Source organism: Ohtaekwangia kribbensis (genome assembly GCF_042676245.1).
In the GTDB taxonomy this organism is placed as follows: Bacteria; Bacteroidota; Bacteroidia; order Cytophagales; family Cyclobacteriaceae; genus Ohtaekwangia; species Ohtaekwangia kribbensis.
Map to the genome: position 1 here is coordinate 1 of NZ_JBHTKA010000007.1, position 230,686 is coordinate 230,686.

Annotated in this window: 177 protein-coding genes, 1 tRNA gene and 1 other RNA gene (1 of these 179 cut by a window edge); 100 read left to right on the forward strand and 79 right to left on the reverse strand. The window is 44.1% G+C overall.

Going from position 1 to position 230,686, the window contains the following annotated elements:
* Window positions 1-275 precede the first annotated feature (275 nt).
* On the reverse strand, window positions 276-1,055 hold the full coding sequence (cobA, locus tag ACFQ21_RS15300) for a uroporphyrinogen-III C-methyltransferase (protein ID WP_377580145.1): 780 nt from the start codon (window positions 1,053-1,055) through the stop codon (window positions 276-278).
* Window positions 1,056-1,170: 115 nt separating this feature from the next.
* Between cobA and nirB the strand changes: the two genes are divergently transcribed.
* The 5 genes from nirB (at window position 1,171) to ACFQ21_RS15325 (ending at window position 7,404) form a co-directional block, all read left to right on the forward strand.
* Window positions 1,171-3,666 (forward strand): nitrite reductase large subunit NirB, encoded by a 2,496-nt coding sequence (nirB, locus tag ACFQ21_RS15305; protein WP_377580146.1) that lies wholly within the window; start codon window positions 1,171-1,173, stop codon window positions 3,664-3,666.
* A gap of 67 nt (window positions 3,667-3,733) precedes the next feature.
* Window positions 3,734-4,117, forward strand: coding sequence for a nitrite reductase small subunit NirD (nirD, locus tag ACFQ21_RS15310; protein WP_377580147.1), 384 nt, complete (start codon window positions 3,734-3,736; stop codon window positions 4,115-4,117).
* Window positions 4,118-4,280: 163 nt separating this feature from the next.
* Complete coding sequence (locus tag ACFQ21_RS15315; protein WP_377580148.1) at window positions 4,281-6,134, forward strand: sensor histidine kinase; 1,854 nt, start codon at window positions 4,281-4,283, stop codon at window positions 6,132-6,134.
* 5 nt (window positions 6,135-6,139) lie between these two features.
* Complete coding sequence (locus ACFQ21_RS15320) at window positions 6,140-6,808, forward strand: response regulator transcription factor (RefSeq protein ID WP_377580149.1); 669 nt, start codon at window positions 6,140-6,142, stop codon at window positions 6,806-6,808.
* A 167-nt stretch (window positions 6,809-6,975) separates the two neighbouring features.
* Window positions 6,976-7,404: a PRC-barrel domain-containing protein gene (locus tag ACFQ21_RS15325; protein WP_377580150.1), complete on the forward strand. Its 429-nt coding sequence runs from the start codon at window positions 6,976-6,978 to the stop codon at window positions 7,402-7,404.
* Between the two features lie 104 nt (window positions 7,405-7,508).
* On the opposite strand, the gene ACFQ21_RS15330 is transcribed toward ACFQ21_RS15325, so the two are convergent.
* Window positions 7,509-8,285 carry an NIPSNAP family protein gene (locus ACFQ21_RS15330; RefSeq protein ID WP_377580151.1) on the reverse strand — a complete coding sequence of 259 codons (777 nt, stop codon included), beginning with the start codon at window positions 8,283-8,285 and terminating at the stop codon, window positions 7,509-7,511.
* Between the two features lie 171 nt (window positions 8,286-8,456).
* On the opposite strand from ACFQ21_RS15330, the gene ACFQ21_RS15335 reads away from it, so the two are divergent.
* The 3 genes from ACFQ21_RS15335 to ACFQ21_RS15345 are packed head-to-tail and all read left to right on the forward strand — an operon-like array spanning window position 8,457 to window position 10,596.
* On the forward strand, window positions 8,457-9,056 hold the full coding sequence (locus ACFQ21_RS15335; protein ID WP_377580152.1) for a TetR/AcrR family transcriptional regulator: 600 nt from the start codon (window positions 8,457-8,459) through the stop codon (window positions 9,054-9,056).
* Between the two features lie 29 nt (window positions 9,057-9,085).
* Entirely contained in the window at window positions 9,086-9,313 is a 228-nt protein-coding gene (locus ACFQ21_RS15340) for a hypothetical protein (RefSeq protein WP_377580153.1), read from the forward strand.
* Window positions 9,314-9,354: 41 nt separating this feature from the next.
* Window positions 9,355-10,596 (forward strand): MFS transporter, encoded by a 1,242-nt coding sequence (locus ACFQ21_RS15345; protein ID WP_377580154.1) that lies wholly within the window; start codon window positions 9,355-9,357, stop codon window positions 10,594-10,596.
* A gap of 88 nt (window positions 10,597-10,684) precedes the next feature.
* Here ACFQ21_RS15345 and ACFQ21_RS15350 read toward each other — a convergent pair whose 3' ends face one another.
* Together ACFQ21_RS15350 and ACFQ21_RS15355 are read right to left on the reverse strand one after the other, a co-directional pair.
* Window positions 10,685-10,915, reverse strand: coding sequence for a DUF3820 family protein (locus ACFQ21_RS15350; RefSeq protein ID WP_377580155.1), 231 nt, complete (start codon window positions 10,913-10,915; stop codon window positions 10,685-10,687).
* Between the two features lie 183 nt (window positions 10,916-11,098).
* On the reverse strand, window positions 11,099-13,456 hold the full coding sequence (locus tag ACFQ21_RS15355; protein WP_377580156.1) for a TonB-dependent receptor: 2,358 nt from the start codon (window positions 13,454-13,456) through the stop codon (window positions 11,099-11,101).
* Window positions 13,457-13,762: 306 nt separating this feature from the next.
* Here ACFQ21_RS15355 and ACFQ21_RS15360 point away from each other — a divergent pair, with 306 nt between their 5' ends.
* The 7 genes from ACFQ21_RS15360 (at window position 13,763) to ACFQ21_RS15390 (ending at window position 24,824) form a co-directional block, all read left to right on the forward strand.
* Entirely contained in the window at window positions 13,763-15,100 is a 1,338-nt protein-coding gene (locus ACFQ21_RS15360; RefSeq protein WP_377580157.1) for an MFS transporter, read from the forward strand.
* Window positions 15,101-15,263: 163 nt separating this feature from the next.
* Window positions 15,264-16,643, forward strand: a complete 1,380-nt coding sequence (locus tag ACFQ21_RS15365) for an alginate export family protein (protein ID WP_377580158.1) — start codon at window positions 15,264-15,266, stop codon at window positions 16,641-16,643.
* Window positions 16,644-16,657: 14 nt separating this feature from the next.
* Window positions 16,658-17,893: a CmpA/NrtA family ABC transporter substrate-binding protein gene (locus ACFQ21_RS15370; protein ID WP_377580159.1), complete on the forward strand. Its 1,236-nt coding sequence runs from the start codon at window positions 16,658-16,660 to the stop codon at window positions 17,891-17,893.
* Between the two features lie 71 nt (window positions 17,894-17,964).
* Window positions 17,965-18,822, forward strand: a complete 858-nt coding sequence (ntrB, locus tag ACFQ21_RS15375) for a nitrate ABC transporter permease (RefSeq protein ID WP_377580160.1) — start codon at window positions 17,965-17,967, stop codon at window positions 18,820-18,822.
* 40 nt (window positions 18,823-18,862) lie between these two features.
* Window positions 18,863-19,672, forward strand: coding sequence for an ABC transporter ATP-binding protein (locus ACFQ21_RS15380; RefSeq protein WP_377580161.1), 810 nt, complete (start codon window positions 18,863-18,865; stop codon window positions 19,670-19,672).
* Window positions 19,673-19,727: 55 nt separating this feature from the next.
* Complete coding sequence (locus tag ACFQ21_RS15385; protein ID WP_377580162.1) at window positions 19,728-23,255, forward strand: molybdopterin-dependent oxidoreductase; 3,528 nt, start codon at window positions 19,728-19,730, stop codon at window positions 23,253-23,255.
* A gap of 117 nt (window positions 23,256-23,372) precedes the next feature.
* Window positions 23,373-24,824: a rubredoxin gene (locus ACFQ21_RS15390; protein ID WP_377580163.1), complete on the forward strand. Its 1,452-nt coding sequence runs from the start codon at window positions 23,373-23,375 to the stop codon at window positions 24,822-24,824.
* 40 nt (window positions 24,825-24,864) lie between these two features.
* Here ACFQ21_RS15390 and ACFQ21_RS15395 read toward each other — a convergent pair whose 3' ends face one another.
* Window positions 24,865-26,637, reverse strand: a complete 1,773-nt coding sequence (locus tag ACFQ21_RS15395) for a chloride channel protein (RefSeq protein WP_377580164.1) — start codon at window positions 26,635-26,637, stop codon at window positions 24,865-24,867.
* A gap of 51 nt (window positions 26,638-26,688) precedes the next feature.
* Window positions 26,689-27,249 (reverse strand): phosphonate degradation HD-domain oxygenase, encoded by a 561-nt coding sequence (locus ACFQ21_RS15400; protein ID WP_377580165.1) that lies wholly within the window; start codon window positions 27,247-27,249, stop codon window positions 26,689-26,691.
* Between the two features lie 126 nt (window positions 27,250-27,375).
* Between ACFQ21_RS15400 and ACFQ21_RS15405 the strand changes: the two genes are divergently transcribed.
* Both ACFQ21_RS15405 and ACFQ21_RS15410 read left to right on the forward strand, forming a co-directional pair.
* The gene (locus ACFQ21_RS15405; protein WP_377580166.1) at window positions 27,376-28,068 is read left to right on the forward strand and encodes an HAD family hydrolase; all 693 of its coding nucleotides are present in this window, start codon (window positions 27,376-27,378) and stop codon (window positions 28,066-28,068) included.
* A 50-nt stretch (window positions 28,069-28,118) separates the two neighbouring features.
* Window positions 28,119-28,703: a hypothetical protein gene (locus tag ACFQ21_RS15410; RefSeq protein WP_377580167.1), complete on the forward strand. Its 585-nt coding sequence runs from the start codon at window positions 28,119-28,121 to the stop codon at window positions 28,701-28,703.
* A gap of 20 nt (window positions 28,704-28,723) precedes the next feature.
* On the opposite strand, the gene ACFQ21_RS15415 is transcribed toward ACFQ21_RS15410, so the two are convergent.
* From ACFQ21_RS15415 to ACFQ21_RS15425, 3 genes are all read right to left on the reverse strand, one after another.
* A complete protein-coding gene (locus tag ACFQ21_RS15415) occupies window positions 28,724-31,003 on the reverse strand; it encodes a GAF domain-containing protein (protein ID WP_377580168.1) in 2,280 nt (759 codons plus the stop codon).
* A 112-nt stretch (window positions 31,004-31,115) separates the two neighbouring features.
* Window positions 31,116-32,441, reverse strand: coding sequence for a DUF5690 family protein (locus ACFQ21_RS15420; protein WP_377580169.1), 1,326 nt, complete (start codon window positions 32,439-32,441; stop codon window positions 31,116-31,118).
* Window positions 32,386-33,234 (reverse strand): histidinol-phosphatase, encoded by an 849-nt coding sequence (locus ACFQ21_RS15425; RefSeq protein ID WP_377580170.1) that lies wholly within the window; start codon window positions 33,232-33,234, stop codon window positions 32,386-32,388. Before ACFQ21_RS15425 ends, ACFQ21_RS15420 begins: the two co-directional genes overlap by 56 nt.
* A 161-nt stretch (window positions 33,235-33,395) precedes the next feature.
* Between ACFQ21_RS15425 and ACFQ21_RS15430 the strand changes: the two genes are divergently transcribed.
* Complete coding sequence (locus tag ACFQ21_RS15430) at window positions 33,396-34,520, forward strand: TIGR03364 family FAD-dependent oxidoreductase (protein WP_377580171.1); 1,125 nt, start codon at window positions 33,396-33,398, stop codon at window positions 34,518-34,520.
* Window positions 34,521-34,649: 129 nt separating this feature from the next.
* On the opposite strand, the gene ACFQ21_RS15435 is transcribed toward ACFQ21_RS15430, so the two are convergent.
* Window positions 34,650-35,228, reverse strand: coding sequence for a helix-turn-helix domain-containing protein (locus ACFQ21_RS15435; RefSeq protein ID WP_377580172.1), 579 nt, complete (start codon window positions 35,226-35,228; stop codon window positions 34,650-34,652).
* 336 nt (window positions 35,229-35,564) lie between these two features.
* Here ACFQ21_RS15435 and ACFQ21_RS15440 point away from each other — a divergent pair, with 336 nt between their 5' ends.
* The 3 genes from ACFQ21_RS15440 to ACFQ21_RS15450 all read left to right on the forward strand — a co-directional run bounded on the left by ACFQ21_RS15440 (window position 35,565) and on the right by ACFQ21_RS15450 (window position 41,811).
* The gene (locus ACFQ21_RS15440) at window positions 35,565-38,882 is read left to right on the forward strand and encodes a SusC/RagA family TonB-linked outer membrane protein (protein WP_377580173.1); all 3,318 of its coding nucleotides are present in this window, start codon (window positions 35,565-35,567) and stop codon (window positions 38,880-38,882) included.
* Between the two features lie 10 nt (window positions 38,883-38,892).
* On the forward strand, window positions 38,893-40,464 hold the full coding sequence (locus ACFQ21_RS15445) for a SusD/RagB family nutrient-binding outer membrane lipoprotein (RefSeq protein WP_377580174.1): 1,572 nt from the start codon (window positions 38,893-38,895) through the stop codon (window positions 40,462-40,464).
* A 270-nt stretch (window positions 40,465-40,734) separates the two neighbouring features.
* Complete coding sequence (locus ACFQ21_RS15450; protein ID WP_377580175.1) at window positions 40,735-41,811, forward strand: alkaline phosphatase family protein; 1,077 nt, start codon at window positions 40,735-40,737, stop codon at window positions 41,809-41,811.
* Between the two features lie 49 nt (window positions 41,812-41,860).
* On the opposite strand, the gene ACFQ21_RS15455 is transcribed toward ACFQ21_RS15450, so the two are convergent.
* Entirely contained in the window at window positions 41,861-42,490 is a 630-nt protein-coding gene (locus ACFQ21_RS15455; protein ID WP_377580176.1) for a hypothetical protein, read from the reverse strand.
* Between the two features lie 21 nt (window positions 42,491-42,511).
* The gene (locus tag ACFQ21_RS15460) at window positions 42,512-43,414 is read right to left on the reverse strand and encodes a cyclase family protein (protein ID WP_377580177.1); all 903 of its coding nucleotides are present in this window, start codon (window positions 43,412-43,414) and stop codon (window positions 42,512-42,514) included.
* Between the two features lie 228 nt (window positions 43,415-43,642).
* Between ACFQ21_RS15460 and typA the strand changes: the two genes are divergently transcribed.
* Entirely contained in the window at window positions 43,643-45,454 is a 1,812-nt protein-coding gene (typA, locus tag ACFQ21_RS15465; protein WP_377580178.1) for a translational GTPase TypA, read from the forward strand.
* 3 nt (window positions 45,455-45,457) lie between these two features.
* The gene (locus tag ACFQ21_RS15470; RefSeq protein ID WP_377580179.1) at window positions 45,458-46,303 is read left to right on the forward strand and encodes a tetratricopeptide repeat protein; all 846 of its coding nucleotides are present in this window, start codon (window positions 45,458-45,460) and stop codon (window positions 46,301-46,303) included.
* An 81-nt stretch (window positions 46,304-46,384) separates the two neighbouring features.
* Here the strand turns inward: ACFQ21_RS15470 and aac(6') are convergent, their stop codons facing one another.
* Complete coding sequence (gene aac(6') / locus ACFQ21_RS15475) at window positions 46,385-46,819, reverse strand: aminoglycoside 6'-N-acetyltransferase (RefSeq protein WP_377580180.1); 435 nt, start codon at window positions 46,817-46,819, stop codon at window positions 46,385-46,387.
* Between the two features lie 98 nt (window positions 46,820-46,917).
* Window positions 46,918-50,355 carry a methylmalonyl-CoA mutase family protein gene (locus ACFQ21_RS15480; RefSeq protein ID WP_377580181.1) on the reverse strand — a complete coding sequence of 1,146 codons (3,438 nt, stop codon included), beginning with the start codon at window positions 50,353-50,355 and terminating at the stop codon, window positions 46,918-46,920.
* 214 nt (window positions 50,356-50,569) lie between these two features.
* Here ACFQ21_RS15480 and ACFQ21_RS15485 point away from each other — a divergent pair, with 214 nt between their 5' ends.
* Window positions 50,570-53,002 carry an ABC transporter permease gene (locus ACFQ21_RS15485; protein WP_377580182.1) on the forward strand — a complete coding sequence of 811 codons (2,433 nt, stop codon included), beginning with the start codon at window positions 50,570-50,572 and terminating at the stop codon, window positions 53,000-53,002.
* Window positions 53,003-53,017: 15 nt separating this feature from the next.
* On the opposite strand, the gene eutC is transcribed toward ACFQ21_RS15485, so the two are convergent.
* A complete protein-coding gene (gene eutC / locus ACFQ21_RS15490; RefSeq protein WP_377580183.1) occupies window positions 53,018-53,815 on the reverse strand; it encodes an ethanolamine ammonia-lyase subunit EutC in 798 nt (265 codons plus the stop codon).
* An 89-nt stretch (window positions 53,816-53,904) separates the two neighbouring features.
* Between eutC and ACFQ21_RS15495 the strand changes: the two genes are divergently transcribed.
* The 3 genes from ACFQ21_RS15495 to ACFQ21_RS15505 all read left to right on the forward strand — a co-directional run bounded on the left by ACFQ21_RS15495 (window position 53,905) and on the right by ACFQ21_RS15505 (window position 55,951).
* On the forward strand, window positions 53,905-54,384 hold the full coding sequence (locus tag ACFQ21_RS15495; protein WP_377580184.1) for a GNAT family N-acetyltransferase: 480 nt from the start codon (window positions 53,905-53,907) through the stop codon (window positions 54,382-54,384).
* 124 nt (window positions 54,385-54,508) lie between these two features.
* On the forward strand, window positions 54,509-55,432 hold the full coding sequence (locus ACFQ21_RS15500) for a transglutaminase domain-containing protein (protein WP_377580185.1): 924 nt from the start codon (window positions 54,509-54,511) through the stop codon (window positions 55,430-55,432).
* 51 nt (window positions 55,433-55,483) lie between these two features.
* Window positions 55,484-55,951 carry a c-type cytochrome gene (locus ACFQ21_RS15505; protein ID WP_377580186.1) on the forward strand — a complete coding sequence of 156 codons (468 nt, stop codon included), beginning with the start codon at window positions 55,484-55,486 and terminating at the stop codon, window positions 55,949-55,951.
* 6 nt (window positions 55,952-55,957) lie between these two features.
* On the opposite strand, the gene ACFQ21_RS15510 is transcribed toward ACFQ21_RS15505, so the two are convergent.
* The 5 genes from ACFQ21_RS15510 to eat all read right to left on the reverse strand — a co-directional run bounded on the left by ACFQ21_RS15510 (window position 55,958) and on the right by eat (window position 61,156).
* The gene (locus ACFQ21_RS15510) at window positions 55,958-56,563 is read right to left on the reverse strand and encodes a hypothetical protein (RefSeq protein ID WP_377580187.1); all 606 of its coding nucleotides are present in this window, start codon (window positions 56,561-56,563) and stop codon (window positions 55,958-55,960) included.
* Window positions 56,564-56,661: 98 nt separating this feature from the next.
* Window positions 56,662-57,579, reverse strand: coding sequence for a hypothetical protein (locus tag ACFQ21_RS15515; protein ID WP_377580188.1), 918 nt, complete (start codon window positions 57,577-57,579; stop codon window positions 56,662-56,664).
* A 149-nt stretch (window positions 57,580-57,728) separates the two neighbouring features.
* Window positions 57,729-58,346 (reverse strand): PAS domain-containing protein, encoded by a 618-nt coding sequence (locus tag ACFQ21_RS15520; RefSeq protein WP_377580189.1) that lies wholly within the window; start codon window positions 58,344-58,346, stop codon window positions 57,729-57,731.
* An 80-nt stretch (window positions 58,347-58,426) separates the two neighbouring features.
* Entirely contained in the window at window positions 58,427-59,803 is a 1,377-nt protein-coding gene (locus tag ACFQ21_RS15525; protein ID WP_377580190.1) for an ethanolamine ammonia-lyase subunit EutB, read from the reverse strand.
* Between the two features lie 6 nt (window positions 59,804-59,809).
* Window positions 59,810-61,156: an ethanolamine permease gene (gene eat, locus ACFQ21_RS15530; protein WP_377580191.1), complete on the reverse strand. Its 1,347-nt coding sequence runs from the start codon at window positions 61,154-61,156 to the stop codon at window positions 59,810-59,812.
* Between the two features lie 155 nt (window positions 61,157-61,311).
* Between eat and ACFQ21_RS15535 the strand changes: the two genes are divergently transcribed.
* The 8 genes from ACFQ21_RS15535 (at window position 61,312) to ACFQ21_RS15570 (ending at window position 76,115) form a co-directional block, all read left to right on the forward strand.
* On the forward strand, window positions 61,312-61,539 hold the full coding sequence (locus ACFQ21_RS15535) for a hypothetical protein (RefSeq protein ID WP_377580192.1): 228 nt from the start codon (window positions 61,312-61,314) through the stop codon (window positions 61,537-61,539).
* A 277-nt stretch (window positions 61,540-61,816) separates the two neighbouring features.
* Window positions 61,817-62,671 carry a universal stress protein gene (locus ACFQ21_RS15540; protein ID WP_377580193.1) on the forward strand — a complete coding sequence of 285 codons (855 nt, stop codon included), beginning with the start codon at window positions 61,817-61,819 and terminating at the stop codon, window positions 62,669-62,671.
* A 247-nt stretch (window positions 62,672-62,918) separates the two neighbouring features.
* Window positions 62,919-67,613 carry a T9SS type A sorting domain-containing protein gene (locus ACFQ21_RS15545; protein ID WP_377580194.1) on the forward strand — a complete coding sequence of 1,565 codons (4,695 nt, stop codon included), beginning with the start codon at window positions 62,919-62,921 and terminating at the stop codon, window positions 67,611-67,613.
* Between the two features lie 163 nt (window positions 67,614-67,776).
* Window positions 67,777-69,558 (forward strand): YARHG domain-containing protein, encoded by a 1,782-nt coding sequence (locus tag ACFQ21_RS15550; RefSeq protein WP_377580195.1) that lies wholly within the window; start codon window positions 67,777-67,779, stop codon window positions 69,556-69,558.
* Window positions 69,558-70,211 carry a DUF2306 domain-containing protein gene (locus ACFQ21_RS15555; RefSeq protein ID WP_377580196.1) on the forward strand — a complete coding sequence of 218 codons (654 nt, stop codon included), beginning with the start codon at window positions 69,558-69,560 and terminating at the stop codon, window positions 70,209-70,211. The genes ACFQ21_RS15550 and ACFQ21_RS15555 overlap by 1 nt, the downstream gene beginning before the upstream one ends.
* A gap of 90 nt (window positions 70,212-70,301) precedes the next feature.
* Window positions 70,302-71,840 (forward strand): ArnT family glycosyltransferase, encoded by a 1,539-nt coding sequence (locus ACFQ21_RS15560; RefSeq protein WP_377580197.1) that lies wholly within the window; start codon window positions 70,302-70,304, stop codon window positions 71,838-71,840.
* Between the two features lie 346 nt (window positions 71,841-72,186).
* Complete coding sequence (locus ACFQ21_RS15565) at window positions 72,187-75,537, forward strand: two-component regulator propeller domain-containing protein (protein WP_377580198.1); 3,351 nt, start codon at window positions 72,187-72,189, stop codon at window positions 75,535-75,537.
* A gap of 68 nt (window positions 75,538-75,605) precedes the next feature.
* Window positions 75,606-76,115, forward strand: a complete 510-nt coding sequence (locus ACFQ21_RS15570) for an ExbD/TolR family protein (protein WP_377580199.1) — start codon at window positions 75,606-75,608, stop codon at window positions 76,113-76,115.
* Window positions 76,116-76,168: 53 nt separating this feature from the next.
* Here the strand turns inward: ACFQ21_RS15570 and ACFQ21_RS15575 are convergent, their stop codons facing one another.
* Window positions 76,169-77,179 (reverse strand): hypothetical protein, encoded by a 1,011-nt coding sequence (locus ACFQ21_RS15575; protein WP_377580200.1) that lies wholly within the window; start codon window positions 77,177-77,179, stop codon window positions 76,169-76,171.
* 376 nt (window positions 77,180-77,555) lie between these two features.
* Between ACFQ21_RS15575 and ACFQ21_RS15580 the strand changes: the two genes are divergently transcribed.
* Window positions 77,556-77,927 (forward strand): hypothetical protein, encoded by a 372-nt coding sequence (locus ACFQ21_RS15580; protein WP_377580201.1) that lies wholly within the window; start codon window positions 77,556-77,558, stop codon window positions 77,925-77,927.
* A gap of 31 nt (window positions 77,928-77,958) precedes the next feature.
* Window positions 77,959-78,708: a DUF481 domain-containing protein gene (locus tag ACFQ21_RS15585; RefSeq protein ID WP_377580202.1), complete on the forward strand. Its 750-nt coding sequence runs from the start codon at window positions 77,959-77,961 to the stop codon at window positions 78,706-78,708.
* Here ACFQ21_RS15585 and ACFQ21_RS15590 read toward each other — a convergent pair.
* A complete protein-coding gene (locus tag ACFQ21_RS15590) occupies window positions 78,699-79,652 on the reverse strand; it encodes a DMT family transporter (RefSeq protein ID WP_377580203.1) in 954 nt (317 codons plus the stop codon). The genes ACFQ21_RS15585 and ACFQ21_RS15590 overlap by 10 nt on opposite strands.
* Before the next feature lie 47 nt (window positions 79,653-79,699).
* Between ACFQ21_RS15590 and ACFQ21_RS15595 the strand changes: the two genes are divergently transcribed.
* Together ACFQ21_RS15595 and ACFQ21_RS15600 are read left to right on the forward strand one after the other, a co-directional pair.
* On the forward strand, window positions 79,700-80,176 hold the full coding sequence (locus tag ACFQ21_RS15595) for a BP74-related protein (RefSeq protein ID WP_377580204.1): 477 nt from the start codon (window positions 79,700-79,702) through the stop codon (window positions 80,174-80,176).
* Between the two features lie 105 nt (window positions 80,177-80,281).
* Window positions 80,282-80,782: a DUF2721 domain-containing protein gene (locus ACFQ21_RS15600; RefSeq protein WP_377580205.1), complete on the forward strand. Its 501-nt coding sequence runs from the start codon at window positions 80,282-80,284 to the stop codon at window positions 80,780-80,782.
* Between the two features lie 3 nt (window positions 80,783-80,785).
* Here ACFQ21_RS15600 and ACFQ21_RS15605 read toward each other — a convergent pair whose 3' ends face one another.
* Window positions 80,786-81,415, reverse strand: a complete 630-nt coding sequence (locus ACFQ21_RS15605; RefSeq protein ID WP_377580206.1) for a rhomboid family intramembrane serine protease — start codon at window positions 81,413-81,415, stop codon at window positions 80,786-80,788.
* Between the two features lie 28 nt (window positions 81,416-81,443).
* The gene (locus tag ACFQ21_RS15610; RefSeq protein WP_377580207.1) at window positions 81,444-81,908 is read right to left on the reverse strand and encodes a MaoC family dehydratase; all 465 of its coding nucleotides are present in this window, start codon (window positions 81,906-81,908) and stop codon (window positions 81,444-81,446) included.
* 95 nt (window positions 81,909-82,003) lie between these two features.
* On the opposite strand from ACFQ21_RS15610, the gene ACFQ21_RS15615 reads away from it, so the two are divergent.
* From ACFQ21_RS15615 to ACFQ21_RS15640, 6 genes are all read left to right on the forward strand, one after another.
* Window positions 82,004-82,498 carry a YdeI/OmpD-associated family protein gene (locus ACFQ21_RS15615; protein ID WP_377580208.1) on the forward strand — a complete coding sequence of 165 codons (495 nt, stop codon included), beginning with the start codon at window positions 82,004-82,006 and terminating at the stop codon, window positions 82,496-82,498.
* Window positions 82,499-82,615: 117 nt separating this feature from the next.
* Entirely contained in the window at window positions 82,616-83,068 is a 453-nt protein-coding gene (locus ACFQ21_RS15620; protein ID WP_377580209.1) for a hypothetical protein, read from the forward strand.
* A 145-nt stretch (window positions 83,069-83,213) separates the two neighbouring features.
* Complete coding sequence (locus ACFQ21_RS15625) at window positions 83,214-83,426, forward strand: hypothetical protein (protein WP_377580210.1); 213 nt, start codon at window positions 83,214-83,216, stop codon at window positions 83,424-83,426.
* Window positions 83,427-83,624: 198 nt separating this feature from the next.
* Window positions 83,625-84,392 (forward strand): TatD family hydrolase, encoded by a 768-nt coding sequence (locus ACFQ21_RS15630; RefSeq protein ID WP_377580211.1) that lies wholly within the window; start codon window positions 83,625-83,627, stop codon window positions 84,390-84,392.
* 56 nt (window positions 84,393-84,448) lie between these two features.
* Window positions 84,449-85,513, forward strand: coding sequence for an asparaginase (locus ACFQ21_RS15635; RefSeq protein ID WP_377580212.1), 1,065 nt, complete (start codon window positions 84,449-84,451; stop codon window positions 85,511-85,513).
* A gap of 48 nt (window positions 85,514-85,561) precedes the next feature.
* Window positions 85,562-85,649 (forward strand) — tRNA-Ser (locus tag ACFQ21_RS15640).
* Window positions 85,650-86,096: 447 nt separating this feature from the next.
* On the opposite strand, the gene ACFQ21_RS15645 is transcribed toward ACFQ21_RS15640, so the two are convergent.
* Both ACFQ21_RS15645 and ACFQ21_RS15650 read right to left on the reverse strand, forming a co-directional pair.
* A complete protein-coding gene (locus ACFQ21_RS15645; RefSeq protein WP_377580213.1) occupies window positions 86,097-87,146 on the reverse strand; it encodes a glycosyltransferase family 9 protein in 1,050 nt (349 codons plus the stop codon).
* A 71-nt stretch (window positions 87,147-87,217) separates the two neighbouring features.
* Window positions 87,218-88,036, reverse strand: coding sequence for a lipopolysaccharide kinase InaA family protein (locus ACFQ21_RS15650; protein WP_377580214.1), 819 nt, complete (start codon window positions 88,034-88,036; stop codon window positions 87,218-87,220).
* A 601-nt stretch (window positions 88,037-88,637) separates the two neighbouring features.
* On the opposite strand from ACFQ21_RS15650, the gene ACFQ21_RS15655 reads away from it, so the two are divergent.
* Window positions 88,638-89,186 carry a hypothetical protein gene (locus tag ACFQ21_RS15655; protein WP_377580215.1) on the forward strand — a complete coding sequence of 183 codons (549 nt, stop codon included), beginning with the start codon at window positions 88,638-88,640 and terminating at the stop codon, window positions 89,184-89,186.
* A gap of 105 nt (window positions 89,187-89,291) precedes the next feature.
* Window positions 89,292-90,353, forward strand: a complete 1,062-nt coding sequence (locus ACFQ21_RS15660) for a cobalamin-independent methionine synthase II family protein (protein WP_377580216.1) — start codon at window positions 89,292-89,294, stop codon at window positions 90,351-90,353.
* A 69-nt stretch (window positions 90,354-90,422) separates the two neighbouring features.
* On the opposite strand, the gene ACFQ21_RS15665 is transcribed toward ACFQ21_RS15660, so the two are convergent.
* The 7 genes from ACFQ21_RS15665 to ACFQ21_RS15695 all read right to left on the reverse strand — a co-directional run bounded on the left by ACFQ21_RS15665 (window position 90,423) and on the right by ACFQ21_RS15695 (window position 100,314).
* Entirely contained in the window at window positions 90,423-92,561 is a 2,139-nt protein-coding gene (locus ACFQ21_RS15665; protein WP_377580217.1) for a TonB-dependent receptor plug domain-containing protein, read from the reverse strand.
* A 56-nt stretch (window positions 92,562-92,617) separates the two neighbouring features.
* Complete coding sequence (locus ACFQ21_RS15670; RefSeq protein ID WP_377580218.1) at window positions 92,618-93,133, reverse strand: YfiR family protein; 516 nt, start codon at window positions 93,131-93,133, stop codon at window positions 92,618-92,620.
* A gap of 18 nt (window positions 93,134-93,151) precedes the next feature.
* Window positions 93,152-93,580, reverse strand: coding sequence for a response regulator (locus tag ACFQ21_RS15675; RefSeq protein ID WP_377580219.1), 429 nt, complete (start codon window positions 93,578-93,580; stop codon window positions 93,152-93,154).
* Window positions 93,581-93,619: 39 nt separating this feature from the next.
* Entirely contained in the window at window positions 93,620-95,020 is a 1,401-nt protein-coding gene (locus ACFQ21_RS15680; protein WP_377580220.1) for an ATP-binding protein, read from the reverse strand.
* 2 nt (window positions 95,021-95,022) lie between these two features.
* Window positions 95,023-97,365 (reverse strand): response regulator, encoded by a 2,343-nt coding sequence (locus ACFQ21_RS15685; protein ID WP_377580221.1) that lies wholly within the window; start codon window positions 97,363-97,365, stop codon window positions 95,023-95,025.
* 39 nt (window positions 97,366-97,404) lie between these two features.
* Entirely contained in the window at window positions 97,405-98,517 is a 1,113-nt protein-coding gene (locus ACFQ21_RS15690) for a sensor histidine kinase (RefSeq protein WP_377580222.1), read from the reverse strand.
* A gap of 315 nt (window positions 98,518-98,832) precedes the next feature.
* Complete coding sequence (locus ACFQ21_RS15695) at window positions 98,833-100,314, reverse strand: RICIN domain-containing protein (protein ID WP_377580223.1); 1,482 nt, start codon at window positions 100,312-100,314, stop codon at window positions 98,833-98,835.
* Between the two features lie 378 nt (window positions 100,315-100,692).
* Between ACFQ21_RS15695 and ACFQ21_RS15700 the strand changes: the two genes are divergently transcribed.
* The 7 genes from ACFQ21_RS15700 (at window position 100,693) to ACFQ21_RS15730 (ending at window position 117,392) form a co-directional block, all read left to right on the forward strand.
* On the forward strand, window positions 100,693-104,865 hold the full coding sequence (locus ACFQ21_RS15700) for a hybrid sensor histidine kinase/response regulator transcription factor (protein ID WP_377580224.1): 4,173 nt from the start codon (window positions 100,693-100,695) through the stop codon (window positions 104,863-104,865).
* A 319-nt stretch (window positions 104,866-105,184) separates the two neighbouring features.
* A complete protein-coding gene (locus ACFQ21_RS15705) occupies window positions 105,185-108,289 on the forward strand; it encodes a SusC/RagA family TonB-linked outer membrane protein (RefSeq protein WP_377580225.1) in 3,105 nt (1,034 codons plus the stop codon).
* Between the two features lie 12 nt (window positions 108,290-108,301).
* A complete protein-coding gene (locus tag ACFQ21_RS15710; protein ID WP_377580226.1) occupies window positions 108,302-109,978 on the forward strand; it encodes a RagB/SusD family nutrient uptake outer membrane protein in 1,677 nt (558 codons plus the stop codon).
* 192 nt (window positions 109,979-110,170) lie between these two features.
* On the forward strand, window positions 110,171-111,727 hold the full coding sequence (locus tag ACFQ21_RS15715; protein ID WP_377580227.1) for a glycoside hydrolase: 1,557 nt from the start codon (window positions 110,171-110,173) through the stop codon (window positions 111,725-111,727).
* Window positions 111,728-111,764: 37 nt separating this feature from the next.
* A complete protein-coding gene (locus ACFQ21_RS15720) occupies window positions 111,765-114,185 on the forward strand; it encodes a sugar-binding domain-containing protein (protein ID WP_377580228.1) in 2,421 nt (806 codons plus the stop codon).
* A gap of 140 nt (window positions 114,186-114,325) precedes the next feature.
* Entirely contained in the window at window positions 114,326-115,384 is a 1,059-nt protein-coding gene (locus tag ACFQ21_RS15725) for a glycoside hydrolase family 43 protein (protein WP_377580229.1), read from the forward strand.
* A 67-nt stretch (window positions 115,385-115,451) separates the two neighbouring features.
* Window positions 115,452-117,392 (forward strand): glycoside hydrolase family 97 protein, encoded by a 1,941-nt coding sequence (locus ACFQ21_RS15730; protein WP_377580230.1) that lies wholly within the window; start codon window positions 115,452-115,454, stop codon window positions 117,390-117,392.
* 99 nt (window positions 117,393-117,491) lie between these two features.
* Here ACFQ21_RS15730 and ACFQ21_RS15735 read toward each other — a convergent pair whose 3' ends face one another.
* Window positions 117,492-117,905: a hypothetical protein gene (locus ACFQ21_RS15735; RefSeq protein WP_377580231.1), complete on the reverse strand. Its 414-nt coding sequence runs from the start codon at window positions 117,903-117,905 to the stop codon at window positions 117,492-117,494.
* A 295-nt stretch (window positions 117,906-118,200) separates the two neighbouring features.
* Window positions 118,201-120,642, reverse strand: coding sequence for an aminotransferase class I/II-fold pyridoxal phosphate-dependent enzyme (locus ACFQ21_RS15740; protein ID WP_377580232.1), 2,442 nt, complete (start codon window positions 120,640-120,642; stop codon window positions 118,201-118,203).
* Window positions 120,643-120,820: 178 nt separating this feature from the next.
* Here ACFQ21_RS15740 and ACFQ21_RS15745 point away from each other — a divergent pair, with 178 nt between their 5' ends.
* A complete protein-coding gene (locus ACFQ21_RS15745; RefSeq protein WP_377580233.1) occupies window positions 120,821-121,210 on the forward strand; it encodes a DUF7793 family protein in 390 nt (129 codons plus the stop codon).
* Window positions 121,211-121,212: 2 nt separating this feature from the next.
* On the opposite strand, the gene ACFQ21_RS15750 is transcribed toward ACFQ21_RS15745, so the two are convergent.
* The 3 genes from ACFQ21_RS15750 to ACFQ21_RS15760 are packed head-to-tail and all read right to left on the reverse strand — an operon-like array spanning window position 121,213 to window position 127,994.
* Entirely contained in the window at window positions 121,213-123,090 is a 1,878-nt protein-coding gene (locus ACFQ21_RS15750) for a PAS domain S-box protein (RefSeq protein WP_377580234.1), read from the reverse strand.
* A gap of 25 nt (window positions 123,091-123,115) precedes the next feature.
* On the reverse strand, window positions 123,116-123,952 hold the full coding sequence (locus tag ACFQ21_RS15755) for a CheR family methyltransferase (RefSeq protein ID WP_377580235.1): 837 nt from the start codon (window positions 123,950-123,952) through the stop codon (window positions 123,116-123,118).
* A 10-nt stretch (window positions 123,953-123,962) separates the two neighbouring features.
* The gene (locus tag ACFQ21_RS15760; RefSeq protein ID WP_377580236.1) at window positions 123,963-127,994 is read right to left on the reverse strand and encodes a response regulator; all 4,032 of its coding nucleotides are present in this window, start codon (window positions 127,992-127,994) and stop codon (window positions 123,963-123,965) included.
* A 510-nt stretch (window positions 127,995-128,504) separates the two neighbouring features.
* Here ACFQ21_RS15760 and ACFQ21_RS15765 point away from each other — a divergent pair.
* Window positions 128,505-130,241 carry a GAF domain-containing protein gene (locus ACFQ21_RS15765; protein WP_377580237.1) on the forward strand — a complete coding sequence of 579 codons (1,737 nt, stop codon included), beginning with the start codon at window positions 128,505-128,507 and terminating at the stop codon, window positions 130,239-130,241.
* A 67-nt stretch (window positions 130,242-130,308) separates the two neighbouring features.
* On the opposite strand, the gene ACFQ21_RS15770 is transcribed toward ACFQ21_RS15765, so the two are convergent.
* Window positions 130,309-130,485 (reverse strand): hypothetical protein, encoded by a 177-nt coding sequence (locus ACFQ21_RS15770; protein ID WP_377580238.1) that lies wholly within the window; start codon window positions 130,483-130,485, stop codon window positions 130,309-130,311.
* Between the two features lie 6 nt (window positions 130,486-130,491).
* On the opposite strand from ACFQ21_RS15770, the gene ACFQ21_RS15775 reads away from it, so the two are divergent.
* From ACFQ21_RS15775 to ACFQ21_RS15785, 3 genes are all read left to right on the forward strand, one after another.
* A complete protein-coding gene (locus ACFQ21_RS15775; RefSeq protein ID WP_377580239.1) occupies window positions 130,492-132,855 on the forward strand; it encodes an ABC transporter permease in 2,364 nt (787 codons plus the stop codon).
* 137 nt (window positions 132,856-132,992) lie between these two features.
* Window positions 132,993-134,036 carry an aldo/keto reductase gene (locus ACFQ21_RS15780; RefSeq protein WP_377580240.1) on the forward strand — a complete coding sequence of 348 codons (1,044 nt, stop codon included), beginning with the start codon at window positions 132,993-132,995 and terminating at the stop codon, window positions 134,034-134,036.
* A 12-nt stretch (window positions 134,037-134,048) separates the two neighbouring features.
* Window positions 134,049-134,897 (forward strand): ThuA domain-containing protein, encoded by an 849-nt coding sequence (locus ACFQ21_RS15785; RefSeq protein ID WP_377580241.1) that lies wholly within the window; start codon window positions 134,049-134,051, stop codon window positions 134,895-134,897.
* Window positions 134,898-134,939: 42 nt separating this feature from the next.
* Here ACFQ21_RS15785 and ACFQ21_RS15790 read toward each other — a convergent pair whose 3' ends face one another.
* The 3 genes from ACFQ21_RS15790 to ACFQ21_RS15800 form a co-directional block, all read right to left on the reverse strand.
* The gene (locus tag ACFQ21_RS15790) at window positions 134,940-135,893 is read right to left on the reverse strand and encodes a tetratricopeptide repeat protein (protein ID WP_377580242.1); all 954 of its coding nucleotides are present in this window, start codon (window positions 135,891-135,893) and stop codon (window positions 134,940-134,942) included.
* 68 nt (window positions 135,894-135,961) lie between these two features.
* A complete protein-coding gene (locus tag ACFQ21_RS15795; protein WP_377580243.1) occupies window positions 135,962-136,192 on the reverse strand; it encodes a hypothetical protein in 231 nt (76 codons plus the stop codon).
* A 95-nt stretch (window positions 136,193-136,287) separates the two neighbouring features.
* Entirely contained in the window at window positions 136,288-136,806 is a 519-nt protein-coding gene (locus ACFQ21_RS15800; RefSeq protein ID WP_377580244.1) for an RNA polymerase sigma-70 factor, read from the reverse strand.
* Window positions 136,807-137,054: 248 nt separating this feature from the next.
* Here ACFQ21_RS15800 and ACFQ21_RS15805 point away from each other — a divergent pair, with 248 nt between their 5' ends.
* Both ACFQ21_RS15805 and ACFQ21_RS15810 read left to right on the forward strand, forming a co-directional pair.
* Window positions 137,055-138,071 (forward strand): LacI family DNA-binding transcriptional regulator, encoded by a 1,017-nt coding sequence (locus tag ACFQ21_RS15805; RefSeq protein ID WP_377580245.1) that lies wholly within the window; start codon window positions 137,055-137,057, stop codon window positions 138,069-138,071.
* Between the two features lie 85 nt (window positions 138,072-138,156).
* Window positions 138,157-139,482 carry an MFS transporter gene (locus ACFQ21_RS15810; RefSeq protein WP_377580246.1) on the forward strand — a complete coding sequence of 442 codons (1,326 nt, stop codon included), beginning with the start codon at window positions 138,157-138,159 and terminating at the stop codon, window positions 139,480-139,482.
* Between the two features lie 4 nt (window positions 139,483-139,486).
* On the opposite strand, the gene ACFQ21_RS15815 is transcribed toward ACFQ21_RS15810, so the two are convergent.
* Complete coding sequence (locus ACFQ21_RS15815; RefSeq protein WP_377580247.1) at window positions 139,487-140,257, reverse strand: AMP nucleosidase; 771 nt, start codon at window positions 140,255-140,257, stop codon at window positions 139,487-139,489.
* A 142-nt stretch (window positions 140,258-140,399) separates the two neighbouring features.
* On the opposite strand from ACFQ21_RS15815, the gene ACFQ21_RS15820 reads away from it, so the two are divergent.
* Window positions 140,400-140,846 (forward strand): type I restriction enzyme HsdR N-terminal domain-containing protein, encoded by a 447-nt coding sequence (locus ACFQ21_RS15820; protein ID WP_377580248.1) that lies wholly within the window; start codon window positions 140,400-140,402, stop codon window positions 140,844-140,846.
* Window positions 140,847-140,906: 60 nt separating this feature from the next.
* Here ACFQ21_RS15820 and ACFQ21_RS15825 read toward each other — a convergent pair whose 3' ends face one another.
* The 6 genes from ACFQ21_RS15825 to ACFQ21_RS15850 all read right to left on the reverse strand — a co-directional run bounded on the left by ACFQ21_RS15825 (window position 140,907) and on the right by ACFQ21_RS15850 (window position 157,368).
* Window positions 140,907-147,134 carry a T9SS type A sorting domain-containing protein gene (locus ACFQ21_RS15825; protein WP_377580249.1) on the reverse strand — a complete coding sequence of 2,076 codons (6,228 nt, stop codon included), beginning with the start codon at window positions 147,132-147,134 and terminating at the stop codon, window positions 140,907-140,909.
* 88 nt (window positions 147,135-147,222) lie between these two features.
* Complete coding sequence (locus tag ACFQ21_RS15830) at window positions 147,223-148,518, reverse strand: hypothetical protein (RefSeq protein WP_377580250.1); 1,296 nt, start codon at window positions 148,516-148,518, stop codon at window positions 147,223-147,225.
* Entirely contained in the window at window positions 148,515-149,546 is a 1,032-nt protein-coding gene (locus ACFQ21_RS15835) for a porin family protein (RefSeq protein WP_377580251.1), read from the reverse strand. Before ACFQ21_RS15835 ends, ACFQ21_RS15830 begins: the two co-directional genes overlap by 4 nt.
* Window positions 149,547-149,551: 5 nt before the next feature.
* Complete coding sequence (locus tag ACFQ21_RS15840) at window positions 149,552-152,686, reverse strand: nSTAND1 domain-containing NTPase (RefSeq protein WP_377580252.1); 3,135 nt, start codon at window positions 152,684-152,686, stop codon at window positions 149,552-149,554.
* 2 nt (window positions 152,687-152,688) lie between these two features.
* On the reverse strand, window positions 152,689-154,131 hold the full coding sequence (locus ACFQ21_RS15845) for a hypothetical protein (protein WP_377580253.1): 1,443 nt from the start codon (window positions 154,129-154,131) through the stop codon (window positions 152,689-152,691).
* Between the two features lie 48 nt (window positions 154,132-154,179).
* The gene (locus ACFQ21_RS15850; RefSeq protein ID WP_377580254.1) at window positions 154,180-157,368 is read right to left on the reverse strand and encodes a hypothetical protein; all 3,189 of its coding nucleotides are present in this window, start codon (window positions 157,366-157,368) and stop codon (window positions 154,180-154,182) included.
* Between the two features lie 239 nt (window positions 157,369-157,607).
* On the opposite strand from ACFQ21_RS15850, the gene ACFQ21_RS15855 reads away from it, so the two are divergent.
* Window positions 157,608-159,929, forward strand: a complete 2,322-nt coding sequence (locus tag ACFQ21_RS15855) for an OmpA family protein (RefSeq protein ID WP_377580255.1) — start codon at window positions 157,608-157,610, stop codon at window positions 159,927-159,929.
* Window positions 159,930-159,990: 61 nt separating this feature from the next.
* Here the strand turns inward: ACFQ21_RS15855 and ACFQ21_RS15860 are convergent, their stop codons facing one another.
* Window positions 159,991-161,172 (reverse strand): S-adenosylmethionine:tRNA ribosyltransferase-isomerase, encoded by a 1,182-nt coding sequence (locus ACFQ21_RS15860; RefSeq protein WP_377580256.1) that lies wholly within the window; start codon window positions 161,170-161,172, stop codon window positions 159,991-159,993.
* Window positions 161,173-161,223: 51 nt separating this feature from the next.
* Here ACFQ21_RS15860 and ACFQ21_RS15865 point away from each other — a divergent pair, with 51 nt between their 5' ends.
* Window positions 161,224-162,288, forward strand: a complete 1,065-nt coding sequence (locus ACFQ21_RS15865; RefSeq protein WP_377580257.1) for an o-succinylbenzoate synthase — start codon at window positions 161,224-161,226, stop codon at window positions 162,286-162,288.
* A gap of 17 nt (window positions 162,289-162,305) precedes the next feature.
* Here ACFQ21_RS15865 and ACFQ21_RS15870 read toward each other — a convergent pair whose 3' ends face one another.
* The 4 genes from ACFQ21_RS15870 to rnpB form a co-directional block, all read right to left on the reverse strand.
* On the reverse strand, window positions 162,306-163,175 hold the full coding sequence (locus ACFQ21_RS15870; RefSeq protein WP_377580258.1) for an SDR family oxidoreductase: 870 nt from the start codon (window positions 163,173-163,175) through the stop codon (window positions 162,306-162,308).
* Between the two features lie 9 nt (window positions 163,176-163,184).
* Window positions 163,185-163,943: a type I methionyl aminopeptidase gene (map, locus tag ACFQ21_RS15875; protein ID WP_377580259.1), complete on the reverse strand. Its 759-nt coding sequence runs from the start codon at window positions 163,941-163,943 to the stop codon at window positions 163,185-163,187.
* A 26-nt stretch (window positions 163,944-163,969) separates the two neighbouring features.
* Window positions 163,970-165,121, reverse strand: a complete 1,152-nt coding sequence (locus ACFQ21_RS15880; protein ID WP_377580260.1) for a sigma-54-dependent transcriptional regulator — start codon at window positions 165,119-165,121, stop codon at window positions 163,970-163,972.
* A gap of 199 nt (window positions 165,122-165,320) precedes the next feature.
* Window positions 165,321-165,717, reverse strand: an RNA gene (gene rnpB / locus ACFQ21_RS15885) — RNase P RNA component class A.
* Window positions 165,718-165,976: 259 nt separating this feature from the next.
* Between rnpB and ACFQ21_RS15890 the strand changes: the two genes are divergently transcribed.
* Window positions 165,977-166,435, forward strand: coding sequence for a hypothetical protein (locus tag ACFQ21_RS15890; RefSeq protein WP_377580261.1), 459 nt, complete (start codon window positions 165,977-165,979; stop codon window positions 166,433-166,435).
* A 167-nt stretch (window positions 166,436-166,602) separates the two neighbouring features.
* Here ACFQ21_RS15890 and ACFQ21_RS15895 read toward each other — a convergent pair whose 3' ends face one another.
* The 3 genes from ACFQ21_RS15895 to ACFQ21_RS15905 all read right to left on the reverse strand — a co-directional run bounded on the left by ACFQ21_RS15895 (window position 166,603) and on the right by ACFQ21_RS15905 (window position 172,501).
* Window positions 166,603-167,016, reverse strand: coding sequence for a hypothetical protein (locus tag ACFQ21_RS15895; RefSeq protein WP_377580262.1), 414 nt, complete (start codon window positions 167,014-167,016; stop codon window positions 166,603-166,605).
* Window positions 167,017-167,130: 114 nt separating this feature from the next.
* Entirely contained in the window at window positions 167,131-168,033 is a 903-nt protein-coding gene (locus ACFQ21_RS15900) for a DUF2279 domain-containing protein (protein WP_377580263.1), read from the reverse strand.
* The gene (locus ACFQ21_RS15905; protein WP_377580264.1) at window positions 167,999-172,501 is read right to left on the reverse strand and encodes a translocation/assembly module TamB domain-containing protein; all 4,503 of its coding nucleotides are present in this window, start codon (window positions 172,499-172,501) and stop codon (window positions 167,999-168,001) included. The genes ACFQ21_RS15900 and ACFQ21_RS15905 overlap by 35 nt, the downstream gene beginning before the upstream one ends.
* A 110-nt stretch (window positions 172,502-172,611) precedes the next feature.
* On the opposite strand from ACFQ21_RS15905, the gene tsaD reads away from it, so the two are divergent.
* The 4 genes from tsaD (at window position 172,612) to ACFQ21_RS15925 (ending at window position 175,394) form a co-directional block, all read left to right on the forward strand.
* Window positions 172,612-173,619, forward strand: a complete 1,008-nt coding sequence (gene tsaD / locus ACFQ21_RS15910) for a tRNA (adenosine(37)-N6)-threonylcarbamoyltransferase complex transferase subunit TsaD (protein WP_377580265.1) — start codon at window positions 172,612-172,614, stop codon at window positions 173,617-173,619.
* Window positions 173,620-173,681: 62 nt separating this feature from the next.
* The gene (locus ACFQ21_RS15915) at window positions 173,682-174,062 is read left to right on the forward strand and encodes a thioesterase family protein (protein ID WP_377580266.1); all 381 of its coding nucleotides are present in this window, start codon (window positions 173,682-173,684) and stop codon (window positions 174,060-174,062) included.
* Between the two features lie 63 nt (window positions 174,063-174,125).
* Window positions 174,126-174,587: an SsrA-binding protein SmpB gene (smpB, locus tag ACFQ21_RS15920; protein ID WP_377580267.1), complete on the forward strand. Its 462-nt coding sequence runs from the start codon at window positions 174,126-174,128 to the stop codon at window positions 174,585-174,587.
* Window positions 174,588-174,602: 15 nt separating this feature from the next.
* The gene (locus ACFQ21_RS15925; protein WP_377580268.1) at window positions 174,603-175,394 is read left to right on the forward strand and encodes a C40 family peptidase; all 792 of its coding nucleotides are present in this window, start codon (window positions 174,603-174,605) and stop codon (window positions 175,392-175,394) included.
* A 15-nt stretch (window positions 175,395-175,409) separates the two neighbouring features.
* On the opposite strand, the gene ACFQ21_RS15930 is transcribed toward ACFQ21_RS15925, so the two are convergent.
* The 5 genes from ACFQ21_RS15930 to ACFQ21_RS15950 form a co-directional block, all read right to left on the reverse strand.
* On the reverse strand, window positions 175,410-175,961 hold the full coding sequence (locus tag ACFQ21_RS15930; RefSeq protein WP_377580269.1) for an REP-associated tyrosine transposase: 552 nt from the start codon (window positions 175,959-175,961) through the stop codon (window positions 175,410-175,412).
* A 180-nt stretch (window positions 175,962-176,141) separates the two neighbouring features.
* On the reverse strand, window positions 176,142-176,729 hold the full coding sequence (locus ACFQ21_RS15935) for a hypothetical protein (RefSeq protein ID WP_377580270.1): 588 nt from the start codon (window positions 176,727-176,729) through the stop codon (window positions 176,142-176,144).
* A gap of 60 nt (window positions 176,730-176,789) precedes the next feature.
* The gene (locus ACFQ21_RS15940; RefSeq protein ID WP_377580271.1) at window positions 176,790-177,683 is read right to left on the reverse strand and encodes a PfkB family carbohydrate kinase; all 894 of its coding nucleotides are present in this window, start codon (window positions 177,681-177,683) and stop codon (window positions 176,790-176,792) included.
* Between the two features lie 166 nt (window positions 177,684-177,849).
* Window positions 177,850-178,740 (reverse strand): hypothetical protein, encoded by an 891-nt coding sequence (locus ACFQ21_RS15945; protein WP_377580272.1) that lies wholly within the window; start codon window positions 178,738-178,740, stop codon window positions 177,850-177,852.
* A gap of 3 nt (window positions 178,741-178,743) precedes the next feature.
* Window positions 178,744-179,364, reverse strand: coding sequence for a CGNR zinc finger domain-containing protein (locus tag ACFQ21_RS15950; RefSeq protein ID WP_377580273.1), 621 nt, complete (start codon window positions 179,362-179,364; stop codon window positions 178,744-178,746).
* Window positions 179,365-179,546: 182 nt separating this feature from the next.
* On the opposite strand from ACFQ21_RS15950, the gene ACFQ21_RS15955 reads away from it, so the two are divergent.
* Window positions 179,547-181,481 (forward strand): sialate O-acetylesterase, encoded by a 1,935-nt coding sequence (locus ACFQ21_RS15955; RefSeq protein ID WP_377580274.1) that lies wholly within the window; start codon window positions 179,547-179,549, stop codon window positions 181,479-181,481.
* A 529-nt stretch (window positions 181,482-182,010) separates the two neighbouring features.
* Here the strand turns inward: ACFQ21_RS15955 and ACFQ21_RS15960 are convergent.
* Window positions 182,011-182,349: a hypothetical protein gene (locus ACFQ21_RS15960; RefSeq protein WP_377580275.1), complete on the reverse strand. Its 339-nt coding sequence runs from the start codon at window positions 182,347-182,349 to the stop codon at window positions 182,011-182,013.
* Window positions 182,350-182,445: 96 nt separating this feature from the next.
* A complete protein-coding gene (locus ACFQ21_RS15965; RefSeq protein ID WP_377580276.1) occupies window positions 182,446-182,919 on the reverse strand; it encodes a hypothetical protein in 474 nt (157 codons plus the stop codon).
* Between the two features lie 517 nt (window positions 182,920-183,436).
* Here ACFQ21_RS15965 and ACFQ21_RS15970 point away from each other — a divergent pair.
* Window positions 183,437-183,874 (forward strand): SgcJ/EcaC family oxidoreductase, encoded by a 438-nt coding sequence (locus ACFQ21_RS15970; RefSeq protein ID WP_377580277.1) that lies wholly within the window; start codon window positions 183,437-183,439, stop codon window positions 183,872-183,874.
* A 97-nt stretch (window positions 183,875-183,971) separates the two neighbouring features.
* Here the strand turns inward: ACFQ21_RS15970 and ACFQ21_RS15975 are convergent, their stop codons facing one another.
* Both ACFQ21_RS15975 and ACFQ21_RS15980 read right to left on the reverse strand, forming a co-directional pair.
* Window positions 183,972-184,568, reverse strand: coding sequence for a transposase (locus tag ACFQ21_RS15975; protein WP_377580278.1), 597 nt, complete (start codon window positions 184,566-184,568; stop codon window positions 183,972-183,974).
* 688 nt (window positions 184,569-185,256) lie between these two features.
* Entirely contained in the window at window positions 185,257-185,679 is a 423-nt protein-coding gene (locus ACFQ21_RS15980; RefSeq protein ID WP_377580279.1) for a helix-turn-helix transcriptional regulator, read from the reverse strand.
* Between the two features lie 134 nt (window positions 185,680-185,813).
* On the opposite strand from ACFQ21_RS15980, the gene ACFQ21_RS15985 reads away from it, so the two are divergent.
* The 11 genes from ACFQ21_RS15985 to fabF all read left to right on the forward strand — a co-directional run bounded on the left by ACFQ21_RS15985 (window position 185,814) and on the right by fabF (window position 195,443).
* Entirely contained in the window at window positions 185,814-186,125 is a 312-nt protein-coding gene (locus ACFQ21_RS15985) for a hypothetical protein (RefSeq protein WP_377580280.1), read from the forward strand.
* Window positions 186,126-186,428: 303 nt separating this feature from the next.
* Window positions 186,429-186,941, forward strand: a complete 513-nt coding sequence (locus ACFQ21_RS15990; RefSeq protein ID WP_377580281.1) for an HNH endonuclease — start codon at window positions 186,429-186,431, stop codon at window positions 186,939-186,941.
* 17 nt (window positions 186,942-186,958) lie between these two features.
* A complete protein-coding gene (locus ACFQ21_RS15995) occupies window positions 186,959-187,735 on the forward strand; it encodes an SDR family NAD(P)-dependent oxidoreductase (RefSeq protein ID WP_377580282.1) in 777 nt (258 codons plus the stop codon).
* A 266-nt stretch (window positions 187,736-188,001) separates the two neighbouring features.
* Window positions 188,002-188,841, forward strand: coding sequence for a fumarylacetoacetate hydrolase family protein (locus ACFQ21_RS16000; RefSeq protein ID WP_377580283.1), 840 nt, complete (start codon window positions 188,002-188,004; stop codon window positions 188,839-188,841).
* 57 nt (window positions 188,842-188,898) lie between these two features.
* Entirely contained in the window at window positions 188,899-189,726 is an 828-nt protein-coding gene (locus tag ACFQ21_RS16005; protein WP_377580284.1) for an amidohydrolase family protein, read from the forward strand.
* Between the two features lie 2 nt (window positions 189,727-189,728).
* Window positions 189,729-190,502: an SDR family oxidoreductase gene (locus ACFQ21_RS16010; protein ID WP_377580285.1), complete on the forward strand. Its 774-nt coding sequence runs from the start codon at window positions 189,729-189,731 to the stop codon at window positions 190,500-190,502.
* 44 nt (window positions 190,503-190,546) lie between these two features.
* The gene (fucP, locus tag ACFQ21_RS16015) at window positions 190,547-191,803 is read left to right on the forward strand and encodes an L-fucose:H+ symporter permease (protein WP_377580286.1); all 1,257 of its coding nucleotides are present in this window, start codon (window positions 190,547-190,549) and stop codon (window positions 191,801-191,803) included.
* A gap of 2 nt (window positions 191,804-191,805) precedes the next feature.
* Entirely contained in the window at window positions 191,806-192,144 is a 339-nt protein-coding gene (locus ACFQ21_RS16020; protein ID WP_377580287.1) for an L-rhamnose mutarotase, read from the forward strand.
* Between the two features lie 140 nt (window positions 192,145-192,284).
* Window positions 192,285-193,430: a hypothetical protein gene (locus tag ACFQ21_RS16025; RefSeq protein ID WP_377580288.1), complete on the forward strand. Its 1,146-nt coding sequence runs from the start codon at window positions 192,285-192,287 to the stop codon at window positions 193,428-193,430.
* Between the two features lie 164 nt (window positions 193,431-193,594).
* A complete protein-coding gene (locus ACFQ21_RS16030) occupies window positions 193,595-194,185 on the forward strand; it encodes a TetR/AcrR family transcriptional regulator (RefSeq protein WP_377580289.1) in 591 nt (196 codons plus the stop codon).
* 7 nt (window positions 194,186-194,192) lie between these two features.
* Window positions 194,193-195,443 (forward strand): beta-ketoacyl-ACP synthase II, encoded by a 1,251-nt coding sequence (gene fabF, locus ACFQ21_RS16035; RefSeq protein WP_377580290.1) that lies wholly within the window; start codon window positions 194,193-194,195, stop codon window positions 195,441-195,443.
* 23 nt (window positions 195,444-195,466) lie between these two features.
* Here the strand turns inward: fabF and ACFQ21_RS16040 are convergent, their stop codons facing one another.
* Entirely contained in the window at window positions 195,467-196,819 is a 1,353-nt protein-coding gene (locus ACFQ21_RS16040; RefSeq protein WP_377580291.1) for a sensor histidine kinase, read from the reverse strand.
* 97 nt (window positions 196,820-196,916) lie between these two features.
* Window positions 196,917-198,299, reverse strand: a complete 1,383-nt coding sequence (locus ACFQ21_RS16045; RefSeq protein ID WP_377580292.1) for a sigma-54-dependent transcriptional regulator — start codon at window positions 198,297-198,299, stop codon at window positions 196,917-196,919.
* Window positions 198,300-198,701: 402 nt separating this feature from the next.
* On the opposite strand from ACFQ21_RS16045, the gene ACFQ21_RS16050 reads away from it, so the two are divergent.
* The 6 genes from ACFQ21_RS16050 (at window position 198,702) to ACFQ21_RS16075 (ending at window position 207,149) form a co-directional block, all read left to right on the forward strand.
* Entirely contained in the window at window positions 198,702-199,949 is a 1,248-nt protein-coding gene (locus ACFQ21_RS16050; RefSeq protein WP_377580293.1) for an efflux RND transporter periplasmic adaptor subunit, read from the forward strand.
* Window positions 199,950-200,041: 92 nt separating this feature from the next.
* Window positions 200,042-200,731, forward strand: coding sequence for an ABC transporter ATP-binding protein (locus tag ACFQ21_RS16055; protein WP_377580294.1), 690 nt, complete (start codon window positions 200,042-200,044; stop codon window positions 200,729-200,731).
* A 288-nt stretch (window positions 200,732-201,019) separates the two neighbouring features.
* Window positions 201,020-203,392 carry an ABC transporter permease gene (locus ACFQ21_RS16060; RefSeq protein ID WP_377580295.1) on the forward strand — a complete coding sequence of 791 codons (2,373 nt, stop codon included), beginning with the start codon at window positions 201,020-201,022 and terminating at the stop codon, window positions 203,390-203,392.
* 185 nt (window positions 203,393-203,577) lie between these two features.
* A complete protein-coding gene (locus tag ACFQ21_RS16065) occupies window positions 203,578-205,980 on the forward strand; it encodes an ABC transporter permease (RefSeq protein ID WP_377580296.1) in 2,403 nt (800 codons plus the stop codon).
* A gap of 156 nt (window positions 205,981-206,136) precedes the next feature.
* A complete protein-coding gene (locus ACFQ21_RS16070; RefSeq protein WP_377580297.1) occupies window positions 206,137-206,412 on the forward strand; it encodes a hypothetical protein in 276 nt (91 codons plus the stop codon).
* A 149-nt stretch (window positions 206,413-206,561) separates the two neighbouring features.
* Entirely contained in the window at window positions 206,562-207,149 is a 588-nt protein-coding gene (locus ACFQ21_RS16075) for an alpha-ketoglutarate-dependent dioxygenase AlkB family protein (RefSeq protein ID WP_377580298.1), read from the forward strand.
* Between the two features lie 260 nt (window positions 207,150-207,409).
* Here the strand turns inward: ACFQ21_RS16075 and ACFQ21_RS16080 are convergent, their stop codons facing one another.
* From ACFQ21_RS16080 to ACFQ21_RS16120, 9 genes are all read right to left on the reverse strand, one after another.
* On the reverse strand, window positions 207,410-208,120 hold the full coding sequence (locus ACFQ21_RS16080) for a lycopene cyclase domain-containing protein (protein WP_377580299.1): 711 nt from the start codon (window positions 208,118-208,120) through the stop codon (window positions 207,410-207,412).
* A gap of 168 nt (window positions 208,121-208,288) precedes the next feature.
* Window positions 208,289-208,783: a beta-carotene hydroxylase gene (locus tag ACFQ21_RS16085; protein ID WP_377580300.1), complete on the reverse strand. Its 495-nt coding sequence runs from the start codon at window positions 208,781-208,783 to the stop codon at window positions 208,289-208,291.
* A gap of 1 nt (window position 208,784) precedes the next feature.
* Complete coding sequence (locus ACFQ21_RS16090; protein ID WP_377580301.1) at window positions 208,785-209,270, reverse strand: SRPBCC family protein; 486 nt, start codon at window positions 209,268-209,270, stop codon at window positions 208,785-208,787.
* Between the two features lie 78 nt (window positions 209,271-209,348).
* Window positions 209,349-210,680, reverse strand: coding sequence for a cryptochrome/photolyase family protein (locus tag ACFQ21_RS16095; protein WP_377580302.1), 1,332 nt, complete (start codon window positions 210,678-210,680; stop codon window positions 209,349-209,351).
* Between the two features lie 86 nt (window positions 210,681-210,766).
* Complete coding sequence (idi, locus tag ACFQ21_RS16100; protein WP_377580303.1) at window positions 210,767-211,282, reverse strand: isopentenyl-diphosphate Delta-isomerase; 516 nt, start codon at window positions 211,280-211,282, stop codon at window positions 210,767-210,769.
* On the reverse strand, window positions 211,282-212,118 hold the full coding sequence (locus tag ACFQ21_RS16105; RefSeq protein WP_377580304.1) for a phytoene/squalene synthase family protein: 837 nt from the start codon (window positions 212,116-212,118) through the stop codon (window positions 211,282-211,284). The genes idi and ACFQ21_RS16105 overlap by 1 nt, the downstream gene beginning before the upstream one ends.
* 5 nt (window positions 212,119-212,123) lie before the next feature.
* Window positions 212,124-213,605 (reverse strand): phytoene desaturase family protein, encoded by a 1,482-nt coding sequence (locus ACFQ21_RS16110; RefSeq protein ID WP_377580305.1) that lies wholly within the window; start codon window positions 213,603-213,605, stop codon window positions 212,124-212,126.
* 28 nt (window positions 213,606-213,633) lie between these two features.
* Window positions 213,634-214,134, reverse strand: a complete 501-nt coding sequence (locus ACFQ21_RS16115) for an RNA polymerase sigma factor (protein ID WP_377580306.1) — start codon at window positions 214,132-214,134, stop codon at window positions 213,634-213,636.
* 167 nt (window positions 214,135-214,301) lie between these two features.
* A complete protein-coding gene (locus ACFQ21_RS16120; RefSeq protein WP_377580307.1) occupies window positions 214,302-215,171 on the reverse strand; it encodes a MerR family transcriptional regulator in 870 nt (289 codons plus the stop codon).
* Between the two features lie 78 nt (window positions 215,172-215,249).
* Between ACFQ21_RS16120 and ACFQ21_RS16125 the strand changes: the two genes are divergently transcribed.
* Window positions 215,250-217,703 carry a ligase-associated DNA damage response DEXH box helicase gene (locus tag ACFQ21_RS16125; RefSeq protein WP_377580308.1) on the forward strand — a complete coding sequence of 818 codons (2,454 nt, stop codon included), beginning with the start codon at window positions 215,250-215,252 and terminating at the stop codon, window positions 217,701-217,703.
* A 119-nt stretch (window positions 217,704-217,822) separates the two neighbouring features.
* Here the strand turns inward: ACFQ21_RS16125 and ACFQ21_RS16130 are convergent, their stop codons facing one another.
* The gene (locus tag ACFQ21_RS16130; protein ID WP_377580309.1) at window positions 217,823-218,062 is read right to left on the reverse strand and encodes a hypothetical protein; all 240 of its coding nucleotides are present in this window, start codon (window positions 218,060-218,062) and stop codon (window positions 217,823-217,825) included.
* A gap of 18 nt (window positions 218,063-218,080) precedes the next feature.
* Here ACFQ21_RS16130 and ACFQ21_RS16135 point away from each other — a divergent pair, with 18 nt between their 5' ends.
* Window positions 218,081-218,641 carry a GNAT family N-acetyltransferase gene (locus ACFQ21_RS16135; protein WP_377580310.1) on the forward strand — a complete coding sequence of 187 codons (561 nt, stop codon included), beginning with the start codon at window positions 218,081-218,083 and terminating at the stop codon, window positions 218,639-218,641.
* On the opposite strand, the gene ACFQ21_RS16140 is transcribed toward ACFQ21_RS16135, so the two are convergent.
* Window positions 218,619-219,854 carry a Pycsar system effector family protein gene (locus tag ACFQ21_RS16140; RefSeq protein WP_377580311.1) on the reverse strand — a complete coding sequence of 412 codons (1,236 nt, stop codon included), beginning with the start codon at window positions 219,852-219,854 and terminating at the stop codon, window positions 218,619-218,621. The genes ACFQ21_RS16135 and ACFQ21_RS16140 overlap by 23 nt on opposite strands.
* 123 nt (window positions 219,855-219,977) lie before the next feature.
* Here ACFQ21_RS16140 and ACFQ21_RS16145 point away from each other — a divergent pair, with 123 nt between their 5' ends.
* From ACFQ21_RS16145 to trpB, 10 genes are all read left to right on the forward strand, one after another.
* Entirely contained in the window at window positions 219,978-223,688 is a 3,711-nt protein-coding gene (locus ACFQ21_RS16145; protein WP_377580312.1) for a BamA/TamA family outer membrane protein, read from the forward strand.
* A gap of 268 nt (window positions 223,689-223,956) precedes the next feature.
* Entirely contained in the window at window positions 223,957-224,208 is a 252-nt protein-coding gene (locus ACFQ21_RS16150) for a hypothetical protein (protein ID WP_377580313.1), read from the forward strand.
* A gap of 142 nt (window positions 224,209-224,350) precedes the next feature.
* Window positions 224,351-224,530, forward strand: coding sequence for a 30S ribosomal protein THX (locus ACFQ21_RS16155; RefSeq protein ID WP_377580314.1), 180 nt, complete (start codon window positions 224,351-224,353; stop codon window positions 224,528-224,530).
* A 184-nt stretch (window positions 224,531-224,714) separates the two neighbouring features.
* The gene (locus ACFQ21_RS16160) at window positions 224,715-226,115 is read left to right on the forward strand and encodes an anthranilate synthase component I family protein (RefSeq protein WP_377580315.1); all 1,401 of its coding nucleotides are present in this window, start codon (window positions 224,715-224,717) and stop codon (window positions 226,113-226,115) included.
* Between the two features lie 123 nt (window positions 226,116-226,238).
* Window positions 226,239-226,634 carry a four helix bundle protein gene (locus ACFQ21_RS16165; RefSeq protein ID WP_377580316.1) on the forward strand — a complete coding sequence of 132 codons (396 nt, stop codon included), beginning with the start codon at window positions 226,239-226,241 and terminating at the stop codon, window positions 226,632-226,634.
* Window positions 226,635-226,684: 50 nt separating this feature from the next.
* Window positions 226,685-227,251, forward strand: a complete 567-nt coding sequence (locus tag ACFQ21_RS16170; protein ID WP_377580317.1) for an anthranilate synthase component II — start codon at window positions 226,685-226,687, stop codon at window positions 227,249-227,251.
* Window positions 227,252-227,310: 59 nt separating this feature from the next.
* Entirely contained in the window at window positions 227,311-228,297 is a 987-nt protein-coding gene (gene trpD, locus ACFQ21_RS16175) for an anthranilate phosphoribosyltransferase (protein WP_377580318.1), read from the forward strand.
* A 37-nt stretch (window positions 228,298-228,334) separates the two neighbouring features.
* Window positions 228,335-229,147 carry an indole-3-glycerol phosphate synthase TrpC gene (trpC, locus tag ACFQ21_RS16180; RefSeq protein WP_377580319.1) on the forward strand — a complete coding sequence of 271 codons (813 nt, stop codon included), beginning with the start codon at window positions 228,335-228,337 and terminating at the stop codon, window positions 229,145-229,147.
* A 22-nt stretch (window positions 229,148-229,169) separates the two neighbouring features.
* Window positions 229,170-229,796, forward strand: coding sequence for a phosphoribosylanthranilate isomerase (locus tag ACFQ21_RS16185; protein ID WP_377580320.1), 627 nt, complete (start codon window positions 229,170-229,172; stop codon window positions 229,794-229,796).
* 85 nt (window positions 229,797-229,881) lie between these two features.
* Window positions 229,882-230,686: the 5' portion of a tryptophan synthase subunit beta gene (gene trpB / locus ACFQ21_RS16190; protein ID WP_377580321.1), read on the forward strand. The gene runs 377 nt beyond the window's last position; the window shows 805 of its 1,182 coding nt (coding positions 1-805); its start codon is at window positions 229,882-229,884; the stop codon falls past the right edge of the window.

Below are 230,686 nucleotides of genomic sequence, written 5' to 3' on the forward strand. Positions count from 1 at the left end.
ACGACTGTCTGTTTAAATTCTTCGCTAAAAAGACGTCTGTTCGCTAATGTAATTCGCTTTGTCATAAGTTAACCTTTTGTGGTCAACCTATTTCAGGGACTGACAGCTGCGAGCCGTGAGCTGGGAGTTGCGAGAAGTTGTCAGACGCTGACGGCAGCTCCCGTCTGTTAGGCGTTTTTGGGTAAAGTATATCTATACCTCAACGCAATCTTCCTGCAGCCAGTAACCAGAAGCCAGCAGCACTTCTTTTTCTTCTTACTCCTGACTTCTTACTTCTAATCCAGCGACTCGCAGCTCACCGCTACTTTCAAACTATCCACCAGGTAGCTCTCATTCACTACGGCTCCGATTACAATTACTGCTGGTGAGCTGATCTGTTGCTCTTGTGCGAGTGCGGCTATCGATGCAACGGTACCTCTAACAGTTTTTTGCATCGGTGTAGTAGCATATTGAATTACTGCGACTGGCTCGGAAGCAGAGCGTTCCTGCTCAAACAGACGCACTATCTTTTCAAGGTGTGTCATTCCCATCAATATGACCACTGTCGCAGACGACTGTGCTGCAATCGCTATATCTTTTGACATCTCGCCTGATGAGAGCATACCGGTAATAACCCAGAAGCTTTCATTAACGCCACGTTTTGTTAAAGGTATACCACACGAAGCCGGGGCAGCCAACGCGCTGGACACACCGGGAATAACTTCTACGTTCACACCGCGTCTCATCGCATACTCCAGTTCTTCGTGGCCGCGTCCGAATACATACGAGTCGCCACCTTTTAAGCGTACTATATTAGTATAGCGTGTTGCGTAGAATACAATAAGTTGATTGATTTCTTCCTGCGAGAATTCCTTTTTACCTTTTCGCTTTCCTACATATACACGTTTGCACGTTGGCTTGGCGAGTTCCAGTAATTCTGCAGAAACCAGTGCATCATAAAGAATCACGTCAGCATTCCGCAAAGCTTTAATCCCTTTCATGGTGATCAGGTCCGGGTCTCCGGGGCCAGCGCCAACCATCGTAACGGTCGGGGTTTTCTGCATGTTCTCTCGCATGTACTTAAAATTTATACGTAATTATACGTAAAATATTCGTAAATATACTTGCTGCTTGAATTTATTTACGTATAATTACTTAAAATTTGGCTTCGAAATACTTAAAACGATTGCAATGAAGAAGAGGATTATCGTAGTAGGAAATGGAATGGTAGGATACAAGTTTTGCGAAAAACTACGTAACCGTTCCACCACTGTAGACATTGTAGTATACGGAGAAGAACCACGGCCTGCATACGACCGTGTTCACCTGAGTAGCTATTTCTCCGGCTCCACAGCCGAAGACCTGCTCATGGCACCAGCCGAATGGTATACCGATAATAATATAGTGTTACATACCGGTGAACTTGTTACCGAGATCAATCGCATCGATAAGACAATTCGTACACATACCGGTCGCTCTGATAAATATGATTACCTCGTACTGGCTACAGGTTCAAGCGCATTTGTTCCGGCTATAGAAGGAGTAGAACGTCATGGTGTTTTTGTATATCGTACAATTGAAGACCTCGTACAGATCACCGAGTATGCAAAAAAAGTAAAGCGTGGTGCTGTGATGGGCGGAGGTTTATTAGGACTCGAAGCCGCCAAAGCATTGCTTGATCTCGGTCTTGAGACACACGTGGTAGAATTTGCACCACGACTGATGCCGAGACAAATTGATGATGCAGGTTCAGATATACTGGCCGGTAAATTATCGCAGTTAGGTATTACTATACATACCGGTAAAAGTACCAAAAAGATAGAAGGCAATGGTAAGTTGGAAGGACTGTTGTTCGCTGATGATACCAAACTCGATATTGAAATGCTTGTCATTTCAGCAGGTATCCGTCCGCGCGATGAGCTGGCAAAGGCAACGTTGCTAAATGTTCATCCGCGTGGAGGGATTGTGGTTGATGACTATATGCGCACCACCGATGAAAGTATATTTGCCATCGGTGAAGCAGCTGTCCACAACAACATGGTATACGGACTTGTCGCTCCGGGCTATGATATGGCCGATATAGTGGCACGTCAGGTTACAGGCGATTCATCCAAATCATTTACCGGCTTTGATATGTCTACCAAACTGAAACTGATTGGTGTAGATGTAGGAAGCTTCGGTGATCCGTTCTGCGATGCAACACCGCATATACCGATCGTATTCAAGAATAAACACAAAGGCACCTATAAGCGAATCAACATTTCAGAAGACGGTAAATATTTACTCGGTGGTATACTCATAGGTGATGCAGGCCAGTATAATATACTTCACCAGATGGTGATGAATAAAATGCCGCTTCCTGAAAATCCGGAGACACTCATTGTTGGTGGAGGCGGTAAAGCAAATGATGAAGCAGCCGGTGTAAAAGGTTTACCGGATACAGCGCAGATCTGCTCATGCGAAAATATTACCAAAGGTGCTATTGTAGAACAGGTAACATCCTGCGGTGCGCGAACAATAGACGACCTTAAGAAATCTACCAAGGCGTGTACCGGATGCGGTGGTTGTACACCGATGGTAAACGACCTGTTGAAAATTACACTGGAATCACTTGGCCATACGGTAAAGAAAACACTCTGCGAACACTTCAACTACACCAGACAAGAGTTGTATGATATTATTAAAGTGAAGGGTATCAAAAGCTACGACCAGCTTTTGAATACCCATGGCGCAGGGGATGGTTGTGAAGTATGTAAACCTGCCGTAGCATCGTTGCTCGCGAGTATCTGGAATGATGTAATTCTGAAAGAAGATACCATCCAGGATTCCAACGATCGCTTCCTGGCAAACATTCAACGAGGCGGTACCTACTCCGTTGTGCCGCGCATTGCCGGAGGAGAAATTACGCCACAAAAACTTTCGGCTATAGGACGTATCGCGGAGAAGTATAATCTATATACCAAGATCACCGGTGGACAACGCATTGATATGTTTGGAGCAAGGGTTGATCAGCTCCCGGATATATGGGAAGAATTGATTGCCGAAGGATTTGAAAGTGGGCACGCGTATGGTAAATCGCTGCGCACAATTAAAAGTTGTGTAGGCTCTACATGGTGTCGTTATGGCGTTCAGGATTCAGTTTCATTCGCGGTGTTTGTAGAAGAACGCTATAAAGGCTTGCGTGCTCCGCATAAACTCAAAGGTGCCGTATCCGGATGTATCCGCGAATGTGCAGAAGCTCAGTCAAAAGACTTCGGTATTATCGCTACGGAAAAAGGATGGAACCTGTATGTATGTGGTAACGGAGGCGCAAGACCTCAGCATGCTAAATTACTCGTAGCCGATGTTGATACCGACACCTGCATCAAGTATATAGATCGCTTCCTCATGTTCTACATCCGCACCGCTGATCCGCTTACCCGCACAGCAACCTGGCTGAACAAAATGGAAGGTGGCCTTGAGTATCTCTACGATGTAGTGGTGAACGATTCACTGGGTATAGGAGAAGAACTCGAAAGAGACATGGCTGCGTTGATCGCCAACTACCACTGCGAGTGGAAGAAGGTTGTGGAAGATCCGAAGCTTCGCGCCAAGTTCAAGCACTTTATCAACTCGGAAGAAGAAGATGCCACCATTCAGTATGTTGACATGCGTGGACAAAAAGCTCCGATCGACTGGAACAAGTAATATAGTTTGTGTAGACAGAAGAAATATATATAGTCAGACGCCCTGAATATTTTGTAAAAAACGATTTATGGAATTACACAACGAGATAAAGACATTTACTCCTGCTGCCGAAGCAGAAGTTTCAATATGGTTTAAAGCAGCCCGCGTGGAAGATTTTCCGGAGAATGGCGGAGCATGTGTTAAGTATAAAGATATGCAGATCGCGGTGTTCAACTTTACAAGAAGAAACGAGTGGTATGCCTGTCAGAATTTATGTCCGCATAAAATGCAGATGGTACTGTCGCGCGGTATGATCGGTTCAAAAGATGGCGAACCGAAAGTAGCGTGTCCGTTTCATAAGAAAACTTTTTCACTGAAGTCAGGCGAATGTCTCAATGCTGAAGAGTGCAACATTGCTGTGTTCCCTGTAAAAGTAGAAGAAGGATATGTACATATAGGTTTTACGCGATAACAAAGATCTTTCCTTCCAATTCACAAGTTAGGTTAGTTAGGTAAATGTCAGGTCGCCATGCCTGGCATTTTTCCTTTTAAAGATCTTTGTAAAACCAGGAGTGCAAACTCACCAAAGTATAATTAGTATTTCACCGTATTTATTACGTAAATTTCCTACGTAAATGACCCTGGAATTTAATTCTGAAAGTAAACTGAAATTCAACCGCTTCAGCAAGTTGGGTATGTGGTATATCCTCGCGCTCAGCGTAATAGCAACCGTATCGATTGTCGGACAATTCCTGATCCAGAATCATTTGGACAATCAGCTTAGCGACTCGCACGTAATTAACGTAGCCGGTCGTCAGCGTATGATCAGTCAGCGTATTACCAAGTGCGCCTTGTTACTGAAGCCCGTGCAAGACAGCAGTCAGCGTATTGAGATACTCAACGAAATGAAAGGCGCTTTACAGCTCTGGACAATTTCACACAACGGTCTTCAAAAAGGAAATGACAGTCTCCGCCTGCCGGGCAATAACAGCACCGCGGTAACGGCCATGTTCGATCAGATCAACAACCACCACTTGGCTATGCGCACGAATGCTGCAGCCATCATTGAGACACTGAGTAAAGATCCGGACGCTTCCTACGATACACTCGGACCTTTTATCGAAGGTATATTAGAACATCAGCATGCTTTTCTGGACGGCATGAACGCGATCGTGTTTCAATACGATCATGAAGCCAAACAAAAGATCAGTCGCCTGAGCACGTTGGAATATGCACTGCTGATTATATCCATCGTAGTAATTATACTCGAGATACTGTTTGTATTCAGACCAACTGCGTTGCAGGTAAATAAAACGGTAAATCAACTCATCGCTTCTGAGAAGAATGCCAAGAAACTTTCGAAGGAGATTGGTGCGCTCTATTCATCGCTTGAAAAATCGTACGAAGAATTATCGCACGTAAATGTGCCGGTCGAAACCCCCAAGATCTATGCGAAGACCGATCGAGGGGGAAATGTAATTTTCATATCCGATCTCTTCACCGAACTGAGTGGCAGAGAACTATCTCTTAAATCGTCTCCATTGAAAGATCTCTTCCCTGCATCAAACCTGAATGATGAGTGGATGGAAGAAGTGATCGATCAGCTTTCAGAGGGCAATGCATGGCAGGGTGTAATTCATTACCAGGATCGTAAAGAAAAAGATCGTTGGGCAGACATTATGATCGTGCCGGCACTGAATGAAAAAACGGAAGTAGAAGAATGGTTGGTACTGGGTTCCGATATTACATTGCAGAAGCAAGCAGAGAAAAATATACGCGCCAAGAGTAAAGCCGAGATCGAGAAGAAAATTAATCAGCAGAAATTCCGTTCAGTACTTATTCTCGAAGGGCAGGAGGAAGAACGCAAACGCCTGGCCATGGATATACACGATGGTATAGGACAAATGCTTACGTCATTGAAATTCCAGATTGAGTCCATCGATCTGAAGCATGATGAAAGTGTAGCACAACATAAATTATCCGAGATACAACAACTCATCAAGCAGGTAATAAAAGAAGTACGCAGAGTGACGTTCAACCTCAAACCAACGGTGTTGGGCGACTACGGACTACCAGCTGCACTGAACGTTTTCATTCGTGAGATTGGGAAGTTAACCGATATAGAGTTGGTATATACTATGGAAGGTGACAGTGCTTTCCGCCTGCCGCAAAAAGTGGAGAATAACATTTTCAGAATTATACAGGAAGCGATCAACAACGCTATAAAATATTCGGAGGCATCGCGCATAGAAGTAAAACTGGAAATGACAGAAGCCGATTTGTTAATAACGGTAAGCGATAATGGCAAAGGCTTCGATGAAAAACTCGTAGAGGCGCGAAGTGTAAATATAGAGTCGGGCGGAGGATTCTTTAATATGTACGAGCGTACGGAGTATATAAACGGATTGCTCGATATACGTTCAACGCCCGGATCAGGAACTGCCGTAGTATTACGCGTTCCGGTAAAAACATTGTTAACAGTAGCATAAACAGTATGAACAAGATCAATATAGTGCTGGCAGACGATCATGTATTGGTACGCAACGGTATAAAAGCGATGCTTGAGTCAGATGCCGATATAGATGTTATAGGCGAAGCCAATAACGGAGTTGAGGCGCTTGAGACCGCTCGCAGATTACACCCGGATATACTCGTACTCGATATACGCATGCCCGAGATGAACGGTCTCGAAGCCGCTGCTAAACTTGGCGCATATTCACCTGACACCCGCGCGGTAATTTTATCCATGCACGACTCCGAAGAATATGTACTGCAGGCACTCGATGCCGGTGCGTATGGCTATTTGCTAAAGGACACAGACCGTAATGAATTTATCAAAGCACTGAAGCAGATATATAACGGCAACAAATATTTCAGTGGTGCTGTATCCAACGTGTTGGCCAACCGTCTGCTCAATACCAAGCCGTTCACAACAAGTAAGCCTGCCGTGCCGGAACCAGCAGAAGACAGCTATAGTCTTACACGCAAAGAGAAAGAAATTCTTCAAATGATTGTTGATGGGAAACAGAATAAACAGATCGCGGAAGCATCCGGTAAAAGTGTTCGTACTATTGAGACACATCGTTTCAACATCATGAAAAAGTTAGGCGTCAACAACGCGATCGATATGGTAAACAAGGCTGTTAAGGAGAACCTTGTATAAACAAACTTCACGTTGGTGAAAATTACACGCTGAGTAAAAAAATACTCAGCACGTTGTCATTCATCTTCACTGCTTATTTCCATTGTACAGGCGCATCGCCACCGGCATAGTTATTTAATTTCTTACCGGCGAAAACATATGTCTCACGTAAACAAAAAGGAGGTACTATGGCTATCCTGGAAAAGAATTATGAAGTAGATAATCGTACAGGTCTTAATCACGAAGGTCCTGATGCGAATATACCCGTACGCAGATTAACAGCAACATCAATCATTGGCGACCGTGTTGAAAATCCTATAGGTGAAAATCTTGGAAAGATCGATAACCTGATGGTGAACCTGCACAGCGGCCATATTGAATATGCTGTAATAGACTTCGGCTCGTTCTTGGGAATAGGCGGTAAACTATACGCAATTCCATTTGCAGAACTACGCCTGGATCCCGATCGCGAATTGTTTATTCTCAACCGCGATAAGGATTACCTGAAAACAATTCCGGGCTTTGATAAAACTCACTGGCCGGATACCAACGATCACTCTTACTTTAATGATGTGAATACATATTGGGGTACACCGTATCCAAATTCAAATTATTAAACGAATTGTGGTCGCATTAAAAAAGGACACCGTAAAAAAGTGTCCTTTTTAATTTTATAATCTTTTTGTTTTTATAGATCTTCCAATCTTCTTAATCTTCCAACCTATATATCGGAATACTCAGTTGGAAACATAAAGTATATATTGATCTTCGAAACATTGTTCTGATACTCTTGCATCGAAGAAAGTTTTTTCCATTCCGGATCATTACTGAAAGCCTTCCAATGTTCATCGCGCGATGCCTGGTTTTCGAAAGATGTCATGTACATCAGGTTGGGCATGCGACCTCCGGACAGCACTTCTCCATAGAACACAGCATTAAAACCAAGGCGTTTGAAAAGTGTTACCTCGCCACCCTCGTTAAACATCTGTACTTTGTTGTGGTATATTTTCTCGGTGTGTCCTTCGTAGCTTCTTAATTCATATATACGTTCGTTGCGTGGTCCTTTCAGTGCAGGCACTTCCGGTTGTGGCATATAGCTGAAGGCTTTCAATACAATAGATTGCAGTCGGGTAAACGGAGGCGCGCTATAGGGAGCATCAACATAATTTTTACCGGCAGCCAGGTACTGTTTGTCTTTTTGCAATACATCGTGCAGCGATGCAAACTGGTCGAGTGAAGTAAACGGAGTTAATACATAAATACGTTTTCCATAGTACGCCGTATCTTTTTCTACCGGTTTGAATACACCTACTTTATTTATACCTGCCCGGTGCAGTGCCGGTATATAGGCATTCTTAAGATAATCATCAATCAGCTTCTCCTGATCGGGCGAGGTAAACTCATAGATCTTGATTTCATAATAAGCACGCTTGGGGGGTGCGGCAAGGCTGATGGTAGCCGTTACCATCACGAGGAACATCCAGTTGAGAATCTTCATATTTTTTTGGTTGTGGAAAGTGAAGATATAAAATGTTGGAACGTACGGAACACGACTTGTGATGAAAGGTAGCGGGTTGATGTAAATACAAGTGGATTTCCAGTTTCATAAAAAAATAATATGGCATATTTTATAAATGAATGTTCATTCATTTATATTTGCCGCACTGAAATGAGAACCCGGGACGAACAGAAAGAACTCACGATTCGTGAAAAAGCGCTCGAGATGATCGTAGAGCAAGGCTTTGATGGCTTTAGTATGCAAAAACTGGCGAAGGCAGCCAACGTATCGCCAGGTACACTCTATATCTATTTCAAAGATCGCGATGATCTTATCATGAAACTGTGGGAAACTCAGATGAAGAACATGAGCGATGCTATACTGTATAACTTCGATCCGGAAGCTTCGTTCGAAGAGGGATTGAGAGTGCAGTGGATGAACCGTGCACGATACCTGATCGAGAATCCATTGAGTATGCAATTTATGGAGCAGATAAAATATTCTCCCTATCACCACGTCTCTCTCACCAGGCTGGATAATAATTTCCTGGACATGATGAGGAAGTTTGCTCATAATGCGATCAAACGGAAAGAGTTGGTGAAGCTGCCGATTGAAGTGTATTGGTCAATGGCTTTTGCTCCACTATATCAACTGGTAAAGATGCATATTACTGGCAGAGGCATGCATAGCGGACCAGAGAAGTTCGTGCTCGATGAGAAGACCATGAATATGACTTTGAAGCTCGTGTTAAAAGCACTCAGACCCACGTAGCGTTTTGTATTACCAATAACCCCAACCCCATGCAAAACTTACTGACCGATATACTCATCTTCAAAACCAACATCCGCGAGCAGGATATACCTGATATCGCAGTGGCCATGTTACTGGAACCCCGCGTTACCAAATGGAGCGTTGATTGTGGTGATGTAGATCGTGTGTTGCGCGTAGAAGCATATCAACTCCCAGCCTGGGAGATGATCGCGCTCGTACAACGGACAGGCTATCGGTGTGAGGAGTTACCGGACTGATTTCAGTTGGTCATTTAGTTTCACTCTCTTAAAAACGAAGCATGGATAAAAAGATATTTTCCAAATATGATGTATTTGTGATTGTGATCCTCACGATCCTGCAATTCACCATTGTTCTTGATTTTATGGTGCTCTCTCCGCTAGGCGCCATACTGATGCCTACCTTGAAAATTACTCCGGCACAATTCGGCATGGTAGTTTCGGCTTATGCATTCAGTGCCGGTATATCCGGACTGTTGGCGGCCGGCTTTGCCGATAAGTTCGATCGGAAAAAATTACTATTGTTCTTTTATGTTGGTTTTGTATTCGGAACATTTTTATGCGGTATAGCGCCCGACTATAATTTCCTGCTTGCAGCGCGAGTAGTGACTGGTATATTTGGTGGTGTGATCAGCTCCATCAGTTACGCGATCATTACCGACCTCTTCCGCATGGAAGTACGCGGACGCGTGATGGGCTTTATACAAATGTCGTTTGCCAGCAGTCAGGTATTGGGCCTTCCGTTAGGATTATACCTGGCGAATCTCTGGGGATGGCATTCACCGTTCATGCTCATTGTAGGCGTAAGCGTTGTTACCGGTATATTCATTGTACTATATATGAAGCCTGTGAATGCTCACCTGTTTACGCAGGCCCGCGGCAATGCATTTACACACCTTGGCAAAGTAGTATCAAACCGGAATTACCTGCGTGCATTTGCTGCCACAACATTGCTGGCAACGGGTGGATTTATGCTCATGCCTTTTGCGAGTGCATTTAGTGTAAACAATCTCGGTATATCCGTTGATAAACTTCCGATGCTCTATATGTTTACCGGTATATTTTCCATGGCCAGCGGACCGCTCATTGGTAAATTGAGTGATTCTGTAGGTAAGTATACCGTGTTCGTTTGGGGAACACTGGTAAGCTGTGTAATAGTGGTGATATATTCTAATTTAGGTGTCACGCCACTGTGGGCCGTTATCATCGTCAGCATAATCATGTTCATGGCCGTGTCATCCCGTATCATATCATCGTCAGCATTAATGACAGCCGTACCGGAACCAGCCGACCGGGGAGCATTTATGGGTATAAATTCGTCTGTTCAACAGATATCGGGTGGTATCGCAACATTTATAGCAGGATTGATCGTTATACAAACTTCATCCGGTAAACTTGAAAACTACAATATACTAGGTTATACCGTTGTAGGTACCAGCTTAATAACAGCAGCCATGCTGTATTCCATTCACCTGTATGTAGCACGGAAATCACAACAGAATTTTCAAAAGGCTGCAGCCTGACGGGTATAGAATAATGCTATAGAACACTAAAACAATAAAGGTATATATGATCGCATATATACCTTTATTGTATAATCAATTATCAAATTTACTTTCGGAGCGGATCCAACAGGTACATAAGCCCGTTCGTCTTGATCTCAAAAAGCGTTGCGAGCATCATGCCCAATTTACCAGGCGGAAACCCTTCACGCGCAAACCACTCCAGGTAAGATACCGGCAGATCACAAAGCACCGTACCCTTATACTTGCCAAAAGGCATTCTCATCGAAACAATCCCCCGAAGTATATCCGGATCGGGCACTGCATTTTCTGCTTCCATAGTTTGAAATAGTTATGAGTTGCGAGCTGCGAGGAAAGGCTGCTGGTTACTGAAAGTCTTCAGTAATGAATCGTTCACTACTTACTGGCATCACATTACCATCAGAAAAACAACCTGTAGCCAGAAGCCGGCAGCTTGCAACTTTTTTAATCTCGCAGCTCAAAGCTCGCGGCTCGCAGCTAATTAAAAGTTCCACCTAAACGTAGCACCGTAATTGCGCGGGTTGCCAAGGTGAGTTGCACCAAAGTCGTACGCATAGGAGATGTAGGTTTCGTCACTCAGGTTGCGTCCCCAGAACATAAGTTCAAAGTTACGGAACGCTGCACCGGCACGTGCGTTAAATATACTATATCCGGATTGTTTGATGTTGTTGGCAAGATCAAAGTATTGTTTGCCAAGATTCATCCATTCTCCACGTGCTATCAGGGTAATGCCGGATGATTTCAAAGTATAGCTATACTGTGCGGCAAGCATCGAAGTGTGCTGTGGTGTATAGATCTGGCGGTTGCCATCGAAATTTACCTGTTCACCATTTTGTGGAAGTACCAGGTCATCATACGTTGCTTTGTTGATACCGGCAGCGTAATCAAGTTGAAGTCCTTTTACCAGTGTTGCTGAAACTTCCAGTTCTGCGCCAATGCTGCTGAGTTCACCAGCATTGCGTGTTACCGTAATGGCATCCGGGAGAATGAGTGTCGGTACTTGCGCATCGGTAACTTTAATATAGTAGGCAGCAACATTTACCTGCAGGCGATCATTCAGGAATGAATTTTTGAAACCAAGTTCTGCGTTGGTGCTATATTCCGGTTTATAGGCATATAGCGGAGCCTGCGATGGATCGGATGACAGCTGTGTTAAACCTCCCGCACGGAATCCGCGACTACTTGTAATATATATAGTGTGATTCGGTGTAGGATGAAACGCAAGACTGAGTTTCGGAGAGAAAGCACTGAACGATGTTGATGCCGCTGTATCAGGTTGTGTCTCAAATACAGGCTCGTTCATGCCATCGATCAAAAATTCTCCGTGTACATTTTGCTTCTTCTTTTCATAATCATAGCGCACGCCGGCGGTCAGGTCAAGTTTATCAGAGAATGCATAGGTTGCCTGTCCGTAGAAAGCTATACCCTTGCTGCTACCGTCTGATGTGTTGAGTATCGCGGAGAAAGGCATCGCATTTTCATCGATATAGGCAGCGTCTTCGCCAAAATGTGTTGCCTGCTTCACAGGATTGTCCTGGTGGAACAAATAAGCTCCGGCTGTCCACTTCAACGGAGAAGTACTTGCCGCTGGCGATGATACTTTAAACTCTTGCGTAAATACTTTTACGTTGTTCCAGTCTTTGCCGTAATCATTAATAATGGTGATGCCATCGATAGGAGAGAAATCGCCATCGATCGGATCATCGTAAATGCGATCGTTAGACTGATATGTAGTGAGTGAAGAGAAGTTCACCACATCGCCTGCATAGTTAATATTTAAAGAGCTGTTGAATACATTGTCAACCAACGTAGTAGTAGCGTTCTGATTTACTTTGAAAGGTTCACTCAACGCACCTTCTACTGAGCCTGCCAAAGGAAAGGCACCATCGTTACGATTTATACTGTGCTTTACATTCAGCGTTACTGCCAGTTTCGAAGTAGCGAGATACTTCAGGTAATAGTTACCGGTAATGTTATACTTCTTGTCGAAGTCAGAATTGTTGAAATCATTTTTGTAGAAACCGGAGTTGGCATCATACATGCCGGCTACACCCAGGAAAAGTTTGTTGGCAACCAGTGGCGTGCGAACGCCGAAGCCATAACGCTGCTGGCCATAGTTACCGATGTTGGCTTCAACAAAACCGCGCGTAGTATTGCCCGGCTCTTTGGTAATAATGTTGATTACACCAGCCATAGCGTTGCGTCCATACAATGTTCCCTGCGGACCGCGCAGTATTTCGATGCGTTCAACATCGAAGAGCTGTGCGATATAGGTGTCCAAACTGAATTGGTTAACACCATCTATATACGTAGCAACTGCCGGATCGTATGAGGTTGACGTAATGCCGCGGATCGAAGTAACATTTCGGTTATCTCCGGGATTTGATGAAAATACATTCGGAGCTATGGCAGTAATGTCTTTCACGTTCCACAGGCGATACTCATTTACCTTGCGTGCAGAAAGTGCGCTGATGCTGAACGGTATACGTTGCAGAGGTTCTTCTGTTTTCTGTGCCGTTACCACAACATCGTCAAGTTGCGTCACCGATTCAGTAAGTGTAATGGACAATGCCGATGCACCGGAAGTTACCGGTTGTTGTATGCTGGCATATCCTACGGCAGAAACAAATAGAGTATATTCTCCGGAAGGAACATTGATAATCGTAAAGGCTCCAGATGCATCCGTAACAGCGCCATAATTTGTGTTGAGCAGATGTACCGTAACGCCTTGCAACGGCTGTGCGTCACCGTTGGTAATTTTTCCAGATATCTCTCCCTGCGCAAATGCCACACACGATAAGAGTATAATGGATGATAATGTGAGTAATAATCTTTTCATTCGATAGTGTTGTTGTAGCGATAATTTTTAATGGGCTGCTATACTACTGTGGAAAAAACTAAGATCAAACCCTATTTCACAGAAGCACATTTCTGTTCGTCACGAGTGGTAAATCACGTCTCTTTGCCTCCCGATCTGCATAAGTTGCTAATCAATGTTAGTCAGGCACGTAAAAAAGTCGTACGTAGGCATTATTTTGCAAACGATTTTTTACGTATATCAATCCTTTTCTGAATATTTTTACGTATTAATACGTAATATGTGAAGCCATTTACGTAAGTTTAGTACGTAAATAATACGTAAAAAATGGATCAGAACTTACCCGCGGCTAAAGCCACCAAAATCAACCTTCTTGATTTTAAATCGCCCTCCATGCGTGCATTCCATATTACGTGGATCACGTTCTTCCTCTGTTTTTTCGGCTGGTTTGGTATTGCACCGCTCATGCCGGTGGTACGCAAAGATCTCGGACTTACACAGGCACAGGTAGGTAACATTATTATAGCCTCTGTGTCCATTACCATTTTCGCGCGCCTCGTGTTCGGATGGTTGTGCGATAAGATCGGTCCGCGTATTTGCTATACTATATTATTATTTGTTGGCTCGGTGCCGGTAATGCTCATTGGTTTGAGCAACAGTTACGAATCGTTTCTCTTGTTCCGTCTTGCCATTGGTGTGATCGGAGCTTCTTTTGTTATTACACAATATCATACTTCGGTTATGTTCGCACCCAACGTAGTGGGTACTGCGAATGCAACAGTAGCCGGCTGGGGTAACATGGGCGGAGGTGTTACGCTGATGGTGATGCCTTTGGTGCTCGCAGCATTTGTGGGTGTAGGCTATACCAGCGAAATAGCATGGCGGTATAGCATGATGGTACCCGGTATAGGATTGTTCATTATGGGCTTTGTATATTATTTCTGCACACAGGATACACCCGAAGGCAATTTATCGGATCTCCGTAAAAAAGATGCACATTTCAAAGCAAAGAAAGGCGATGAGAAAGGAAGCTTCCTGAAAGCTCTCAGCGATTACCGCGTATGGATTTTATTTCTTGCTTACGGTGCATGCTTCGGTATAGAGATCACCATTGATAATATAGCAACACTATATTTTGTCGATAATTTCAATCTTGGTTTAAGAGAAGCCGGAATCATTGCCGGTACATTTGGTATGATGAACATCTTTGCCCGCGCACTCGGAGGTATATTTGGTGATAAGGCCGGTAAAAAGTTTGGTCTCAAAGGACGCATCATCGTGCTTGGTATATTTCTGCTGTTCGAAGGTATAGGCATTATGATCTTCTCCACGATGGATGTACTGCCGTGGGCGATTGCTACCATGTTGTTGTTTGCATTGTTCCTCAAGATGTCAAATGGAGCAACGTACTCCGTTGTTCCTTTCATAAATAAGAAAGCTATAGGAGCGGTGTCTGGAATTGTTGGAGCCGGAGGAAATGTAGGCGCTGTGCTTGCAGGGTTTCTGTTTACATCCAACGATGTGTCCTATCGCGATAGTTTGTTCACCATTGGGATAGCGGTTACGGTTGTATCCGTGTTATCACTTGTACTTGGTGCCATGAAGAAACATGAAGAGGTCAACCAGGTTGAAACACTTGCTGAGCCTGAATTAAAAGCTGCCTAACTCACAACCCAGTATATATATAGCGAAGAGTATATAAAGATATAAACCATCAACCCTGTAGGCACTACCAGGTAGTGCTTGCATAAAAAAGAGAAGTCCCCTTTATGAACTGCGACATTCTTCCAGGGGACTAGTATTTAGTCGAAACTAAACCTTCAAATTTATGTATAAGAAAAATTACTTACCAATTTTAGTTGTGCTTTTTTGCCTGCCGGGCCTGCAGCAGGCGTTTGCGCAATTTACAGTATCAGGACAATTGCGCACGCGTACAGAGCTTCGCAACGGTCAGGGTACACTGCAGGTGAAAGATACCGCGCGTGCTTTATTTACATCGCAACGTACGCGCCTCAACTTCGGTTATTCAGGCTATCGCTTTAAATTATATGCATCTGTGCAAGATGTACGCGTGTGGGGACAAGATGCTTCTTCCATCAACCGTGTAACAACCGATGCGAATGATGGGTTTATGCTGCACGAAGCATGGGCTGAGATCAGCCTCGTAGACACCGGTAAAGTAATCAAGAATTTTTCATTGAAGATAGGTCGCCAGGAATTGGTATATGATGATGTACGATTACTTGGAAACCTGGACTGGCTGCAGCAGGCAAGAAGACACGATGCTGCGCTTTTAAAATTTGAACACAACGGTTGGACAGCACATCTCGGTGCTGCTTACAATCAGAATGCGGAGCGCAAATCAAATACTATATACAACGGAGTGCCTACCGGCTACACAGCCAGTACCAACGGTATGGGAGCCATGTATAAATCCATGCAGTTCTTATACCTCGGCCGGAAACATTTCTTTGGCAATTCATCCGTTCTTTTTTTTAAAGATGACTTCAGTAAATTTCACTATGCCGCAGCGGATGTAAACAAAACAACGCCTATATATGATCGTGGCGTATGGAGCCGCTATACAATGGGGGCGAACCTGTTCGGTACAGCAAAGCGGAAATTAGGTTTTGCGGTCAGTGCATTCTACCAGGGCGGGAAGTATCGCGAAGGCACTTCACTGAGTGAATACCTGATCTCTGCATCAACACAATATGCTGTGGGCAGAAAACTAAGCGTTGGTCCGGGTGTTGACATAACTTCCGGTAACAACGGTTCTGATCCTACAAAAAGATTTCAGCGCTTCGATCCGCTCTATGGAACGCCGCACAAGTTCTGGGGCTATATGGATTACTTCTACGTGGCCGATGGCTTTGGCGCTAACGGACTTGTGGACTACTATCTGAAAGCGAAGTATAAACTGAAAGACAACTTCACCCTTTTCCTCGATGGACATCGCTTTGTGTTACCGACTGCGGTAATAGCGAACGATGGCTCTACCATGAAGAAAAGTTTAGGTACCGAAATCGACTTTGTATTTAACTATGCTATGACGAAGACGGTGACAATCGAAGGTGGTTATTCAACCATGTTCTCTACTTCAACCATGGCATCTGCCAAAGTAAAGAACGTTAACCGTGCCGCAGACTTTTCAGACTGGGCATACCTGATGATCTCCATCAAACCTGAATTTACTTTCAAAAACTAAAGCGCTGAATCACCATGAAAACTTATATAAAAAGAATATATACCCTGCTGCTTCTTCCCATCGCCCTGCTGATGCTTACCTCGGCTATGCCCGTAACCAACGGAGAGGGTACGGGAAGCCAGGAAGTGATACGACTTGGATTCATTCCCTTAACAGACTGCGCGCCTCTCGTAATGGCAAAAGAACTCGGTTTGTTTGAAAAATATGGTGTTAAAGTAGAAGTGTCCAAAGAAGCATCGTGGGCAAACGTGCGTGATAAAATACTGACAGGCGAACTCGATGGAGCACACTGTCTCTTCAGCATGCCCTTCTCGGTATATACCGGTGTAGGCGGTAAAGAAGGTTCGGAGATGAAGATCGCGATGGTGCTGAACAACAACGGACAGGCTATCACTTTGTCAAAAGACTTTTGTGGCAAGGTAGGTTTCAAGCAAACCAATAAAGTAGCCCCTGTAGTAGCTGCAAAACTCAAAGCCGATAAAGAAGTAACATTCGCGATGACATTTCCCGGAGGCACGCACGATATATGGTTGCGTTACTGGCTGGCAGCAGCCGGAGTAAGCCAACGTACTTCCAAGATCATAACGATACCACCACCTCAGATGGTTGCCAATATGAAAGTTGGTAACATGGATGGTTATTGTGTAGGGGAGCCGTGGAATGGTTTAGCCGTGAAACAAAATATAGGCTTCACTGAAATTTCTACACAGGACATCTGGAAGCATCATCCTGAAAAAGCATTGGTGGTGAATAAAAAATTCAGCGAAGCGAGAAGAGAAGATCTCAAGAACGTAATGAAAGCTGTACTCGAAGCCTGCAAGTGGCTTGACAACCGCGCGAATCGTAAGAAGGCAGCAGCAATCATTGGTAAACCTCAATATGTAAATGCACCGGCTGATGTGATTGAAGCACGTTTGATGGGTGACTATAACCTGGGTTGCGACCTCGGTACGCAGATATATACTGATGACTATATGCAGTTCCACCGCAGTGGTGAAACCAATTTGCCACGCAAGGGGCATGCTATATGGTTTATGACGCAGTTTGTTCGTTTTGATTATTTGCAGGTAGCTCCAGACTATAAAGTAATAGCAGATAAACTGATTATGCAGGATCTCTACCTGGAGGTAGCAAAAAGTATGGGTATAAAAGTACCCGCGGACGATATGAAGCCTTTTGTGCTTGCACTGGACAAGGTAACGTTCGATCCAAACAAGCCGGACGAATATTTGAAACTGGCTAAAAAATAATTTATAAGAAGCGTTGTGCAATCCGGAAGGAGAGCACAACGCTCACAATTATATATCAAAAATATTTAAACATGAGAAGAACAATCGCACTAACATTGTCATCAACCCGCGACCTGCTCAGTGGAAATAATGAAATGGGAAATGTAGCGCTGTCAAGGGTACTGAATATATTGACCGGCCTGTTATTTAATATACTCGGCTTTGGCGTATTGATAGGCATCTGGTATGGCGTAAGTATACTTACCGATAATGCACTGCCCACACCGGTAGCTACATTTGCTGTATTGTGGGAGATGATCAAAGATCCATTCTATGATTACGGTCCGAATGACAAAGGTATAGGCCTTCAGTTGGCAAGCTCCATCGTACGTGTATTTACCGGTTTTACGCTGGGTGCTGTGTTTGCTATACCGATGGGACTGTTGATCGGTGCCAGCAGCTTTTGCAAGAAAATGTTTTACCCCATCATACAAGTATTAAAGCCTGTATCTCCATTAGCATGGTTCCCGATAGGACTGGTTGTATTTGAATCAGCCGGTATAGCAACCATTTTCATCATTTTCATTACATCGCTTTGGCCAACGTTGATCAACACGGCCTTCGGTGTTGCATCTATACCACAGGATCACAAAAATGTAGCGAAAGCATTTGGATTTTCTACCTGGAAATATCTCACAAAAGTGTTATTGCCCTATAGCTTTCCGCATATCATTACCGGGCTGCGGTTAAGTATAGGTGTAGCGTGGCTGGTAATTGTAGCCGGCGAAATGCTCTCCGGAGGACTCGGTATAGGTTTCTTCGTATGGGACAGCTGGAATGCGTTGAGTCTTGAAAAAGTTATCTCCGCCATTCTCATCATTGGTATAGTAGGATTACTCCTCGACAAAGGATTCTCCTGGATCGAAAAGAAAGTAACCTACGAATCCTAGCATAAACACGTACACACGTGCCAACTTAAACATGTAAAACATGATTTCGATTCAAAATATAGAAATATCATTCAACACACCGAGAGGTAAATTCACCGCGGTGAAAGATATAAACCTTGATATAGCGCAGGGAGAGATCGTATCCATCATTGGTCATTCCGGTTGTGGTAAATCAACAATCCTCAATGCCATCAGCGGTATGCTGTTCCCTACCAAAGGAAAAGTATTGCTGAACAACTCGGAAGTAAAGGGACCGGGACCTGATCGTGGCATCGTATTTCAAAATTACTCTTTGCTTCCATGGCTTACCGTTGAGGAAAATGTATACCAGGCAGTAGATGCTGCGTTGGCAGGCAAGCCTACATCGGAGAAACATGAACTGGTCGCTAAATACCTGCGCATGGTAAACCTGTGGGAGCACCGTGAAAAATATCCGAAGCAGATCTCCGGTGGTATGAAGCAGCGTACGGCTATAGCACGTGCCTTTGCTATCGACCCGAGTGTATTGTTACTCGATGAACCTTTTGGTGCGCTCGATGCACTCACAAAAGGATCGTTGCACATTGAGTTACTCAAGATGTGGAACCTTACACAGCAAAGCAAAACGATTGTGATGGTAACGCACGATATAGAGGAAGCTATATTTCTGTCGGATCGTATTGTTGTGATGAACAACGGACCGGCCGCAACGATTCGCGAGATTGAAGAAGTGAATTTACCGCGACCACGCAACAAGAAAGAAATTGTAAACCTGGAGGAGTATAAAATTATACGCGAACGTCTTCTGAACCTGCTGATGGACAAGGTGGAGATTGACGAGAAGGATTTTTACAAAGAGAAGGCAGCCTGATGCTCGGCAGAGCTTCCGTATGCAAGCACAAATTAATATATAAAAGTTTTCAACTGTGACCAGACGACCTGAAGAAAGTTTTAAGACAACCTGTTCCTATTGTGGTGTAGGATGTGGCATGGTGGTGAAGAAAGACCGTAGAGGAAAAATTACGGTGGAAGGTGATAAAGATCACCCGGTGAATAAAGGTATGCTTTGTTCGAAGGGAATGAATCTTCACTATGCCATGCAAGACCGAAGCGATCGCCTTTTGTACCCGGAGATGCGCTATAGCAGGAATCACCCGTATCAGCGCGTCACGTGGGACCAGGCGATACAACGGGCGGCCGCAGTTTTCAAATCCATCACGCAAACCTATGGACCAGACTCCGTAGGTTTCTACGTTTCAGGTCAGTGTCTCACGGAAGAATATTATGTTGTTAATAAACTTGTAAAAGGATTTTTAGGCACCAATAATATTGATACCAACTCGCGTCTGTGCATGAGCAGTGCCGTGGCAGGTTATGCAAAAACATTAGGTGAGGATTCCGTTCCGGTTTCGTACGAAGATATAGAGTTGGCAGATTGCTTCCTGATAACAGGCGCGAACCCCGCATGGTGCCACCCGATTCTCTTCAGAAGAATAGAAGCACACAAGCAGGCCAATCCCGATGTGAAAATCATTGTAGTGGATCCGCGCAAAACACAGACTTGCGCATTGGCCGATCTTCATTTGCAGATTACACCCGGTACAGATATATACCTGTATAATGCTATAGCCCGTATATTGATTGAGAACGGAGAAGTGGATTATGACTTCATCAGCAGGCACACCGAAGATTTTGAAAAATACCGCGATTCTGTTTTCAAATATACTGTTGAAGAAGCTGCACTGAATTGTGACGTACCGGTAAATGATATACACACAGCTGCTTCCTATATAGCTGCATCGAAAGGATTTCTTACACTCTGGGCCATGGGACTTAACCAGAGTGTGATTGGTGTTAATAAAAATATAGCACTCATCAGTCTCAACCTCATCACCGGTCACATCGGTAAACCCGGTTCAGGACCATTCTCATTAACCGGACAACCCAACGCAATGGGCGGACGGGAAGTTGGTGGACTGGCTACGATGTTAGCGGCACACCGCTCGTATGCAAACCCAAAACATCGTGAAGAAGTTGCTGCCTTCTGGGGCGTACCATCACTCTCTGAAAAGCCGGGACTTACTGCTACACAAATGATCGAAGCGCTGGAGCGTGGCGATCTGAAAGCGATCTGGATTATTTGTACCAACCCATTGGTAAGTTTACCAGACTCCAGGCGTGTAGAGGCTGCGTTGAAGAAAGCGCGCTTTGTTGTGGTGCAGGATATATCGCGCAAGTCTGATACCGTTGAATTTGCGGATTTGATTCTGCCGGCGGCAGGACATTTTGAGAAAGAAGGAACGATGACGAACTCGGAGCGAAGAGTAAGTCATCTGAACAAAGTAGTGGACGCACCGGGTGAAGCGTTACCCGATGTAGATATACTTTGTCGTTTTGCCAATGAAATGGGCTTCTCCGGATTTAACTATACATCCGTTGGTGATATATATGAAGAACATGCACGTCTTACCAAAGGAACCAACCTCGATGTAAGCGGGCTCACGTATCAATACTTAAAAGAAGAAGGAACTGTGCAGTGGCCGGTGCCAGAGAAAGGTCATAAAGGTACACCGCGTCTTTTTGCCGATCACCAGTTCTTTACACCTTCGCGCAAAGCTAAATTTCATGCGCTCGATGATCCGCAGAATTTATCAGAGCCGGTAACGAAAGACCTTCCGTTGATCCTCACAACGGGACGTATACGCGACCAATGGCATACGATGACGAAGACAGGTAAAGTAAATAAACTTCGTCAGCATATTGATAAACCTTTTGTAGAGATACACCCGCACGATGCCATGCTTCGTAACATCAGTGACGGAGATATCGTGGAGGTTGATAACTTCCGCGGCTCGGTTCGTGTGAGTGCCCGGGTAACGGAAGATGTTAAGAAGGGGGTGATCTTTATCCCGATGCACTGGGGAAAGATATTGCAGAAAGATTTAGGTCGCGCAAACAATTTGACCAGCGACCTGGTGGACCCGGTGTCTAAAGAACCAGATTTTAAATTCTCTGCGGTTGAAGTCCGTAAGTATGAAAAACCAGTAGAGAAAATTATAGTAGTAGGTGCGGGTGCTGCATCGTATCGCTTCCTGCAAAGTTACCGTGCGCTGAACCAACGTGATGAACTGCATGTGTTTTCGAAAGAGAAAGATCCGTTCTACAACCGCGTATTATTACCGGAGTATGTGAATGAGACACTGTCGTGGGAGCGCCTTCAAAAATTTCAGTCCGGAGAGTTTGAAGAACTAAATGCAACCCTGCATAACGAGAACGAGATTGTCATGATCAACCGTACACAACAATATGTGGTGGATGTTCATGGTAAAAAACATTTATACGATAAACTTATACTGGCCACCGGAAGCCGTGCCTTTATTCCGAAGGAAGCACCGGTACATTTGCCCGGTGTATTTACCATGCGCACGCGCAGAGACGCAGATGAACTGAAAAAGTTTCTGAAGCCTGAAGGACATGTGTTGATCATTGGTGGAGGATTGCTGGGGCTTGAACTTGCAGCATCGCTTCGCGAGATGAATGTAAATACTTCTATCATCCAGTTGAGCGGTCGCCTGATGGAGCGTCAGTTGGACAACCTTTCGGGACAACTCCTGTTGGAGTTTGTAGAAGAGATTGATATTCGCGTTTACCTGAACGACCAGGTTGAAAGCGTGGAGTCGTTGAATGATGCAACGGGAAGGCTGGCTGCTTTTTTAAAGAGCGGTAAAACATTGCAGGTAGATGCCGTGGTATATGCAGTAGGTACAAGGCCCAACATAGAATTTGCAACCGAAGCCGGAGTAGAAAGCGCACGCGGTATAGTTGTGAACGACTATATGCAAAGCAGCGACCCTGCTATATTTGCTATGGGCGAGATTGCAGAACACCGTGGTAAGCTACTCGGTATAACTTCTGCAGCCGAACAACAGGCGGATGTGCTGGCGCGTTATCTCAATGGCGATGTGCAGAGTACATACGAAGGTTCTGTGCCGATGAACATTCTGAAGTTCTCCAATCTTGATCTCTGCTCGATCGGTATAGCAGAGGTGCCGGTAAATAGCGAAGGCTACGATGAGATTCTGTTCATAGATAAATCGATGCGATACTATAAGAAGTGTATCGTAAAAGATGATAAACTGGTAGGCGCTGTGTTGGTAGGTGATAAGTCGGAGTTTGCTGATTTCAAAATGTTGATTGAAAGTCAGATCGAATTATCGGAGAGGCGACTGCAGCTTTTACGTTCCGGTAAAAAGACAGAGCCGATGCTCGGTAAATTAGTATGTTCGTGCAACCAGGTGGGCGAAGGTAATATTCGTAAACTGATACAAGGCGGTTGCCGTTCGTTACCCACACTTTGCCAGACTTCGGGTGCCGGTATGGGCTGCGGAAGTTGTAAGCCGGAAATTCAACGTTTGCTGAAAGAAGAGGAAGTGGCGGTGAAGCAGAAAGCTTAATGCCGGAGGGCTATAATTATTGCTGCGCACGATTTTAAGACCCGCCAGACGAAAACTTTGTAAATTTATACTTGAATAAGAAGGCATACAGTTATAATGCCGCAAGCTTGACAGGGAATGGAAACCAAAAAGAGTGATTTAATACGGGCCTTTGTAAAAGGAGGAATTCTATCGCCAGCAGATTTGCTGAAGATCATGGACATTTCCCAGGATCTGGGAAATGGTTTTGTACTCTTCGGCTCGCGACAGGACATCATGTTTCCTTCCAACGGTGCAGATGAAAAAATGATCGATCACGCTTTTCGTGATATTCATTTCGATTATGAGTTGGGCAGCGATCAGTCGGTATATCAAAATATAGTAAGCTCATATATAGCGGTAAATGTTGTTGAGACTACCAACTGGGTAAAGGAAGATACGTACCATTTCGTTATCGACAACTTTGACTATAAGCCGAAAATCAAAATCAACATTGTTGACCCGGTGCAAAGTATAGTTCCGTTGTTTACCGGTGAACTGAACTTTATCGCTTCACGCGAAGAAAATTACTGGTACTTATACATTCGTGATCCACGCAAGGGTAACATCGTAGAGAGCTGGCCGAAACTGATCTTCAGCCAGGACGTAGCGAAGGTGTCCAAGGCATTGGAAGAACTCATCCTGAATTTTCAACCTTTTGGTATAGATGAGTTGTTTGTAATTCTGCAAGGGAAGATGCGCATTAACTATCGCGCCATTGCGGAGAAACTGAAGTACCCCGACAGTACATTTCCATACTACGAAGGATTGAACGCCATGCTCAACAATCAATACTGGTTGGGTTTATACTGGCGCAACAATCAATATGATATAGATTTCATGAGCGCAGCCTGCCGGTTGTGCCAGGAAACTAATGTTGGTAAGATCAACATCATTCCGTGGAAAGCTTTTATCATCAAAGGTATAAAAGCATCCGATCGCATTCGCTGGGAAAAGCTCATGGGTAAATTTGGTATCAACGGGCGACACTCCTCATTGGAATTGAACTGGCATTTACCGGTAATTGATGCAGATGCGCTTGAGTTGAAACGCTTCCTTGTTCGTGAACTTGATCAGCAGGATATATCTACGCACGGTCTTACGTTTACGATCAAGATGAAACGAGATAGCTTCCTTTTTACATCCATTGTGATCGAACGCAATAAATCACTCGAGGCAAGCGAGCGGTATAATATACTTTATGCGAAAGATTTTAATCCGAACAAGATTGCATACCTCACGTACGCGCGCGATGTAAAGAAAGAAATTATACCGGCATTGCTCATTGAGCTGAGTAAGATGTACTATCGTCAGCTCAACCCGGAACGCGAGAAGCAAGCCGAGAAGAACAAGGAGGAAAAAACAGGAACCGTTGCTTCCAGTTACCAATGCAGCAACTGTCTTTCTATATATGATAAACGGTATGGTGATGCGCTCGCGAACATTCCTCCGGGTATTTCCTTCGAAGACCTTCCGGAAAGCTATACCTGCCACGTGTGCGATACACCGAAAAAGTATTTCGTTCCGATGACGATCTCGGTAAAGACATAGCACTCATGCTATAGCTTTTAGCTAACATGTACTGTTAAGTTTATACCGATTTTAAAAGCTCCTCCCGGTATTTGGTAAGTATACTGGATTTGGACACAAAGCCCATATACTGACGATTGTCTACTACAGGTAAATTCCACTGGTTAGTTTCATCGAATTTTTTCAGAATGCTGTGCAGACTTTCATTCGGATGAATGGCAGCCTGTGGTGCCGTCATTAAGTCTTTTACAAAAACTTTGTCGTATTGATCGTGTTTGAAGATGATGTTACGCACGTTGTCCAGAAAGACGAGTCCCTTCAACTCACCGTTACTCAACACAGGGAATATATTTCGCTTGGAGCCTGAAATGACTTTCACCAGTTCCTGTAAAGAAGCGTCCGGTTCAATGGTTGAGAAATTGGTTTCGATCAGTTCGGTAAGGTCGAGTCGGCTGAGCAAATGCTTGTCGCGATCTTCAACCGGTGTCTTTAATTTATTGGAAAGCTTTTTAGCTTCCATCGAAAGTGGTTCGAAGTAATTTACCACAGTAATGCTGATGGCTGAGACAAGCATGAGCGGTATCATCAATTCATAACCACCGGTAATTTCTGCGATAAGAAATATAGCAGTGAGCGGAGCATAGAAAACACCACTCAGCATACCTGCCATGGCTACCAGTGTAAAATTGGTTTCCGGTATATAGGCTATACCCAGCATGTTAACGATGCGGGCAAACACATAACCAATATAGGCACCCATAAAAAGAGACGGACCAAAGCTTCCGCCATTGCCGCCACTGCCAATCGTAAGCGCTGCTGCTATACATTTAAGGAATGCCAGGCAACCCAGAAAAATGAGCAGGCTATATTCAGACGAAATAAATTTTTGAATAACACTGTTTTGAGTCAGTTCATCTGCATGCAGGTTTGCGACTGTCTTGATTGTCTCATATCCTTCACCGAATAGCGGTGGAAACAAAAGCAGTAACACCGAGAGAAGAATGCCCCCCGTGAGAACACGTACCCAGATATTGCTGACCAATTTAATTTTGGCATCGATCCATTCAAACGTACGTGCATAGTATAATGCCAGGAACCCGGTTAATATACCCAGCAGTATATAAAACGGAACGTTGTGATAATTGAAAGGCTGCTGCAATGCAAAGGAAAGAATGACACCCTGGGCCAGTATAATTTTTGACAAGAGGGCACCAGACGCCGCTGCGATGATCAGCGGTATAAATGCAGAAGCACTTACATCGGTGAGCAACACTTCTACGGCAAAAAGCACTCCGGCAATGGGAGAGTTAAAAGCTGCAGATATACCGGCAGCCGCACCGCAGGCAAGTAAAATTGTTTTTTCCTTGTACGATAAATTATATACCCGGCCATAGTTCGAGCCAATCGCTGCACCAGTCGATACCATGGGTGACTCCAACCCTGTGGAACCTCCAAAACCTACGGTAAGTGCTGATGTGATGAGGTGAGTATACATCTGACTGGAAGGAAGTATACTTGATTTTTTGGTGATGGCATATACAATCTCTGCACTGCCCTTTCGAAAGTGGCCGCGTAAAAAGCGCTGAACATAAAATACGGCAAGCCCTATACCGATTACCGGGAAGAGCGTGAATAAAAAGAACTCCTCATAATTATGGGAGTAATATGTAACAATGCTTTCGATGCTGTGTACAAAATACTTGAGGACAATAGCGGCAAGTCCGGAAGAGAGACCTACAATTATACTGGACAGGATGAAGAAATGACGGGGAGATAGTGTATCGTGAATGTAAAGGTTGAGGCGTTTGACAATGTTGTGTATATTCTTAATCATTTCACTCTTGTAAAAGCTCCAAGATAGGAAATGATTCAGGGAAGCAAAACGCTATTGAGATAATACTGCGAGCGCTTTCTTCTTAAGCGCATCCATATCGGTAATCGGTATATGCATTTCCTTGGCCAGTTCGTCCCACCTGCGCATACGGATGCTTACTTCAAACAACGGATCATGCTCGAAGGCATTTGCTTCTTCAGCAAGCATAACACCACCCTGGTATTCGAGTGTCTTTTTACTGGCTTCACTTAGTTGTTCATAGTATTCAGGATACTTGAAGGTGAGGTAACGTTTCGCCTGTACATGATTTTCCACAAGTCGCGCTATGCGCTCCGGAAATCCCTTCGACCGTAAATAATCACCACCAATCTTTTCGTGACTCTTTATACCATAGCCACCCATGTTGTTATCGGCCTGGAGCATTACACAGATGTGTCCTATATCGTGAAAGAATGCCGCGAGTATAACTTCATCATCGTATCCTTCCTGTATAGCCAGGTCAGCCGCCTGCGACATGTGCTCCAGCTGCGATACAGGCTCTCCGATATAATCCGCATCACCATACTTTTGATAGAGCCCGAAAACTTCTTCGATAACAGCCGGTATATTCATAAGGGTAAGATTTATACCGAAGGTAAGAAGATATGTATTATCATCGCATTAAGTTTCTGTGTTTCGTTTTGAACGGTGATACAGGAATAGGACAAGTACTTTATCTTTCTCACAAAAAATGAAACTATGGCTATTGAACTGGTAGTATTCGACCTGGCAGGAACAACCGTGAAAGATAATAAAGATGTACACCGCGTATTGCAGCAGGCACTTCAACAGCACGATGTTATTATCTCCATTGAAGATGCCAACGATGTTATGGGGATTCCGAAACCTGTAGCCATCGAGCAGTTGTTGCGTAAACGCTATACCGGAACGAAGTCCATCACTGAAAACTGGATCGATGAGATACACCGCATATTTGTTCAGCAGATGATCGATTTTTATAAATATGATTCATCGGTAGGTGAGAAAGACGGGACAAGCGATACGTTTCGAATGTTGAAGGAGAGGAAACTGAAGGTAGTGGTGGACACTGGTTTCGACCGACCGATAACTACACCTTTGCTGGATCGTCTTGGTTGGCAAAAAGCAAATCTCATCGATGCGAGTGTTACCAGCGATGAGGTACCGCGTGGCAGACCTTATCCGGATATGATCTTTCGCGCGATGGAACTTACAGGTGTACGCGATGCACGTGCTGTTGCTAAAGTTGGTGATACAGCTTCCGATCTTCAGGAGGGAAATGCAGCCGGTTGTTCACTGGTGATTGGTGTTACGACAGGAGCCTTTTCGCGCGAGCAACTTTTAAAAGAGAAACATACACATCTCGTCAGTAGCTTACTGGATATACCTGAAATTATAGCACAGCACTTTTGATGTTTCGTTAAGTAAATGTTAACTTCATGTTAATCAACTTTTAACATGAGGTGAAGCACACTATACTAGTTTGGCTGATCTTGTTTACTGTTGGTAAACTTGCAGCATACGATCGTGAATGGTATACCGGAGCCATAGTATTACAGACACAAGAGGTGCTAATCGGTGCAATTGGTATAGAGCCGGAGCATGGTATTGTGCTACACAAGCAAGGTGACCAGGTATATATATACCCCGCGCACCGTGTTCAATCGCTTCATTTCTTTGATAGCAAGGCAAACATCAACCGGAAGTATATATCGCTGCAGCATGGAACGTGGAGGCGTTGCCATTTATATGAAGTGGTTGTGAAAGGATCAGTCACTATCGTGCGCAGGGAGAAACGCAATATATCTCCTGTATATTCGGATGCAGATAGTTTTATCTACTATATCTATACGGAAGGTGAATTGGTACAGCTCCGTTCATTTCGCAAACAAATATACCCGGCTCTTCGGCAGGCGGGAGGTGTTCAGTTCTCGATGTTTGTGCTTGAACAGCATTTGAACCCGAATGATGACGCACACGCCATTCGCATGGTGCAGTATTACAATGCGCTTGTGCTGAGTGATGAGACACTCGCCACCAAACGCTGATCAATCCTGAATTATATAGTTTACGCGCCTTTACGCAGATCGTTAATGCGTGTAGAGGCTTCCTCTTCTTCCATCGTAGAAAGAATCATCCAGTGAACGTCCGGTATATTCAGCGGTGCAAATGCATTGAGCATCTCCACGTTATGCTTGTTCTTCTCAATCGTGGTTCCGGTTTCTCCGTGCAGGCCGCTTTCCACAGATTTGAGTTTTATACTCTCCAGCAATATACTGGTATTCATTTTATCGATCTGCCGGATAATATTCTCATTATACCCGATCCGCTTGAGTCCGTTCAGATACTTCCGTTTATCTTCCAGTAACTGACGCGCTACCGAACGCAATTTGTAATCGCTGCCGATAAGCAGTGTCTCACCGCTTTCGCCAAGTCCGTCATCGCGCCAGTTGTTATCACCGGTAAGAATCTGGTTTATCTTGTTGATCGGCATCTGGAACACGAGTATCCCCACCTTTTCATCGCCATCATATATAGGGCATGCTATAAACGATGCCGGTGTACGATACGATGGATCATACGGTTCAAAGTCTTCCAGCTTTACAAAGTCTTTATCGGTACTTTGAATCGCTTCTTTCACCACGCGACCAAAGTTCGTTTGATTATAGAGCCCTGTAACAAGACTGGTAGCAAAATCAATTTCTTTAAACACGCTATATACCATATCGCCTGTAACAGGATCGATGAGAAATATATCATAGTACCCGAATTTCTCGAGGTAGCTGCGCATTACCGGATGGTAGTACGCGTGTATCTTGCTATACTCGCTGCCATCACCGGCATCGTCCAGTAATGATTTCTGGCCGGTAGGATGGGGGTTGTTTGATATATAGTGATACTGTAAAATATCAGCTTGTACTTCCTTCGGGAAATAATGTTCCACACGTTCCAGTTGATCGGTGTTCTCTTTCAGGCGTGGTATAAATTCATCGGCATAGTATCGCTGCAGGTTTGCTTTCATCGCTTGCAGTTCCTCGTCCGTTACACCCTGCTGTATGGCGGCAAAAGTTTTCCGGAATGACTTTACTGCATCGATGATCATTTTATTTTCCGAGAACGTACGGATCTGATTGCGGATAATGTCGAAGTAATATTCTACGTTACGTTTCTTGGTAGAGTTAATGGACTTGAGCTGATCAAATTTGGATTGATGGTTGAGCTCAGTCAATTGCTGGAACAATGCATTGTATTTCCGGCTGATCTCTTCCTGCGTAGCCTGCAGTTCTTCCTGGTTCTGCCGAAGCTCTTCTTCCTGCGCGCGCAGGTTTTCAGCTTGCTGATGCGATTCGTCCAGCAGGCGTTGTGTATGTTCGTTGGTACGGAATGAAAGTATAGTATGTGCTATATTTTCCCCGATCTTTTCTACAAAGGCAATCTCGTGCGGCTGAAATGTTTTGAACGATGCAAGCTCTACGATACCGACTACATCTTCATTTACTTTTAACGGTACGATCAGCAGGTTGCGCGGATTGGCTTCACCAAGTCCGGAAGTGATGCGTACAAAATCATCCGGTACTTCCTTCAGATATATAGTTTGTCTTTCGAGAAATGTCTGGCCGATGAGACCTTCACCGAGCGAAACCTTCTTTGTAAGATATTTAGTGCGGTTGAAAGCATAGCATGCCATCATCTCCAGGTATTGATCCCCGGTCTCGGAATCATTCAATACAAATATGGCACCCTGGTTTGCCTGCAGCAGATTTACCAGGTTCTTGGTAATGTCGTGTACCAGTGCATCAATCTTTTTATTCGAGCGAAGAACTTCCACGAAGCGCGCGAGTCCATCGGTTGTCCAATTGCGTTTTTGATCCTCTTCTTTTACAACACGCAAGTTATCTTTCAGTTTCAGCAGCGCATGTCCAAGCTGGTCATCATCACTCTCCGGCTGATACGATACTTCAAGGTTTCCGTTTCTGATTTCTTCTGCAAAATTGGTTTTATGTACCAGGTCGCTTTTCAGTGTGCCCAGCGATGAGGCTATATCTGCCAGTTCATCACGCCCGGTAACGGTGGCGTTGGTTCTGAATTTACCCGAGGCGAGGTCGGCGATTGTCTCATGTATCCCGAAAATCCGTGCTCGTGTCTTTTTAATGAAGGAAGCGAGGAGCATGCAGTACCCCACCAGCAGCAACACAGCGATGCCGGTGACCACGAGTTTTTCTGCAGCAAGCTTTTCGGTATTCCGTGTGGTGACGTAGACGAGGAGAATGATCACTAACAAAACGGGGGTCAACGATAGCGACAAGAGTTTCCACTGGAACTGCCGCTTCTTTGGAATTATAGACATTTGAGATACTGAATTAACCCTTCAAAATACAAAAATTATAGCTGTTGGCGGGCACAAATAAAATGTTTTTAAAAGAATGGATAAAGAAAGTTTTACGCTTTAAAATACGCCCTTAGTACATGCGTTTGTGTTTAAGGTGGAAGTAGAGCATGGAACCGGCAATCAGAAGTGTGCCGGCCGCGGAGATAATATAGCCTGAATAGATAAAGACCTTGAGCCAGCTCACCGATGCATAGCCGAACTCTTTGAAGAAAAGTATACTGACGCTCCCCAGATAGCCAAACGAATCGGCCACATACATAATGAATCCAACGGTGCCGATATATTGAAAGGCCGCAATGAGCCGGTCGAAAAAGATACTGTTGAAAGGAACATAACCCATATAAAGACCGAGACCGATCAGGATCATCCATACCGGCGGTGTGATGATGTGTTGCTCGAACAGGAATGTACTGATGCCAATCAGGATCATGCCGGCTATGATAATTACGTGATTGATCATGAGCGCCAGTTGATTGTTCCGTATGATCATGATACTGCCCATAATTATAAGTACGGCAATGGATACGGGTACTTCGGTAGCCGTAAAGATTTCGGGCGAATTGCCATAGCCTAATGTCTTCCATACTTCCGCTGAAAAGTTATCCCTGAAATCGCGAAAGATGGTAAGCAACATATAGCCGAGTACAAACAGAATTATACCCGGTAAAAATGTAGTGATGAATTTTTTTCGTTCAGATAAGTCCATGGGTTGCCGGCGGGTTCGCAGTTGTTCGTCCCGTGCAGAAGGCGGAGGAACTTTATCGAGCAGGTATAAAAACACGAGTAACGGTATACTATAGATGCAGCACGTAACAAAAGGCATCCACGTTTCCGATACACCCCAGTCGCGTATCAGATAGGCCCCGGTAGAACGACACAGGCCTGAGGAAAAAATGAAACTTACGGAAAGCGAGGCCCCCAGTACTTCTGTCATTCTTCTTCCTTCGAGATAACCGAATACCATGCCCCAGATCATACCCAACGGTAAACCATTGGTGAAAAGGAAAATGATATTATAGGGAGCTGGCGTTATAGCGAAGAGCAACCACGAAGCACCGGCTATACTCACTAGAATTAATATACCAACCGAGCGAGAATGTGCTTTTAATTCTGAGATCACTTTGATACCGATGAATTTAGACATGCCATAGCCCACCACCTGGAAAATTACCAGCCATACTTTATAGCTTACACCGGCATAGAAAATTCCTTCGAACGAAGCTGCTGCAAAAGTTTTCCGAAATGCATACACACAGGTATATAAACAGAATGCAGCAATAGAGGTATAGATGGTGAACCAGAAACCATTGGCCTGCCGAAGCCACTGTGTTATAGGATGCTCACCGGAGGATGATACCTTGCTCGTTGTAGCGGAAAGATTGCCAGCGGCCTTCATGCAAAATGGTTAAAGTTTTAAATCCGATTTGGTTTAACAAAACAGCCGTGTTGGCAAACTGGTTAACGAGGTCATCGGGGTGATGTGCATCGCTGCTCAGGGTAACAGGTATATTTTTCTGAAGTATATATTCGAGTATACGCGGCCCGGGATAGGTAGTAGAAGATTTTTTCTGATAGATTCCGCGGGTGTTTACTTCAATGATGGCTCCGCTTGCGGCAATGGTATCAATCGTTCGTTTTACTTCGTGTTGATACCACGCATCGTTTTCATTAAAAAGTTTGCTGTCTATATTCTGTATCTTGATCTTGTCGAGGTGTCCTACAACGGTAGGGCAGGCGGTCGCGATCATTTCGCGGGTAAGTTCATAGTAACGTACCAGTGTATCACGAATGTTGTTTTTGAAAATCTTTTCATAACCCTCCTGGAAGAATGCGTGCGTACCATCAATCTCCCAGCGTGTTCCATCCGGCAGCTGATCAACAAAGTGAACAGAGCCAACGGTATAGTCAAGTTTATCGCGGAAATCATTCGGTGAAATCACCCCGGGTATAAAATCGATCTCAAGACTGGTATATATTTCCGTGCGCGAATCTTTTTTGAAGGCATTTACTTCGTGCAGGTAGGCATCAAGACTTTCAGGTTTCATGCACCACTTGCAGGGAAACGGTAATGGAGCATGTGATGAAAGACCAAGACTGATCATATTCAGTTCTTCGGCCTTGCGGATGTAATCCTGTATCGGACCTTTACCATCACAGTATGCGTTGTGTGTATGAAAATTAGACCACATATACAGGTTTAGCGTTCAAAGTTTATTGTTAAATGTTGCAAGAAAAACAATAAAGCGCAACCTTAACAAAATGATAAACCTGGTGATGGATCGTAAATCCATCTAAACATCAACCTTTGATGCAGAACAAAAATTTTGAAGAAGACTATAATTAACTGACTATGGATCGCTCAGCAGATATTGCTATTGTAGGTGGAGGCATCGTAGGACTCGCGCATGCCTATATGGCACTTCGTAAAGGCTATAAGGTTGTTTTATTTGAACGGGAACAATTTGCTGTAGGCGCTTCGGTTCGGAACTTCGGACTGGTGTGGCCGATCGGACAGCAGCCCGGTGTTGGTCTGGACCGTGCGTTGCGGGCGCGTCAGCACTGGCACGAAGTAGCGGCACAAGCCGGGTTCTGGATAAAGTCTAATGGATCATTACACCTCGCTTACCATGAGGATGAATGGAGTGTGTTGCAAGAGTTCATGGAACTTTACAAAGACACAGGCTATCAATGTCGTTTGCTGAATGCATCGGAGGTGGTGGACAAATCTCCGGTAGTTCGTAAAGACAACCTATATGGCGGCTTGTGGAGTGAGACCGAGGGAACAGTATATGCACGCGAAGCCATTCGAAGAATACCGTTGTGGCTGCAGGAGAAATACGGGTTGATACTGCGCTTCGGACATGTAGTGACGGAAGTTGATGTGCCGCATATAAAGACCGCGCGTGAAAGCTGGCGTGCCGAAAAAGTATTGATATGCAGTGGTGCTGATTTTGAGACACTATATCCGGCTATATATGATCAACACCCGCTGTCCAAGTGTAAACTGCAAATGATGAAGGCCGTAACGGACAAGCCTGTGAGCATAGGCCCTACGTTGTGTGCCGGTCTCACGCTACGCCATTACGCTGCTTTTGGAAAATGCCCGTCACTGAAAAAACTCGATGCCCGTTACGATCAGCAATCCGAAGAATTTAAAAAGCATGGTATACATGTATTACTGGCCCAGAACGAAGCCGGTGAACTGATTATAGGAGACTCGCATCATTACAGCAAAACCGTAGAACCTTTCGACTCCGAACATGTCAACGATGTCATCATCAATTATCTGAATTCCTTTACCAACCTCGGCAACTTAAAAATTACCGAACGCTGGCACGGTATATATCCCAAGTTACAAGGAAATATCAGTCTCGTAGTAGAGCCCGAACCCAACGTAACCATCATCAACGGCCTCGGAGGCGCAGGCATGTCGTTGAGCTTTGGCCTCGCGGAGGAAATTATTGAAAGATTGTGAAAATTTAAAAATTGGAAGATTCAAAGATTGGAAGGATTGAAAATTGGATTGTCTTTAATAAATTTTTCAATCTTACAATTTTCTAATCTTCTAATTCCCCTAATCTTCCAATCTTCCAATTTTACAATCTTACAATTTCGAAGAGATGAAGTATAGCACGAGCATCACTACCTTCTTCTTCGAGCGGTTTATGGGGAGGTGGGGTACGGTTGCATCGAAATATATAGAGTCACCTTCTTCAAGTATAATTACTTCGTTGTTGATGTGATATTCACAGTTTCCGCTGATGATATATTTGAACTCGTAGCCATCGGTGGTGGTAGGTTTGCCGGTAGCGCCTGGTTCAAGCGTCAGCAGTACCGATTCCATCGTGCAGTTCGTAACGTTTTGTGACAGTATAAATTGGTAATTGAATCCGTGGCGGCCTTCACGTTCCATCGGTGTATAGGCATCTTTCTTTACCAGCAGGTAATCTTTACCGTTGCTCAATACCATGTCCTGAAAGAATTCTTTCAACGAGATGTCGAGCGATTGAATGATACTGACAAATACCGGGAGCGAAGGAACGGTACGCGAGTTTTCTACTTTGGACAGCAGTCCTTTACTTACATTGGAGCGTGTGGCGAGTTGTTGTATGGTGAGATTCTTTTCGAGTCGTGTGGCTCGTATTTTTTGTGCTATGCGCGATACAACTTCATTGTCGATCATACCAGGGAATGTTTACTGATTGTAAACATATAAAATATCCCATCGTTGTTGAACCGTGCGAAAATCGCTGTTGGCATTTATTAAATCAATGTTACCTACCGAAACGGTTGTCACAGGTATATTTCGGGGTTTCGTATTTGTAAATCCTGATTTCGTTAATAGAAGTTTCATTTCTTGTCAGAAAGTTTAATTCATACGTAACGTTTGTCTAAACGCTACTTTAATCAGAATACTCACCTTTGATGCAGAATTTTAAGTGCATGCTATACCTATAGTGTATATACCTATATATAGGCCGTGCACCTGTGGATTAACAACCCCTAACCCTTTAAACGTATGAATCAAACTCTACTGAAGAATTCAAATTCTTTAGGAACAGCACTGAGCCGCGCATCGCTTATACTGGCCGCGTGGCTTTTTGCTTTAGGTGCGTATGCACAGACAACCGTTTCCGGTCGCATTACCTCCGGTGAAGACTCTTCACCGCTGCCCGGAGTGAACATCCTGGTAAAAGGAACATCCATCGGAACGATATCCGATGTTGAAGGCCGGTATAGTATAAATGCGCCTTCGACTGATGCTACCCTTGTATTTTCTTTTGTAGGCTATATCTCGCAGGAAGTTCCGCTTGCCGGAAGAACTTCTGTAGATATAGTATTGGCAACCGATGCCACCCAACTTTCTGAAGTAGTGGTTACTGCGTTGGGTATTGAAAAAGACAAAGCTAAAGTTGGTTATGCCGTTCAGGATGTAAAAGGTTCAGACCTGGTAAAGGCAAGAGAACCCAACCCGGTTAACTCCCTGGTAGGAAAAGTGGCCGGTTTAACAGTTGCTCCGTCTGCAGAAATACTGGGCGCTCCGCAATTATACCTGCGCGGTAAGAAGCCTTTGTTTGTTGTTGATGGTGTACCGATCCAGTCGGATACCTGGAACATCAGTGCCGATGATATTGAAAGCTATACGGTATTAAAAGGACCAGCAGCCTCTGCGTTGTACGGTTCACGCGGTATGTATGGTGCTATTCAAATTACCACGAAACGCGGTTCAAAAGACAAGCGTGGTTTTTCGGTAGAGTTCAATTCTTCTACCATGGTGGAGAATGGTTTTCTTACTATACCGAAAGTACAAAGCGAGTATGGTCCTGGCGATCACGGTAAATATGCGTTTGGCAATGGTAAAGGCGGAGGAAAGAATGACTCTGACTATGATATCTGGGGACCTAAATTTGAAGGACAGCTGATCCCTCAATACGATGGCGAATATACTCCGGGTACGGAATATACTACTACGTTTGCCGATGGTACAACCTATACCGGTAATATAAGACCTACACAGTGGGTAGCGCGCGGTAAAGATAACCTGCAACGCTTTCTGCAAACCGGAGTTGTGGCAACCAACAACCTGGCGGTATCAACTTCCGGAGAGAATCACGATCTTCGTTTTTCTTACTCGCACAACTATCAGCGCGGACTCGTGCCGAACACGGATCTCAATGCCGATAACTTTAATATAGCGGCCGGAGTTAATCTCTCTCCGAAAATCAAATTCGAATCCAACATCAACTACAACCGTCAGTACACCGAAAATATACCCGATGTGAACTACGGTCCGAACAGTATGATCTATAACATTATTCTGTGGGGCGGTGCTGATTGGGATGTTGACGACATGAAGCAAATATGGCAACCTGGTAAAGAAGGTATCCAGCAGGTATATGCAGAATATACCCGCTATAACAACCCGTGGTTTCTGGCGAAGTACTGGTTAAGAGGACACTACAAGACCGATGTATATGGCTATATGTCATTGAAAGCTGAAATCGCTCCCGGACTTGAAGTAATGGGACGCACGCAGATCAATACGTATGATCTTCTGCGCACAGAGAAATTCCCATACTCGGCAACTGTATACGGACGCGAACAGGCAAAAGGTGATTACCGCGAAGACAAGCGTCAGCTCTTCGAGAATAACACTGATATCATGCTGACGTTCGACAAGAACATCACGCCTGATTTTACACTCAAGGCTTCACTCGGTGGTAACCTGCGTACGTTTACTTACCGCTCAAGCTATACCACAACGGACTACCTGAGCGTTCCCGGTCTTTACAACTTTACAAACTCACTGAACCCGATCCGTGCGTATAACTTCAATTCTACCATGCAGGTGGGTAGCGGTTATGGCTATATCGATCTTGACTATCAAAACTTCCTGGCATTGTCCCTAACAGGTCGTATGGATAAACAGTCTACTTTGCCAAAAGGAAACAATTCGTTCTTCTATCCATCGGCTTCGTTGAGTGCTATACTTTCGGAAAAAATTTCTTTACCGGAGGTTATATCATTCCTGAAAGTAAGAGGATCATATGCCCGCGTGGGTGGTGCCCTTACAACGTCTACCATTGCTCCGTCCTATATATACTCAGGCGATGGACAGAGTCCGTTGGGATACGGTGCTGAATACTATACTCCTTACGATGGACCAAGCTTCGTAAATACAGAAGCATACCGTGGCGGTAAACTATTCAATAATATACCAGGTGCATACTATAGCGATCGTCTGTCGAATGAAAACCTGGAACCATCATTCAGTTCTACGTGGGAAACCGGATTGGACATCAAGTTTTTACAGAACCGTTTAGGATTTGACGTAGCCTACTTCCAGAGTCTGGATGGTCCGGGTATATTTAACAAGCAGATATCTGAAACCAGTGGTTATACAACCATCGTGTCTAATGGTATAAAAACACTTCGCAAAGGTTGGGAAGTTACCATCAGCGGTACGCCTATACAAACCAACGAAGGTTTCACCTGGAATGTATTGGTGAACGGATCAACCTATAAAGAGTACCTGAATGAAATTGCTCCGGGCATCGATCGTATTGAAGCGAGCTTCTTCAATGGAAGTATAAATGGTAACAACAGCTTTATATACAAGGGAGATCGCATCGATAAATACTATGGTGAAGTGTTTCTGAAAGATCAACAGGGAAATCTGATCAACGATGATAGCGGAAGACCGATTGCCAATCCTATACCACAATATCTCGGTAATCTTAATCCTGATCTGGTGTGGGGTATCAACAACAAGTTCAGCTATAAAAATATCAGCTTCAGCTTCCAGTTTGACGGACGCATCGGTGGTAAGATTGTTGACTACGTACAACGTCAGACGTATCGCGGTGGTCGCCACATCAATACAACCGAAGGTGCTATGGGCGAAGCCCGCTACCAGGATTACCTGGGTAACAAATCGTGGGTTGGTCCTGGCGTAAGTGTAGCGGGTGGAAACATCCAGACCGATGATAACGGTAACATCATTAACTACGATGAGTTACAATTTACACCGAATACAACGGCTACATTTTTACAAGACTGGATCAGTCGCTATTACTCAAAAGAAGAAGCTAACCTCGTGAGCCGTTCGTATGCCAAGCTGCGAGAAGTAGTAGTAACCTATAATTTCCCTTCTGCTATGTTGGAGCGTACGTTTATCCGCAATGCATCGGTATCACTGATAGCACGTAACCTGCTATACTTTGCAGAACGTAAAGATCTTGATATCGATCAGTACGGTAACAACCTGTCGGGGTATTCCACCTTGCAGACACCTACTACAAGACGTTACGGTATAAACATCAACATCACTTTCTAATTCACGCATCATGAAAAATATACGATACTTACTGGCACTTGCCTTCCTGGTGATATTTACCCGATGCCAGGATTTTGATGAGATCGAAAAGAATCCGAACCAGACTATTACGGCACCTCCGTCATTGATATTAACCGGTATACAAAACGATATGCTGGAAGATCCGTGGTCACTTGAACACCGCTGGAATCAATACTGGTGCTGCAATTATAATTACTATGGTAATAATGAGTATAGCTGGACCAATGCTACGCTGAAGTTTCAGACATTGAAAAATGTTTTGAAGATGGAAGAGGAAGCTCTGAATACAGGCGCGAAAGCACTCAACCCATATTCAGCGCTTGGTAAATTTTTCCGTGCCTACTTCTATGTACGCATGACGCAGCAGGTAGGCGATCTGCCGCTGGAAGAAGCGTTGCAGGGATTGGAGAATACAACTCCTGCTTATGCTACACAGAAAGATATATACCTGAAAGCACTGGAATGGCTGGAAGGAGCCAACAATGACCTGGCTTCATTGATCGCAGCAGGTACTCCGGCACCAACGTCTCCCCTGGGAGATATATTCGCCGGAGATATATACCTCGGTAACAGTCTGCAGGCGTGGCAGAAAATTGTAAATGCATTTACGCTGCGTGTGCTGATCAGCCTGAGCAAGAAAGAAAGCGATGCTGATCTGAATATCAAAAACCGTTTCAATGCTATTGTCTCAAACCCGGCCAAGTATCCGTTGCTGGCGAGTGCAGCTGATAATTTGCAGATATACTATAACGGTTCAACCAGTTTATACCCAACCAACCCGGGCAGCCGTGGTCTTGATAAAGGCCGTTATAATATGGCTGAGATGTATGTAAAAACGTTGACAGACCTGGAAGATCCGCGCGTGTTTGTAACGTGTAATCCTGCGGAAGCAAAATTAAAAGCAGGTATAGCGTTTGACAGTTTTGATGCGTATGTAGGAGCAAGCTCAGCAGAAAGTCTTGACGACATGTCATCAAAAGCGGGTAAAGGTGAATACTCGTATGCCAACCAGTTACGTTACTACGGTACGTATGCTGGTCCTGAACCTGCGCTGATGTTAGGATATGCTGAGCAGAACTTTGCGATAGCAGAAGCGATCAACCGCGGATGGATCACCGGTGATGCAGCAACGTATTATAACAACGGGATCATCGCTTCCATGGAAGTATATGGTATAAAGGACGGATCATCCCTGAAGGTAACAACCGCGGATGATGTTGTGTTGGGTGAAGTTATACCATCGGTTACTGACTACCTGGATAACGCTGCAGTAAAGTATGCCGGTAACAATGCAACCGGACTTACGCAGATACTCACACAAAAGTATCTTGCCTTCTTCCAGAACTCTGGACTGGAAGCATACTATAACCAGCGCAGAACCGGTATACCTGCCTTCGCAGAAGGGACGGGTACTGGTAACAACGGTGTAATTCCGAAACGCTGGTTATACCCAAGCTCGGAAGAGACAACCAACTCCGAGAATCTGGACAAAGCTATACAAAGTCAGTTCGGAGCGATGGGTGATAGCAAGAATGCGGAGATCTATATAATTAAGGATTGAAAGATTAGAAGATTGAAGTATTAAAGATAAAAGCTTAAGCTTTAGAATTCAGCCCGGGTAAATACTCGGGTTGTTTTCTTTATAACAAATCACATTTTTTTTAAGGTCAGCACTTGCCGGATTAAAGAAATTATAACCTGCATCATACTTGCGTCATTATTCTATAACAGTAGTATAAATCTATACTCATCATGAGGTAATACTGTTGTTGCATCTTCGTGCATGTTTAAAAGGTTTTTGCAGTGTTGTCTGGTTGGTTGTTGTTCCTGCGTGTTTGCGCAGGAACGCCAGACAGAAAACCTGGTACTCGTAACCCTTGATGGTTTCCGTTGGATTGAATTGTTTGAAGGTGCAGACTCTGCTTTAATATATAGTAAAGATTTTGTGCACGATAGGAATGTTGTGAGTCAGTTTTGGGATGCATCTCCCGTTGTGCGAAGAGAGAAACTCTTGCCATTTTTCTGGAAGGTGATTGGCGTTGAAGGACAGTTATACGGCAACCGTAATTTTGGTAATCGTGTAAATTGTGCCAACCCGTATTGGTTCTCGTACCCCGGCTATAGCGAAATGCTCGTGGGCTTTGTTGACAAACGCATCAAATCCAACAACAAAATCGCGAATCCAAACTATACCGTGCTGAACTATATATATGATCAGCCGGCTTTCACCAACCGCGTTGCCGTATTTTCTACGTGGGATGTTATCCCGGCCGTTGTGCGCGAGCAATCTTCCGGTATATATACCAATGGAGGTGAGGAAAGCGCAAGCGGTGCGATGTTGTCTGAACAGGAAAAACTCCTTAACGATTTACAACGCGTTGTAAAAAATCCATATGGCGCGCGGTACGATGCTTTTACTTTTCAGTATGGCGTTGAGTATTTGAAGCGGGCTCGTCCGCGGGTACTTTTCATCAGTCTCGATGAAACCGATGAACACGGACATGGCGGCCGATATGATGAATATCTGAAAGCAGCACATCGCACCGATGACATGATTGGTAAACTATGGAACTGGATCCAGTCAGACGAACAGTATAAGAATAAAACAACGTTACTCATCACTACCGACCACGGTCGCGGATATGCCGGTAAAAAAGGTTGGAAAGGTCATGGAAGACTAATTGCCGGGTCGAGTCAGATGTGGTTTGCTGTGATTGGTCCGGATACACCTGCACTCGGTGAAATGAAAAACGAAGGACAGTATTTTCAAAAACAAATTGCCAAAACAGCAGGAGCTTTCCTCGGATTGCATTATGAAAATGTAGAGCCGGTAGGAGAGGTTGTGGAGAGTATGTTTATTCCCGAACTGCTCTCCGATAATCATGCCACCATACGCAGTAAAAAATAAAGCAGGATTGTAGGCCCTGCTTTATCATATATATAGATTGTACTATGGTTTAGAAAGGACTCTTCTCAAGTTTGGCATCAGCCGGTATCGTAAATAATTTAGCGTCCAGTGTCATTGGCTTTACTTCTGTTGCTACACTTTCGAGTGAGAATTGAGGTGTCTCAATGGTCATCTTCAAAGGCAGCGCCTGTGTACGCGAAATATATTCGTAGAAGTTCTGATACTTGAAGTTGGTGAACAACTTCGCATCCGCTTTCAGCTTCGAGCTATAATAATACTTCTGCACGCCTGATTTACAGGTGAGAGTTATTTCATCGCAGGTATAGCCCAATATTTCCGTTGCTGCTTTTTTGATATCGGCTTTAATAACGGCATCCGGATTAGAAGCGGCATCAATCCAGTATATCGACTCAGAGCTCGCTAATTTATTATAGAGCTTGTTGTCTTTGTTAACATATATCTGCCATTGGAAGTAACTACCGCTGGTAGCGATCTTATAATTTCCACTTTTTACAAAGTAATCCTGTTTGCCTCCCATCATGGCCGTGAGTTGCTCATCGGTTACATTGGGTAGTTTGCTTTTATACTTGTTTTCGTAAATGATTTTTCCCTCAAACGGCTGCGCCACAGCAGCAGCTTGTAAAAACAGAAAGCCGATGATAAAAAATAGTTGCCTCATGTATATATAGATTAAAAATGGTTATTGGTTTATCGCTTTTAATTTTGCCATGGCACGTACCGGAAATGTACCTACGCCTTTAAACTTAGGCGGCACAGCACTGAATGTAAAATCGTCATCCGGTAAAAGCGATAAGTTGCACAGGTGTTCTACGATCAGTATTTCGGCTCCTAACAACGTAGTGTGTACCGGTCGGCTTTTGCCACGCGTGTCGTCAATGTTGTGCGAGTCTATACCCACGAGCTTTACATTACAATCGCGCAGGTATTCCGCAGCTTCTTTGGTAACGAACGGATGGTTCTCGTAATACTTCTCGGTATTCCAATGAGCATCGCCCCACCCTGTATGGATCAGTACGGCACGATTTCGTATCTCGTAATTTTTCACATGATCTACCGTAACGGCAAGTGTCTGCGTGTAGGGCACCCGTATTACAACGGCAGGCAGATCCGCGAAAGCTTCCAAGGCTACTTCCGAAAGATCTTTTCCATGTTCGAACCGGTGAAACGGACAATCGATATACGTTCCCGTGTTCGTAACCATTTCTATTTTTCCAATCTGGAACTGTGCTCCTTCATCGTAAAACTTTTTTGAATCTTCACGGCTCAGGTAGTCGCATACGATAGGAGCGGGAAGTCCTTTATAAGTAACGAGTCCGTGTTCAATGGTATGACTCAGGTCTACGAACAGACTCATGGCTTTGTCTGCGTTAAAAGGTTTTCGCTTGTGAGGTTCCGAGATAATTTCCTTGTTCAGAATCTTTGTCTCGCCAACCATCAGCAGGCGCATGTCCTGCACCAGGTAGTCGGCTAGTTCTCGGTCAGCGATGTCATCACCGGCAATATCGAGCCGGAAGTCTTCGCCTTTTATTCCACCGCCGTTGGTGAAGTAAATTTCGAAATCGAATTTAACGCGTTTGGTCATTCGTAAAATGAAAAAAATGTTAACAATAATTAATAGTAGCCATATCGTAATTGTCCCAATAATGTTTCATTTCGCATCAAATTACTGCATCTGCATCGTATTTATGTCGGTTATGCAGTTACGTTACCCCATCTAAAATTTAAACTGTTGCGAGTCAGACATAGAGAGTGCGGTAAAAAAGGCTATCTTTGCGCCTCAATTCAAGAAAAACGAGGAATTTGAGGATTTATGGACGTTAACAAGATCAGGAACATCGCGATTATTGCCCACGTAGACCACGGTAAAACCACTTTGGTGGATAAGCTGCTCATGGCTGGTAAACTTTTTAAAGACCATGAGAACCCTGGTGAGCTGATCATGGACAGCAACGACCTGGAGCGTGAGCGTGGTATTACTATTCTTGCCAAGAACGTTTCAGTTCGCTACAAAGATTACAAAATCAACGTAATCGATACACCGGGTCACAGTGACTTTGGTGGTGAAGTAGAACGTGTACTCAACATGGCCGATGGCTGTTTGTTGCTGGTAGATGCGTTTGAAGGCCCCATGCCACAAACCCGTTTCGTATTACAGAAAGCATTACAACTTGGTCTCAAACCAATTGTTGTTGTTAATAAAGTTGATAAAAAGAACTGTACTCCGGATGAAGTACATGAGCAGGTTTTCGAACTCATGTTCCAGCTGGATGCAAACGAAGATCAGCTCGACTTCCCAGCCTTCTATGGTTCGGCAAAGCAAGGCTGGATGAGTACAGACTGGAAAACTCCTACCGACAGCATTACTCCGCTGCTCGATGGTATTATTCAATATATACCGGCTCCGAAAGTTGAAGAAGGTGCTACGCAGATGCTGATCACTTCGCTTGAATACTCTTCGTATATCGGTCGTGTTGCGATCGGTCGTGTACACCGCGGATCGATCAAAGCTGGTCAGCCGATCGTGTTGATCAAACGTGAAAGTCATACACTAGTAAAATCACGTATCAAAGATTTATATGTTTTCGAAGGTTTCGAAAAACAAAAAGTAGACGAAGTAAAAGCCGGTGAAATCTGTGCACTGGTAGGATTGGAAGGGTTCGAAATCGGTGATACCGTAGCGGATCCTGAAAAGCCGGAAGCAATGAAGGCTATATCTATTGATGAGCCTACAATGAGCATGCTCTTTACCATTAACAACTCACCGTTCTATGGTAAGGAAGGTAAATTTGTTACGTCTCGTCACATTAAGGAAAGACTTGATAAAGAATTAGAGAAGAACCTGGCACTTCGCGTAGGCGATACTGGTTCGGCTGATTCATTCATGGTGTTTGGTCGTGGTGTACTACACTTGTCTGTACTCATTGAGACCATGCGCAGAGAAGGTTACGAATTACAGATCGGGCAGCCTCAGGTAATTTTCAAAGAGGTTGACGGTGTGAAGAGCGAGCCTGTGGAAGAGTTGACAATCGACCTTCCGGAGACTGATGCCGGTAAAGCGATTGAGACTGTATCACAACGCAAAGGTGAAATGCTGAATATGGAACCGAAGGGCGATCGCATGATCCTGAAGTTTACCATTCCTTCACGCGGTATCATTGGTCTGCGCAACTATTTATTGAACGTAACGGCTGGTGAAGCTATTGTTACTCACCGCTTCCTTGAATATCAACCTTACAAAGGTGAAATACCTGGACGTATCAACGGTTCGTTGATCGTAATGGAGCAAGGTGAAGCCATTGCCTACAGCTTGAACAACCTGCAGGATCGTGGTAAATTCTTTATTGATCCAGGAGAGCCTGTATACGAAGGTCAGGTAATTGGTGAACACAGCCGCAGCGGTGACCTTGTGATAAACGTTACCAAAACCAAGAAGCTCACCAACATGCGTGCTTCGGGTGCTGACGAAAAAATGCGCATTGCACCTCCGGTGAAATTCTCATTGGAAGAAGCATTGGAATATATTCAGTCAGATGAATATGTAGAAGTGACACCTAAATCTATTCGTTTACGTAAAATCTACTTGAATGAGACCGATCGTAAACGCTTTGGAAAACAGTCATAACAAATGATAAAAAGTATATCGCGACTCATCACCATGCTTATGGTGATGAGTTCTTTTTTTGTAGCCGGCCAGGCAAAAGTAAATGAAGCCGCAGCCTGGGAAACGTATGCTGATACACTGGCATCCCGCGAAGATTTTGCAGGTGCTATTAAACTGTACAACAAGATCATCGAGAAATCGGGATTGAAACAGGACGATGATTATAGTGTATTGTACAAACGTGCCTATGCATACTTTGGTGCACAGGATTTTACAAATGCGTTGAAAGATATAAATCAATACCTGCAACGCATACCGGATCCACAGGCAAAATTACTGCGCATATACATTAATCAGGGACTCGGTGATCATAAAGCACAGCTTGCCGACCTCGATGATTTTCTCAAGCAGAGTCCGGGTAATCCTGAAATCATCCGCTTTCGCGCTTCGGTGTTAATGGATGCCGGAGAGTATAAAGAAGCACAGCGAGACCTGAAGAGCTTATTGGCTCAGCGAGCTGATCCGGAAATTGAATCGTTTCTAGGGTTGACATACTATTACCTCGGCAACCTGGATAGCGCCATGATTGTGTTTGATCGCGTGATCAAACAGGAGCCTTCTCTTTTACAACCCTACCTCTATGCGGGATCGCTGTGTATAGAAGAAGGTGCGTATGCATTAGCGTTAGTGTATATCAATAAAGGTTTACAGGTTGATCCAACCAATACAACATTGCTATTCTACAAAGGAGTAGCACTGACTGAGACCGACAAACTCGAAGAAGGTTGTCGCTGCTTACGCAAAGCCTTCGAAGCCGGCTTCGATGATGCCGCGGATTATCTGAAAGAGTATTGCTACGGAGCGGACTAAATACAGGTCCCGCAGAAGGCGCAGATTTGCGCAGATAAATGCATTTAAAATTCTGCGTACATCTGCGTCCTCTGTGGGAAATCAAAGTGCTTTCACGAACGCAACAATCCTGTTAGCTTCTTCGAAGCCGCATTGTTTGTGAAAATTCTGGCTGGTTATATTGGAGATCTCTGTATCGGAGGCTAATTCACGGCATCCTTTTTCGCGTGCCCATTCTTCTGCCCGCTGCACTAGCGCTATACCTATACGCTGCTTTCTATACTGCTCTTTCACAAAGATCGCTTCGATATACGCCACAGGAGAAGAGGAAGTACCTTCAACATAATCGTTACGAAGCGATAGCTCTACAAAACCAATTACTTCATTCTTCTCTTCGCAAATATAGAGGGCATGATCGGATGATCCGTGGTTCGCTTTGAACTCACCGAGAAGTATATTTTCATCTTCTGACGGCCATAGCATAGCAGCGAGTTGAGCTATAGCAGGAAAATCTTCTTGGGAGGCAACTCTGATCATCGTGAAAAAAAATCAAACCCGGCAGAAATCGCAAATAGACGCAGAAATTTAAAATGCATTTATCTGCGTACGTCTGCATCCTCTGCGGGAAATAAAAACTACATATTTCGTCTATACTGCCCACCTACCTCGAAGAGCGCTTTTGTGATTTGTCCGAGTGAGCACACTTTAGTGGCTTCCATCAGCTCTTCAAATATATTCTTGTTCTGAATTGCAGCTTGCTGCACACGCTCCAGCATCATCGCAGATTTTTTATCTTGGAAAGCGTTCAGATTGCGTAACATTTTTATCTGGTACTCTTTCTCTTCGGTTGTAGCACGAATTACTTCCTGTGGTATAATTGTAGGTGAGCCTTTCGAACTTAAGAACGTATTCACACCAATGATCGGATACTCACCGGTATGTTTTAGTGTCTCGTAGTATAAACTCTCCTCCTGTATCTTGCCGCGCTGGTACATGGTTTCCATCGCACCGAGTACACCACCGCGTTCAGTAATGCGATCGAACTCCGAAAGCACAGCTTCTTCTACCAGGTCGGTTAATTCTTCAATGATGAATGATCCCTGCAAAGGATTTTCATTCTTCGCCAATCCTAATTCCTTGTTGATGATAAGCTGTATCGCCATTGCTCTGCGCACACTCTCTTCGGTAGGCGTTGTTATAGCCTCATCGTAAGCATTGGTGTGAAGCGAGTTACAGTTATCATAGATCGCATAGAGCGCCTGCAACGTGGTGCGTATATCATTGAAGTCAATCTCCTGCGCGTGCAGCGAGCGACCCGAAGTCTGGATATGATACTTGAGCATCTGCGAGCGGGCATTGGCTCCGTATTTATTCTTCATCGCCTTGGCCCACAACCTGCGGGCTACACGCCCGATAACAGCGTACTCCGGATCAATGCCGTTGCTGAAGAAGAACGACAGGTTCGGAGCAAAATCGTTAATGTTCATGCCGCGACTCAGGTAATACTCTACATACGTAAAACCGTTCGCCAGCGTAAAGGCTAACTGTGTAATAGGGTTCGCGCCCGCTTCAGCGATGTGATATCCTGAAATAGATACCGAGTAGAAATTCCGTACGTTCTTGTCGATGAAGTATTGCTGTACATCGCCCATCAAACGCAACGCAAACTCGGTTGAAAATATACACGTGTTTTGTGCCTGGTCTTCTTTGAGTATATCGGCCTGAACTGTGCCCCGTACTTGAGACAATGTTTCGGCTTTGATCTTGCTATATATATCAGCAGGTAATACCTGGTCTCCGGTTACGCCTAGTAACATCAATCCTAAACCATCATTGCCTTTAGGCAGTGTTCCCTGGTAGGAGGGACGTTCACCTTCGTGTGCTGTATATAGGTCATTGATCTTATTTTTGACTTCTTCCTCCAGACCATTCCGTTTGATATATAGTTCGCACTGCTGATCGATCGCAGCGTTCATAAAATATCCCAACAGCATCGGAGCCGGACCGTTGATCGTCATGGATACCGATGTCTTTGGATCTGCCAGGTTAAAGCCACTATATAATTTCTTGGCATCGTCCAGGCAGCAGATGCTAACTCCGGAGTTACCAATCTTTCCATAGATATCGGGTCTGTAATCAGGATCATTACCGTAGAGCGTTACCGAATCAAACGCGGTGGATAAACGCTTCGCAGGCATCGCTATACTTACATAGTGAAATCTGCGGTTCGTTCGCTCAGGTCCGCCTTCACCGGCAAACATACGGGTGGGGTCTTCGCCTTCGCGTTTGAAAGGATATATACCGGCTGTATATGGAAATTCACCCGGTACATTTTCCTGCAAGTTCCATTGCAGTAGTTCTCCCCACGCTTCATATTTAGGGAGCGATACTTTCGGAATCTGTAAATGCGAAAGCGATTCGGAATGTGTTTGTATACCAAGTTCCTTATCTCGCACCTTAAACTTGAAAAGTGGTCCTTTATACTGTAGTGTTTTCTGTTTCCACTCTTCAATCAATTTGTAGTTCTTCGGATCGAGGTTGAGTTTCAGTTTTTCGTACTGTTCTTGTAATCCTTTTACAAGACGATCTTTATCTTCAACAGAAGACTGTTGTATTGTCTCAATCGATACTTTTATAGCATACAGCTTCTGTGCAATAGCTGCCTGATCTTTTACCCAGCCATCGTAGCTCCGGTTGTTCTCGGATATTTCACTGAGGTAACGTGTACGATGCGGAGGTATAACAAAAATCTTCTCCGACATTTCTCGCGTGATCTCGAACGTGGATTGGAGTGAAGCTCCGGTCTTCTCTACAATCGTATCAAGTATATATTTGTAGAGTTGATTGGTGCCCGGATCGTTAAACTGTGAAGCGATGGTTCCGAACACCGGCATGTCTTCTACCTTGCTCGTCCAGCGCTGGTGGTTGCGTTGATATTGTTTCTTGACATCGCGCAGTGCATCGAGGGCACCGCGTTTATCAAATTTATTCAACGCTATAACATCAGCGAAGTCCAGCATGTCGATCTTTTCCAACTGCGTGGCAGCACCGTATTCAGGAGTCATTACATAGAGCGATACATCACTGTGGTCCAGTATCTCCGTGTCGCTTTGTCCTATACCGGAAGTTTCAAGAATGATGAGATCATATCCTGCAGCCTTAAGTACTTGTATAGCTTCTTTTACATACGCAGAGAGCGCAAGGTTACTTTGACGCGTAGCAAGTGATCGCATGAACACCCGCGAGTTGTTGATCGCATTCATACGGATACGATCTCCAAGCAGTGCCCCTCCTGTTTTCCGTTTGGAAGGATCGACAGAGACTATGCCTACTGTTTTATCTTTGAAGTCAATCAGGAATCTTCTTACCAATTCATCTACCATAGAAGATTTACCCGCGCCCCCTGTTCCGGTTATACCCAGTACGGGAGCTTTTGATGTCGCTGCTTGTTGGTTGATAGCCTCAAATATACTCTTGTGTTTATCGTAGTAATTTTCGGCAGCAGAAATGAGCTGCGCGATAGGTACATGATTTTTTGTATTCAGTGATGCTATAGCATGCTCAACGTTGAGACCGGTGGGGTAATCACTTTTCTCTACGAGATCGTTGATCATTCCCTGAAGTCCTAAAGCACGACCATCATCGGGAGAATATATACGGGTAATGCCGTGGTCCATCAGTTCCTTGATCTCTTCGGGAAGAATCACTCCGCCACCGCCACCAAATATCTTGATGTGACCTGCACCTTTCTCCTGCAACAAGTCATACATATACTTGAAGTATTCGTTGTGTCCGCCCTGGTAGCTGGTCATGGCAATAGCCTGCGCATCTTCCTGTATCGCGGTGTTAACAACTTCCTCAACACTGCGGTCGTGACCAAGGTGTATCACTTCACAACCTGTGGCCTGAATAATTCTGCGCATGATGTTAATAGCAGCGTCATGACCATCGAACAGACTCGCGGCTGTAACAATGCGGACTTTGTTCTTGGGCTTGTAAGGCTCTGGTGCGGCATGTCCGGCTAAGGACGTTTTGTGATCGGTTTTAGCGGGTGAAATAGCTTCCGTGCTCATTTGCAATGGTATTCGATTGCTCAAAAATACACAGAACCGCGATAATCCCTAACACTTATTAGGAGAACGTTGACTTGGTCTCGTTCTTGTAACCTTTGGACGGTTCCGCGGTATTTGCTGTGGTCACCGCTGTGATTTTGCATACTGTGACGCAACTAAATTCCGAAAACAATCATCCTGTTAACGAGAACAGTTTTATCAAAACCAACCCCGTATGTTCAAAAATTATATCACCCTTGCCTTCCGAAATCTTTTCAAACGGAAATTGTATTCCTTCATCAACATCGCTGGCCTGGCTATAGGCGTAGCGGTTTGCCTGGTAATTTTAAAGTATGTTGACTTTGAGTTGAGCTATGATAACTACCATCAGAACTCCGCTAATATTTACCGTACGGTAACGTCAACCTATACCAACGGAGAGTTTCGCGGTGCAGGACCACTCTCGGGCTATGCGCAGGGACCATTGTTGGTTGAAGATATACCGGAAGTGAAAACATACGTGCGCACGCATCCCATGTACGGTGGTGCCGTGGTGAGCAATGAGACAGGCGGTAGTGATTCAAAACGGTTTCACGAAGAGAGTATACAGTTTGTAGACTCAACGTTCTTTGATGTATTTACCTATCATGCTTTTGCCGGAAATTTATCGGCAGCACTGGATAAACCTAATTCGGTAGTGCTTACGGAAACTGCTGCCAGAAAATATTTTAATAGCCTGGATGTAGTCGGAAAAAGTCTGACCGTTTCCGGTGGTTGGGCAGATGGTGAATACCAGGTAACTGCGGTAATTGAAGATGTTCCTGAAAACTCGCATTTCCCTTTCGACTTTCTCTTTTCATTTCAGAACATCATGCAGAATGGACAGTATAAAAATGATAATGGATGGGGATGGTATAACTTCGTAACGTACGTTGAATTACAGGCTGGTGCTGATCCGAAAGAAGTTGAAAAGAAACTTCCTCCCTTCATTGAAAAATACCAGGGTAAAGACCTGGCGCAATCCAACAGTAAACAGGTATTGACTTTTCAACCCATTCGGGATATACATTTAACACCGGGCTTCAACAATGAGTCAAGCTCAACGATGAGTGTTAATACGATATATTTCTTTATCGTTATTTCGATTTTTATTCTGGCGATAGCGTGGGTGAACTATATAAACCTGTCTACTGCGCGGGCGATAGAACGTGCGCGTGAAGTAGGCATCAAGAAAGCTATAGGTGCATTCCGTACTCAACTTATAACACAATTCATTTTTGAATCGGTGCTGGTAAATTTTATTGGTATTGTACTCGCAGTGTTACTGGCGTTGATACTATTGCCTGTACTGGGCGATATTGTAGGAAAAGATTTTGCATTTGATTTTACCGATGTGAGACTATGGGGTATATTGCTGATACTCTTTGTTACCGGTTCGCTGGTGTCGGGCGCTTATCCTGCCTTTGTGCTTTCATCGTTCAATACCACGACCGTGTTGAAAGGTGGCGTGGATAAAGTTACCGGAGGCTTTTCGTTACGCAAGGCATTGGTTGTATTTCAGTTTGTGGCATCATTGATATTGATAGCCGGTACATTTGCTATATACCGTCAGCTGATGTTTATGCGCAGCCAGGACAAAGGGTTTGACATGGAGCAGATGCTCGTGTTTAACGGCCCGAGCGTTATCAGCAATCATGAGACAGCGCAGGAGAGTCTGATCACGTTGAAGAATGAAATCAAAAAGATAGCCGCTGTCCAGAATGTAGCAACGTCTGCATCTATACCCGGTGGAGGATTTAACTGGGGAACCGGTATGCGTAAAGACGGAACAGATGAGAATCAAAGCAAGAGTGGTAATGTTGCGTGGGTTGATCCGGATTTTTTAGCTACTTACGGAATGGAGCTTGCTTCCGGAAGACAATGGGATGGTGATCGTGAATCAGACCGTCAGGCTGTATTGGTAAACGAAGCTGCACTGAAGGCTTTCGGTCTGGGCGATGCAGAGCACGCACTGGAAGAACGAATTATATTAGGTGATGATACGGTAAATATACTCGGTGTACTGAAGAACTATCATTGGAACTCTCTCAAGAGCGAACATATACCTATTCTGCTGGCGCATGATAAAATTTCACGCAGACATTATTCGGTAAGATTATCCGGAAATATACCAGACGCTATCAAGCAGATTGAAGCGAAATATAGCGAAGTATTTCCCGGCAATCCGTTTGACTATTATTTCCTTGATGACTTCTTCGATAAACAATATAAAGACGATCAGCAATTCGGAAAGATCTTCAGTATGTTTGCCGGACTCGCTATTGTTATTGCCTGCCTCGGACTCTGGGGACTTGCCAGTTTTACTACAACGCAGAAGTTACGCGAAATCAGTATTCGAAAAGTATTGGGTGCCTCAACTTCTAGTATCATGTCGCTTTTATCAAGCCAGTTTATGAAGCTGGTATTGATCGCTACCATTATTGCTATACCGATAACCTGGTATGGTATAGATCGCTGGCTGGGAGGTTTCGCCTTCCACATCGATCTCACCTGGGATTTGTTCGTAGTGCCCGGAGTTATACTGGCCATCATTGCATTGGCCACGGTGAGTATTCACATTTTGCGAGGTGCAGGTACAAACCCTGCGAAGATTCTCCGATCTGAATAAGCTTCAGGACGCTGGCTACTGGTTTCCGGAGGAGGGAAGCTGGTGGCCGGCAGCTCCTGATAAAATACTGTTATCCTTTAATTCCACACCCGACAATTTAAGTCGTAAAGCTTCCTGAGCAAGATATACTATTTTAGTAGCAGCGTCTGTATATACCAATCCCTCCGGACGTATATTGCTGATGCAGTTGCGTGATTCATCCGTTAATCCAACGGAGGGGTTATACGTTATATAGGCCCCCATGCTGTCGGGTGATGTCAGTCCGGGACGTTCACCAATCAGGATCACAACAATTTTAGCGCAGAGCAGTTGTCCTATCGCATCACCAATCGCTACACGCGCTTGTTCAACAATGCATAGCGGAGCAAGGGTAATCGCTGCACCTCGCAATGCAGCTATCGTATTTTGCAAGACGGGTATAGCATGACGATTGATGGCGGTGGCCGATAATCCATCGGCAAGTACAAATACTACATCGGATGGATTATGTTCGATAGCAGTCAACGTATTTACAGATGTAGTGTCTAATCTTCTGCCACGATCGGGCCGCTTTAAATACTCTTCGCGGTTGGTAACAGCACTTTTAAGATGGTATATGGGGAGGTCGAATGATTCGAGTGCTGTATGTAAAGCATGAACATCAAGCGATGAGTATACAGCATCGCGTGCATGCGCGTGGGCCAGTTTGAAATTGAGCGCCTCTTGCAATGGAACTGAAACACCGGTTCTCCCCAGGGCAATTCGCGCTGCGGTTAAGGATTGCAGGGATTGCCAGGGATCCGTTATTACTGCTGATTTCTTTTCGGGAGTCATTCGTCTCGACTAAAAAAATAAAGTTACTATATAGTTTCGATTTTATATTTCATTATATCACTTTTAGTAGTATCGATTCGGACAAGCCAATGAAGCACTCAGAACTTGTGACACTACGATTCAGGAAAGCCGTTCGTGACGATGTATCGTTCATCGTGCAACTTCTGGCAAATGATAAACTCGGAGCAAAACGAGAGGACTATCATAATCCGTTGCCCGAAGTATACTATACGGCTTTCGATAAGATCGATGCTGATGCTAATCAACAGTTAATTGTTGTGGAGAATGATGCTGCTGAAATTATAGGTACACTGCAATTGAGCTTTCTTCAGTATCTAACGTATCGCGGAGGTATCCGTGTACAGATTGAAGCCGTTCGTGTGCGTGAAGATATGCGTGGTGCCGGCATTGGCCAGCAAATTTTTGAATGGGCTATTGAGCACGCGCGAAAAGCGGGTGCACACATGGTGCAATTAACTACTGATAAAGAGCGTCCGGAAGCGATTCAGTTCTATCAGAAACTCGGTTTCAAGCCATCGCATGAGGGAATGAAATTGCACCTGGTATAATTGTACTATAAATCTTACTAAAATATTACGTGCTATATAATAACAGTCTATCCATATCAAACTTTTCCTGTTTTTGAATCATCTTTACCACGGAATTCATTCTACCTGTAGGATTCTTGTATTTATGCATTTGAGATTAACTGTAGTCTTTGTCTCGCTGATATGTAGTTTCAATACATTCGCTAACGAGCTCTGGAAAAAAGATTATTCGAAAATTGATTCTATTGCTAAGGCTGTTGAACCGAGGCGCAATCTTAAAAAGCTGGTATCAGAACTCACCGACCATTGTCATAACGATGTCAGTAAATATAGGTCTATATTTACCTGGGTAGCCCATCATATCGAGTATGATCTGGAAGCATTGCGCAAGCCTGCGCTAAGAGAAACAGACCCGGAGAAAATCATCAAACGCGGCAAAGCTGTGTGTGCGGGGTATAGCAGTTTGTTCAAAACACTTTGTGAACAGGCAGGTCTGGAGTGTGTAACCATTACAGGTTGGGCAAAAGAAAGGACATTAATCGGAAAGGATTTTCCTAAGAAAACAAATCATGCGTGGAGCGCTATACGAATTGAAAATGAATGGTATTTGTGTGATGTAACGTGGGCGGCCGGGAATACTACTGAAGAGAAACAAGTATTTACGTTTGAGTTCAATGATTCTTATTTCTGTACACCTCCGGAGTTGTTTGCGTATTGTCACTTTCCCGAGGATAAGCAATGGTTTTTAGGTGGAAAAGTTTCGAAGAAGAAGTTTATGGAGCGTCCGCATTTTTACTCAGGATCAATCCGCTACAAGATTCAGGATGTGGAGTCTGATGACGGAACAATAAAGTATAAGAAAGGAGATAGTATCGATTTTCAATTCTCTACTGATGTGCCCGACCCGGAGATTACGATATGCTGGGCCGGTGACAAATTCTCTAAAAGTATAGCATACGAAAAGAAAGGCGATACAATAACGTTTCGATGCATGCCCAATAGATATGTGCCCTTTTTGTACATTTATTTAAACAGCAAAGCAATACTTGGGTATAAAATAGTCAAGTAGATTGTCGGTCAATTTTCTGTATATACAACTGACATAAAAATTGCAATACACATGCAAAGTCTTGATACAGCACGTAAACTGGCAAATGTTATCGCGGTGCTTACACTTGGACTTTTTGCATTTACATTTATAGCCAGCGATGAATTTAGTAATACCGATCAATTTGGTTGTGCTACTTTGGCCACAGAAGTATGTGACACACGCGATATAGAAACCATGAGCGGTCTTAGAGGCTATACCATTTTCAGAAGCAATTGTATGGCCTGTCATCGGCTGAACCAAAAGCTGATAGGGCCAGCGTTGAGTTATAGTATTCAAGTACGTGATTCCGTTTGGCTTAGAAAAATGATCAGGAATGCGAATGACTTGATAAAGTCTGGTGATACACTGGCTATAACGGTATATAATGAATACAATCAACTGCCGCATACTTCATTTGAGGGATTTAGCGATGAAGAGCTGAACGATCTGATTGACTACCTGAAGCAGGCAAGTGAAGAGTCGATGGTAATAGACTGATATATACTAAAAAGTATACTCGATGCCGTTCACGAACGCCTTCTTTAAAACCTTTACTTGCCACATGCTTGTTGTACCTACACAGCCTATACCTGGTGCCAGGTAGACGGTACTCTCCTCGTCAACAATCATGGGCACGTCATAAAAGTATCCTTTACACTCCGGTATTTCTTTTTCGCCAATCTCGACTGTTGTATAAAAACTCTCAACGGTCGCCCTATCACCGAAATTACTTTTGAAAGACCATTGGTCACCGTGGCTCGCAAAAAGCCTATATAAGTTTTCTTCGTTCTCCCAACCTGTTCTCCAGCAATAGACATAACCATTGTTATCGATGTGATAGTAAGCAGTGTCATAGTGAATACTGGCCGATACGGCAAGCGGTCCGCCAACTACTTCATAATAGCGATCACCATTTCGCTTTATGGTGGTTCGTACATATTCGCGTCTTATATACGATGACTTATAGGTAACAACTTCGTAATCCCAATAATTACCGACTCGTAGTGGAAGGTATGAATTCGTTTCTATGATGCCGTCTTTTTCATCTTCGGTGCAAGCGAGAAAAAGCAAGGCCATGCAGGCGACTGACAACAAGTATCGAAAACTCATGGGACAGGGTTTGTAATACAGACACGAACATCTCCTGTAAAGTTGTAAGCCCGGAATTAATCTTATGTTACGAGTATACTGGCAGCGGCAGTCCAGGTTTATTTTTTTACTGAAAACTTATCCACCGCCATAATTAAACTTTGCATATCCTGGTGAATGGAGCGTATGGTGGATTGAACCTGGTTCAGCATCGATGCACGGGTATGCAGCCGGTCAGCATTATAGAGTCCTCCTTGCTTGAAATATAGTGCTACTGTTTTATCTGAAACCTTGTTGATCAGTTCGAATGCGATCCAACGTTTTTTTATACTTTGTACCAATGAGATTGTGTGGCTGTTGCTGAAACTTTTCTCATTTAAGACATACCATGTGAATGGAGAGTATATTTCAGAGTGCAGGGGTTGAAACCAGATGTCTCCCAGTATATTTCTGCTGAAGTCCATTTGAATTTCTTTGCCCGATGTATCAAGCAGCAGAGCACCCAGTGCCGCAGCAGCAGGGCCACCACTTAAACTGACCGCATCTTGTGTATCGTCATTACTTACAGCCACGGCAGCAACTGTCACCGCTGCCCCAAGTATAACGGATGCTCCTGTGAGGACTGTATTTCTTTTCCGATTTATACCGTCCAGGTAGTTGGCCAGTTGATCGGCACGTTCGCCTTCACAATCCAGCTCGGCCGCAATCCCTTCTATTTCAGCAGAAGCCACCAACAATCTGTTTTGAATGATTGTTACAGTGTGTTCAACTTGGAATGTACGCTGAATGGATGAATCCTTCTGAAGTGATAATAATTGCTGAGTAAAGGGAAGTATACCCATGGCATTCGCCATCTGAATATCGTGATCGTTAAGTATATTTTTAATCTGGGGATTGCGCTGTAATAATGAATCAATGTTGGTTAGCGGCAGGTATGTTATATCGTACGAATAGCTTGTAGCAGGTGCGCAGTATGTACTTTGTACAATGAGGGGCGCGTGACGAACAACGCGTAGACTGCTGCAGGACGTCATCATGATAGCTATGATAACAGCAGTGATTAGCAAGCGAAGGTTTCTGGGTATATGCATGTCCTTCCATCCGTATTTCTTAAGATGCAGAAGCTATGCAAAAGTCACAGTTACTCCCAGGAGACTATATATTGGTTTGTGTCCAATCCGAATCTTTAATTGTCGACCGAATGTTGATTGATCTCGTGAATTACCTCGTCCAGCTTGATGACGGTTCGTTTGAGACAGGTAATAATTTCTTTTGAGAAGCTGCCATCGAAATGATCGTGTTCGATCAATTGAATCAATCCGAGAATAGTGGCAACGGGTCCGCGCAACTCATGACTGTTTTTATACGATATGATATCGAGTTTATCGAGTTGTATTTCGATTTTCTCGCGCAGGTCCATTACCTCACCAACGTCTGATGCCATGGTGAGTACAGTCTTCGGTTTGTTGTGTTCATCTAGTCGCAGCACAGCAATGCGCAATTGTATATATTGATAAACGCTATCCTTGCGCAATACGCGTATCGTGCATTCTTTGAACGGAGCTTCAGGTTCGTTGAATAGTGATTCAAAAGTATTCAACTGGATCATCCGGTCGTCAGGATGAACAATCTTCTCAAACAGATTTCTGCTTAGTGTAAAAAACTCTTCTTCGGTATATCCCAAATGCTGCGATGTCCACTCGCTGGTGCAGATCAACTCTCTGTTCTGAACATCTACTACTTCAATACTTACAGGCGATATTTTACAGAGCTTGCTGAAGATCAGTTCATCATCATCTTGCATAGGAGTAGGGTTGGGATCGTGGTAACATGAAGATAAGACATTTACCCAGCAGATGACAGTGTACTTTCGGTTATTTTACGTTACCACTTTTCCTGTAGCAGCGGATGTGATGCCGGTACGGATATCAGATTCCCGGCAGGATCCATAATCTCCTGTCGCTGTAACCAGCTTTCAAATTCGGGTGCTGCACGAAGTCCTAATACTTTACGGATATAGAGTGCATCGTGAAAAGAAGTTGATTGATAGTTCAGCATAATGTCATCAGCGCCTGGCACACCCATGATATAGTTACATCCCGCTACACCGAGCAGTGTGAGTAAATTATCCATGTCATCCTGATCGGCTTCGGCATGATTGGTATAGCAAATGTCCATGCCCATGGGCAGGCCCAACAGCTTCGCGCAGAAATGATCTTCCAGTGCTGCACGAATGATCTGCTTACCGTCAAATAAATATTCCGGACCTATAAATCCGACAACAGAATTTACCAGCAATGGATTGAACTTCCGGGCCACAGCATAAGCACGCGCTTCACAGGTTTGCTGATCCACACCGTCATGGGCATTTGCTGAAAGCGAACTTCCCTGTCCGGTCTCAAAGTACATTACATTATTACCCATGGTACCGCGTTGCAACGAAAGCGTTGCTTCGTACGCATCCTGCAACATGGATAGTGATATACCAAAGCTCTTGTTTGTTTTCTCGGTTCCTCCGACGGACTGAAAAGTAAGATCTACCGGGGCGCCATTTTCCAGTAGCCTGAGCGTTGTGGTAACATGGCATAGTATACAGGATTGTACGGGTATGGTAAAACGCTCGCGTACATGATCGATCATCTTCAACAATGCCGATACAGTTGCAGGATTGTCGGTTGCCGGATTAATGCCAATAACAGCATCACCACTTCCATAGAGTAATCCATCCAGCAGACTTGCCGCTATACCTTTCAAGTCGTCAGTTGGATGGTTGGGTTGCAGCCGCGTGGAGAGACGTCCTTTCAACCCAATGGTATTTCGAAAGCGCGTTACGACTTCGCATTTGGCAGCAACGGTAATCAGGTCTTGATTACGCATGATTTTGGACACTGCGGCTGTCATCTCTGGAGTAAACCCGTTCGCGATTGCTCGCAATGTTTTTGTGTCAGCTAAGTCGGAGAGAAGCCAGTCGCGCAACTCACCAACGGTAAGGCTACTGATTGACTGGAATGCAGCTTTGTCATGTGAATCAATGATAAGCCTGGTTACTTCATCAGTCTCGTATGGAATAACGACCTCGTCCAGAAATCTTTTTAACGGAACATCTGCCAGTGCCAGTTGTGCAGCTACACGTTCCTCGTAGCGTTCTGCGGCCAATTCTGCCAATGCATCGCCAGATCGAAACGGAGACGCTTTGGCAAGCAACATCCGAAGGTTGTCAAATGTATAGGTGAGATTCCGTATAGTATAGCGATAGGCCATATACCTTCAGTTGGTTTCGGTTGACGGAATTAAGTCGGGATCATTCACAGGAATCGTATCTTTTTTCTTCCAGGCAAACAGTATTGCGGTAATGCCGAATCCGATCATGAATAATATACTCAGCCAGAAGTTATAGTATATAATCGCCACCAGGCATAGACACGATAATACCAGGGCGATGCCGGGAAAATATGGATACAACGGTGCTCGTACCGGACGTTCGAGCATGGGTTCTTTTTTACGCAAAGCAAACAGGCTTAGCATACTGATAATATACATCACTACCGCTCCTAATCCGGAGAGGATAATCAGTTTATCGGTTGTGCCGGAGTATAGCGCCAGTATACCTATAATTCCTCCGGCTATTAATGCCCAATGCGGTGTTTGATAGCGCTTGTTCACGTTGGAAAGTACAGGCGGCAGAAAACCACTGCGCGCCATGGCAAATATTTGTCGTGAGTAACTGATGATAATACCATGGAACGATGCTACTAATCCAAATAGTCCTATACCGGCAAATAACTTGGTGATGCTATTGTCTTTGCCGAGCACCTGTCCAATCGTTTCGGGTAGAGGGTAGTCAATTACCGAGAGCATTTGCCAATCGGCAGCGCCCCCTGAAAGAATCATGACACCGAGTGCCAGGAGCATGAGCGTAAGAATTCCGGATATATAGCCAATGGGTATATTTCGATTAGGATCTTTTACTTCCTCTGCCACCATGGCTACCCCTTCAATGGCCAGGTAAAACCAGACAGCGAATGGAAGTGCAGCGAATACACCCATCCAGTTTATAGGAGTGGCGTTCCTGATAAAATTCTCAGTTTCGAAATGAGGAGCAACGATTCCCATAAAAATGAGCAGCTCCACAACAGCAAGTAAGGTTACAATCAATGAGAATATGGCCGATTCTTTTATTCCCAGCATATTGATCAAGGTAAAAAGTATATAGCAGCCTACGGCAGTATATAAAGTCGGAACAGACGGATAAATAAAGTGAACGTAACTCCCGAGCGCAAAAGCAATGGCTGGTGTAGCCAGCAGGAATTCAATGAGTGTAGCGTATCCGGCTATCAATCCTCCCCACGGACCGAAAGCCCGAAGTGAATAAGCGAACGGACCTCCTGCCTGCGGTATAGCTGTGGTGAGTTCCGTGAAGCTGAAAATGAATGTGATGTACATTACAGAAATGACGAGTGTGGCGATGAGGAATCCGATTGTACCGGCTACACCCCATCCATAGTTCCAGCCGAAGTACTCTCCGGAGATAACGAGTCCAACGGCCAGTGCCCACAGGTGTATCGGGCGAAGCGCTTTTTTTAATGCTACTTTTTCAGGTGAGGAGTGGTTCATATAAGCCAATGTACTAAAACACGGGCATCGTGTATATATACAAGTTGTTGTTTTTTGAGGAGTCCTTGATGAAAAGTTCCCTCTTTCGATTGCAGAGAAAACTCCATAAAAGACTTTTTTGGGTTGGCATCAAATTTTTCAGGCATTTATAACAAATGATTACCACTATGAACAAAGTATACTATAAGGGCCAGGCCTACGATTTTAAAATGAACCGACTGACTTCAGGTCAGCGTCATTATTCTCTTTACAAAGACGGTTTGTTGACGCATTCTGTGATGGAAGACGATCTGGACAAGCGAACCATTGTATCGTTTATACTGGACGCGTATTATAAAAGCATTAGCGAGCCGCAGCCTACCTTCCTGCAATTGTTAAAATGATTTGTAGAAATTAATGCGCAGTGTTATGGAACGCAGTGACGATTTTGATATGATAGCATCCAAAGAAGGAGAGAATACTATAGCTGTAAAGAGAACGAAGTTATATCTGCCACTGCTATCCTATAATATTTCACTTATGTTTTTTAAGGTGGTGAAAATATTCTTTCAGATATAGATCTTTTGCAGACGGAATATCCTGCTGTGGAGGTCGCGATAATCACACACACTCACATTCCTTTTGATAGCAGTGTCCGAAGCTTATATAAAAACAATGCTTATGAAAAAAATTCTTGTTCCAACTGATCTGTCTCCTGTTGCTGAGCTTGGTTTGAAGCTCGCGGTGGAGATTGCGAAACGCTCCGATGCTGTTATCAGCCTGGTGAATTTTACCCGACACCCGATCGGAGAAAGTTTTTCTGCTACAGGTGATATAAATCTGAAAGTAGATGAAGAGGCTAATCTATATACGGTACAACTGCTGCATGCTACCAAACAAAAAATGGAAGATCTTGCCGCACGCTATAGTATAGGAAATGTTATGATAGCTTCTTCTATTGTGGATGATGATTTCAAATCCGGTATTGATGAGTATCTGAAAAGTGAAAATATAGATCTCATTGTGATGGGTACGTCTGGTGAAGAGAATGTAAAAGAGATATTCACGGGAAATCATACCGAACAGGCTATCATGGTTTCGTCATGCCCGGTAATTTCTGTTCGTGATGGTTTCCGGATTGAGCAATTCACAAATATAGTGGCGGCTGTAGACATAATTCCGGGTAACGAAAGTGCCCGTGGTTTGGAGACGCTCAGGCTGCTGGCAAAATACTTCGATGCACATATACACCTCGTGCATGTTCATGATACAGCGTCTGATAATAAAATTATACAATCAGAATATTTTAATCAGATGGCCCGAATCGCCAACCTGGAAAATTTCTCCGTTACTATCCTGGAAGGAAATGATCCTGCGGAACGGATAATCGATTTTGCCCGTCAGGTAAGTGCCGGATTGATTACAGTTCTAAAAAATAGTGGTAGTGGATTCAGATTATTCTCCCATCATTTTTCTGACAGAGTAGTGAAGGAAGTGGGCCGTCCGGTGTTCACCGTGAACCTTCATAACACATAGATCGGACCTGATACGTAACGAATACTGAAAGAGGCGAATCTGCGAAATTTGAGCAGATTCGCCTCTTTTTTACTTTTACTTTTTGAATACGGAGTAGTTGCTATGTAAAAATACGGACATGCTAATCCATGAAGAACCTATATACGTATAACTATATGCACTGACCTTCCAAACCAAACATCGAGCGTAACTTTCGCGGTAAAAATAGATTGGTTTAATCAAAACATTCTGGCAACAGAAATCACGCATGAAAAAAGGTATGTTTGAGGGACCTAAGAAGGTGATCAGTGTCAACGGGTTCGTAGCGTTGAGAAAAGTTTGTCTTCTTTTACTTTTCGCTTCTATTGGTTATACCACCTTTGGTCAAAGGTACTGGGTGGCAACTACGGCATCAAACTGGAATAACGCTGCGAACTGGTCAACAACTTCAGGTGGAACAGGCGGAGCTTCTGTTCCCGGAGCCGGAGTAGCGGCTATATTTAACGGTAGTGGTACAGGAAATTGTACACTGGATATGGCACCCACCATTGGAAGTATATCCATCAGTGGATATACCGGTACTATAAATCTGAATGGAAACAGTCTGACTATCTCCGGTTCAACCGCTTTAACATTTTCTTCCGGCACGATAAGCAATAGCGGAGCAACAGCTTCAGTAGTATTAAGTACCACGAGTTCAGCTACCTTTAATGGCACGACTATATCTCCCAATATTACGGGAACAGCTGGTAGTATTACATTTAGCGGTGGTTCAACATTCGGGGGAACGGTAACGCTTTCCGCAGCGAATATACTTTTAAATGGAACTACCAGTTCTGTCAATACATTCAATGGTATCACTACACTTACTAAGACTGGTACAGGCAATGACTTAGGTACGGGAGGAAACAGGTTTAACGGCACCACATCATTGATCAATACAGCCACAAGTGGAACCTTTGAGACAGCCAATAACTACTATGATATTTTCAATGGCAACCTTACGCTTACATGTTCTAATTCCGGTGCAGGGATTCCAATCGCTGATGGTTCGGCCGGTAATCAGTTTAATGGTAATATAGTTGTAAATTCCTCTGGTGCAGATATCAGTTTCTGTAATGGTTCAACGTCAGCGACTGCAACTTTAGCAGAAGGTAAAACAATCACGGCCGGTACGTTCACTGCCGGTGGACTTTATTTAAGAAGGTTTACGCAAGGAACAACGGCCGCAGGCACTGCTCAAACAATAACGTTAACCGGTACGGGTAATCTTGTGATTGGCCCCACGTCAACTTTCAATGGAAGTGTAACTTTTAAAGCACCTCAAATGTACCTGAATGGATGTACCTATAACAGTACTGCCTATCTTGAAAAGAGTGGAGGGTCTCATAATTTAGGTGACGGAGGTAACACCTTTAATGGAGTTACTACTATTGTAAATTCGGGCAGTGGAGTATTAACATCCGCAAATAACAACCCTGATACATTTAATGGGATATTAACGCTAACCAACTCGGGCACTAGTGGTCTCTATGTTGCGGATAAAGCAGCAGGTAATGTTTTTAATAATAATATTATTATTAATTCAACAGCAGGCTCTGGTATTGTTTTTTGTAATAACAGCCCTGCTACAGCCTCGTTAGCTAGTGGAAAAACAATTACAGTAGGGACTTCATTTACAACTGGAACTTTGGGGCTGTTCAGATTTACTCAATTAGGTAGTACCGCTCAAATACTAACATTAACAGGAACTGCAAATTTAGCGATTGGACCTTCCTCAACATTTAATGGAAGTGTTACATTTAAGTCACCACAGGTGTACTTGCAGGGATGTACTTATAATGGTACCACTTATATTGAAAAAACAGGAGCGACCGCAAACCTTGGCAACGGTGGAAACACATTTAATGGAACAACAACTCTAGTAAATTCAGGAAGTGCTTATTTTGCGACAGCATACGTTTCTCCTGATATTTTTAATGCCGATGTAACAGCAACCAATACAGGCAGTTCTTGGGTTGCCTTGTCAGATGATGCTACTGGAACTCAATTCAATGGGAATATTATTGTAAACTCTACTAATAGTACAAACTCGGCTGGAGTAACATTTGGTAACGGACCACACTCATGGGTAACTTGTACGTTGGCGAGTGGGAAAACCATCTCAGTAGGCAGTATAGGATTTACTGCAGGCCGCCTTCGCCTCAGAGGGTTCATTCAAAATGGAACAACACCTCAAACGTTAACCTTAACCGGGACCGCCCAGTTATTGGTAGGAAACCTCTCAACATTTAATGGTGATGTAACTTTCAAATCACCACAACTTTACCTGGATGGCTGTACATATAACGGTACTGCTTATCTGGAAAAGACAGGTGCTACAGATAATCTGGCAACGTTAGGTGGCAACACGTTTAATAGTACGGCTGCAATTATAAATAGTGGCAGTGGTTTCTTGAGAACTAATGGTGGTAATACCTTTAATGGAACAACGACTATTACGAATACAGGAAGCAGTAATATATTACTTGAATATACAACGGCAAGTACATACAATGGTGATGTAACATTTACAAGTTCGGGTTCATCTTCATCAAGAATATGGACAGCATACAATGGAGCCAATGCTTTCAATGGAAATATTATCGTAAACTCAACAGCAGGGGTTGGAATTACTTTTTGCGGAGGTACTGGAACAGCAACGCTTGCCAACACAAAGACGATTACCGTAGGCAGTTCCGGTTTTACAACCGGTACATTAACCTTGCAGCGATTTACGCAAACAGGATCTACAGCACAAGCGATGACTTTTACAGGTACAGGTACATTAACGATTGGACCTACGTCAACCTTTAATGCTGCTGTAACTTTTAAGGCACCTCAACTATATATAAACGGTTGTTCTTATAACGGTATAACATACCTTGAGAAGACAGGTGCAACAGATAACCTGAGCACGGGTAGCAATACTTTCGCTACAACAGCATCCATTGTTAATAGTGGGAGCGGTTATGTCTGGACGTCTGGAAATAACACCTTTAATGGAACAACAGCTATTACCAACAGTGGTAGTAGCAGTATAGCACTGGAGTTTACGAATGGCGGTACTTATAATGGTGATGTGACATACTCTAACATTGGAACGTCCTCGTCCATTATATATGCGGCACATAACAGCTCTTCTGCTTTTAACGGAAATATAGTTGTTAACAGTACAGGAGGAGCAGGTATAACGTTCTGCGGAAACACAACAGCCTCAGCTACCCTGGCCAGTGGTAAAACGATTACTACAGGAGCTACAGGTTTTACAACCGGTACATTAACCCTGCAAAGATTTACTCAAACCGGTTCAACAGCACAAACTATAACTTTCACCGGAAATGCAGCATTAACAGTCGGCCCGTCAACTACATTTAATGGTAATGCAACCTTTACTTCACCACAAGTATATCTCAATGGAGCCACATACAATGCTGAGGCGCACATCGAAAAGGACGGGGCAACAGCAAACTTGTGTACGGGGGGAAATGTTTTTAACGGCACTACAGTACTTACAAATAGCAGTGCAGCACAATGGGCTTTAGCCAATTCTGCAGCTGACACATTCAATGGAGCGGTAACATTTACCCAAACTTCAACGGGTGCGTTGCAGCCGTCTTATGCCGGCACAAACTCAATGTATGGCGATATAATCATCAATAGTACAACGCCCATTACATTTGGTACGGGGACAGGTATAGTACAGTTGAGTGGAAGCAATAACCAGACGATTACATCAGCGAGTTCAATTCCGGTTATTCAGCGCTTAGTCGTTAACAAAACATCCAACACAAATTCTGTTACATTAAATACTCCGGTAACTATCGGTAATTCTGCAACGTTTACAACGGGTATAGTAAATACTACCTCGACTAATTATCTCAACTTTGCCTCGGGTAGCTCTGTATCAGGTGCAAGCAGTTCCAGTTTCGTTGACGGACCTGTACGTAAAACTGGTAGCACAGCGTTTATTTTTCCTACGGGAGATAATGCTATCTACAGACCTATAGCCATTACTGCACCTACAACTGCAACAGACGCATTTACTGCGCAGTTTTTTAAAGTGCCTCAATCGTATGGTAACAGTGCTACTTTTTCTTCGCCACTCTATACTGTAAGTGGCTGTGAGTTCTGGATACTGGACAGAACAACTGGAACATCCGCGGTTTCTGTTACACTTGGATGGAATTCGTCAGACTGCCCTATAGATGCTTATGTAACAGATCCGGCTACGCTCGTAGTAGCTCGCTGGGATGGCAGTGCGTGGGTAAGTCATGGCAACGGAGGCACTACTGGTAACGCAGCAGCAGGAACTGTAACATCAAGTGCAGCCGTAACAAGTTTCAGTCCGTTTGCTTTAGGATCAACAACTTCCAACAACCCGTTGCCGGTGGAGTTAACATCTTTCTCTTGTAACAAAGTAAGCAACGGTACAGTGCAATTATCATGGATCACCGCCAGCGAATCAAACAGTGATTACTTCTCGATAGAGAAATCAAATGATGGAATAAGCTTTGAATCAATTGGTAAAAAAGAAGCTGCAGGAAATAGCACAACTGCCGTAAAGTATACTTTCGTAGATACTGACCCCAGCGCGGGAAAGGCTTACTATCGCCTGAAACAGATTGATCTAGATGGAAAATCGGAGTATTCAGACCTTTGCTTTGTAAACAACGAATTGGAAGAGTATAAATTAAAGATATACCCGAATCCTGCGGGCAATACAGTCTATATAAATTTAGGTACAGAAGAATCACCATCAGTGTCCGTATTGAACAACTGGGGTGACGAAGTGCCTGTAAGAATATATGATGGTGATAACGGAAAAGTACTGGACACCACAGGTCTGCCGGATGGACTTTACATCGTTGAGGTGACAATCAATAGAAAAGTATTTAAAGAGAAAGTAATCGTTCAGCGATAGGACAAAGATTTTGGTTTTTAACAGAGGGGCTTGGGTAGATTTCTATCCGGCCCTTTTTTGTTCCCAATGACCTGGCAATCACCGGGTCACGGTTTCGCCTGAAACCGTTCGTGAAAGTTTATGCGACTTTTGTACCTTGCAGGATACTAACCTCTTATCCTGTATGTTTTCTCGTTATCTCCTCGTTAAAATTGCTTTCGGAGTATTACTTTTTACTGCAGCGTGCAGTGTCTTAAAGAAAGAAGACCCCGAAAAAGAAATCGTAGCATTTCTCACCACGTTTCAGAATACATTAAGTCAGCCCGATGAGGCAATTTTAGATTTGTTTGATGCAAAGCAATCCAAAGAGTCCATTCTCTCTGTAGTTAAAATTTTGCAGAACAAGGAGCACGAGTTTATTCTTTGCACGGCATTGTACAATCAGCCTCAGATATCGAAAGAGGAGACTGGTATAAAAGTAGTTATACCTGTTAATTTTGCGCCTCAGAATATCGAGGAAGACTTTCACGAAGAAACGTCCATCACGTTTTGGTTGAAGCCCGGTAAAGATTCATTTGTTATTACAAAAGTTGAAGGTGAAGAATTCTATAAATCTTTCGCGAGCATTCGTGGTAACTTAGAGTGGAGTGTAGAGCGCATTCGTGAATTAAAGAAACGAGAGCAGATATATACTCGCGCGGCTGAACTTCAGCAACGTTATGATTCTGTAATATGGTTTGCTACACACGAGAAGAAGAATTATTACTATGTGGTGAAGGGCTCCTGGACGAATTACTTTTATGATGACAATCCCAAATCATCAGATTATACCATGGGCCTCGTAGATGAAGCGGGAGAGGTAATTATACCGGTGGAGTATGAATTGATTGGGACTCTTGCATTCGAAGTGCCCGGCATGGTAGAGATCAAGAAAGAGGGTAAAGCAGGTTATTTCAACCTGGAAACCCGCCAACTGGTAATACCCGCAGCGTATGATATGATCATTCCTTACGCACAAGACAATTCATTTGCGATAGTAAAGCAAGACAGTATATATGGCTGGATTGATCGCACGTATCAATATCATGAAGGTTTCCCTTCTGAAAATTCAGCGCGCTGGGTAAAGAGCTTTGAGTTCCTTCCAAAGAATCTGAAGCTTCAAAGTGATACCCGTACATTTTGTGAAATTCCCAATCAACAAGGTGCAGGGTATGGTATCATCATGCCACCATCGTACCTGGTAACGACTGGCGTATTCCGTGAAATCGTAGGCGGTATATCTACTACCCCTGTTCCTCTTAACGGATGGACGGATTATGTGGAGACTAAAGGAACATTGCTCCAAGCCGTTACAGATAAGATCAATGCTGTAATCACTACGATTACAGAACGCTATATCGATGGACGCGAAGAGTTTTATACCTATAATCGTCTTACCCTCGTAGATGGTAAACAAGATACGCTGGCTGTAAGCAGTTTTTATACCAGCGGAGAAATTGTATTCCGTAAACTCAACGACTCATTGCTCGAATTGAAATGCGATCAGGATAGTCCGGAGGGAAGCGAGTTTGATGAGTACAACATGCCGGTATATACTTACTTTTCCATGAGCGAAGATCTGTCTGTAAATTCATATACATCACATCGAAGCTTCCCGCAGTCGCAGTTTGTTAAATTGGACAGCACATACCTCTCCGGCAATTTCAAAGTATGGACAGAGGAGGGAGAACGGGAATCCAAGTTCCTCTCCCTGGCAACTATAACCTATATGCGTGACGAAATTTTAGCGGATTACGGTTTCCGTTTTGCAGATGCAACAACGCAGGAGCGCTTCAAATACTATAATTGGTACAGGCCACAGTATGATAAGGTTGAAGATTTTCAGGAACAGCTCAGTGACGAAGACCGTCACAACCTGGACTTCCTGAATAGAATGATCGAGATGCTGAAAAGTAAACCGGTTTAATGCGACTGGCCATCACGTTGTTCAGAAATGTATTTCTCGGCATCGTGGTGCTGCTGGCACTTGCATTGGCAGCCAATGCACTTACCTATAGTAATTTTGATCCTCAGTATGGTTTTCTTCGTCTCAAACAGCAGGCAGTAGCTACGGGGTGGTATCTGCCTGCTTATTACTCGCATGTGTTAATAGGAGGTATTATCCTGATGGTGGGGTTCTTTCAACTTCATCCGAAGTCCATACGTTTCCGGAAACTTCATCGCATAGGCGGGTATATCTACGTGATGGGTATTTTATTCTTTGCAGCTCCGGGAGGTATTGTGATGAGCCTGTTTGTAGACCGTGGCCCGTGGGTGTTAGCCAGTTTTTTATTGCAGGGAAGTCTGTGGTTTTTGTTTACAGCACGGGCCTTCGACCGTATTCGTAAAAAAGATATTGCAGGCCATCGTCAATGGATGTGGAGGAGCTATGCGTTAACTTTTGCGGCTATCACGCTACGCATTTACATTTTCATTTCATCGTACTCGTATAACCTGAGTGTGCCACAGGCCTATGCCACACTCGCCTGGCTCAGTTGGGTGCCGAACCTTGTGCTTGCGGAAATTTACCTTCGAACATCCACTTCCATGCAACGAAACGGTACTGCCAGTGGTCATTAGTGCGTTTTTATAAAGTCGGTCGTCCAGTTTATCGGTTTTAACCTGAACAGTATTCGTTCTTCTGATATTTGAGACTTAACTTTTTAACTCATGAGCACTATTACTTTTACCCGCTCTGAAAAGATGGTTGTAGGAGGTTTAGCCTCCGTTACCGTACTGCTGCATTGTATCGTTAACCTGAATGGTGCATACGGTTTTTTCAGAGACGAACTCTACTACATCGCCTGCAGCGAGCACCTGGCATGGGGCTATGTGGATCAGCCTCCTTTCTCTTTATACCTTCTTAAGATCAGTCGAATCATTTTTGGTGATAGTCTGACGGCTATCCGATTATTACCGGCCCTGGCGCATGCGGGTACAATCATTCTTACAGGTCTTCTTGTGAAAGAAATGGGCGGAAAACTCTTTGCTGTTTTTCTGGCTTGTCTTGCTGTGTTGTTGTCTCCGATTCATTTGGGGATGTCTGTGATATACTCCATGAATTCCATTGACATCTTTATATGGTCTTTGGCGATTTATTGTATCGTAAAGATTATTAATACACAGAAGCAAAGTTACTGGATTGTGTTAGGACTTGTGTTGGGAATTGGACTACTCAACAAGATCAGCGTACTGTTTCTCGGTGCAGGTATTTTTGCAGGTATACTGTTTACCAATCCGAAGTGGCTTACAACACGGTGGCCCTATGCGACAGGTATACTCGCAGCGCTTTTGTTTCTGCCCTATATCTTATGGAACATAAGTCATGATCAGGCGCACCTGGAGTTTATACACAATGCATCAACTCAGAAATATTCCGGAAGGAACCGGCTGGATTTTATTGCCGATCAGTTTCTGTTTCTTAACCCGTTAAGTACTCCAATATGGATAGCAGGTTTACTGGCGCTATTCTTCTATAACTTTTTAAAACCTTATCGGATCATGGGATGGATTTATATTACTGCGCTCGTCATTCTTGTAGTAAATCCCACCAGTAAAGGCGAATACCTGGCTCCTGCCTACGCATGCTTGTTTGCTGCGGCCGGAATCTTCTTTGAGCAAAAATTAACATCACCGGCAGTGGCATGGCTCCGGTATATTTACCCGGCACTTCTTATAACCACTGCAGTTATACTTGTACCGCTGGTGATACCTGTGCTACCTGTTCAGCAATATATAATCTATAGCAAGGCACTGGGTATGGAGCCAACATCCAGTGAGAATAAAAAACTTTCTGAGCTGCCCCAATTCTATGCCGACATGTTCGGATGGGAGGAAAAAGCCCGGGATGTAGCCAAAGTATATAACACTCTTACGGAGGCTGAGAAAAGTAAATGTGCTATGTATTCCAACAACTACGGACGATGTGGTGCTATAGATTTCTTAGGTAAGCAATATGGACTTCCTCCGTCCATAGGATCTCATAATAATTACTGGATCTGGGGACCCCGAAACTATACTGGTGAAGTTATAATCATCCTGGGTGGTACACTGGAAGATCATCGTGATGATTTTGAAAGTTGTGAGGAGGTTGCCGTTTCTACCTGCACGTATTGTATGCCTTATGAGAACAACGTGAAGATATTTCTGGGTCGAAATTTAAAGCAATCCCTGGCAGATGCCTGGAAAGATGTAAAACATTATGAATAAAAGATTGCAGGATTGTAAGATTAGAGAATTAGAAGATTGAAAAATTCGAAGGTTTAACGTAAAGCATTGGTTGCATTGTAATCTTCTAATCTTACAATCCTGCAATTTCCCCCCCCCCGCAATCTCCTAATGTCAGTAGAAATACGGATATACGATTGCGTATTTTATTGACACGCACTCCTCCTAAATCACAGAGTTTCAGTTTCAGTAGCCTCTGCCATCTTTACGGTTCAAACTATTTAGCATACAAGGATAAACACGTTTGGCTTCGTGTTGAATTGTATCGGCAATCTGCAAAGATTTATTTCTGAAAATAGTCTATAGGAATCATTTAATCAGGGGAGATATGAAGCGTGTTTGGTGCTGTTATTTGTTATGTATTTTTTTTAATCAGGCTCTTTCACAGACGGCCGTTGAAAAAGTAAAGTTTTCAAAACTTGATCCGGCAGCAACACTTTCCAACTCACGGGTAACATGCGTTTTGCAAGACTCCGATGGTTTTCTATGGGTAGGTACTGAAGATGGATTGAACCGATTTGACGGATACGAATTTAAAGTATACCGAAATGATCCTTCCGATTCAACCAGTCTTGCCAAGAATTCTATTTTACAAATTTACGAAGACAACCGCGGAGCGCTCTGGATCAGTACAGCCAACGGCGGTCTGCATCGCTATAACAACGATCTCGATAATTTCACAAGATTCCACGAATATGCATTTGATTGCGAGATAAGAGCCTTCTATGAAGACCGGGACTATATATGGGTAGGTGGTGTACGATCGTATCATGCGTTTGTTGATAAACTTTCAAAGACATCGGGTAAAACATTGGAGCGTCATACACTCTTCCCATCAAAAGCACCTGTTCAGTTTTTAGCGCGCGCTTCAGATAAATCATTTTGGGTAGGTGTGCGAACCGTTGGATTCTTTAAGTGGAATGTAAAGACAAATGAGATTGTAAAGTATCCTGCAAATCCCAAAAATGCTAAAAGCATCATTAGCGATCATGTCCATAAAGCCGTGGAAGATGCGCAGGGAAATATATGGATAAGTACAGAAGATGGTCTTAGCAAATTTGATACACAGCAAGAGACTTTTACAAACTATATACTCTCCGTACCGGTAAAAGAAAATATCTCACTCGCTAATGACATTCTCAATCTTTGTATCGATCGGGAGTACCTGTGGCTGGGCACAGAGAACGGTGGACTCTTTCGTTTTAATATGACGAATGGCAAGTATGATAATTTTGTTTTCAATAAGCACGATCCCACGTCATTACCCGATAATTCGATATGGGCTATATATAAAGATCATGAAGGAAGAATATGGATCGGCACATATTCCAAAGGTATATGTGTAATTGACAGATTGAAGGAGAAGTTTTCAGAAGTTGATATACCGCTTGAGAATGATATCGTAAACACGATTTGGCAGGACTCTAAAAAGCGTTTCTGGATTGGTACTGAAGATGGTATTGTGATGAAGCATGGTGATGTGATACAGCATTACCGACACTCGCTGAAGAAGGGAAGTCTAACAGCCAATCCTATAATTTCTGTATATGAAGATGACAAACAACGCATGTGGTTTGGAACCTGGAATGGCGGATTGAATCGATATGACGAAAAAACAAACTCGTTTGTAAGCTATGTTCACAATCCTGAAAGACACAACAGTCTTTCAAGCTCTGATATTTTTGCGATCACACAACTTCGTGAAACGGGTGCTATAGTAGCCGGCACGTATAATGGTCTTAGCATTCTTACCCAAGAGAAGCAAGGTATATTTCAACGCTATAACGAACCGGAGTTCGAATTTAATAATTATGTGCGAACCTTACTGGAAGACAGCAAAGGTAATTTGTGGATTGGCACCATTGAAGAACTAACGTTCTTTGATAACCATCAGAGAAAGATTGTGCGTTTTGATTCTTTCAATGATCGTGACTCTATGAAAATAGATGGTCTTTCGAATTGCATAATGGAAGACAGGAAAGGACACATTTGGGTAGGAACCAACAACGGATTACATCTTATCGTTAACAAGAAACATATCCGAAGCTATACCATAGCAAATGGCCTCCCCAATAACATTGTCAGTGGCATACTGGAAGATCGTAAGGGGAATCTCTGGCTTAGTACAACCAATGGTATATCCCGGTTTGATCCGGAGAAGCAGACGTTCAAAAATTACGATGTGAATGACGGTTTGCTTAGCAACGAGTTTAAACCGAATGCGTGTTTTAAAAACAAGGAAGGACAATTCTTCTTTGGTGGTAAAGGTATAAATTTCTTTTACCCGGATAGTATTAAAGACAACCCGCACGTGCCACCGGTCTTTATTACCGACTTGAAACTGCTTAACAAATCTGTAAAGGTTGGTGATAAAGATGGTATACTTTCGCAGCAGATCGGCAAGACACTCGAAGTATCGCTTCCTCCAGACTATAATTTCTTTACAATTAATTATGTGGCGTTAAATTTTACAGCGAGTAATAAAAATCAATATGCATACAAGCTTGAAGGCTTTAACAACGAATGGAACTATGTTGGCAACCAGCGCGCAGTAACGTTTACAAACCTCGATCCGGGCGACTATATTTTCAAAGTAAAAGCAAGCAACAACGATGGCCTGTGGAATGAAGAAGGTGCTTTACTCATTATTCACATTCTCCCTCCGTGGTGGAAAACATGGTGGGTACGATCGCTGGCCGCTGTGCTGGTGGCGCTGCTGACCGTTGTGATCTATAAAGTACGACTGGGGGCTGTTACACGACAAAACCATAGACTTGAAGATTTGGTAGAGGCACGAACAAAAGAGCTGGCACTGCAGAATGAAGAGTTACTTCAGAGTCAGGAAGAGATTTCATCACAACGAGATCTGGTGTCGGCACAGAACCATGAGTTGCAGTTTGCACGAGAGATCATCGAAAAGCAGAACAACGAAATCAAACTTCGTAATGAGACACTGGCAGCGGAAGTAGAAGAACGTACGCGCGACCTCGTAGAGTATAACCAGCAGCTTGAGCAGTTTGCTTTTATTTCAGCGCACAACCTGCGTGCACCGGTAGCCCGTATACTCGGCCTGGGCAATGTACTAGAGATTACACGACATAAACCGGAAGAAGTAAATATGATCATTGATCGTATCATCTTTACCACACAGGAACTCGATCGTGTCGTGAAAGATTTGAACACCGTACTGGAGCTTCGAAAGAATAACACATCGGTAATTACGAAGATAAACCTGGAAGAAGAACTGGAGTTGATCAAGATCAACCTGGAAAAAGAAATTCAGGAAACACATACCGTGTTCGATCAGGATTTCTCGCAGATCAATACTATATATACTTTAAAACCTTACCTCGACAGTATACTGGTAAACCTGATCAGCAATGCGATCAAGTACAGGCAACCGTCAAGACCGCCCGTTATACGCATACGTTCTGTGGTTGAAGGTGATCTGATTTGCCTCGAAGTTCGCGACAACGGATTGGGCATGGACCTTTCGCTATATAAAGAAAAGATCTTTACGCTCTACAGTCGTTTTCATTCGCATGTAGAAGGAAAGGGGATGGGACTATATTTAGTGAAGACGCAGGCCAATTCGCTGGGTGGCAGAATTGAAGTGGAAAGTGCAACCGGTATTGGTACTACCTTTAAAGTATATATTCGAAACCAGGTGCCTGCCTGAAAATATGTTGGATGCTGATGTGACTATTGCATGCCCGTTGAATTATAGGATTACTAAACTTCAACACTATGGCAGCAATAGCACAACCCGTTTCCGGCAATCAACGCGGTAAAAGACGCAGCAGAAAAATGTCGCCGCGAATCGACATGACTCCAATGGTTGATCTTGCGTTTTTACTCATAACATTCTTTATGCTTACGACAACTCTTGCCAAATCGTACGTTATGAAGGTTACGCTGCCGGAGAAAGCGAGTAACATAACTGCCGCTCCGGTAATAAAACCAACTCAGCTTATAACGGTGATATTGGGTGAAAAGGACAAAATATACTGGTATCAGGGAGTTCAGGATCCGGATATAAAAGTCACCAATTATTCTGCACAAGGAATTCGAAAGGTGCTGGAAGAGAAGAAGGTGCAAATAGATAAAATGTATGTCATGGTCAAACCTGCCAGACAATCGCGCTATAAGAACCTGGTAGATGTGCTGGACGAAATAAAGATAACAAATACACAAAATTATTCGCTCGTTGCTATTACACCGGAAGACGAAGCGCTTATTGCGAAAACGGGACTTTGATGTACTATATATATGAGTTGAAAGGACATGATTATCATGTCCTTTTGTATGGATTAGTAATTATTTTTGTTCCGGAAGAACTTGATCGCCTGTTGTGGGTTCAGAATATTTGAAGTAAGACCGAAGCTTACTACGTAAATTGTATTGACAAAATATAGGTTGTAATAATCCTGTCCGCGATAGTAACGTAAAAAGAAGGCAATCTCATCAAACCACTCCGGGTAATATTGATAGCGTATATCTACGATCAGGCGCTTGTTTACATCCAACGGACTTTTAGGTATCATTTTACCTGCTATCCAGCCTACTTGTAATTCGAGGCTCGACTGTTGAAGCCACTGATTGATCCATGTCTTCTTTGTCTCGCGCCATGGCCCCCCAATGCCCAAGGATCCATAAAAGCGATAGCGGCCATATATATTCCTGATCTCTTCCACCGACCACGAACGTGGATGAATTTCTACAGAAGCTTTCAGTGAGCGGAATGCCACCACGTTTTTACGGACACGTTTTGCTTTGTACGTAGATATGCTTCCAATCAGGTAATTGGTAGCGAAGTTACCATCTTCCATATCAATTACATCCGTAGAGTCGTTCTTGTAAAAACTGCCAGCCTTACCGTTGCTATGATGTCCAATGGTGGCAGACCACAGTGCGTTTTCGAAAAATAGTTTCTTCAGAAAAGTTCGTTGCCAGAAGTCAATTGAGTGGAAGTATGTAAGATGCGCTTTATAACTCGGTGTATTGATCGGCCATGAAGGTGTGTTTTGCATCCTGACCTGAACCTGCGGATTTAAAAGCAACGCCCATGTCTTTTTCTTTCGTGAAAAGAAATAACTAGGCGAGAGCTTGGCTTCCATCAGCAACGGTTCCAGGTTTCCAAAACCTTCCGTTACAGTAACGTAACTCTGCTCGCGATTGGCATTGATCAGAAACATGAATTTTTCATGATCGATACTGTCATACAACTGAGCTTTATTCTTTTCCTGCGCATACAGTATAGCATTGTTGAAAAGAAGAATAATAGATACAAGCCAACGCGTTCCGTGAGTATACAGGGTCATGAGGTTCCGTTTGAGTCTGCAGAACGCTGTGCAGAAAAAACCACACCTGTTTTCCGGTCGGGTTTTCTCAATTGTGGTTTGGGACATGTATACGGATGTATTCTCATTTCGTGTAATAGTTTACACAGCGCAGCCGATCAGCACTTTGTCATCCACGCACAAGTGGTATGGATTACGTGTTTAAGTGTTTACGTGTTCAAGTGTTTACGTGTGTAGTGTTTGAGTGGATTGGTGTTGGCGTGCTAATGGTTCAGGTGTTGATATTTTAGGTAAAGCACCGCTTCGTTTTGTCAAGACGAACTCCAACGCCTCAACAAAACGTAAACACCTAAACACGTGTAACCATTCCCGGCATACTTTCTTATCCCCTGCCATCATGCAACGTTTTATCATCACATGGGCATTGGCACTGGGGGTTACTCTTCAGGTTTGCGCTCAGAAGGATACGGTGCGGCATGATGAGCGTAACTTCACCAATCCGGAAAGTTTTTATAATTCGGAATTGCCGAAAGACACTGAGCCATTTCGTGATAGTGTGCGACTGGAGGAAAACCAGGTTCCAAAAAAACTTAAAAAAACATTGCAGCGCGACAAGCTTTATCACGGATGGGAAGATGCCGGTATATATTTCAATACCAATACAAAACTATATATGCTTTACCTTCCTGTGGATAGCATGATGCGTAAATATGGTTTTGACGAATATGGAAAAGTAGTAACGTTTACGCAATTTATACGACAGCCTTAGCACAGGCATTTTTTTTTAATCGGTTGTTGCAATGGCAGAGTCGCGCGTTTATGGTTTCGCATTTCTTGTGACATTGATGTTGGGTGCGGTTGATTGCCTGGGGCAGTTCAGTGACACGGTCAATTACTACATAAACTTTGCATCTACCGGTAACATTAACAAGACCAACGATGGCACCTCTTACCTGTTGAACAACAACCTCCGGTATAGCATCAGTAAAAAATCGATTTCCCTGAACACAACCAACAGTTGGATGTATGGCAAGCAGCTGGGGAATCTCACCAACAACGATTTTTTCTCAGGACTCGATTTCAATCTCTATAAAACATTGTACAACTTTTATTATTGGGGATTGGGAAGTTACGAGAAGAGTGTGTCACTTAAAATCAATCACCGCTTACAGACCGGTGCCGGAATTGGGTATAACCTGGTGAACCGGAAAAATGCGTTGGTGATTTTAAGCGATGGTATACTCTATGAAAAGGGTGACTTGTATGATGGTCCGGAAACCGGCAATAATGAATATGAAATTTTCAGAAACTCATTTCGACTCAAGTTCCGCTTTATCATTCGTGGAATTGTGGTGATTGAAGGTTCCGATTTTTTGCAACACGCTCTGTCTGATCGTAAAGACTATATTATAAAATCAAATACAAGTTTGTCGGTTAAACTTAAGAAATGGCTTAGTCTTACGTCAGCGGTTGTGTATAACAAGTTGATTGCTACCGGAAGAGAAAATCTGCTGGTAACGTATGGTATTACTATAGAACGTTATTTCTGACCAACATCTTTCTTACGTTGTCCTATATAAAGTGCGAACATTACCATAACGGTGCCGGCAAAAGTATAGATCGTGAAGGGCTCGTCCATTAGCAGCGTTGAATACAGGAACCCAAATATAGGACAAAGGTATAGCCACAGCGATGCCTGTACAGCATCCGATTTCAATAACCGAAGCCACAGCTGCACGGCAAGTATAGATACAGGGAAAACAAGCCATGCCAAGGAAAGCCAGAATCGAAGATCGAAATTGCTCGTGCCGGTTCCCATCATCGCAGCAAAAGGCGCGAGGAGCAGGCCGCCTATAAATACCTGCCAGGCGTTGATCGTAGTGCGCGGCAACTTCCAAGGAACGGATGCATAATATACCGAGCCGAATGAATACGTGATCATACTTAGCGACAACAATATCATTCCTTCTGCCGAAGCATGGCTTGTTTGTAGCAGCGGATATACAGCTACAGCAACTCCCGTGATTCCTAAAAGTATACTGAGCCATTCCTGCATTTTTACTTTACGCTTCATCCACACGGCAGACATAACACTGATGAGTAATGGATTTAATGCTATCGCCAGCGATGTTATACCGGGCATAATATACTGCAGGGCTATCACAAACAGTCCTAAATATAGCGTAGTGTTAAACGCTCCGAAGATTGTAAGCTGCAGCCATTCCTTTCCTTCTGGTAACCTGCTTTTTTGTATACCATAGGTGAAGGCCAACAGGACAAAGCCTGCGAGAAAAAATCGCGTTGTGAATAATATCAACGGTTCAGCAGAATATAGACCAAATTTACCGGCTACCGATGCAGAGGCCCAGAGCATGGAAAAGAGTAAGCCGGTAACAACCTGGCTCGCAGAGAATTTATTCATCGCTGCAAAGAAAGTATAACCCCAGGTAACTTCATAGACGTGTGCAAAATATGATGGTGCTGTTCCAACCATGTTTGTAGATGAAGGGTCTAAAAGAAAAAGACAAACGTTTTAAATGTATGAAAATGATAACTCTCCTGGGAATCATGGTAGCAGTGCTATGTTCCTGTAGTAATGATGATGATGAAAAACCACAGGCTGATCCGGCACTGGTGTATTTCCTGGTAACAGAAACCGATGTAGAGCATGGCGACTCCTATATATTGCCGTTAAAAGATGCCGAAGCTATAGCAGAGGCCCGCGCGATTATTGCGAACAACGAGAAGAAGATTATACTCGCGGAAATATCAAACGATCCGAACGAGAAGTATAGTCTCAATAAAGATTTGCTGAAGAATCGTACATGGTCGTGGCATATCGTGTCGTTTAACGGATTTGTAGATACAAGTATAGAGATACTGGATGGCTGGCCCGCGTATGTCGAAGACAACTATAGCGAATGGGTTGAAAACACAAAAGGCGATGGTACAAATGGTAATATAGGTTTCTGGAATTATACATTGGAACGCGAAGTGCCGGCTGACGAGTTGTATTGATCAGGATACGGGAACCTTTGCATTGGCAGGCATAGTTATTACAGGTATATCCGCTATCAAAAATATTGGTTAAATTCCGGTAGTAACTAAGCCTGCTATATAATCATGCGCGAACTATCTGCTGTTCTTACTGTGCTCTCTGCCATGATCACACCAGCCGTTTTGATACTGGCTTCCGGATCGTTGTTGCTTACTACATCGCAGCGTCTCAACCGCGCGATCGATCGTGCACGTGCCATATCAGATCTGATTTCGAACGTCAAGACCATGGCAACGTATTCAAAGGCACGTAAAGAACTTTTATCAACACAGATTGTTTCGGCAACCAAACGTTCCTGGCTTTTGCAACGCGCGATCAGTTCTATATGTGTAGCGCTGGCGTTGTTTGTGGCAACAAGTATGTCGATTGGTATTATTGAAGTTACACAGATAAACTATATATGGATACCGGCTGTGCTCGGTATGATAGGCATCTCGGTATTGTTCTATAGCACGATACTCTTCATTCTGGAAACGCGCATAGCGTATCGTTCCGTGCAACGCGAAATGAACTTCATCATTCAGGAGAATAAAGACCTGAACATCGATGAGAATGCTACGGAATAAATCTCAGAGAAATCTATTCAATACTTCCCAGTTTTTGATTTGCTCAACAAACTGAGGCAGTGATTGCGGATAGAGGACGGCACAAAATACAACGCCAAATACAGCCCCGTAAAGGTGAGCATCGTGGTTTACGTTGTCGTTTGCTTTTTTACCCTGGTACCACGAAAAGAAGATATAGGCTATACCGAGTATAAATCCCGGAATAGGTATGAAGTATATATAGATGTCAGCAAGCGGTTGAAAAATAATCGAAGCAAAGATAACCGAAGCTACACCTCCGGATGCTCCCAATGCATTGTAGCCAGGGTTATTCCGGTGTTTCATGTAAGAGGGTATATCGGAGACAATAATGCCGAGAATATATAGCGTAATGAAGTACAGCGTACCTGCTGATCCGAATATAATGCCGAAGATATACTCGATGGTAGTACCAAAGAAATATAGCGAGAACATGTTGAAGAACAGGTGTACATGATCTGCATGGATAAACCCGGATGTTATAAACCGGTAGTATTGTTGCCGGTTGCTGATCATATAGGGGTTCATCATGAACTGTCGCATCAGGTTGCTGTTACTGTAGGCAGCAAAGCTGATGAGTACGGTAATACCAATGATAATATACGTTACAGGCATAGAGGATGAGACAGGTTTTTCAGCCGCACTATTTAAAGTGGTAGAGGAAAATAATAGTAGCGGTAAATGCAGGCTTCTTGTTGTTCTTGATCTCCAGTTCCGCCAGCAGTTGCGCTTTGGTTATGCCACGCAGGTCAGTGAGTGACTCCAGCGTTACCTTGAGTCTCACTTCATCATCTACCAGAACCGGTTGATTGAATTTCAGTTTTTCAATGCCATAGTTGATCAGCATTTTTATGTTGTTGATCTCGGCAATCTGTTCCCAGAGATACGGTATTACCGAGAGCGCGAGGTAGCCGTGCGCGATTGTTTTTTTAAACGGACTCTCAACGGCTGCGCGTTCCGGGTTGGTATGTATCCACTGGTGGTCCAACGTAGCGTCAGCAAACTTGTTGATGCGCTCCTGGGTTATCTGTAAATATTCTGAAGTACCGAGTTCTTTTCCAACATATTGTTCAAACTCTTTGAAACTTCCAATAACCAGTTTGTTCATGTAGTATACCTGTGGTTAAGTGTGCCGCAATTTATACATTATCATGAACATTGCTACTTTGGCAGCGCCAGTGTACTTAAATTTGTAAACCCCCTATGAAAGATAAAAGTTACCAGTTTACAGCTACGCTCGAAACCATTCACGGAACCATGAAGGCAACCGTGATATTCCTCCCGGAAGCGATTGTAAAGAAACTCCCTGCTGGTCGTGTACGCACAGCCGGTACTATAAATGGTACTTCGTTCGACCTGGCCGTGCAGTATAAAAAAGACGGAAGCCGTTACTTCTCTGTGGGAAGTATATTACGAAGAGCAGCCCGTGTGAAAGAAGGTGATAGGGTTACCGTTGTATTTCATCTCACCGACCCCAACAAGCTGGTTATACCCGAGGAGATGGAAGCGGTGCTGGAGCAAGACGATGAAGCCCGAAAAGTATGGGATACATTTACGCAGGGATATCAGCGAAGCCTGGTATACTATATAACGTCTGTGAAGAATTCGGACAGTCGTATTAAACGTGCGCTCGAGATCGCTGAGAAAGCAAAAGCAAGAGCGCTGAGCGGACAGCAGGCCAAAGCGAAAAAAGCGTAGCGCATTTTAAAAACAACAACTACGGCAGGGAGGCGCAAACATCTTTGATTTTGTAACGGTCTCATGTTAACTTTGCCTCCATCTTTGCTGTCAATCTGTTTCCAAACCAGAAAATTTTTGATGCTCCGATTGAGCGCTATGACTAAAACACCATCCATCCGTTTTTCAAAAACATTACCCGGGGTACTTCCACCCGTAACCAAACCGAAGATTGATACGGAAGTACTGTCTTCCATCGCGACTGAGTTCCTGGAAGATTCGTTTGTGTACGTGCATTGTTATTTTGAAAACACAACGAAGGATATGTTGATCCGTATTTGGAGAACTACATACCTTATCGATCGTTCTTCCAGCTCGCGTTCTGAACTGGTCCATATCGAGAACATTACTTTCGCTCCGTTGTGGACACTGATTCCGGATAACGCAACCTATAATTTTCTGCTTGTATTTTCAGCGCTGCCCAAGTCGTGTACCCATTTCGACCTGGTTGAAGAGATACCACAGCCGGGTGGCTTTTTCATACAAGGCATTCAGCGAAACGAACGCGATGTCTATCATGTCGACATCTGAAACGTAGAAGTAACTACCCACTTATCGCATCCATCTGTTTTTTATCCGGGGTTTTGAAAGAAATCCGGCAGGCACTTTTTTTCCTTTAATCCCGGTAAATCAATTGGCAAATTGCCTGGGTATAAAACAAAAAACTATAAATGTCATGAAAGCTATAGGAGTAGTTGTACTGGTAATTGGTATCCTGATGACTGTGTTTACAGGCTTCAACCTGGTTACAAAGAAAAAAGTGGTTGATGTAGGGCCTCTTGAGATCAACAAAGAAGAAAAAACTCCCATATACTGGTCACCGGTAACCGGAGGAATTTTAATTGTTGCCGGAATCGTTATCATGGTACTCGGACAAAGACGTTCCTGAAATCATCCGGTTACTCCGGATTACGGCAGAATTTGTTCCGTTGTAATCCGGAGTATATATACCCTTCCTGCTCACATTGTCTTCTTTGTAATTCTTTCTGTTATTGTTCCGTCATTTCTGTCAATACATCGTTCCATTCTCTTTATTTTTGAAACTGAACTATCGGATAAGCTCCGGTAGCCGTACAATACCTTTGGAATGGATTACTTCATCGACACTCACGCTCACATATACCTGGATGATTTTGCTGCTGACCGCGCAGATATGCTTGCCGAAAGCGAAAAGCAAGGCGTGCGCAGGATCTATATGCCCAACGTTGATCACACCTCTATCGATAGCATGCTCGAACTGGAAAGTCGCTCACCGATGTGTGTTGCTACCATGGGGCTGCACCCGTGTTATGTAAAGAAAGATTTCCAGCGCGAATTATACCTCGTGGAAGAATGGTTGTCGAAGAGAAAGTTTGCTGCGGTAGGAGAGATTGGCACCGATTTGTATTGGGATAAAACATTCTGGGAGCAACAACAGGAAGCGTTTACTATACAGGTAAACTGGGCGAAGCAATACAATCTGCCCATCATTATTCATTGTCGCGAAAGTATAGATGAAACCATTGCACTGGTAGAGAAACTGGCGGATGGTAAACTGAAAGGAATCTTTCACTGCTTTTCAGGAAATGCCGCACAGGCGCATCGTATTACAAAACTTGGTTTCTTTCTCGGTATAGGAGGCGTAGCTACATTCAAGAATGGCGGACTCGATAAAGTTCTGCCGGAAGTTTCGCTGGAGCACCTGGTATTGGAAACGGATAGTCCGTACCTGGCGCCCGTTCCCTATAGGGGCAAACGGAATGAGCCATCCTATATTCCGCTCATTGCACATAAACTTGCAGACATTAAAAAGATATCCATCGATGAGATAAAGTCTGTTACCTCGAGTAATGCACTGAAGTTATTTGCATCCTGAAGACACCCGCATGCATATTTGATAAAACAACCAGACAGCTATACAACCACCGCCCTATGAATTTAAAAAAAATCAGTATCAACACTGCCTTGCCGGGAAAACCCCGGTCGCGTATACTCATCATTTATACCGGGGGAACCTTTGGTATGACGTACGATAAAGATGGTGTACTGATACCTTTTGACTTTGCTTCGATACTGGAGCATTTACCTTCACTCAAAAATCTTCAGTTGGAGATTACGGTCGTATCCTTTGAAACACCGATTGATTCATCCAACATTCAGCCGGAACACTGGAAAGTGATCGGATCGATCATTCACGATTGCTATCAGGAGAACGATGGTTTTGTTGTATTGCATGGTACAGATACGATGGCTCATACAGCTTCAGCACTCAGCTTTATGCTGGAAGGATTGAACAAGCCTATCATCTTTACCGGGGCACAGTTGCCGATCAGTGAGCCTCGTTCAGACGCCCGCGAAAATCTGATCACAGCACTGGATATAGCGTCTGCCCGCAGAGACGGTATTGCGCTGGTGCCGGAAGTGTGTATTTACTTTGATTACGAACTTCTTCGGGGCAATCGTTCCAAAAAAGTGGAGAGCCTTCGGTTCGATGCTTTCGACTCCGGTAATTATCCGCCACTAGCCAAGGCAGGTGTAAAGATTGACTATAATTTCTCAGTCATAAACAAGCCGTCACAAGCCGATACACTGCGCCTGCGCGCGAAGTTTGATGATAACATTTCTATTCTCAAACTTTTTCCCGGCATTAGCCAGGGCGTTGTGCAGGCTATTTTAAATACCACTGGTCTTAAGGCGGTTATACTGGAAACGTACGGGTCGGGCAATGCTCCAACGCTGCCGTGGCTCATTGAAGAGTTGAAGAAAGCCATCGAGCGCGATATTATTATCGTAAATGTTTCGCAGTGTCCGGGTGGACGCGTGTTGCAGGGCCGCTATGAAACCAGCAAGAAACTTCAGCAGATCGGTGTAATCTCCGGAGCGGATATGACTACCGAGGCAGCGCTTACAAAGCTCATGTTATTGCTTGGGGAGTATGGCACTACGCGGACGAAAGAACTGGTGAGCTTATCGCTGGCAGGAGAATTAACAACATAATTTGCAAAGCCCCTAAATTCTTAATTTCTTTGTGCCCCGTTTCAACCAGGAGAGGTGTCCGAGTGGTTGAAGGAGCACGCCTGGAAAGTGTGTATACCTCCAAAGGGTATCGCGGGTTCGAATCCCGCCCTCTCCGCATCAATGATTAAATGTAAAACCCCGGTTCGTAAAGGATCGGGGTTTTTGTTTAGTAGCGTGTTGATTTGTTTATACCTATACCTTGACGTCCAAGGTTCTATGAACATATTTTTTTTGCTCTTTCCTTAACTCTCTATTGGTTGCAATCAAATGTTCTTTCTCCTTCTCTATGAGCTTATACCACCAGTTAGCGGGTATATTATTATTCGAAGTATCTCCAATCTTATAATGATTGTTGATGAAAAGACTAAGTTCGGCTTCTTTTATGTCTATTTCTTGAGCGAAGATCTGGTTAAAATCAAGCCATCAAGCTCTTCGAATTTTTTTGATTGTTTTTTCTTCATGACAATTTTTTTTCTAGCCAAATCGAATAGCGATTGTCCTTCCAAAAACAATTGTACCCCTGCATCCTGCATGTTGTACATTTTCAAAAGTAGCTTTTTTGTTAAATCGCAATGCTTCGAATAATCCCGATACACTCATCTATACTCTTCTCACTCGTATCAATGGCCATGCTGTTGTGATTATAGGGAGCGTATATTTTGGCGTTCGTTATTTTGAACAGGCCAACGGTGGGGGCGTTGGATGCGCTGGCCAGGTGCATCATGCCGCTGTCGGCTCCTATAAAAAGATTGGTGTTGGTAATGAACGATCCGATTTCGCGAACATCTTTACTGTAGAAGCTCGGTATTGAAAATGCGAGCTGCGATATATTTTCAACCGGCAATACTTCAATAATATTATAGTCAGGATAAATGGCTTTCAGTTTAGTGTAAAACTCCTGCCACCAGCTTTCTGAGTAACATTTATCACCCGTAGCATAGGTAAACAGCGCGATTGTCTTGCGATTGTTCTTGACAATATCTATAAGTAATTTTTTTCCATGGGCAATTTCGGCTGTACTCAGCTCAATATTCATTGGAGCCACAGCGTTCGTGTTCTCGGGGAAACCAAGCTGAGTTAAAAAATTCCGGAAGCTATATACCGGAAACTTCGCCATGTGGTCGGCATCCGGATATTTACTCAGTATAGTGCTATCAACATCACCAAAGCATCTGAATTTCGCATTGGCATATTTAGTGGAAAGACGACCTGATGATGAGTTGGACACTACATTTATCACTATATCATAACGGGTCTTCTGAATGTGCAGCCAGCCGCCTAAATATTTTAAAAGATCTTTGAATGGTTTCTTCGGTAACTGAATGAGCGTATCAATACTTTTATAGTTCTTGAATATCAACGACCCAGCGCCACCTTTAATAAACAGGTCGATGCGCGCATTCGGAAAAGTTTGTTGTATCTCCTGTACCAACGGTGTCGTGAGCAACAAATTACCAAGCCGGTGGTTTGGACGACAGATAAGAACCCTGCGGATATCGGGTTTGTTCGGCAAATCATTACCAATACTATTTTGGACCGATGTACCAATGTTCCGGGTTAACGAACGCGTTATCGCACCGCGTATCCTGTTGATTCTTTTCTTAATGCTCATTCGGGTGAAGATACGTTACTTGAAAAGTAAAGGCAAGCAAACAGGTATATATGTATAGCATAAAATATACCTCAGAACCAAAGCATGTCTTCGATAAACATCAGGAATAATACCCGCTTACCGGTAAATATACTTTCAAGAGGTGTTAGTACATATTTCCGGAGTCTCTTCCGGATCTTACGGATAAAAGATGACCTGCGTTTATAGCTCCAGAATAACTGGCAGGATTTTTCGGGCGATTGATTTTGTATACGGGCATATTCACTGACCAGTATATTAAACTCTTCATCCGTTAAAGCCAGTTTGGAAAGATTCCGAAGTCCTTGCTCAAAACTTACCTTTTGAAATTTGATACGGTTCAGATCTACCATAGAGAAATCATAGCCATCTTCAGTCTCACGTATCAAAATATTTCCCGATGAAAAATCATCGTGGTAAATACCAAGTTGATGCAAGGTAAGCGCGAAAGATGCTAATGGTTTGTATAGAATACTTTTGAACGTTCCGTTCACCGCTGTCATCTCACGAAGCGTTTTATCAGGTTCGTGCAGACTTACAAAATAACTTTCGTTGAGCAGTCCATACTTATAGCAGTCGAGCCATGCAATGGGTGGCGGTGTAGCGATACCTTTCTCATTCAGTTGCCTGGAGTATAAATAAGATCGGGCGGCTTTGGACTTTCTGAACAGTGAGTAGGCCAGGCGATTAAAGAAATACATGCCGCTGAATTTCTTTACTACCACCAGGCCATGTGGTGTAGAAATAGTTTTTACAACATTCCGGTTATCCTGAATAACAGTGCCAACGGCATCGAAATTTCCAGGAAGTGTGAGTATAAAATCACGGAGGTCCGTAAAATCTTCCGATAGCGTATAGGTTTGAGTTTGCATGATCATCAGTTCCTTCCCCTGTCAATTCGAATCATAAAAACGTTTCAATGCATCAAAACATTTTTCCGGATTCAATTTTTTATTTGCAATCGTTAATCTTGAGTATAGGTGGTGCTGTAACAACTATACTGTTTTAAAAATTCAAATGCACCGGTATATTTACCACTATACATTTGTATAGCGGTATAAAACGGTTCAATGAATAATTGAACTTTTGTCGGTACAAAACAGCCGTTGGTAGGAAGGATAGATTAGTACGTAGCTATTTCGAGCGTTTTGGTCGCGTAAAGCTGTGAGTATATTTTTATGAATATACTTCAGAAAATAACTGAGAAAAACCGATCCTGTCCAGTACCTTAAAATTTCAATCCTCGATCTTGGGGTAATCGGAAAATGATTTTGCATATATAGTCGATTTTTTCCTACGGATATTGTACATCTCTGCTAAAAATTTGTTCCAATCGAGCGATTTTTTTTCAGAACATCCTCTGTGAAGGCTCGCAGGCCATGCATCATCGTTTGCAGAAGCGATAAAAAGCTGATCATCATTGTTCTGTATCAATTTTGTGTTTAGCTTTCTGTTACACCATCGTTTCGGGTCATGATAAGAAAAATCTTCTCTTACGTGTTCCTTTGTATCATCCTGTTTAACACCACAGGGTACTATGGCTTATTCATCGGCTGGAAGTACAGGCATGATGCCGGTATGCGTGCCCGGCTGGATGGCGAACGATATCGGCAACAAGAGCTGCGAACGTTGAAAATTCCTATCGCCATACCGTATGTTTTTGACTCCCCCGAGTTTGCCAGGGTAGATGGAACGTTTGAACATCATGGTTCATTTTACCGGCTGGTAAAACAAAAACTTTCTTCGGATACTTTAATTCTTGTTTGTATTCGCGATGAAGGAATCCGGAAGATTCATGATGTATTCGGAACAGTGGCACATACTTTTTCCGGGCAGACTCATTCTCAAAATCCCGCACCCAAAGTTTTGATATCCTTTATAAAGGAATATATAGTAACGTCAACATTGCTCCACGAGTATACTTCCGGTTGGACGATGAACCTGCAAAGGTCTGTCTGTTGTAAAATTCTTGTTCCTTCCTTTGCGCCCTCCATCGAATGGCCTCCGAGGCTGCAGGGTTAATGATAGTATACCTTGTTGCATTGGCTATATATAGCCTGCGGACTTTTGTTCTGCCGGTATTGCGCGATGCTATATATTAATTATTCACCCTCCAACTTAACGATTATGAAAATCCCAACAGAACCGATTGGAAGTATACCACGTCCTGTCTATCTCACAAACGCCATGCGCGCATTCGCTGCTAACCAGATCACGCACGAAGAACTGCTGAGTGCACAGGATCAGGCGTTGATTGATACCATTCGTCAATTTGAAGAGACGGGCTCTCCGGTTATTACCGATGGTGAGCAGTCTAAATCCAGTTTCGTTACCTACCCGCTGGAAGGAATGGTTCAGCTTGCCAGCGATGGTATAGTGATTCCGTTTGCCGATGGTCATACGCGACAGTTACCGCGGCTCACCGGTGGCCGATTCAAATATAGTATACATGCCAACCGGTATTTGAACAAGGCAAAGGCATATACTACGTTACCCGTGAAGCAGGCAGTTATATCGGCATCAGCGCTGAGCCTGCTATACCCGGCAGATGGAATTGCCGGCTATCCGCGTGATCAGTTCGTTGCCGATCTGCTCGATGAAGCTGAATCGGATATACGCATGTGTTTGCAGGATGGCGCGCATACGGTACAAATCGATTTTACAGAAGCAAGGCTTGCGGTTAAACTCGATCCATCGCGAGCGCTTTTAAGAATGCTTATAGACTTGAACAATCAGGTGCTCGATCGTTTCACAGCCAAAGAGCGCATTCACATAGGTGTACATACTTGCCCGGGAGGTGATCATGACTCCACGCACAGTGCGGATGTAGATTATGCTGATCTGCTGCCCGATCTTTTTAACCTGCGCGTCAGTAATTTTTATCTTGAGTATGCTGCAGAGAAAAATAAAAAAGATATACTGAAGCTGATCAGGCGATTGATCAAACCTTCACAACGGGTATACCTGGGAGTAACCAACGTGTTGAACCCGCGGGTTGAAAGTAATGAAGAGATTTGTGACCTGGTACAGGAAGCTGCTAGCTATATATCGCCCGATCAGCTGGGCACTACGGATGATTGTGGATTCTCACCTTTTGCAGACGATGTGTCAACAGCACGGGAAGTAGCATTTGCCAAGATCAAAGCGCGTGTGGAGGGCACTGCCCTGGCGGAAAGCAAACTTGGATAAAGGTACATATACTGAGGGGCACTGTCGTGGTGTGACAGTGCCCGATCAGCATAAAGGTAATTGGACAGATTAGAGTTTGAAAATTATATTTCCGTTGATAGCTCTACCGCCTCTGCCCGGCAGTGAGTTGATGTTACGGTTGCGATATTCAGGATAATAAACGTCTTCATCCAAAACGTTGATTGCATATATACCAGCAATCAGGTTCTTGTTGATTTTGTACTGCACATTTGTGCTCAGGTAATTGAAGGCTGTAACTTCAGGATTGATGTTAACAGTATAATCGCGGTTTGTAGAACCACCTTTGCCGAAGTAAGAATTATAGATACCCAGTTGCAAACCAAAAGGAAGGGCATACGAAATGCCTGCCTTCAACATAACTTTCGGCATGCCCAGGTCATCGCGATTGTCCATATCATCAATGGTAGTCTGGTAGCTGAAACCTGTAGTAAGTGAAAGCGCTTTGGTAATAAGTGTTTTTGTTTCAAGCTCTACACCTTGTGAATGCAGGTGACCACCGTTCAGGTAAGTAGGCACCTGGAATGTCAGCCCCGGACCAAACGAAACTTCTATTCTTTCATCGGCACTAATGGACTGACGGATGATATTCTCCTGTTTGCTGTAATAATACGTCAGGTAAGCTTCGAACGAAGGCTTGGTATAAAAGAGCTGTGTCTCAAATGTACCAATGGTTTCGGGCTTCAGATCAGGGTTCGGGTATATTTCCGGAACGTTGCTGCCCAGGCGTTCATTTTGCGTGGGTGAACGGAAAGCTTTTCCATACAGAATTTTTATACCGGTAGAGGCACTGGTATAAAATATACTTCCGATGCGTGGTGCTATATACAGGTCATTTCCAGTAACCTTGTTACCTTGTGCACCGGCAATAAGTTTTACAACTTTACCGATGGTATAGTCCCCTTGAGCATATATACTCCACCAGGTTTGATTGTACGATTTAACGATCTGGTAAGGTGTCGTGTTGATGATGCTGTAGTCGAACGGATTTAATACATCGTAACCCAGGGGCGATTCAGTGTTTGTAATTTTGGTATAGGTATATGCTTTACCGGTTTGTGTATTGGTTAACCCCCCGATGATGAGGTTCATATTCGGGAGAGGTTTGATATAGTTAGTCAGTTCCACCAGGTAATCATCCGAACGTGCATCTTCACCGATGTTGGGCAGGTATGGGATTTTCTTCTCGCGGTACATGCCGTTATAGGTAATGTTGAACGTTGTGCGCCAGTTTTTAGTGAACGCCTTTTCATATCCTATATCTGCGAGGAAACGATTTACAGTAGTGCTGAAGTCAAGCGCTTCGTCAGTGCCTGCAGTACTGTTCAGCCACATCGGGAATGAGCCCATGTTTGCCTGCGTAGTATGCATATAGTTCGTCAGCAACTTGATGTCACCATAGGAGAGATTCAGGTTACCACCTAGTGATTCTTCGTACATCTTGATTGTGTTCTGTTGAGCGGGAGCTTGCCCTGAAGTACCATCCGGATATAAAGCAATTTCAGGTTCTCCATACGCAGTGAAGTCCCATCCGTCACTATCGAGGTAATTTATACCACCAGCAATGTGCAATTTGCCGATACGTCTGGCAGCGCTCGCCTGCGCCTGTTTGGTGTTGAAAGTTCCGTATGATACGCTGGCGGAAACCGGTGCAGTTTCGGAAACTTTTTTTGTAATGATGTTGATGATACCGGTAAGGGCACATGTACCGTATAACACCGATCCGGGTCCGCGTATAATCTCAATGCGTTCAACACGATTCAGCGGGAAGGCGCTATAGATAGCCGAGTTCATGCCGTTGTCCAGACTCTCACGGAACGGACGACCATCCACAAGTATCAGCACATTGGTATTGGCAATTGCCGTAACGTTGCCGCGTATCGACACCATGTTGTTACGATACATATAGCCACTGGTAAAGTATATATTGGTGGCACGGTCTAATACTTCACTTAGCGATTTAGCACCGTAGCGCTCAATGTCTTTGGCACTGATCACGCTTACAACCGCGGCAGCATCTTTCAAACTCTCTTCCGATTTTGATGCTGTGGTAATGGTAATGTTCATCAGCTCTTCCAGGCTGAGACTAAAATAATCCTGCGTATTAACAGTATCTGCCTGTTGCCCGTACAGAAGCAGCGATGGCCCTGCACAGATTACAAGTAAGAGTGCTGTAATGATTTTTTTCATGATGATTTTTTGATGTTTAAGTACATTGACTAGTCTATATATAGCGGATTGGTTTTCTATTTCAGTATGGCCAGCTTTAACAAACCTTCTGTTGCCGTTAAACCTATATCAGCAAGAGCCGATTGTTTCAGTTTGAATTTCAAACGATCATCTTCCACCACAAAGCTGATGGCAGCACCCCGTTTGATGAGATCTTCTTCTGTAACAAGGAGTATACTTTTGCCGGCTGTTGCAGCCGCAAGCAGCTTAAAATCTTCCGAGCCACTTTCCGGAACATAAATGATGTTGATATCATCCAGGTTGGTCAGTGTCTCAATTTGCTTTAACTGCAGCGGTTTATTACGTACTTTCTTTTCTGATAGCAGCTGAGTCCAATAGCCTATATTCTTTACTTCACCGTAAATGCCGATCACAATAGCAGAACCTTCTTTCGGCCACTTCACGTACTTGGCAAAATTGAATATATAGGCTACCTGTAACTCATCAAAAGCAGAGGTCTGTGCCCATGCCGAAGCATGCATGCACATGGCTAAGCTCACAGCGAGAACGATGAATCGGATTTTACGAAACATAGCGCGGTAAACCATAGATCAGACTTGCGGCATTTCGCACAAATGCCAGTAGTGATTCAGGATGGATACGGCACTGGTAAATCCTTCGAACGAAAGTGGTTTCAGAATATAACCTGCAACGTTCAGGTTATACGCAGCGACCTTGTCGCTTTCCTCGTTAGAAGTTGTCATCACAAACACGCTGGCCGATTTGTGTTCTGGTAATTTTCGGAGTTCGGTAAGAAACTCTATACCACCCATGCGCGGCATGTTGATGTCCAACAGGATAACACGCGGTGTCGGTATAACTTTATCCATATGTTTACCCTGCAGCATATCGAGTGCTTCAACACCGTTGCGCGCAACGTGCAGCGGATTGCTGATGTTATTTTTCTTGAAAGCCCGTTGTACATTCATGATGTCCACTTCATCGTCTTCTACCAGAAGTATGTGGATTAAGTTTGTCATACAGATTTTATGCGTTTGGTCTTTATACTATTTTATTTATCAGGCGGCCTTGGGCCAGGTAAAGATGAAGCGTGCGCCTTTGTTCTCTTCCGATTCAAGCCGGATGTTGCCTCCCATATCTTCAACACTTTTCTTGATGATCGCCAGTCCTACACCAGTACCTTCTACCTTGTCGCGAGCTTCCAGTGTCTGGAACATCTCAAAAACTTTTTCGTGATAGGCCGGGGCAATGCCGATACCGTTGTCTTCAACTGTGAACTGATGAAAGTCGCCAGCTTCGTGCGAAGAGATAATTACTTTGCCATTTTCCTTATCGTTATATTTGATGGCGTTGGCGAGCAGATTAATAAATACCTGCTGCAGTAAATATTTCTTCGTATTCAACACGGGCATATCATTCACGATTTCTACTTTGATATGCGCAGGAGGATTCAGAAGATCCGTTGTTTCCCTCAGCATGGTATATACATCCACGCGCTCTACCGGAACTTCCAGTCTGCCAACTTTCGAGTATTCAAGTAAGCCGTTGATCAGGGCTTCGAGTCGGAATACACGTCCGCGGAGAATCTGCATATTCTTTTTTGATTCAGCCGGTATAGCAGGACCGAGGTCTTCTTCAATCCACTCTGATAATTTGAAGATGGCGCGAAGCGGTGCTTTCAGATCATGCGAAACAACATAGCTGAACTGGTTCAGTTCTTCATTCTGTTTCTGCAGTTGTTCCGAGTAACGTACCAGTTCAAGATGCGACTTCTCCAACCGGTGAAGCATGTGGTTAAAAGCGCGGCCGAGTTTACCGATTTCATCGTTCGTGGTAACATCTACATATACCTGTTCAGCTCCGTTGGATATAGCACGCACGGTTTGATCAAGCTTCAGAATGTTAGCCGTTATCATGTTACTGGTTGTAAAAGCAAGTAATACTCCGAGTGTAAACAGTGCGAGACAGAAATAACTGGTGGTGCGTTTCAGTGAACCGATCATGGTATTCATAGGCTTGAGGGAATAACCAATGACCAAGGTTCCGAAAGTTGTATTCTGATAGACGATATTGCTCTTATAGTATATTACGCCATCGATCTCCACGCGCTCATTATAGTTGGCAATGGCGGATAGGGCAGGCGTTGTGTTTTTATCCAGCAGGTTGAGACTGGTAATTTCCTGGTTCTGATCGTTTCGTACCGAGATATATACCACCGCGCTATCGGAGTGTGCCCATTCCATGGCTTCTGATACAGCAACAAGGTCTGTCTCACCCATACCAATACCGACACCAATCGAGAATATATTACTGATACTTTGGATCTTCGATTCAATAGCACGGATCGCGAGCTGTTCCTGCTGTTGCGGATAGTAGCTGTATATAAATACCGATACCATCGCGATGAGAAACACCTGGCCGATTATGATCTTGATTCGTATGGAAAGATTCTTCAGCATGATTAACGGCTCCTTTTCAAATTGTTTTTCAGTGCGTGGTTAACAGCCGCCAGAAGTGATATGAGCACATCCAGTGGCTTGTGAATGATTTCAAATGCGTTGGTCTGTCCATTTTCCATGAGGAAGATCAGATCATCTACGAGGTGATCCAGTTGTATAATCTTCAATAAACTGAAGGATGACTTGATCTGGGTGCAGATTGATTTTACGGATTGCAAGTCGCGGTTCTCTACAGCATGTTGCAGCGCTGCGATATATACCGGTGTCTCACGTTCGAGAATCTCGAAAAAATCTACTGGTAAATTCTGACTGTCTGCTATAAATTTATCTACCGAGAAATCCATGGTATAACTGGCCATAACCTGCTCCGACAGTAAACCAGCTTCGCTTTTGTCAGGGCTCTCGGTATATTTCAAAAGCTTGAGGTACAGCGTTTCGGCTTTGAACGGTTTGGATATATAGTCGTTCATTCCAGCCGAAATACACCGCGATACGTCATCACCAAAAGCATGGGCAGTCATGGCAATAATCGGTATGTTGCATTGCGGTGCTGCCATTTCGTTGCGTATATACTGCGTGGTTTCATAGCCATCCATTTCCGGCATTTGCACATCCATCAGCACAACATCATATACTTTGTTTTGCAGATAGTGAATGGCTTCCAACCCGTTGGAGGCTATATCCATTTGGCAGCCGGCTTTCTCCAGTATTTTTTTTACAAGCGCCTGGTTCAGGGTGTTGTCTTCCGCAACGAGTACAGTTGTACCGCGAAGTTTCTCTGCAAAATCGGATAGTGATGGTATGGCTGCTGATGAGACAGACTCCTTTATATTAACCTTTTCAAAGGTGAGATGTACCGTAAATGTAGATCCTATACCCGGTGTACTTTGCAAGGCAATCTTTCCTTTCTGCAACGTTACCAGCTTCTTTACGATGGAAAGTCCTAAGCCGGTGCCACCATATTTGCGCGTAGTATCATCAGAGGCCTGTACAAAGTCATCGAATATAACCGACTGCTTGTCTTCCGGTATACCGATGCCGGAATCCTGAATTCTGAATTCGAACAGCTCATATATACCTTCGCTCGCCAGTGAAGAAAGCTCTACGGTAACACCGCCTTTTTCCGTAAACTTGATTGCGTTGGAAATAAGATTGGTGAGGATCTGGTTTAGTCTTACCGGGTCGCCTTTTACAATAGGTATGATCTGTGCATCAATCTTATCAATCAGGGTAAGACCTTTCTCCTGCGCACGCGGCTGCATGACCTTAATGATTCCCTTCACAAGTTCATGAACATTGAATTCATATTTTTCAATGGTCATTTTACCGCTTTGTATCTTGGACAAGTCCAGTATATCATTGATGATAACCAGCAGATTCTCTCCGGAAAAATGAATGGCATCTACAAAGCTCTTTTGCTCCTGGGATAAGTTAGTCTCAAACAACAATCGCGTAAAGCCAAGTATGGCGTTCATGGGCGTACGGATCTCATGGCTCATATTGGCCAGGAAGATCTCTTTTACTTTCATCAGGTTTTCCGTGAGCTCGCGTGCTTTCAGTATTTCTTCTTCTGCACGTTTGCGGGTTGTTATATCCTGGATGATGCCTATAAATTTCTGAAGTGTACCGTCTTGTCCCTGTGAAGGGTATATCTGTATATTGATATATTTTATTCCCGCGCGCGTTTGTATGCGGTGATCATAATTGACACGGGCTCCACGCAGTGCCTGCGCAACGTTGGCTTTAACAAAAGCTTTGTCTTCTTCGTAAATGTGATTTCGGTAGAGATCCAGGCTTGGAACAACCTCGTGCTTTTCGAGCTCCAGTATATTATATACTTCTTCGGAGAAATGCACGCGGTTGTGAATCGTATCAAATTCCCAGTTACCGAACTTGGCAATGTGTTGTGCTTCGGCCAGCCTGGCTTCACTGATGCAGAGTGCTTTTTCCGCTTCATCTTTTTTGCGGATCATTTCTCCGATCTGGAGCATGTTCCGCAGCACCTGCGCCATTGACTGACTGGTGATCGCATTCTTTACTATATAATCCGATGCCCCCGCTTTCATCAACTCCACGGCAATGTTTTCATTACCCTGCGAGGTAAAGATTACGATGGGAGTTTTTATACCGGTATCGCGTATCTTCTTCAGAAGCGACAATCCATTTTCGCCAGGCAACAGGTAGTCGAGAAATATACAGTCAAAGGCACTGAAATCTATCGTGATGTCGAACGCTTCGTATTCAGAGAGCTCGTATGTGAAGCCGCAGTTTTTCAGGGCTCGTTTTAACTGGAGCCTGTCTGCAGCGTCATCATCAATCACCAATAGTTTTATTAAGCCATTCATACTATATATACATCCGTATAGTGTGGTTGTTTTTCTTTACTAACTTTGTTTAGGCCACAGGAATTTGAATTTGCTTCCTTTGCCAGGTTCTGACTCCACCCAGATGCGACCTCCGTTTTCTTCCAGTATGCGCTTAACAATAGTTAATCCTATACCGGTGCTTTCAAATTTGTCGCGCGATTGCAGCGTATGAAAGATCACGAATATAGTTTCGTACGATTCAGGAGGTATACCCGGACCGTTGTCTTCCACTACAAACTCAAAATACTTGTCTTTGCTTGTACAGTATATTTGTACCAGGCCCTGAGGCTTGTCATTATACTTGATAGCATTGCTGATGAGGTTTGCAAACACCTGCAACAACATGGTGCGCGGTGCTATAACCGTTGGTACGGGTTCAATTATTTTTATAGTTATAGCAGCCGGTGGCGCCAGCATTTCTTCTACTTCCTTCAGTAAGGTATATACATCTACATGCTCCTGTTCGATCTGCGTGCGACCGATCTTGGAATATTCGAGAACACCGTTAATGAGTGCTTCCATGCGTACAACACGGTTGCGCAGAAGTTGCAGATTATTTTTATTATCACCGGAAAGTGATGGCCCGAGATCTTCTTCCAGCCAACCTGCCAGGTTACTGATGGCGCGTAACGGTGCCTTCAGATCGTGCGATACGATATAAGCAAACTGATCAAGCTCGTTATTTTTCTTTTCGAGCTTGCGGGTATACTCAGAAAGTTTTTCGGAGGCTGATTCTTCACGCGTAAGATCGTGCAGCAATACAAGCTTCGTTGCTGTTTTGCTCGCTGCATCTTTTGTATGCAATACCGAACAAAGCAGAATGCGAATCTGTCCGGAAGAATGTATATAGCTGATGCGTTTATCACGGAAGTCCTGGTGAAGCGCGAAACTTGCTGTTATCGATTCAACTTCATCACCACCGATTGATAAGTCGGTGAATTTTTTTCCACGGATTTCATCCCACGAGGAAACTCCGAGAATATCGCGCAACGCAGCTTCGTTGGCTGTGATGATGTTATTCTGATCATCCAGCATCAACAAACCATCTTTCATGATTTCACTGATGCGGTCGATATGATGTGCAGCTTGTAATACGTTGGTGGCAGACTCTTGCATAAAGATTTCAGGCATATATATACCTGCTTTTCATGTTGCAAAGTTGAGTCTAGTTTAGTTTGTGCGCATCAGTGAACACCTGATTTATAAAAATTACCAGTGAAGTGTTTTGTTGCGTTTTTGGAGGATAGATTTTAGGAGTCTTTCTGACGAAAGCTAAGTGTTTCTCTTATCATTTTTTAGTGTATGGGTAAAAGTATACACATGCGTAGCGATGAAGTATATACTGCAAACGTTCGTGTAGGTGTACCGTTGTATACGCGTAAACGACAAAAGGAAAGCCAGCAAGCGTGCTGGCTTTCAAAATATTTTTTTAGAAGGATACTTTGGTTACTGCGCGATGATTTGCCACTGCTGGTTATTGCCGCCATTCCACGGCCATTGAATAATAGTAGCACCGTTGGCTGTGGAGCCCTGGTTCACATCCAATGCATCGCCACTGTTACGATTGATGATGCGATAATAGCCACTACCATTGTCAATGATCTGCCATTGCTGATTGTTGCCCGCGTTCCAGGGCCATTGAATCACAGGTGTACCGTCAACGGTAGAAGCCTGATTCACATCCAGTGCATCGCCACTGTTGCGATTGATAATGCGATGGTATCCGCCACCTATATCGATAATGCGCCATTGCTGGTTGTTGCCACCGCTCCAGGTCCATTGTATAACACTGGCACCATCGGTAGTGGAGGCTCCGTTTACATCCACTACTTTACCGCTGTTACGATTCACAATGCGATAGTAACCGGTAGGATCAAAACCTCCATAGCCCCAGCCGTAGCGAATGCGTGTAACCCCTGAGTTGTTTGTGGTGGTGAGGGTAATGTTGTTTCCACTGCCACCGCGTGTCTGTATGCTATAGCTGTCGCCATCGCGCAGGCCGGGCCAGTATACGCTGGCAATGTTGCTGTTTCTGAATTTATTGGTAGAGCCTTGTATATAGGCGATTTCGTTATCGCCATTAATGGCACCGGTGTAATTTTTACCGGTTGTCATCGGTGCGCCATACTCGGTTACAACGGTACGGCTAGCGTAATTCCCAATGCGGTTCTGCCAGTCTTGTTCCCACTCCAGCGCAGTACTGTGCGATGTCCAGAATGCATAGTTGTGCAGCGCCAGTAAACAATTTGTAAAACGGCTGTCCGCACCTACGGCTGTAACATTTTCAGAGTAGCCTGTTCCTCCCAACAGAATTCGTCCCTGCGGAACAGAGGGATAGCGTGAAAGCCACTCTGCATATATAGCAGTGAGTTGAGATAAAGTATAGCCGTGTGGTTCGTTAAACACTTCAAAGTATACATTGCTGTTGCTGCCATACTTGTTCACCACGGTTTGCCACATGCTCCAGAACTGTGCAGTGTCATCAATGAGACCGTTGCGCGAAGAGGCAGACTCCCAGCACGCAAGTATAACTTTCATGTTTTTGCCGAGCGCAGCATCAATCGCCCCGGTATAGGCACTCCACCAGGACTCGAGCACGCTGTTAGGATTGATCGGCAGGCGTACCGTGTTAACACCGGGCATGTTGGTTTGAAATCCGCTCAGAATTGAATTTGCCTTTGCCGTAACGGTAGCGTAATTATCGGAGGCTGTAAGTCCGGAAGGAATTACCCAGCCATCCACGAAGTTATCGCGGCCATCGGCCCAGTTTACACCGGCTATGCCACCGGCTCCAAGACGTTTGTCGGCATTGTCGACAGTTCCGGTAACAACGGCTGTTGAGGACCGTGCAGTGAGTGGTTCTTCCGGTTGACACGCGCATACCAGCGCCATCAATAACGCCATTCCATAATTTAGATGTTTAATCATACATTTAATAAGTTTTGGTTTGTTAAGAATTTTTGACAGGCTTAACTTACTGCCCCTGTTGCTCGTGATTGGGGGATAAATACGGAAAAAGCAGGGGCTAAATCGATTGCATTAAAATCTGAAAATGCGATCAGTCGGTTTGCCAAAAAACACGCACACACGGACATCGCGTGGTTTTTTTTGGCAAAATAGACCTACCGAAAACGATTTAATCTTCAAGTATCCCCCACGTTTTACACAAATCCCCCCATAAAAACGCTGTTGTGTTATGGTTCTTTGAGAAGGACTTGTTAGGACTCGACCCTATGAATTGTTCGGGGCCATTTTTAACAGAAATACATGTAAAAGGAATTTTATTCTCAGACTTGAGGACAAGGGATGCATAAAGAGTATTTGTTTTTCAAACTTTCAGGACTGCTGCTACTGCTGCTGGTAACATCGGCTGTTGCACAGCAGGAACCGAAGAGTCGCACCAAACGATATGGTATAAAGGATGGCCTGTCGCAGGGTGTGGTGAATAGCATCATGCAAAACGATCAAGGTCTGATGTGGTTTGCCACTGAGGATGGTCTTAACCGTTTTGATGGCTACTCTTTTAAAGTTTTCAAATACGATCCGGATAACAACCTCGGCCTGGCCGACAACTTCATTCAAAGTATATTTAAGGATTCGGAAGGTATATGCTGGGTATCATCGCGAAAAGGTCTGCATCGCTTTGATGAACGCAAAGAACAGTTCACGCTCTTTAAACATCCGGCCCCGGCAACCAGCGCAGGTCCTAATAACGATGTGAGTTTTATTACCGAGGGCAGTGCAGGTAATTTATGGATTGCCTGGTATGGCGGTGGCTTTGCTTCGTTCAATAAAAAGACAAATACATTTACGCCCTACGATGACCACACGCTGCCGCAGTTAAGCAGTACGCAAACGCTCACACTGCTGGAAGATAAATTCGGATTGCTGTGGGTAGGTACGCAGAACGGTGGTATAGATGTTTTTAAAGTAAGTAAAGGTACCATCGTTAAGAAGCATGAAAGTTTATCGGGTAAAAATCTGTTGCCCTCCATGAACGTTCGCTGCTTCGCAGAAGACGTTTCGGGTAATATATGGATCGGTACAGCCAATGGTTTGGTACTGTACAAACGCCAGGAAAATAAATTCTATACTTTCAACTCCAGTCACTCCGGTATAGCAGGCAAAAGTATATTTACCCTGCTGGCCGACAGTCATGAGAATTTATGGATCGGTGTGCAGGGCGGTGGCCTCTATTCGCTGGACCTGCGGCAGTTCAGCAACCGCGCGTTAGATGATGTGATTTTCAAACACATCGAAAACCTCAACGACTATAATATTTCCAAACGTACCATTCTGTCGCTATACGAAGACAAAGATAAAAATTTATGGGCCGGTACATTTGGCGATGGTGTATACATGATCAGCAGTGTAAAGGAGAAGTTTATAAAAGTACAAACCCGCCAGTATACCAATGCATCGGTAAGCTTTGTGCAATACTATGGTATGTGTTATGATGAAAGCGGAAACCTGTGGCTAGGCACTGATGGCGATGGTATATATAAATCAAGAATTACCGGTGAAGTAGTAAAACATTATAAAGCTGACGGTCGCACACGCGGCCTCACCGACAATGCTATATTGACTGCTTTGCGCGATCATCATAACAACCTCTGGTTCGGTACATACTCACAAGGACTTTTTAAATATGATGCACAGCACGATGCATTTATAAATTATCGCTATGTCGGTGATCAGTCGGGAGGTAAAGATGTGCGTGTGATCTTTGAAGACTCCAGGCACAATCTATGGATCGGAACAAACCGCGGTGGACTTTGCCTTGTAGATGAAGGCACACAGACTTATCGAAATGTACCCGGCTCGGGAGGTATACTTCGTGAAGGTGATATCCGTGCCATTACCGAAGATAAAACAGGAGGTTTGTGGATCGGATGTTATGGTGATGGTCTACATTATTTTGACAGAACTACCGGCAAGTCACAACGGTACTTCCATACGTCAGAGACCGATGATCAATTAAAGAGCAATGTAGTATTTGCTTTGTGCCTGGATCGAAAGGGAAAAGTGTGGATTGGCACCGGTGGGGGAGGACTCAGCGCTTACGACCCGACTGCTAAAATAATTACACGCTTCAGTGAAAAGGATGGACTCGCCAACAACACCATCTACGCTATACTTGCTGATAATGCTGATAACTTGTGGATCAGTACCAACAAAGGTATATCCAAGTACGAAACCGGAAAAGGACAATTCTATAATTACGATGTGAACGATGGTTTACAGGAAGGACAGTTTAACCCCGCCTCTGCACTCTATAATGATATAGCAGGCTATATGTGCTTTGGTGGAACAATGGGCCTGAATATATTTTACCCCGACCAGGTTGTTGAGCATTTAAAAAAACCGAAGGTAATGATATCCGGTTTCCAGTTGTTCAATAAACCGGTTGAAGTGAACAGTAAAAATGAGAATGACTTCGCGCTGGATGAAGTTATCAGTCTTACAAAAGAGATTACACTGAAGCACGATCAATCTGTATTTACCTTTGAGTTTGTAGGTCTCAACTATAGTTACCCGGAGAAGAATAAATATGCCTATAAGCTTGAAGGCCTCGATCACGATTGGAACTATGTGGGCAATCAGCGCTCTGCTACATATCGTTACCTCGAACCCGGCACCTATACCTTTAAAGTAAAAGCTTCGAACCAGGAAAATACATGGAGTGATGATTATGCCAGTATAGGCATTACCATATTGCCTACATTCTGGCGCACACCGCTCGCGTACTTCCTGTATACTATTGTTATCGGTGGATTATGTTTCGCGGTAATGGCGGTTCGCAAAAAACAGGCAACACTGCGCAAGCGACTTAAAATAGAAAAAGCACAACGCAAGCGCGAACGACAACTGGTACAGGAGAAACTGAGTTTCTTTACGGAGATATCGCACGAGTTTCGTACTCCGCTTACATTGATGATAGGCCCATTGGAAGAAATGGTAACGCGGGAGGGAAGTTATACACCCACCGGGCGCAAGTTGAAAATGGTATACCGCAATGCACACAAGCTTCTTAACCTGATTAACAAACTCCTCGACTATCGTAAAATAGAAAGCGGAAACATTGTGCTAAAGGTTACCGAAGATGACATCGTGGCCTTTACCGAAGAAATCTATATAACATTTAAAGAACTGGCCATTCGAAAAAATATAGCCTTCAACTTTCATGCTGATGAGCCTTCACTGATGGCGTGGTTTGATAAAGAAAAGATGGAGATGGTATTGAATAACATAATCTCCAATTCGTTCAAATATATTGGGAAAGGTAATGAGATCAGCATTTCGCTTCGCAAGCAGGTAACGGAGAAATGTCCGCAGGGTAAAATATATATTCGTATAAAAGACAATGGTATAGGTATACCTAAAAAGCAACTGGGAAGTATATTCGACTGGTTCTATAAAGGCGATAGCTCCGGCCCGATGAGTTCTGGTATAGGACTCGCGCTGGCCAAGAAGCTGGTACACCTGCACAAAGGCGAAATATATGTAGAGAGTGTGGAAGGCAGCGGTTCTACATTCAGTATAAAAATTCCATTGGGCAAAGATCATTTCAAGCCGAACGAGATCGTGATCGCTACCAATGAAGATAAATTTTTACTGAACGGAAACGTGAGTCCAGCCATAACGCCACCAACTGCCATGGTGTTGGATGATCATGAAGAAGAAGAGACTACCGGAAAGAAAGGACAACGCAGTCTGCTGATTGTAGAGGACGATGAAGACATTCGCCTGTTTCTGAAAGAATACTTTGAACGCAGTTACCGGATACTCGAAGCGAGCCATGGTAAAGAAGGACTAGCGCTGACAGCGGAACATCATGTCGACCTCATCATCAGCGACATCATGATGCCGGAGATGAACGGTATAGATTTTTGCAAAGCATTAAAGAGTAACATTCGTACCAGTCACATCCCGGTAATTCTGCTTACCGCCAAGACTTCGCTCACGCACCACAAGGAAGGTATAGAAATAGGAGCAGACGCCTATATTACCAAACCGTTCAGCCCGGAGATGCTCACGCTCACCATGAACAACCTGTTGCAGTCGCGCGAGAATCTGAAACGCTTCTATCGGAATTTATTTACAGTTAACGGAAACGGAGCAGCCGCCCCCGAAGCGCACTCGCCCGATGAAAAATTTCTGCAGTCTATTTACGATATTCTGAAAGCTAACCTCGACCATCCGGACTTCAACGTCAACGAACTTTGCGAGTCGCTTAACATGAGTCGCTCACTCTTATATAAAAAGGTAAAGATGCTCACGGGTCTTTCGCCTGTAGAGTATTTGCGATCGTTGCGGATGCAGGAAGCTGCACAGTTACTCAAGTCCAAAAAGTATAAAGTCTTTGAAGTGGTATACATGGTTGGCTTCTCCGACCTGAAGTATTTCCGCCAGTGCTTTGTAAAAGAGTTCGGTTATGCACCTTCCGAATTTCTCAAAGGCAGCGAATCCGCAGATTGACATTTACCCCCCTTATCAGGACAAATCCTGTTGATCAGAAAAATTGCCGGAGTTATCCCTGAAATCAGGCTGTTTACAGCGTTTCCACGGGCAAAATACATCTGCCCCTCACGAAGTATAGATTTCTCCCTCCTTGTAGAAAACGATTTCGGACACCTTTGCAAAGGTTTGCGCCAGTCCAATTGGCTATCAGCCTAAATAAAAATCCTAAACCAACGCTACGGTATGAAAGAGATCTTCAATTCAGGTTAGCAGGGTTCGCTTGCACATCAAATCGCCCGCAAGGGCTCACAAAAAACATCCAAACAAAACCGAACTTATGATCATTAGACATTTACTAAAAAGAACCATGGCACCACGCATCGTCACCATGATATTGCTCGGATGCCTGTACGCTTCGATTCCGCTGTTTGCCCAGAACATTACTGTGAAAGGAAAGATTACATCACAGGATGATGGTGCTGGTTTGCCAGGTGTTAGCATTGTGGTAAAGGGAACTTCGATCGGAACAACAACCGATGCGGAAGGACAGTATTCACTCAGTGTACCCGATCAGAACGCAGTGCTTGTGTTTTCGTTCATCGGGTATAAAACACAGGAAGTTGTAGTGGGCGCTCAAACCACGATCGATATGCCACTCACGTCTGATGTGGAGACACTCTCGGAAGTAGTTGTGGTAGGATATGGTGAACAAAAAAGAGAAACACTTACCGGTTCAGTATCACAGGTAAAAGGTGAAGATCTTGTAAAGAGTCCACAGCCAAACGTATCCAATACATTGGCCGGACGTTTTTCAGGTGTGATTGCCAACAACCGCGGTGGTGAACCCGGATATGATGGCAGTAGCTATAACATTCGTGGTTTAGCAACGACCGGTAACAACGATGTACTCGTGGTAATTGATGGTATACCGGGGCAGTTGGGAGGTCTTGAACGTCTCAATCCAAACGACATCGAAAGTGTATCTATACTGAAAGATGCATCGGCTGCAGTATACGGAAGCCGTGCTGCGAACGGTGTAATTCTGGTAACAACCAAGCGTGGAAAATCCGGAAAGCCTACGATAAACTATAGCTTCAATCAAGGCTTTTCATCACCTACGCGTTTGCCGGATATGGCAGATGCTGCCACGTATGCTACCATTCAGAATGAGATTGATTACTATAACAACAAGGCGGGTGGCATGAACCAGCATTATAGTGAAGCCGAGATTCAGAAATTCCGTGATGGTTCTGATCCTCTTAATTATCCCAATACAGACTGGGCTGATGCTACACTGAAGAAAGTAACCTTGCAGAATCAGCATAACCTCTCCATCAGCGGAGGCGGACAAGATGTACGCTATTTTGTGTCGCTTGGTAAAATATACCAGGACGGTCTCTACAAAAACGGAGCAACAAAATACAACCAGTATAACTTCCGTTCGAATATTGATGCGAACGTTACGAAAGATTTCAAAGTATCTCTCTCGATCGCAGGCCGCCAGGAAGACCGCAAGTATCCTATATACGGAGCCGGAGATATATTCCGCTCAATATACAGAGCGTATCCTACCGTTATAGACCGTTATCCAAACGGACTCCCTTCTACCGGTGTGGAAAATAACAACCCGATGATGATGGTTACAGATGTAGGTGGTACCAATGTGAATCCGCTTAACGTATTCAATGGAATTCTCAAAGCAAGTTATGCTATACCATACGTAAAAGGATTGTCGGTAGATGGATTCTACGCTGTGGATAAAACCTGGAATTTCTCCAAAGCTTTTAGCAAGCCCTATACACTTTACAGCTATAACAGTGCTGATGATGCATATACTCCAATCGTAACCGGAGGATCGTCTGGTGCCGCTAAACTTACCGAATCGCAGGAGAACAACATGATGATCACAGAAAACTTAAAGCTTAACTATGAAAGACAACTCGGTGATCACTATATCAACACGTTTGTTGCGTACGAGCAAAGCAAAACACACCGTGAGACATTTGGTGCTTCGAGATTAAATTACCCAACAGTTGAAACGCCTGAACTGTCACAGGGCGGATCGGCAGCCACCAGTCGCGATAACTCCGGCTCAAGCTATAACTATACCCGCAGAAGCTATATCGGCCGCATAGGCTATAACTTTAAAGAGAAGTATCTCGCAGAAGTGCAAATGCGCGTAGATGGTTCATCTACATTTCCGAGTGGCAATCGCTATGGATATTTTCCTGCTGTTTCTGCAGGCTGGAGAATTTCGGAAGAAGGATGGTTTGCCAACAGCGTTTCGTTCATTAACGATTTAAAGATCAGAGCATCGCACGGTCAGTTAGGAAATGACAACGTAAACCAGTTCCAGTATTTCAATAACTACTCTTTTAATAATACCTATGTTATCGGAAGCGATAAACATCCGGGTATCGACCTGACAAAACTTGCCAACACCAACATCACCTGGGAAGTTGCCAAGAAAACCGATATCGGTTTGAATGCTGTAGTAATGCGAAACTTTACACTTGAATTTATATACTTCATGCAGGATCGCTCAGATATACTAGCGGCACGGAATGCATCTATACCAGGGGTATCCGGTATTGTAAACCCGTATGGAAGTGATCCGCTGGTGCCTTCTGAGAACATCGGTAAAGTTAAAAGCAGAGGTATCGAAACAACGGTGGGATATAAACACCAGGGTGATTTCTGGTATGATATCTCCGCGAACATGACGTATGCAAAAAGTGAAATCGTATTTATCGATGAAGCTTCCAGCGTACTGGATTATCAAAGACAAACCGGCCGCCCGTTAAATACATATTTGCTGTATAATGCCATTGGTATATTCAGAACAACAGGCGATCTGGACAACAACCCGCACCTGTCGAATGCACAGCTCGGTGATTTGATCTACGAAGACTATAACAAGGATGGAAAGATCACAGCCGATGACCAGGTAAGAACCAAGTATGGCAACATTCCTCAACTTACCTATGGTTTGAATATCAGCGCGGGCTGGAAGAACTTCGATATATCTATACTCTTCGCAGGGCAGGCGCGTGTAAGCCAGTATGTATTGGCCGAATCAGGCACCGTAGGTAATTTCTACAGCACCTGGGCTGACAATCGCTGGAGTCCTTCGAACGTGAACGGCAGCTATCCGCGTGTTGATACACGTGCATCAGCTTCTATCAACGGAGGGTTAAACAAAAACAACTTCTGGTTGAACGATGCTTCGTTTATGCGTCTTAAAAATATAGCCATTGGTTATAACGTGCCGGGTGCACTTACATCTAAGTTGCATCTCTCCAACTTGCGTGTATATGCAAATGCATTCAACTTGTTTACCATCACCAAGGTGAAAGATTACGATCCGGAAGGAAGCAGCGAGAGCGGACAATTCTATCCGCAGCAGCGCATTATCAACGTGGGCGTAAACATTCAGTTCTAAAAAATCACGATCATGAGATTCAAATTAACATATACTATACTGGCAGGAGCCGTTGGATTAGCAGGTATGCTTGCCGGTTGTAATAGTGACTTTCTGGATGTAACCGCTACAGACAGAATTTCAGATGATGCGATTGTATCGGATTCTTCACTCTTTGAAGATTATGTGATCAACCGCTATATGGGCGTGCGTCTTCAGGACAAAGAAGCGGAGGGAACACCTCCCGGTTTCGGAAGAGGCTTTGAGTATGCCTTGTGGGCAACGCTTACAGACGAAGCAATTTATAACAACGATGACAACACGTGGGTAATACAACGTGGTTTGCTGGCTCCGGAAAATACAGGTATAGCCGGTACTCTGTGGTCGCGCAGCTATAGAAGCATTCGCGAATGTAACTATGCATTGGAGCAAATGGCAGAAGTTGAAATGACGCAGTCGAGAAAAGATCTGCTTACAGCTGAGCTGAAATTTATTCGTGCATACCGCTACCATGACCTGGTGCGAAACTATGGTTCGGTTGTGCTGATGGGTGATAAGGTATATAACCTGGGCGATGATCTGACAGACGATGCACTCTTTCAAAAATCATCGATTGCCGATGGAATCAATTATATAGTAGCACAGCTTGATGAAGCTGCGGCAGGTCTTCCTGCATCGAACAGCAGCAGCTGGGCGTTGGGGCGCGCTACCAAAGGCGCAGCGCTTGCATTGAAATCAAGAATACTTTTGTATGCGGCCAGTCCGTTGTATAACGCTGGTTCATGGCAAACTGCTGCGGATGCTGCCAAAGCTGTGATGAACATGGGATATTCACTGCACCCAGATTATCAATCATTATTTTTGACTTCATCCAGCAGTGAGATCATTTTCGAAAGACTATATGTGATCGGTGCACGCCACGTATGTCTCGAAATATCAAATGGTCCGAATGGTTACGGTGGCTGGGCAGGTAATACACCGCTGCAAAACCTTGTAGATGCGTATGAAGTAAAAGTGGATGATGATACAGCTGAACCATTCGATTGGGACAATACTACACATGCTACGGCTCCGTATGAAAATCGCGACCCTCGCTTCTATGCAAGTATACTTTACAACGGTGCCGAATACCGCGGCCGTAATGTAGAAACGTTCACACCAGGCGGTCAGGACAGCAAGGATGGTAAAGACAACTGGAATGCATCCAAGACCGGATACTACCTGCGTAAATTCATCGATGACGATTTACCGATCAACAACCCATGGGACGTTGCCGGTATCCAGCCGTGGATATACCTGCGCTATGCTGAAATTTTGTTGAACTATGCTGAAGCACAGAACGAAGCCGTTGGTCCGGATGCATCCGTATACGAAGCGATTAACGCCATTCGTGAACGTGCCGATATGCCTGAACTTCCGGCAGGATTATCACAAAGCGAAATGCGTGACGCTATACGCAGAGAGCGCCAGGTAGAGCTTGCGTTCGAAGAGCATCGCTTCTACGATGTGCGCAGGTGGATGATCGCGATGGAAACTGAAAACGAACCCGCCTATGGTATAAATATCACCAAGAGCGGAAACACACTTACCTACGAACGGAAAGTGGCGTTGGATGGCCGCAAGTTTGAGCAGAAGCACTATTGGCTTCCTATACCGAGAGCTGAAATCCAGTCTTCCGGAAACAAGCTTGAACAAAGTCCGAATTACTAATCGTTTACAATAAGAATCCGGGGGCACTGAAAAGTGCTCCCGGTATTTTTTATTTCCGGCTGGTATACATACTGTTCAATATATTGCCTGCTGAAGTCAGGTATATATTGACTTTATCAGACCAGCATGCTACTGCTTTGATTGCAGGGTTTGATAGTAGTATATATAATGTTAGTTTAAGAAAATAATTTTATGCGTTTAAAATATTTATTGATCGTGCCGGTGATGATCATCGGGAGTTGCTCCCGAAATGATTCCGGTACATCCGTTGTGCCAGACGATACACAGGTAATAACCATTCATGTTGCCGAACGAAAGCAGACCATTCATAATTTTGGAGGATCGGATGCATGGGCTTGTCAGTTTGTAGGACAGTGGCCCGATGAAAAAAGAAACCAGGTAGCAGACTGGTTGTTCAGCATGGAAGAAGATACCAGCGGACAACCAAAAGGTATAGGCCTGTCGTTGTGGCGATTTAACATCGGTGGAGGGAGTGCAGCGCAAGATAATATATCCGATGAGTGGAGGAGAGCAGAAGGTTTTATGAAAGACGATAAGACCTACGATTGGTCTAAGCAAGCCGGGCAACAATGGTTTATACAGGCTGCCAAGCAGCGCGGTGTAAATCAGTTTGTTGGTTTTGTCAATAGCCCTCCGGTACAACTTACTAAAAATGGAAAAGCTTTTTCGAGTGATGGTGAACGTGCCAACATCAGTGCTGCAAACTATACGAAGTATACCGTGTTCCTGGCAGATGTTGTAAAACATTTCCGCGATCAGGGTATAGCATTGAATTACCTCAGCCCATTTAACGAACCGCAGTGGGACTGGACCGGCAATAACCAGGAAGGTACACCCTATACCAACCAGGAACTGTATGATATAACGAAGAAGCTTGATTCTGTTATCACGGCACAGGGGCTTGATACAAAAATACAAATAGCAGAAGCTGCTAAAATGAATTACCTCTATGAACTTGCTGATAAAGCAACACGCGGAAACCAGATTGAAGATTTCTTCACTCAAAGTTCACCGCGGTATATGGGTAATTTTCCGAATGTAGACAAGATCATTTCCGCACATAGTTATTTTACGTCTGCCCCCATGGAAACCGTAATCTCTGTACGGAAAACCCTGGCTGCGAAAATTGAACAGGCAGCCATACCGTTGGAATTATGGCAGAGTGAATATTGTGTACTGGGCGACCAGGAAGAGATTCCTGGTCCCGGTAAAGATACCGGCATGACTACCGCACTATATGTAGCACGCCTCATTCATCATGATCTTACTGTAGCGAATGCAGCCGCATGGCACTGGTGGACATCACTTTCAGCCTACGACTATAAAGACGGACTGGTATATGTAGAGAAAAATAAAACCAATGGCAATGTAGAAGAAACGCGCCTGCTCTGGGCACTTGGAAACTATAGCCGGTTTGTTCGCCCCGGTTCGGTGCGCGTTGGTGTAACGGCAGAAGGTGTTGATATAAATAATGCACGTGGTCTCATGGTATCATCTTATATTCATGAGGAGAGTGGCAAACTTGTTACCGTGGCGATTAATTATAGCAACAATGATGTATCGTGCAAGCTGGAAGTGCCGGGCTATAGCCTGGATACATTCAAGCCCTATATCACTTCCGGAAAAGATGGCGAGACACTGAAACCTCTTTCCGCAGTGAGCAGTGATGATGTGATCGCGTTCCCGAAGAAATCCGTCATCACACTGGTAAGCGATTTGAACAAATAGTAGTATAGATATCCCAAACCCTATATACACTGTTTCGATGAGACTGAAATTTTTAAACTATATACTGGCTGTTATGGCAGCCGGTATTTTTTATGTCCAGGTATATGCACAGGATTCCCGCAGCGTATTGTTTAATGCAAACTGGAAATTCAACAAAGGCGATGTTACCCGGGGCGAAAAAATTACGCTGGACGATAAAGCGTGGCGAACACTCGACTTGCCTCATGACTGGAGTATAGAAGGTCCCTTCAGTGACGAATGGGCCAGCGGTACTGGTTATCTGCCGGCCGGTATTGGCTGGTATAGAAAAACATTTAGTTTAACACCGGAGCAGCTGAACAAAACTATATACCTATATTTTGACGGTGTATACAAGAACAGCGAAGTCTGGATAAACGAACAATATGTCGGCAAACGTCCCAATGGCTACGCATCTTTTTACTACGATATTACACGTCACCTGAACCCGAAAGGTACGAATGTTGTCGCGGTGAAAGTAGACCATACCGACTTTGCAGATTCACGCTGGTATAGCGGCTCCGGTATCAACCGTAATGTATATATTGTTGCAACCGAGCCTGTGCACACCGCTATATGGGGTGTAGCGTTTACAACGCCATCGGTATCCGCAGCGCGTGCTGATGCACGGGTATCAGTCAATGTCCAAAATAACTCAAAGAGCACAGCGGATACGCGCGTTGTAACGGAATTGCTGGATGCCAGTGGAAAAGTTACCGCTACGACCGAAACCAATGTGCAGGTTGCAGCTGGTAAAGCTGCTGATGCCGTTGTAAACTTTACCGTAGCAAAACCATTGTTGTGGTCAGTAGAAGATCCTGCACTATATCAATTGCGCATCACCCTATATAGTAAAGGAAAGAAGATGGATGTTGTGACGGAACAGGTTGGTTTCAGAACGTTTCGTTTTGACGCAGACAAAGGTTTTTTCCTCAATGACAAGAATATAAAACTGAAAGGTCTTTGCATTCACGATGATGGCGGGGCACTCGGCTCTGCAGTACCGCGCGATGTATGGGAGCGGAGGTTGAAGACGTTCAAAGAGATGGGATGTAATTCCATTCGCATGAGTCACAACCCGCATCAAGATTACCTGTATGACCTGTGCGATAAACTTGGATTGCTGGTACAAGACGAAGCCTTTGATGAATGGGAAGTTGGCAAGAATAAATGGATCAAAGGCTGGAATGTTGGCACGCCGGGTAAAGATGGCTATAACAAAGATTTTAAAGAATGGGCTGATCGCGATGTGCGCGATATGATTTTGCGTAATCGTAATCGCACCTGTATCATTATGTGGAGTATAGGAAACGAGATTGATTATCCGAATGACCCCTATACACATGAAGTGTTAAACACCGGTAGAAATCCGCAGATATATGGCAAAGGATATCAGGCGGGCAATCCACTGGCCGGTCGGTTGGGAGAAATAGCAACGAACTTGGTGCAGGTAGTGAAGCAATATGATACAACACGTCCGGTTACAGCAGCACTGGCAGGCGTGGTAATGTCCAATATGACAACCTATCCGGAAGCGCTGGATATAGTCGGGTATAATTACCAGGAGTATCGTTACCCGGATGATCACAAGCAATATCCCAAGCGCATCATCTACGGAAGTGAGAATGGTAAATCGTATGATGCATGGGCTGCTGTGGCGGACAATGACTATATTGCTGCACAATATTTATGGACCGGTATAGATTTTATAGGCGAAGCACGAGCCTGGCCCGTACGTGCCAGTGGAGCAGGACTTGTTGACCTGGCCGGATTTCCAAAAACAGAATATTACTATCGTAAAAGTCTGTGGACATCGGAACCAATGGTATATCTTGCATCTGTTAAAATTTCAGGTGAACGCAGGCGAGGCGGATGGGCAGAGTCTCATTGGAACCATACAGCAGGCGATTCCGTAAATATAGTTTGCTATACCAATACAACGGAAGCAGAATTGTTCCTCAACGGTACATCGCTGGGACGTAAAAAGCTGAGTGATGCATCCAACAAAGTGATTGTCTGGAAAACCGTTTATCAGCCCGGGGAGCTTTCGGTTAAAGGGTATAATGATGGAAAGGTTGTTGCAAATTATTCATTGAAGACAGCGGCAAAAGCCAGTCAGGTAAGCGCGGTCGCAGACCATGCGTCCATAACGGCCAATACCCATAGCGTTGCGCACGTTGCTATTCATGTTACGGATGAGAGCGGCATAACAATACCGGCTGCTGACAATGAAGTTACGATCAGCATCGATGGCCCTGGCAAGTTGATTGGACTTGAAAGCGGAGATCTTGCAAGTCACGAAGATTACAAAGCCAGCAAGCGAAAAGTATATCACGGAAAACTACTCGCCTATATACAAGGAGTGAAACCAGGCGTGGTGAAGATCACAATTTCGTCACCGGGTCTAAAGACAAGCATTGTTGAGATTACAGTGAAATAAATTTTTAACGTGACAGTTCTGACAGGACTGTCATGTCTTTTTAGGTGGATTGTGGAAAGTTGTTTGAATGTTTTTAAATGTAATTAATACACTTATATTTGTTAGCGGGATATATTGGTATAGTCAAATCCTGTTCAAGTATGAATCGAGTACTCTCCTGTCTGGCACTTCTGATGCTTATAGTGGTTGCAGCCACTGCGCAAAAGAAGAAAGCTACGCCTCCGGGCGAAAAAGATATGCACGCTTACCTGCTGGTATATTTTAAAGATGATACGCATAGCCTGTACATGGCGTTGAGTGCCGATGGCTATACATTTACCGATATCAATAATGGCGAACCGGTGATTGGAGGCGATACCATTGCTCTTCAAAAAGGAATACGCGATCCCTATATTATGCGTGGTCCCGATAACACGTTTTACCTCGCGATGACTGACCTGCACATATTTGCAAAGAAGGCCGGCTTGCGCGATACAGAGTGGGAGCGTGATGGTAAAGATTATGGGTGGGGTAATAATCGTGCGCTGGTGTTGATGCGATCAACCGACCTTCTACATTGGTCGCGAACCAACTTGCGTGTAGACCAGGCGTTTCCCGGTTTGGAGAATATCGGTTGTGCGTGGGCCCCGGAAATGATCTATGATGCACAGAAGAAAAAGATCATGCTATATTTTACCATGCGGTACGGCAATGGTAACAACAAGCTATACTATAGCTATATGAACGATGCGTTCACGCAAATGGAAACAGCACCCGAACTGTTGTTTCAATATCCGAAAGATGTAACCTATATCGATGCGGATATTACAAAAGTGGGCGATCAATATCACATGTTCTATGTGCCGCACGATGGTGCTCCCGGCATTAAGCAGGCAGTGTCTAAATCCATCCATAGCGGGTATGTATATGATTCTGCGTGGTATGATCCGGAACCAAAAGTATGTGAAGCTCCTACCGTATTCAAGCGTATTGGTGAAAACAAGTGGGTGCTGATCTACGATATATATGGTATACAGCCGCATAACTTCGGGTTCAGTGAGACATCGGATTTTAAGAATTTTAAGAACCTCGGCCACTTTAACGAAGGCGTTATGAAGGCTACCAATTTCTCATCACCTAAACATGGCGCTGTCATTCACCTCACGCGCGAAGAAGCCAATCGCCTGGCAGCGCAGTGGAAGCTCAGGATGAAGTTTTAGCACCGTGCAACCATTCTTCTGTAAACTATAGTCTGTAATTAATATTCAGTTTGAAATACAACCGTCAATGAAAACGTTTCTAAATGCCCTGGCTGCTATACTGGCAGCTTTCTGTATCACCTGTTGCACGAGCAAGCAGGATGCAACTTTATTAAGCCCGGATGGAAAACTACAGGTAACGATAACCCTTGCGGATAGCGGTGCTATATACTATACCCTCCATCGAAACGGAAGTCCGGTAATGAAGTCTTCGAGACTGGGACTTATTCGCGAAGATGAAGACTTTTCTGTAAATATGAAATTGGTAAGCATAGCGGAGACTGAACCGGTAAAAGACAGCTATACCATGTTACATGGCAAGAAGAATCAGTATAGCTATGATGCCAATAAGAAAGTATACCATTTCGAAAACAGCAATCATCAAAAGCTTGATATAGTTTTTCAGGTTTCGAATGATGGTGTAGCATTTCGCTATTATTTCCCGGATGCTTCTGAAGATCTGAAAAAAATCACGCAGGAAGTAACATCGTTTTATTTCTCTGATGAAGGTCGCGCCTGGATACAGCCGCGGGCAAAAGCTAAATCAGGTTGGGAGTCTTCGAACCCTTCATACGAAGAGCATTATCTTCAGGACACAACTGTAAATACACTTGGCACATCCGAGACAGGCTGGATATTTCCTGCACTGTTTAAAGAAGGTGACAACTGGATTCTTATTTCAGAGACAGCTCCCGACCGCGATTATTGTGCTTCGCGTTTGCTGCGGGGCGAACATGCGGGAGAGTTAGCGATCGGTTTTCCGGAAGCGGTAGAAAGTTTTCCCGGAGGTCCGGTATATCCACAGTCCAAATTACCATGGCAGACACCGTGGAGAATTATAGCCATCGGGTCATTGAAGACTATTGTTGAATCGACACTTGGAACCGACCTCGCCAAGCCTGCTATAGATACCAATACAGACTATATTAAACCGGGAAGAGCTTCGTGGAGCTGGGTATCGTTGAAGGATGATTCGATTGTATACAATGTGCAGAAGCGATTTATAGACTATGCGTCTGATATGAAATGGGAGTATTGTCTCATTGATGTGAACTGGGACACCAAGATTGGTTACGACAGTATCAAAGCATTGGTGGACTATACAGCATCGAAACATGTCGGAATTATACTCTGGTATAATTCTGCTGGCAGCTGGAATACCGTGAAGTATCATCCACGCGATCTGTTACTGACGAAAGAAGGTCGCGAAAAGGAATTTTCACGAATTGCCACGATGGGCGTGAAAGGTATAAAAGTTGATTTCTTCGGTGGTGATGGGCAATCGGTGATGGCGTATTACCAGGATATACTTGAAGATGCAGCGAAACATAAATTACTGGTGAACTGCCATGGTTCTACCTTGCCCCGTGGTTTGCAGCGCACATATCCGAACCTGGTAAGTATGGAAGCGGTGAAAGGAATGGAGTTCGTAACATTCTCCCAGGCAGATGCTGACCTGCAACCGAATCATTGTGCCATGTTACCGTTTACACGCAATGTATATGACCCGATGGATTTTACACCGGTATATTTCTCGGAAATACCTAATGTACAACGAAAAACAACACAGGCATTTGAACTTGCTCTCGCGATATTGTTCCATTCCGGGGTTCAGCACTATGCCGAAAAACCGGAAGGCATGCGCGCTGTACCGGACTATATACAAACACTGATGCGTGATATCCCCGTTGCATGGGAAGAGACTCAATTTGTAGATGGTTATCCTGGTAAATATGTAGTGATGGCGCGTAAGGTCAAAGACACTTGGTATATAGCCGGTATAAATGGTGAAACGGCAGACAGAGTATTAACGCTTAATCTTCCATTCCTTAGACAAGCCAGGGGCGTACTTACAACCGAAGGAAGTGATAGCCGGTCTTTCAGTCAACAGGAAGTTGCTGTAGATGATGCCGGTTCATTGGCCATCACTATAAAAGGCAATGGCGGCTTTGTTGTTCAGGTAAAATAGCGGGGCAGATTCTGCAATCCGTAAAAGTATATATATCAAAAATAAAAGGTTGGCGCGAATGCCAACCTTTTTGCTTTTATAAAGTAAATGAACACTTCGTTATTTTAAACCATAGAGTTCAACGTGCGCTTTTTCACCGCGGTAATTCGGAAGCGTTTTATAAGTGAAGGCAACTTTCTTTAAATCTTCGTTAGCATTTTTCAGATCGAAAGATTTTGTTTCACCACCTGCCTGCAACTGGTTGGCAACAGCCAGCTCCTGCGTTGCGCCCGATTCATAGTATACAATTACCTTGTCGATGTTGATCGGGGCATCCGTAACTTTTAATTTGATCGACTTGAATTGATCAGCTCCCATTACTACAATGGATTCGTTTTCTTTTTTGAAATCAGCTTTTACTTCACCGATCTTGTGCCATCCGGGTTTGCTACTGGTAACAATACCAGGGTCCTGTGCGAACGCTACATTGCTGAGTACAGCAAATACGAGAATAAAACCAAAGACTTTTTTCATAGCATGTATATTTTAAGTTGATGTTTAAAATCACAGCGTAGGTGAAAAATCGGTGCCCGGTATAGTTGGCTGGAAATTGTGGTCGCTTGTAGATTTTATTCCCGGATAAATTGGAAAATTGGAAAGTTGGAAGATTGAAAGATTAAGGAGATTGGCATTCTTTTTTATTTCGTAAGCTTTTCCCCGTTTTGAAACATACAGATGATTGCGGGGTGAATATGCTACAAAGTGTTTAAAAAAGAATCCGGTGGATTTACCGGATTCTTTTTTCTGTGCTTTTCAATATGCAGATATACTATGCGTGCACGTTGTTGTTTTGTATACCGCTTACTAGTTCTAATGTAAAATTGTCTTTCGGTTGTACGTAGGCAACTTTTGGAATAATGGTGGCGCCTACTTTTCTCTTTTCGAAAGAAGCAGTCATACCAAAATCAATTTTCCTGAACCCGAGTTGTTGTGCACGCTTGATCGTTTGGTATAGCAACTGCCGGTATACCTGGTACTGCTGGATATACTCGTAGTCCATGCCTATAAATGAAGGTACATACGTGATGCCGAGATTCTTGTAGCAGAACATTACGCCTACGGGTATACGTTCTTCATGCCGATTATATTCTTTTTTCAAATAGGCAACGATAAACTCCCAGTTCGGATCTTTCGCCATGTTGGCAAAAAGCTTTCGCGGAAACGAGAAGGTGTTGAGGTCGAAGTTTCGCGACCGTACATTTTCATAGAGTGTATAAAATATATCGATATCCTGTTCGCTTGCGTTTTGTTTATACTCGATATCAAAGTATTGTTCAAAAGGTAGTATATCACTTCGGAAGTGCTTGCGTGATCGAGCCGATAATGTAGAAAGGTATTCTTCCGGTGTCTTCCAGGTTATACTTTCAACGATACACGATTCGGGCATATCTACTTTAATAAATCCCCGGTTGTGAAAGAATTCATTAAGCTCTTCATCCTGTTTGAAATCACGAAGCGCCAGCATCGATGTATCCAGTTTTTCATCCAGCACTTCGAGGTGATGAAGTAACAATCGCAGGGCATCATTCCAGGCTGCGTGCTCACGATTTATATAGCATTGTTCTCCTTCGGTAAAGAGCGATCCCATTGCCAGCACCGATGATGTGAGGTGATAGGGATTTTGTTTTCGCTTTTCTTCAATTTGTTTGGAGACAGCCGCGGGTGCCAGCATATCATCTTTCCATAAGGCCTGACAAAAAAATGTAGCGAGTACCACGTGTTGTTGTTTATCGCGAATGATGATATAGTGAAAAGACCAGTTGTGTTCATCCCGCTCATTGTTATGAAATGTCTCCTCCAGGAAACGAAGTCCATCCCAATCGAACACACTGTTACCGCCCATCCATTTGTTCCACTCATCTTTATTCAGTGCGTGTATAGAAGTTTCGTGTTGTACCGTAAGGTCTTCTTTTACCGGCACTATATCTTCCTGATCTTTTACCGGCTCAATCGGTAGATTAAATGCTTTTCTTACTTTGTTACGTGTAGTGGCGGTATCTTCCAATGATTTCGGATAATGATATACCATGGCTTCTGCCAGGGCTTTCATTTCTTCACGCTGGTTGTGCCGTGAGATAGTAAGGCGCACACCTGTATTTTTTACCGGTACACCGGGATATATACCAAGGTTTACAAAGAAACCTTCCTTCATCAACCGGTTCACAAAATTATAGCCGGTAACAGGCATGCCGGTGCCTATATAAAATACAGGACAATTGTTCTTCTCGATCAACGGCAGGTCTGTACGACTCAGCAGGGAGTTGAAGTAATGAATGTTATCTGCGAGTTGATTCTGCATAACATATATATCTTCGGATAAATGTATATCTGCCGATGCACATGCTGCAGCGACAGAGGCAGGTTCAAGTTGTGCCGAGAAGGTGAGCGGTCCTCCGAATGTTTTTATTCTCCGGTGCATATCGGCATTGGAGCAGACGAGAACAGCTCCGCTCGCACCAAATGATTTGCTTAATGTGCCAAAGAGTAATACACGATCGGGGAGTGTTTTCAACTGGTCCATCACATAGCCTGTTCCGTTTTTACCAACCCAGCTCATGCCGTGTACATCATCGAAGTACAAATGCAGCTGCGGGTATTTTTCATAGAGAAACATCAGCTCGGGAATGGGAGCACAGTCTCCATACATGGAATATATACCATCGGCCAGGTACCAGATTTTACTACAGCGTGTACTGAGCTCTTTGATTTTGTCTTCGAGCATATCCAGGTTGCTGTGGCGAATTAATTCTACAGGTATACCACGTGGTTTTAGTAATTGACAGGCATTGTGCATGCTCCAGTGCGCCTGGTGATCGATGATCACAGCGTCTTCATCGCGCACAACACACGGAATTACGCCAATGTGGCCGAGGGTACTGTTCTTGGTAACAACGATAGGGTTATTGTACATTTGGAAGAGTCGCTCTTCCAGCGCGCGGTACAGTACAAATGAGACATACGATTTGGAAAGCGGGAATTGTGTTCCGTATTTCTCGATCGCTTCGATGGCTGCGCGTTTAAGTCGCGGGTCCTGTTCGAGCCCCAGGTACCCCGTTGTACCAAAATGGAAAAGATCGCGATCGCCTATGCGAATGCGTCTGCCGGTAAACTGTTCGTCTTCGGAGTATAAATGAAGAACTCCGCTTTTCATGGCATCGGTGAATACTTCGTCAACGGTGTCCAGAAAATTATTGTGCTTGAATTTAGCCATAGATAGGTATGGATGGTGGTGTCTGAACTATATTAAAGATAATGCCATATAGCATATCTTCAGAGTAAATCAACAGAATGATTCGATCTTTTAACGAGGGAAGTATAATTTGCATATAACTCCGCAACGAATGGAAAATTGACTAAAAGTTTTATCTTTATAAGAGTTAAAGAATGCTATGGACAAATCACGGTTTGAAAATGAATATGCCAGTTTCTGGATTGAAGCAGGCATTGTATATTTCGTTTATAAACCCAACTCAGTTGTAAGCCTGGAAGCGGCCAGGAAAATTGTTGAAGACCGCATCAAATTTCAGAAGCAACAAGACTTCCCGATATATTGTGATATACGCGGCATGAAGAGTGCTGATAAAGAAGCACGTAATTACCTTGCCAAAGAAGGTTCTTCTTACGCCCGTGCCGTAGCCGTAGTAGTCGATAGTCCCATGTCAAAGATCATTGGCAATATTTACCTCGGCCTGAATAAACCCATTACTCCGAGTCGTTTATTCACAGACGAGAAGGATGCCGTAGAGTATCTGAAACAATTCGCAACGCAGTATACTTAACTTTACCATGATGAAGTGGCGGGGGCTTTATCCGGTAACGAAAAATAGAACGATGCTCCTTTATTTACTTCACCCTCTGCCCACACGTTGCCACCATGTTTGGTGATGATGCGCTTAATGATGGCGAGTCCTATACCGGTGCCTTCAAATTCACGCACACTATGCAGTCGTTGAAAAACACCAAAGAGTTTATCAACATATCGCATGTCAAATCCAACACCATTGTCTTTTACAAAATATATAGTTTCGTGATCGCCTTTGGTAGAGCCAATTTCTATCTCCGGTGATTCGGCCTTACCGGAATACTTGATGGCATTGGTAATAAGATTTATCCATACCTGCGTGAGTAAGGCATGATCGCCATAACTGGAATGCAGCGCGCCCAGTCGTATCGTTGCGCTATGTGTAGTGTTGTGATTGATATCAGCGATAACGCGCTCTACCAATTGTACCATATTCACCGAAAGCTTCGGCACTTCTTTTCGACCCAGTCTTGAAAAGTCCAGCAAGTCATCAATGAGCTGTCCCATTTTCTTAACGTTCTTCTGAATGGTATTGAAAATGGTTCTGGCCTCATCATCCAGGTTTTGAATATAGCTTTCCTCCAATATATTGGTATAGCCACTTACTGCGCGCAAGGGTGCTCGCAGATCGTGCGATACAGAATAGGAGAATGATTCAAGCTCCTGGTTCGCGGCTTCGAGTTGAACTATATTATTCTGAAGCCGTATGGTAAGTTGTCGTATTTGCTCACCGGTTAATTTTTCGTTGGTGATGTCGCGTTCTGTTATGGCAACCGATACTTCACCGCTGGTTGTATCGATGATGGGAGAAGATGAAAGAAGAACATCCAGTATATTTCTGGATTTGGTGATGCGTTTGGTTTCACGCGATTCTATTTTTTCTCCGTTCAATACATAGTGCATCAGTTCTTCTGATTCGTGTTGCAGATCAGAGGGCACCAGTTCCCATATTTTTAGTGTGAGTGCTTCTGCTTCCGAGTAGCCATACATTTGCTGCGCGCCTTCATTCCACGAAAGTATATCTCCGTTGCTGTTGTGAATATAGGTAGCGTCTCTCGACTGCTTTACAATGGTAGCCAGGTGATTCCGTATTTTCTCTGATTCTTTGATAGCCGTGATGTTGCGTGCATTGAAGAACCATTTACCTTTTTTGTTCGCAACATTCCACTGCAGCCACACGGGCTTTTGCGATTTGCTATAGGACTTTGTCTCGAACAGAATACGTTCATCATTTTGTGTCTGCAGTTGTCTCAGCCGATGCTGGTCTTCTTCTGATACCAGCGAGAGTAGCGATGTGCCCAGAAGTTCGTCCGGAGTATATTCCAGCAGATTGGTAAAAGCATAATTTACTTCTTCAATGTTAAACGTAGCGGCATCCATGATACCGATGATGTCTACACAGTTGTTGATGAGCAATGCAGACTTTTCGAGTATGTTATTCTTTTCGATCAGTTCTTTTTTCTGCAGATATAGTGTCAGCAACACATCTACTTTTGCGCGGGTAACTGCTCGGTCTAAAGGTTTGTAGAGATAATCAACGGCACCTTCTTCCAGTCCTTTGATCATAAAATTGCTGCCCTTCTTTTCTGCGGAAGCAAAAATGATGGGTATATCGCGGGTTTGCTTTTTGGACTTCAGTATGTTGGCTACTTCAAAGCCATCCATACCGGGCATTTGTACATCGAGTATAATGAGATCAATTTCATGCTGTAAAGCTATCTTCAGTGCTTCGTTACCGGTGTTGGCTTTAAAGAATACTCTTCCGTCTTTCGCCAGCAACTCTTCCATTACCAGTATATTTTCCGGGCGGTCGTCTACCAGAAGAATAGCAGCAGTTCTATTTGTGAGCACCTCCATAGGGAACCAGTTTTTATGTTGCACGTTATGCTTGGCCATTGCTGGCACACTCTTCTTTCATGTATAAATTTTCTTTCTCATCAATCTCCTTAAAATATTCCTTTTTGTCGGTAAATAAAAGCGTTTCTTTGCTACCTAACCCCAGGAACCCTGCGTTGCTGAGCGACTGGTAGAACAGGTCGATAACCCGGTTTTGCAATTGCTGGTTGAAATAAATAAGTACGTTGCGACAAAGTATACATTGAAATTCTCCAAAGGTCTGGTCAACGGCCAGGTTATGCGGCGCGAATACAATATTGTGCCGTAGTGATTTATCAAACATGCTGAAGTTATACTTCGTTGTATAGTACTCTGAAAAAGAACGCTCGCCACCCGATGTTATATAGTTGGCCGTATATAGTTTCATGTTTGCCACGGGGTAAATAGCTTCACGTGCTATCTTGAGTGATTGCTGATTGATGTCGGTCGCATAGATGATCGTGCGATCCAGTAAATTATTTTCCTTCAGCAGAATGGCTATCGAATAAGCTTCTTCTCCTGTAGCACAGCCGGCAATCCAGATCTTGATGGTGGAATATACCGTGAGCGCATGCATGATCTTTTTACGCAGTGCGTAGTAGAAGGAGGGATCCCGAAACATTTCCGTAACCGTAATCGACAGATACTGTATGAATTTTTCGAGTATATATTCATCGTCCTTAATCATGCTCCCCAGCGTGTCGAGTGAATCTATTTTCTGGTGATCCATGAAGGATATACTTCTCCGCATAAGCGAAGACTCCTGGTAGTTGGTAAAGTCGTATCCATAGTCTGAGTGGATTGACTCAAAAAACTTTCTGAATTCGTCTGAGCTTGCGCGCATATAGATCCTGTTATGATTTGTATAACCACACGCGCATCAGCGAAAGCAGTTGCCGTGTATTTACAGGTTTGGTAACGTAGTCTGACATACCTGCTGCCAGACATTTTTCTCGGTCTCCTTTCATCGCTTTCGCGGTTAAGGCGATGATGGGTAAGCGAGTATATTTACCCGACTTACGAATCGTTACGGTGGCTTCATATCCATCCATCTCCGGCATCATCACATCCATCAGAATGATATCGATCGATGGGTTTGCATTCAATACTTCAATAGCCTCTCTTCCATTTTCGGCTGTGAGACAAGTAAGTCCTTCATCTTCCAGCACATTGGTAAGCGAGTATATATTTCGCATGTCGTCATCTACAATCAATACGGTTTTACCATCGAGCACGGCATCCGACCGGTGCAGCTTGCGGATTATATTCTGTTTCTCCTGCGGCAGGTTTGCTTCCACACGATGCAGAAACAAAGTTGTCTCATCGAGCAGACGTTCGTAGGAGTATGCGGTTTTTAAAACTACCGTGTTGGCGAGGCGCGTCAGTTTTTTGTTTTCTTCTTCGGTGAGGTCTTGTGCAGCGTATACAATAACCGGTATAGCATTGAGCTGCTCGTTGGCTTTTATTTTTTCGAGTAAGGTGAAGCACGATGTATCGGGTAGACCCAGGTCTACAATAACACAGTCCACAGCATTTTCGGTCATCATATCATAGGCCTGTGTGCAGGAGTATGCCGCTATACAATGCACATCACCGTTGCCGATCATATCGCGCATGGCCTGGTTATCGAACTCGTTATTCTCTACGATCAGCAATCGCTTGTATTTCCGATTGGCAAAATCTTCGAGTTTGTCGAATACATGTTGAAGGTCCTCTTTGCGGATTGGCTTCTTAATAAAATCAAACGCTCCGAGTTTCATTGCTTCGCGTTTCATGCTATAGCCGGAGATGATCTGTATCGGGATGTGGCGCTGCTCCGGATCGCTCTTCAACTGTCGTATCACTTCCGTACCATCCATGTCTGGCAATTTCATATCCAGCAGTATAGCATCGGGTTTATAGGCATGGGTGTAGTGCAGCGCGGTATTGCCATGATGTGAAATGACGCCCTTGTAATTTCGCTCTCGCACAAAAGCGAGTAGCACCTGCGCAAATTCTTTATCGTCTTCAATGATTAATACTCTGCGGCTATTCTCTGTCAGGGTATAGCGATCGTCTTCCGGTATATCTTCCTGTTCGAGTAATCGCTTGTCAATCTTTGGCAGTTCCTGTATATATTCCGGTATACGCGGTTTTGTTTCCGTGGTGGATGTTTGTACCGTAGACGGTTGCTGTCTGCCCCCGGTATATATCAGCGGCAGGTAGAGCGTAAAGGTGCTTCCTTTACCTTCTTCACTTTCCAAGTGAATCTCGCCTCCGAGTAACCCGGAGAGTTCGCGGCAGATTGAAAGGCCGAGACCTGTGCCTCCGTATTTACGTTTATCCGTACTGTCTACCTGGCGAAACGCTTCGAAGATCATTTCCTGTTTGTCTTTCTGAATACCAATGCCTGTATCTGAAACCGAGAATGCTACAACGTCAGCGGTCTTATCCCAGGGTATATTTTGCAAGCGTACGTTGGCAGCAGGGGGATGTATACCGAGTTTTACTTCACCACCGGCCGGTGTAAACTTGAATGCATTGGACAGTAAATTTCGCAGGATCTGCACTACGCGTTGTTTATCACTTTCAATAACTTTGTTATAGCCGGGAAGAACTTCAATTTTGAAATTGATGGATTTACTCTTCGCTACCTGCGAGAACATCATGGTTACATCATTATTCACTTCCACGAATGTGAACTTGTCAATGTCGATGTCCATCTTGCCGGCTTCTACTTTGGAAAGATCGAGTATATCGTTGATCAGGGTGAGCAGTTCGTTGCCGGAGTTATAGATTACATTGGCATACTTCAGTTCTTTTTCAGTGAGCGAGTTGTTTTTGTTTTCCAGCAACAGCTGCGTGAGTATAAGTATACTGTTCAGCGGTGTGCGCAGTTCATGCGACATGTTGGCCAGGAACTCGGATTTATATTTACTCAACGATTCAAACTCCTGTGCCTGCGCTTCTATCTCGCCCTTCGCTTTTTCAAGTTGTTGTTTTTCGTTTTCAAGCAGGTTGGCTTTTTCTTCCAGCAATGCGTTAGACTCCTGCAGTTCTTCCTGTTGTACTTTGAGTTCTGCTTCTGATTTTTCAATAGACTCCAGTTTCTCCAGCAACTCATCGTTGAACTGGCGCAGCTCTTCCTGTTGTGATTCGAGTTCTTCTGCCTGATGTTGCGTTTCTTCCAGCAGCTCTTTCAGTCGCACGCGCGATTGTGAAGAGTTAAAGGCAATGGCGATCGAGTTGCCGATCATCTGCAAGTATTCTATGTCAAGTGGCGTAAATGAATGTGTAGCCGCGATTTCGATTACACCTTTCACTTTGTTGATATAAAAGAAAGGGAATACGAGTATACTTTCCGGTACACCCTGCCCGGTGGAAGAAGTAATTTTGATATAGTCTTCCGGTACATCTTCCACCAATATATATTTCTTACTTTGTGCAGCTTGTCCTACCAGCGATTGTCCTAAAGCAAAAGATTCGCGGGCTGCTGCATTTTCCATTGCATAACTTCCGGTAAGGTAAAGTTGCCCGTTCTCTGCTAAATATAGCGCTCCCACCTGTGCCTTCAGGTATGCGGCAACGTGCCCGATAACATCGGTGGCCAGGTTGCGAACATCTTTTTCTTCGCGCAGTATAGCGTTCAGTTCATGATTACCGGCCAGAAGCCATGCTCGTGTTTCTTTTTCCTGCGACAGCAGCAGCAGGTTTGTTTTCATGTTAACAAGCGCCTTGCCTAACGTGTCCTGTTCACTTCGAATCGCTTCATCGGTTTGATAGTTGCCCTTGCCAATGGATTCTGCTAATTGGACATACCCTTTAAACACAGTAATCATGTTATTGAACGAACGGGCGAGCTGTCCCATTTCATCTTTGGAAGTTATATCCAATGTAAAATCTATATCACCGTGGGTAATGCGCTCGGTAGCTTCCTTCATCCGGTTCACGGAGTTGGTTATTTCTTTTATGGAGAGAATTGAAATGATAATGAGTACGATAATGACAATGCCGGAGAGAAGTATATTCCGGAAATAGGCAGCCGCTATATCTTTGGCTTCTGCCTGGATACTGGTGCGCATCATATCGAACGCCCGCAGGTCGCAGGTATGTAAGGCACCGATCGCAGCCGTTGTTTGTCGTTGCCATTCTTCTGCCGTGAGGCTTCCGGTAATGTGGCCTCGCATGAACGCGGAATCAATGGCAGCCTGCATGCGTATTACTGCCGGATTTTTGCTATAGGTGTTTTGGAAATAGTCCAGTAGCGCGGGCGTTGTGTAGTTCCTGAATTTGTGCAGGTTTATATCAAACTTCCCCTTGGTGGCCGCGAAGAATCCATATTCATTTTTTTGAAAACCCTGGTGCTGAATAACGCGGTATAAATCGTTGCGTATGATGGACAAAAATTCACGGGCATATAGTACATACAGCGTACACTCCTGCTGATTTTTTATTTCCATGTTGGAGGCATGTCGCCATACTTCGCTTATTTCATTGAGCAGCGCCAGGATGAGTGTATCTTTTCCGACTATCTGCAACGGGTCTCTTTGTTTGATTGTGCGGAGCAGCGAATCGATGCGTTTGTTGGAAGGCCCGGTGTGATAAAAGAACTGCTCCAGGTCTGTCAGCGATTGGTTGGTCTGTTCCTGCAGGCGAAGGATCTCCGTTTTATCTCCCTGTAGTGTGGTTGTCAGTATGGTAGCCAGGCCCTGTTCTTTCTGTATGTTGTGTATCAGGTTGGCAATCTTTTCAATAGCTTCCAGGTCTTGCGCAGTTTGGGCATTTATTTCCTGGTGTGCCCACTGAATGGCGATTGTCTTTTGAAGGAAATAAAGTACTACGGAAAAAGGAAGTATAGCTAACAGGATTAATTTATTGCGAACAGAAAGGTTACTGAGAAATTTCATTTGAACGGAGTTATAACTGAGCGTAAAAAATTCCCCATTTTATATTCTTGAAACGGTATAAGTATATTTCTATGTATACCTATATCCGGTTTGGTGCGAATGTGTAAATGGTTAATCTCTACCGTTGTCGTTACGTGCCCTAATAGGCTCAACAGGCAACTTTATTAAATCTAACAATCTGCCTTCGAAATGAAAAGAGATATTTTCAGCATTATACCATTGCTGCGGATGATTTGTGATGAAAATTCAAATTGATCGATAAGTAGCTGGATGACAATCTGCTGTGAGTTTAAACATTAAAGTGGAAAACATCCCCATAAAAATTAAAATGTGAATGACTGTTTTTGCATCTGTATACCCCATAGCCGTTCGGTATAAATACGGAATACTTTTTCTGTAAATAATCCAGAAGTTAATCACGATTAATGCAGGGTCTTCAATCCTGTGCTTCCCTTCATCTTTGTAAGACACTATAACTATAGTAGTGCAGTAGCGGGGCTTAACAGATCTATGAAAATGAAGGAGTTTGGTAGAAGAAATATAATCACGGTTGCCATTGCGCTTGTAGGTACTTTACTGGTCGTGAGTACGTTTTCGATTTTTCAGAATCGTAAAACAGTTATCCGGAACAACATCATCCGCAAAGAGTCTGACACACTTGTTAGTTATACCAATGCGCTTGTAAGCTATTATTTACATAATCTGGATTTGGGCATACGCGCTTACGGAGCAACCGGAGATGAAGAGATGAAAGGACCGATGGAGGCTGCGCTTGTCGATCGTGACAGTATGTTCCATACGTTGGAGGTGGGGCTGCAGGCTCAGTCGTATGATGTTACTGAACTGCGCGAACTGCAACGAGAATTCGAGAAGTATGGCGACTATTGCCTGGAAATGGCTGCCTTGGTGAAGGTGGACAGCATGAAAACATTTCGTGAGATGCTCAGTAAAAATGAAGGCTTGCGCGTGTGGTTGCGTTGGAATGATATAGGCGTGAAGATCATCAACTTCGAAAAGAAAATGAACAAAGAGGCGGAGAACGAATATCAGGCCGCCCTGGACAATAATCTATACCTGCAGTTTTTTATTCTGCTGATCGGTTTGCCAACGTTGATGTTCGTTATCACCAAAATCAAGAAAGATACCCGCGAACGTATCCGGTTGCTGAAGGAACTCGAGCTTAATAATCGTCAGTATGTTTTCAACCCGGGCGAGCAGGTTGAGTTTCATTCGCAGGAAGAAGTGATTGAACATTCCATTCGGAATTTCCAGAATGCGAGTGAGTTTATTGATAGTATATCGCATGGCGAATATACTATAACATGGCCCGAGCTCAATGAAGGCAATCAGTCGCTGAATGAAAACAACCTGGCGGGGCGTCTTACAAAAATGCGTGATCAGCTGCGGCAATTCAAAAAGGAAGAAGAGAAGCGATTGTGGAGCAATGAAGGTCTCACTAAGTTTTCCGAGATCGTACGCAACCACCAGCAAAACCTGGTAGAACTCTCCAATGAAATTGTACGGTTCCTGTCCAAATATCTGCAGGCGCAGCAATGCGGATTGTTTATACTCAATGACACAGGAGAGAAGCCTTACCTGGAACTGAAGGCATGCTATGCATACGACCGTAAAAAATTTGCTGAACGCAAAATTGATATCGGTATAGGACTGGTCGGACAGGCTTACCTGGAAGGTGAAACTACACTGCTCACCAAAGTTCCGAAAGGATATACCTATATTACGTCAGGCATAGGCGAAACATCACCATCGTGTGTATTGATATTGCCGATGAAGTATAATGACAAGATCGAAGCGATCATTGAACTGGCTAGCCTGAAGAAATTTGAAGAACATGAAATAGCATTTCTGGAGAAGGCAGGCGAGTTTGTGGCTGCCGCAGTACAGGGTGTAAGAACAACGGAGCGGATGCATACATTGCTGAGGACGTCACAGGAACAAACCGAAGCCATGCACGCGCAGGAAGAAGAGATGCGGCAAAACATGGAAGAGCTATATTCTACCCAGGAAGAGATACAGCGAAGAGAACAGGAAGCAGCGCAACGCATATTACAGTTGGAAGAAGAGCAAAAAGTATTGCAGCTAAAATTGCGACAGGAGGCGAGGCTCAACCAGGAGAATGAACTCAGGAACCAGGCATTAGCCAATGCATTGGAAAAATTAAAAGAGCGTGAAGAGATGCTGGTGCGCCAGCTTCAGCAAAAACAGGATTCGAACGGAAGCCGCTAACGTGCTTCATTGGCATACGTTGTGTCAAGAACTATACTACTAAACCACATCTATAGCATGCAACTGTTCAGAAGTGAGCAGTTGCATTTCTATGAATGGGCACTTCGATTATCCGCCAGGCTATAGAAGCCATTTCAGCAGCGGAAAACGCATTTTTTATTGTGGCACCGGTTTCGTTCAGGTGATCGGGAATTACACGGCAGGCAATTATACTTGGTCGTGTGAGCGTAATCACTATATTCATACAACTATGTTGAGACACAACTTGCTTCTCATTTACCGGAACTTTAAAAGATTCAAGAGTACATTTTTCATCAATCTGCTCGGGCTTTCAACGGGGCTCGCCTGTACGTTGCTGATATACCTTTGGGTAAAGGATGAATTGAATGTTGACTCATTCTTTGAGAATGACGATCGGCTGTATGAGATAATGGAACACCGTGTAAAGACGGATGGTATCTGGACGGCCTATACTACATCCGGACCAACGGCCGAGACACTGGTAAATGAAATGCCGGAAGTTGCATACGCGGCTGCGGTAGGTCGCGTTGGTAAATCAACGGTGTCGGTAGACGATACGAATTTGCGCGAGGTGGGCAAACCGGTTGGTACGGACTTCTTCAGGATATTTTCGCATACGCTTTTAGTCGGAGAAAAGGATAAATTACTCGCGGATAAAAACTCGATCGTGATCTCGGATGCACTGGCAATGCGATTGTTCAAGACAACCGAAAATATTATTGGAAAAACCATCGACCTCGATCATGAGTTGCAGCTTCATGTGTCGGGTATATTTAAGAAGATGCCAGGCAATGCATCTGATCAGTTTGACTTTGTGTGGTCGTTCGAAAAATTCAAAGAGGGTAAAGAATGGCTAACAGGCTGGGGAAGTACATCTGCGCTTACCTACGTGCTGCTGAAGAAAGATGCATCAGTAGCTGCCTTTAACGAGAAGATAAAAGACCTGGTAAAGAAGAAGACCGATAACAACGTAACGCATCGTACGATGTTCGCCAAACGATACTCGGAAATATACCTCTACAGTAAATATGAAAACGGAGTGCTTGTAGGCGGACGAATTACGTATGTAAAACTGTTTAGTGTTATTGCTGTATTTATACTCATTATCGCTTGTATAAATTTCATGAACCTGTCTACTGCCAAGGCATCGCGCAGAATCAAAGAAGTGGGCATTAAAAAAGCGGTCGGAGCAGGACGCAGAACATTGATCAGTCAATACCTGGGGGAATCGTTATTGCTGAGCTTCTTGTCATTGATGGTGGCGTTGCTGGTAGTGGATATAGCGTTGCCTCACTTCAATACGATTACGAATAAGAGTCTTACCCTTGATTTTGATTCTAACCTGATACTGGCCTTTACCGGCATAGCACTCTTTACCGGAATTATAGCGGGCAGTTACCCGGCTTTATACCTTTCGGGATTCAATCCGGCTACGGTGTTAAAGGGCAAGATCAACACGGTCGTAGGAGAATTGTGGGCACGCAAGGGACTCGTTGTTTTTCAATTTTCGCTTTCGGTGATCTTTATTGTCTCAGTACTGGTGGTATATAAACAGATTGTGTATGTACAATCTAGCAACCTCGGCTATAACAAAGATAATATACTGTATTTTGGACGCGAGGGTAAACTGTGGGATGCCGGAACCCTGGAAAGCTTTTTAGCAGAGCTCCGAAATACACCGGGTGTTGCCGGGGCGTCTACGCTTAATCATGATTTTACCGGGCACATGAGTGGTACCTATGGTGTGAAGTGGGAAGGTAAAGATCCGGATGACGCCACCGAGTTCGAAAATTTTACGGTGAACTATGATGTTATCGAGATGATGAACCTGAAGATGGCCGAAGGACGTACGTTTTCACAGCAGTTCGGCAGCGATAGTTCGAAGATCATTTTCAACGAGAAGGCTATTGCTTTCATGGGGCTGAAAGATCCGATCGGTAAAACGGTGCAGTTGTGGGGACAAGACATGCAGATTGTTGGTGTGGTAAAAGATTTTCACTATGAGTCGCTGCATGAAAATCTCAAACCGGTGTTCTTCCGTCTGGCTCCACAAGACACTCATATTGTAATGACACGCCTTGCTGCAGGTCGTGAGAAAGAAACACTGGACCAGATCCAGAAACTATATCTCAAGTTTAATCCCGGTTTTATTTTCGAGTATACATTTCTGGATGCCGAATACCAGGCGCAGTATGCAGCCGAGCAACGCGTAGCTATACTTTCAAAATACTTTGCCGGGCTTGCTATTTTTATATCATGCCTCGGGTTGTTCGGGCTCGCAGCCTTTACGGCAGAACGCAGACTGAAAGAAATCGGTATACGCAAAGTACTTGGTTCAAGCGAGTTGGGTATAATCTTTTTGTTGTCGGGCGACTTTACTAAAATGGTGGTGCTGGCAGTTGTCATCGCTATACCGGCCAGCTACCTGTTGATAACGTATTGGCTGGGGGGCTTTGCGTATCGCATTCCGTTAACGTGGTGGTACTTTGCGCTGGGTGGTTTGCTGGCACTGCTTACGGCATGGCTCACAGTAGGCACACAGGCTATCAAAGCCGCGCGCGTTAATCCTGCCAAGTGTCTCAAAGACGAATAAGATAAAGTCATGTACCGGATATATATCGGCTTGCCCCCTTGGTACGAATATCTGTATTAAGTATGTCTGATAATTTTTAACTTCATGCGATCGGCATTTTGCTGGGCAATCGTGTTACGTTAAAAATTACAGACATCATGGAATACAGACAACTGGGCGGCTCGGGATTACGCGTTCCCGTATTGAGTTTTGGTACAGCAACTTTCGGAGGCGATGGCGAATTCTTTAAGGCGTGGGGAGCAACACAAGTAGAAGAAGCCCGCCACCTTGTAAACATTTGTCTCGATGCCGGAGTAAATCTTTTCGATACCGCTAATGTATACTCTACCGGCATGTCAGAAGAAATACTGGGCAAAGCCATTGAAGGTAAACGTGACCAGGTGTTGATCTCTACCAAAGCTACATTTCCCATGAGCAAAGGTGTGAATGAGTATGGCTCTTCACGCTATCATTTGCTAAAAGCCTGTGATGAAAGTCTGAAGCGTCTTAAAACCGATTATATTGATATATACCACCTGCACGGTTTCGATGCCAATACCCCGGTGGAGGAAACGCTCAACACCTTGAATACACTCGTGCAGAGTGGCAAAGTACGGTATATTGCCTGCTCTAATTTTTCAGGATGGCATCTGATGAAATCGCTTTCTATATCCGAACGTTACGGCTGGGCGAAATATATAGCGCATCAGGCATACTATTCATTGGTAAACCGTGATTTTGAATGGGAGTTGATGCCGCTGGGAATTGATCAACATGTTGGTACCATTGTATGGAGTCCATTGTCAGCAGGAAGATTGAGCGGTAAGTACAGACGCAACCAACCCATGCCGAAAGATGCACGCATCGCGCAGGGAGGAAGTCCGGTGCCAGCCTTTGCTGTGTCAGACGAAGTGTTCTACAACATTATTGATGTACTGGACGAGATTGCCCGCGAAACAGGTAAGAGTATAGCACAGGTTTCACTCAACTGGCTGTTGCAAAGACCAACGGTAGCAAACATTATTATCGGTGCGCGAAATGAAGAGCAGCTCAAGCAAAATCTCGGTGCAGTAGGATGGAGCCTTACGCTGGAACAGGTGAAGCGACTCGATGCTGTCAGCGAAGTGCCGGTCATATACCCGTACTGGCACCAGCGCCAGTTTCCGGCTTTGAATGCCGCACCTAAATTATACCGCGACTAATTTTATAACAGGATGATTCATACTAGAAGTATACATAGCCACGCGTTGGCCGCGCTGTTTCTTGTACTATATATGCACGTGGGGATTGAAGTTCTGGCGCAGCAGCGAAATCCACAATTTAACGTGATTGGTTTTTATACCGCCAGGCATGACGCTGCTCACATCAGCTATGTGCATGAAGCTAACCGGTTCTTTGCTGAAGCTGCCACGAAGTATAATTTTAAGTACGATTCTACGAATGACTGGAACAACCTCAATGCTTCATTCCTTGCCAACTACCAGGTGGTACTTTTTTTGGATACGCGTCCGGATTCACTGGAGCAGCGTGCAGCTTTTCAAAGGTATATGGAGCAGGGTGGTGCCTGGATGGGGTTTCATTTTGCGGGCTTTGCACTTACATCATCTGCCTATCCGCAGAATTGGGACTGGTATCACAATACATTTTTAGGCTCGGGTGAGTATAGAGGAAATACGTGGCGACCGACAAGTGCTATACTTCGCGTGGAGGATAAGAAACATCCTTCCGTTAAACATATACCGGCAACTTTCAAATCATCACCAAACGAATGGTATAGCTGGAAGAATGATCTGCGTAAAAATCCGGATATAAAAATACTACTCTCGATCGATGCGAAAAGTTTTCCATTAGGCACCGGCCCGAAGCCACATGAGATCTGGCACAGCGGTGATTACCCGGTAGCATGGACGAACACGAAATATAGAATGATCTATATCAACATGGGACATAACGATATGGACTATGGCGGCACGAATGGAACGTTGTCGTATACTTTTCAGAATGAGGTGCAGAACAAGTTTGTTTTGGATGGGGTGACTTGGTTAGGAACAACAAGAAAGTAAGGAGTAAGAAGCAAAAAAAGAAGTAAGAATAAATCTTACTTCTTAGTTGTTACGGTGGTGACGTATGGCGTTCCAGCCGACTATAGCCAGTATACAAAATAAGCTTATTCCCAGCGTCATGTAATTGTTTTCTGTATCAGCTTCTGTCAGGATTGGTGGTTGATATGTAATGGATTCGTCAGATTCAGGAAGTACATGGCTCAGATTTTTGTGCATGCTTTTGAATAAGGTATATCTTTTTTCGAATACTTCTGATGAATAGCCATACTCTTTTGCCATATCGTATAAGCGTACAGACATAGTAATATCCGCTGTAAGTGCGTATACATTTCCCAACTCAAACAACAGTAATGCTACGATTTTGTCTTTTGGTTTAATGAATGATACTCGTTCATTGAGTTGATAAAACAGAGCTTCTTGCAATTTTAAAAGCGCTAAGCTATCCAATGACGATGCTGGTTTAACATCATTACCAAAGTTTGTCTCGATAAGAAAATCGCTTGTAACATAGCTATCTCCCTTTATCTTCGCTTCAAGAATTTTTACATGCAGCCATTCTGAGTTGTCATGTGACGTTGGGTCAATCTTCACTGCTTTCTTTATCCAGTGTAATGCTTGTATATTGTCACCCAGTAATTCATATACTGTTCCTAAGTTGGCGGCTGTTGCATAACGACCAGGAGCAGTCTTTTCGATTTCTTGAAATATATCTTTCGCTTCCGCATAGCGTCCAAGGTATACCAATACAACACCGTAGTCAGAATAATATTCAATATTCTTGGTTGCTTTCCAAAGGCTGTCGAGCTTCTTTAATTCGATGGTATACTCATCTCTGAGTTTGGCAAAATCTTTTCCGGTCGGAGTCATTTCATCGGCAGTAAATCGATCGCCATGAATTTGTTTACCGTTCAGTAGTACATGTGTTTCGTTTAAACAAGCCAGCGAGGTAACAGAGAAAGTTACTATCGTGACACAGGTTGCGATAAGTTTTATCATAAGCAGGTTAAGAGCTTTAAAGATAAAACTTTAAATATGTCTGAAGCTTTTGATGTAAGTATATATAGCTAAATCAAATCTTCGCGTTTGAAGCGATTGTGGAGTTTTTCGAAGGCTTGGGTTGGGTCAAACTCTTCCGGTGATGGTAACGGGGTTTTACCATATAGCATGTCGATTTCTGATTTGAGGGTTGGGTTTTCAGCCCAGAGTATATCCAGCTTGGCTAAATCCTGCAGGCTGGTTTCTGCTTTCAGATACCGTTTTATGAGTGACCATTCCTGCGTGTTCAGTCTTTTCATCGACATGCTGTATACATTGAAAAGACGAATTTATAGTCACATTACCCTGATCAAAAAGCTTGCTGAATTTTTTATACAAAGTGTATTAGCGGCATTTACCCGGTTATCTGCAGTGAGCCGCGCAGGTGCTTTAGCGCCCGGCTCATTTGAGTCTCTACCGTTTTAATGCTGATGTTCAGTTTACTGGCGATCTCTTTATACTTCAAACCATGTTCTCGACTTAGTTCAAAGATAAGCCTGCATTGGCGTGGTAAGCTTGCAATGGATTTTTCCACGTGGTGGTTAAGCTCCTGTTCAATGAGCAGGTCTTGGCTGTTCGTTAGTTCTGCGGCCAGTTGCATGGCAGCTTCGAGGTCGCACCATACCGTCTTCTTTATTTTACGCAGGTAATCGAAAGCGCGGTTGCGCACCGCGGCAAACAGGTAGGCTTTGGGTGATGTGATAACGATCTGCTGGCGGTTCTTCCAGATGGTATAAAACACATCACTGACCAGTTCTTCAGCAACTTCTTTCACGTGCACGAATCTTACGCAGAACACACACAATGGAGAATACATATCGGCAAACAATTTCTGAAAGGCCGTATAATCGTCATCCTGGAGGATCCGATTCATGAGGGAGTTAATATCCTGGGACGGTCCGTGGATAATTCCCGGGAATTTTGGGCTGCTTTCCGAATGAATAGTTGAAACGGGTATAGACTTATTCATAAACGAAATCGATTGATTGTTCTAATTTTCAACTTTTTTCAATCATTAATAGCACTATTTGTATAAATTTTCGAAATATTTTTCCGAGACCGTTCCCGGGATCGGGGTCGAAACATTATTTTTATGGGATCCTGATTCTACCCTGTAGCACTATGCAGAAAAAAGTCGTCACTATTAAAGACATCGCCCGCATGCTGGGCATTTCCAAGTCAACAGTCTCGCGCGCGCTTGCCGGACGATCCGATATACATCCGGAAACCAAGCAGAAGATTCTTGATCTAGCCAGTCAGTTGCAATACGAACCCAATACACTCGCTATAAATCTCAAGCAACAAAAAACCAATACGATTGGTGTGATTGTGCCCGAGACGATCAATCGCTTTTTTGCACGTGCTGTTGGAGGTATACAAAAGCAGGCTGATATGGCGGGTATGAATGTTATGATCTGCCAATCGAATGAGTCCTATATAGCCGAGAAGAAGAATTTACATTCGCTTGTATCAAGCCGGGTAGATGGTATCATTGTATCAATCTCTACGGAGACTGATCGCTCGGATCAGTTTGCTTCGCTAACAGAGAAGGGTATACCACTTGTATTCTTCGATCGCGTGTTTGAAAATATAGTGGCCTCGCAGGTTGTTACCAACAACTATGAAATTGCTATGGAAGGAACGGAGCACCTGATAGAGCAAGGGTGTAAACGTATAGCGTTCGTTACCGGGCCGGAGCATTTGTTTAACAGTCGCGCGCGTCTCAATGGCTATCTCGATGCATTGCGTAAACACAACCTGCAGGTGAAAGATTCTTATATAGTACACTCACATTATCGCAGCGATAAAGTAGAAGAGTATACACGCTACCTGCTCAACCTGCCGCAGCGGCCTGATGCTATCTTTGCCATCAACGACTATGCGGCACTTGAAATGATACACATCATGAAGAAGAACGGCTTGCGTATACCACAGGATGTTGCCGTGCTGGGTTTTAACAACGAGAACCTTTGTCGTTTTGTAGAGCCATCGCTTAGCAGCATTGATCACCCGGCTCATGATATAGGGGCGAGTGCTGCGGAGATGCTCATCAACCACATTCGCCACCACGACATGAAACCGGAGAAACGGGTCATTAAAAGCAGCCTGATTATTCGGGAGTCATCCCGTGTCCAATAGGAAATCAGCAAACACTTTACTTTCAATACACGAGCTTTGTTTTGCCGGGCGAATTCCTAATCTTGTATAATCAAAAGACTGCATTATGGAAGGTGTGAGTGTTGCCGCACAACTTAATAATCCGAAAACCGTGCGGGCCTGGTATATGTACGATTGGGCCAATTCAGTGTATTCGCTTGTTATAACAACGGCTATTTTTCCGATCTACTATAAAGCTGTTGCGCAGAACAACGGCAGCGATGTTGTCCAATTCCTCGGTGTCTCCATTCAGAACTCCGTGTTATATAGTTATGCTTTGTCCTTTTCATTTCTCATCGTAGCAGCTATACTTCCGCTACTCTCCGGTGCTGCTGATTATACCGGCAACAAAAAAGCTTTCATGAAATTCTTTGTGTGGCTTGGAAGTCTTTCATGCATGGGACTATATTTCTTTGAAGATATACATACACTGGAGTGGGGCATTGCCTGTTCTATACTCGCCAGTATAGGATACTCCGGGAGTCTTGTTTTTTACAATGCATTTTTACCCGAGATCGTAACGCACGATAAGTATGATGTTACCAGTGCGAAAGGTTTTTCCATGGGTTATTATGGAAGTGTTATACTGATGGTGATCTCCTCTATCATCATCATGAACTATAAATTATTCTTCTTTGCAACAGATGGTGAAGCCACACGCTTTTCTTTTCTATTGGTAGGTGTATGGTGGATTGGCTTCTCAATGATACCCTTCGCGATATTGCCGGATAATCCATACGCACGCAAGCCCGTTGATAACATCTGGACGAAAGGATATGAAGAGATCAGAGCGGTGTGGAGGAGTTTAAAAAAATCGCCAGACCTGAAACGATTCCTGGCGGCATTTTTCTTTTATAATGGAGGTGTGCAGTCGGTGATGTATCTCGCTACACTTTTTGGTACCGATGTGCTGCATTTAAAGACCGACAGTCTCATCATGACCGTTGTGATCATTCAACTGGTGGGCTCTATAGGCGCGTGGTTGTTTGCGCGTGTATCGCAGGTAAAGGGTAACCTATATTCGCTTGTAGTTATGATTGTACTCTGGATCGGAGTATGTATAGGTGCCTACTTCGTTGCAACTGAATATCAGTTCTATGCGCTGGCATTTGTAGTGGGCATGGTGATGGGAGGGATTCAGTCACTGTCGCGGGCCACGTATTCCAAACTGATTCCGGTTGATACGATCGATCACACCTCGTACTTCAGTTTTTATGATGTGACCTATAATTTATCGATCGTGGCCGGAACATTTTCGTATGGCTTCATCGATCACATCACGGGCAGTATGCGCTATAGCGCACTTGCCCTGGCCCTGTATTTTATTATAGGTATGCTGATTCTTTTTACCGTGAAGCCTGCGAGCATTCGGAAAGTGAATGCTGCAGTATAAATCATCAGTATTGCAGGTGCTTTACAGTAGCTCCGTTATTAATCAACTGGCGCAATGAATCAATACCAATCTTCAGGTGGCGTTCCACGTATTGCTGGGTAACAGAACCATCGCTCACTTCAGTCTTTACACCTTCGGGCACCATCGGTTGATCAGACACCAGCAACAATGCACCGGCAGGAATCTTGTTATAGAATGCCGTGCTAAATATAGTGGCAGTCTCCATGTCGATAGCCTGTGCGCGGATCTTGCGCAGATACTCTTTAAACTCTTCATCCCATTCCCACACCCTGCGGTTGGTAGTATATACCGTGCCTGTCCAGTAGTCTTGTTTGTAATCGCGAATGGTTGTTGAGATTGCTTTCTGCAAAGCGAACGAAGGTAACGCAGGTACTTCTGCTGGAAAATAATCGTTGGATGTACCCTCACCGCGAATGGCAGCAATCGGCAGGATAAGATCTCCGAGATTGTTTTTCTTTTTCAGTCCGCCACATTTACCGAGGAAGAGCGCAGCTTTTGGTTGTATAGCACTCAGGCAATCCATAACAGTTGCGGCATTGGGACTACCCATACCAAAGTTAATGATAGTAATACCTTCGGCAGTAGCGCAACGCATGGCGCGGTCAAGGCCCACAACCTGGGTGTTGTGTAGCTCAGCAAACATTTTTACATAATTGTCGAAATTGGTCAGCAGTATATATTTACCAAACTGATTGAGTGGCAGACCAGTGTAACGGGGAAGCCAGTTCTCTACTATTTCTTGTTTTGTTTTCATGCTTCTAAAAATACCAAATCATTGGCGATTGGTAATGACAGGTAGTTTAATTTTGAATTGTTATTAATTGTCAAGACGTGTTCGATCTGCGTCTTTTACTACCTGTATAAATAAAATTGCCTAAAAATAGTTTCTTTGCCGTATGATTCAACTCAACCTTCCGGCATTTGAACATCAGATAAAGCAGGCTGATGGCAAACACTGGATCTTTGATGTGTTGCGGAAGAAGTATCTGGTGCTAACTCCGGAAGAATGGGTGCGGCAACATTTTGTGCACTACCTGGTAAATGAAATGCAATACCCGCGAACGCTGATAAAGGTTGAAGGCGGATTGTCGTACAACAAACTCTCGAAGCGATCAGATATAGTGGTGTTCGACCGGAATGGTAAACCCTGGATGATCATTGAATGTAAGGCACCGGATATAGCCATTACTGAAAGCACCGTGCGCCAGGCTTCCATGTATAATGCTACACTGAAAGCGAACTTCCTGGTGGTGACGAATGGCATGCGGCACTTTCTCTTTCAAACCGACTGGCTGAACAACACCACGCGCGTACTGGATGCCATGCCACCCTTTGAAAACTGATCAATAAAAAAGGCTGCCGCGTTATGCGACAGCCTTTAGATTTTCAGGTTAACCTATATATCATGGGTTGCCTGCTACAACAATCTTCTTGCGTACCAGCTCGCCTTTGGCCGAACGCAACTGTAGTATATATATACCATTGGCAAATTCGGTGGTGCTGATAACTTTGTTTTTCTCACCGGTCTTAAATTGATTGGTATATACTTCGCGCCCAAAGTTATCGATCAGACTTACCGGCAAAGCCTGGCTTGCTGCTGCTGGTAACTGAACGTTAAGCTGGCCGCGAGTCGGGTTCGGATATATAGCAACCTGTGCTGCATAACCGGTTTCTATACCCGTCACCAGGTCTGGTTCAACCGAAGCATCGAGTACCTTGGCCTGATATACATTTTTATTACCGCCTTCTATACCTTGTACAAACACGACCACGGCACCGTTGCCACTGGTAATCAGGTTACGGTTGCTCCAGACAACTTCTTCAATTGTTACGGTTTGTTGAGGAGCAAGGTCTTGTGTCAGTTTTATACCGGCTGCAGTAGGCAGCATTTCTTTGGCAACGTATACAAATTCAGGGTCGCCGTTAGCGCCTAACATAGAAGGGTCGGTGATGCTCTTTTCTACAATCGTAGTAAATACGTTTACTCCCGCTACAGGAAGCGTTTGCGTAGTTGCGTTGGTAAGGGAAGTCTGTATTCTCACCAGCTCGCCATCCTTTACCAGGTTCGTGGTAATGCGGATCGGTGAAGGTGTGAGCACACGACTGTTGTAGAGATCGAGTAGCCCGGCCGTTGTACTTACCACTGTACCATCGAGACCAAACATCGGAGCATTTGTTATACCGTAGAACGCAGTGCGAGAGTTGTTGATTTCAACGTTCGCCTTGTTCAGTGGATCTTCTCCCGGGAATGCTGTGTGGAATTCGATCTTGGCAATTTCATCAGCGTTGCTGTTTGAGAACGCGCGGAACGCATCGTTGTGAAGTTTGGTATTGGCTGCAGCCGATGAGTTGGTAAAGCTTTCTACCAGTACCGTTCTTGTTCTTTCACCAATGAAAACATTATCGAATGCAAATCCTTCTCTGCGGGGCAGGTTGCTGGCAAATGCAATCCGGAATACAACTTTCGACTGACCGATCAGGTTATCGAGTTTATAGGTTGCCCTGCGCCATCCGCCATATACACCGGTCCAACCCAAGTCGTTGGCAGCCTGGTTTCCGGGACTACTGGATATACCACTCTCATCGTACCAGTTAGCACCTTGTCCAATCTGTCCGATAACAATCCAGTTACCATCATCTTCAATGTTACCATCGGTGTTATACTGAAGCACAGCACCATCATTTCCGGCAGGTGTATCAGACCATATATCAAGTGAGATGATCGGGCGCGCTGCACTTGCAAAGTTATAGCACTGACTCAGCACCCATGATTGTTCATTTACATTACTGTTACCGCTAAGGTTGGTGTCCCATGCATTACCATTACCGGTAGCAGAGTTATCTTTATTCACCACGGCACCGGCCGGATGACCGTACGCCCACGATGAATTGGTACCCCCGGCAATCCATCCATCAGCACTGGCATCAAAGTCTTGCGTGTAAGAATTTGTCTCGGTAATAGCCGGGTACGATGGCACTATATATATAGGCTTCTGCACGGTATCCTTGCAGTTGGCATTGGTCGTCACAATAAGCTGTGCTGAATCTATGCCTACAGAAGTATAATTAACAGACGGTGTTTTACCAGTGCCGGCAGAACCTATGGTGAGTGTTCCGCCCTTGGCAAAGTTCCAGGTATATGACTGAATGTTGGCGTCTGGTATATTCGATGTGCTCGCAGCAAATGCTGTATTGGAGCCTGTTACCGGATCGTGACATACATTGGCCCAGGTAAAGGCTGAATTAGGATTCGGGTTTACAGTAACCGGAATTTGTGGAGGAGTAATCACACATCCGTCCGATGTCGTCATGGTATATTGAACAAGGAAGTTACCGAGTCCGCTGAACACATGGTTCGGGCTATAGTATGTTCCTGTAGTTCGGCCTGCGTTTGTTCCGGCAGGTATAGCGCCATTGCCGGCAACAAGCGAAGCTCCATCACCAAATACCCAGCTGGTGCTGGCAATGGTAGTGGGCGAGCCGTTTGGTACAACGGTAGAGCTATTGGTAATTGCTACCGGGAATCCGTTACAAGCTGTACCAATCGATATGGAAGGACTGATGGTTGGCAACAAGGTTATACCCAGGTCTTGTGAATTGGAACAGGTAGTGGATGGATTCTGATATACTACATGTAAATTATAGTTACCCGGAGAAAGTGATGCAGGATTGAGTTGTACCGTACCAGCGGAAGGATTCGGTACCAATGCTGAATTTATACCACCTGAACCTGACCACACACTGTTCGGTGCACTCAAGCCCTGGTCGCGTGCTTCGAATACAACAGGTCCGCCTGTTAAACAGATCTTGTTTACATCCGTAACGGAAGCGAGTATCGTAAGACTTGGTAATGGTTTAATGGTGAGTGCTATTTTGGTAGCGGCACCTTCACAACTGTTTACAGTTTGTGTTGCCAGGAATGAATATGATCCGGCAACTGTATTGTCAATGCCCAGTGCAGCAGCTGTAGGTGAACTGGTTTGTGTGATAAATGTATTGGTAGATCCATTATACCAGCGCACAGATGTACCAGACACAACGAGGTCGCTATTCGGTACAGTCTGATTAACACAATATTCGCGGCTGAAGTCTGATGCAGGTGCTGCAGGACTTGGCTTCACGGTAAAGGTAAGTGCCAGCGGAGCTTGTCTGCTTTCACAACCGTTGATCGTGCGCGTTACATAAAATGTAGATGTACCTGCTATAAGATTGTTTACCGGTGGAAGATAAGAATCTCCGGTAGCATCTGGTGTTACCGGTGGATTGCTGGTATACCAGCTATAGGTTGTCCCGGCAACGGTGGTTGCGGTATATGGATTTATAATTGTGCCCTGGCATATCTCTACGGTTGTACCGGGACTGATACTGCCAACTGGTACAATGGATGGACGCGCACTTACGGTGAGTGTTTGTGGTGCGGATGTATTGCGGCAACCTGTAGCGGGATCGGTATAGGTATAGGTAACATTGAAGCTCACGGGAGTTCCAACCGTTACACCCGTAACCGATGATGGATTGAATGTCCACACGATGGGATTACCACCGGAGGTGATTGATGGTTGATAGGCTACAGGCGCAGTAAAGAAGTCGTTGGCTGTTGTGTTTGAGTTTGCTGGCGAACCGGTTAATATAACAGACGATTCATCCTGGCAGAAGAATGTTTTCGATATAGGGAAGGTTACAGTCGGTGCACGCTTGATCGTTACGAACTGCCACTCTACCGCGTCAAAGCCCAGTAAGGTGTGTTCAATAACAAATCCTATATATATACCGTACGTGCCCTGATTTGCCTGTGTACTGGTATATACACTTTGATATACGGCTTGCTTCGGATCAAAGATATTCGTGGCCGGACTTGTCATATCAACCTGGCCTGTGCCATACACGTAGTATACAAACTTTTTGAAGGCATAGCCCGGGTATCGGCTTGCAATATAGCTCGGACTTACGGATAGTGCTGGAGACTCATCGTCATTATCGCAGTACTGCACTTCCAAGTTGTTGATGTTGGTTACATATACTTCAAAGGATTTAGTATAGGTAAACTGGCATTGCTGGCCCGATGGACTGGTATAGGTATATACTATATTATAGCTTCCTACGGAAAGTGTAGAGGGGTTAAAACGATACTCACCACTGTTAAAGGTAACGCCCGGTCCTGAAAATACACCACCGGCCGGAGATCCATCCAATCGTACGGAGGTTGAATTTTTATTGAAACGTGTTTCGTTCGGATTTACAAGCGCATCACCCGAAACTGTAAATCCAAGGCCTGCTGGGGGAGTTCCCAATGCTGCTGTAACGGTTCCGTGTACAGTACCGGCAGCATCACCTGCTATAACAGCTGTACCACCGATACGCGTAATGTTAGAGCCACCGGAAGGAGCCGTAGATTGCGGGTAGCGGATTCTCAAACCTGCTATGGTAATGGTATTGATGTTGGCTGTTCCGCTAATGGTATAGCTGAACTGTACGATATTTTCACCCTGATAACTTAACGTTGTAGGTGCAGATATATCTGAGCCACCCGATACCGTAGGTGCTGTTGTATAAGTCTGATCGAAAACAAAACCGGAAGGAAGCGCGAGCGAAAAAGATACGGTTCCGTTGTTTGCAAAATCACTCGGGTCTGTTTCGGTGATCACTATATTTCCCAACGTCTGGAACGCACCACCGTAGCACAGGTTAAGTGCTGCAGGCTTGGTGATGTTTACACCGGCACTGGTAATGGTTACGGTTCCGGAAGCATCGGCCAGCACATCGGCATGTGTGTCATCAGATGCCTCCAGTGTATAGGTACCTGCCAGGTTTATCCGAAGCTGGTTCCATGTAAATTGTCCCGAGCTTAGTGATGGACTCAATGATTCTCCACCATTGGCAGTAAGTGTCCCTGTTCCGCCCGAAGCTGTTAACGTTACCTGACCATTATAGTCAAGGTCCATGTTATTGTAAGGAGATGAGTCAACAGCACGTACAACAAGTGAAAAGTTTGTATTGAACGGAGTCGATGGCGGGTTAGCCTGGAAAACAAGTTTACTTGCTGTTACAGCGATCTGGTTTGTAGTACCGGCTGTGGTTGTGGAGGCACCACCTGCATTGGCACTGGCAAAGGCTGAACCTGAATTTGTAGTGGTTCCGCTTATGGTAATATGTATAGTTTGTTTATCGATAACGGCCGTCTGAAAGGTAGCCCGCACGTTGATGTTAAATGAACCATTGTCGGCAACAGTTATTGGTGTTGTAGGTGTAAAGGTTACGGTGTTACCTGAAACGGATTGCTCTGTACCGGCTATCTCTGTATTGGCATCATCATCAAACAAAGCGATTTGTCTTACGTTCGCATAGTTTGTTAGTTGTATGGTGATGGATGTTACGATCGTAGGTTGACCATCAGCATCGGATGAAGCACCACCATCACGAATGGTAAAGTCAGCCATGGAAAGACTGTTCGATTGATCATTTGCAATCGTTGCGCTTTGATATGTTCTATAGGCTATTGAAGCCGTTGTGCCTCCGGTAAATGTTATATCGGATGCCGCTGAGAATGTAACATCATTATCAATTGTAAAGCCACCACTCACGCGGTAATTATAGGTCTCCGGATTTACTCCGTCCCAGTTGAAAGGTACCACAGCATAATAATAATCCGTACCTCCTGTCAGTCCTGTATCGTTGAACGTTGTCGTAGAAGAACTTGTCACCGTTGTTACCAGTGTACTGGCTCCCAATGATAAAGATCCTGGCGCTACACCATCCTGCACACTTGTATTGGCAGGAGCAGAACCAACTCTGCGGAGGATAACATACCCGTTTGTATTACCAATGGTGCTGAACGCAGGGAATGAAAGATTGATTTGACTGCTGCTTACGGCAGTAGCGGTTATAGGCCCCGGCTGTGCATCCGGAAATGTTGAATAAGTAAAAAAAGACGACTCCGGAGAAAGCGAAGTTCCGGCAGCACTGGTTGCATACGCAGCATAGAAGATCTGTGTACCCGAAGGAAGTCCTGTGCGATTGTGCGTAAAGGCCGTTACACCGGTACCTCCTTCAGCAACCTTGTTGTCGGATATAGTTACACCGGCACTTGTTTTCCAAACTGTACCTCGTTCGGTTAAGGTGTTACCTCCATTTGACGTTACTGTACCTCCGAGCGTAGCCTGTGTCTCTGCTATACCACTCACCGTTGGTGTTGTTACCGTAGGCAACTGTGTAGATGCCTGATCGGTTGGAGCAGCGGGACTTGTTTTGAAATCAGGACCAGTGGCGAGGTAAGGATATATAACGAATTCAAGCGTTACACCGGAAGGAAGTCCTGTCCAGGTATAGGTGTTCGCACCGGCCAGGTATGGTACATTATGAGCACCGTTATTATCGCTGAAATCAGAATCATCTGCTACAGCCGAATTGTCGGCAACGGCAGCAAATGTACCCCCGGGAATAGTGCGAGCCAGGATGAGGTAATGGGTAGGCACCGTGCCACCGGTAGGACCTGTCCAGGTAAGTTCAACGGATGTACTGCTAAGTGTTGTAGCGTTAAAGCCGGTAGCGTGGTTCGTAGGCTGTGCATACGCACTGGCCCAGATCACAGAAAGTATAAATGCAAATGATAGTTTGCGGGTAAAATTATTCATAGGTTGAATAATGAGGTTTCTATAAAACTATATATGGATCTTCTGCCGGGAAGATGTATTTACAATATCGGGTGTGGTATATCTGCTATCAGTTATTAAGCTCACCGTTTGCATCAGTCTTCAGAATAAAGATCGATGACAAACCGGACACATCGTTGGAACCACAGAGCAGCAAGCCGCCATCGGCTGTTTCACGAATACTGTTAACGGTTTCATTACCGGCTCCGCCAATTACTTTCGTCCAGAGTATATTTCCCTGGCTGTCGATTTTTACCAGCAGTATATCTTTACCACCTTTCCCAAGGTTGGGAGTTGTTAGTACAGAACCTGCCAGTATAAAACCACCATCGCGCGTGGAAGTCAGTGCATCGCCCGTATCTTCACTGGAAGATACTCCGGCATCTACGGCCCTGTTTTGCTCGCCATCAAAGTAGCGCTCGCTTCCTTCAATAATATTTCCCTGCTGGTTCACCCGGATAAAAAACATATTACTGTTGGCTCCGGTAGGAGAGGCATACGTGCCGATAACACCATAGCCGAATGCTACAGCCTCAGAAGGTTGTATATCATTCGCATAGAGTTGCTGATCGGTTGCTTCACCAAACTGCGAGAAATTTTCAAATGTTGAATTCTGCTGGATATAGGGTATACCTAAATAGGAGCGTGAGAAGTTCTGGTTCTCTTTGAGCAATGCTGTTGCCCAGATAACTTTACCGGAAGGCGCTATATGTACAGATTTTGAATTCACATAGTCGCGATCGAGTACATCGTAGGTCTTGTACCAGAGTGTATCCAGTGTGGCAGCATCCAGCGAAATCAGGTAAGGCTTTTCAGTTGTTGATAAACCTGCTGCCTTGAAAGAGCCCAGCACGATAATTTCATTCTGATCGGAGAGCGTTACCGAACCTCCGTGAATATCGGTGATGTTGGTAGTGTTTTTACGATCCGCAATAACTACTTTATTCACAAGTGTGCCGGTTAGATTCAACTTGAACAAGCGGGCAGAATACACCACGAGATCATATACAGACACATCGCTGGATTCAAGGTTTGACTTTATACTGTCTCCAATAATGTAGTAACCGTCTGTCGCCACTTTCAGCGCTTTAGCCTGGCCTCCCGGTAATACAACATCATCGGCAAGGCGATCGCCATGCTCATCGGTGCGTATAAACAAAATATTCTGACTGCCGTTGGCCAGCGATTCATTCCCGAGAATGGCATAGCCGCCATCCACTTCTTCCGCTGTTATACCATATACATTATGGGCTTTTTCGTAGAACCGGATAAATGTACTCCGGTCTTCCGGCTTTGCATCTTCAATATTATTACAGCCCCAGCACAAACACATCAACAGCCCTGATAAACAAATCCGCGTTCTCATTTTCTTTTATTCAGTTTTTTCGGGTTAAAGATGTTGTGAACATAGCCTGCTGTTATGGAGAGCGAGTTCAGTTTATAAGTGCTGTCGGCATAGCCGTATTCAAACGGCAAACTGCTGTCTACACCAAAGGCGGTTTTAGGTGAGTTGATCTTGCTGATGCCGTACAGAAAACGTACTTCGGTAGTGACAAAGCCACCACCGAGTGTAAAATGTGCACCCGCTGATATAATCCCGCTAAGGTTAAATTTTTCGCGCTGTGTTTTCAGGTCGAATGATTTCTCTTCAATGAACTGGTACCCTTTGCGTGTGCGACTGCCACTCAGGGACGAGCTCAACAAGTAATCCGCTTCAACACCAAGTGCTATGTAGGGCTTGAATTTTATATTACTGAATTGGTAACGAACGCTGATGGGAAGTGAAGCCCAGGTTTGCTTTTCTTCGGCAATGGTGGAAAAGGTAGTATCGGTGAAGTTTACGTTGTTGGTATATTCAAAATTACGTTGTACCAAACCAAGTTCGGGATTTAACACCAGGTTCTTGCCGAACGGTATTTCAGCGGTTACGTGAAACTGCAATCCGATTTTATAGTTATACTCACTTTTACCATCGTTGGCTTTTACAGCGGTTACAACGTTGGGGCTACTCGCGTTAACACCAAATTTACCACCGATGCGATAAATAGGTTTTGTACGAAAGGTGTTATAAAGCGCAATGAATTCTGCAGGATCGGTACTGCGGTTAATCTCAAAGTAATGATCGGTGCGCAGCAGGTTCAGCATGGCTTCGTCTGCTTTGGCCGGTTCTTCCAGGTATATATAGGATAAACACAAAAGTTTGTAGGCTTCAACTTGTTCCTGTTGCGAGAAACCTCCCGCGAGACATTTCTCCAACAGGGCCGGTATCTCGTGTAATCGTCCCTGCTCGTAGGTAGAGCGTGCCAGGCGCAACGTCTGCGCGCAGGATGTTAACTGTGCAAAACTTTCGGAAGAGATCAGTATAAGAATTAAAAAGGGTAGAAGTCTTTTCATTCGTATCAATTATTATTCGGTGGCAACGATGCGCAGGTTGATTCGTAAGGCAAGTCATCTCCCACAAAAATCTCCCACTCGTCTTTATTAATATTTCGTTTTACTTTTTCGCAGAGTACGGTAGACATAACCGGTATCTTGGTCGGCCACGCATGTATGGTATGTTCTATACCCTTTACCGTTTCGGTAGAGCTGTGTACGCTGGCAAGCAACTGCTCGTCATCCGGTGTAAAGGCAACGCTCCAGATCCAGTCACTGTGATCGCTCAATACGATCGGCTGTTCTTTCAGACGATTCATATTCCAGAGACGAACTGTCTTGTCTTTGCTGGCAGTAGCCATGAACGAACCTGCGTGGTTGAAACGGATCTGCTCGATAGATGAAGTGTGACCAGAAAGTATACGCACGACTATACCGCTCTGGCTGTCGAATATCTTTACCACACCGGTGTTGTCTCCCACTATAATTCTTCTTCCTTCCGGAGCGAAGGTTACTGAAGTAAGGTGCGGACCGAGGTCTTTAATCTCGGTTACGCTATAGTTATTCTTCACATCCCAAATGAAAAGACTTCCGTTTTCACCGGCACCGGCAAGCTTGGAGCCATCGCTGCTGAGGTGTATCGCGTTGATCTTTACCGTAGAGGTAATTACTTCCTGGCTCTTGTTCAGGTCAGAGTAACGTATACTCTTACCGGAATTATCGCGTGCGAAGAAGCCTTTGTTATCCGGTGTAAAGTTCAGGTTCTCGATGGCATACGTATAGCCTTCGATCCGCTTCGGAGCTGAAGACATGCTGTTGAGATTGAATAACTCAACGTAGTTCTTCTTCTCGTTCTGCGTGTTCAAACCAGCCGCTACCAGCCAGTTTCCATCCGAACTTACATCCAGTGAATAGTATTGATAGTTACCCTGGTTTACCAGTATCTCGGATTTCCACTGATTACCTTGTTCACTCCAGCGAATGATCTTGCCATCGCTACCGGCAGAATATATAGTATTGCTGCTTACACGTGTTACCAGGGCACGTGCTGCTCCGCGCTCGTGTGCTTCGAGACTTTTGGTAAGCGCATGCTCCTGCTTTTTCAACGCATAATACAAGCCGTTGTATATATCGTTATCATATACATAGCCTTCGTGCTCGGAGTTGAATTTGAATGCCTGCTGAGCAATGAGTGATTGCTGCTCCGGATCGTTCAACTCTTTTGATTTCACGGCCATAGCTTTGGCCTGTGCTATATAGCGCTGACGTAACGCTTCTGCAGCGTTGCGTATAGCGATGAGCTCTTGTTCTTTCGCGAGCTTCTCGTTAGTCTGCGCACGTTGCGCGTTGATGCGGGCTTCTTCTGCATTCTTGCGCGCAACCTCTGCGTTGCGTTTGGCAAGTTCTGCGTTCTGAATAGCCGCTTGTTCGGCTGCCTGTGCAAGCTCACGTTGTTTCGCTTCTGCTTCTTTTGCAGCAAGTGCGGCTTGGGTAGCTTTCTCAGCTTCTATACGTCTCTCGTCTGCTACTTTCTCAGCTTTGAGTGCAGCCTCTGCGTTGACTTCAGCCTGCAGGCGTTGCTTGTCAGCTTCTGATTTTTGTACGAAGGCATACATGAGAAACAGGAGACATATAACTACCGCTGTACCTAATACAAGGGCCACTATACGCGCGCGTTTAAGTTTGCGCTTTTGCTCAAGTTCTTTGATGCGTTGCTCGGTTTCCCATTCCTTCTTCGAATACTCGAGGAAGATCATGGTACGCTCGAATGCAGGATTATAGCGCTGGCCCCAAACCAATGTCGGCTTATGCTTCGCTTGCCAGTTCAACGCAAGTTGTAAATCTGGTGGACGCCACAAACCAGCTTTGCCTACCTGGTGCATGGCAGCAGCTTCTGCAAGACGGGTATACATTTGCACGGCATCGGCTTCATCGTCTACCCAGTTTTTTAACCGTACCCATATACGCATAAGACTTTCATGCGATATATCGATCATCGATTTGGAAGATATAGCAGAACCGTGAGCCGGTGTAAGCAACGAACGGCCTTGCTCGCGGAACAATTCAATTACTGCGACAACATCCTGTTCAGATACATCGGCAATGGAAGCGATCTCACTTAAACGAGTTGGTCTTCGTATACCAAAGTTCTCACCGCGTTTTTCGGTTATGGCTTTGAACATCAGTTCGCAGATGCGCTTCTGATCTTCATCCAGCTCGTCATAAGCTTCGTTCGCGTGCTGCGACAAAGCTTCTGACATCGTTCCTATAGCTTCGTAATGTTTTAGATCTACTGACTCTTCATCGTAATCACGATAGGACGACCAGTAACTCCACGTACGCATTAACGCGTGCTGCAGAATCGGTAACTGATCCGGATTATCACCGAGGTCGTTCAGCAATTGCTGTACAAGGCGTGGCGCTATCGTAGCACCACCCACGGCCACCGGACCTTCAATCGCTTTGCGTTTCTGATCGCGCGTAAGCTGTGGTATCAGGTAGTGACTATCGTTGATCTTGCGGGTAAGCTCGGGAAATTGCGCGCAGTCTCCGATAAAATCAGAGCGCATGGTAATCGCTACATATATAGGGGCGTCAGGATAATTAACAGCCTCCATCAACAGGTTTACGAACGCGAGTGTTTCGTTTACCGAGTTGGCATCATGACCTTCTTTAAAGCGGAAGAGTTCTTCGAACTGATCGACCAGTACCAGGTAATTTACATCGGCTTCTTTACGCGTCTGCTCGATCGCTTCTACCAGTCCCAATGAACTACTGCGCAACAGCGTAGAGAAGATGGTACGTTTTATTTTCTTCTCTTCGGATTCAGCCGCTATATATTCCGGATTGTTTTTGAGCAGTGCTTCCGCCAGGTTATCAATCGGGCCGGCACCGGGCCGTGTCACTACCACTTCCCAGTTCGGACTTGCATCGGTAAGAAAACCTCCGTAGAGGATGGGCATTACACCACAATAGATGAAGGAAGATTTACCACTTCCTGAAGGACCGATAACACCTACGAAGCGATTCTTCGAAAGCTTTAGCAGTACTTCATCACTCTGGCCTTCGCGGCCAAAGAAGAGGTGACTTTCTTCTATCTTGAACGGCCGCAAACCCGGAAACGGATTCGCGGTTAAAGTATTAACACTTACCTCACGCATGGTTAGGCTTTAAATTCCTGTAAAAAATTCTGGAGTAACTCTGATACATTTCGATTGCCATCGATCACCTGCAGGTTCTGACTTTTATAACTCTCTGCATTCATGGAACCTCCGGCAGCAACAATCGCTTTTGCAACGATCGGTTTTTTGCGACCGAAGCCTGGTGCTTTCAGCAGGTCGAGCGCTTTCATGCGTACCCACTGCTCATTTACTTTTCCTTTGTAGATGATGGCGCCATCGAGGTTGCGCAGGTTTTCAATATGCTTTTGTCTTAACTCCAGCAATTCACCTTCAAACTCGGGTATCATAACATCGAAGCCTGATTTTTTTAATGCTTCAATCAACGGCAACGCTTCGTTGTGATCAATCTTGTCGTGCATGAAGTATATAGATCGTCCACCAGTTTCGAGTGTAGCTCTTTTCTCTCCGGCTTCTTCGAGTTCTTCACGCATTATATTTTTAAAATCTTCAAGCGGGGTTTGTAATATCTCGGCACCTTCCTGTGCTTCTACATCACGCTTGATGTTTTCTATGAATGCTTTTTGTCGTTCACTGGCATGCGTCAGGTTAGGCGATATCCAGATAAGGCGGGTAAACTCCTGGTTGTTTTCCCTTGCTTGTATACTTTTATCTGCCGCCAGTTTGTTCTGTATATCTACCACTGATTTTTCTGCACCTTCCGGAATTTCGCCATAGGCACTGCCGATCAGATGTATCGAGAGACTTGACTCATCCAGACTCTTGCGCACCAGTCTTTCGAGGTCTGCTATATTTCCAGGCAGCGTCTGGTTGGGCAGAATGTTATAGCCATGCCGTTGTAATTCACGCTTGATGATGTTACGCTGCACAGACAAGTCGTGACCGGTTTCTGCCAGATATATAGTCTTGCGCTTATAAATTGTTTTTACTTCGGAAGGAGAGTTTGCATTCTTGAGGAAAAGCAGGATCTCATATATATCATACGCCAGGTCAACCATCTTCATCCAGTACTGGCGCTCGGCCTCGGTGCTGAAGTAGTCGGTATACTCGCGTATCTCACCAGAGTCCGGATCGAGCTGGTACATTTCATACCCTAACAATTCGCGGAGGCGGGGAGGTTGTTCCTGCACACCCAGCGGAGTACGGAAAACCTTGAATACACGGTTCCTGTTTTTGGGGTTAGACTCTATGGCTTTATAAAAAGCTTCTACGTGATCGAGACACTGACCGGATTGTATAAAATCTTTGGAGAGTATAGGAACCAGGACACCCGCGTTATCAAGCTGTGGGGAAGTCATGGTATCGTATTCTCCTTTCAGGATAATGTTAGGTTTTTCGCCCAACACTTGAGTAAGCATCAGCTCCAGAAATTTCTTGAAATGCGAAACCCAACCCGGTTCGTTCTTCCCGGTTGTCTCATTGTCGCGATCGGCGAATACGATGAGTACGTCAATATCAAAAGCCATCGGTAAGGGTATAAAAGTGTTATATAAGTAGATTAGGTTTAAAAAAGGTCAGGATAGTTGTTTACTTTCTTGTGTTACGTTTTTCAGCAGGCCTTGTACCAGTTCGTGATGATTTGCCATTACGAAATAGAAGTCCATAAGGTTGATCTTAAATACAACAGATCGTTGTGTAGCTTCAATTTCCTGCACCGGTGCTACATAACCGTCACTGAAGAGCTCGCCATATATACTTCCCTGCTTGATGCGGGTAATCTCGTTTCCATTGTTTTTCAGGGTAACATTTCCAAAGGCCATTAATAATAACGGGGTGTTGTGCGGATCGTGGTTAAACTTGATTCGCTCGCCCGGGTCCATATCCAGCGGAGTGATCTTATCTGCCAGGTCGGCCAGCAGAGAACCGTGGATGTCAGCAAAGGCTGGCATTTGTTTAATAAACATCACCATCTCGATCCAAAGGAAGAAACCATCGTTCAAGCCATCCAGCAATTGGTTGTTCTCGATCGAGGCATCAATGAATTTTTTATCACGTTCCGGTAAACGTTCTACTATAGCCTGGTAGGTTTTACGGTCTTTATGATAGATTACCCACGCGGCAGTTTCCTGCAGAAGTTTATCCGAGTTGAACATCTGCGCTACAAGTCCGCGACTGGTTCTGAAATCCGGAATAAAAGCAGAGGCATGTATAGCACACGCTTTCGTCCAGCGGTTGTTCAGGTTAAAATCGCGATTCAATATATAGTTGATAACCTGTATTGGATTATAGCTTTCGCGTGCAAAGTGTAATTGAAGATGCTTGAGCTTAACAGCAGTAGGAGAGTCGTCCAGTAACGGAAGTAATTTTGGTTTCAACTCCTGGTCGATGAACAGATCGAGCAACTCCATCGCGAACGCTATATTATCCGGATCACGTGTCTCTATATTTTCACGCACCAGCTGTACCGACTGCGGATCATACAGAATAGACAACAGCATATATATCTGGTCGTAGTTCTCGGATACTTCTTCCTGTAAAGCCTGCTTCAGGAAAAAGAATTCATTTGTATCCGGAAGTTCATCCAGTGCCGCCAGGTTCCAGATCGTTTTACTGATCTCATTCTCCAGCAGGTTCATCACATCGCGAACTTCGCGGCCACGCGCCTGGTAATTCTGATAGCGAAGTGAATATAGTATCTGCTTGACAATACGTTTATCCGGGTAGTCTGCCTTCTTCCATTGTAACTGCAATGAATAACGGCCGCCTATACGCCCCATGATCTGTACAATGCGCAGCATCACCAGATCGCTCTGTCCTGATTTATGGAATGCAGCTTCGAGTGTCGGCAATACCGACTCACCAACTTCTTTCAACGCTGCCGCTGCATGGTGGCTGTAGGAAGGAGAGCCGAGTAATTCAATGAGTACCGGCCAGGTTTCCTGGCGCTTTACTTTACGTGCTGTATAGAGAGCTTCGTAGCGAACTTTCGGATCAGCATCGCGCAGCAATTCCAGCAAGATAAATATAGTCTTCTGACTGATGAGTTTTCGCAGCAGTTTAGCCGAGAGTATACGATCACCCTGCTTCACCGATTTACTCAGCTTCAACAGTTTTTCAGGAGAGATGGAAAGCAGGTCGCTGTCTTCCAGTTCTCCGTATGCACGCTCGGCCAGCGAACGTATTTCTGTTTTGGGTGTATCACTTTGAAGTCCTAATGCCTGTATTTTTTCCTGTGCATACTTGCGTATCAGGGGCGATTCGCTATTGGCTAACCGCGTAATGGTACTTTCAAACAAAGCAGGCTCAAGTTTTTCCATCAGTGTTAAGCCATAGAGTACTTTGTCTTCGGCTGTGCTGTCAATCTCTTTTTCCAGCACCGTGCTAACGGTATATTTTTTCTCCGACTGTCCGGATATTCTGGATTTGTTTCGCAGCAAGGTGTCTTGAAGAGTATATCTGTAGTTAACATGCATGCGATTGGCTACGATATACCAGATAATAAGCAGCGGGAAAGTAAAGATGGATATATAGAGGAGGGTGAACAACTCAACGCGGTTAATGAGAATGATGAGCCCACCGGCCAGCAAACTGGCAAACGCTGTTACGAGCCCTTCAATTTTGGTTTGTACATCAATGCGGATGTGACTCTCGATGGGGAGTAAATATAGTTTGAATGAGGGGTTATCAAGTGAGTCTTTCAGTGAGCGTATAAACAGCTTACTGACTGCGATCATCAGGAAGAAGATCACGAACGAATTATCGGCAGGCGAATAGCCGAATACAACACCAAGCCCGATGGCCGCAAGTGTAAACAAACCAATGAGCAAGGGGTTGATGAGTATAGCCACGCGCATACCATATTCTTGGATGATGCGATCGGTTGCTACGGTTTGAAAGAGAAAACAGAATACGACAATGGTTCCTTCGAAGTAACTGATGAAACTACCGAGACGCTCCTGGTCGGTGAAGAAGAGTGTGGTAACGTTCAGAAATGAGTAGTCAACGAAGTTAAGTGCCATCATGGATGCCACTACGAACAACGACATATAAAATATATAGCGGTTCTGGCGGAAATCATTGAAGCGAAGTTTCTGGTAGATGGCTTTCTCCTCGGCAAACGTTCGGCCCTGGCTCAGGTATTTTACGGACAGGAATATAAATGTGAGCAGGAAGAGAATAGCACAGACGAGTGATATAGTGTAGAGCGACTCAATCGACAGACCTTGCGATCCTTCGAAGAACATCTTCGGATTGAGTAACTGTGGAATCGAAAAGAAAGCGATAAATGATGCGATCAATCCACCCATATCCACCGTACCCACGAGTCGTTTTGATTGACGAAGGTTGAACAAGCGGCTGAACGTTCCCCAGAAGTTAAGGTATAACATAAAGGAGAACGGGATGATCATGGTAAAACCGAAAAAGAAAATCGCGTTCGAGTCACTGAAGAATGATTCACCAAACTCAATGAATGCCGTAAGTCCTGTGATTACCAGTAAACTAAGAATTGCCAGCGATTGGAATGGAATTCGATTTTGCAGAAAGTTATAGAGGATTGTAGCCACAAGACCGAAGACTCCGGAAACGAGGAGGGCCATGGGTAAATCGGCTTTTTCATCAAAATGCTGCAGAAAGAGCGTTTGGGATGCAACGCTGATGGTTGCAAGAAAAAAGCCCATAAAGAAGCTCATCATGAGGAGAAGACCAACCCGCGTGCCTTCACCACTCTTAACATCCAGAAATTGAAGTATTTGTGCCCTCATTAGAATTCCCCCAATAGTCCTAAAATTGGTGATTATCCAACTAAAATCCTATAAACTGCTATTATTTTGGTTATTATTAAATTGCTAATCGTTATGCTTTTTAAGTACATTCATCTTAAGTAACCCTTTTATGTAGGGTAAGGAGGGTGATTACTTGGGTTAGTGTAAGGTATCGGCTAAAAACCGTATATAAATCGTGCATAATCTTTGTAGTATTGAAGGTTAAATACAGTTGACATATGATTAAGAAGACCATTTACGTGTTGCTATTCTCACTTTTTGCAACAGCTTCGTTTGCCCAAGGTTCCAAAGCGCTGGCGGAGGCTGAACGGTATTTCAGTGTAAAGAGTTACGATGCTGCTCTTCCCAAGTTCCTGGAAGCAATTCAGGCAGGCGAAAAAGATCCGATGGTTCATTACAAGACCGGTGTCTGCTATGAAAAATCTCCGGAGCTCAACGAGCAGATCAAAGCCATTCCGTATTTCGAGTTTGCTATTAAGAACGGTAAGGGCTGGCCCACAACGCTTTACTACGAACTCGGTTCTATTTATCTGAAAGATGAAAACCTGCAAAAGGCGTTGGAGAACTTTAATAAGTTTAAAGAAGTAAGTAACAAGGCTGATAAAAAAGCGATGGCCATGGCCGATGATGCTATACAGACTGCCAACAACGCTGTTGTGCTCATGTCGGTGCCACGTAACTTCAAGGTCAATTATTTCAACTCTCCGCTGGTCAATACAGAGTATACCGAATACAACCCGGTGGTTTCGGCCGATGAAAGCGCGATGGCCTATACTGCGTTGCGACCTAACACGGGCAAAACCCGCACGGGCGATAAATTCATTGAAGAAATATACATCACCTATAATAATCAGGGATCATGGAGTGAGCCAAAAGTTATACCGATTGCCCACGATTACAACGTAGGCACTGCCGGTATTTCGCCTGACGGACAGAAGATGCTCATTTTCATGGGTGGTTCAACGGATCCCGGTGGACTATATCAAATCACAAAAAGTGGTGAGAACTGGGGAAAACCAGGTTTGCTTACGCCCAACATCAACACTCCTAAATACCTCGAGTCAACAGCAAGTATAACTCCGGATAGCAAGACTATATATTTTGCCAGCGACAGGTTGGGTGGTCTTGGCGGACTCGATATATATAGAACAACCCTGCAGGCGAACGGAACATGGAGCAACCCTGTAAACCTCGGAGCTCCTGTTAACACAAAAGCAAACGAAGATGCTCCGTTCATTCACCCCGATCAAAAGACATTGTTCTTTACTTCCGATGGACATAACTCGATGGGTGGTCGCGATATATTCGTTTCCAAACTTCTTGATAAAAACTGGAGCAACCCGGAGAACATGGGCTATCCGGTAAATACAACTGCGAACGATAACTACTTTACGCTGATCGCGGATGGTACTCGTGCTTACTTCTCATCCGATCGTAAAGGTGGCCATGGCGGACAGGATATATATTACCTGGACCTGCCTGCTGAGTCTGCAAACATTCCGCTTACCATGATCAAGGGTAAAATCCTGAATGCAGAGACCGGTAAGCCGATGCCAACCAGACTGTATGTTATTGACAACAAGACAGACAAGAAACTTGATTTTGTATACGATCCGGATCCTGAAACCGGTAATTACCTTGTTATTCTTCCGCCGGCTACAGACTATGATATCGTCATTGAGTCAGAAGGATTTTTACCGTATACCTTGAATGTAAATATACCGAACCAGAGCTACTTCTATGAGCTATACCAGATGATTAACCTGAAGACGATAAAACAGTTTGATGTAGTGGTAGGACAAGAGGTACAGGTTAAGAATGCATTTTACGATACCGATCAGGATGTAAAGAGCAACCTGCGCAAAACGCACGAAGCCAAACTGGTGCAAACCGGAAATGTAGATGTATACGACCTGATGCTTGACCTGATGGCTTCCGGTGATAAAGATGGTATAAACTACCTGACGGATCTGATCCAGATGAAAGACCCGATTGAAGATGTAAACTTTAACGAAAAAGAAAACTCGCGCATTGAAGTAGCTACCCGCACGTACTATTATGATGAAAGTGATGAAAGTAAATTTGAGCAGAAGAAAGTAGACGGTAAAACTATATTCTCGTTGCCTACATTCGTGTTTACCGAGGAAGCCAAGAAGCAGAAAGAACTGGCCGGCAAAAAATCTAACTTCGATAAAGCAGCGCTTACCAAGGCAGCCAAAATATATTTTGATGCAGGTAAGAGCGATTTGAAACCTCAATATAAAGCCCAGCTGGATGCGGTACTCGCCGAGTTGAGTAAATATCCGGATTTAGGTGTAGAGATATCCGGTTTTGCTTCTGCAGAAGGTTCTGAAGAAATGAACCGCGATCTTTCAAACAAACGTGCCATTGTTATTCTTGATTACTTCAACCACAAGGGCATTGTAAGAAGACGTATTGTTGCCAAAGGTTATGGAGCAACAAAAGATATTGCTACCACCAAAGAAGAAGGCAGACGCGTGGAGGTACGCATTGTAGACCTCAATGCCGAAATAAAGTAATAGCTATATATTAAAGACTATATTTTTAAGCACAGACTGCTCATTTCGGGCAGTCTTTTTTTTAGGGTAGCAGCAATGAACTGTCGCCATAGCTTAAGAAGCGATAGTCGTTGGTCAGTGCCTGTTCATATATAGTTTTCCAGGTATCACCAACAAAGGCAGCTACCAATAAAATAAGCGTGGAACCGGGCTGATGGAAATTAGTGACAAGCCCTTTGCAGATTCGGAATGTATAGCCCGGCATAATATAGATTGAAGTTTCCCCGGTAAGTATATCCAACTGGTTGCGATCCATATAGGCCGCTACAGATTCAAGTGCCTGTAGTGTTGAAGGAAGTGATGTATAGGACTGATACGGATCGTGTTGCTGAATGCTAAATATAGCGTTCGGGGCATTCTGCAGTTTAACACCAAACCAGTATAAACTCTCCAGCGTGCGCATCGATGTAGTACCCACCGGTATAATAAATTTACCTTGCAGCAGGTTGGTAATGTTATTTCGGCTTACCAGCACTTGCTCGTTATGCATGGGGTGTTCAGCAGCGTTCTGAACTTTTACCGGCTGAAATGTACCGGCACTCACGTGCAGTGTAACATAATCGGTAGCTATACCTTTGGCTTGTAAAGCCTGCAGCACTTCTTCGGTAAAATGCAGGCCCGCTGTTGGCGCAGCAACGGCACCTTCATAATGAGCATATACGGTTTGATAACGATCGCGGTCGGAGCCTTCGGGTTTACGTTTCAGGTAGGGTGGGAGTGGTGTTTCACCGGAGCGCGTAATGATCTCGGCAAATGAAATGTTTTCGGTCCAGCGAAATTCTACGATACCTTCTTCACGATTCAGTAGCCGCGCTTCGAGTGTTGAGTTGCCAAGTTCTTTTACCAGTACATCATCTTTCCAGCGCTTCAGATTTCCGATGGTACATTTCCAGGAACTCTGCGTGTGCGCCTGCATGGCTTCTGCTACGAGCGATGAAGGTGTAACCGGATGCAACAGAAATATCTCGATCACCGCGCCTGTGTCTTTTGTAAAATGCAGTCGGGCAGGAATTACTTTTGTGTCGTTGAAAAATAGCAGTGTATTGTCGGGCAGGAAATCAACGAGCGAGCGAAACCGTTCATGTAAGATCTTACCTTGTTGATATACCAGCAGTTTGGACTGATCTCTTTTTTCCAGCGGATACAGTGCAATCCGGTCAGCAGGCAACTCGTACGTAAAATCGTTTATGTTCAGTTCTCTCATAAGCGCTCAAAGTTAATCTGAAAACCTTATTTTCGTTTTTCATTTTTTATCATGGCGCTACAGGCATCGTATCAGAAGAAAACTTTTCAGTTCAATTTCAAAGCCCGCACCTCTCGCGGACTCATGCGTGAAAAGACTTCGTGGTTTATAAAAGTATGGGATGATACCGCCCCGCACATCGTGGGTATAGGCGAATGTGGTCCACTCCCTGGCCTCAGCATCGATGACAAACCCGACTTCGAACAAACGTTGAAAGAGACGCTTGATAAACTAATGTCTCTTCAACCTCAACACCTCAACACCTCAACACTCCAACACATTGCCCCTCCCGGCTATCCTTCCATCACGTTCGGCCTCGAAACAGCTTTACTCGACCTGCAAAACGGAGGCAAGCGTGTGATCTTCGATAATGATTTTGTGAAGGGTAAATCTATTCCGATAAACGGTTTGATTTGGATGGGCGATCTTGATTTTATGCTGCACCAGATCAGCGATAAAGTATCGCAGGGTTTCACCTGCATTAAGCTGAAGGTAGGCGGCCTTAACTTCGACAAAGAATGCGATGTGCTGGAATATATACGCAAGCGTTTCTTCCGTGAAGAACTAACGATACGGCTGGACGCCAACGGAGCATTTAAAACCGATGAAGTACTTTTTAAACTGGCTGAACTTGCCAAGTTTAAAATACACTCCATCGAACAACCCATAAAACCGGGCTTACTCGAAATGGAAGAGCTCTGTAGTAAATCTCCAATACCTATTGCATTTGATGAAGAGTTGATCGGTATAGAAGGCGATGCAAAAAAAGCCTTACTGAAGCGACTGATGCCTGCCTATATTATCTTAAAGCCAACGTTGCATGGTGGTATGCAAGGATGCCGTGAGTGGATTGCTATAGCAGAGCAATTGGGTATAGGATGGTGGATAACATCTGCGCTTGAGTCAAGTATAGGACTAAATGCTATTAGTCAGTTTACTGCGAGCTATCCATTAACGATGCCACAAGGATTAGGTACCGGTGCTATCTATGAAAATAATATAGCGTCTCCACTCCAGGTAAGCCAGGGGCACATCCGGTACGATGCATCTAAAAACTGGGAGCTCGAAGATTTATAAAGTGAACCTTGATGTAATCAACTTACAGCGCGTGCATAGTCAGCCAACGTAATGGCCGGACGGCCTAATGTATTCCACGTTTCTTCGGCCTGGAATTTCTCCGGATAGGTATTGAGTGCTTCAATGATGTGGTGTCCATAGTTAACCGTGTTGCTGAAGAGTCCGACAAACTTCAGTACTGCGAGCGGTGCGCGGGATATAGTTAACTTCTCACCAGTATAGTTGCTGATAAAAACATTGGCAGCTTCATCGGCCGTATAGCCTTCCGGGCCTTGCACGAAATATTCCTTGTTCTCGTTCTTCAATATTTCAAAAGAACGTACAACCCAGCGGCCGTAATCTTTACCGGCAATGAAATACATTTTATGATGCGATGTACCTGCCAGTAAAATGCGATTACCCTTCCGGTAAGTGATCATGAAATTCTCCATGAAGGTGGAGGGATAAAATATAGTATACGGTATACCCGCTGTCCGGATCTTGTCGAGTGCTTCCTTCTTCAAATCAAACACCCACCAGTGAAAGCCATTCATGCCTTGGTAATTCATAACTACCGAACTGATGATGGCAATACGTTTGATCTTATTCTTATGTGCTGCCGCGATTATGTTATCGATGCCTTCGCGTTCGGCATGCCAGGCATGTTTACCATCGCCCAGGTTTAAATTGAGGTTGAGATATATACCGTCCTGATCTTTCAACGCGCGATCTACATCATGAACATTTCGGAGATCACCGGTACAATAGCGGATGCCTGCGGGTAGCAGCTTGCGTGCTTTGGCCTCATCGCGAACAAGTGCGGTAACCTCGAAGCCTGCATCATGCAACGCCTGCACTACCGGTCGCCCGATCATGCCTGTGCCTCCGATGACAGCTATCTTTTTCATTTACTTGTTTTAGATGGCGTTCGATGCTGTTAGAATTACCGGAGCGCCATCCGTAATCAATATCGTATGTTCATGCTGGGCAACAAAGCTCCCATCGCCTGTTATCAATGTCCAGCCATCGCCCTGATCTTTGGCGTAGCTTGCCTTCGTAGAAATAAAAGTCTCTACCGCTACAACGGAATTTTTTCGGAAGCGACTTGTATTATACTTATCGTAGTAACAGGGTATTTCATTCGGTGCTTCGTGCAGACTTCGTCCGACACCATGTCCTACGAGGTTGCGAATTACTTTATAACCTGCGCGCTTTGCTTCTGTCTCAATCAGTAAACCAACCTCTGCAATCTTTACACCGCCTCGTATATGCTGCAGCGCTTTCGCGAGAATGTTGCGCGATGCATTTACAAGTTTACCGTGCTGATGTATATCGTTCCCTAACACAAATGAACCTCCGTTATCAGCCCAGTATCCGCCAAGCTCTGCCGATACATCGATGTTGATGAGGTCACCTTCCTTCAGTATCTTCTTAGCCGAGGGTATACCATGTGCTACTTCGTGATTGAGACTGATGCAAGTCCACCCCGGAAAGCCATACGTGAGGCGAGGAGCGGAGCGTGCTCCCAGCTGACTGAGTATGTTTCCACCATATTCATCGAGCTCCAGTGTCGACATACCGGGTTGCGCATACTCGCGCATCATACGAAGCGTTGTGCCTACAACTTCACTGATCTTTTTTATTCCCGCAAGGTCGCTGTGTGATTCGATAGACATAATGTGAGGGTTATATACTTCTTAATTTATATATACTTCTTAACATCATCGGCAGAGATCTCGTCTCCGCTCATAATGACTAACCGTTCTACAACGTTGCGCAGCTCGCGAATGTTTCCGGTCCAGTTGTGATCTTTTAATTGTGTAAGTGCCTTCGCCTGGATTGTTTTCTTTTTCGCTCCATACTCGTCTGCAATATCCAGCAAAAACTTATCTACCAGCAAGGGTATATCTTCTTTACGATCGTTCAGTGCCGGTACCTTTATCACGATAACACTTAACCGATGGTATAAATCTTCACGAAAGCGACTCTCTTCAATTTCCTTGCGCAGATCTTTATTCGTAGCGGCTACCACGCGCACATTTACGCTGATCTCTTTATCACCGCCTACACGTGTAATCTTGCTCTCTTGCAGGGCACGCAATACTTTGGCCTGCGCAGATAAACTCATATCACCGATCTCATCCAGAAATAACGTTCCGCCTTCTGCGAGTTCAAATTTACCGAGGCGTTGCTTTATAGCCGATGTAAATGAACCTTTCTCGTGTCCGAACAATTCACTTTCAATAAGCTCCGAAGGTATAGCAGCGCAGTTCACTTCTACCAACGGGCCGTCTGCACGCTTGCTCTTCTCGTGTATCCAGCGTGCTACCAGTTCTTTACCTGAACCATTCGGACCATTTACCAACACGCGTGCATCCGTAGGTGCTACTTTTTCAATCATCTCCTTTACGGCAGCAATTGGTTCAGACTCACCAACCATGTCGAACTTCTTGGATATTTTCTTCTTCAGTGTTTTTGTTTCCTTCACCAGGTTAGTTTTGTCGAGTGCATTGCGAAGTGTGATTTCGAGTCTTCCGAGATCAAAAGGTTTCTGAAGAAAATCGAATGCACCTTTCTTCACAGCTTCAACCGCTACATCTATAGTACCGTGTGCCGATATAATAATGAAGTTACTGGCTATACCCGCTTCTTTTGCTTTCTCCAATACTTCGAGGCCATCCATCTTCGGCATTTTTATATCGCAGATGCAGAGGTCGTAATTACCTTGTTCAAGTTTTTTAAATCCCTCCGCGCCATCGGCTGCTTCATGCACTTCGTGTTCTTTCTCTTCGAGAATCTCTTTCAGTATTGCGCGGATCTTGTTGTCGTCTTCGATGATGAGAATTTTTGCCATACTTTTTAAGTTAAGCTGCGAGCTTTGAGTTTCGAGCTATGAGTTTACGAGATCCATTGCACAGCGCGCGAAGAAGGCACAAAGGTCACAGAGGAAAGGCTTTGTGTTACTCAGTGTCTTCTTTGTGGTCTTGGTGCCATTGGATTTTTGACCTGCGCTAAAATAAATAAACCTGCCAAGCTTTCGCGTAGCAGGTTTAAAAATTAACAAGCTTATAAGCCGGGTTCTGTCATCCCGCGTAAGCGGGAGCCCTTATCATTTATCTGTCCTCGGTTTCACAACCGGGATCAATCAGTCTACCCGCTTCGGTACGCTCAACAAGTTGAGACGTGGAACGGGCCGCTCCAACCGAAGCCTATTTGACCTTTCAACGCGTAAGGTTTACCATGCCCCCGATGTCGCCATCGGAGCGGTGAGCTTTTACCTCGCCTTTTCACCTTTTCCCTCCCCGACAAAGTCGAAGCGGGTAGTTTGTTTTCTGTGGCACTCTCTGTTCCTCCTGCATTATACAGAAGGACCTTCCTGTTAGGAAGTACGCTGCCCTGTGTTGCCCGGACTTTCCTCCCTCTTGCGAGAGCGATAAGGCGGCTTGCTTCCGTAAAGTTAATCGTTATCTTTTAATTGTTATCCGGAAATTCTGATATACTGGTAAAGGTATGTGTATACTTATGGTGTGTGTTATACGTTATTCAAATACTTGTTTTCCAAATCGGCAGCACATTGATAATGATTAGACGGATGAAAGAAGTTTCTTGGTTGCTATTATTTTCTTTACATACTATGTATTCGTTCGCACAGGCATCAGACACTATAGCTGTATCGGATTCCCGATCTGACATCGCTCGTTTTTCCTGTATGAAGTCTTCGGTCGTGCCATTCAAAAGCGCAGATACCGTTCAACGGTGGGTGGTGGTTAGCCGGGAGCATGTTGCGTTCAAAAAGCAAAATATAGTGTTGACTGAAACCGAGACTAAAATTATCGACCTGGAATCTCTGGAGTGTGGCGCTGTAAAAAAGAGAGACAATCTTGCTCTTATGGGACTTTGGGCCAGGGACTTTACGCTGGATGAAAAACAAGATGCACTCGTCAAGAGCAGCAACGCACTGCCTTATTATGCAACCTTAAAGCGGATGATCGAGGATATCACCGAGCTTGATGCCAATACCGTAGTTACTTCCGGATATGAACTCTGCCAAAAGATTAAAGAGGGCCTGGAAGTTGAGGAAGAGCACAGGCAAAATTTCTTCCATGTATGGAGTCGAAAAAATGGACAATGGAAATTGACAGCAAAGAGAAGCGCGTTAGTTTTATAGTATAGATAAAACACAAAGAAGACACAAGTTCTGCAAAGTTCCTTGTGTCTTCTTTATGTGCTTCACTCTAAAGCAACCATGAAGTAAAATGATCAGGCGATATACTATATATCATCAGATATATATATACGGTTAGCCATTAACGGATAACGATTAACGGCTATCGCCTAATGTATATCCCTCCCCGTAAGTCGCATTTCATAATGATCGGCCAGTTGGGCTACTTCCTGGATCATTTCACCGATCTGTTCCTGCGACACGGTTTCAGAAAGACAGGATGCTTCTACTTTGAGATAGCCATCTTCAATGATGAACTTGCTATAGTCAAAGCTCGCATTGCGTTCGAGCAGAGCCTTCAGATCGAGTGAAGAATTGAACTCACATACTTTCGAAGTAAAGAGTGTCTGTTCGCGACCTGATACCGGACTGGTTTGCACGCATGCCAGCACGGTTTGAAAACGACTTGTACTTAGTGGTACAACGATCACAGACTTTGTATGATCGTAGTCGGTATACTGACCACCTATATGTTCAGCGTACTGCTCAACATAATTCATAATGCCGGGTAATGTTTCTACCATATCAAGTGGGATTTAGGTTTTTTCTATACGGAAGTTAAAAAAATAGCATGGTAATTCTAAACGTACAGGGGTAATTATTTAGTACAAAGAATGCCTGAAAATAAAGTATAAACGCTAAAAATGAAACGCGTGAAAGCGAGTGCCCTGGGCAGAGAATTCAAGGGCTGGTGCCGGTAATTTGATCATGTTCGCTACGAAGATCAGCGTTTTAACAACTTTGGATCGCGTTCGTATGGCAGTAAGATCAAAGTCGAGTGAGAGGTAATATTGACGGTAGGGTGCGGCATAGCCGGCTTCGGTATTCTGGCGATCGCGTGCATAGATCATTCCTTCAGCACCATAGCCTGCTGCCAGGTTTAACCATTTCGGAAAGCGGATAAACTTGTCCATATCAACCGAAAGCCAATAGGTTTGTCCGTTGTAATCTTTTAGTATCTCGCTTGTCAGGCCATCACCCAGTACAGAAGGTCGTATCGTAGCATAGTCACTCCGTTGGAAGGAGAATTTGGGATATATACGAACTTCACTCCACAAACGTGTTTGTCCTAAATAGAAGGCAACACCGGCAGCATCGGCAATCAGGTCACCGGTAGAAGCACCATACGCATCGGAGAATCCGTCAAATATTTCAACGGGTACCAATACAGCAAAGCCTGCTATAGCTCCGATGAGGTCTGCTTTACGGGCCGGTACATTACACCATTGCATGCCGCGCGAAGTACCATAGCTCAGATAAAACGCAGAGTAAAAATGACCAATCTTATCAACCTGTTTCCACTCGGCATTATCATCGAAAAAACGAAACGACTGCCGGTCTGAATCTTTATACCAGAGATAATTTAACCCGGCAAGGGCCGTGGCGTAACCTGCTATACCGGTAATGGTGACTGTGCGTAATCGCTTTTTATTCACGGGGGGCAACGAGTCGGTCTGTGCAAACAACCAGCATGGTAAAAGAAAAAAAATAACAAACAGGCTGTGCTTATTCCGTACCATCATCCTCTTCCTTGATTGCATCGGTGTTAATGTTTGCTTTTTCTTCAGATGAAGATTGCTGTTGCTTCTTGCGCTTCTTACGTTCCGATATCCACAAGTCTTTAATCTCGTTGAAGCTTTGTGTGTGAATGATACTCGCCCCCGTTGTCATGGCAGTCTGGTTGTTAACCGAACTTAATATAGGGTTTACGTTCGTGCGACTATACATCTTTACCCGCAGCTTGCCATCAGCAGTTAACATGTAGTCAACTGTCCAGTCTCCTGCAAGACTTGAAGGATTTTGTTGGGTACCCGTAGAGTTCGTAGCGTTGTTGGATGTATTATAGGTACCATCACCGGTTACGCGCAAGCGACCGTTGAGGAAAGTATACGACATACGAAGCTGAAATGTATTGAAACTCTCGGCATCCATCGAACCTATATCTACATCTACTACAAGGTCTTCATCCACCTGGCTCATCCAATGGCTGAGCTGGTTGGAGAATAATTCACTGAGACTGTTTACAACGGACCCGCTGGTGCTCAGCGATTCGGCCGGTGAGAATTTGCGCAATACAATGAGACTGAATACCTGGCGCTTCAATTCCTGTTCATCAAGTTTATTCTTGAAGGCAGTAAAGAGCAGGTCGAGGTTAACAGTTTGTGTATTGGTCTGTACGTTTTTAGGAAGATCTTTAGCCGTGATGTCGAAGTTGATCTCCGGTGACAGCATCGGGCCATCCAACGTAAGTAATACCATTACCGGGTATCTGCGTTGCAGTTGTGGAGACTCTGTTATACTTACCGAAGGATCGCTCATGGTAACAAGCGGAGCAAACGATGCTAGCTGGTTGTAAGTCGCATCGATATCAACCGTTGCTTTATACGGATCGCCATACCAGGTAATGCGACTTCCCTTCTTAATAAGGAATTCTTTGTTGATGATGTCGTAGAGCGTAAAGTTATACCAGCCTTCGGTGAACTCGAACGGACCAAACATATTGAACTCTCCTTTGGTATCGAGCTGCAGGCGGAGATCTCCGACACCGCGTCCGCGAATGATATCGCCAGACTTCATATCGAATATAATTTCACAGTACGCGTCCGGAGTTACATCAAGGTTGAGGTCGAACGAGAGCCCGGTAATATTTACTTTCTTGCGAATGTTCTGCTTAACAGATTTGGTATAGGTTGAGTCTTTGAAGTTAACAAAGGTGATGAACTCTTTTTTGTTAACGGATGACGAGCCATTCAATGGTACATATATACGTGTATTCTTCTCGGTGCGTGCGTTGGATGATATACGAAGGTTCGAAAGAAGTCCGCTGAAATTGACATCGCCCGTAGCATAAGCCTGGCCATAGAAGAGACTGTTATCTTTCATCGATGTATTCAACACCTGGAAGTTCCGGAAATCGGCATCCATATTAATCGCCATGTTGGAGAAAGCCTGGTGCGTGATGGCTCCGTTCAGTCTGCCTTTGTTGCGCAGTATATCGGAGAGCTCTATATCTTTAAAGAAGATAGAGGTAGGCGTGAGCCCGATGATGCCGGTAAATCGATAGAGCGTTTTCAGATAGTTGATCATAATCTGACCATCTGATACTTTACCTTCACCGCGTATATCCGGCTCGGTAAGTTCTCCTGTAATTTTAAATTCGCCAGATATAGTTCCTCCGATCTGTGAGAAGAATTCTTCGAGGAAAGGTTGTACAATGTTAAGCTCTGCTTTGTCGAGGTTGGCCGTGAGGTTCAGCGGACTATATTCCCGCGAAGGATTGTAATCGCCCGCCACGTTCACAATGCGTGTACCCATGCGATCGATGAACAGGTTGATGTCCAGTTTATGTTCAACCGTGTCCCAATGATTCTTGCCGATTACATCACCGATCAGAAAATCGTCTACAGTAAAATTCTTTATACTCAAGTCGTTTTGAATAACCGGCTTCCGGTAGAAGTTGCTCATGTTGATGTGTGCATCCGTTACACCGGCAATCTTTTTATTGGTAAGTACATTGAACAGCGAGAGCTCGAGACTATCAATATATAGCGATATAACTTTGGATGGATCTTTGGATATCTTCCCATCGATTTTGATAGACTGTTGTTCATTCAGCAAAGCCAGGTTCGAAAATGTCCAATCGCTGCCGTTAATGGCTATATAATTATCCTTGGCAAACGACCACTTGCGTTCGAGTAATTGTAACTCGGAAGGAAGCATGGATATAACCGTACTGTCCTGCTGAAAATCTACACCACCCTGCAGACGCATATAGTTTGTTTGTCCGTCATGATCAGCATCCAGTGAAAAGTCGATGTGGTTACGGTTCCAGATTGCTTCAGCTAAAAGATTTTTAGTTTGCAGGTTTTTATTCAGAATCTGTTTGTCAGAAGTAACCGTGAGCATCGAGAGTACACTCGTGCTGTCGGATATCTTTGATACGGTTAATTCTATATTCGAGTTGATAAACGTTTTACCTTCATATTTCAGTGAATCAAATTCAGAGTATATATTGAAGATAGTGGTTCGGCCGCTGGTAAATTTGCCGTCAAACTTCGTGTTGGGCGAAAGACTCAGGTCAACATTAAAGAGATCGGTTATCGGTTTTATATTTTTCAGGTTGATGGCAAGTTGCGCCTGGTATGATTTTGGTCTTCTCGCTTTCTGACTATAGTATTCAGCAATTTGTTGCTTGTCGTTTTTCAGGTTCAGCAGAATTTCTTTTACCAGGGTCTCTACATCCGAAGATATTTCAGAGAAATAGTAATCACCTTTTGCTTCCACATCTACCAAAGTAGATTGTACCCGGAACAGCCGGTTGCTCTTGTCACGTTGCGCATCGAGTTGTATATCATCGAGCGAAAGCTCCTGGTCTTTATAGAGCACAACCAGGTTTTGTACATTGGCAGTTCCGCGAAGTGAGTCGAGCGTGAGTCCTTGTATATCGGCTTCCACCGTACCGTGCAAAAAGAGACTGTCGCGTGATAACTTGAGTCGGTGGAGGTATGCGGTATCGAGTTGCGCCTGAAACCTGATCTCATTGCGTTGATCGCGAAGATCCATGGAACCACGTACGGTAAGCTCAAGGTTTGGATCGTTGATCTTTACCAATCCCCGGAACAACCCCGTAGCAAAACGTGCATCGGTTGCTATGTTGGTATAATTATATCCTTTAATACCAATGGAACTGATCTTGCCATTCAGCAGAAAGTCAGCAGTACGTTGTGTAAGTCCTTTACCACTGATCTGTCCGTTAAGACTTACACGTTGATAGAAGGTTGTATCGCCCAGGTATTGTCCCAAATCAAAAGATGTAAGCGAGAGTTTACCTTTATAGATCGAGTAATCTATATTTTCTTCATTTACTTTCAAGTTGATATCCGAGCGTATCGTACCGAGTTTACTGGCAAACGTTCCGTTGGCAACAAAGTCAGTAGGGTAACCTAAAAATTGTCCGTGCATGCGAAGTATACCCAGCGGGCGAAGGCGATCGAGTGTACGATCGTTAAACAGAAAAGCAAAGTCGCGCGGATCGAAAATGGAATTCTGAACATTGAGGTTTATGAATGTCTCATTGAAGTTGGGCAACCCTTCCATATCCAGCGAACCGTTCAGGTTGGTATTACCTATACCGAGTTGCATTTTGCTGAGCTTGAACTTATCTACTCTTCCGTTAAATATACCACTGAGCTTCAACGGTTGGGTTATTCGGTTTACACCGGGAGCGAAAAAGTTCAGGTCCTTGGGATCGATGGTAGTGTTGGTGAGATTTGCGTGAATCTTTACTTTACTCACAAAGTCGTTCAGCTCGCGCAAGCCGTTGTAGCGAAATACAATGGTATCGGAAACCGTACTTTCACCGGCTTGCAGATTGAGTCCGGTAAATTCCATACCGCCTTGCGAAATTCGAAAGAACGTAGACAACTGGTTTACCCTGAATTTTGTTTTCAGGTCTTGCGTGATCAACGTGCGCACAAAGAATTCGGTGGTATCACCGAGTACAACAAAGCTGTTGAGGTGACCTTCATCTACTGCGAGTGAAAAGTGATTATAGTCGAAACCATTCCGTATCGTATCCTGGTCCTGGTTGATATAGGTGAACTGGCTCTGGTTGAGAAAAGCTTCACCAATGTTAATACGTGGAGGTTTGCCGGTACCCTTACCTCCGGATGAATATCCTTCGTTTATCCGGTTGATGAAGACATTGATGTTCAGATCGCGTGAAGTGTCAGACTCGTGGATCTTGGTAAGGTATACATGGGCGCTGTCAACATAAATACCATCGATGTTAACGTTGTTGTTTTCGAGAAGCTGTGAGAGTTTAAAGTTGATAAGGATCTCTTTGGCCCCGATCATCCGGTTGCCTTCGAGATCGTAGACGTTAACTCCGGTAAGCTCGAGACGGTCGAACCAGAGCATACGGAATCCTTTAACAGTTGAAGGAAAACCAACTACTTCGGTAAAATTTCGCAGAAACCGGGAGGCCAGCCAGTTTTGAACAGGCGGCATTTGCAGCACTAAAAAACCTGATATGAGCAGGAATATAAGGGCTGTAAAAAGATAGGCGAGTATCTTTCGAATTCTATTTTTGATAACTTGCCGGTTCATTCTAACTACACATGCGTCCCGTTATCCTTGCCATTGAGTCTTCGTGCGATGAAACATCTGCCTCCGTTATACGAAACGGCAAGGTACTTAATAATATTATCGCCTCACAGGCAGTCCACCAAAAATACGGAGGAGTGGTTCCTGAACTCGCCTCACGTGCACACCAGCAAAACATAGTAGCGGTGGTGAACGAAGCGATGGAAACATCGGGCATCAGCAAAACAGAACTTGATGCCATTGCGTTCACCCGCGGACCGGGATTGATGGGAGCGTTGTTGGTGGGTGTATCGTTTGCCAAAGGGATGGCGATGGCGCTCAATATTCCGATGATCGAAGTGAATCACATGCAGGCACATGTGCTTGCGCATTTCATTGACGATCCTAAACCATCGTTTCCGTTTCTTTGTCTCACGGTAAGTGGCGGACATACGCAGATCGTATTGGTAAAAAGTCACCTCGATATGGAGGTAATCGGACAAACGCAGGATGATGCTGTAGGGGAGGCGTTTGATAAAGCAGCCAAGATCATGGGACTTCCTTATCCGGGTGGACCGCTGATCGACAAGTATGCCCAGTCGGGAAATCCGAAGGCCTATAAATTTTCGGAAACGGTTATGCCGGGACTTGATTTTTCTTTCAGCGGAATCAAGACAGCATTCCTATATTTCCTTCGCGATGAAAAGGCCAGCAACCCTAACTTCGTAGAAGAACATGTCAACGATATATGTGCCAGTCTGCAACAGCATCTTGTTAATATGTTGCTCACGCGGGTGCGTCAGGCCAGCGAGCAAACCGGTATAAAAAATATAGCCATAGCCGGAGGTGTTTCTGCCAACTCCGGGTTGCGCAAAGAGTTAAAAGCACTTGGCGATAAACAAGGATGGAATATATTTATACCTTCGTTTGAGTATTGTACCGACAACGCAGCCATGATTGCCGTAGCGGCACACTATAAATACCTGAAGAGCGATTTTTGTTCGCTCGATGTTACTCCGTTGGCTCGCATGCCTTTATCTTAAGTTGAACGGTTTAAGCGTAAAGCTGTAAACGTTCTGCTTGTATACTTTGAAGATGTAGCGCGATGAAAAGTATTGCAACAACACAACAAGAACACCGCTATACCGTTCAACCGCAGGACGTGGCTGCCTTTCATGGCGAAGTGGTACATCCGGTTTGTTCTACCTTTGTATTGGCACGAGAAATAGAATGGACAACCCGCCTGTTTGTGCTGGCGATGAAAGAGGATGATGAAGAAGGTATCGGAACACAGGTGAGTATTGATCATAAAAGTCCTGCGTTTGTCGGAGAAGAAATTATCTTTACTGCCAAGATCGAAAGCCTTCGTGACCATGAACTGATCTGCAGTTACAAAGCGATGGTACACAACCGGCTCATTGCCAGTGGCCAGACAGGACAAAAGATTTTAAAGAAAGAAACTCTCAAAAGAATTTTTACCAGGTGAAAGTAAAAATCAGTTTCGTACAACTGTATTTATACCGGTAACCCTATATTTGAATAAGTGAAGATGAAACAACGTTTTTCTGATAATATTAATATAAAGAACCGCCAGGCCAGTTTTGAATTTGAATTACTAGACAAGTATGTGGCGGGCATGGTGCTGATGGGCACGGAAATTAAATCGATCCGCGAAGGCAAAGTAAACCTGCAGGACGGGTATTGTTACTTTGCCAATGGTGAACTGTTTGTGAAGGGAATTAACATTACTCCGTATGCACAGGGTACACACTATAATCACGCTGCTACCCGCGAGCGAAAGCTGCTGCTGAAACGTTCGGAGATAAAAAAACTGGAAGGCAAGATTGAAGAGAAAGGATTGACGTTGATCCCCACCAGACTTTTTATCAACGACCGCGGACTTGCCAAGTTGGAGATTGCTATAGGAAGGGGTAAGAAACTTCACGATAAGCGCGACAGTATACGGGAGCGTGATGCCAAGCGTGAGTTAAATCGTATTAAGCTAAAGTAAACGGAGGTTTTCATAATGGAGAATATGAATTATGGTGTTTGTCGCCTGAGCGTATTGTCAGTACGGGCAGAAGCTTCTGATAAAGCTGAGCAGACAACACAGCTTCTGTTTGGAGATCATTACGAAGTGATTGACCAGTCGAAAGACAAGAACTGGTTGCGCATCCGCATTCATTTTGATCAGTATGAAGGATGGATCGACAGCAAGCAACACCATGCTGTATCGAAAGACTACTTTGATTACCTCGATAAATCAGAATTTAAAATTACCACCGATCTTACTTCGAGCATGCTCTACAATAAGAGCCCGCTGGTAATTCTTATGGGGAGTATGATACCCATTTCAAGTTCGGAGCTGTTCAAGATGGAAGAACAGTTTGCATTTAATGGTGAAGCTAAAAATGTAGGACTGAAGCGTGAGTATGAATACCTGCGAAATATAGCAGTAAAGTATATCAATGCTCCCTACCAGTGGGGTGGCAAAAATCCGTTTGGTATAGATTGCTCCGGCTTTACGCAGATGGTATTCAAGATAAGCGGGTATAAACTACTCCGCGATTCTTCGCAGCAGGCCAATCAGGGTAAAGCTGTAAAAGATTTTGCAGAGGCTCGTCCCGGTGATTTGGCTTTCTTTAAAAATGCAGAAGGAAAAATTATACACGTTGGAATTGTATTGCATGAAGATAAAATCATTCATGCTTCCGGACGCGTTCGTATTGATCAATTCACATCCGAAGGAATCGTCAATAGCGAAACAAAAGTATTGACGCACACATTGTCTCATGTAAGACGCGTGCTCACCGAGTAATGGGTACGATCGTCTTCAGATCAAAATAACATCAATCAGTTTTTCCGGTAGGCCAGCATAGTTCATCGCACTGCTATAGAGATAATCTTCAGGCGATAGTACAATGCCGGCCTTTACGGGATTGTTGTGGATATATTCCAGACGTTGTTCCACCATTACATTTGTATTTAACTCAATCGGATGGGAGTGTTGCTCCCAGAACTGGTATATTTTATTGTTAGGATTATACCGGCCGGTACGTTCAAACATCCACATCAATAAATCCTTGCGACTTTCCTGCGGATTGTCTTTTACAGCCTCGATGATTTTGACGGAAGTATATTTCTTAATGTCACGAACGATTCCCTCCAGGGGAGCCTTGCCACGTCTGCCAATGATCATGTGGACATGATTAGTCATGATACAGTAGGCGTATAGATCCAATCCTTTGTGTTGCTGACAGTATCGCAGACTATCCATGAATATATCCCTATATTCTCTTCGGGTAAAAACATCCAGCCATCGAATGACGGTAAAGGTCACGAAATATAATTGATCCTGATCCCGGATCTTGTACTTACGACTCACAGCTAACGTTTAAATTTTTACAATAGTATAGTAAATATACACCTGGCGCAAGTCTGAAGACTTGTGCCAGCACTGAAACCAGTCTTCAGACTGGTAAAATTATATTTTGGTATTTAGAAAAATAGCCCAAGTCTGAAGACTTGGAACATATATAGGCACAAGTCTTCAGACTTGCGCCAGTTATGGGGTAACTACTCTTGCAAAAGCATCCCGTATATAAATCCGGGATACCCAGATAGTCGACTTATTCGGATTTACTTCGATCGATTCAAGAATCCCACCGCATCGAACATTTTTTCCTATATATCGCGAAGGATGAATCGGCTCCTTATAAACAAAGTACTCAAAGCACAGAATTGTCGTTTTCGATTTGTTAGCCGTAGTCGTCATTCCTTTTAATATACCATTGTGCATAACAAATTTTAATGAGTTATATCCTAGCGCAGTACTGTCGATACAAGGATGTGCCGGCATAACAATCCATTGTCCTACATGGCGGTTGGCATTTTTTGTAAAATCATCGTATGTCATTTGGTTGGCAGTCACCATACCTGCAGCCGAAAAGATATTCATATAGGTGACAATCCCTCGGATATCGGAAGAGTCGTTTCGCGTTGAGCTGAGAAGCTGGTTGGTTTTTTCAAACGCGCTTTTGAAGTCTTCATTCTGAAGATAAGGAATAACGCTTTTAAAGTCGTCATGTGTAATTACCTGGGCGTGGATCACACCCGGTAAAAATATAAGTATACCGATAGCAAGAAACTTCATGGTGAGGAATAGCGAAGTTGTAACGAGACGCTATAGTTCACTAACGGAATATAGTTATGGTCAGATATCTACCGGCATTACTTTTTTTCCATGCTTCAACAGACCCGCTACATCTTCATGTGCCCCGGTAAAAGGACCCGACGATTCAATTTTCAAGGTAGCCATTGCCGCACCAAATTCTCCGGCTGTTTGCAGGTCTGCATTCCGGACGCGTTGGTATAGATAACCCGCCATATAGGTATCACCACAACCTGTAGCATCGGTCACGGTTTTAGGGAGATAAGCTGGTATATCGTAAAACGTATTTTGATGGTATACCACGGAACCTTTGCTGCCGAGTGTAATGATAACTTCCTTCACCCCCCAGTCGGCCAGTATCTTCGATCCTTCACGAACATCACTACTGCCGGTAAGAACTTCCATTTCGTGTTCGTTGGCTTTCAGAATATCAATATAGGCAAGTGCTTCGCGTTTGGCAGGCCAGTCGATGGCCAGTACATTTTCGTTTTCTACTTTACGCAGATAACCTTGTACATCGAGGGATACGATACTTTTTTCTGCAAGGTACTTGATAACTTCCGTAGAGATGTCGTCAGCCAGCAGCGGACCAAGGTGAAATATTTTGGCCTGTACATCCGCTAATTGTTCTATTGTAAAGGGATCAGCCGTTTGTAAAACCCGCTGTGTACGATGATCAACGTTGTGCGAGTAAATATTTTCGAAGTATACTGTATGCGCACTCGGTAGGGCATTTACATCGATGCCTTTAGCACGAAGTTCCGTTACGAACTTCATTTCACTTTCTGCAAGCGCAGTTACCAGCGTGTACTTGATAGCCATGTTTTTAATGGCGTTAGAGAAGTAGAAAGAAGTACCGCCCGCCATGTGAACGGTTGATTTTGGAGTAACTACTTTGTCAAGCGTAATGTGTCCGATGCAGCAGATGTCAAACATAATTTTAACAAGATCAGTGGGCGGTCGGGGCAGGGCCGCCTTTAAAAGCCTCAAAAATAGTAAAGATTGTGATCAATCGCTGAATTTCTTAAAATACCGTTTGCAATGCCGTAATTTTCGCATAATGTTAAAAGGGACGTGTCGCATGGCTGACGCGATAGCGTTGTCATTTCGGAGAGGCAAAGGGCAGGTAATCACTGTCAATCCATTTCACATCATACTCACTGCTATAAAAGAAGTATTTCCCATCCGGAGAGAAGTTAGGACAATACTCATACGTTGGTGTATTAAACCGCTTGCCCATGTTCGCAGCGGGAAGCCATTCGTGATGCTTTTTTTGTGAGTAATATAGATCAGCTTCGCCGTAACCGCCCGGACGGTTGTATGATGTAAATATGATCGATTGTTCATCAGGCGTGATGAGCGGATCGTGTTCATCGGTTGCTGTATTGATGGCTGCACCAAGGTTTTCCGGCGAAGTATATTTACCATTCACCAATTTACTCCTGTATAGATCGAGACCACCGTAACCGCCTTTTCGAGTAGAGGCAAAGTATAAATTGCCGTTTGCTGCTATCGATACGTAATACTCTGTGCTATCAGAATTTACGTTCTCAATATTTTCGGGTGCCGACCATGTACCATCAACGTTAGGATACACTTTCCAAATGTCGTAATCGCTAATCGTGTCGTTTTTATTTTTGGGTCGGTTAGATATATAGTATATCGCTCCATCAGGGAGGATGAATGGATCAGCCTGCGAATATTCTGCTTCCGAAAATGGCGCTATAGTAACGGTATATTTTGCTTCGGGGTTTAATGTTACCTGGTATATATCCCATTTACCTTTCTTTGCACGACAGAAGTAATATGTCTTTCCATCCGGAGAAAATGCTGAATTGAAATCAAGTGAATCAGAAGAAACGACACCCGGTAAAAATTTTAACACCACAGAGTCGGGAAGTGGTGTCGGGTAGGAGATGACCTCTTCATTTTTAGGAGCACAGCCGATAATGAATAAGATAAGTAGAATGTATATAGGTACAGAAGCCTTCATTGTTTATGCAGGATTGGTAGATTCTTTTTTACGATGATAATACCTGCGAGCTTTGTCATTGCTTCCACATACCTGCATATTGCACCAGCGTCTTTTGCCATTTTTTGTTGTGTCAAGAAAAAGCCACCTACAGGTTGGACATTCTTTAATTCTTTCAAATGATTGTGATGAGAGTATATCAAAAGCATTTTTAATAAGGAGGTATAGAGGTTCTTTCAAAATCGTCTTTTCCGAAACAGCAAATGATGTAGTAACCTCTGTCCGACCAACATCTATACGCATATTGGAAAGAGCTTCTGAAAGAAGACCATTGAAAGCATCCATCGCTCCTTTATCCGCCTTTCGATGTTGCGCCAGGGAAGAGAACAGTGTAAAGATCACTTCACGTGCTTCGACCACCTGTCGCAACGTATCTGCCGATTTTCGTACATGACTTTCATAGAAAATGCTGATAGCATGAATCCTTCCCTTTGACAGTAATCCGATCTTTTCGCTCCATTGTATGAAGTCATTATACTTCGTCAGGTAATCGAAATAGTCAGGATCATTCCGGTTGCTAATGGTATTGGTGAAATCAAAGACCGGGCAACCTCCATCGAGTTGAAGACTGGCAATACTTCTCATTTTATAAATCTATAATATTTTACCGTTAAAATCAATTTAGATGGTGATAAATTTACCTGTACAAGTTTACCGACTTGTACCTATAGTGCCGACAGTCGTCTCCAGACTGTCAAATATTTCTATTATAAAATCAACCCACTATTATTAAATTAACCTCTTAATAAGCTGCATTGAGTTATTTTATGAGAAACAAACAGCAACCGCTTTTTCTAATAGTATTTCTTTCTATACTATTTGTCTATTCAGGAACACATGCCGAAGTACGCCTTCCGCGATTGATAAGCGATGGCATGGTAATGCAAAGAGATACCAAGGTAAATGTGTGGGGCTGGGCTGCAGCCAATGAGAAAGTTACAGTTCGGTTTCATGATAAAGTATATACTGCTGAAGCCGATGCCAAGGGAAATTGGTCCGTAACATTACCTGCCATAAAAGCTGGTGGCCCCTATACCATGAGGGTGGAGGCGAGCAACGTAATTGAGATAAAGAATATTCTGATTGGCGATGTCTGGGTTTGTTCAGGACAGTCTAACATGGCCTTGCCAATGGAACGTGTTAAGGAACGATATGCTGAAGTTATTGCAACCGCAGAGAACCCTGCAATACGTCATTTCTTTATAGCAACACAATACGATTTTAAAAATCCGTTTGAAGATATACCTTCCGGAAACTGGATGAGTGCTACACCCGAGAGTGTTCTTAAGTTCAGCGCTACGGCATACTTCTATGCCAGGTCTTTATATGAAAAGTATAAGGTGCCAATCGGATTAATTAATGCCAGCGTAGGTGGATCACCTGCAGAAGCATGGCTAAGTGCCGATGCATTAAAAAAGTTTCCCGAACACCTGAAAGAAGCAGAGCGTTTTAAACGTGATGCTTTGGTGGACAGTATACAAACAACGGAGCGATCAATAAGTCGCACGTGGTATAATAATATATACAAAAATGATAAAGGATATCAGGAGCAAAAGAAATGGTATGACAGCACGTATCGCGATGCACATTGGCCCGTTATGAATATACCCGGCTATTGGCATGATCAGGGATTGAAGGATTTGAATGGCGTTGTGTGGTTCAGAAAGGAATTTACTGTCCCCGCTACCATGGTTGATAAGTCGGTAAAGCTATACCTTGGTTGTATTGTGGATAGCGATTCAGTATATGTGAATGGCAAGATGGTGGGGACTACAGGATATCGATATCCACCTCGCAGATATACTATACCGGAGCAAGTACTAAAGCCTGGCAAGAATGTCATTGTAATACGTGTGATCAACAATGCAGGTAAAGGCGGTTTTGTTGAAGACAAGGCGTATCAGATCACCAACGGGACAGAAACAGTTGACCTACGTGGTGCCTGGAAATATCAGGTTGGTACAGTAGCCCAGCCGTTAGCTCCTACAACCTTTATGCAATATAAGCCGGGAGGACTATTTAATGCTATGATATCGCCCTTGCTTCGTTTTCCGATAAAAGGAGTGATCTGGTACCAGGGAGAATCCAATACAGCCCGTGCCGACAGCTATTATGCTATATTCAGCACGTTGATCGGAGACTGGCGTAACCATTGGCGTCAAGGCAATTTTCCTTTTCTGTATGTACAACTGAGTAACTATGCGCCCATTGCATTGTCAGAGAGTGGCTGGCCAGCTTTGAGAGATGCACAATTAAAAACATTGTCGGTTCCAAATACGGGTATGGCCGTTACAATAGATATAGGGGAGTGGAATGATCTTCACCCGCTGAACAAAGAAGATGTAGGAAAACGTTTGGCACTTGCAGCACAACATATAGCCTATGGTGACAAGCGCGTAGTATACTCCGGACCAATATATCAATCAAAGGAAATAAAAGGCGGTAAAGTTGTTTTATACTTTACAAATACCGGCAGCGGACTAATCTCAAAAAACAATGAGCCATTAAAGTATTTTGAAGTAGCAGGAGCTGATAGAAAGTTTGCTCAGGCTCAAGTAAAAATTACAGGCAATACGATTACAGTATGGAGTGAACAGGTTAAAAATCCTGTTGTTGTTCGGTATGCATGGATGGACAATCCACAAGGGGCAAATCTGTATAACAAACAAGGACTTCCTGCATCTCCATTTATGTCAGAGTAGCTGGCGCAAGTCTATCGACTTGTGCCACCCATGTCGCCAGTCTCCAGACTGGCAAAAGAGCATTTAGAAAAGATTAATAAGTACAATCACAAACAAAAGAATCGAGGATGCCAAAATCTTAGCATGAAGTTTTTTAGACCGGGTGGTTCGTGTCACCAACACAGTAATGATAGCACATACAAGACCTAGTAAGAATATATAGCTCAAAGGTATTCGGTCTGTAGCCAGGTAATCTTCAAGTACCATTCTCAGACCATAAAACGGAACAAAAATAATTTAGCGCGAAGAATATCATATCCTGCTTGCTTTGAGAAGCCACCTTGTTTTCTTTTTTCGGAGTGCTGTCGATGGGTTCGGTCATTTCAAACGATTAGGAGCTAAATATATTGAATTGTTTCAATTTCATTCGGCAGAAGTTCCTGTCAGGTAATAAGATATAAAACGAGAAGGGGCTCACTGGGAGTTCTAGCCATTAACAATTGAGAATTGTTCACATCCTTTATATAACAATTTGTGGAAGCTTTATACTTTAATTACTTGTAGAGATAAATTCTATACTCTTTAAAGCATCGTTTTTTATGTGCCCTGGATTTGACAATTCAATGACGATCCTCTTTCCATATTGTCCGACCAGGCATGATTCAGTTAGTTGGCCGCACCGAAGTTCAAGAATTGCAGCTTCGCCATCATCAAAGAAATCCCACCTGCCTTGTATGCGTTGTTTGTTGTATTGTAAGGAGAACGTTCCGTCCCAGTCAAGCACCAACGAACCGGTAGCAGTGCTGCACGAATTGCCATTCTTCAATTTGCAGTCATTGATACTATATCGTCCATAGTATTCGTGATCACAAGAGCAAATGGCAGCCATTAGGATAATGATACCAGAAATTTTGACAAAAAAACGAAACATGAAGATAGTCGAGTATTCAAATGCCGGTGTGATTTACTATGAGCGTGAGAGAAATTAGAGCGACCTGGTTTTATAAACAGGCTTAATGACTGACCACTTCTCGCCTTTTTTATTTATTCTGTAGTGCATCCTGTAATCACATAAACAATCACACCTAGAAGAATCAATGGCTGGTAAGAACGTTAGTAGTAACGTATCTTCTCTTATAGAAGCTGTGCCTGTGAAATCCATGCAGCAGTCTTTTATGAAATTAAACGCTATAAAAATTGAATCATTTTGTTCGCGTTTAACGAGGTCATAGAACTCATCACCCAGGTGTTCCTTTAAGGTTTCGCGGCTTGGGAATTTTCCTTTCTCGTCATCACATAGATGTTCACATTTTACTTTGACCCAATCAGCCACTGGTATAGCTTCACTCTTTTCTGCGACAGACTGTTGTTTTGTTGTTTTTGCTGTTTCGGTTGTTCGGTTACCCCCGTTACACATTACTAGTATTGTAAGAACTATAGTGGCATATATATACTTCATATGGATTCGATTACATTATTATGGACGAAAATTGGTCATTATCCAGGTGAAAGCCAAAAAGATAATAATCGTTGATGTTAATGAACCGTATAATAGACCCCAACCAATTTTTTTTAAAGGACTGGTCTCTTGAGTCGGTAAGTATTTAAGTGCGAATCCTAATAACAAGCTGCTGAAAAGTATTATTACTATCACAGCAAAGTTGTTCAGAGGTTCGAACACTTCCAATACTCTTATACCATGATGTACAAATTTTCAATTTGAATCATAAAGTATATATTTTGTCTCTGTCTTTTAAACAGATAAAGTATAAAAAAGTATAAAGCTGTGTTACTGCTGCTAATCATCAGAGTCCCGGAGGCCGGGCGGAGGCTGGTGACTCTGATGGGGCATCACTGCTTTTATATTTAATCTCTTAAGATGTATTATCGAATTACCATTTCTTGCTCACTTTTGTGTTTTGTTTTAATTAGCCGTTACTTTCATGGAAACAATTCCGTTACAAAAATTAAATACGATGCCAGAACAAATTGAGCTCAACGATACCAGCAGGCTGCAGGAAATAGCGGCCATCAAACAGTTGGTAGAGGATGCTGCAAAATATCAGAACGATCCGGACCGCTTTCTTCCTCTTCACGCCAACGATGTTGTCATTGTCAACTTTGCCGGAAAGCGCGTCCTCGGGCGTGATGCGTTGGAGCAGGCCATGCGGAAAGCGCTGTCAGGTCAACTGGCAAAAGTAGTCACGACTAACGTTGTTGAAAACATCATTTTCCTGCGATCCGATGTTGCGTTAGTGAATTGTATCAAGCACGTATCAGATAATCGAGATTCGATTGATGGTAAGGGAGCTGCTCTTCCGTCAGAGAAAGGTGCCCTAACCTATATATTGGTGAAAGGCGAGGAGGGATGGAAGATCAGTCTGGCTCAAACAACGCCCATAATAACGCTTTAATCAAAATAGGTCGGTTTCGAAGAGGGTTAGCAAAATATCGAGTCCGGACTGAGTCTCCCACCTCGGGGACTCAGCGGCATCGAGAGCGCAACCTCGGTTAATCAAGCAGTGCTTTGGATAAGTCAATATTTTCAAGTTCCATGTAGTTCAGTACTTCATATATACCTTGCTGCCCTGATAGATAGTATCGTGCAGAACTGTGTACATAGTCTTGAGGTTGCTGGACCAGACTCCATTTACCTCGATAAGGATTCTCATGAATATAATTCAGTTTTTGCTCCAGAAATTTATCAGAAGAACATTCTTTCCAGTCAAAGGAGGGCTCAAAGACTTCATGAAGTTTGCCTTTGAGTTTTTCATTTTTATTAACAAATGACGATAGCTGTGTCAATACATCATGATGCCCGAGTTTCTGGAGTCTTTGAACCAGCTCATAAGCCATAAAGCGTTTTCCGTTTCCAACAATAGCGTTAATGGATTGCCCTTGTGTATTTCTAAAAGCCAGCAATGCATGTACATGGTTAGGCATGATAACATATCCTGTTATGTAATGACCTTTTTTCTTGAGATAGTCGAACCATTTGTAAACGGAGTCATATCCGTTACAAATTTCAAACAGTGGTAGCCAGCGGCAGCATGTAAAGGTTATAAAATATATACCACTATATTCTGTAATTTCTTTTCGTACACTCATGAGTTTTGTTAACGGCTAACGGAGTTTTAGTTTAAAAAATATTTTGTTGTTATGTCTTCGTGCGTGCTTCCGCTAGAGTCCTCGAGGCGAGAGACTCTGCGGAGACGTCTGTCATATAGTTTTGACAGAGATTCTTAGAGCGTCCGAGCTGAGTCTCCCGCCTCGGGGACTCAGCGACATGGAAGCACAACCTTAACTAATCAAGCAGTGCTTTGAATAAGTCTATATATGTTAGTTTTTCTCTTACAAAACTTCTATGCAGCAACGCAAAATATTTTGTTGGTCTGTCTTTGTGTGTGCTTCCGCCAGAGTCCTCGAGGCGAGAGACTCTGCAGAGACGTCTGTCATATAGTTTTGACAGAGATTCTTAGAGCGTCCGAGCTGAGTCTCCCGCCTCGGGGACTCAGCGACATGGAAGCACAACCTTAACTAATCAAGCAGTGCTTTGAATAAGTCTATATATGTTAGTTTTTTTCTTGCAAAACTTCTATGCAGCAATGCAAAATATTTTGTTGGTCTGTCTTCGTGTGTGCTTCCGCCAGAGTCCTCGAGGCGAGAGACTCTGCAGAGACGTCTGTCATATAGTTTGACAGAGATTCTTAGAGCGTCCGAGCTGAGTCTCCCGCCTCGGGGACTCAGCGACATTGATAGCCGCAACCTTAATTATCAAGCAGTGCTTTGGCTAAATCTATATGTTAGTTTTGCCTTCCAAAACTTTCTGCAACAAAGCAATCTTCTCATCCTTCTCTTTCAAAAGAGCTTTATATAGCTCTTCTTTTTCCGCATTCAATTTTCGGATTTCATCTAACGGACTTAACGTACATTGATAGTTCATATTAGCTGCAGCATAATCGTTAAAAGTATTATTGATTATGCTGAAGACAGCTTCCTCACTAAAATTCTTAATCGCCTCAGCCGGTACCTTCAACGCAGCAGCAAGTTCATCCAGCGAAGCTGCATCTATAATTTCTTTATTCTCCAGCATGGAGATTTTCTTTTGCGACCAGTCGCCACCGAGTTGGTCGGCAAGCGCTTCTTGTTTGAGGCCTAACATTTCGCGGAAACGTTTTACATTTCTTCCCTGGTGTATGGTGCGTTTATCGTTTGTCATGTGTCAAATATAGCAGTTAAAAGGTGATCAAATATATTCTAAATTATCCATTTAACCGGATATGATTTCTGAAATACGAATGCGTATATACACCGTGGTAAACGCTACTTGCAGCCGTAATCAAAAACCAAACAATGATGAATTTTTGCATTAATCAACCTTTCGGGAAACTTAATCCCAACGACCTGCAAAGTATACGGCACATGGTGCGCGAGTTCTGCAGTACTCATGATGCCGACAGCATATATATTGCTCTGTGGGATATGCTCAAATGTGCACTCTGCAGTACGGAGACTTCGCACTGGGACGAGCAGAAACGCGCCGAGTATATATTCATCTTTGAAACCCTGGCCCAACTGATCGAAGCCAGCTATGCATTGGAAGGTTTGTTGGAAAAGAATCCGGAGTTATATTCTGTTTGCTGTCAGATCGTTTCGAGAAAGTGAGGATATAGGGATGGTTAAGAGCGCCTAAGTAGTAAAGGCGTAGAACTGCTACTAATCACCAGTCACAGCTCGAAGAGTCCGAAAGTCGGGAAGTCCGGAAGACGGGTAGTCTGTACGCTGAAGTGAATCGCTATACTAAAACGCACCGTCTTCCGGACTTCCGGTCTTCTCATGCTTCCGGACTTCTTTCCGCAGAACCACTCATCCCCAAATCGCCAACACTCACATCCTCAGTCGATTTTTCGCAAAAAGAAGGCGCCCAATAACGTTGTTTCGTAAGCAGATAGCCATTATCTTTCAATCATGAACAGCAGGGTATTGGTACTTAATCAGGACAACAGCCCACTAATGGTATGCTCCGTTGAGCGTGCCTTTATTCTGGTGTTCCTCAACAAAAGTGAAATGGTGCGGACTGCCAATGGGCACAAGCTTCATTCTGTGAGCAAAAGTTATCCAATGCCATCAGTTATTCGTCTCAACCGATATGTTAACGCCCCTTACAAGGGCGTTAATCTTACCCGGCAGAATATATTCAAGCGCGACAATTACGAGTGCCAGTATTGCGGCACAAAAAAGGAACTTACAATCGACCATGTCATACCCCGCGCTCGCGGTGGTGGCGATACCTGGTTGAATCTTGCTACGGCCTGTAAAAAATGTAACGCCAAAAAAGGAGACTATACTCCGGAAGAGGCGAACATGCCGTTGCGCAGAAAACCTCATAAACCCTCTTACTCCATTTTCCTGAAAGACCACATGAACGGTCAGGCAGGCGAGTGGGACTCTTTTCTCACAGGCCATCACGGTCATCATTAATTTTTTAATATTTATTCATGTTTAGTCTTCAAAAGAAAACAGCCGCCATTACGGGCGGAGGCAGTGGCATCGGTAAAGCCGTTGCAGAAGTATTTGCGCAGCAGGGAGCTGAAGTTTTTATTCTTGATCTTAACAAAGCGGCAGCAGAAGAAGTAGCCAAGGCAATTCAGGCGAAAGGAGGCAAGGCGCATGCGTTCGCTGTGAATGTAGCAGACAACAAGCAGACAAAAGATGTTGTAGCGGCTATAGCACAACAAGCCGGTCGTGTAGATATACTCGTGAACAGTGCGGGAGTATCGCATATAGGACGTTTGGACAATACTACGGAGGAAGATTTCGATCGTGTATTTACGGTTAACGTAAAGGGAGTATATAACATGATGCAGGCTGTTATATTCCAGATGAAACAGCAGGGTGGTGGTGTAATTGTAAACCTCGCATCGATTGCCAGCAGTGTAGGTTTACCTGACCGCTTTGCATACTCGATGAGTAAAGGTGCTGTGCTCACCATGACATTATCGGTAGCGAAAGATTACCTGAAAGATAACATTCGTTGCAATTGTATATCGCCGGCACGCGTACATACCTCGTTCGTTGATAACTTCATTGCCAAGACTTATCCCGGACAAGAGAAAGAGATGTTCGAGAAGCTTTCCAAAACACAACCGATCGGCCGCATGGGCAAGCCGGAGGAAGTTGCAGCGTTAGCTTTATACCTTTGCTCAGACGAAGCTTCGTTTGTCACGGGCACCGACTATCCTCTGGATGGTGGCTTTATCCGCCTGAACAATTAATAAACCGTGAGCGTACGGATGCAGGTGTTTCTTATGCAGATCGTTTTTAGAAAACTCGCATAAAACTATACATTTGTCCTTTCGGTACGCCACTCTCTATAACCAAATCAATTAATAACCCAAAAGAACACACGCACACGGGCCTATATTGTTGTTTGTTTGCTTATAGTCAAAATGACTAGCAGTGAATATGAGACAGCACTATAAGAATAAATACGGTGTGCTGTGTACAGGAACTGTTTACAACTAACGTCTAATAATAAAAGATGAAATTACTTCGCTTTGGTGAACCGGGCACTGAAAAACCCGGAGTACTGGTTAACAATGAAATCGTAGATGTATCTGCTTTCGGTGAAGACTTCGGTGAGAAGTTTTTTGAGACAGGTGGTGTGGCGCGTTTGCAGGAGTGGCTGAAGAAAAATACTTCATTGCCGAAGGTGGGTAAAGATGTACGGATCGGTGCTCCGTTTACGCGTCCGTCAAAGATCATTTGCGTAGGACTAAACTATACCAAGCACGCGCTGGAGTCGAAGATGGATATACCGAAGGAGCCGATCATCTTCTTCAAATCTACTACAGCATTGGTTGGACCAACCGATGATCTGATCATCCCTCGCAACAGTACAAAAACAGACTGGGAAGTTGAGCTTGCAGTTGTTATCGGCAAGAAGGCTTCGTATGTAGAAGAGAAAGATGCTCTGGACTACGTAGCAGGTTTCTGTCTGCACAACGACTATAGCGAACGCGAGTATCAGTTGGAGCGCAACGGTCAGTGGGTAAAAGGAAAGAGCTGCGATACATTTGCTCCGATGGGGCCTTATATAGCAACAACTGATGAGCTGCCAAACTATAACAAGCTGCACATGTGGCTGAAAGTTAACGGACAGATGATGCAGGATAATAATACCGATGACATGATCTTTGAAGTGCCGTTCCTGGTAAGCTATATCAGCCAGTTTATGACGTTGCTTCCGGGTGATGTAATATCTACCGGTACGCCTGCAGGTGTAGGCCTCGGTTTCAAACCTCCTATATACCTGAAGAAAGGTGATGTAATCGAACTGGGTATAGAAGGTCTGGGTGAACAACGCCAGGTAGCAAAGTAAATCTTTGCTGATTATCTGCAACGATATATAGTATTAAAGTAACACCTATAGCTATACATGCCTGCTATTGATGCGCACCAGCATTTCTGGAAATATAATCCGGTAAAAGATGCCTGGATTACGGATGACATGAAGATCATTCAACGCGATTTTCTCCCGGAGGATCTGGCGCCTGTGCTGAAAGCCAATGGTATAGATGGATGTGTAGCAGTGCAAGCCGATCAGTCGGAAGAAGAAACCAGTTTTCTTCTTTCGCTGGCGGATAAGTATGATTTCGTAAAAGGAGTTGTAGGCTGGGTTGATCTGCGTGCCGATAATCTTGCTGAACGACTTTCCTACTTTTCAAAGTATAAAAAGCTGAAGGGGTTTCGTCATATTATACAGGGCGAGCCTGCCGGCTTTATGAGCGATCGCAAATTTATACAAGGTGTAAAGAAGCTCGCTGATTTTAATTTTACGTACGATCTGCTGCTATACCATCACCAGTTACCCGAAGCGATTCAGTTTGTGCAGCAGCTTCCGGAAGTACAGATCGTTATCGATCATCTCGCCAAACCATCTATCCGCACCGCAGATATAGCGGCCTGGAAGCGTGATACAGCTTCGATTGCTGCATTCAAAAATATACATTGTAAACTATCGGGAATGGTAACGGAAGCCGACTGGAAGAACTGGAAGGCGAATGATTTTACTCCGTACCTCGATGTGTTATTTACTGCTTTTGGAACGGAGCGAATCCTATACGGATCAGACTGGCCCGTGTGTCTCGTGGCTGCCACGTATAAGCAGCAATTATCGATTGCTCAAACGTATCTTTCTACATTTTCGGAGCATGAAAAGACGCTCGTGATGGGTGAAAATGCCAGGAAGTTTTATAATCTTTAGGCATGGATTTAAATCTCAAAGACAAAATAGTTATTGTAACGGGCGGTGCGAAGGGCATTGGTGAAGGCATCGTGGAAGTATTGGCGAAAGAAGGTGCTGTGCCTGTGATCGTTGGAAGAAATGAAGCAGACAATTTAGTCACGCTCAATAAAATTTCAGGAAAAGGTTTTCAGGTAGTAGCAGAGCTTACCGATCCGCAGCAAAGTAAAGATGCCGTTGATGCTGTACTACAAAAATATGGAAGGATAGATGGCCTGGTGAACAATGCCGGAGTAAATGATGGCGTTAACCTGGAGAACGGAAGTTACGAAGCCTTTATGGCATCGCTTCATAAAAACCTGGTACACTATTACCTTATGGCGCATTACGCATTGCCAGCATTGAAAAAATCGAAAGGATCTATCGTAAATATAGGTTCGAAGACTGCTGAAACGGGGCAGGGTGGTACATCTGCGTATGCCGCATCCAACGGTGGCCGCAATGCATTAACGCGCGAGTGGGCGGTTGAATTACTGAAGTATGGTATACGTGTAAATGCTGTGATCGTAGCAGAATGCTATACTCCGCTCTATGAAAAATGGGTACAGACTTTACCGAACCCCGAAGAAACTTTACAACGCATCACTGAAAAGATACCGCTCGGCAAACGCATGACTACTTCTGAAGAGATTGCAAATGCTGTAGCGTTTTTACTCTCCGATAAATCCAGTCACACAACCGGACAACTTATCTATGTAGACGGAGGTTATGTGCATCTCGACAGAGCACTGTCCTGAGGGTCTGAAAAAATTATATAGTCACCTACAACCAAAACAATACCATGCCGATCGTAAACACCGAAACTATAACCACGAGCGAGTCGGTTACCGCCAATCGTTCTTACCTCATTCCATTTATACTGGTAACAAGTTTATTTTTCCTCTGGGGACTTGCTAACATAATGAACTCTGCGCTTATCGCACATTTTCAGCCGGTGTTTGAGATCAGTCGTGCACAGGCTTTGTTGGTGGAAACTGCTTTCTATTTAGGATACTTCACCATTGCTATACCAGCAGGTTTATTCATGGAAAAGTATAGCTATAAAAAAGGTATACTCTTCGGATTGTTACTCTATGCAGGCGGTGCTTTACTATTTATACCCGCAGCCAAGCTGATGACGTTCGGTTTCTTCCTGGTAGCGCTATACGTTATTGCGAGCGGACTTGCATTCCTGGAAACAGCAGCCAATCCGTATGTAACTATATTAGGAAAACGCGAAACGGCCGTACAGCGTCTTAACCTGTCACAATCGTTTAACGGTGCCGCGCTTGTGTTCGGTCCGTGGATTGCAGGTCATTTTATATTCTCCGGTAACGAAGGAGCCATGGATACACTTGCAGCCAAGCAACAAGCTGCTGATGCCGTTATACTGCCCTATGTAATGCTCGCCGGTATAGTATTGTTTGCTGCGCTTTTGTTCTTTATAACCAAAATGCCGGAGCCTTCCAAAACATCTACCCTGCGTTTTGACAAAAGTATATTTAAGGAACGTCACCTGATGTTCGCGGTAATAGCACAGCTTTTCTATGTAGGCGGACAGGTAGGTATATGGGGAATCACTATTAACTACGTTACCGAGTTGATTCCTGAAACAAGTAAAGAGGTTGCTTCCAAATACTATATGCTTGCCGGTACACTGTTATTCGTGTCAGGCCGGTTTTTAGGAACGTTCTTTATGACATATATAAAAGATCACAAGCTGTTGACTATATATGCAGCGATTACGTCATCCCTGTGTGTTGTCGGCATTTTTGCACACGGTGAAATAGCGGTTTACGCCCTGTTGGCAACCAACTTCTTTATGTCGATCATGTTCCCGACTATATTTGGTTTGGGAGTTCGTAATCTTGGTGAGTCAACCAAACTCGGTTCATCGCTTATTATCATGTCCATTGTGGGGGGCGCGATTCTGCCTCCGTTAATGGGTGTATTTGCTGATACTATAGGTATACAGCAATCGTTGATTATTCCTGCGTTATCGTTCCTGGTAGTACTGTTCTACGGAGCGAACGGTTATAAATTGAATCACGCCAAATAAAGATGAAGCGCTATAGCCTTGCACTTGATTTAAAAGATGATCCTCAACTCATAGCTGAGTATGAGGATCATCATAAAAAAGTCTGGCCAGAAATACTGAAGAGCATTCGCGATGCTGGTATAGATTCCATGGAAATATACCGTACAGGCAACCGCCTTTTCATGATCATGGAAGTAAACGATACCTTTTCATTCGAGAAGAAATCCAAAGCCGACAGTACCAACCCTAAGGTACAAGCCTGGGAAGCGCTGATGTGGAAATACCAGCAGCCCCTCCCGGTAGCCAAACCCGGAGAGAAATGGATCATCATGGAAAAGATCTTCGAATTGCCCGCTCGTTAGTATATACCTTTGTGTCTCCTCCATGATTTCCTTTGTGCCATGGATTTAAAGTTACTTGTTGCTAAAAAATAACGTTGCCCATTATGGAATCTTCTTCCCCATTGCATCTTATTCTCAGAAACGGATTAACCTGTTTATCCATGAACAAAACACAAATATTATCGGCAGCCATGGTAATCGTAACATTACATGCAAACGCACAAAGATGGCTCTCCGTAGGAGGAGGCATTTTGCTTAAAGAGAAACCGGAGGAGACCGAAGTAAAGATCAATGTCGTGCGAGATGATGAGCCAGAACCGGCTCGCGGCAATGGAACCATCAAAGCCCTCGCAGTTTACAACGGAGCGCTCTACGCAGCAGGCGTATTTAAAATGGCAGGAGGCAAACCTGCTAACAACATCGCCCGCTGGGATGGAAAAACATGGTCGCCTGTAGATATAGGTATAGATGGCATCGTCATGTCACTATATGTATACAAGAATGAGCTCTATGCCGGAGGACTTTTTGATAAAGCAGGAAACACATCTGTAAAAAATATAGCGCGCTGGAATGGCAAAACATGGCTACCCGTGGGAGCGGGCATCAATAGTGAAGTAGCGGTTCTGCAGGTATATAAAGATGAACTCTATGCAGCCGGAAGTTTTACAGAAGCCGGTAACAAACCGGCCAAAGGTATAGCACGGTGGAATGGTAAAACATGGTCGGGAGCAGGAGCGGGCGTACCCAATGATATATACGCGTTAACCGAGTACAAAGGTGAGCTCTATGCCGGCGGTACGTTTGTACTGGATGAACAACGCCAGAATTACACAAGCAACCTGCTGAAATGGAATGGCAAAAGCTGGACAGGCGTTGCTGGCTTTAACGGTGCTATAACAAGTCTGGCAGTGAATAAAGATAAACTTTGCGTAAGCGGATATTTTAGCCATGCAAACAATACAACGAATGTATCGATGGTGGCAGAGACCGATGGCAAGCATTGGACATCCGTTGGAAAGGAACCGATAGGATATTATGTAAACCGTGCACGCACTGCTGTACATGTATTATTCTCGTACAGTGATTTACTCTATGCCGGTGGCGATTTTGTAAGTGAACAAAGTAAACCAGCTAATAGTATAGCCAGCTTTAACGGAACAGGATGGACAGCATCCGGTACGGGTGTTGATGGCTCGGTAGGTACATTTGCTGTATACAATGGCGAATTATATGCCGGAGGATCCTTTATCAATGCCGGCAATGATGTAGTAAACGGCATTGCCCGTTTGAGCATGGATTCGAAATAGAATTAACGGATAATTATACATCACGATAACCTCTGTGCGTGGAGCATCAGAGGTTATTTTTTGCTGTCCAAAGACTTGTTGAATGGATTTTATCGTGCTCATTATCAGTGGATAAGAATAGTTATTTGTAAAAATATACCAATTGGTATATTTTTACGGCCAATATGACCAAGGGCGAACGCACCCGGCAACACATTATCGAAAAAACAGCGCCTCTCTTTAACAAGAAAGGGTTTGATGGAACATCATTGTCGGATCTTACGGAGACAACCGGACTTACAAAAGGCGCACTCTATGGTAATTTTGCTGACAAGGATGAGATCGCGTTGGAAGCATTCAAATACTCCATCCAAAAAGTAAAAGAGGTGGCACGGGCAAAAGTAGCCAAAGCCGATACATGCAAGAAGCAATTGTTTGCACTTTTTGATTTCTACGGTGAGTATGTGTTCGATCCGCCTATACCGGGTGGATGTCCCATGCTAAATATGGCAATTGAAGCTGATGACCACCGTACGGCTATGCGCAAAGTGGTAACGAAAGAATTGATGGACACCATAAGCTTTATAACATCACTGATAGAAAATGGTATAAAAGCAGGCGAATTCAAAAAAGATACTAAATCAAGCGAAATTGCTTACACGCTCTTTTGTTCTATAGAAGGAGCGCTTATGTTTGCGCGCGTGGAAAAATCAGACGAACCGATGAAGATCATCATTCGTCATTGCAAGAACTTAATTAATCAAATAAGTAAATAAAAGAAGTATGCAACAACGCAGAGTAGTCGTTACAGGTATGGGAACTTTGTCACCACTGGGTAATACTGTGGGCGAGTTCTGGAATAACCTGATTAACGCCAAGAGTGGTTCAGCACTTATCACCAAGTTCGACACCACAAAATTCAAGACCAAGTTTGCATGTGAATTGAAAGGGTACGACCCGTTGAATTATTTTGAAAAAGCAGAAGTAAGAAAGCTTGATCCCTTCGCACAGTATGCATTGGTGAGCAGCGACCAGGCTATAAAAGATTCAGGTCTTGATCTGAATGCTATTGATAAAACACGTGTAGGTGTTATCTGGGGTTCCGGTAACGGAGGCTTCTATACTTTTCAACAGGAAATTATAGAGTATGCGAAAGGTGATGGTACACCGCGCATCAATCCATACTTTATACCGAAGGTAATTGTAGATATAGCAGCCGGATGGATTTCCATAAAATATGGTTTTATGGGATTGAACTTCTCAACGGTATCGGCATGCGCTACATCCAACACAGCGATCATTGATGCGATGAACTATATACGCTGGGGTAAAGCAGAAATTATAGTAGCCGGTGGATCGGAAGCCGCTATTAACGAAGCCGGTATAGGAGGGTTCAGCGCATTGAAGGCATTGTCTACACGTAACGATAATCCGGCTGCTGCATCACGTCCGTTTGATGTAGATCGCGATGGCTTCGTAATGGGCGAAGGTGCGGGTGCATTGATACTCGAAGAATACGAGCATGCTAAACGCAGAGGTGCACGTATATATGCAGAAGTTGCAGGAGGAGGTATGTCTGCCGATGCATATCACTTAACGGCTACACATCCCGAAGGTGCCGGTGCTATGCTGGGTATGAAATGGGCGTTGGAAGATGCCAACCTGAAACCGGAAGATGTTGACTATCTCAATCCACACGCTACATCAACACCGGTAGGTGACGAGAGCGAGATGAAGGCTGTCGCAAAATTCTTTGGCGATCACGCGAAGAAGCTGCACATCAGTGCAACAAAATCAGCTACAGGTCACTTGCTCGGTGGTGCAGGTGCAATTGAAGCGATCATCAGTATAAAAGCAATCGAGAACGGAATTATACCGCCAACGATCAACACACAACAACTCGATCCTACATTGCCACAAGGACTAAATATAGTATTAGGCTCCAGTATAAAGAAAGATATAAACGTAGCGATGAGCAATACGTTCGGTTTTGGCGGACATAACGCTACTGCTGTGTTTAAGAAAGTATCGTGATAAGTTATTGGGATCTGCTGGGATCAGAAGCGAAGTGTGAAGACAGTTCGCACTTCTGGTTCTGATTCCACAGTAATAGAACCATTATGCATTTGCATAATCTGCCGCGACAGGCTCAGGCCAATACCTGAGCCTGTTCGTTTGGTAGTATAGAAGGGAACAAAGATGTGATCAATTGCTTCTTTAATTATACCCTGTCCGTTGTCGATAACTTCAATCAATATAGCCGAGCCATCGTAGCGGCCTATCAGTTCAAGTGCGGGGTGTTCGGTTTCTCCCAGGGCCTCAATAGCATTCTTCAGCAGGTTGATTAACACCTGTTCAATCATTTCAAGATCGGCCTGTATAGTCAGGTATTCTGAACTGCACTCTACGCGAAAGTTGATGTTCGTCTTTTTCAATTCAGTCTTCATCAACTGGGCAACGTGTTCCAGCAAACTCTGTAGCCGTACCGTTGCGAGCTTGGGCTTAGGCAGCGAAGTATATTCGCGGTATGCGTCAATGAATTTGATGAGACCTTTGCTTCGGTTCTCAATCGTACTTAAACCTTCGCGAAGATCTTCTGCGCCTTCTTCTTTCAATTCGTAATGATTGCCCATCTTCTCCATGTCGTGATCCAGTATCTCGCGCAGGGTAGAAGTGAGCGAAGATATAGGGGTAATGGAATTCATGATCTCATGGCGCAATACACGGGTCAGGTTTTGCCACGCTTCGAGTTCCTGCTTCTGTAATTCCGGTTGAATGTTTTGGAGCGTGATCAGTCTCACATCCGTTCCCCGAATGCGTAACTCAGTGGACTGTACCGTTAGGTATAGTTCGTTACTGCCTTTATAAAGTTCACTCTTGCCCGGCTCTACACTATTAATAGAATGATATAGCTTGGGATTGATCGCGATGAGTTCATTGATATTCTTGATGGATGTAATCCCCATGAATCGCTTCGCATTCGCGTTAATCAATTGCACATTCCCGTCAATATCAAATGAAAGTATACCGGTGCGTACCTGTTGTACAACGGTGTTGAGGTATTGGCCGTGTTCTTCTTTTTCAGACCGTGCCTTGCGGAAAGCCTCGAGCACTTCGTTGAAAGCTTCATTCAGATCTTTGAAACTTTTGCCGAGTTTATTGTCGGAGGCAAAACCGGAAATGAAATCAGAATATTTTACAGATTCGAGGAAGCGTGTAAGCTTACGGTTTGTCTGACTGACAAATCGAAAAATCTCTACAAGCTGTAGCACGATGATCGTACCCATGAGCATGGCAGCGAATAACATGTTCGGTCTTACGACCATGTACATGAATAGCGCCATGGTTAATCCCAACATGACCACGCGCAGAATAACGCGGGTACGAAAATCTTTAAAGCCGAAGTTCACTGAATGCGATTCGAAAATTACCGGTTCAAAGTTCCAAGTTAAAAGAATACTTGTTCGTTTCTACTATCACAACATGAAACTTTGAACGTGATGCAGGTTAAAGTCCATACTTTTCCAATCTCCGGTATAATGACGATCGTGTTAGCCCTAATTCTGTTGCCGCCTGCGTAATGTTACCGTTGTATTTTTTGAGCACTTTACGGATGAGCAGTTTTTCGACTTCTTCAAGGTTATATTGTTCGAGACTCAGTTGCCCGTCTTCTTTGCCAGACGAAGGTGTGAAGTTGAAATCCTCCGGCTGCAATACACTGCTGTTGCTCAGAATCACGGCACGTTCAATAGCATGCTGTAATTCGCGAATGTTACCCGGCCACGGGTGCTTGTGCATGCGTGTCATGGCACCTTCGCTGATCTTCGTTACACTCTTGTCGTACTTCTGCGCATAGTATTTCAGAAAGTGTGTGGCCAGTAAAGGTATATCTTCAAAGCGCTCGCGCAGTGCCGGTATCTCGATCTCAATGGTGTTTATCCGATACAGCAAATCCTGGCGGAAGCGATTCTCTTTTACCATTTCATAGAGCGGCATGTTGGTAGCGCAGATAAGGCGGATGTTGATTGGTGTGTCTTTGTTCGAACCTACGCGACTAACTTTTCTGTTCTGTAATACTGTGAGGAGTTTCGCTTGCAGCGGCATGGATAAATTACCGATCTCATCCAGGAAGAGTGTACCGTTGTTGGACAATTCAAATCTCCCTGCGCGATCTTCTTTCGCATCAGTGAAGGCACCTTTCTTATGACCGAAGAGTTCGCTTTCAAAAAGTGTTTCGGTGATAGAACCGAGATCAACGCCTACAAAGTTTTCATTCTGTCGGGATGAATTTTTATGGATAGCACGAGCTATGAGTTCCTTACCAGTACCATTCTCTCCGAGGATCAATACATTCGCATCGGTACGTGCCACGCGATCAATCGTCTGAAATATTTTCTGCATAGCAGCACTCTGTCCAATGATCTCGCTGAACCGGTTGTTCAGCGCCTGGTTGATCTCGTGATTTTTTATCTTGAGATTTTCAATTACATCGCGCGATTCCCGAAGCCGCATAGCCGAATATAGTGTAGCGAGTAATTTTTCATTTTCCCACGGCTTCAAAACAAAATCCGTAGCACCTGCTTTTATAGCCTTAACCGCCATCTGTATATCTCCATACGCTGTGATCAATACAACTACTGACGATGGATCGATTTGCAGGATGCGTTCAAGCCAGTAATATCCTTCGCTGCCGCTGCTTACATCTTTGGTAAAGTTCATGTCGAGCAGTATAACATCGTAATCCTCATTCCCCATCAATGCGGGTATAGCTTCCGGATTTTTCTCAATATCCACCTGAGCAAAATGTCGCTTCAGGTGCATCTTCGCGGCTTTTAAAAGGTCTTCATTATCGTCAACGATCAGAATCTTACCTTGCTTGGTCTCAGACATTATCTATAGGGTTTAAAATTAAGGTCAAAGTATATATATACCCTCACACTACGCACCGTCTACACGCCACAGTCAACATACACAACTGCCCACGTATCCACGTAAACACATAAGGATTCGTCCGCTAGCGGGCAAAGCGTGTACCGAAACCGTTACACCGTTAAAAACTGTGAAAAACACGTTTCTGAGCATTTTTTAAAGAAAATTGTCCGTTCGCATCCGGACACACACGTTCACATGTGAACGAGAACTGTACAGCAATAATGTTGAATTCAAGTCAAATTCGCATTCTGGCGCTTGGCACACTTGTTGGCTTGCTGCCAGTGTCCGCGATGTATAGTGAACGTAATCGGGTGACACGATTATCGGAGAAATATAGCGGCGACTTATAACTCAATACGAATGGACAAACAGATTAAGAAGAAAAAGTGGACGATAAAACGTCTTGCCACCTACGGTGGAATTTCCGTGTTAGTAATTTTTGTAGCGTATCAGCTCATCTTCGCTGACAGACGACAAAAACTAAAGATCGAGAAAGACAAGATTACGATCTCAACGGTTGGCCGCGGTGTATTCCAGGAATTTATTCCGCAGACCGGTACTGTTGAGCCAAGTCGCACGGTATATCTCGATGCCATTGAAGGAGGAAAAATAAAACGCGTAGTGGCCGAGAGCGGTGCTATGCTGAAAGAAGGAGATATAATTTTAGAATTAAGCAACCTTAACCGCGAATTGGATGTCTTAAGTCAGGAAGCACAGTTGAGCGAAAGTATAAACCGTAACCGTGATACCCGTTTGGCTATTACGCAAAACGACTTGCAACAGCGGCAAACGCTGGCGCTCATTCAAAGTCTTTTGGCGACTTTAGAGCCGCAGTATAAACGTGAAAAAACTTTGTACGAGAAGAAGCTGATTTCCAAGCAGACTTTCGAAAAGACGGAGGCTGACTATAATTATAACCTGGAGCGTTGGAAGATTACGTACGAGGCGTATCGAATCGATTCGATCGATCGTATCCGTCAGCTTCGTAACATCAACCACCTGGAAAGCCGTATGAGCCAGAACCTGGATGGTGTAGGAAGAATTCTGGATAACCTGGTGATTCGCGCTCCCATCGATGGACAGTTATCTCGTCCGCAGCTGGATGTTGGACAAAGTGTAACGCCGGGTCAACGTTTAGGACAGGTAGATATCGTAGGAAGTTATAAAGTTCGTGTGCCGATAGATGAACTATACTTGCCACGCATCACAACCGGATTACATGCTACAACAACGTTCAACAATAAGGACTATAAACTGGAGATCATGTATATATATCCTACGATTGAGAACGGTAGATTCTTTGTAGATATGAACTTTGTTGGTGAAACACCTTCTGGTATACGCAGAGGTCAGTCCCTTCGACTGCGTATTGAATTAGGACAGTCTTCAGAAGAGTTGTTGTTGCCGGTAGGCGGATTCTATAAAGATACCGGTGGTAACTGGGTATTCGTAATGGACAGCGAGAACCGCGCAGTACGCAGAGATATAAAACTGGGCAGAAAGAATACCGAACACTTCGAAGTACTGGAAGGCTTGCAGCCGGGTGATAAAGTAATCACCTCATCATACGAAAACTTTGGCGACAGCGAGGTATTGTTACTGGACTAATTGTAACTTTTGTTTAAAATAGGAGTACTATTAACGACTATAAAACTTAATTGATAAACCGAACATCATAACCACAATAAAATAAACCTGCCATGATCAAACTTAAAAATCTTGAAAAAGTCTACACGACAGAAGAAGTAGAAACAACCGCGTTAAACAACATCAACCTCGAAATTAAAGAGGGAGAGTTTGTGGCCATCATGGGCCCGTCTGGTTGCGGAAAGTCAACGTTGCTCAACATCCTGGGTTTATTGGACAATCCTTCAGGCGGTGAGTATTATTTTGGTGAACACGAAGTAGCTAAATACTCTGAGCGCCAGCGTGCACAACTTCGTAAAGGCTCTATCGGTTTCGTATTCCAGAGCTTTAACCTCATTGACGAACTTACTGTATTCGAAAATGTAGAGTTACCACTGTTGTATATGAAAGTGCCTGCGGCAGAACGCAAGCAGCGCGTTGAAGAAGTACTCGAGCGCATGAACATCATGCACCGCAGAAACCACTTCCCGCAGCAGCTCTCCGGTGGTCAGCAACAACGTGTGGCTATATCGCGTGCCATTGTAGCAAAACCAAGAGTGATACTGGCCGATGAACCTACCGGTAACCTGGACTCTGCCAACGGTGAAGAAGTAATGAAGCTCCTGTCTCAATTGAATGAAGAAGGAACAACCATCGTAATGGTGACTCACTCACCGTATGATGCAAACTATGCACACCGCATTGTTAACTTGTTCGATGGTAAAGTTGTAACCGAGAACATCAAGGAACATTTCCATATTTAGTCTCAGGTATACCGCTTCTTGCTATACCCTTTAAACCGAACAGGACGTAGCAGCCAGTTGATCGTGGCGGTCAACCACTGGCGATACTCCTTATAAGTATACAGCCCGGCAAAACCAGCCGGGCTTTTTTTATTGACCGGAAGTGAACACGGGGTTGTACAGTTCCGAATGGTATACTGTGCGAAATAAGCTATAGATGCACTTTTATGCAGTGGCATATTTATTGGCCGATGCATGCAACCTCTCATCAGGGATGGTAGTCTTATAACCAATTCGACCCTTAACCCCATGATAAAAAACTATCTCCTCATCACTTTGCGTAGTATGATGAAGAATAAACTCTTCATCCTGATTAATGTGTTCGGTCTCGCCATTGGTATTGGCTGTTGTATTGTAGCGTACTTCAACTGGGAGTTTGATACTATATTTAATACCCATCACGTGCATGCTGACAAGATATACCGTGTTAGCCAGGTGCGTGAATTTGAAGGCACCGAACGACTTTATGGATATACTTCGCTGCCGATGGGCCCCACCGTTCGGCAAAATATACCCGATGCTGAGAAGGTAACAAGACTAAATCGCTCCTGGTCTAATTTCAAAGTGGAAGACAACTTGTTCCCCGGTGGTATAGCCTATGTTGATCCTGACTTCTTCGAGATGTTTTCATTCGAATTTATCCATGGCCAACCTGCCGATTTGAAGGATAAATCAAAAGTATTTTTAAGCGATGAACAGGCGAAGCGCCTCTTTGGCAGTACAGATGTTGTGGGTAAACAACTTACGCAAGTGCTCGGCACAGAACTAAAAGAATTTACGGTAGGCGGTGTATTTAAAAAGCAGCCACAGAGTTCAAGTTTCCGCTTCCAGGCCTATATGCACTTCGATAACTTCTTTGATGATGCAAAAGATGTAAAGGAAACGGATTGGAAAACATGGACAACAATGTTCGTCATGATTCCCAACCCGACACGCGTAAATGCTATACATAAACAGTTACAGGCTTACCGCGAGAACAACAATAAAGTTCGTGAGGATTTTATAGTAACGGAGTATGTGCTGGATCCATTCGTAGGAATGGCACAGCGTGATGAGATAAATGATACCTGGAATGAGACATGGGACGCCAACCCGCGCTCGGCTGTATATGCGCCTACCATTATGGCGGTGCTGGTATTGCTGATCGCCTGTTTTAACATGACCAATACATCTATCGCTATATCTTCCCGAAGGCTGAAAGAGATTGGTATACGAAAAGTAATGGGTAGCATGCGGGCGCAGTTGATTGTGCAGTTCATTGGTGAAACCATGTTTATATGTTTTCTCTCGCTCGTGATTGGACTTTTCCTCGGTGAAGTATTACTGAATGCGTGGAACTCGCTGTGGGAAGAAATGAAACTCACGTCACACTATATAGATAACCCCGGATTTGTATTATTTCTCGTTGCTGTACTGTTGTTTACAGGCTTGATTGCAGGCAGTTACCCAGCATTCTATATCAGCAGTTTCGAACCTGTAGGTATATTAAAAGGTAAACTGAAGCTTGGAGGTACCAACCTGTTTACACGTGTACTTCTTTGCCTGCAATATGCTATATCGTTGTTGGCTATTGTCTGTTCAATTGCTTTCTACCAGAATTCCAAATACCAGCGTGATTTCGATCTTGGCTTTAATGAAGAAAGCGTTATTATAGCATACGTTGAAAACGGGAATGAATATGAAACGTATCGCAATGCATTGGTGCAGAATAAAGATATACTTTCGGTAGCCGGCTCAAAACACAGTATATTTTCACAGCGCTATAAGGATCCTGTAAAGTATGAATCCAAACAGTTTGAGGTGGATATCATTGACGTAGGCGATGATTACCTGAAAACCATGGGACTGACATTGACTGAAGGTCGTGACTTCCAGAAAGACTCTGAAACAGATCGTAAAGAGTCCGTGATCATCACACAAAAAATGGCCGATATATTCAAGTGGGAGAAACCGCTAGGAAAAGAAATTCTCTGGCACGACACGGTAAAGTTATATGTAGTAGGGGTAGTGAAAGATGTATATACGGTAGGGCTATGGGCACAAATGGAACCGATGATGATTCGGTATACCAACAAGGAACAATACACCCACGTTATTGTAAATGCTCCCATCGAAAAGTTAACGGCAGTGAACGCCTTTATGGAAAAAGAATGGAAACAGATTTTCCCAAACAGACTTTATAACGGCCGCTATTTATACGAAGAAATGAAGGAAGCCTTTACTGTAAATGATAATATAGTGAAGATGTTTATCTTCCTGGGAATAGTAGCGATGATCCTCTCGGCAACCGGATTGTTCACGCTGGTATCACTGAATATAATCAAGAAGATGAAAGAAATAGGTGTGCGGAAAGTATTGGGTGCATCGATTGTAAACATTACCCGCATCATTAACACGGAGTTTGTGATTATCCTGCTGATCGCCTCGGTATTGGGTTGTGCCCTGGGATATTTTATGGTAGATTTATTAATGGGCAGTATTTGGGATTACTATCAAAGCACGACAATGATCACGTTTATGGTTTCGATCATGGTGATGTTTGTGATCTCGGCTGTAGCGATCGGATATAAAGTTTTCAGTGCAGCCTCGATGAATCCGGTGAATACGTTGAGGGACGAGTGATGGGGAAGTCCGAAAGTCGGGAAGACCGGAAGACAAAAGCTTGGAAGTCCGGAGGACTGAAAGAAAAGTGGAAGGTCTCAAACTTTCGGACTAAATTACTTTCAAACTTATTTATAACTTCACTGTAACCTCGATCACTTCAAAAGCGTCACATATAAAATCACTAAGCCGCTAACTATATCTCTATGTTAAAAAACTATTTCAAGGTAGCGTTTCGGAATATTCTGAAGCACAAGTTCTTTTCATTTATCAATATCCTGGGAATGACGATCGGGGTAACAGCCTGTCTGCTTATCATTCTATACGTGTCGGATGAACTGAGTTTTGACAAGTTTCATACTAAGGCAGACCGTATGTACCAGGTTGGTTTGCACGGAAAGATTGCCGGACAGGAGATATATACTTCAACAACATGTCCACCGATGTCGGCAGCGCTTGTGGCGGATATTCCGGAGATAGAAGAATCCACGCGGTTAGACGGTTATGGATTGGCGGCCATCAAGTATGGCGAGAAAGCGTTTACAGAAGAAAAGATCTTTTATGCAGACTCTAACTTTTTTCAGTTTTTCAGTTTCAAACTTTTGGAAGGAGATGCCAAAACAGCGTTGAAAGAACCCAACTCCATTGTCTTTACTACCAGTCTTGCGAAAAAATATTTCGGTAATGAATCTGCTATCGGTAAACTGGTTACGGTTGGTAATGATAGCACTACGTATAAAGTTACCGGTATAGCTGAAAATGCACCGACTAACTCGCACGTTATTTTTACGGCACTGATCTCGGCAAGCTCTGCTGAACATTTAAAGCGGACTATCTGGCTTAACAACGGTATGTATACATATTTCATTCTGAACAAGAATGCGAAGCTTGAAGACGCTGTAAAGAAGTTTGATAACCTTGTGGTGAAGTACGTTGGTCCTGAGATAGAACGGTTCATGGGTGTTTCGTTGAAGAACATGAAAGAGCAGGGCGGTGCCTATGGATACTTTGCTGAAAAAGTTACGGATATACATTTGCGTTCAAAAGCGCAGCATACTATAGAGCCACCCGGTAACATCACGTATGTATACTTCTTTGCAGGGATCGGTATATTTATCATCATCATCGCTTGTATCAATTTCATGAATCTTTCTACAGCGCGTTCTGCGGGAAGAGCAAAGGAAGTTGGCTTGCGTAAAACATTAGGTTCGCTGCGTGGACAGATGATCGGACAATTTCTCGCGGAGTCGATGATCTATAGTCTCATTACTGTAATACTGGCGTTGGCCACCTGCTATTTCCTGTTGCCATTCTTTAATACACTGGCCGGTAAACAACTGGGCATGGGTATATTTCTGACGCCTGCATTTATCGTGGGTGTAGTTTTACTCGTGTTGTTTGTCGGATTGATCGCAGGTAGCTACCCGGCATTTTACCTGACGTCCTTTAATGCTGTGGAGGTATTGAAAGGTAAAGTTCGTGCCGGTATGAAGAGCGGAGGCGTGCGCAGTACGCTCGTGGTTTGCCAGTTTGCGTTATCTATATTCCTGATCATTTTCACAACGGTGGTATACCAGCAGATCACGTTCATGCAGGAGCGTAACATGGGAATCGACAAGCACAACGTACTGGTTATACGCAATACGTCACGTTTGGGCACTAACCGCGATGCGTTCAAGAACTCTTTGAACGATCTTACAGGGATTGTAAAATCAAGCTATACCAATAACAACTTCCCGGGTGTTAACAACACAACGGTGTTTAAATCGGCAGGCTCGGAGCAGGATCATATCATGGGATTGTATTATGCCGACTATGATCACATGGACGTTCTGAAGTTCGAACTGAAGGAAGGGCGTTTCTTCTCGAAAGATTTTCCTTCTGATTCATCTGCTATCATTCTTAACGAAGCAGCTGTAAAAGAATTCGGATTCAACAATCCTTTACAGGAAGAAATACTTTACAACGACAGTGGTACACCTTTGCGCTATAAAGTGATTGGTATATATAAGGACTTCAATTTCGAGTCGCTGAAGTTTAAAGTGCGCCCACTCGCGATCATGCTTACTAAGAATGCGAACCAGTTGATGGTGCGCTATGAAGGTAGTTCGAAGAATGCACTGGCATCGATCGAAAAACTTTGGAAGACCCAGGCACCAAACGAACCGTTCGACTATAACTTCCTGGATGAAAACTTTGATGAACTGTTTCGTGTAGAGCAGCGCATGGGCCAGGTGTTTAGTGTATTTTCAGGACTCGCTATATTTATAGCGTGTCTTGGATTGTTTGCACTCGCAGCCTTTACAGCAGAGCAACGCACCAAAGAGATTGGTATACGTAAAGCGTTAGGTGCATCGCCTGTAGGTCTCGTTGTTTTGTTGTCGAGAGAATTTACCAAGCTCGTACTGATCGCTTTTGTACCGGCCGCAGTAGCAGCCTGGTTTATTGTTGACAGCTGGTTGAATGGCTTCGAATATAGAATAGACATTGACCCGCTCGTATTTATAGGCAGCGGTGTTATAGCCATTGTTATAGCATGGCTTACGGTAAGCTATCAGTCAATAAAAGCAGCTGCAACGAACCCGGTAAATTCGCTTCGTTATGAATAATGTATAGGCGTGTGTTTATACATTGAAAATGTAGATCAATGAAAAAAGAGGCTTTTTAGAGTGTATTCGCAGTTTTTTTTCGTCAATATTAAGTTTTTGTTAACTGAATAATACTTTGGTAATACATGGTTAATTTAGTGCATCAACAGATATTTTATGGACAAGACAAAGACATCTAAAAAGGCGTTGCAAGGCCTCATCAATGATTCACTGCGTGAGGCTATCAGCAGCCTGGAGTTACCAGAGGCAGGTAAGAAAGTGAAAAAGTTACTGCACCGTAATTCCAAAAAGCTTGCTTCTGTCTATGCCGACATCCTGAAGCGTGAAGAAAAAAAGAAAAAGAAAGCTGAGAAAGGTGTTGAAAGCAACGCGAAGAGCAAAGGCAAAAAAAGCAAGAAAGAAAAAACAGGTAAAACAGAAGTTGTAGCATAATATATACTTCCCGAACAACCTGAAAACGACCCCGGCTTTTAACCGGGGTCGTTTTGTTTTTGTGTAAAATTCAGAATAGCAGTATAGCAAGAACCAGGTTTTTATAGTGAAAGCCAACACGCATCTTTACATTCGCTATATAATAGTGTATGGAATCATTGTATAATATTTTGCCAAAGGATGGTGATGTGAATTTCTTTCCGCATTTGTTCACGGAAGAGGAGAGCGATGTGTATCTCAACGATCTGCAACATGAAATAGAGTGGAAGCAGGAGCCGATCACCATCTACGGACGCACCGTGATGCAGCCACGCCTGACTGCCTGGCACGGTGATTCCGGTAAAATATACGCTTACTCAGGCATCACCATGCAACCGCGCGCGTGGACACCTGCGCTGCTAAAAATAAAACAACGTATTGAAACTGTAAGCCCGGTTGTCTTCAACAGCGCCTTGCTAAATCTTTACCGCGATCAACATGACAGTATGGGCTGGCATCGCGACAATGAAAAGGAGCTCGGTATAAATCCTGTTATAGGCTCCGTAAGCTTTGGAGCCACGCGCACATTTCAGTTTCGTTACTATACCGACAAAAGTCTCAAGCGATCACTCGAACTCGCACATGGAAGTTTTCTGTTAATGCAAGGTAAAACTCAACACCACTGGGAGCACAGTCTGCCAAAACGATCAGCAGCGAAAGGGGTGCGGGTTAATATTACGTTTAGGGTTATTAAGTGAGTTGCTCGCTACTGGCTGCTCGGGTGAAGATGGAAGTAAGGAGTAAGAGTCCGGAAGTTGGGAAACAGGTGGAGGTTGAGTGCTATATGTTTGATGTAAGGAGGGAAACTGATCTATAGATATAGCTCAGGACTTTTGTTTGTATACTTATTGGGGAAAATATACCAGGTACTCATTCTAACTTTTTACTCATGGCTATTTACTTCTTTAATAACGGAGTCATCTGGTTAAGCGAAATCAAACCAGCAGCTCGCAGCTAATTAAGCTCGCATTAGCGCCTTATATCGTTCGCGGTCCTGCAGGTACTCGAAGATGATTACGTTCGAGAGGATCATGAGCATGCCGTAGAAGGTATCTTCAAAAGGTATAGTGCCGATGCGTATACCGAGGTTCTCATCGTTGTTATACCATACTACTTCGCTTTCTATAAAAGAACCGGTGAGTATACCGTTGATAAGGAAGAAAGGTATGAGTGTAAAGCCGTATGCAAAATAGAAACGTCCCATATAGCGGGGGCGTAGTTTCAGCATCTGGTATGCAAGCAGTAACCCCAGCAGTACAAAGGTTATGCCGGTATATACTTTTTCGAAATAGAACATGCCCATTACCAGCAGTACAATAATCAGCGCGCTGGAGATTAACTCCTGGTGCGGAAAAAGATAATCTTTCTCGATCAGGTAGCTCAGTGCGAAATAGGAGAACACACAGGCATACGGTATACAAATAAAGAACAGGATCTCTTCAATCGGCAACACACCAATATATATACCGGAAACGTATCGCGGATTAAATCCCCAAACACCTATATGTGTAAAGATCTCATCCCACACCACGAAGAACACTGCAGTGATGAGTATAGCCGGAAAAAGATATTTCCATTTTTTGTAAAACGGAGCTTTGGAATAAAAACTGAACAACAACGGAAACAGGAGAGCAAAAATATCGAGTGTCAGGTATAAATACTTTTCCATGAATACAGAATGGCGATCGGTTGATTAATCGGGCCAGCAACAGTGAATGGGTATCCTTGCAGGTAGTCCATTCCCGTTAGCTTAAAGATAATTTTTTAAATTTTCTCAAAAGGGGTGATGCTCAGATTTTATGCAGATCATCACGCATAATGTGCGTTTGCTGCACGCTTATTGGGTTTCCTGACGGTCTTTGCGAAAAGAAAATTTCTTCGGCTCGTATTTTTTTGGGGCGTATAAGAAGCCGAACGCCTCACATCCTTTTCGGGTATGCTTGCTGTGATGAACGTAGTGTGCGTTGATCATACGCTGCAGATACTTGCTCTTTTTCTCCGGACGCCAACGGATACGCTGGTGCACAATGATATCATGAAACACCAGGTAGAACATGCCATAGAGAAAAATACCAAAGGCTACTGCCAGCATATAGGGACTATAGCGTACCAACGAAAAGTAATAGAACAAAAAGATAGAAGGAATACTGAACACGAGGGCGAACAGATCGTTGCGTTCGAGTGCCTCGTCATGTACGGTATGATGCGAGCGATGCCACGTCCACAGGAAGCCGTGCATGATATATTTATGCGTGAACCAGGCAACAAACTCCCAGAACAGAAAAGTGCCGATGGTAATGAGCGAACAAAGCAGCAACGTGATCCAATCCATATCAAGCAGTCTTACGAATGGTTTCTCCGGCAGGAAAGTGCTTTTGAAGCACAGCATGCCGATAATCAAAAATAGTATTTAAGGTTCGCTCAACAAATACTGCATTTGCCAATCGTCCGATAAATCCGAGTGGTACAGCGTAATGTACATCGTCTTCAACCTCAACACCATTTTTTACTTCTTTGAAATGATGTTGATGGTGCCACCATGCATAAGGACCGAAGCGTTGTTCATCAACAAAATAATGAGGCTCCTGCACGTGCGTTATCTCGGTTGTCCAACGCACGCGTACCAACGGGAATATTTTTATTTTATAGTTGATCACCTGCCCTGCGTAGGTCTTGTCGCTTCCCGATACCGAAAGTATTTCGAAGTGCATATCAGGTGGTGTGATCTTCGCGAGGTTACGAGGCGATGAGAAGAATTCCCACGCCTGTTGCAGTGAGATCGGCAATACCTGTGTACGTTTTAATCGATATACTTTCATGTCGGTAATATTTTAAAGCACTTCTGCATGCATGCGCATTGTATAATAACACCAAAGCGTGTGATTTTGTTAGACGTACTATACATTTACATCGAGCGCTGCCTTATAAGTTTTGAGTACGCGTTCGCGCGCAGTTTTATGTTCAACAATCGGAGCAGGGTAATCATCTGTATCCACTTCGGGCACCCACATGCGTATATACTTCCAGTCGTGATCAAACTTCTCCGTTTGTAGTTCCGGATTGAATACGCGAAAGTAAGGTGCTGCATCACACCCGGAACCGGCAGCCCATTGCCAGCCACCGTTGTTGGAGGCAAGTTCATAATCAAGAAGTTTTTTGGCAAAGTATGCTTCTCCCCAGCGCCAGTCAATGAGCAGGTGTTTGGTAAGAAAGCTAGCAACGATCATGCGCACCCGGTTGTGCATAAAACCCGTTGCATTCAGTTCGCGCATGCCTGCGTCAACAATCGGGTAGCCTGTTTTGCCCTCGCACCATTTCTCAAATTGTTCAACATCATTTTGCCAGGCTATATGATCGTAGGCCAGACGAAATGAATTGGACACAACATGTGGAAAATGGTAAAGGATCATGGAGTAGAATTCGCGCCAGATCAGTTCATTGAGCCATACTTCATTTTTCTTTTTCGCTACCTGCACCAGTTTGCGTATACTTACTGTACCAAAACGAAGATGTATACTGAGTCGCGTGGTTCCTGCTATAGCAGGATAATCCCGTTGCTTGTGATATTTTTCAATCACAGATGTTTTGATCATACGCTCCGGAAATACAGTCTTCACATCTTTAAATCCTATATCTTGTAATGTGGGAATGGAAAGCGGTTTGGTTCTTTTAAAATGGTTAAAGTACTTCTGAGTCGGATAACTCTTCATGTAAAAGGCATTCAACGTTGCTTTCCATTTCTTACTGTAAGGTGTAAATACCGTGTAGGGCTCGCCATTGTCTTTCACCACTTCCTCTTTTTCAAAGATCACCTGGTCTTTAAACGTTTTAAAGACAACGCCTTTTTCTTCGAGTATAGCGCGCACGGTCTCATCGCGTGTTAGGGCATAGGGTTCGTAATCGTGATTGGTATATACTGCTTTCGGACGAATGCTTTTATAAAAATGCACCGGGTCATCATATACAACGAGTAACGAAGAGCCCAGGTCAGTAAGCTGGTTCTGCAAATGCAGTAACGACTCGCGTATAAAAACAACGCGTTTGTCTTCTTTGTCTTCGAGGTCGTTGAGAATTACAGTATCGAAAATAAAAACCGGGAGTACGTTCTTGCTTTCTTTCAGCGCATGGTATAAAGCAGCATTGTCTTCGAGGCGCAGATCTCTCCTGAACCACATCACGGTGGTGTTCTGGTCAATAACATCTTGTACTATCGCTGATTTAGACTTCATGTCTACTCTTTTTTAAACAGTAAATACCATTCCAATTGCTTAACAGTCGGGTGGTAGTATTGTTTAATGAGAAAACAGAATTGTTATCAGTTAGGAAGCAGTGTGAGTTCCGGGTGGCGGATGATCAGCTTGAACCAGTATGTATAGTGGTCAGGATTATCAGCAATATCTTTTTTGAGCGCTGCTATATCCACAAATTTCCACGCTTCTACTTCTTCAGTATTAATCACCGGGTCGCCATCAAATATAGCGGTATATACATAGTCGAGCTCGTACTCGGTCAACCCGTGATCGAGCGTAGCTTTATAGATAAACTTGTAAGCGAACTCCGTTTGCAGATCAATTCCCATTTCCTGTTTTAGCTTTCTGCGTGTAGCATCTTCCATGCTTTCTTCGGGCAGCGGATGGCTGCAGCAGGTATTGGTCCACAAACCACCGCTGTGATATTTGGAGGTTGCACGTTTCTGCAGCAGTATTTCTCCTTTGGAATTGAAAAGCAAAATAGAGAAAGCCCTGTGAAGTACTCCTTTTCTGTGAGCTTCCAGTTTTTCCATGGTGCCCACAATATTGTCCCGCTCATCTACCAGAATAACTTTTTCCATCAGAGCATGTTAAGTTGATGTTTCACGTATGAATAGGCGAGGAGTCTTGCTTTATGTCGGTTACGGATCCGGATACGATTCTGCAATACATTTTCAGAAGGTGTATTCCGTATCTTTTTAAAGAGCGCAAGATAATAAACATACGCCACATAAACTCCGAAACGAGCCGAACGCGGAAGTTGTTTTATACCGATATAGCCCTGGTAAAAATCCTGTGCAATACTTTCTTCAATTTTTCTTTTACAGTCGTCATTGAATTGATGGAGGTCTAACCCCGGAAAGTAGGAGCGGCCCATTCCGATAAAGTCTGCACGCATATCGCGGAGGAAATTTATTTTTTGAAACGCTGAACCCAGTCGCATGGCGTAAGGCTTCAGCTTGTTGTATAGTTCTCCGTTGCCGTTACAGAATACGCGCAGACACATTAATCCTACCACTTCGGCAGAACCAAGTATATATTCCTGGAAAGTATCTTCATTGTAATCCTTGCGATGCAAGTCCATTTCCATGCTGTGCAGGAATTGTTCTATGAGCTCGTCTTCAATCTGAAAACGGTTCACAGTGTCCTGGAAACTATTAAGAATCGGATTGAGACTTATCTTCTCGCGAATGGCGCGGTAGGTATCTTCCTTAAAGCGTGCGAGTAGTGTGGCTTTATCGTGATCGTGAAAGGTATCAACAATCTCATCGGCAAAGCGCACAAAGCCATAGATTGCGTACACCGGGTCGCGAAGCTCTTTGGCCAGACAAAATATACCCAACGAGAACGAAGTACTATATATATTGGTCGTTATACGACTACACCGGATGGAAACTTTGTCGAAGAGTTCCTTCATACATTTCAATTTTGCTGTTCCTGAATTTTGCTGATGAGTTCACGTGCCACTACTTCACCCGAGATTATGGAGGGCGGTACCCCGGGGCCCGGTACCGTGAGCTGTCCTGTATAAAACAGATTACTTACTTTTTTGTTAACGATAGATGGTTTAAGATTTGCCGTTTGTAGTAAGGTGTTGGCGAGTCCATATGCATTGCCTTTAAAAGCATTATAGTCTTCTATAAAATTGTTGTGCGCATAACTTCGCTTGTATACAATGTGGTTGCGGATAGTCTGTCCGGTTAAATGTTCAAGCCTGGTGATTATGTTGTCAAAATATTTTTCGCGAATCGCTTCAGAGTCTTGCAGGCCAGGCGCAACCGGCAGCAGTATAAATATATTTTCATGTCCTGCAGGAGCTACGGTAGCATCGGTTTGCGAAGGACATGAAATATAGAACTGCGGTGCCGAAGGCCATTGAGGCCGATCATATATTTCGCGTGCGTGTTGTTTGAAATCCTGATCGAAGAACAGTGTATGGTGCAGCAACCCGTTCAGCTTTTTATTGATGCCCAGGTAAAATATCAGGCTCGAAGGCGCCATTACTCTTTTCTGCCAATATACTTCACTATACCTGCGATGAGTAGCCGGCAATAAATGCTGTTCAACATGATGATAGTCTGCGCTGGCAACAATATAGTCGAACGGACGAAACGTTCCGTTTATCCTCAATCCCTTTGCCTTTACAGCATTCATTTCAAGTCGCTCAACGTTGCTGTTGAATTCGAACGTAACGTTCAGCGATCGCGCCAGCGCCACCATGCCTTCTATTATTTTATACATACCGCCCTGTGGGTACCACGTGCCCAGCGCCATGTCGGCATAGTTCATCAGGCTATAGAGTGCAGGTGTTTTCTCTGGGGTAGCCCCCAGAAACAATACGGGAAATTCGAGAAGCTGAATCAGTTTTTCATTTTTGAAAAACTTTCGGATATAGCTTGCTATAGATTGAAATACATGCAGTCGTAAAGCACCCTTCAGCAGATCGATGTCCATAAACTCGCGGAGTGACAATCCGGGTTTATGCACGAGGTCGTTTATGCCGATATCGTATTTATACTTTCCTTCTTCCAGAAACTGCAGCAGTTTTTTACCGCTTCCGGGTTCGATCGTTTCAAATAATTTACAGAGCGCATCTATACCGGCTGGTATATCGAGTACATCATCTTTACTATATACGATGCGATACGAAGGATCGAGTCGTTGAAGCGTATAGTAGTCAGACGCCTTCTTACCGAAATGATTGAAGAAGTTTTCAAAAACATCGGGCATCCAATACCAGCTTGGCCCCATGTCGAAGGTAAAGCCGTTTGCCTTGAACTGACGCGCTCTGCCTCCGGGCGAATCGTTCTTTTCAAACAATGTTACAGCGTGTCCTTCCCGGGCAAGATAACACGCTGCCGATAGTCCCGAGAATCCTGAACCTATAATTGCAATACAACTCATGAGCGACCAAATCTCTACAGGAAGTTACTTAATATCCTTGTAATCTTTTCTGAATTTCCTTACGGGCGTGAAAGATTCTGTTCTTTACGGTACCGATCGGGATGTTCAGATGTTCTGCTATCTCATGATATTTATACCCGGAAGTATACATTTTGAAGGGCGTGAGGAATTCATCTTTTACATGATTCATGTTACGCCATATCTCTTTAAACTCCAGGCTTTCCTGCGGCCGGTTGAAGGTATGCTCTTCTTCAACCTGCAGGAAGTATAGGTCTTTTGTAGTGTCATTCGAAGTGCGGGCGCGTTGCGTTCTGCGATAATTATTAATGAATGTGTTTCGCATAATCGTAAAAAGCCAGCCTTTCAGGTTTGTGTCTTTCCTGAATTTATCACGATACATCAGCGCTTTCAACATCGTATCCTGTACGAGGTCATGCGATTCTTCCCGGTCATTCGTAAACCTCCTGGTAAACGACTGCAGTGTGCTCCTTAATCCGGCAATTTCAAGCGTGAATTCAGAGGTAGTCATATATGTTTAATTATATGTTTGAAATGTTAAACAAAACTAAACCTTAAAACTGATAAAGTCCATTATTGTTTAATTAATTAATTAAAATATTAAACAAAATATTGTGCCTGAAATAGCTCTAAACGCCCTTTCGAGGGCTTGGGGTGAGTTTTTTTATAAAAAAAGGATTAATCCTGCAACAGCGTTTTCAGCTCCAAAGCGGTTGAAAAGAACCGAATGTTTTTTATGGAAGTATTTTGTAAATGCAGGATTTGCATTCCGGAGGCATAGATCGCTACAGCAGGAAAATCGAGCGCCAGCTTTTCGAAATACTGCTCCATGTTTTTCATCGGAGAGATCAGGGAAGTTATCAGTATTTCCGGATGATGTGTTTGTATAACGCTTACCAGGTCTTCGTGGGGTACATTTTGCCCCAGGTAGTATGTTCTATAGCCGAGCATTCGCGCGAGGTAATGATTGAAGAGCAATCCTAACTCATGCATTTCGCCTTCCGGAAGAAACAGGACAACCTTTCTCGCAGCTTTGGAAGGAATCTGCAACCCATCGATAGCCACTATAATTTTCTGCCGGATAAGATTAGACATGAAGTGCTCATGTGCCGGTGTAATGTGTTTGGCCTGCCACAGTATACCGATCTTTTCCAGAAAGGGATATATAATTTCAGTAACAGTTCGTTCAAACCCGTAGCGCAGTATAATCGTGCTCAGTACTTTTTCAAAAGCTTCTTCCTCCATATCGATCATCGCGAGGATGAGCTGATCGATATATACACTGGTGTCACTCTTAACTTCACTGATCTCTAAAACCTTCCGGTTCATTTCTGCCATGCTCATGTCGGCAATGTGCGAGATCTTGATGCCATTATTATTGAGAAGCGATACGTTGATGATCTTTTTCAGATCGTCATCCGAATAGAAGCGAATGTTGGTGGTAGTGCGTGAAGGCTGGATGATCTTATGGCGCTTTTCCCAGATGCGAATGGTGTGCGCTTTAATACCTGATAGCTTTTCAAGCTCTTTGATTGAATACTTGCCCATCTCAATCTTTACAAACCTAAAACCAACGGAAATGAAAAATGTTTTTTGCCACGCGCATAAATTTTAATTTTATTTCCAATGGCCATAGATCGTGTAAAAGTAGGAAAAGATTGGTTTGAAGCGAGAGGATGGAAACCTTTTCCGTTTCAGGTAGAAGCCTGGGAGGCCTATCTCGATGGCTATAGCGGATTGGTGAACGCGCCCACCGGCAGTGGTAAAACCTATTCGCTCCTGATGCCCGTTATGCTGGAGTTTATCCGAAACAATCCTGACTATAAAAAGCAAAAGAACAATGGGCTGCAGGCCATCTGGATCACCCCGATACGTGCACTGTCCAAAGAAATAGAGCTGTCGGCGAACCGGTTGATCGAAGGACTTGAACTGCCCTGGAAGGTTGGCGTGCGCTCGGGCGATACATCGGTAAAGGAACGTGCCCGGCAAAAAGAAAAACCACCGGAGCTACTCATTACAACACCAGAGAGTCTGCATTTGCTGTTGGCCCAAAAAGGCTATCACGATTTTTTCAAAGAGCTGAAAGTGCTGGTAGCCGATGAGTGGCACGAACTGATGGGCTCCAAACGCGGTGTGCAGGTAGAACTGGCGTTGTCGCGACTCAAGCGCATAGCACCTGCGTTGCGGGTGTGGGGTATATCGGCAACCATTGGCAACATGGATGAAGCACTGCAGGCATTGCTGGGTAATTATTACTACGAGAAGAAATATAGTGTGATACGCACCGACATCGAGAAGAAGATCGAGATTGTTTCGATACTGCCCGATTCGGTTGACAAGATGCCATGGGCCGGGCACCTCGGTATACATCTGCTGCAAAAAGTTGTCGATATAGTAAAGGACAGTAGTACCACGCTCATCTTTACCAACACCCGGTCTTTCGCGGAGATATGGTACCAGAAGATGCTGGACAAAGCGCCCGAGCTTTCCGGACTTATGGCGATGCACCATGGCTCCATTAGTCAGGAGTTACGCAACTGGGTGGAAGATCAACTGCATGAAGGTAAACTGAAAGCTGTAGTGTGTACCTCCAGTCTTGATCTCGGTGTGGACTTTCGCCCGGTGGAAACCGTGATACAGATTGGCGGACCAAAAGGAGTTGCTCGCTTTTTACAACGAGCCGGTCGAAGCGGCCACCAGCCTGGTGCCGTAAGCCGTATATACTTTGTACCGACACATTCGCTGGAGCTGATGGAGGCGGCCGGTATACGCGAAGCAGTTCGAAAAAAAATTGTGGAAGATCGCTTCCCCTATATCCGTTCGTTCGATGTACTCATGCAATACCTCATTACACTTGCTATATCGGAAGGATTTGAGCCCAACGAGATCTTCGAGGAGGTAAAGGGTACTTTCAGTTTTTCATCCATGAGTGAAGATGAATGGTTGTGGATATTAAATTTCATTACCACCGGTGGCGATTCGTTGCAGGCCTATGATGAGTATAGAAAGGTAATTGTAATCAATGGTATATACAGGGTAGAGAACCGCGCTATAGCGATGAGGCACCGTCTTTCAGTCGGCACCATCGTGGGCGATGCTTCCATGTTTGTACGGTTTGTTTCCGGTAAATATTTGGGAACGATCGAAGAGTATTTTATTTCGCGCCTGTCGCCCGGCGATGTATTCTGGTTTGCCGGCAGAAATCTTGAACTCGTACGCATCAAGGAAATGGAGGCGCAGGTACGCAAGACCAACCGAAAATCGGGAGCTGTGCCTTCGTGGCAGGGTGGACGCATGCCGTTGTCTTCGCAGATGAGTGAACTGATCCGCAATAAACTCGATGAAGTTGTACAGGGTATAGAGACGGATGTGGAGATGAAATTTCTGAAACCTGTATTTGACCTGCAACGCGACCGCTCGCATTTACCCGGCAAAAACGAATTTCTCATCGAGTATTTTCAAAGTGATGAAGGGTACCACGTACTCATGTATCCGTTTGAAGGACGTTTCGTGCACGAAGGCATGGGCGCGCTGGTGGCACATCGTATCGCACAAATACAACCCATTACTTTTTCCATCGCGATGAATGATTATGGTTTCGAGTTATTGTCTGATCAGCCTATACCAATCGAAGAAGCCGTAGAGACCAACGTATTGGGAAGCGATGATCTGATGAAAGATATACAAGCGAGTATAAATTCTACCGAGATGGCGCGCAGAAAATTCAGAGATATAGCCGCTATATCCGGTCTCGTATTCAAAGGCTATCCCGGCAAACCCGTTAAAGACCGACATCTGCAGTCAACATCACAACTATTCTTCAACGTGTTTAATGATTACGATGCCCACAACTTATTACTGCGCCAGGCATTCGATGAAGTAATGGACTTCCAGTTAGAAGAAGCACGCCTGCGAAAAGCACTCGATCGTATAGCTCACCAGAAAATTATCATCACACATCCCGAGAAACCAACACCATTCGCCTTCCCCATCATGGTAGACCGCATGCGCGAAAAACTAACCTCCGAAAAAATAGAAGACCGAATCCGGAAGATGGTGATGCAGTATGATGAGCACTGAGAATTAGAAAATTGAAAAATTGTAAAATTGAAAGATTTAAGAAATTGGAAAATTATAACATTACAAAATTGAAAAATTACAAAGCGTGGAGTCTACTTAATTTTTCAATCTTCCAATCCTTACACAAGTCCATTGAGATATAGATTGAACTCAAGCGGGCTTGCTTCTTCGAATTCGTCTGCTTTCAAATCTTCAAATATACCTTCATCAAATTCAAGTTCGCGTAGCTCGGCATGGCCTTCCGCATCTACGGTTATTTCAGATCCTGTGTAAAGTATCGGGTTAACTTTTACGAGGATCTTGACACCTTCTATTTCTTTTTTGAAATACTGGTGAACGATGTTGCTGCCTTTCGCCATTCTACTTTTATTTGATCAATGATTCGACTTGATTTACCAGAGCAGTTCACAACAGAACGATTGCTCCTTCAGCGGCTAAGGTACGAAGATGCCGAGGAAATTTTTTATACCTATGCCAGCAAACCGGAAGCAACCCGCTATATGTCGTGGCCAACGCATCAGCATATTGAAGACACACGTACATTTTTACAATATGCGGTATGGGCGTGGCAGGAGGGAACCGACTACAGTTATAGCATTCGCCTCAAAACCAACGGGCGGTTAATCGGCAGCATTGGCATCATGAACGAGCACGGTAAAATACAGTTCGGGTATATATTAAGTCCCGTGTGGTGGAACAATGGTCTTGCCACCGAAGCCTGTACGTACATCATGCGCATGCTTCGGCAGCAGAAAGGTATATTTCGCATCAGCACCTTTGTAGATGCCGAGAATATAGCTTCCGCAAGGGTGCTCGAAAAATGTGGATTGATAAAAGAAGCGAGCCTTGCCAACTGGATGCGGTTTCCCAATCAGCAAAATGAACCGAAAGATTGTGCCGTATATGTACTTCCGCTTAAGGAGTCAGCAGATCTTTAAGTGAATACGGTTGATAGTATAACATCGTCAGGATCAGGAAGGTCACGATCGAAGCCACAAACCCGAACATAAATATAGTATACGACAGGCGGATGAATTTATACTTCTTGGCCAGTACTTTCCCGAGAAAGTATATATCCTTTATCATACTGCCATAGAGATAATCGTAATCCTTCATCATCTCGCGCATACCCCACTCGTAGTCTTTCAATGCCATGTTGTGAAAGTTACCGAAGAAAAGCAGGTTTGTTTTTTTATTCAGAATGTCCTCACGGGTAAATTTACCTTCGGCAATGTTTGGTCGTGTAGCCAGAATAGCCATGACGATGGCTGTGAGACATGTAAACACCAGGATAAGCGTAGGCACTACCAGGTGTGGAAAATCTTCAAGTTTACGGAAGAGCACGCTGACAACGATGGATAGTATAATAGTGTTGATCGAGATCATGATGTTCGCCTTCGTATCCGCCATACCGCTCAGGTTGATGTGGTTCTCCAGCGTAGTGCGAAACATTGTTTCTATACCGCGATCCGGACGTGAATTCTTATCCAGTTTTTTACGAAGCTTTTCTATTTCCTTCTCCATCTCTTGCAGCCCTTCGTTCTTTGAAGCTTCAGGCTTTAACTCGTTCTTTAGTCTTTTGATATTTTGTTTCTTCAGCGGTTGTAAAACATTTTTGCCGTAGGCCGTAAAGAACTCGTGGTTCTTCATAAACTTCAGATTAGCCTGAAGCCACTCGTCATCGGAAGCAAAGTGTACATTCTTAGTGATGGCGATTTCTTCGCGCAGTCGCTTGGCGCGTTCGCGAACATCCGTCTTGGCAAGGTGGTGAAGATCGGCATCGCAGAGTACTTCGCCCATAATGTCCTGCGGAGCTTGCGGCATTACCGTTGCCAGGATCGTGCGCTGTACATCTTCAGCTTTCTTCTCCGAAGCATTCCAATCGCGCAGCAATTTAACAGCAATGGTGGCCGACTCTTTTTCATGATCTTTAGGACCGTTCAGATAACCGATGTCGTGCAGCCACGCAGCGATCAGTACAGTCTCCATCTGGTCGTTTGTAAGATTGGAAGCAGCACCAATTTCCTGAGCCGCCTGTGCTACCTCTTGCGTGTGGCTGAAGTTGTGATATACACAGGTTTTTGGCAGTTTATTACAAAGGATTTCTTCGGCATAGGCTTTAGCTTTCCGAACCAGTTCCGTTTCAATCATACCATTAGTCGAACATAAACCTAAAACTAACAAAATTTATATTTAGTTTGATGGAGAATAGAATAGTGAAGTATTACCTGGCAGAATTATGCAGTTCTGCTCTTCTTTAATTTAGTTTGTGTCATGATTAGACTTCGACTCGCTAATTTTCTATTATTCCTTCTTATCAGCTCTCCGCTCTACCCTCAGCAACAGAGCTTTAACCTCTATATGATCGGGGATGCCGGAGAACCAACCTTACCAACGAACGGCCTGCGCGAATTATTACAAAAGAAGTACGATCCGGCTGTACCTTCGGTGGTAATTTTTCTGGGAGACAATATTTACCCCAAGGGACTCCCGGCACCCGATGAACGCGGACGCCAGCAGGCAGAAACGATCCTGAAGGCTCAGCTCAACCTGCTGCAGGGATTTAACACGGATGTATACTTTATACCCGGCAACCACGATTGGAAAAAAGGCCATGCTGACGGCTGGCAACAGATAACCCACGAGGAAGCGTGGATCGATTCGCTTCATAACGAACATATACACTTTCAACCCGAGGGCGGGTGCCCTGGTCCGGTGGAAGTTCCGCTGAGTAAAGATGCTGTGCTGGTAATTATAGACTCACAATGGTTTTTGCATCCGTGGGATAAACCGGAAGGTGACGACAGTCCCTGTGAAGTAAAGCGTCCGGAAGATGCCGTGATACAACTGGAAGATATATTCAACCGGAATATAGGGAAGCGGGTTATCGTAGCGGCTCACCATCCGCTCTATACATATGGTGAACACGGAGGTGTATTTACCTGGAAAGACCACTTGTTTCCGCTATTGGACCTCAACCGAGACCTATATATACCGATGCCGGGCATCGGCTCGATATACCCGCTATACCGAAAATTTATAGGTGATATACAAGACACGCCACATCCCATCTACAAACGCTATATCCAGGTGATGTCGCAGTTGCTGAAGAAGTATCCGAATACCATATATGTAAATGGTCATGAACATGCCTTGCAGTATGTCTGGAAGGACAGTGTACACTATATTACCAGCGGATCGGGCTCTAAATATACTTTTGTAAAGCAGAAGGGATATGCCCGCTTTGCCTCGCCTGCTATGGGGTTTGTGAAGATTAATGTTTCCGGCGGAGGCGCTTCTTCGATTGATTACTTTGAGATTGGTAAAGAGCAGCCAGTCTATAATGTTCAGGTAAAAGCCGAAGTAAATCCGACAGCACCGGGAGAACAGGCGTTACCGGATTTTTCAAAAACAGTGCGCGTGCATGCCAGCGACCGTTACCAGGCTGGTAAATTTCATAAAAAGATATTGGGAAAAAATTACCGCGATGAATGGCGACAGGATATCGATGTGCCGGTATTTAACATTGGTGCCATTGGCGGAGGATTGAAGATATTGCAGAAGGGTGGAGGTATGCAGACGCTGTCGCTGCGCCTCGCAGATTCGTTGGAACAAGAGTATACATTACGCTCGATCGAGAAATTCCCGGAGAAAGCTGTGCCGGAGATGTTACAGAAAACATTTGCTGCAGATCTTGTACAGGACCAGATATCGGCTGCACACCCGTATGGAGCTTTAACGGTAACGCCACTCGCAGAGGCTGCGGGTATATATCATACCAACCCGGAAGTAGTATATATACCAGATGATCCGCGCTTTGGAATCTACCGGAAGGAGTTTGCCAATACACTGATGCTGTTCGAGGAACGTCCCGCAGGCGATGCCAGCAATAAGCCGTACTTCGGAAATTCAAAGAAGATTATCAGCACCGATAAAGTATTGGAGAAGCTCATGGAAGACAACGATAATTATGTTGATCAGGAGTTTGTACTGCGTTCGCGTGTTTTTGATATTGTTATAGGAGACTGGGATCGTCACGATGATCAGTGGCGCTGGGCATCATTCAAGGAAAAGAAAACAGAATACTATCGTCCTATACCGCGTGATCGCGACCAGGCATTGTTTGTGAGCGATGGTATACTGGCCAAAGTATGGAGCCGTAAGTGGGCATTGCCAAAGTTTGAAGGCTTTCACGATGAAGTACGGTGGGCACCCGGCTTCATGTTCAACGCACGTTACTTCGACAGAAGTTTTCTCAATCAACCATCGGCTGCACAATGGCAGGAGCAGGCGAAGGGCGTACAACAATCATTGACAGACGAAACAATTGAGGCTGCTGTAAAGCGATTGCCTGCGGAGATATATAAACTGCATGGCGAAGAGATTGCCCGTAAATTGAAATCGCGCAGAGATCATTTGCCGGAGTATGCACAGGAGCACTATAAATTCCTGGCGCGCGAAGTGGATGTAACGGGCTCCGACAAGCGTGAGTACTTTGATGTGCAGCAGGAACCCAATGGCGATGCAAGGGTAAGTATATATAAGATCAGCAAGTCAGGCGAACACACCTCCAAAATATATGAACGTAAATTCCTGGCGAACGAAACCGATGAGGTACGCCTCTATGGTTTCGGTGGCGATGATATATTTAGTTTTTCCGGCGAGGGTAAAGGAAAGATCAAGGTGCGTGTAATCGGTGGCGATGGTGGTGACTCTGTACGAAACAATGCCACGATAAAAGGCTGGCGACAACCATATAAAATATACGATGTGCCCGCAGGTATAGCCATCAACAGCAAGCGACACCTCGCTGATAAGACTTCCAACGATGCGGATGTAAACCTGTACGATCGCAGGGCATTTCGATATCCTGTACTAGCACCGCTTGTTTACGGTACTTTTAACTATGACGATGGCATATTCCTGGGTGGAGGTTTTCTGTATACCAAGCATGGCTTCCGTAAGTTTCCGTTTAAGACACAGCATTTGTTTTTGTTCAGTTATGCTCCGCTCACCAGTTCCTATAACTTCAAGTACGATGGTCGCTTCTCGCAGGTATTTGGCAAATGGGGCGTAGCGTTAGACTTCGATGTAAAAGCGCCTAACTTCGTAAACAACTTCTTCGGCTGGGGTAATGAGACAGTATTTAATGACGAGTTGGATGATGAACCTCAATACGAAGATCAGCTCCGGAGCTCTATTGATTACTATCGTATACGCCTCCAGCAGATAGACCTGCAAGCTATGCTTACACGTCCCTTCGGTAGTTCCGGTCTTTTTAAAATCGGTCCGGTATACCAGCGCGTAGAGATCGAAAGGCCTACCAAATCACCACGGTATATTGCCGAGTATGCGGCCACCCTGGATGAACCACTGTTTGAAGTATCCAAAACATTTGCAGGACTTCGTACCGAGTGGCTCATCGATAAACGCGACAACCGTATACTCACAACACGCGGAGTGGTATTGAATCAGTCATCAACAGTATATAAAGGTCTGGAGTCGCGCGCGCATGATTTCACTTCGCATAACGCGTCCGTTGCGTTCTATCAGTCGTTCAGACTTCCGGCCCGTGTTACCTTTGCGCTTCGTGCCGGTGGCGGTATCAATACCGGTAAATATGAAATATACCAGGCACAGATACTCGATGGTAAAACAGAACTTCGCGGCTTCCGTAAAACACGTTTTTATGGCGATCGCGATTTCTATAGCAACAATGAAGTGCGTTTAAAAATCGCCAGCTTCCGCTCCTATATATTCCCGGCATCGGTGGGTATAAATGGTTTCTTCGATGTAGGGCGTGTATGGTATAAAGATGCCAGCGGTAAAGATCCCAGCACAGCCGATGGTACATCCAGCGTATGGCATAAAGGATACGGGGGAGGAATATGGGTTACACCATTTAATTTAACCGTGCTCGCTGCTGAACTGGCGCACAGCAAAGACGGCAACATGTTTTACATACGACTCGGCTTCCTGTTCTAGGATAAGGTATATATAGCTTTGTCATAAAAATAAAATACCCGGAGCACATGCTTCGGGTTTTTTAGTATAAAAATCATCCGATGCATTGATCAATTCTACGGACGTGTTTAACCATTGCATGTTTTTTATTTTGCGAGTATCCGAAATGGTATTTAGTTTATTCGCTATTCTATTGTTGGGAGAACTATAGTTAACAATTGCCCTTTCTGAGTGGATTGGGCAGTTGGCATAATGGTTGGTTATATACTACACAAACAAATAAAAAAGTATGGCTGGTGTAGTGTGGCTCCTGGATAATTATAGTGAAGATGTGATTACCGGACTGGAAGTTAAGGGTTATGTTGTTCGAAGATTTTCTGCTCAGAATCAACTCCCAATGCAATATGATGAGCGCCCCGATATGATTTTCTTCTCCAAATTAACGGCTGAAACAGCAGGTTTCTTTACCAAAATCTACCAGTTTTATCCGGGAGTGTTGGCCATGAGTGTTCCTTCGTTGTTGCCGGCAGAAGAGAAATAACATCCTGAACTGGGATTTGGTGGCGTTTCTTTGTCTCATTGTTAGACTGACAATGGCGTTGGAATAATTGTAAATTTTTTGTCTGGTATTTGTAATCAATAAAGACTTTACTATTATTGCCGCATCAATTTCAACTAAATTCATGGGAAGAGGAGATAAAAAATCCAAAAAAGGTAAGCGCACAAAAGGCTCTTATGGCGTTACAAGAAGTAAAAATGCTATCAAAGCTCGTTTGAAGAGAGCAACTTCTAAAAAAGAAACATCAGAAGCTGGCGCAGCTCCTGCTAAAAAAAGAACACCTGCTAAAAAGAAAGCAGAGTAATAGAACATGATACAATTCAATAACATAGCTTGGTGGTGGCATATATCGAAACTCGATATGTGAACAGCCTTTTTATGTTAAAGCGATAATGCCGAAGGCCTGCTGTTCACCAGCAGGCCTTCTTTTTTTATTTAAACGTAACTGATCGTACCTGAACAAGCCGATCGAAAAATATAAACCGAACATGAAGTATACATTAACGACCTACACCAAGAAGCTTCTGGCCGATACACTCACACCTGTTAATATATATCTGAAACTCCGCGATGTGTTTGCAGGCAGCATTCTCCTCGAAAGTTCAGATTATCATGGTCATGAAAACAGTTTGTCTTTTATATGCTGCGATCCAATCGCATCGTTCCAGGTTGTAGATAACGAAGCCTCCATTCAATATCCGGATGGCGCAGCCGAGCAGATCAAAATCTCAGGTGTAGGACACGTTACTTCATTGCTCGAAGACTTCAGAAATAAATTTGATGTTCAACAACAGGCAGGTTCCAAGTATCCTAACTGCGGACTCTTCGGATATATGTCATACGATGCCGTTCGGTTCTTTGAAACGGTAACGATCGACCAGAAGAAAAAGATGATACCGGATGTGATCTATAAACTATACCGGTATGTAATTGTTGTCGATCACTTCTCCAACGAACTGAGTTTGTTCGAACATTCGCATCAATCCATTACACCGAGCTCGCTCGACAGAATTGAACAGATCATTTTCAGCAATCGCTTCTCCACCTATAAGTTTTCATTGATAAATGGTGAAGAATCTAATTTTTCCGATGAAGAGTTCCTTAAGGTAATCGAGAAAGGTAAGGAGCATTGTTACCGTGGCGATGTGTTCCAGATCGTTCTCTCCAGAAGATTTCAGTGCGGCTTTAAAGGAGACGAGTTTAATGTATACCGCGCGTTGCGTTCCATCAATCCATCGCCTTACCTGTTTTATTTTGATTATGGTAATTTCAAGCTGATCGGCTCGTCACCGGAAGCACAGCTGCAGGTGAAAGGAGGCAAAGCACATATATACCCTATAGCCGGTACATTCCGCAGATCCGGTAACGACCAGGAAGATGCAGCCATTGCCGAACGCCTTGCTGCCGATGAAAAAGAAAATGCTGAGCACGTAATGCTTGTAGATTTGGCACGCAACGATATGAGCAGAAATGCTTCGAGCGTACACGTAGAAGTGTTCAAGGAAATTCAATACTACTCACACGTTATACACCTCGTGTCAAAAGTTACCGGTACGCTGGCAAACGACTCTTCTATAATCGGAATGGCAGCCGATACATTTCCGGCCGGTACATTATCCGGTGCACCCAAGCACATGGCCATGACACTGATCAATAAATACGAAAATACAAACCGGACGTTTTACGGAGGTGCCATCGGATTTATAGGCTTTGACGGATCGTTCAATCACGCCATTATGATTCGTACATTCCTAAGTCATGAAAATAAACTGATATACCAGGCAGGAGCCGGAGTAGTATCCAAATCACAAGCCGAAAGTGAGTTGCAGGAGGTGAATAATAAACTCACTGCGCTGAGGAAAGCAGTGTTGATGGCGGAGAAGATATGATGGGATTGTCGAAGATTGGAAAATTTTAAGATTGGAAGATTTGTTAAGATTAAAAGATTTTAAGATTGAAAGATTAAAAAAAAGGCCTCTTGAAATTTTTAATAAATCAAAAATTAAAAAGTTATGGCGAGGATTGAGCGGTTTGAGGACTTGGAAATTTGGAAAGAGGCCGTTGCAATAGGGTTGGATATATATGGTATAACATCAAGAGGAAAATTGGAAAGAGATTATTCATCGAAAGATCAACTTCGAAGAGCTGCTATATCGGTGTCGAACAATATAGCGGAAGGCTTTGAGTATAATAATAACAATGTATTTATGCGCTTCCTAGGATATGCAAAAGGATCAGCCGGAGAATTACGAAGCAACCTCTTCGTACTAAAAGAAGCCGGTATAGTACCACAAGATGACTACGAACGTCTACACAACAAACTAATCACCGCGTCAAAAAGTATAAAAGGATTCATCAACTATCTGGACGACTACGAATCCAAAAAGAAAAACAACAAACAAAAATAATTTTACAATTTTCTAATCTTAAAATCTTCCAATCTTATAATTCAAAAGAGATGAAATTACTTGTTCTCGATAATTACGATTCATTTACATACAATCTGGTACATATAATACGAGAGTTAGGATACGCTGTGGATATTTTTAGAAACGATAAGATCAGCGTGGCAGACGTAAAGAAATATGATAAGATATTACTATCTCCCGGACCGGGTATACCGGATGAAGCCGGTATTATGAAGCAGGTAATTCGCGAGTATGGCGCCTCCAAAAGTATACTAGGGGTTTGTCTCGGTCATCAGGGGATAGGAGAGGTATACGGTGCCAAACTATATAATATACCCAAGGTTCTGCACGGAGTAACGTCCGTAGTAGAAGTGAAAGATTCTTCTGATTATCTTTTTAAAGGTGTAACCGAAAAATTCCAGGCGACACATTACCACTCGTGGGCTGTATTGCCGGAGAGCTTTACACCAGACCTGAAAATTACGGCCGTGAATGATGAAGGTTTGGTGATGGCATTACAACATGCGAAGTATGATGTGCGAGGCGTGCAGTTCCACCCTGAGTCTGTTATGACACCGGAAGGTCCGAAGATGATCGCGAACTGGCTGAAGCATTAATATTCCGATGTCGAACACCCAACCAAGTCCAAGTCCTGATTGCTAAATTCTAATAAAGAATGAAACATATATTAAACGAACTGATCGATCACCGCTCGCTTACCAAAGAAACCGCGAGACAAGTATTGGTTGATCTTGCTACAGGTAAATATAATCCGAGTCAGACAACTGCGTTCATGACGGTATATATGATGCGCAGCATAACGGTAGACGAGTTGCAAGGCTTTCGTGATGCCATGCTGGAGTTGTGTCTGCCTGCTAAATTTGATCAACCCGTCATGGATGTGTGCGGTACGGGCGGTGATGGTAAGAATACATTTAATATATCCACGCTTTCATCGTTTGTTGTAGCGGCAGCCGGTCAGCCGGTTGCCAAGCATGGTAACTATGGTGTTTCATCGGCCTGCGGATCTTCCAACCTGCTTGAATACTTCGGTTATAAATTTACCAGCGATGTAGATGAACTGAAGCGCAGCCTCGATCGCTCCAACATCTGCTTTATGCACGCACCGTTGTTTCATCCGGCGATGAAAAATGTAGCACCGATACGGAAAGAGCTTGGCGTAAAAACATTCTTTAACATGTTGGGACCGATGGTAAACCCAGCGTTCCCGAAACGACAACTCGTGGGTGTATTTAGCCTGGAGCTGGCGCGACAGTATGGATATTTATACCAGAACACCGATAAAGATTTTGTGATCCTTCACTCCATTGACGGCTATGATGAAGTATCACTTACCAGTGCATTCAAATATTTCTATAACCAGGGTGAACGCCTGGCTACTCCTGCTGATCTTAATTTACCCCAACTAAAATACGAAGACCTGAAAGGCGGCGATACCGTAGAGGAGTCTGCCAAAGTATTTATGAAAGTATTGGAAGGTAAAGGAACGGCAGCGCAAAATGCAGCGGTGATTGCCAATGCAGGCATGGCGTTATACGCAGGCCATCAGCAGGATGGATTGCCCGCAGCTTTGCAACGCGCGAAAGAAGCGTTGGAGTCAGGCAAGGCACTTCAGTCGTTTAAGAAACTTGTACAGCCTTAATTAACGTTTTACAGATATATACCAACACACCAAACGCATGAATATTCTCGATAAGATCATTGAACAAAAACGCAAAGAGGTAGAAGAGCGAAAAAGCCTGTACCCGGTAAAACTGCTGGAGAAAGGAATTTACTTTTCGACACTGCCGGTTTCGATGAAGAAATATATACTGCGCGAAGACAAGACCGGTATCATTGCCGAGTTTAAGCGGCAGTCGCCATCCAAAGGTACAATCAACGCGCATGCTTCGGTTGAACGTACATCTATAGGCTATATGCAGGCCGGTGCTTCAGCACTCTCTGTACTGACAGATAAACAATTTTTCGGTGGTACGAATGATGACCTGATGATTGCGCGGAAATTTAATTTCTGCCCGATTATCCGTAAAGATTTTACGATCGATGAATATCAGATTGTCGAAGCAAAATCCATCGGGGCCGATGCTATACTGTTGATTGCTGCTGTACTCGAACCGAAGCAAGTAAAAGAGTTAACCGACTTTGCACATACGTTTGGGCTGGAGGTGTTGCTGGAAGTACACGATGAAGACGAATTGAAGCGAAACCTGGAAGCAGGAGCGGACCTGATCGGTGTTAACAACCGTAATCTGAAAACATTTGAAGTCGGCATCGAAGTATCGAAACGACTGGCATCGCTTATACCCGATTCGGCAGTAAAAGTATCTGAGAGTGGAATTTCTTCGGTGGATACTATACTTGAATTAAAGAAGTATGGCTACCGCGGATTCCTGATGGGAGAGAACTTTATGAAACACAGCAGACCCGAGCAAGCTGCCATGGAGTTTATGGACGAACTCCGAAAAGCAGAAGGACTTAAACTAAATGCATAGTATATAACTATAGTTATCGTATATGGAGGTGAAGCTGAAAGTTTGTGGAATGCGGGATGCAGAGAATCTGTTGAGTGTAGCGGCATTGCGACCAGACTATATGGGCTTTATCTTCTATCAAAAATCACCACGCTTTGTCGGGGAAGACTTTCAGGTACCGAAATCTTTTCCGGCTGATATAAAAAAGGTAGGTGTGTTTGTAAATGAGACACCTGAAAAAATGCTTGCTATAGCCCGCATGTTGCAGCTTGATTATTTGCAGCTGCATGGAAATGAATCAGTAGAAGTTTGTGCTACCATCAAGCAGGCAGGCATTGGTGTTATCAAGGTTTTTTCAGTAGGCGATGATTTTGATTTTGCAGTAACAAAGCCATATCAATCTTCAGTCGATTTCTTTTTGTTCGATACAAAAGGTAAATACTACGGAGGAAACGCGCAGGTATTTGATTGGACTGTGCTAAATCGATACGATCAACAAATACCATTCTTCCTCAGCGGAGGCATCACACCCGACAATGTTATAAATATAGCATCGTTAAGGAATATGAACCTTCATGCATTGGACGTAAACAGCGGAGTAGAGATACAACCCGCGCTCAAAAGCGTTGAAAAGCTAAACACACTCATTACACAAGTATCGATACTATAAATCGTGGACACGTGCATAGATCACACTCACATCACTATCACACCAATCGTGTAACCAGTAGCCAGTAACCAGAAGCTTTAAGAATATGAAATATACAGTTGACCAACGCGGATACTACGGACAATTCGGGGGTGCATACATCCCTGAAATGCTATATCCCAATGTAGAGGAACTTCGGAATAAATATCTTCAGATCATTCAGAGCGATGACTTTAAGAAGGAGTTCCAAGACTTGCTAAAGAATTATGTAGGACGCCCTACGCCTTTATACCATGCCGCGCGCATGTCGGAGAAATATGGCGCCAAAATATACCTGAAGCGCGAAGACCTTTGTCATACCGGTGCACACAAGGTAAACAATACCATAGGACAGATCCTGCTGGCGAAACGCCTGGGCAAAGAGAAGATCATTGCCGAGACAGGTGCCGGGCAGCACGGTGTTGCAACGGCTACAGTATGCGCACTGATGGGTATGGAATGTGTCGTATACATGGGCAAGGTTGATATGGAGCGGCAACGCCCCAACGTAGAACGTATGCGCATCCTGGGAGCAAAGGTTGTACCTGCCCTGAGCGGCAGCATGACATTGAAAGATGCGACCAACGAAGCGTTACGTCACTGGATCAACAATCCAACCGATACACACTATATCATTGGTTCTGTTGTAGGTCCGCACCCGTATCCGGATATGGTGGCGAGATTTCAATCGGTGATCAGCGAAGAGATGAAAAAGCAATTGCAGGAAGAGATCGGTAATCCGTTCCCTGACTATGTATTTGCCTGCGTAGGTGGCGGCAGTAATGCAGCCGGTGCATTCTATCATTTCCTCGATGATGAGCATGTAAATTTAGTGGGTGTGGAAGCGGCTGGTAAAGGTGTTGACTCAGGCG

Excerpts from the sequence above, each read along its gene's own strand:
- ACFQ21_RS15960 (WP_377580275.1), bottom strand. The coding sequence starts at position 182,349 with ATGGCTGCCATTTGCTCTTGTGATCACGAATACTATGGACGATATAGT.
- trpC (WP_377580319.1), top strand. The coding sequence starts at position 228,335 with ATGAATATTCTCGATAAGATCATTGAACAAAAACGCAAAGAGGTAGAA.
- nirB (WP_377580146.1), top strand. The coding sequence starts at position 1,171 with ATGAAGAAGAGGATTATCGTAGTAGGAAATGGAATGGTAGGATACAAG.
- ACFQ21_RS15520 (WP_377580189.1), bottom strand. The coding sequence starts at position 58,346 with ATGCAAGATGATGATGAACTGATCTTCAGCAAGCTCTGTAAAATATCG.
- ACFQ21_RS15335 (WP_377580152.1), top strand. The coding sequence starts at position 8,457 with ATGAGAACCCGGGACGAACAGAAAGAACTCACGATTCGTGAAAAAGCG.
- ACFQ21_RS16110 (WP_377580305.1), bottom strand. The coding sequence starts at position 213,605 with ATGAGTTGTATTGCAATTATAGGTTCAGGATTCTCGGGACTATCGGCA.
- ACFQ21_RS15700 (WP_377580224.1), top strand. The coding sequence starts at position 100,693 with ATGCATAAAGAGTATTTGTTTTTCAAACTTTCAGGACTGCTGCTACTG.
- ACFQ21_RS15725 (WP_377580229.1), top strand. The coding sequence starts at position 114,326 with ATGAATCGAGTACTCTCCTGTCTGGCACTTCTGATGCTTATAGTGGTT.
- ACFQ21_RS16025 (WP_377580288.1), top strand. The coding sequence starts at position 192,285 with ATGAACAAAACACAAATATTATCGGCAGCCATGGTAATCGTAACATTA.
- ACFQ21_RS15555 (WP_377580196.1), top strand. The coding sequence starts at position 69,558 with ATGCGACTGGCCATCACGTTGTTCAGAAATGTATTTCTCGGCATCGTG.
- ACFQ21_RS15415 (WP_377580168.1), bottom strand. The coding sequence starts at position 31,003 with ATGTCTATAATTCCAAAGAAGCGGCAGTTCCAGTGGAAACTCTTGTCG.
- ACFQ21_RS15545 (WP_377580194.1), top strand. The coding sequence starts at position 62,919 with ATGAAAAAAGGTATGTTTGAGGGACCTAAGAAGGTGATCAGTGTCAAC.
- ACFQ21_RS15405 (WP_377580166.1), top strand. The coding sequence starts at position 27,376 with ATGGCTATTGAACTGGTAGTATTCGACCTGGCAGGAACAACCGTGAAA.
- map (WP_377580259.1), bottom strand. The coding sequence starts at position 163,943 with ATGTCTATCGAATCACACAGCGACCTTGCGGGAATAAAAAAGATCAGT.
- ACFQ21_RS15895 (WP_377580262.1), bottom strand. The coding sequence starts at position 167,016 with ATGGTAGAAACATTACCCGGCATTATGAATTATGTTGAGCAGTACGCT.
- ACFQ21_RS15600 (WP_377580205.1), top strand. The coding sequence starts at position 80,282 with ATGCGCGAACTATCTGCTGTTCTTACTGTGCTCTCTGCCATGATCACA.
- ACFQ21_RS15460 (WP_377580177.1), bottom strand. The coding sequence starts at position 43,414 with ATGACCAAACGCGTTAAATTCGATTTCGAAATTTACTTCACCAACGGC.
- ACFQ21_RS15945 (WP_377580272.1), bottom strand. The coding sequence starts at position 178,740 with ATGAAGGCTTCTGTACCTATATACATTCTACTTATCTTATTCATTATC.
- ACFQ21_RS16105 (WP_377580304.1), bottom strand. The coding sequence starts at position 212,118 with ATGAAGGAACTCTTCGACAAAGTTTCCATCCGGTGTAGTCGTATAACG.
- ACFQ21_RS15970 (WP_377580277.1), top strand. The coding sequence starts at position 183,437 with ATGCCAGAACAAATTGAGCTCAACGATACCAGCAGGCTGCAGGAAATA.
- ACFQ21_RS15795 (WP_377580243.1), bottom strand. The coding sequence starts at position 136,192 with ATGAAAAGACTGAACACGCAGGAATGGTCACTCATAAAACGGTATCTG.
- ACFQ21_RS15735 (WP_377580231.1), bottom strand. The coding sequence starts at position 117,905 with ATGAAAAAAGTCTTTGGTTTTATTCTCGTATTTGCTGTACTCAGCAAT.
- ACFQ21_RS15515 (WP_377580188.1), bottom strand. The coding sequence starts at position 57,579 with ATGATGACGTCCTGCAGCAGTCTACGCGTTGTTCGTCACGCGCCCCTC.
- ACFQ21_RS15560 (WP_377580197.1), top strand. The coding sequence starts at position 70,302 with ATGAGCACTATTACTTTTACCCGCTCTGAAAAGATGGTTGTAGGAGGT.
- ACFQ21_RS15580 (WP_377580201.1), top strand. The coding sequence starts at position 77,556 with ATGCAACGTTTTATCATCACATGGGCATTGGCACTGGGGGTTACTCTT.
- ACFQ21_RS15435 (WP_377580172.1), bottom strand. The coding sequence starts at position 35,228 with ATGATCGACAATGAAGTTGTATCGCGCATAGCACAAAAAATACGAGCC.
- ACFQ21_RS15850 (WP_377580254.1), bottom strand. The coding sequence starts at position 157,368 with ATGAGGGCACAAATACTTCAATTTCTGGATGTTAAGAGTGGTGAAGGC.
- ACFQ21_RS15980 (WP_377580279.1), bottom strand. The coding sequence starts at position 185,679 with ATGACAAACGATAAACGCACCATACACCAGGGAAGAAATGTAAAACGT.
- ACFQ21_RS15615 (WP_377580208.1), top strand. The coding sequence starts at position 82,004 with ATGAAAGATAAAAGTTACCAGTTTACAGCTACGCTCGAAACCATTCAC.
- ACFQ21_RS15660 (WP_377580216.1), top strand. The coding sequence starts at position 89,292 with ATGAAAATCCCAACAGAACCGATTGGAAGTATACCACGTCCTGTCTAT.
- ACFQ21_RS15550 (WP_377580195.1), top strand. The coding sequence starts at position 67,777 with ATGTTTTCTCGTTATCTCCTCGTTAAAATTGCTTTCGGAGTATTACTT.
- ACFQ21_RS15690 (WP_377580222.1), bottom strand. The coding sequence starts at position 98,517 with ATGCCTGAAATCTTTATGCAAGAGTCTGCCACCAACGTATTACAAGCT.
- ACFQ21_RS15565 (WP_377580198.1), top strand. The coding sequence starts at position 72,187 with ATGAAGCGTGTTTGGTGCTGTTATTTGTTATGTATTTTTTTTAATCAG.
- ACFQ21_RS15905 (WP_377580264.1), bottom strand. The coding sequence starts at position 172,501 with ATGCCGCCTGTTCAAAACTGGCTGGCCTCCCGGTTTCTGCGAAATTTT.
- ACFQ21_RS16030 (WP_377580289.1), top strand. The coding sequence starts at position 193,595 with ATGACCAAGGGCGAACGCACCCGGCAACACATTATCGAAAAAACAGCG.
- ACFQ21_RS15340 (WP_377580153.1), top strand. The coding sequence starts at position 9,086 with ATGCAAAACTTACTGACCGATATACTCATCTTCAAAACCAACATCCGC.
- ACFQ21_RS15750 (WP_377580234.1), bottom strand. The coding sequence starts at position 123,090 with ATGGAGGTGCTCACAAATAGAACTGCTGCTATTCTTCTGGTAGACGAC.
- fucP (WP_377580286.1), top strand. The coding sequence starts at position 190,547 with ATGCCGATCGTAAACACCGAAACTATAACCACGAGCGAGTCGGTTACC.
- ACFQ21_RS15845 (WP_377580253.1), bottom strand. The coding sequence starts at position 154,131 with ATGGCTTTTGATATTGACGTACTCATCGTATTCGCCGATCGCGACAAT.
- ACFQ21_RS16115 (WP_377580306.1), bottom strand. The coding sequence starts at position 214,134 with ATGACTACCTCTGAATTCACGCTTGAAATTGCCGGATTAAGGAGCACA.
- ACFQ21_RS15990 (WP_377580281.1), top strand. The coding sequence starts at position 186,429 with ATGAACAGCAGGGTATTGGTACTTAATCAGGACAACAGCCCACTAATG.
- ACFQ21_RS16130 (WP_377580309.1), bottom strand. The coding sequence starts at position 218,062 with ATGGCGAAAGGCAGCAACATCGTTCACCAGTATTTCAAAAAAGAAATA.
- ACFQ21_RS15835 (WP_377580251.1), bottom strand. The coding sequence starts at position 149,546 with ATGAAAAGACTTCTACCCTTTTTAATTCTTATACTGATCTCTTCCGAA.
- ACFQ21_RS16080 (WP_377580299.1), bottom strand. The coding sequence starts at position 208,120 with ATGGAAAAGTATTTATACCTGACACTCGATATTTTTGCTCTCCTGTTT.
- ACFQ21_RS16070 (WP_377580297.1), top strand. The coding sequence starts at position 206,137 with ATGGACAAGACAAAGACATCTAAAAAGGCGTTGCAAGGCCTCATCAAT.
- tsaD (WP_377580265.1), top strand. The coding sequence starts at position 172,612 with ATGCGTCCCGTTATCCTTGCCATTGAGTCTTCGTGCGATGAAACATCT.
- ACFQ21_RS15425 (WP_377580170.1), bottom strand. The coding sequence starts at position 33,234 with ATGTGGTCTAATTTTCATACACACAACGCATACTGTGATGGTAAAGGT.
- ACFQ21_RS15710 (WP_377580226.1), top strand. The coding sequence starts at position 108,302 with ATGAGATTCAAATTAACATATACTATACTGGCAGGAGCCGTTGGATTA.
- ACFQ21_RS15505 (WP_377580186.1), top strand. The coding sequence starts at position 55,484 with ATGCAAAGTCTTGATACAGCACGTAAACTGGCAAATGTTATCGCGGTG.
- eutC (WP_377580183.1), bottom strand. The coding sequence starts at position 53,815 with ATGACTCCCGAAAAGAAATCAGCAGTAATAACGGATCCCTGGCAATCC.
- cobA (WP_377580145.1), bottom strand. The coding sequence starts at position 1,055 with ATGCGAGAGAACATGCAGAAAACCCCGACCGTTACGATGGTTGGCGCT.
- ACFQ21_RS15995 (WP_377580282.1), top strand. The coding sequence starts at position 186,959 with ATGTTTAGTCTTCAAAAGAAAACAGCCGCCATTACGGGCGGAGGCAGT.
- ACFQ21_RS16065 (WP_377580296.1), top strand. The coding sequence starts at position 203,578 with ATGTTAAAAAACTATTTCAAGGTAGCGTTTCGGAATATTCTGAAGCAC.
- ACFQ21_RS15365 (WP_377580158.1), top strand. The coding sequence starts at position 15,264 with ATGTATAAGAAAAATTACTTACCAATTTTAGTTGTGCTTTTTTGCCTG.
- ACFQ21_RS16125 (WP_377580308.1), top strand. The coding sequence starts at position 215,250 with ATGGCCATAGATCGTGTAAAAGTAGGAAAAGATTGGTTTGAAGCGAGA.
- ACFQ21_RS15470 (WP_377580179.1), top strand. The coding sequence starts at position 45,458 with ATGATAAAAAGTATATCGCGACTCATCACCATGCTTATGGTGATGAGT.
- ACFQ21_RS15955 (WP_377580274.1), top strand. The coding sequence starts at position 179,547 with ATGAGAAACAAACAGCAACCGCTTTTTCTAATAGTATTTCTTTCTATA.
- ACFQ21_RS16045 (WP_377580292.1), bottom strand. The coding sequence starts at position 198,299 with ATGTCTGAGACCAAGCAAGGTAAGATTCTGATCGTTGACGATAATGAA.
- ACFQ21_RS16145 (WP_377580312.1), top strand. The coding sequence starts at position 219,978 with ATGATTAGACTTCGACTCGCTAATTTTCTATTATTCCTTCTTATCAGC.
- ACFQ21_RS15430 (WP_377580171.1), top strand. The coding sequence starts at position 33,396 with ATGGATCGCTCAGCAGATATTGCTATTGTAGGTGGAGGCATCGTAGGA.
- ACFQ21_RS15665 (WP_377580217.1), bottom strand. The coding sequence starts at position 92,561 with ATGAAAAAAATCATTACAGCACTCTTACTTGTAATCTGTGCAGGGCCA.
- ACFQ21_RS15650 (WP_377580214.1), bottom strand. The coding sequence starts at position 88,036 with ATGCAAACTCAAACCTATACGCTATCGGAAGATTTTACGGACCTCCGT.
- ACFQ21_RS15655 (WP_377580215.1), top strand. The coding sequence starts at position 88,638 with ATGATAAGAAAAATCTTCTCTTACGTGTTCCTTTGTATCATCCTGTTT.
- ACFQ21_RS15935 (WP_377580270.1), bottom strand. The coding sequence starts at position 176,729 with ATGAAGTTTCTTGCTATCGGTATACTTATATTTTTACCGGGTGTGATC.
- ACFQ21_RS15360 (WP_377580157.1), top strand. The coding sequence starts at position 13,763 with ATGGATCAGAACTTACCCGCGGCTAAAGCCACCAAAATCAACCTTCTT.
- ACFQ21_RS15865 (WP_377580257.1), top strand. The coding sequence starts at position 161,224 with ATGGCGCTACAGGCATCGTATCAGAAGAAAACTTTTCAGTTCAATTTC.
- ACFQ21_RS15570 (WP_377580199.1), top strand. The coding sequence starts at position 75,606 with ATGGCAGCAATAGCACAACCCGTTTCCGGCAATCAACGCGGTAAAAGA.
- ACFQ21_RS15815 (WP_377580247.1), bottom strand. The coding sequence starts at position 140,257 with ATGAAAACAAAACAAGAAATAGTAGAGAACTGGCTTCCCCGTTACACT.
- ACFQ21_RS15685 (WP_377580221.1), bottom strand. The coding sequence starts at position 97,365 with ATGAATGGCTTAATAAAACTATTGGTGATTGATGATGACGCTGCAGAC.
- typA (WP_377580178.1), top strand. The coding sequence starts at position 43,643 with ATGGACGTTAACAAGATCAGGAACATCGCGATTATTGCCCACGTAGAC.
- ACFQ21_RS16005 (WP_377580284.1), top strand. The coding sequence starts at position 188,899 with ATGCCTGCTATTGATGCGCACCAGCATTTCTGGAAATATAATCCGGTA.
- ACFQ21_RS15975 (WP_377580278.1), bottom strand. The coding sequence starts at position 184,568 with ATGAGTGTACGAAAAGAAATTACAGAATATAGTGGTATATATTTTATA.
- ACFQ21_RS15985 (WP_377580280.1), top strand. The coding sequence starts at position 185,814 with ATGATGAATTTTTGCATTAATCAACCTTTCGGGAAACTTAATCCCAAC.
- ACFQ21_RS15715 (WP_377580227.1), top strand. The coding sequence starts at position 110,171 with ATGCGTTTAAAATATTTATTGATCGTGCCGGTGATGATCATCGGGAGT.
- ACFQ21_RS15925 (WP_377580268.1), top strand. The coding sequence starts at position 174,603 with ATGGAGAATATGAATTATGGTGTTTGTCGCCTGAGCGTATTGTCAGTA.
- ACFQ21_RS15775 (WP_377580239.1), top strand. The coding sequence starts at position 130,492 with ATGTTGAGACACAACTTGCTTCTCATTTACCGGAACTTTAAAAGATTC.
- ACFQ21_RS15760 (WP_377580236.1), bottom strand. The coding sequence starts at position 127,994 with ATGAAATTTCTCAGTAACCTTTCTGTTCGCAATAAATTAATCCTGTTA.
- ACFQ21_RS16010 (WP_377580285.1), top strand. The coding sequence starts at position 189,729 with ATGGATTTAAATCTCAAAGACAAAATAGTTATTGTAACGGGCGGTGCG.
- ACFQ21_RS15315 (WP_377580148.1), top strand. The coding sequence starts at position 4,281 with ATGACCCTGGAATTTAATTCTGAAAGTAAACTGAAATTCAACCGCTTC.
- ACFQ21_RS16055 (WP_377580294.1), top strand. The coding sequence starts at position 200,042 with ATGATCAAACTTAAAAATCTTGAAAAAGTCTACACGACAGAAGAAGTA.
- ACFQ21_RS15585 (WP_377580202.1), top strand. The coding sequence starts at position 77,959 with ATGGCAGAGTCGCGCGTTTATGGTTTCGCATTTCTTGTGACATTGATG.
- ACFQ21_RS16165 (WP_377580316.1), top strand. The coding sequence starts at position 226,239 with ATGGCGAGGATTGAGCGGTTTGAGGACTTGGAAATTTGGAAAGAGGCC.
- ACFQ21_RS15890 (WP_377580261.1), top strand. The coding sequence starts at position 165,977 with ATGAAGTCTTCGGTCGTGCCATTCAAAAGCGCAGATACCGTTCAACGG.
- ACFQ21_RS15630 (WP_377580211.1), top strand. The coding sequence starts at position 83,625 with ATGGATTACTTCATCGACACTCACGCTCACATATACCTGGATGATTTT.
- ACFQ21_RS15345 (WP_377580154.1), top strand. The coding sequence starts at position 9,355 with ATGGATAAAAAGATATTTTCCAAATATGATGTATTTGTGATTGTGATC.
- ACFQ21_RS16155 (WP_377580314.1), top strand. The coding sequence starts at position 224,351 with ATGGGAAGAGGAGATAAAAAATCCAAAAAAGGTAAGCGCACAAAAGGC.
- ACFQ21_RS15675 (WP_377580219.1), bottom strand. The coding sequence starts at position 93,580 with ATGACAAACTTAATCCACATACTTCTGGTAGAAGACGATGAAGTGGAC.
- ACFQ21_RS15670 (WP_377580218.1), bottom strand. The coding sequence starts at position 93,133 with ATGTTTCGTAAAATCCGATTCATCGTTCTCGCTGTGAGCTTAGCCATG.
- ACFQ21_RS15605 (WP_377580206.1), bottom strand. The coding sequence starts at position 81,415 with ATGCCTGTAACGTATATTATCATTGGTATTACCGTACTCATCAGCTTT.
- ACFQ21_RS15330 (WP_377580151.1), bottom strand. The coding sequence starts at position 8,285 with ATGAAGATTCTCAACTGGATGTTCCTCGTGATGGTAACGGCTACCATC.
- ACFQ21_RS15755 (WP_377580235.1), bottom strand. The coding sequence starts at position 123,952 with ATGCGCGCAAGCTCAGACGAATTCAGAAAGTTTTTTGAGTCAATCCAC.
- ACFQ21_RS15635 (WP_377580212.1), top strand. The coding sequence starts at position 84,449 with ATGAATTTAAAAAAAATCAGTATCAACACTGCCTTGCCGGGAAAACCC.
- ACFQ21_RS15805 (WP_377580245.1), top strand. The coding sequence starts at position 137,055 with ATGCAGAAAAAAGTCGTCACTATTAAAGACATCGCCCGCATGCTGGGC.
- ACFQ21_RS15940 (WP_377580271.1), bottom strand. The coding sequence starts at position 177,683 with ATGTTTGACATCTGCTGCATCGGACACATTACGCTTGACAAAGTAGTT.
- ACFQ21_RS15790 (WP_377580242.1), bottom strand. The coding sequence starts at position 135,893 with ATGATAAAACTTATCGCAACCTGTGTCACGATAGTAACTTTCTCTGTT.
- fabF (WP_377580290.1), top strand. The coding sequence starts at position 194,193 with ATGCAACAACGCAGAGTAGTCGTTACAGGTATGGGAACTTTGTCACCA.
- ACFQ21_RS15900 (WP_377580263.1), bottom strand. The coding sequence starts at position 168,033 with ATGCAATCAAGGAAGAGGATGATGGTACGGAATAAGCACAGCCTGTTT.
- ACFQ21_RS15705 (WP_377580225.1), top strand. The coding sequence starts at position 105,185 with ATGATCATTAGACATTTACTAAAAAGAACCATGGCACCACGCATCGTC.
- ACFQ21_RS15500 (WP_377580185.1), top strand. The coding sequence starts at position 54,509 with ATGCATTTGAGATTAACTGTAGTCTTTGTCTCGCTGATATGTAGTTTC.
- ACFQ21_RS15825 (WP_377580249.1), bottom strand. The coding sequence starts at position 147,134 with ATGAATAATTTTACCCGCAAACTATCATTTGCATTTATACTTTCTGTG.
- ACFQ21_RS15485 (WP_377580182.1), top strand. The coding sequence starts at position 50,570 with ATGTTCAAAAATTATATCACCCTTGCCTTCCGAAATCTTTTCAAACGG.
- ACFQ21_RS15455 (WP_377580176.1), bottom strand. The coding sequence starts at position 42,490 with ATGAGGCAACTATTTTTTATCATCGGCTTTCTGTTTTTACAAGCTGCT.
- ACFQ21_RS15355 (WP_377580156.1), bottom strand. The coding sequence starts at position 13,456 with ATGAAAAGATTATTACTCACATTATCATCCATTATACTCTTATCGTGT.
- ACFQ21_RS16185 (WP_377580320.1), top strand. The coding sequence starts at position 229,170 with ATGGAGGTGAAGCTGAAAGTTTGTGGAATGCGGGATGCAGAGAATCTG.
- ACFQ21_RS16000 (WP_377580283.1), top strand. The coding sequence starts at position 188,002 with ATGAAATTACTTCGCTTTGGTGAACCGGGCACTGAAAAACCCGGAGTA.
- ACFQ21_RS15445 (WP_377580174.1), top strand. The coding sequence starts at position 38,893 with ATGAAAAATATACGATACTTACTGGCACTTGCCTTCCTGGTGATATTT.
- ACFQ21_RS15595 (WP_377580204.1), top strand. The coding sequence starts at position 79,700 with ATGAAAATGATAACTCTCCTGGGAATCATGGTAGCAGTGCTATGTTCC.
- ACFQ21_RS16140 (WP_377580311.1), bottom strand. The coding sequence starts at position 219,854 with ATGATTGAAACGGAACTGGTTCGGAAAGCTAAAGCCTATGCCGAAGAA.
- ACFQ21_RS15785 (WP_377580241.1), top strand. The coding sequence starts at position 134,049 with ATGATTCATACTAGAAGTATACATAGCCACGCGTTGGCCGCGCTGTTT.
- ACFQ21_RS15440 (WP_377580173.1), top strand. The coding sequence starts at position 35,565 with ATGAATCAAACTCTACTGAAGAATTCAAATTCTTTAGGAACAGCACTG.
- ACFQ21_RS16095 (WP_377580302.1), bottom strand. The coding sequence starts at position 210,680 with ATGAAGTCTAAATCAGCGATAGTACAAGATGTTATTGACCAGAACACC.
- ACFQ21_RS15770 (WP_377580238.1), bottom strand. The coding sequence starts at position 130,485 with ATGAATATAGTGATTACGCTCACACGACCAAGTATAATTGCCTGCCGT.
- ACFQ21_RS15495 (WP_377580184.1), top strand. The coding sequence starts at position 53,905 with ATGAAGCACTCAGAACTTGTGACACTACGATTCAGGAAAGCCGTTCGT.
- ACFQ21_RS15810 (WP_377580246.1), top strand. The coding sequence starts at position 138,157 with ATGGAAGGTGTGAGTGTTGCCGCACAACTTAATAATCCGAAAACCGTG.
- ACFQ21_RS16075 (WP_377580298.1), top strand. The coding sequence starts at position 206,562 with ATGGAATCATTGTATAATATTTTGCCAAAGGATGGTGATGTGAATTTC.
- ACFQ21_RS16135 (WP_377580310.1), top strand. The coding sequence starts at position 218,081 with ATGATTCGACTTGATTTACCAGAGCAGTTCACAACAGAACGATTGCTC.
- ACFQ21_RS15695 (WP_377580223.1), bottom strand. The coding sequence starts at position 100,314 with ATGATTAAACATCTAAATTATGGAATGGCGTTATTGATGGCGCTGGTA.
- ACFQ21_RS15870 (WP_377580258.1), bottom strand. The coding sequence starts at position 163,175 with ATGAAAAAGATAGCTGTCATCGGAGGCACAGGCATGATCGGGCGACCG.
- ACFQ21_RS15800 (WP_377580244.1), bottom strand. The coding sequence starts at position 136,806 with ATGAATCGGATCCTCCAGGATGACGATTATACGGCCTTTCAGAAATTG.
- ACFQ21_RS15645 (WP_377580213.1), bottom strand. The coding sequence starts at position 87,146 with ATGAGCATTAAGAAAAGAATCAACAGGATACGCGGTGCGATAACGCGT.
- trpD (WP_377580318.1), top strand. The coding sequence starts at position 227,311 with ATGAAACATATATTAAACGAACTGATCGATCACCGCTCGCTTACCAAA.
- ACFQ21_RS15510 (WP_377580187.1), bottom strand. The coding sequence starts at position 56,563 with ATGAGTTTTCGATACTTGTTGTCAGTCGCCTGCATGGCCTTGCTTTTT.
- ACFQ21_RS15325 (WP_377580150.1), top strand. The coding sequence starts at position 6,976 with ATGGCTATCCTGGAAAAGAATTATGAAGTAGATAATCGTACAGGTCTT.
- eat (WP_377580191.1), bottom strand. The coding sequence starts at position 61,156 with ATGAACCACTCCTCACCTGAAAAAGTAGCATTAAAAAAAGCGCTTCGC.
- ACFQ21_RS16090 (WP_377580301.1), bottom strand. The coding sequence starts at position 209,270 with ATGAAAGTATATCGATTAAAACGTACACAGGTATTGCCGATCTCACTG.
- idi (WP_377580303.1), bottom strand. The coding sequence starts at position 211,282 with ATGGAAAAAGTTATTCTGGTAGATGAGCGGGACAATATTGTGGGCACC.
- ACFQ21_RS15525 (WP_377580190.1), bottom strand. The coding sequence starts at position 59,803 with ATGGCCTATCGCTATACTATACGGAATCTCACCTATACATTTGACAAC.
- ACFQ21_RS15610 (WP_377580207.1), bottom strand. The coding sequence starts at position 81,908 with ATGAACAAACTGGTTATTGGAAGTTTCAAAGAGTTTGAACAATATGTT.
- ACFQ21_RS15380 (WP_377580161.1), top strand. The coding sequence starts at position 18,863 with ATGATTTCGATTCAAAATATAGAAATATCATTCAACACACCGAGAGGT.
- ACFQ21_RS15820 (WP_377580248.1), top strand. The coding sequence starts at position 140,400 with ATGATTCAACTCAACCTTCCGGCATTTGAACATCAGATAAAGCAGGCT.
- ACFQ21_RS15350 (WP_377580155.1), bottom strand. The coding sequence starts at position 10,915 with ATGGAAGCAGAAAATGCAGTGCCCGATCCGGATATACTTCGGGGGATT.
- ACFQ21_RS16085 (WP_377580300.1), bottom strand. The coding sequence starts at position 208,783 with ATGGATTGGATCACGTTGCTGCTTTGTTCGCTCATTACCATCGGCACT.
- nirD (WP_377580147.1), top strand. The coding sequence starts at position 3,734 with ATGGAATTACACAACGAGATAAAGACATTTACTCCTGCTGCCGAAGCA.
- ACFQ21_RS15420 (WP_377580169.1), bottom strand. The coding sequence starts at position 32,441 with ATGAAGGCCGCTGGCAATCTTTCCGCTACAACGAGCAAGGTATCATCC.
- ACFQ21_RS15855 (WP_377580255.1), top strand. The coding sequence starts at position 157,608 with ATGATTAAGAAGACCATTTACGTGTTGCTATTCTCACTTTTTGCAACA.
- ACFQ21_RS15765 (WP_377580237.1), top strand. The coding sequence starts at position 128,505 with ATGAAAATGAAGGAGTTTGGTAGAAGAAATATAATCACGGTTGCCATT.
- ACFQ21_RS15860 (WP_377580256.1), bottom strand. The coding sequence starts at position 161,172 with ATGAGAGAACTGAACATAAACGATTTTACGTACGAGTTGCCTGCTGAC.
- ntrB (WP_377580160.1), top strand. The coding sequence starts at position 17,965 with ATGAGAAGAACAATCGCACTAACATTGTCATCAACCCGCGACCTGCTC.
- ACFQ21_RS16060 (WP_377580295.1), top strand. The coding sequence starts at position 201,020 with ATGATAAAAAACTATCTCCTCATCACTTTGCGTAGTATGATGAAGAAT.
- ACFQ21_RS15540 (WP_377580193.1), top strand. The coding sequence starts at position 61,817 with ATGAAAAAAATTCTTGTTCCAACTGATCTGTCTCCTGTTGCTGAGCTT.
- ACFQ21_RS15400 (WP_377580165.1), bottom strand. The coding sequence starts at position 27,249 with ATGAATATACCGGCTGTTATCGAAGAAGTTTTCGGGCTCTATCAAAAG.
- ACFQ21_RS15590 (WP_377580203.1), bottom strand. The coding sequence starts at position 79,652 with ATGGTTGGAACAGCACCATCATATTTTGCACACGTCTATGAAGTTACC.
- ACFQ21_RS15720 (WP_377580228.1), top strand. The coding sequence starts at position 111,765 with ATGAGACTGAAATTTTTAAACTATATACTGGCTGTTATGGCAGCCGGT.
- ACFQ21_RS15535 (WP_377580192.1), top strand. The coding sequence starts at position 61,312 with ATGATTACCACTATGAACAAAGTATACTATAAGGGCCAGGCCTACGAT.
- ACFQ21_RS15390 (WP_377580163.1), top strand. The coding sequence starts at position 23,373 with ATGGAAACCAAAAAGAGTGATTTAATACGGGCCTTTGTAAAAGGAGGA.
- ACFQ21_RS16050 (WP_377580293.1), top strand. The coding sequence starts at position 198,702 with ATGGACAAACAGATTAAGAAGAAAAAGTGGACGATAAAACGTCTTGCC.
- smpB (WP_377580267.1), top strand. The coding sequence starts at position 174,126 with ATGAAACAACGTTTTTCTGATAATATTAATATAAAGAACCGCCAGGCC.
- ACFQ21_RS15680 (WP_377580220.1), bottom strand. The coding sequence starts at position 95,020 with ATGCTGAAGAATCTTTCCATACGAATCAAGATCATAATCGGCCAGGTG.
- ACFQ21_RS15320 (WP_377580149.1), top strand. The coding sequence starts at position 6,140 with ATGAACAAGATCAATATAGTGCTGGCAGACGATCATGTATTGGTACGC.
- ACFQ21_RS15730 (WP_377580230.1), top strand. The coding sequence starts at position 115,452 with ATGAAAACGTTTCTAAATGCCCTGGCTGCTATACTGGCAGCTTTCTGT.
- ACFQ21_RS15745 (WP_377580233.1), top strand. The coding sequence starts at position 120,821 with ATGGACAAATCACGGTTTGAAAATGAATATGCCAGTTTCTGGATTGAA.
- ACFQ21_RS15965 (WP_377580276.1), bottom strand. The coding sequence starts at position 182,919 with ATGAAGTATATATATGCCACTATAGTTCTTACAATACTAGTAATGTGT.
- ACFQ21_RS15830 (WP_377580250.1), bottom strand. The coding sequence starts at position 148,518 with ATGAGAACGCGGATTTGTTTATCAGGGCTGTTGATGTGTTTGTGCTGG.
- ACFQ21_RS15880 (WP_377580260.1), bottom strand. The coding sequence starts at position 165,121 with ATGGCAAAAATTCTCATCATCGAAGACGACAACAAGATCCGCGCAATA.
- ACFQ21_RS16120 (WP_377580307.1), bottom strand. The coding sequence starts at position 215,171 with ATGGGCAAGTATTCAATCAAAGAGCTTGAAAAGCTATCAGGTATTAAA.
- ACFQ21_RS15740 (WP_377580232.1), bottom strand. The coding sequence starts at position 120,642 with ATGGCTAAATTCAAGCACAATAATTTTCTGGACACCGTTGACGAAGTA.
- ACFQ21_RS15625 (WP_377580210.1), top strand. The coding sequence starts at position 83,214 with ATGAAAGCTATAGGAGTAGTTGTACTGGTAATTGGTATCCTGATGACT.
- ACFQ21_RS15915 (WP_377580266.1), top strand. The coding sequence starts at position 173,682 with ATGAAAAGTATTGCAACAACACAACAAGAACACCGCTATACCGTTCAA.
- ACFQ21_RS15950 (WP_377580273.1), bottom strand. The coding sequence starts at position 179,364 with ATGAGAAGTATTGCCAGTCTTCAACTCGATGGAGGTTGCCCGGTCTTT.
- ACFQ21_RS15840 (WP_377580252.1), bottom strand. The coding sequence starts at position 152,686 with ATGCGTGAGGTAAGTGTTAATACTTTAACCGCGAATCCGTTTCCGGGT.
- ACFQ21_RS16170 (WP_377580317.1), top strand. The coding sequence starts at position 226,685 with ATGAAATTACTTGTTCTCGATAATTACGATTCATTTACATACAATCTG.
- ACFQ21_RS15780 (WP_377580240.1), top strand. The coding sequence starts at position 132,993 with ATGGAATACAGACAACTGGGCGGCTCGGGATTACGCGTTCCCGTATTG.
- ACFQ21_RS15575 (WP_377580200.1), bottom strand. The coding sequence starts at position 77,179 with ATGACCCTGTATACTCACGGAACGCGTTGGCTTGTATCTATTATTCTT.
- ACFQ21_RS16020 (WP_377580287.1), top strand. The coding sequence starts at position 191,806 with ATGAAGCGCTATAGCCTTGCACTTGATTTAAAAGATGATCCTCAACTC.
- ACFQ21_RS15370 (WP_377580159.1), top strand. The coding sequence starts at position 16,658 with ATGAAAACTTATATAAAAAGAATATATACCCTGCTGCTTCTTCCCATC.
- ACFQ21_RS15480 (WP_377580181.1), bottom strand. The coding sequence starts at position 50,355 with ATGAGCACGGAAGCTATTTCACCCGCTAAAACCGATCACAAAACGTCC.
- ACFQ21_RS16160 (WP_377580315.1), top strand. The coding sequence starts at position 224,715 with ATGAAGTATACATTAACGACCTACACCAAGAAGCTTCTGGCCGATACA.
- ACFQ21_RS15395 (WP_377580164.1), bottom strand. The coding sequence starts at position 26,637 with ATGATTAAGAATATACACAACATTGTCAAACGCCTCAACCTTTACATT.
- ACFQ21_RS16150 (WP_377580313.1), top strand. The coding sequence starts at position 223,957 with ATGGCTGGTGTAGTGTGGCTCCTGGATAATTATAGTGAAGATGTGATT.